Raw genomic sequence first — 230,686 nt, forward strand, 5'->3', positions numbered from 1 at the left:
CCGCCACTAAGATCTTAAAAAGCAAGCTTTTTAAGATCTTCGTTCGACTTGCATGTATTAGGCACGCCGCCAGCGTTCGTCCTGAGCCAGGATCAAACTCTCCATTAAAGAGTTGCAATCTTACGACCACAACCATTTAGAGCGCTTGGCTCATTCTTTGTTACATGTTATATCCGGGTTCCCAAAAGTTTAAAACTTTTGAGCTATTTGTTTGGATTCCTGAATATCTTTCAGGTCTCCTTAAGTTCACTCGTTATTCAGTTTTCAAGGTGCAAATACTATAAATATCTATCATCACTTATATCATCCGTTTCAACGGCGACTTAATTAATATAACATAAAATCTATATAAAATGCAACATCTTTTTTTATGTTATTTCGTAGCGATAAAGATAAATATAACAAACTTCATATAATATATCAACTGGAAATACTTAAATTGTAGAAAAATATCAAAAGCAACTCATCAGATTCGCATTTTTTTCTCTATCATTTTGCTATAATAGTAAAATAAAATACAACATAGATAAAAGGAGAGAGTATACATGACTACAAAATCTCCCATTTTTTTGAAACCTCTATTTAAAGAAAGAATCTGGGGTGGGACTTCATTAAAAAGATTCAACTATGAGTTGAACTCAGATAACGTAGGAGAGTGTTGGGCGATATCCGCACATCCAAATGGGACTAATGAAGTAAAATCTGGTTTATATAAGGGATTGTCCTTGAGCAACCTATGGGATAAACATCAAGAATTATTTGGTTTTTTCCCTTCTGATAAATTCCCATTGTTAACGAAAATTTTAGATGCAAGTCAGGATCTATCTGTTCAAGTACATCCAGATGATCAATATGCCCAGCAAAACGAGAATGGAGAACTAGGGAAAACTGAATGTTGGTATATTATTGATTGTAAAAAAGATGCGGAGATGATTTTAGGACACCATGCAAGTTCTAAAAAACAACTTTTACAGTGGGTGAAACAAGGGTTGTGGTCGGATTTATTGCGAAAAGTAAAAATTAAACCAGGTGACTTTTTTTATGTGCCAAGTGGTACTATCCATGCTTTGTGTGAGGGAACATTAGTATTGGAAACACAGCAAAATTCTGATACAACCTATCGAGTATATGATTATGATAGAATTGATCAGAATGGTCAGGTTCGGGATTTACATTTAGATAAAGCGATCGAAGTAACAACAATACCACATCAAAACGAGTCCATTGATCCAGTGATTTCAAAACAAAAAGATGCAACTATAACGAAATTTGTTGAAGAGAAATACTTTTCGGCATTTAAATGGGAGATCAACGGAGAATCGCAGTTTAATCAGAATAAAAAGTTTCAATTAGTCAGTGTATTAGAAGGTGAAGGAATACTTGAAACACTTGACGGAGAGTTTACCTTTCAAAAAGGGGATCATTTTATATTGCCATACCAAATGAGTGATTTTACGATCCGTGGAAATACAGAAATGATCATATCGTTCCCTTCTTAAAACAGCACCCATCAAATTTCTATTAGAATTTGAATTGATGGGTGTTGTTTTTACTTAGATATTATGCTAACCAAACAAAGTATGCAATGAAAACTATGAACATTAGATACATAATCCAATGTACTTTTCTAGCTTGTCCGTTAAAAATTTTAGTTAAAGGATATAATATAAACCCTAGTGCAATTCCCGTTGCGATACTAAAGGTTAAAGGCATTGTAATTGCAGTTAAAAATGCAGGGACAGCTTCTTCAATTTTGTTCCATTCAATTTTACCTAAACTAGCAGCCATCAATACCCCAACCATAATTAAAGCAGGAGCCGTTACTTCTTGTGTAATAACTGACAGTAATGGGAAAAAGAATAAAGATAAAGCAAACATCCCCGCAGTGACAACGGAAGCAAATCCTGTACGTCCACCTGCTGCAACCCCAGCAGATGATTCTATATAAGACGTTGTTGTAGAAGTACCCATAACTGCACCTGTAATGGTAGCTACAGAATCAGCTGTCAACGCTCTTCCCGCTCTTGGTAATTTTCCGTTTTTCATAAGATTTGCCTGTGTAGCTACTCCAACTAATGTTCCAGCAGTATCAAAGAAATCTACAAATAAAAATGTAAATATAACGATCCACATACTTGCTGAAAACATAACAGACAGATCAAATTCTCCATTAATAAATAATGGATCAAATAAAGCGCCAAATGCAGATGCGTTTGGAGGTGTTGCTACTGGGGAACCTGTTGGAGGCTCGATGATACCGAATATCATACCCGCAATCGTTGTAATGACTATTCCATAAAAAATGGCACCTTTTAACTTGCGTGTCATAAAAATAGCTGTGATTACAATACCGAATATAGCTAATAATGTAGTGTTTGCGGATAAATCACCTAATGTTACAAAAGTGGCTTCATTTGCAACAATAATTCCCGCATTTTTCAATCCTATAAAAGCAATAAATAAACCAATACCCGCTGCTGCTGCATGTTTCAACCCAGAAGGAATCGCATTAATGATCGCTTCCCTCACACCTGTAAGTGCTAATATTAAAAATATAATCCCGGAAACTAAAACACCCAAAAGTGCTTGCTCCCAAGGAATACCCATACCAATAACTACTGAGAAAGTAAAAAATGCATTTAGACCCATACCAGGTGCTAATGCAATTGGATACTTAGCAAAAAGACCCATAACTAGTGTACCTATGATTGCAGCGACTGCTGTAGCCGTAAATACAGCTCCAAAATCCATACCAGCAGCACTTAACATGTCCGGATTCACAAACAAAATATAAGCCATTGCCAAAAATGTAGTGATTCCTGCCACCGTTTCACGTCTGTAATTCGTACCAAATTTACTGAATTCAAAATATTTCGCAAAACCCGTTTCATTGTTCTTCCCCATTTAAATTTGCCTCCATAAAAAAATTTTATTTTAAAACAAAAAAAACCTCTTGGTATGTTCTTCTCTACCAAAGGTTTCAAAAAATGAACGTATCAACAAATTCCAGTACAATTCTTATATGGAATAATAAATTTAGCCTTATCAAAAGATGATTATTCCACCACTTTTAGATGTTTTGTAAATACGCGTTAATTTTTCGAAGTAAGGTCATTTACGGTGACCTTGTAGAGACTCCTGGGCCAATTCCCAAGATTATACGAAATATAAAGACTGAATCTGCCGTTTTAAAATTACATTTCCATTTTATGCCCAACCCCCTGTTTTGTCAACAAAAAATCCGAACATATTTCCCTATAGAGAAATTAATGTTCGGATTTTGATGGTCAATTTAATTTTATAATCCTCAAAAAGGATTTATTTCCGATTATAAATAAAAGAATCTTAATCTATTCCCACTCAATCGTTGCAGGTGGTTTTGAGGTCACGTCAAGTACAATGCGATTCACATGATCCACTTCATTAACAATACGTGTAGAAATTTTTTCTAAAACATCGTAAGGAATACGTGCCCAGTCCGCAGTCATACCATCAATGGAGGTCACAGCTCGAATACCTACCGTATAGGAATAAGTACGTGCATCTCCCATGACTCCAACACTTTTCATGTTAGGAAGTGCAGTAAAGTACTGCCAAATTTCACGATCCAGGCCTGCTTTTTTAATTTCATCACGTAAAATTGCATCTGACTCTCGCACGATAGTTAGCTTGTCCTCTGTAACTTCACCAAGCACTCGAATTGCTAATCCTGGTCCAGGGAAAGGCTGACGCCAAACGATTTCCTGCGGCAAACCGCACTCTTCTCCCACTTTACGCACTTCATCTTTAAACAACGCACTTAGAGGTTCAATTAATTCAAATTTCATATCCTCTGGCAAACCGCCAACATTATGATGAGACTTAATCGTTTGAGCAGTATCTGTACCACTTTCTACGATGTCCGTATATAACGTTCCTTGGGCTAGAAAATCAAAATCTCCAATGTTTTTCGATTCATCATCAAAAACATAAATAAACTCATTTCCGATCAATTTACGTTTCTGTTCAGGGTCTGAAACCCCTTTTAATTTACCTAAGAATCGATCTTGAGCATCAATCTTTACTACGTTCATATCAAATTTCCCGCTAAAGGTTTCCATCACACTTTCGGCCTCACCTTTACGAAGTAATCCATGATCAATAAACATACAAGTCAGCTGATCACCAATTGCTTTATGTATAAGAATAGCAACAACAGAAGAATCCACTCCCCCGCTAAGCGCACATAAAACCTTACGACCGCCTACTTTATTTCGAATATCTTGAATTGTATCTTCAACAAATGATTCCATCGTCCAATCACCTGTACAACCACACACATCAAACAAGAAATTTTTGATCATATCATTCCCATAAATAGAGTGGCGGACTTCAGGATGAAATTGTACTGCAAATACTTTCTTATCCGGATGACTCATGGCTGCAACTGGAGCATGCTCTGTACTAGCATCAACTACGAAACCTGTAGGTGGTTCAATAACCAAATCACTATGGCTCATCCATACTTGCTGATTTTTCTCCAAACCTTTTGTTAAAATACTATGGTCTTCAAAGTCAACCAACGCTTTACCGTACTCTCTACGTTCAGCTCGTTCAACCTTACCTTTTAACTGATGTGATATGAGTTGCATTCCATAACAAATTCCGAAAATCGGAATGTTTATGTCATAGATTGCTTCATCAACTAAGGGAGAATTTTCTTCATATACACTAGACGGACCACCTGAAAATACAATTCCTTTTGGATTAAGCTCTAGAATTTTATCAACAGGTGTATTGTAAGGTAGCAGCTCACTGTATACTCCTAAATCTCTAATTCTTCGGGCAATTAATTGATTATATTGACCCCCAAAATCTAATACTACGATCATCTCATGTGGTTTGCTCATTTTTTCCTCCTAAATTTTGGTTCTATACGTTTATGTACTCAATGAATACACAATAACAACAATTATATGTATCGTCAATGACCCACTGCTTAAGCAGTGGGCTCCCTTAACATATAAAGTTCTGTGATTCTTAGTCGTCAATCATTTATTCACCATTTTGTACCATAGTTCATTTAATTTTTTCTTAGATATCCATTCATTAGGATTTTCACTGTAACGGAGAATCTCATATTTTGAAGCAAATTCATTCAGTGCCATATTCTGTTCTTCTTTTGGGAATTTTAAGGCTGCAACGTACTCTTTAACTGATTGTCCTTGAGAAATTTCACCAAAATAATGAAATAACTTCACCCAATACCGCTCATATCTTTTCACAAGCATATCCTTTTTATTTTCCGAAAAATCAAGCTTTCTTAATTTATACCATAACGCAAGGTCATTTCTCCAATTTAAATAAGTAACCAGTAAAAATCCAACAATTGAAATCAAACCTACAATTCCCCATAACAAAGACTTATTAAATGTTTGATTCGCAAAAGGTTGAGACTCCTTCATCGATTCTTCAATAAAAGATTGATTTAATGCTGTGACCACTTGTTCATCGACATGGCTTGTAAAATCAGGTGTAGGTTCGAATGGAATCCATCCTATCCCTTCAATATAAGCCTCAGCCCATGAATGAGCATCTGAGTTTCGAACAATATATTCTTTTAACCCTCCGTTTAATTGTACATTCGTATTTTGTAATTCTCCAGGGGCAAAACCTTTGACCCACCTTGCAGGAATGCCAATAGAACGAAGCATGACCACCATAGAGGTTGAAAAGTGATCACAATACCCTAGTTTTTGCTCGAATAAAAAATGATCTACAAAATCTTCATTTGCTGCTGGTATGACCGTTTTTTCTAAATTGTATTCATAATTTTCTTTTAAATATTTTTCTATAGCTAAAGTCTTAGTATAAGGGTGTGTTAACTCACTTGTAATTTCCTCACTGAGGTTTTTCACTCGAGGGGGTAATGTCTTAGGAAGCTGCAAATACCTTAGACGTTCCTCATGACTTAGTTGAGTTTGTTCCACTTTTAAGTTAGTATTTTGAATCCTTTGTGATTCATAGTCTGGTAATTCTACTTTCATTTGATAATACAATACTTCATCATTTAAATTCTGAATGTTGTATCTTTGTGTAGAAGGATCAATCATCAATGAGTCTTCAGCATAAAAGGTACCATCACTTGTAACTAAGCCATCAAATTGATGAATAGTTCCACCGCTAAACACAATATTTCCAAGGTTATGATTTTGAATTAATACGTTTTGTTGTATGATTTCTGTTGGTATGCTTGTCTCTACATGAAATCCATCAGCTAGTTGTGGAGCATTTTCAACTTGAAGCCAACCCTTTCCATCGTAAAAACTTTTTGTTTCTCCTCGCCAATATGTTTCTTTCTCTGTTTCACCTACAAAAACGGGATCATGATTTAGTTGAACTTGCCCACCCAAAGTGGAGTCATCCAATCCATAACCACTTAAAAAAGAAAGGTTGAGGTTTTCATTCATAATATTCTCCCCACTTACTTTTGCAGATGAAGCCATCTCTTTTAAATAGTCATGAAAAACAGATAAGTTTAATACTTCAATTTCCTTGGTTTTATCCTTTGATAAAATCATCCCCACAGAAATAATCATACAAATGATGATTACAACAGAAATAGTCCATATCATCATTGAATTTTTATTTTGATGAACGAGTGAGTTTTTTGTATTGTGCTGTTTCATCTTAACATAGTGCAATAACGCCATGGACAAAAGCCCTATCGATAAACTTCGTATAATGGCCATCGAAGTATCCATTCCAAATACAAGCTGTAAAAAGAAAAGATACATAATTGTTATCGTGACAAACCATCCACTGATGAGTTGACGAACCATCAATGATTGAATAATTGAAATAATGATTGACCAACCAAATACAAACATAAAAACCCTATTTTCACTACTCCATAAATGCCATTTCCCATTCCACATGTGACTAACATCGGATGTGATGACTTGAAAGTACTGTACAGAGGCTTGAATATTAAAAATATCATTGGAATAAAAACCATATATAATGAGGAACCAACAGATACATATTTTAAAAAACCAATTGATGACAAAAGGAATATATAAATAATCAATAAGTATAAACAATCCTAAAGTGATGATAAAAGGATATATTCCAAACATATTTTTAAAATTAGATATCGTAAGCAAAGGATGGATCCATTCCCAACACAAAATAAAAAGAAAAACACAGATGATTCCGCTTACAATCCATTCTTTAGGATGGTTTAGAGGTTTCACATTATGCTCCATGTTGCAATCCTCCTTGTTTTATTTTCGAATGGGAATGACGTGAATTGACAGGTTCAATCCGACATCCCATTTCTTCCAGTGATTTTATATATTTCCTTTGCTGAATATTTAATACTGCCGATCCATAGATGAACACTATGTTTATTTTTCTCATCTGTTTACGTAAAAATAAACATGTATTTATTAACTGATCATCTAAATTAGATGTGATGCAAACATTCATTACATCCTTCTGAATGCCCATCATCTGCTGACGCATGGTTTCGTGAAAAGAAATTTTTCCATTAGGAATCACGGTTGCTAGAAACTCATAAGCTTGTTGCATTTTAAATGAAGATGTTAAAGGCTCTTTATATTGTTCAAGGTTATTACTTGTTAAACCTAAACCAATCCTCTGGTTTTTCCCATAACGTAATAAACTTGCTGCAACTTGAACTGCAGTTTCAAAACATGATGAATCTAAATGATCAGCATTTTTATTCGCATCTAAAAAAAGCATCATTTTATAATCATGGGAAAATTCACGTTCTTTTGTTTTTAATTTATTTGATTTTGCAGACATTTTCCAATGAATGCGATTCATTGGGTCACCATAGCTATAATCACGAATCCCACTAAATTGAAGAGATTCATAACTTCTTTGTGAAGATGTCTGATTGCTATCTTCTGATTCACTCTGTACATTTCTCCATTTTACGATAGGAATCGGTTCAGGATATACAATGAATTGCAGCTCTGAATCAATCTTTACTTTTTTACGAATGAAACCAAACAAATCTTTTATTATAATTTGAAGCCCTTTTGACTCATATTTTCCTCTTTGACAATTTACAATAAAATATTCGTATTGCACAGTTGATTGAAGTCGTGGGAAATAAGTTTGTTTATGCCATTCATCCTCTACAACGATCCATACAAATGGAAGCCAGGTTTGAAGCTGGATGTTCATTTTCACCGAAATATTTTCACCTGAGATCCATGTTTCACTTGAGATTGTTCTTTGGGTTTTCATCTTCGGGTTCGCCAATCTCACAATGATTAAATAAAACAGTAATAAACTGAGACTATAACTCACAAACCATGCAGAATACCCGCCCTTAAACCAGCTATAACTAAGTGAACTTGTCCATATTAGTAAAACAAAAATCATCTTCAAATTATTCATTGATTCAACCTTCTAACCTAACGAGACATATTTTAGTGTTGGTATCGGAAGCTCTTCTCTTAATTTCATTAATACTGAAGTAGTATTCACACCTGCCATCTCTATGTTTTGTTTTAACACAACACGATGAGCAAATATAGGTATAATGAGTTCTTTGATATCATCAGGAATGACATAATTCCTACCTCTGATTAAAGCTATCGCTTGAGAAGCTTTCATTAAATCTATCGAGGCACGTGGACTCACTCCTAACAATAGATGAGGATGTTGACGAGTGGCCTCAGATATTTGCACAATATATTCCCTCAACGCACCATCTACGTGAATTGTCCCAGCCTTTTTTTGTAATTCTACTAACTCTTCTTTGAATAACACTGTTTTTAATGTTTCAATTGGATGACCATTTTGTACTCTTTCTAACATACTTACTTCCTGTTCTTTATTGGGATAACCAAGATGAATTTTTATTAAGAACCGATCCATCTGCGCTTCTGGCAAAACGTATGTCCCTTCATATTCAAAAGGATTTTGTGTTGCTAGAATCAAAAATGGGGCTGGTAGTTTATACGTTGTTCCATCTACGGTTAAGCTTTTTTCAGCCATAGCTTCAAGTAAAGCAGATTGTGTTTTTGCAGATGTACGATTAATTTCATCAGCAAGTACAATATTGGCCATTAATGGTCCTGGTCTAAATTCAAAGTCTCTAGTTTTTTGATTGTACATCGAAATGCCCGTAATATCAGTTGGCAATAAATCCGGTGTAAACTGGATGCGATTGAAAGAACAATCAATAGATTTTGCCAATGCTCGTACTAGCATTGTTTTACCTACACCAGGAATATCTTCAATTAAGACATGTCCTTGACTGATAAATGCAATTAATACCTTTTCAATCGAATCTCTCTTCCCTATGATGACTTTCTCTATGTTTTGAATCACTCTTTCTACCATTTCCTGTGGTTGTTCAAATAAAAATGAAGAAGTATCTCTAGTATTCAATGATATAAACCTCCTCTATCACATTTGGTCCTTTTTTTCTATCATTTCCACTTTTTTAGTATTTTATAACGTTAGAAAAAAAGGATAGATAAAACAGAAACATCTGCTTCATCTATCCTTCTCTTTTTACATATACATTTTCAAACTTATAAAGTGTTCCTATTACAATTCCCTTACAACTTCAAGCACCTTCTGAACATGCTCTTTTACTCTTACTTTACGCCACTCTTTTACTAAGACACCATCAGCATTAATTAAAAAAGTAGAACGCTCAACACCCATATATTCTCTGCCGTACATTTTTTTAAGAACCCATACTCCGAACAATTCACAAACCTTTTTTTCCACATCAGCCAACAATAGAAATGGAAGTTCATGTTTTGCAATAAACTTATCATGTGATTTTAGATCGTCTGGACTTATTCCGATCACTTCTGTATTCAGCTTCCCATAATCTCCATGATAGTCTCGGAAATCACAAGATTCAGTCGTGCATCCCGGTGTCATATCCTTTGGATAAAAATAAATAACTATGTTTTTCCCACGAAAATCACTTAATGAAACTTCTTTTCCATTAGATGCTGGTAGTGTGAAATTTGGAACTGCTTGTCCAACAGTTACTTGTGACATTTGCTTTCAATCCCTTCAATAGTACATACATGTAAACCATTGATCATACAAAGAAAATTTGCTTTTCAAAAAGTTCATTTCCAACAAATCCTCTAATCAAGACAATATTGTACATGTTCAACTAGCATTACTTAAAACCTATTATACAGATTATATCCATTAAAATCCAAGAAACTCATTTAACTAACAAACATTGATCAGCCAGTAATGCAGCTTTAAACAGAGAGGTAAAGTCAAAATTACACTAATACTTATTGCCTTATAGGTAATATAACAGTGAAAGATGTCCCTTTCTCAAATTCACTATCTACCTTAATTTGTCCATGATGGATGGAGACAATTTTATGTGCGATTGAAAGACCTAATCCATTCCCACCAAAAGATCTAGTTCTTGCTTTATCCGCTTTATAAAAACGTTCAAAAATATGATGTAAATCTTCTGATTTGATCCCAATCCCCGTGTCTTTAAAAATAACTTTGATGATTGATTCAGTTTTATATATAGATATATATATTTTTTTGTTGTCAGGTGTATATCTAATACTGTTTGTGAGAAGGTTTATCCATACCTGTTCCAACTGAGACTCATCCGCATGGATTGTAACTTTAGGTAAATTCAAATCAATTTTCAACTGTTTTTCTGACCATAGAGGTTCGCTTTTCACTACAACTTTTCTAATTTGTTCATCTAAATTATAAGTTTTAGGGCGAAATGGATGGTTTTCAGAATCTAAAGAAGCGAGTTTTAATAAATCCTCACTCAATTTAGAAAGTCGTTTACTCTCATCCTCAATGATTTGTAAATACTTATGTCGATCCTCTTCTTTAACCAAATTATCCTTTATTGCTTTTGTAAAACCACGAATCGATGTTAAAGGTGATTGAATTTCATGAGATACATTACCTACAAATTCTTGTCTCATTGATTCAAGTTTTTGTAGTTGTTGTGTCATATGATTAAAGCTATCTGTCAAATCACCGATTTCATCTTTCCTTCGATGTTTAATCTGCACATCATAGTTCCCCTTAGCTAATTCCTTTGTTGCTTTTGTTAAACGTCGTATAGGGATAACAAGATAAGTAGCTGAAATGCTAAATAAAATACTACCTATAATTAAGATCGTAAATAAAATAATTTGAAATAAATATTTAATTTGATTCCATTCTGCGGGAAAATCAGGTGAAATAAACAGTGCATACCTTATATTGTCAATTTTAAATGGCATACCAACAATACGTTCTGCTGGATCATCTGACCATGTAACCGTATCTGCACTAAATTTTTCTCCTCTAAGCACCTGTTCAACATCTTCGTTTTTAATGGTATAATTCTCAATATTAGATCCATACGAAATAACCTGATTATGTTCTTGATAGAGATTTATACGATAAGTAAACAAAGTTGAGTTATTAAAAAAGGATTCCATGTCCTCTTCTGGTGTTGATTGATACAACTCCATAAACTCTTCCCCAACCTCAATTAAACGCTGATCTATTTTTTGTTTGAAATCGCTGTAAAAAATAAAATATGCAGCTAATAAACCAATCATCAAACTGACTAATACAGCAGCTATAAAAAGATAGGCATATCTAATATAAATGGATTTTCTCATGATATAACCTCTAAACGGTAACCTAAACCTCTAATAGTAGAGATTTGTATCCTATCGGTTTTTTCTTTAATTCTTTGCCGTAGACGTTTAATGTGTACATCTACAGTTCTGTCATCTCCTTCATAATCCAGACCCCAAATTTTTTCAATCAGTTGATCTCGAGTGAATATTTGGTTAGGAAAATTTGCTAACTGAAACAATACCTCAAATTCCTTCAAGGGCAACGTTAAACTATCTCCATTGATGGACACTTTTTTCGTTTTTGCATCCATTTCTATATCACCAATTTTAATAATTTGTGAGTTCATTACTTTATATCTTCTAAGCAAAGCTTTCACTCGCACAATTAATTCTATAGGATCAAAAGGTTTCACCAAATAATCGTCAGTACCTAACTCGAATCCCTTTACTTTATCTTCCGTAGTACCTTTAGCCGTTACCATTAATACAGGTATTTCGTATAAATCACGAATCTCCTTACATAATTCCCATCCATTTATATGAGGCATCATAATATCAATAATCGCAAGATTAATTTTTTCTTTTTCCAAAATATTCAATGCTTCAATGCCGTCATTGGCTTCAAGTATCATATAGCCTTCATTACTAAGATAAAGTGAAATTAGATGACGAATACTTTCATCATCGTCTGCAACCAAAATTTTAACCATGATTGAATCTCCTTTCACTCTTCAAAATTAACATGTCTATGGATAACTTGTTTTATTTTAACAGTGTTATATGAACTAAATATGAACAACTTATATATTGTTTAAGGATTTCATTATAAATTTTGGATTATACTAATCTTTCAAATATAATTTCATGTTTAGTTGGTTTACCATGAGACTTGAACTAACTTCCACCCTTTTTTTGAATGATCATTTATTATTTCTTGATGTGATGCTTGAGAAAACATTTTATTACTTGTATACGGGCCCCCGAATCTTTCTCTTTCTGATGGTCTTAAGACTTCTACATCTTGATATACTCGTTAGTGCATTGCTCTTATTTGTGACTCTTGTGGGCTTTGCAAGTGGAACAAATAAGAGTGCTTCTCTCCCTCTCTTTCACCTAATCGGTCTTAAGACTTCTGTATCCTCACTGTAATGAACTAGTGAATTACTCTTGTGAGTGACTTTTGCGCTTTGTGCAAGTGGAAGGAATAAGAGTAATCACCTAGTTCATCTGCCCACAACTCAGAAGTCTCTAAGATCCAGCCCCCTTATACCTATTTACACCGATGTTCCAAACCATAAAACCAATACTAAAAAATACGATTCCTACTACTGGTGTTAACAACGCAAAACCTTGGGGAATGTCTTTATCTAAGAAAAAGGATGCTGGATATACACCTACAAATGCAAAAGGCAACAACCAAGTTAACGTAAATTTTATCACCTTATTGTAAATATCAACTGGGTATCTCCCATAGTTTTGTATGTTCCAGATCATAGGTGTGATTCCTGTCGGTGAATCCGAAAAAAACGATAACGACGTAATTAATATGTATACCCCGCCATAAATCAATACTGAACCGATTACCATTAATATAAGCACAAATGGATCATACCAAACAAAAGAAACATCAAGATGAAGCCACGCATACCCCATAATAATGAAACCTGTAAGAGAGCCAAATAAAGAAGCAGGGTCCATGTTTTCTAAAACGAGCTGGACTAAGTTATGAGCTGGTCTCGTTAAAATCCGATCCATCTCTCCTTTTACAATATACCGTTCATTAAAGCCCCATAGGTTTAAAAAACAAGTGAATACGCCATAAGGGATCATAAAATACCCGTATATAAACAGCATTTCATAAATGGACCAACCACCCAAAGAATTTGTATGTAAAAATACCACTAATATAAAAAATAAATTTGTCAGCTGAAATAATAAATCCGTTACTACTTCAATCAAAAAATCAGCTCGATAAGTCATCCGTGTTTTCAAATAGGTTTTAAAATAATCTGTAAAAATTGAGGCATAATACATTTTTCTCAACCTCCCTGCACAACGAGTCGACGTCTTGCCATCTTCCAAATTACATAAATTGGAACACTCAAAAATACAAACCAAAATACTTGAACAATAAATGCATTATAAATCGCATTCCCTACGACTCTGCCCGTAAAAACAGAAGCAGGCAAATAGGTAATGGCTTGAAATGGAAGCCACTCTAAAACCTTCTGGGCCCAACCTGGGAAAAAGGATATCGGGATAATTAATCCAGAAAAAAGATCCACAGCAATTCTTTTAAATCTCATTAAACCTTCATTGTTTTCCACAAAAAATGCAAACATACCTGTTAATAAATTAATCTGTGAGTTAATTAAAAAGCTAAAAAAGATCATTACCATAAAGATCAACCAAACATCAAATTGAGTTGGCAGCTCTATTTGGAATATAAGGGTTACGATAACCATACCCGGAATCGAAAACAACAATAATCGAAATAATCCTTCTCCTAAACCCTGCATCATTTTAAAAATCAAATAAGGATATGGTTTTGTTAATTGGACTGCAACACTTCCATCTTTGATCTCATTCGCAATTTCTCGATCTAAATTATTAAAATAAAATGCTCTTGCCATCCAGGACACTGCAACATATGTTGTCATTTGTAAAACTGTAAATTCACCTAGCGTTTCATTCGTCCCGTAAATGGCTTTCCATAAAAAATAATAAGCACCAATATTAATCGCATAAATGATAATCCCACTGTAATAGTTTACACGGTAAGCTAACATCATTAAAAAACGAATTCGAATCATATCTATGTAAGCACTAAACATTGGAAGCTACCACTTCCTTTGGTTTTTCTGCAGAGCCAGATTTATAAATCTCTCTCACGATTTCGTCTGTATTTGTTTCAAATATTTTAATATCACTAATCTCAGTAAACCCTACGATGCGACTTAACACATCAGATACATTCACTTCTTTTTGCGGAATCCACACTTTTGCCGCCAACTCATTTTCTTTTGACCATTTCACATTTAACCCTTTTGTTAACTCATGTAGATGAGATAGTGGATAACCTTTTTGAAATTGAAAATGAACTTCCTTTCCCTTACCCCATTTATCCTTTAAATTTTGTAGACTTCCGTCATATATAATATGACCTTGATCGAGCATTATCACACGTGAGCATAATGCTTCAATATCCTGTAAATCATGTGTCGTTAATAATATCGTTGTTTCATATTTTTGATTCATATCTTTTAAAAATTTTCTTATTTCTGTTTTCACTACAATGTCTAAACCAATAGTAGGTTCGTCTAAAAATAAAATGGATGGATTATGTAATAAAGAGGCTGCTAATTCACACCTCATACGCTGACCTAAGCTTAATTTTCGAACTGGACGATTTAATATTTCAGATAACTGCAAACGTTCTACAATTTCATCTAAACGAGTTTTAAAGTCATTTTCAGGTACACGATATACTTTTTTCAACAGCTGGAAGGATTCAATCACACCAATATCCCACCATAATTGACTTCTTTGTCCAAATACTACACCAATACCACGAACAAATTTTTCTCTTTCTTTATACGGAATCATACCGTTCACTTCAATTTGTCCAGAACTTGGAACAAGAATACCTGTTAACATTTTTATCGTAGTCGATTTTCCCGCACCATTTTCCCCAATGTATCCACAGATTTCACCTTTTGGAATTTGAAAGCTAATATCGTCTACAGCTGCAACTTGATTGTATTGTCTTTTGAATAAATCTTGGAATGCTCCTTTTAGACCTTCTCTATTTTTTTGTACTTTAAATACTTTTCGAAGTTGATTTACATGAATTGCTGACATAATTACACTCCTATTTCTGGTATTTCTAGTGTACGCCTTGAAATGTTGAGCATTTTCCATCATAATTTTAGATATTACTTATCTTGTCTTCACATCCTAGAACTTCTATATAAAGAGAAAAGATAAATAGGATGTCAATGCTAGATCACTTTATATCATACATGAAGCATTCTAAAAAGAATAGTTCAACACGAAAGGACAAATTTATAAGATGGTTACTAAAAAACCAAAGAAAAAAAGTAAACGACTATTATGGACATCTCTCATTATTTTCATTCCAATTGTAATTTTCCTTACTTATTACATTAGTTCTATTGTTAGTACCGCAAATAATTTTCAAGCAGATGGCGAATCACCATTTGATAAATTCGACGGCGATGCATTTTATGAACCACCTGAATGGGAAGGGAACGAACGAGTAAATATTTTATTATTAGGTGGAGATACTAGAGGCCTTAGTGAAAATGAGGTCCCTCGTTCCGATACGATGATGGTACTTTCTCTTGATCCGGAATCAAAACAAGCATTTTTATTTTCAATTTTACGTGATACATACGTAGATATCCCTGGTCATTGGGGAACTAAAATAAATGCGGCTTTAGTTTTCGGTGGTCCAAATCTAGCGATGGAAACGGTGAGCAATTTTACCGGTTTACCTATTCAATACTATGTTTATGTAGATTTTGAAGGATTTACTGAACTAGTCGATGCGATTGGTGGAGTAGAATTTTATGTTGAAAAAGATATGTACTATACAAGTAGAGCTGATGGACCTGAATTTGACATCAATCTCAAAGAAGGATTACAACAATTAGATGGTAAAAAAGCATTACAATATGTACGTTTTCGTTATGATGCACAAGGAGATTTCTCTCGCACAGAAAGACAAAGAAACTTGTTAAAAGCTGTTGCGGATGAAATGTTAACCTTCACCAATCTGATTAACTTGCCTAAAACATTGGAGGAAGTAGAGCCCTATATTGAAACGAATTTAACTGTCTCTGAAATGGCAAAGTTAGGATCATTAGCCTACAAACATAAAGACAATGGATTTCAAACGGAGCAATTACCTCCTTCAAATAACGTAAGAGATGAGAGAATTGATGGAATATGGTATCTTGTAACGGATGAAACTGAGATGCAACAATATATTCAAGACTTATTTGATCAAGCTGCTTTAGAAGAGGTTCCACAAGAAAATGAAGAAACAAACCTAGAATCAGATGAAACAGGAAGTGAAGGACAATGAACCGAGAACGTTCTGAACAGCATTATAAAGAAGCATTAGAACACATTGTCGGAGGGGTTAACAGCCCCTCCCGTTCTTTTAAAGCTGTCGGTGGCGGTGCTCCCGTATTTATGGAAAAAGCCGAAGGTGCTTATTTCTGGGATGTAGACGGGAATAAATACATAGATTATTTAGCTGCATATGGTCCGATTATTTTAGGACATGCACACCCTAATGTAACAAAAGCTATTACAAAAGCTGCACAAAATGGAACCTTATATGGTGCTCCTACTCAGCTAGAAAACAAATTTTCAAAAATGCTAAAACAAGCGATCCCATCCATGGATAAGGTGCGATTTGTAAATTCAGGCACTGAAGCTGTTATGACAACCATTCGTGTAGCAAGAGCTTTTACAGGCAAGAGAAAAATCATCAAATTTGCTGGCTGTTATCATGGACATTCAGATCTAGTTCTTGTTGCCGCAGGCTCAGGTCCTTCTACACTTGGTATTCCAGATAGTGCAGGAATTACGACAAACATAGCAAGTGAGGTCATTACTGTACCATTTAATGATATTGAAGCATTGAAACAAGCTTTAGATGATTGGGGAGATGATGTTGCTGCGGTAATGATTGAACCCATTGTAGGGAATTTCGGTATGGTTGAACCTGAAGAAGGGTTTTTAGAGCAACTTTGTTTATATACAAGACAAGCTGGTGCACTCGTTATTTACGATGAAGTGATCAGTGCATTCCGTTTTCATTATGGAGCTGCACAAAGCTATAAACTTTTCCCTGACAAAAAAGCAATCGAACCTGACTTAACTGCCCTGGGTAAAATTATTGGGGGTGGATTACCTATTGGTGCTTATGGTGGAAAAAAGGAAATTATGGAGCAGGTTGCACCTTTAGGACCAGCTTATCAAGCAGGAACGATGGCTGGAAACCCAGCTTCCATTTCAGCAGGGATAGCTTGTTTAGAAGTACTTAAGCAACCCGAAACCTATCCACATTTATATGAAATGGCGGATGCATTAACGAATGGAATTCAAGAAGCAGCTGAGCATTACAACATTGAACTGACCATCAATCAAATTGGCGGTGCATTTTCAGTTCATTTTTGCAATCATGAAATAAAAAACTATGAAGACGCTCAAAATACGGATGGTGAATTATTTTCTCAATTTTTCAACTTTATGTTAAATGACGGGATTAATTTAGCTCCATCTAAATATGAAGCTTGGTTCATCACTATAGCCCATACATTAGAAGATATTCATCAAACGATACTTGCCGTACAAAATACCTTTAACAAGATGAAGCGATAAAACATTTTTATGCAGACAATAAATTAAACCTCTCTTTATATTTTCATTTTATAATTATAAAAAACGAATTATTGTAGTAATAGCGCTTATAATAGTTCGTTTTTTAGGTTGGTGTAATTTGAAATAAATACGATATCAGACTCCAATAAACACAAGGGTTCACATTTAATACACACTCTTGACAATAGTATCTATTGTGTCATTTTAAAATTCGTGATATTCTATATAATAATTTTGTATCTCAGATATCGGGTTTGTTTTTAGTGTACCTCAATTCCCATCTATTGCAGACAAACTTACATCATGTCACGATCTTGTGCTGGCGATGTTTGCATCAAAACGTCCTGTTTTGATCATTGATGGATCAGAACGTCCTGTTCTGAAATAACAGCCATATCCTATGGCTCAGCAAATAACTACCATATCCATTTGGGCAGACGAACATCATATCACACCTTATAGGTTTCCAATTAAGAAAACACTTAGATATTCATAATGAGCATTTACTAGATTCACTCTTCATAAAAGCTTCCCCACAATGAATATTTATAATAATATTTGCATTTATAATACCTATTCAGTTCAGTAAAATGTCTGCTTTTCACTCGTTACTAAACCTATACTATATATCATTGTCTTTATTATTTTTAAGGAGGTGAAGGTCAGTTCATTGAACAACTGACCAAACTATGAAAGAACTCATGATGAATGAGAGTAAATTTCAAAACCTATTACAATCAGAGCATGATAGCTGTGGAATCATCTGTATTATTGAAAAGGATGGGAAACCTTCTCGTAATAATATAAAGAAAACAATTGATGCTTTGGTCATGATGGAGCATCGTTCTGGTTTTATAGAAGGAGAAGGGGATGGATGTGGGATTCTCACAGATATTCCAAGAGCACTATGGGGGAAACGATTAACTGACGCTAATTTAAACGGAAAACTAGCTTATGATCATCGTTTTATGATCGCTCATATTTTCCTTCCTAGAAAATTAGATATTTCTGTAGCAGAAATGCAAGCACAGATCCGTGAAATGTTTAAAGCTTCAGAAGTAAATATAGTTTTAGAGCAAGAAAACGAAGTAAACAATGATGTGTTGGGGAAATATGCTCTTAATGATGAACCCACTTTTTGGCAAGTAGCTGGTATTTGTGAAAAGCCAAAAGTCAATATCAACGACCATTTATTTGAACTTCATATTGATATTGAGGATAAGTTTAACGTCCATGTTGCTTCACTAAGCTCAACTACAGCTGCATATAAAGTCATGGGAGCAGCAAGTATCTTACCTAAATATTTCAATGATACACAAGAAGAGTTATTTGCTGCACAAGTTACTATAGGACATAATCGTTATTCTACAAATACATTACCTAACTTTTTCCGGGTTCAGCCTTCAAGCATTTTAGGGCATAATGGTGAAATCAATACAGTCAAAAAGATGAGACATGAAGCAGAGATGGTTAATGTTCCTTTACTTGATGGAGGTAGTGATTCACAGGATATGAATCGTACGATTGAAACTTTCATTCATCGCTTTGGATTAAGCTTGTTTGAAGCCATGGAGCTTGTATTCCCACCGATAATTAATGAAATGAAACAGTTCAGAACAGATCTGCAAGATTTATATGTATACTACCGACAGATGTGGGGTCACTTTGCACAAGGACCAGCTGGTATCGTATCCCGTTATGAAAACGAATGTGTATTCAGCGTTGATGCTTTAGGACTTCGTCCATTATGGATGGTGGAAAGTGAAACTTCTTTATACTTCTCATCAGAACAAGGAATCATTACTGTCGGTGAAATGGTGAATGAACCAAAACCAATTTCACCGGGTGAAAAAGTAGGTGTCAAACTTACAGAAAATGCTCATGTAGAAGTCGTTTCTTATAGCGAAATTCAAAACATTGTATTAGAACGTGCAAAATCACGCGTTGATTTTTCCGGATTAAATAAACACCTTACATTTGCTTCAAGTGATCTAAACATAACATTAAATGAAGATGTAGAAGCTACAGGTAATTTATATAGTGCATTTGGTTGGGATCGCGAAGGTATTCAAATGATTGAATCCATGTCTAAAACAGGTGCTGAGCCAATTCGTTCATTAGGTCATGATGGTCCTTTAGCTGCAATCCACTGGGAAAGACAAAACATTCCTGACTTTATTAAAGAAAGTGTTGCTGTTGTAACGAATCCAGCGATTGATCGTGATCGTGAAACTGAGCATTTTTCTACACGTGTTGTCATTGGACCTCGCCCTTCAATCTACGGTGCTATCGATGCAAAATTACGTATTGAACTACCTTCACCTATCGTATTGGAAGGAACTCTTGGTACAGACAGCTTAAGTCAATTAAATCAATTATCATTAGAACAACTCCTTGGAGAATTCCGTCAACAGGGAGAAAATAATGTAGCAGTTTTATCTCTTACTTATTCTCGTGGTACAAAATTAAAGGATGCTTTAGAAAAATTAGCTGAGGATGCAAAAAATGCGGTTCAAAACGGAGCTTCTCTATTATTATTAGATGATGTTAGAGCACATCAAAATGGTCAATTATGGTTAGATCCTCATTTATCTGTATCTAAAATTGATCTAGCTCTAAAATCTAAAGTATCAGATAAAGGAGAAAATCTTCGTCGTCAAACTAGCATTATTTTACGCTCTGGAGCAGTAAGAAGTTTACATGACATCGCGGTTGCTGTTGGACTCGGTGCTGACCTTATTTCACCTTATATGATTTTTTCTACGGCTGCTGATAAAGAAGATGCTCCGGCTGCAAGAAAAGTGTATCTTGCACTTAAAAAAGGTTTGGAAAAGGTTATTTCTACCATTGGTACTCATGAATTACGTGGATACACACGTTTCTTCTCATCCATTGGTTTACATCCAGAGGTTGCAGAAGTTTTAGATATAGTCAATTACTTAGGAAGTGAAAAGGCTGGAAAAAGTTTTGCTGACCTTGAAAAAGAAGCTGAAGAACGTTATGAGTCTTATCATCAAGAAAAAGCAAAACCAGCGCGTAACTTCCACTTCTTCCAACGTATGTGGAAATCTTTAAACGAAGCTGCTGATGGCTCTGCACCATATGGGGATTATGAAGAAAAACTTCGTGAGCAAGAAAAGAAAAATCCTATATCCATCCGTCACTTAGCTGATTTTGATTATGAAAAAGCAAATGAAACACATAAACCTTTAGATCCGTCAGAAGTGAATATCGGAATCGGAGATCATGATTATCCAATGTTAATCTCCTCCATGTCTTTTGGTTCACAAAATGAAACAGCCTTCCGCGCTTATGCTGAAGCTGGTAACCGCCTAAATATGATTACGATGAACGGAGAAGGCGGAGAAATTAAAGATATGTTAGGTAAATACAAAAAAACACGTGGTGCACAAATTGCATCTGGCCGCTTTGGTGTCAATGTTGAACTTGTGAATGGTGTTGCTGTATTAGAAGTCAAAATTGGTCAGGGTGCGAAACCTGGTGAAGGCGGGCATTTACCAGGGCAAAAGGTAAACGATAAAATTGCAGAAGCACGTAATGCTACATTTGGTTCAGATTTAATTTCACCTTCAAATAATCATGATATTTATTCAATCGAGGATTTAGCGCAAATTATTTCTGAATTAAAAGAAGCTAGTGGACGTAAATGTAAAATCAGCATCAAAGTACCTGTGGTTCCTAACATTGGTACAATCGCAGTAGGGATTGCTAAAGCTGGTGCAAACATTATAACTTTATCTGGTTTTGACGGCGGTACAGGAGCTGCTCGTGTCCATTCCTTGCAAAACGTTGGTTTACCTACGGAAATTGGTACAAAATTAGCTCATAATGCTTTGATTGAAGCAGGACTTCGAGATAAAGTAGAAATATGGTCTGACGGTGGTATGAAATCAGGAGCGGATGTTGTAAAAATGATCATGCTTGGTGCAAATCGTTGTGGATTTGGTAGTATTGCAATGCAATCTATCGGTTGCACAACATGCCGTGGCTGTCATTTAGATACTTGTCATGTTGGAATCTCAACACAAATCGATTCACTTGAAGAAGCTGAAGAAAGAGGATTACGTCGTTTCGTACCTCGTGTGTATGATACAGCGGTAGATTCACTTGTTAGACTTTTCGGTGGTATGGGTGAAGAAATCCGTGACATTGTTGCTAAGCTTGGATATAAAAATGCACAAGATTTAGTTGGACGTTCTGATTTATTAAAACAAATTAATTATGCTGAAAAAATGGATTTATCTGACTTATTACGTCCTGCACCAATCCAATTTGTAGTACCATCAATGGAAGCAAATATTTCTACATCTGATATCATAGGTGTTGCAGCTGGTGCTGAAGGCCAAGAATACTTCCCAGATGCAGTATCCTTTGAAACGACAGTGGAAAAAACATGGTCTGGTGTAGTAGCGGATGCAAGAATTTTGGGAACTCGTTATTCTAGTCATCGCGTTCGAGATCGTTATAACGGAACTTATAATGACTTACCAAAAGTAAAAATAAAAATAACGGACGGTTCTGTACCTGGTATTGGATTAGCAGCCTTTAATGCTAACGGTGTGGATATTACGGTTCAAGGTGGGTCTGAAGATGGTGTTGGTAAAATGTCATATGGTGGAAAAGTAGCGATCTTAAAATCCACAGGTAAACATGGAAAATTCATTAATGGTTCCGTCGGTAAATCATTTTGTTATGGAGCTCAAGGCGGATTGTTCATCGTTCAAGGTGACGCTGACTCTCGTGCTTGTATTCGATTATCTGGGGCAGATGTTATCTTTGGTGGAGAAATTCAACAACCTATTCAAGATGATTTAGGTGCGATATCTATTCGTGCTAATTTAAAAGGTTTTGCTTTTGAATATATGACAAACGGTCGCGCAGTTGTGTTAGGAGATCCTGGAGCTTGGATTTGTGCGGGTATGACTGGCGGTGTAATCTATCAGCGATTAAATCCAGAAATGGGCTTTGATAAAGAAGCAATCCAGCGTCGTATCGCAACTGGAGCCAAAGTATTCATCAATCCACTTACTGATAAAAGCCACAGTGATCTAAATGAACTGTTAAACATTTATCGTGAAGAATTAAATAACTCAGGACAATCAGAAGCTGCTGAAAAAATTAGCGCTTTGTTAGAAAATCTTGATGAGAACTTTGTGATGATTTCATCAGAAAACTTCCAAGAGATTCAAGGCATTGTAACGGAATAAAATCACTAAAGTACGGTTATTGATAAGAGGCGATCCATTTGATCGCCTCTTTGCATATTTTATATAAAGCTAAAATATGCAAATCACCAAGATGACTATTACCATATAGTTAGTTAAACAGTACTTAGTTTTTCAATCGCTTGTTTCTCATTAGTCAAAAAGAATAAATCCTTACCATTGTTACTCTCATTAATAAAATCTTTTAAACTATGACTTGAATACACAGAAAAATCACCCACTATTGCAATTTTCATTCGATAATTAATAAACTTTTGTAATATTTCTCCTGCAAGTTGTGTTCTTAAGTTAAAAAAATTCTCACATAATGCTGATTTATTCAATATTACACGATTACAACCTGTTTCATAGTTTATAGTTGCGATAAAATCCAATGCTGACTGAACATCCGTTATCAATATTTCACTACTATTTACAATGGCAATATCTGCATCTTTCTCTTTTATCGTAGTTATTTGCATAGTTTCCCTCCGACGAAATAATAATCTTTTGTTAGGAATGAAATCATAACTCCTTTGTCATATATACACTATTTGGGTCCTCAGTGTAATCTTCAAACGGCTTGCAATGTTGAAATCCAAAGCTTTCATAAAGCTTCAGAGCGGGACCAAAAGTATCTATTGGACCTGTTTCTAAACTTATTCGTGAATAGCCGCGTCGCTTAGCTTCTTCAATTAAGTATTCAAGAAGTCGTTTAGCAACACCTTTTCTTAAATGTAAGGATGAAGTTCTCATTGATTTTATCTCTACATGTTGTTCACTAAGTTCTTTAAGTGCTCCGCAACCAACTAATTCCTCTTGTTCCCATGCACTCCAGAATGTAATATCTGACTGTTTTAACTCCTCAAGGTTTAGAGCATGATTACTTTCTGGTTGGGAATTTAGTGCCATACTGTGAAGATGTTCCCCTACTAATTCAATCACCTCAGATCTAGTTAAATCATCTATTTTAATATTCAAATAAATCACTCCTTAGTCTATTATAATTATCTATTTCAATTATTTAAAAAGACTTCGCAAGTCGGAATCCAAGGTCGTCTATACCAAACGATGGATGGCTGCGACGACGACACGAAGCCCCACAACCCCTAGCCGGATCGTACCAACCCCCACCCCGAAAAACTCGGTAAGAACCATATACTTTTTCATCATATAAATCCCAACACCACTCCCAAACATTCCCTAACATATCATACAAACCCCATGCATTCGGTTCCTTTCTTCCTACTTCATGGGTTTTACCATCTGAATTTTCATAATACCAGGCAATCTTATCAATCTCTCCGTATCTATATTGAGCAGTTCCTGCTCTACATGCATACTCCCACTCAGCTTCTGTAGGGAGACGGTAGCCATCTGATTCCCAATCACAGATGATAATTCCACCATCATTACTTGTAGAATAACACTCTCTCAATCCAGCTTTCTGAGAAAGTAGATTACAAAAAGAAATTGCATTATTCCACGAAACATTCTCAACAGGTTTTTGATCTCCTTTAAAAGAAATAGGTGATTTTTCAGTAATGGCATAATACAAATCCTTGGTTACAGGATATTTAGCAAGAAGAAAGGAGTTTATTTCGACCTTCCATTTATTTTTTATTCTATCGTCTCTTAATTCTATTTCTCCACCTGGAATTTTTACCATTCCATTAACAATATGGCTAGTAATTTCATTAGACACTCTACCTACCTCCCAATTTACTACTCATATGGTGAGTTAACCAGTGCTCAGTTTTTCAATAGCCTGTTTTGTATTGCAATTTTCATTTGATAATTAATAAACTTTTGTAATATCTCCCCAGCAAGTTTTGTTTTTAAGTTGAAAAATTCCTCACATAGTGCTGATTTATTTAAAATTATGCAATTACAGCCTGCTTCATAGTTTACTGTTGCCATAAAATCCAATGCCGACTGAACATCAGTTATCAGAACATCACTGCTATTTACAATGGCTATTTCTGCATCATTCTCTTTTACTCTAGTAATTTTCATAATCGTCCTCCAAAGAATAAATAATCTATAAAACAATGAAAGCTCCAAAGTTTTTCATATTTAATCCGCGCAAAGTTTCGCAGGCATACAAATAATTATGTGTCTCATCTTTTACTTAAGAAGTATTTACCCTAATCATTTCTACAAACTAAAACTAAATCCTCCTCCACAAAGATAACCTTAATTGAAAAACACCCTTCTTCGAGAAGAGCGCACCAGCTTGCTAAACGTTAACCAGCGATTTTATCATTACTTACCTCATTTCCAATAAACTCATATTTACATATTTGTAATTATTGGGGTTATTTAGGAGGTTTTTAGATTATTTTATCGAATAATAACTTTAGATTAAATAACATTAAGTGAAGAAAGAGGTAAATTAAAAATGAAAAAAATATTGGCTATCATTTTTATTAATTCGATGTCTAATTTTGCTTCAATGGCAAAGAAAAGTGCAAAAATTGGATTATTACTTTTATTAATCACGACTGTTAGTTCTCTACTATTTATTACAGATACTTCAGCTGAAGAATTGACAACTGATGAAAAATTAGAAATATTAACGAAGTTCGCACCTAGAATATGGATGGATGAGAATGAAAGATATTTCCCTTCTTCAGTTGAATGGATGTTTCCATATGTGGAGAGGTATATTCCATCTGGTGAAAATAAATACTGGCTGAAGTCGAAAGAAGCATTATCCAGTCCATCAGACCGGCTTAGTTATTTTAATGGAGATTTAAACTCCGCAAAGATATATTCTTATTGGGTCGATAAAGAGAATGGCGTAACGGATATTACCTATTGGGTTTTCTATCCATACAATAGAGGGAAATCTATTATAGATACAATTTGGGGTAACCATGTTGGTGATTGGGAGCATATTTCTATTAGATTGAATGAGTCATACGAGCCGGAGCAAATTTATCTTCCATCTCATAACTTTGGAGAACTATATTCTTGGAATGAAATTGAGAAGGTTGAGAACACTCACCCTATAGTTTATTCTGCATGGGGTTCACATGGACATTGGAAAGATCCTGGCGTACATACGTATAAGGATTTATGGATTTTAGGGAAATTACAGGACATCACTAGTGCAGGGGTTGCTTGGGACACTTGGAAGAGTGTTGATGCATATGACTATCACCAAAAAGAAGGTTTATCAGGACAAGAATGGCCATTATGGATGAATGATGATTTTACATATACAGTACCAGGTATGGATCCTTCTGATCCAGCAAGTGGGGCTATATATAGATGGGGAAATGAAGCTGATGGTTGTGATTTTGAATTTATAGCTGGAGAGTGTCGTCTAAATAATGGTCCAAGTGGTGTTGTGAATAGGAGTATATTTACTTCACCAGATTTACAATAAAAAGCATGGGAAATCCATTTCCATCAGGATCTGTCGATTGGGAAGGGAGAATTCAAAAGGTAGCTTAGTAAAAGAATTTTAAAGTTAGATTCAGAAGAAGCACACCACTAAGAGGTTGCTTCTTCTTGTTTATTCTATAACTTATGATACAACTCACTAATGGTAATAAATCCATCCAAACAAAGGTACGACACGAAGTTGCCAACTCAGGTCGTAATATTCAAGTTCATGAAGCTGGTTTAGGCCACTTCCATGCATACCATATAATTGCCAATAGTCCGATAATTTGTATCGTTACAAAAAATATATCATCAAGATCTGCTACGCCATTATCTATAATAACCACAATCATTAGTACACTTGCAATGCTGTTTGCCCAGAAATTCACTTTATATTTCAATACTCGTGACAGGAGAACCATAGCAATCGGAATCTCCACCAGTATTCCAAATATCAACAGTAATTCTTCAGTTATTAAAACCCCATCTACAGTTCCTGTCATAATCTCTTCCAGAAATCCAGTTCTAAAGAACCCATGAATATCCCTAAAAATTATATTTAAAAATACAAATATCCATAGTGTTGAAAGCGTAGCTCTCCAATTCAGCTCGATAATCTTATTATCAGCATTCATTTTTCTACTCCTTTCATTATAAATAACTTCGCTTACGCTACGGTTATGATTACTTTCCCTCTTGCGCGCCCAGTTTCAAGATATGTGATAGCTTTGTCAGTCTCACTTAAGGAATAATATCTATCAATGACTGGTACGACTTTCTCTGCTTCAAGTAATTCTTTTAGAAAAAGCAAATCTTCTTTGTTAGTGTGGACAGTTTTCATCATACCTATTTTTTTACTGCCAGTTTTGGAAATCCTTCCTCCTTTCCATGAAATCTCAAATAAACGAGCCATGTTCGTAAATCCAGCTACGGCACAACTTCCTTTTTCTTTCAATGCCCTCTCTAAGTCTGAAACCGAGTGATTTCCCACAGCATCAAAAATTAGATCATATTGCTTACCGTTTCTAGTGAAATCTTCCTTCGTATAATCAATAACATGATCTGCTCCAATTGAGGACACCATATCTAAATTACGCGTGCTGCACACACTGGTAACTTCAGTCCCGATTGCTTTCGCAATCTGTACCGCAAATGTACCCACACCTCCTGATGCACCATTAATCAAAACCTTCTGACCTGATTGAATTTGTCCTTCGTTGCGAAGACCTTGCAAAGCAGTGAGGGCTGCTAATGGGACGGCGGCTGCTGCCTTAAAGGACAGGTTACTAGGTTTCATTGCCAATGCACTTTCAGGAACAGATACATACTCGGCAAAACCGCCCAATCCTGTCTCGAATTTCTCTCCAAATACTTCATCACCAACCTCAAATTGTGTTACATTGCTACCAACTGCTTCAACCCGTCCTGCGATATCCGCTCCAAGTCGTGTATTTTTAGGTTTTAGAAGTCCATTTGCCAAACGAGCTAAGTATGGCTTAGCTCTCATCAAACGCCAATCAAGTGGATTTGCGGAAGATGCAACAACTTTTACCAGCACTTCATTTTCTTTTGGACTGGGTTTTTCGACTTTCTTAAGTTGAAGAACATCTGACGATCCATATTTTGTGAATACAATGGCTTTCATGAGTTTCCTCCTTCATTTATGTCTTTCATTTTTGATTTCATAACTAACATCATAAGGTAGTCTTGAAATTTTTTCCTGATTATTGTAAACTATACAGTGTAGTTTACATTAAGTCAATATTTTTTATACTACACAGTGTAGTTTACTTAAAAATGTAGAAGGTGAGTACTCAGCTATGAATGATGAATTAAAAAAAACAGCAAACATTTCAAAAAAACGTGAAACTATTATGGATGGAGCTATCAAAGCATTTGTGATGGAAGGATACGAAAAGGCATCAATGGATCGAATTGCTTATCATGCAGAAGTTTCAAAACGAACGGTTTATAATCATTTTGCCAATAAGGATGATCTGTTCCAAGCCGTTTTTAAAAGATTACTATCTGAACAGGAGTTATTAAAAAATATCAGTTATGATCCTGATAAAACTATAGAAGAGCAGCTTGCCCTTTTCGCTGATGCAGAAATTTTTCTGATTAATGATCCAAGTCGACTAGCATTATGCAAGGTGCTTACCACTGTATTTATTCAAGACTCCCAGTTGGCTATGGAAACAAAATCTAAGTATGGTCCACCTCATACCAATCTTGTAAACTGGTTAAAATCAGCAGATGAAGATGGACGAATGGAAATCCCCGATCCACACTTGGCTGCTCAGATCTTTCATGCCATGATCGAAGGAGCCCTAACCTGGCCTGCTCTCTTCCAACCATGTCAAACTGAGGAACAGCTTAAACCTTTAAAAGAAAATATGATAGAAACATTTCTGAGCCGATTTGGGAAGAACACTTAAAAGCTCTAATATGTTAAATCCAATGAGAGTCCCATTCCGTTGTATCTCATATACCATTTGGAAAGTTAGAGGGGGGATCTAGGCAACCCCTCTAACTCTATTTAATTTGCCGCAGGAGGTGGTGGCGTTATTGATGTTGAGGTATTAGTAATTTGGTATCTATTGTCATCATTTGACTAGCTATTTAATATTGACTTTTTTCGTGAAACCATAATGTTGCAATCCATTTTTCTCCTTCTTTTACTAGACAACCTTCATGTTTTGAAAACAAATGTCTTTTATTTGAATCTTTTTTACAATTTTCAAAAACTAATAATGTTCCTTCTGATGGAGTCACTTTAATATCAAGATCAGGAAATAAAGTTTCTCCACCTAGACTCACATTATTCAAATAAATTAGCGCAGTAATAATTCGTTGTCCACTTTGTGAAATCGTCGTTCTCCCTAACTGGGTAAAAGTATCAAAGGAATCAAAATGAGCATTAAATTTCCCTCCAACTTTATATCTTACTACTTGTAGCTGTTCAGCATAATTTAATGGATATTTAACAATAGACGCAATACGTTCACATACCTGACGAACAGTTTCATGTGAATCATGTTGAAACCAAGTATGACCTGATTTCCTAACTTCAGATATTTTCGATGCTCCCATAACTTTTGACGGTTCAAGCTGGTTTTTAGCTAGATCAATTAATTCACTACATTCTTTTTGGGTTACAATCTTTTCGTAACTAGCTATAAAAGGATCATCATATAACAAGTTAGATGGTTTTTTCATATATATTTCTCCCCTATTACATATCGATGTGAAATTTTCTAAAACACATTAATATACTATGCTAGTTAAAATAAGTAGGTTCTAGATTAAAAACCCAAATGTGGTTTATCGCAAAAACACAAGAAAGGTTATCACCTAGCTAATGGGAAGATACGCTGTAGGCATTTCATATAGGTGACTTTGACTCCACATTGTGATCGAGAAATTAAGCTTTAGTTCTTCCATATATACATCAGATTGTTATAATTAAATTGATACATGTAATGTTTTATACAATGAATGATTGATGAATTGTGCTAATTTAATAGAATGGACTGACAAAACAATTCATATTAAAGAAAGTTACATATAGGAGAGAAGGTAGACTGAATGATGTCGATTAATGATGAAGCACAAGCTATAAAAAGTCAACCAACTTGGTTACAAAATTACATTGATTCTCCAGAAAAGCAACGACAGTTATATCGACGGACGTTGATTATAGTTGTCATTTCACAAATTTTCGGGGGTGCAGGACTTGCAGCAGGTCTAACGGTAGGAGCACTTCTTGCACAAGACATGTTAGGTACAGATAGTTATGCAGGGGTTCCAGTTGCCTTGTTTACTTTGGGATCTGCTGCGTCTGCATTGCTTGTAGGACGAATTTCCCAGCATTTTGGTCGTCGTTCAGGGCTTGCCACAGGATTCTTAACTGGTGGACTCGGTGCAATAGGAGTGGTCATTGCAGCATTAACTAATAATATAGCACTTCTTTTTGCTTCACTACTAATCTATGGTGCTGGAAATGCTACTAACTTACAAGCACGTTATGCTGGTACAGATCTAGCAAATTCCACACAGCGAGGAACAGCAATCAGTATTGCGATGGTTTCAACCACCTTAGGTGCTGTTGCAGGTCCAAACTTGGTTGATGTAATGGGAGGTTTTGCAATATCAATTGGAGTCCCAGCTCTAGCTGGTCCGTTCATTTTAGCTGCTGCTGCCTTCACCCTTGCCGGTTTGGTACTTCTAGTTTTACTTCGCCCAGACCCTCTCCTAGTTGCCAAAGCAATTGAAGAGTTAAAAACTGATGGGGATCATCATAATGACAAAAAATCTAGTAAACTAGCAATAAATAAGCGAGGAATTGTTATTGGGACTACAATTATGGTCTCAACTCAAATCGTTATGGTATCCATTATGACAATGACACCTGTACATATGGGGGATCATGGGCATGGTTTGAGAGCGGTGGGACTAGTCATTGGCTTCCACATAGGAGCAATGTACCTACCATCGCTAGTGACGGGTATCCTTGTAGATAAGATTGGAAGAACTGCAATGGCCATCGCAGCTGGCGGCATTCTACTTGCTTCTGGTGTTCTGGCTGCAATAGCACCAGTAGATTCCTTGTTGGTACTTATAATTTCACTCGTTTTACTTGGGCTTGGTTGGAATTTTGGATTGATTAGTGGAACAACCATCATCGTTGATGCAACTAATCCATCCAATCGTGCAAAGATACAAGGAACTGTTGATGTATTAATCGCTTTAGCTGGAGCATCAGGTGGTGCTCTATCTGGCATAGTTGTAGCTCATTCCAGTTATGCAGCACTTTCATTTGCCGGAGGCATCTTTTCACTACTGCTTATTCCAGTTGTTATATGGTCCCTTAGTAATCATAATCGCTATTTTCTAAAAAAATGGAGTATTCAAGGAAAGAGTCGATAAATGAAAAAAATAGATTTTAAAATATCATTATTCCTATCATTTATATGTTTTATTACTGGATTTTTTGTTTTGCCTTATCAATTGCATACATTACAACGCACCCTTCCCAATCAATACAATGAGTTTATAGAAACAATTCCTTTACCAATGAATCTTTTAATCGTTGTTATTTCGTTTCAATTGTTCTTCATATCTTTAGTATTATCTTTTATTGGTATTAAATTAGCTCGAAGAACAGGTTTTACTCTAAATATATTAACGTCATTGTTTAATAAGGAAAAAGGGAGTTTGAATAAAAAGGCAGTCTTGTTGTCTGCTATTTTTGGTATATTTATAGCTTTAATTATTTCTGGAGCAGATAGATTCTTTTATCAATATCAAATTCCCTTGATTGGAGAAAACACTCCTGAATTTTCTTTTCTAGGATTATTAGTAGGCGTTTTATATGGAGGAGTTTTTGAAGAAATACTACTAAGATTATTTTTTATGTCTTTATTGGTATGGATTTTCCAGAAGATTTTCAAACGAAATAAAGGTTATTTAAATAATAAGTATTATTGGATTGCAATTGTTATATCGGCTGCCTTGTTTGCTGCTGGTCATTTACCTGCTACTGAAATGTTGTTCGGAGAGTTAACGACAAATTTAATTTTTAGATGTTTTTTACTAAACGGAATTGGTGGGTTGTTATTTGGATATCTTTATTGGAAAAAAGGTTTTGAATATGCTGTTTTAGCACATATGGTTTCTCACATTTCATTGCAATTATTATTTATCCCGCTTTTTTATTAGTATAGTAATTTACAAAAAAAACTATTGGTTTCGAAAATTTCAAAGAAATTATAAGGGGGTTCTTTCCTATGAATGAAAGCCCATTTTAATCTTCTATTAAAGATAAATTACTATTTTGCATCAATAATAAAACTTGTATATGGTTCTTCATCAAATTTCAAACCTCCCGAAAGGAACGCCTACTTAACTAGATGAATTAACTGTTCCCTTTTATTTAAATGATTTTTGATTTTGTCTATGAAGCTACTCTTTTTTTATTTTTAACATAGAATTTGCATTTTCCTGAAATTCATATGGAACTTTAATCTCTTCTACTGTACATGCATTTTCTATAAGATAACTTATTATCTTATCCAAATGCTCATACCGTTTACCTTCCAAATCCACTAAAGGATAAATGCGAATCTCCTTTTTGGTTACTCTCAATAACTCGTTTAACGTTGATATATGAAAATGGTAATCTAGTCTATCAGCATACATAAATAAGAAATGTGCTGAAAGAACAATATCAAATTCTCCATTTTTAAACGGTAGGGTTGGTAAAGTAACAGGAACGTAACGTCCATTCGATTTTCTCATGTCTTTAACGCAATCTTTTAAAGCACTCAAACGATGTTTTTTTAGACCTTCTATATCCTTGAAATAATCCCAAATATAATTTTTTTTGAACATATCCAAATACTCTTCAAACGTTCTCCCAATAAAAACAATTCTTTCTAAATCTAATTTAGTACTCTGCTTAACTCTATTCAACTAACCTCACCTCTTATAAGAACTAACACAATCGTTTATAATACTTTAATTTTATCTATCCTAGAGGAATATCTAGGTATTTTACATATCTGTTTGTTTCTACTTCTTGATATATTCTTATATAATTGACTTCAAATGTAGGGTAAGGACTAGGTTCTTGTCCAATATTTTTAGCCATATCCTTTAATTCTTCACTGGATAGACCCCAAAATGTTTGTCCCAATGTTAAGTGAGGTACATAATCGTCTAATTCCATATATTTTTTTATTAATTCATTTTCGGGAGAAATTTCATTAACGATATTCCGATGTATTTCAACTATTTTATCTGATTTAATACTCAAAAAAAATACGCTTTCACCAAAAAACATTGGTTCTGCTACAGATACTTCAAATAAGGAAAAATCTTTACAAACCCGTTGTAATTTTTCAATCCATCCAATGTCATCAGTCAAACCACCCTGAGCTTTTATCGTAATGTGTGGTTCGACTAAATCAACAAGTAAATTATTTTTCCATTGACTTTGGAAATGAATTATCTTTTCTTAATATTCATCTGGAGGTACGATCCCATTGAACACTCCCACCACTTAACGCTTTACGTTTGAAGTGGGGGATTCCTAAGTACAGAAACCTAATGGTCTCTAATGGATTAGGCTATCCCCGTAGTTCCTACGGTTAAGAGACGAATGGCTTCGTTTCTTAGATTAAGTCCTGCGTTAATATCTCGATCATGATGAGTATGGCAAGATGGACATTCCCATTCTCGCAAATTAAGATTCTTAACGTCTTTGTTTTTGTATCCGCAATTTGAACAAAGTTGGCTTGAAGCGAATGTTTTAGATACAATAATCACATCTTTGCCATACCATTTCGCTTTATATTCAAGCATCGCACGAAACTTTGCCCAAGAGACTTCCGTTATTGCTTTTGCTAGATTTCCGTTTTTGAGCATGTTTTTTACTTGCAAGTCTTCTAACCCGATAATGTCGTGGTTTTTGACAACTTCGGTTGAAATTTTTTGCAAATAATCATTTCTAGCATTTGATATTTTTTCTTGGATACACGCCACTTTCATTCGTTGCTTATTCCAGTTTGAACTGCCTTTTGTACGTTTAGAAAGAATGCGTTGAGCTCTAGCTAACTTTTTTTCTAAGTTTCTAAAGAACTTAGGATTAGTATATGTAGTGCCATCCGAAAGGGTAGCAAACTGTTTTAATCCAACATCAATTCCAATGAATGAACCTGTTTTCTTTAGTGAATGAACTTGAGTTTCTACTAAAAGTGAAACAAAATATTTACCACTCGGATTTCGTCTAATGGTGGCATTGATAATTCTACCGTCTACTTCACGACTTTTAGCGAACTTAACTAGACCGAGTTTAGGGAGTTTGAGTTTGTTATTGATGATGGCAATATTTCCGTTGGTATGCTTCGTGGTATAAGATTGAACTTTATTCTTCTTCGATTTAAACTTAGGAGCATCATTTTGCTTTTTGAAGAAACGCTCAAAAGAATCTGATAGATGACGAAGTGAAGATTGCAAAGCAATGCTGTCCACTTCTTTTAACCACATGAATTCTCTCTTTAGTTTGGGTAATTCAGAGGAGCATGTTCCATACGATAAGCCTTTTCCCGTTTCTTTATATGTATCATTCCACAAACCTAAGAAACGATTAAACACAAAACGACTGCAACCCATCGTTTTATGGATTAGGATTTCTTGTTTCTTTGTAGGATAGATGCGAAATTTATAGGCTTTATTGACTAACATATCCTCACCTCGCTTAGTTTCATTTTACAACAAAGAGGAAGTGATTACAAACGTTTGTTCGAGTATGCAGGTGCATTCATCCCCCACTTAACTTTCACTCGTTTCACATTGTTTCATTTTGAAGTTGGGGGTCTTCTGCTAGGAATAGATAAATACTTTGAATGGCTTCAATTGGGTTAAAATCAATTCTCCCAAAACCTGTTGCTTTTACTTTAACTCCTTTATCCACTAATGATAAAAGGTCATTAAATCCACTTTTCGATAAACCGAGATGATCTATTGAAACAGCCGGAAGCTTCTCAATTATTGTTTTTATCTCTGATAACTGATTTGAATTCATATATAATTCTGTATGCCAATGAGCTAAATCATAAACTCTTCTAGCAAAATAATCTAAACGAGATATGTCTTCTGAACCTCCCCGATTTACATTAAATCGAAGTGCTCTCACTCCGATGTCATTTAGTCGAAGGATTTCATCATCTGTTGTGTCGTAAGGCAACTGGGTAACTCCAACAAATTTTTCCCCAAGAGTTTCTAAAGCATCTATTAAATAGGTTTGATCAAACCCTTGAAAAGAACCTGAAACAATTGCCCCACCTACTACATTTATTCTATCAACATTTTTCAAGTAATCTTCGCAAGAAAAATAATCAGGAATGTAGCCTTGATTTGGGATCAGAGGAGACTTTTTATCAATAATATGTAGATGTGAGAGTCAAAAATTTTCATCAATATATCCTTCCTATGTTATTAATTTCCGTATCTTCAATTTTATCTTCTGCTTCATCGTCAAAACCAAAATATGAATCAAACATCTATCCATACAAAAAAGACAATAGCACAATTTACAACAAACTCATGATACCCGTCCATACAGATTCATCTTCATAATCATATTCTATTCTATCACAGAATATGGAGGTGTTTTTCATGACTGTAAAAAAAAGAAAGAAGTTTAAAGAGAATAAAAATTGTATTTGTGATGCGTTAAAAAATATTGGAGATGTCATTATATTAACTAAAACCGACAATACATTGTTATATGCTTTTGGTGATATTCTCAATTCTTCAAGTGATCCTCTTGAACCATGTTATATAACCGTTTATTTTCGAGTCAAAGAAGTTGATAAATGTAATCAATGCATTACGTTAGAATTACTAAAACCAAATGAAGGACGTACAATTGATCCAGGGGAAAATTGTTGTGTTCCATTAAATCAAATTTGTACTGATAGTAATCTTGAATTTGATATTGATCCTACGAATCTGTTTATAACTGTTGATTGTAATACGATAAGTTCATTTCAAATAATAGACCTATAGGGCATAGTAGGTCTCAAACACTATATAGTGAGAGGGTTATTTTATTTAACGAATCTCATACTTAAATCATTTCTTCAAAATGGCGTTTATTTCTGCAATGGAATAGACGCCTTTTTGACGTAAAACCAGTGATTAAGGGATTTGTAGCGCAGAATATCGATTGGGAGGTAAAATTATAACCAATTCACTTGACTTAGAGTTAACTCTAACCTTTATAATCAAATGGAAAATAAAAAATATAGAAAGGACATGTGGCATAACAAACCGGTAAAAAGACACACTAACACAGTAATTAATAATAGAGCCCGGTAAAGGAAAGGATAAATGAGTGTCAAATCATTCGTTTTATCAAATATAAAAAAATAGAATATTTAAAAAGGAGTTATGATTAATGGATCAATTTTATCAAACAAAAGACAAACATTTGGCTTTAACACAATATTATCGCTGGTATCAGGTGTATGAGGTACCTTTTAATAAAGCTCGTATTAATAATCAATTAGATATTTTAGCAGATGATATCGAAATCACGTCTCAAGCAGGGACTTCTAAAGGGAAAGACAACTTAGAAGAAAGATTGATGATGTATGAAGGATGGCAAAATGCTCATCATGTTGAACATACTGAAGTAAAACGTTTGGATAACAATTGTCTTTCACTTGAAGCGGATATACTTTATCAAAACATACGTCCCGATAAAAGTCGATATAGTTATACAATTCATTATTCCACTATCTTAAAACTTAGAGACAATGATCTTCCTCTGTTCACTAAAGTCAAATTAGAACCTACAGGGACCATTGAGAACCCACAATTTTCATCTGCTTATGCGGAAAATCGGGCAAAATCTTTCATGCATTATTGGTTATATTTAATAGAAACAGCAAGCGTTAATGGGGACAAATTTGATGAACTTTTAGCTGATCAATTCGAATTAGATTTAAGTACTACTTCAAAGATTGTGAATGTTGATCAATTTAAAGAATGGTTAACAACGATTGAAGAACAAGTGAAAGATAGTGCCCATTTTCCAAAAAATTTATCGGTTCGAGAAAATACCGATCAAACCTTACATGTTTCAGTAGATTTTGATTGGGAAGGCACTTCAGTTAATGGCACCCCCATGGTTGCAGAAACGCATCATGAGTGGATACTTGAAAACAACTTAGATGAACGTTTTCCGCGTATAAAGGTCATGAAGGTGATACAGAAAAAACCTTTTCAAACTAAAGAATAAATAGATTGTCCAATATCGATTTTCGTGTCAATTGATATCATGTACCGCAAAAGGTTCGATAAGGACGGGTAGATTGCTCAGGCAGTGTGCAGTAATCAGCCTGTTCGGAGGAGTGCGCGTAGGGACTTGAAAGAACATGAAGAAGCTGCTCCATCACGCTGTAATCCCCTTGTTTCACTGCAGCTTCTAATGCAGCTTCTACTCGGTGGTTGCGAGGGATTATCGCAGGATTGCTGTTCCGCATCAACTGATGCGAGGATGCTTTCACTTCTTGCTGCCTGCTTAGTCTCGCCTGCCACATCTCATACCACTTAGCAAATTCTGAGCTCCTAAAAAGGTCCATATCCTCCAGTGCATCAAATGTTAAGGCTCGGAAGGTATTGGTATAATCGGCACGATACTTTTGCATCATACTGAGGAGATCTTTGACAAAGGATTCATCTTGTATCTCTTCGTTAAATATCCCCAGCTTTGCTCTCATTCCTGTGAGCCAATTATTGTGATACAACTCATTAAAATCTGAAATTGCATCCTGAGCCAGTATGATAGCCTGTTCATGATTGACATGTAGCAGTGGCAAAAGAGTTTCAGCAAATCGCGCAAGATTCCATCCGCCAATATACGGCTGATTGCCGTAGGCATAGCGACCTTGAGAGTCAATGGAACTGAATACTGTTCCCGGGTCATAATAATCCATAAAGGCGCAAGGACCATAATCGATGGTTTCTCCGCAAATGGTCATATTGTCAGTGTTCATTACCCCGTGGATAAAACCAACCAGTTGCCACTTAGCAATCAGCATAGCCTGACGCTTAATCACTTCCTGAAGCAGTGAAAGATATCGACTCTCATCAGTCTCAACGTCTGGAAAATGTCTTTGTAAGGTATAATCAGCAAGGACCCGCAGTTCCTCAGCTGTACCCCATTTTGCAACGTATTGAAAGGTGCCAACGCGCAGATGACTGGCCGCCACACGGGACAGGATTGCACCGTTTAGGTCGGTTTCTCGGATTACTGACTCACCGGTAGTCACCACAGCTAAACTACGGGTGGTAGGAATACCGAGCGCATACATTGCTTCGCTGATGATATATTCGCGCAGCATCGGTCCAAGTGCCGCTCGACCATCGCCCCCACGGGAGTATGGGGTTCTACCTGAACCCTTGAGTTGAATATCAAACCGCTCACCTTGAGGAGTGATCTGCTCTCCAAGCAGCATAGCCCGTCCGTCCCCTAACATGTTAAAATGCCCGAATTGATGCCCCGCGTAAGCTTGAGCCAGAGGCGATGCACCTTCGGGAATCTGGTTGCCAGCAAGCACCGCTATTCCATCTTCACTTTGTAACGACTGAACGTTCAACCCCAGGTCTGTTGCCAACGGGTCATTAAGAATGATCAACTTCGGTGAACGTACAGGATTTGGATTGAGGTTGGAATAAAATAATTTCGGCAGGTGAGCATAACCGTTATCTAAGTTCCATCCTGTTTCTATTCTCTTTGTCATCTTATCTCCTTTTCTTCTCTTGTCTTTTTGTGTATATCCTATCGTTTATTTAAAACAAAAAACTAGAGCCATTCTATGTAATTTTTAGTTATCTACTTTCTGTATCAACAGAAGTCAGCACTATTAGTTTCTACTTGAGGAAAATTATTATCCCCTTTCTCACAATGATCGTGTCCTTAAATATAAATTTCTTCAAGAGTAACTATTCTCGCATTGTCTGTATTAAGTTCAAAAGATCCATTAAAAAATTTCCACATACCACCTTTCTCATCATGTGATACGTGCTGCATACCACTAAAGCATCACTTACTAAATAATCCTGCGCTTTAATTCAATAACAATTATTTCAAACTTCCCTAAATTGTACAAGAAGTTATTCCATTATATAGACCTATACTAAACGAAGCGTTCTTCAAAAACGTGCCAGATTGTGGAAAATCGTTTTTAATAAATGATCCTCTAAGTTTCAAAAGAGAAATTCAATTAAAGTACTCTTTGTTCAATAATTTTTTTTAATTTTTCATTAAAGAAAAAATCCGTTAGCTTTTAAAACTCAAGTGATATCAAAACAAATTTTAGTAAGATTATTTCTTATAATAGAATAATTCGCTTAAGTATTGATATTCTTGTGTCCTTTTGAAAAAATGGAATTATAGGAATGAAAGGCGGATGAATATGTTAAGTCAAAAAAGAATAAGAGATTACGATGTAAAAATAGGCCGTTTAGAAACAGGAAACTTAAACTCAATTACAGATCTAGAAGGAGTCACAGTTGGGCATGTAACTCTTAGCAATAAGGAAATGCAAACAGGTGTCACAGCTATCCTACCTCATCAAGGGAATATATTTAGAGATAAATTAATTGCCTCAAGTCACGTTATTAACGGTTTTGGAAAAACTATGGGCACTATTCAAATTGAGGAATTAGGAACATTAGAAACTCCAATAATATTAACAAATACGTTAAGTATTGGAACGGCAGCCGATGCTTTAATTGAACATATGCTGAATCATAACCCAGAAATTGGACGTACGACAGGATCAGTTAATCCTATTATATGTGAATGCAATGATATGCTGCTAAACGATATTCGAGGTAGATTTATTACGAAAGAGCATATTTTCAAAGCATTATCAAATGCATCATCCGAATTTAAGGAAGGTACAGTTGGAGCAGGTACTGGAATGTTATGTTATTCTTTAAAAGGTGGTATTGGAACTTCCTCTAGATTAATGTCAATGGAACATGGAAATTATACCATGGGAGTTTTGGTGTTATCTAACTTTGGAATTTTGAGTGACTTGAAAATAAATGGTAAAGCTGTTGGTGAAGATTTGAGAGATGTTATCATCAATTCTTACGAGGAAAAGGATAAAGGGTCTATAATAATAATTGTTGGTACTGATCTCCCAGTTACAGAAAGACAGCTAAACCGTATTATCAAACGAGCGGTAACAGGATTATCTCGTACTGGCTCCATTATTACAAATGGAAGTGGTGAAGTGGTAATTGGTTTTTCCACAGCTACAAAGATACCTCATGAAAAAACTTCTAATTGTCATTTAATTCCAATGATCCATGAAGAAGATATGGACCTGACATTTAGAGCTATTGGGGAGGCTACCGAAGAGGCAGTTCTAAATTCTTTAGTAACTGCTACGCATGTTGTTGGAAAAGATGGAAATGAAAGACCTGCTTTTAAAGATTTAATAACAAAATTCAATATTGAAATAACCAAGTAGAGTGTTAAAATTCTGCATCTATTAACTAATACTAATCCCTTTAGCTAAACAAAACATATAATCTTTGCACTGTATATTGTGTCAGAAGAACATTTTTCTGACACTTTTCTTGTTCCGCAATTGTAAAGGATCGATTTTGTACAATCCCTCTTATTAGACAGCTATCTTTTCTCTTTACTTAAAGTGCTCATTATTTCAGCGTAGAGTTCATCGAGAGGTCGAGAGCTGTCAATCTTTATGACAGGACTCTTTGATATTGACATTTGATAGGATTGTTCCGCATATGTACCTGCCTTACCCTTATCTTCTTCTGACCAATATGTTTTACACCATTCTAAAAAGTCATTTGTATACTCACCATTTTCATCTAGCCACATTTGACTAAGGTTTTTTCGTTCGATTTCCCTTTTCCTTAAGCGTTTCATACGGACTTCTTCATCAAGTGAAAGAAAAACTAAAAGGTTACGGTTACAAAAACCTTCAGGAAACCACATAAAAATGGAACCAGATGCTATATAACAATCGTAAGAACTAATATCTTTTTGGTACATTTCGATCCGTTTTTCAATTGGATTATTTTCCGAGAAAGAACTATCTTTCCAAAAATAGTGATCTGTATCAATCCACTTGATATTTTCCTTTTCACTGATGTATTTTGCTAATGTGCTTTTGCCAGTTCCTGAGCCACCAATTATTTGGACTTTCACAAACATTCATTCCCCTCTCATAAATAAGTCAATCACGTTCTTCCACAAAAGGTCCCAAATCATAAAGATAGGCACTTCTCTTAGAGAAAAGCGCCCTTTTCTCTAAGAGTGCTATGAATTCAGTTAAGGTTGTCTCCTAAACACTTCTCCATGCGAATATCAGTCCACATTTTACCTTGCCAATAGGTGAAATCATTAATTTGGCCGATTTCCTTGTAGCCCAGTTTCTGATACAGCTTCTTTGCCTGTTTGTTAAATTCAAATACTCCTAATTCAATACGTTTAAGACCTTCCTTCCTAATTTGATCTTCTAAATATTTTATCGCCACATAACCAATCCCTTTACCACGGCCTTCGGGCTCACCAATCGTAATCCCTACCCAGGCAGTTCCTGGCTCTTTTTTGTACAGATGGCTCGGATCGACCATGTAGTTCATTTCGCCGATTAACTGGTCATCCAGATATATCAGGTAGATATGAACGTGTTTTAACCGTTGAAATAAGGTTTCTATATTAATGATTCTCTGACATTCCAATTCTGACTTGTTTTGGTTAGGGCGAGTCAACGGGATCAAAGTAGGATCGTTTTCCCACCGATTAAACACGTCCACTAGGCTTTTATTAGGTTCAGTTAATTTGATGAAATAAGTATTCACGTAGCGCACCTCTCCAATAATTAAGTAGAAATCTGATTTTCTATTAACATCTTTTAGAACACCTGTCTTACTCCACAATCCTCCCTACTGCTAATACCAAGTATACCAAATCAGACATTCAACTTTCTATTTTTTCCAATCATCCAAATCACTTTCAGCTACAACACCTGGATTAAAAATCCACCTAGAATCCTTATGATGTTGTTGATCTTTATAGTATCAATACATCCTGTGCATATTTCTTTATTACATTTTCCGCCAAAATATCAGCTACTTGAAACACATCTAACATTACTTCATCTCTCCTGTTGTTATCATTTGTATGTATAAATAGCTTTAGGGTTCATGTTGGTTTTGAATAAAGTTTGATCAAAAACCTCACGCAAACCAACATTCTATGGCTAACAAAAAGAATCCATTTTGAAAAAAGATTGATCAAAATGGATTCTAATTTGAGATCGACTATTTAATTTTTATAAAAAAGTTTGATTAATCTATTCAAATCCATAACGAATCAGCATTTCAACCCTTATGGATTATACACATTGTTGTGCGTTCGTTATTCTTATTACCTGAATATTATACAGTTATTACTACATTTCCCTTTTTGTGTCCTTTGTCTACGTATTTATGAGCTTCAACTATCTCTTCTAAGGGATAATTCCTGTCTATGACCGCATTAACATGTCCTGCTTCAATTAACTCGTTTAGTTTAACAAGATAATGAGGGTGTATCTTTAAAAGTCTATCGTCTACTGACACGTATTTCCCATTCTGACTAAGTGCTTTTTTACATTGTATTTTTAGTTTCGAGCTTTTGTTTTTTCCAACAGCATCAAGGATAGAATCATAAAGTTCTAATTGGTTTATAGAATCCTCTTTAGTGTAATCTATCACTTTATCAGCCCCCAGAGATTTTACCAATTCTATATTTGATGAGCTGCATATCGCAGTGACTTCAGCACCAAAGTGTTTTGCGAGTTGTACCGCAGTAGTTCCTATTGCACCTGAAGCTCCATAAATAAGCACTTTTTGTCCACTTTGAATATCCATGTCTTTCATAAAATGCATTGCTAAGGCTCCGCCATAAACTACTGCTGCAGCTTCTTTATGGCTTATATTGTTCGGTTTTATTACCAGCTCCCCTTGGGCAGCTTCTTTTGCGGATACACATTTGTACTCAGCATACGTTCCACGGCTAATACCTGTAAATCCATATACTTGGTCACCTTTTTTATATCCCTTAATATCTTTGCCTACTGATTCAACAACTCCGGAAAATACCAGTCCGATAATAGGATTTCTCGGTTTTGAGAAACCTATAAATAGCCTCATCATTAGTTCCATTATTTGCTTTTTAGGAAAACTAGGATTGCCAGGCATTTTAAAACCCCGGATTACACAATCACTTGCAGTTACTGCTGTTGAGTGTATTTTTATGAGTACTTCATTGTTTTTGGGAATGGGTTTTTCCACTTCGTTAAGTTGAAGGACTTCAGGTGGTCCGTATTTTTGGCATATAATCGCTTTCACAATATCTCCTCCTTAAATTATTCATAAATACAGCAGTTTCATTTAAGACTATAACTATTTTAATCCTATCCTTTATAAACTCATAGACACTTTAGTGTTGTTCTTTAGTGTTGTTTTTTCAATACAAATGCTTAATCAGCGATATACGAACTGGACTGAGCTGAAGGAGATAATGGAAACTTGTTTTTACTCGATTAAATTCCATTTTAAGGGACTTACATTAAGCCCATCTCACGTGCTTTGGCTACAGCCTCAGTGCGCCTTTTAACCTGAAGTTTATCAAATATTCTTCGGTTATGTCCTTTAACAGTGTCTAAGGCAATGAAAAGTCTTTTACAAATATCTTTGTTTGAAAGTCCCTGTCCTATCAGCTGTAAAACCTCTAGCTCACGTTGGCTCAAAGGTTCAAATAGGAGCTGAGAATGAGTCATATTCGTTTGTTCTTCACAATCAAGCTTCTCAAGCTTAAATGCTTTTAGCAAGGGCTCTATATATTCTGGCATAACCCTATTAGCATATGCTTTAATCAATAACCTCTCCATATGCTCCCCTTCATCGAGAAAAGTACGAACAAAGCGACTAGACTTTGCCTCTAATAGACTATCTGTTAGTAATTGTAACGATTTGTCTGTTTCACCATTTATATAAAAAATAACTGTCTTTAAAATCATAACCTTTAACATTTTATCCCTTATTCCATTAAGCTTTACCTCTTGATAGAAAGCGTTTAACTCATTCAGAGCTTTAGCTATGTCTCCTTGAGAAAAATATACTCTTGCCTGACAAAGTGGGAGTTTGTACGTCTCAGCTAATTTTTCTGCAGAAAGAAGTTTCCCCTGATTTATTAGCAAGTGTACCTCTGTCTCGCTGACTTCTGAAATTCGATCTTCTAAGTTATATTGAATAACATACTGTTTTATTTCATTTAAGATCATTGATGCGCCGTCCATATCTCCTTTCGCAAGCAGTGTTTGGACGTAGAGAAGTTTACTTGTAATGATTTGATCAACATTTTCTATTTGCTTCGCTAGTTGTGTACTCTTCTCTATATGTTCGATGGCAGCATCTAAATCGTTCCATTCGTAATAAATACGAGCTAAGCCTGTGTATGCATTATACGAACATGATGATGGTGTATCATCTTTCATTTTTAGAGCTTGCTGGTATGTTTTGAAAGCTTGCTCGAGAAGATTTTCTTTTGCTTGTACGTTCCCTAGACCTATTACAGATAATATCTCAACGATTTTATTCTCAGACGCATTACTTATAGAAATAGCTTCTGTATAAGCTTGTTTCGCTTTTGTAAGATCACCCTGTCGTTCATAGGCTACACCTAACTTACAGGTTGTAGCAGTTCGAACCGCCAAGTTGTTGGGGCTTAACTTCTCAAGTGCAATAAGGGACTCCGAGATAATCAAGTCTACTTTATTTTGCATCGTAGCCAGAAACGCTCGTATGGCAGCAATATGCCCAACAAGGTTCCGAGTTGTCATATTCATCTCAAGTCCTTTCAAGACTCTTTCAGCAGCGAGTAATTTAGGTTCAACCTCGTTAAGCTGACTAGACATCGAGAGTACTGAAGCATACATAACCCATAATGTAGGATTAGCATTCATTGTCTCTGTTGATAATGATTTAAGCCATTTCAATACAGGGACTACTGCTCCACGAAAGTGAAGAGGAATCCCATTCCCCAATAACAAACGTTCAGCTCGTTCTACATCACCAGCTGTAGCAGCATGTTGAAATGCTTCAATCTCAAAGTTGTTTTTTTCATACCATATACTTGCGCTTATATGTAATTGTGCAATATCTACTCTTTTGTTCTCTGCGGAATAATCAAGATCTTGCAACAATTTTTGTTTTAACAATTCTGCAAAAAGATGGTGGTACCGATACCAGCGACGCTCATTATCCAAAGGAATAATAAACAGGTTCGATTTTTCTAGAAACTCAAGGGTTTGCTGCCCTATTAAAGGTGTATCTTGTATAACAGCATCACACAAGGAGCCGCATAAACGATCTAAGATCGATGTTCGCAATAAAAATTCCTGAACATATACTGACTGTTGCTTAAGAACTTCTTCAACTAAGTAGTCCACAATGAAAGAGTGTTTACCTGTAAATGTTTTTATAAAACTTGAGGGGTCACCATGTCCGCACATTGAAATCCCAGCTAGTTGAAGCCCGGTAATCCACCCCTCCGTTTTAGTTACCAAGTCAACGATATCATTATTTGATAGCTTCAAATTCATGACTTGATTAAGGAAACTAGCAGCTTCAGAACTGGTAAAGCGTAAGTCTGAATTCCGAACCTCTGTCAACTGATTCCGCGCACGTAAACGCGCCAAAGGAAACTTAGGGTCCTCACGAGTAGTTATGACCAAATGCATCTGTGGAGGCATATTTTCTAACAGGAATGTTAGAGCATGATTTATAGGTTGAGTATGAATCGTGTGATAGTCGTCAAGTACGAGAATAAAGTGATATGGAATTGAAGTGATTTCATTAAGAAGAGAAGTCAAGATGACTTCCATTTTAGGTGGCTGGGGAGATCCGATTAAACTCAAGAGTTCCTTACCTAAATCTTTCTCAAACGTCTGTAGTGCTGCAATGATATAAGTGAGAAAAGAATTAGGATTATTATCCCCCTCTTCTAACGACAGCCATGCTACAGCACAATTACAGCTCGCAAGCCACTCGCTCACTAACGTCGTTTTCCCAAAACCTGCATGAGCAGATACGAGAGTTAGATGTCGATGCATCCCTTCGTTTAAATGCTGTATTAAACGGTTTCGGACAACTAACTCTCGCCTAGCTTTTGGGATATTAAGTTTGGTAGATAAGATGGTCTTATTCATCACTGTCTCCCTTCTGTTATTACATTTGTTTTATTTTAATTTTAAGGTTTTTAGTTTTATATATATATATTTCCAAGATGTTAAGTATATTGAAGACAAGCTTAGCACATTCCTTCACAATCTCTTCCTAATTTTAACATATATCCTTATCTTCGTTACTCAACGATATGACCCTTAAATGTAAAAGACACTCTTCTTCGAGAAGAGCGCCCGATTGCTTAGTTTCATTTTTCTATAACTCTACTGTACTGCTATTTCTAAAACTAATTATTTAGAAAAGGATGTAACAGCCAATGCTAGTGAGTCACACAGGTATTTATATCTTTGATTGTTTGCTGTTCTTTAAAGACTTGAAATTGTGTAGGATCTGGCATTGTATAAGATCTTATAAAACCAACTACAAACAATCTCTTTCGTTTTGTGGTAATCTAAAATCAAACGTATCAAGTTCTAATTCCTAGTATTGATAAGAGGGTAACTTCCTGAAGGTTTCCATGACAATAGGAAATTTTCTAACTTCTAGACTGTTATCCCATATGTAAACTTCTGGCTGGAATGTACAGGAAATCATCAAAGATGGCGATTTGTTGGAACTTGATGGTTCCTAAACTAGGGTTTTACAGCACAATTGATAAAAACCTAATGAGATTAATTCGGAGGATACGAAAATGAAGAAACTTATGCAGTATGATGAAACACTACTCAAGAATGAAAAACTGTTTAAAGACGAGTTTTTCCAGCGTTTTCAACTTAGACACGCTGATAAACCCATTCAAGTAGATGAGAACCTATCTAAAAACTATTTATTCCCTACCTTTTACGGGGATGTAACGTGTGCCATAGGTATATTTATGTGTGGCTACCAGAATGCAGAGAGACTAATGCCACACCCACGAATGAAACCAGTAAGAATGCCGAAAGGTCGTACGATCGTAGTCTTCTCCTGTTATGAATACAAAAATGTTCTAGGTATACCAGGTTACAACGAAATAGCAATGAGCATTCCCATCTTAGTTGACCCAGGTTTCAACCCTCCCATTCTTCCTATGGTCTCTGAAAAAATGTTTAAAAATTTTGGTTACTATGTATTTTCTATGCCTGTTACATCACTTGAAAATACAATCCGGGGTCATAAGATTTGGGGACTTCCGAAAGTAACTCAAGAAATAGACATCTTTGAGAAAGAAGGAAAATGCATTACCGTGGCAAAAGAGGAAGATGGTCAATCGTACTTTGAACTATCTGTCCCTATGAATGGTAATCCTACTAAATTTGATGTTACTTCTAACTTATATTCACGTTTTAATAATCAGTTTTTGCAAAGTGAGACGAACTTCAAATCTACCTTCAATGTGAATAAGAACATAAAACTACTATTTAATAAAAATGTAAAACCAGATCAAAATTACTTGAAAATCGGAAACACGCCAAGCGGGAAAGTACTAAAGGACCTCGAAATTGAGGAACAACCTTTCCAAACACGTTTTACGAAGGGAATGACGGCAGCCTTTGATTTGCCAAACTCTGATTATAAATCACCTCTCTAAAATATACTCAAAACCTATCTAGCAAAAAACAATCATTTTGTCCAATTTGAAACCGTTCATGCAAAACTTAAACACAATAACTTTGATAAACAAATCAAGGGGGAAAGCGTATGGGAAGTGTGGGGAAAAATTTGGTTATCTTGGGAGCAGGGGCGATCGGTGGAACACTTGGTGCATGGCTTAGTCCTAAATACAAAAATACATATATTCTCGATCGTGGTGAAGTAGCAGAGGGACTAAAGAGTAGGGGAATCATTGCCTATCAACAAGGGGGGAAAGAAAAGGCAGAAACGATACGTGTTCAATCTATTAGTGACTTGTCAGAGTTAGAAAGAGTCGATATTGTGGTCTTAGCTGTGAAAAACTATAGCCTAGATTCAATAGCTCAGGCTATACAGGATAAGTTAGATGAAAATACCATCATTGTTGCTCTCCAAAACGGGGTGGAAAACCAACGGATACTCCCCAAATATTTTAAAAAAATCATCTATGGAGTAGTCAGCTATAATGCTTGGATTGATGAGCCTTGTGTAATAGGATATCAGAAGAAGGGTCCATTCATCCTAGGTACACCAGACAATTCTTTGGAAGCAGAGATGAAATTGGTTTCAGATATATTTAATTTGGGAGTAGAGACGGTCATCACAGATCATCTACAGGATGCAGCTCATTCAAAGATGATTGTCAATCTAACAAATTCCTTCACAACCTTAGTAGGTCATGGTTGTCGAGAAATTAACAATTTTCGTTTATTTAAAAAGATCTTAATCCATTTACTGTATGAAGGTGTGGAAATTATTAAAGCATCAGGGTATAAGGAATGTCGTCTAGGTGGTATGCCTTCTTGGTTAACCATGACTATGGCTGTAAAGCTACCCCATTTTCTTACAGATGGGATCTTTAGAAAGAACCTTTCCAAAATGGTGATGAGCAGTATGGGGCAAGACATTATACAACGCGGGCAAAGTGATTCCGAGTTGGAATCATTAAATGGATATTTTATACACTTAGCAGATATGGCAAATCTTAAATCTCCTTACAATCGAGCAATATACAAGTTATGCCAAGAGGAGTTTAAGAAAACCCCTTTTCAACCACTTGATGTAGAGAAAGTGTGGGAAAAAGTGAAACAGGAAATGAATAAATAAAATTGTATGATGAATACCTTAGGAGACTCAAAGACAGATAGTTGTCAGTGTTGGAATTGGCTGATCATAGAAGTAAAATGAGTCTCCCTTATCGAAAGGCATCCGCTGTAAATTATTAAGTTTTTGTAGAAAAGAAAACAATCCAACTGAAACTTCCAAGATATAATATTCTTTGAATAACTCCCAGATAATTAGGATTTAATCCAAAAGCCGTGGATACAAAAATGACAAAAAGAAAATAGGTAAATGATGCTACACATTGCAATCACCTTACATGTTTACAAAAGGAGTTACCTACATCTCCCTACCTACATCTCCCTAGTCTATTAATACTTTTCTTCTTCTGCAGCTATTGGATTCACCATATCAGAGATAAATTGATATATGTTAGAAGGATTTTCAGCAACTCTATGACATACATATAAAAACCATTCCGTACCATATAACATGTATACTCTTGAGTTATAACCCTCTTCTTTATACTTTTTAATTAGATCTTGCCTAATACCATATAACATCTCTATCTCTACATTCGCTTTTGCAAAATAATCACTACTCTCTTTTATGTCATTTAATAGATCTTCATCATGAGTAGCGATAGATATAGGATGGTTTGCTTCCTCACATATTTGTATAAACTGCAAATATCTATGATTTAATTCTTCTGATCGAGGAATCATAATTTCTGGTAACTCTTTATAGGCTCCTTTCACTAAGCGTATTTTACCAGGATACTGAAGCAGATCTTTTAGATCATCAAAAGATCTTTTTAAATTTACTTGAAGCGTAATGCCTACGTTATCGTATAAAGTGGAGATATTTTTATAAATACTTAGAATTTTATCTGTTTTTGTTGATTCTTCCATGCTGATCATTAAATAACAACCTCGTTGTTTTGCGATTTCCGCTACTTCCTTCAAGTGTTCTATTGCTAGATCTTCATTCACAGCTAAACCTATATGAGATAAATCCAAGGAAATAATAGAATCAATTCCTTCACTACTAATATCCTCAATCAATTGAATCATTTCATTCTTAGCTTTCCAACTTTCCTCCTCAGTAGATGTATTTTCTCCGATATATTCCAATGATACTGGATAACCTTTAGTATTTAATTCTTTAGCCTTCTGTATCCCCTCCTCTCTTGTTTCACCTGTAATAAAACGTTTAGCTGCTTTTTTAAGTATAGAGTATATATCCATTGAATTTTCAACATATTGTTTAACCTGTTCATTCCTTGCAATAGTTTTTAATGCATTAGCAGCAACCAACTCTTCAGTAGATAACATCAAATTACTCCTTTCATTATGAAGTTAATATGATTAACTTTCTCACTTAAAAGTAACATGATAAACTGGTCTTATATAGGACCACTAAATAAAGATTTTTATGGTACCACATGTGCCTATAGACATTCGTATATTTAAATGATACAAAATTGTATAAGTATCTAACCGTACAGTATTTAAGTCAGTAACTTCGTAATCTGCCTTCATTCTGCTTGTGAGGCTGTTTATTTGATATAATAGGGAAAAAACATAGATATGAATGAAACGGTATGTATCCCTCATTTCACTAATATTCTGTATCTAAAGTAATCACTTATTAATGGAGGAGCACCCTATCATGTGGATACCAATAGATCGAACGATAAATAAATCCTTAATTAGACAAGTTTATGAGCAAATTAGAACTCAAATCCTACTAGGTAAATTAATTAGTGGTGAGAGATTACCATCTACAAGAGAACTTTCCTCTAACTTAAATGTGTCAAGAAATGTAGTTTTAGAAGCATATGATCAACTTTATGCGGAAGGTTTTATCGAGTTCAAACAAAGTAGAGGAACTTATGTAGCTGAGGGTACTTACTTAGAACAGGAAACTAAGTATAATTCTTCAATAATTGCTGAAAAAATCGAACCAAGTATGGATGCTTCAGATGAAGATGTCATTGATTTCAGATCTGGTATTCCAGCATTAGATCTATTTCCAAAGAAAAAATGGGGTCAGCTCTCTCGTGAAGTATCCTTGGAAGCACCTGATTCTATTTTTGGTTATGGAAAACCAGAAGGTCTTTCTGAAATAAGAAATGTCTTATGTGAATACTTATTTAAAACAAGAGGAGTACATTGCTCACCTGATCAGGTAGTGATCACAACTGGAGCAACTCAATCCTTCTCTCTGGTCACTCAATTATTACTTTCTCATGGAAGTGATGTTTGTATTGAAGATCCAATTACATATGAACTCCATACTATATTTACAGCAACAGGAGCTAATCTATGCCCTATTCCAGTTGATGAACATGGCATGCAAACGGAGCTAATTCCTACAGATATTAATCCAGGTTTCATCTATGTTACTCCTTCTCATCAATTTCCGCTAGGTGGTATTCTACCTATCCATCGACGTATTCAACTCATTCAATATGCTAGACAGCACAATTGTTTCATTGTAGAGGATGATTATGATAGTGAATATCGATTTGAAGGCTCGCCTATTAGCTCTATTCAAGGACTAGATCCAGAAAGAGTGATATACATCGGAACATTTAGCAAAATACTCTCTCCTGCCCTTAGAATAGGGTATATCATTCTGCCTAACTCACTTGTAGAACGTGGTAAAAATCTAAAGTGGTTAACGGATCTTCACACCCCTACATTAGAACAACTGACAATCGCGCGTTTTATTGATGAAGGATACTTAGAACGCCATATTAGAAAGATGAGAAAAATCTATAAAAAACGCAGGGATTGTTTGAAAGAATGTTTAGTTAAACAATTCGGAAACCAAGTAAATATATTAGGTGATTCTACAGGTTTACACCTCATTGCTGAATTTGAAAACATTTCTTTTACTGAGGAAATAGTTCAGAACATTTTGAAAGAACATCAAGTTAAAATCTATCCTGTTGAGCATCATGCAATCCAAAAAGGAAAACATCTAAATAAGATTATATTAGGTTATGGGAATTTAGAAGAAGAAAAATTAGAAAAGGGAATTAGTAGGTTAAGAGCTGGAGTTAAATAATCATTTCAGAAAGAAACTCCAAAATTACAATTATTAATACTATCCAATGTATCCGTCTAAACCACTTCATTTTTTGTCTCCTAAAGAAAACAAAATAAGAGCTTAATGTGGTAACTGCTGAAATAATATGAGCTAGTATTCTGTTTTTAGAAATCCGATTCATTCCAATTTCTCTCATCATTAGTAACTCCCAACTTACAAAATTCACTTCCCTTACTCATGTTTTAAAATATCAAGAACCCGTTCTGACTATATCAGAAACAGGCTCTTGATATTTTCAATATTGTTGATCGATTAAACCATGATTTTACAAATGTCGTTTGTAAATTCTATAGGATCTCCAATGGATAATCCTTCAATCAATAACGCTTGATTGTACAATAAGTTTGTATATAGATTTAATTTATCTTTATCATTTGTATAAGCTGTTTTTAAGGACTGGAATACTTCATGATTTACGTTGATTTCCAATACTTTCTCTGCTTTTACACCTTGGTTGTCAGGCATCTGTGCTAGTATTTTTTCCATTTCTATGGACAATTCACCTTCTGTAGACAAACATACAGGGTGATTTTTTAGTCTTTTTGAAGCTTTTACGTCTTTTACTTTGTCTGACAACACACTTTTCATAGCTTCAAATAATTCTTTATTGTCGTTTTCCTCTTCATCGGATTTGTTCTCATTATCATCCGACTCTATTCCTAAATCACCGCTTGATACGGATTTGAATTCTTTTTCTTTATAATTCATCAGCATCTTGATTGCAAACTCATCAATATCTTCAGTAAAGTATAAAATCTCGTATCCTTTATCCAACACTAATTCTGTCTGTGGAAGTTTTTCGATTCTATCGATGGACTCTCCAGAAGCGTAGTAGATGTACTTTTGATCTTCAGGCATTCCATCAACGTATTCACTCAAGCTTACTAATTTCTTCTCTTTAGATGAGTAGAACATTAATAAATCCTGTAGCACGTCTTTGTTTGCACCATAATCACTATAAACGCCATGTTTTAATTGTCTGCCAAAAGATTCATAGAACTTTTCGTACTTATCTCTTTCATCCTTTAACAAATTCTGCAATTGACTTTTAATTTTGTTCTTAATGTTTTTTGCAATCAGTTTTAACTGTCGATCATGCTGTAACATTTCTCTTGAAATATTTAGAGAAAGGTCTTCTGAATCTACCATCCCTTTGACAAAACTAAAGTAATCAGGAAGCAAGTCAGCACACTTATCCATAATCAATACACCACTGGAATATAACTCTAGTCCTTTTTCATATTCTTTCGTATAATAATCGAAAGGTGTACTTTCTGGAATAAATAATATGGCTTTATAAACTACAGTTCCATCAGCACTTATATGAATGTGTTTAAGTGGTTTATCATAACCGTAATGCTTTTCAGCATAGAAGTTTTCATAATCTTCTGTTGTAAGTTCGTTTTTATTCTTTCTCCAAATCGGAACCATACTATTTATGGTTTGCTCTTCTACAACCTCTTCAAGTTCGTCCTCGCTGCCTTCTTTAGGTCTTTGCTCTTTCACATCCATTTTAATTGGATATCTAATGAAATCTGAGTATTTTTTAATTACCGCTTTTAATCGATCTTCCTCTAAATACTCATCATACTGATCATCTTCAGTATTTTCTTTTATTTTTAAAACAATTTCTGTACCAATGGTGTCTTTCTCCGTTGTAACGATCGTATATCCATCCGCACCTTTAGATTTCCACTTAAACGCCTCATCATTACCTAAAGCTTTACTGATAACAGTAATTTCATCAGAAACCATAAAAGCGGAGTAGAATCCTACACCAAATTGGCCAATGATATCATGCCCATCTTTTGATTCATTTTCTGATTTAAATGCTAACGAACCACTTTTGGCAATGACTCCAAGATTATTTTCCAATTCTTCTTTTGTCATACCAATCCCTGTATCTGTGATCGTTAATAATCTCTTTTCTTTATCAGTTGTTACTTTAATAAAATAATCTTCTTGATTAAATACTAATTCATCATCAGTTAGTGCTTTGTAGTATATTTTATCCATTGCATCACTTGCATTGGATACAAGCTCTCTTAAAAATATTTCTTTCTGAGTATAAATTGAATTAATCATCATTTCTAGCAGTCTCTTGGATTCTGCTTTAAACTGTCTTTTTGCCATGAATAGTATTACTCCTTTCAAATATAAAACAATACAAATTACTTTTAATTCATAAAAATGTGCAGTATCACCTATTTTTATATAACACATACTAAAAATAGATGTCAATATGTAGGAAGGTATTTTATATGAAAGTGTTGCATGAAAAAAGCCGATTCATTCCTAGAGGCAAGAATCGACTTTAAAGTAATTGATTTTAAGGTAGTAAGATTTTTTGACCAGGTACGATTAGATGAGGATTGTTTCCAATCACATCTTTATTCATTTCGTAGATAGATTCCCATTTGGATCCATCCCCTAAATGAGTAGCAGCAATTTTCCATAAGTTATCACCTGATTGAACAACGTAAGTACCTTCTGTTGTAGATTCCTCTGTTACATCAGTAGTTGTTTCTTCATTATTTTCCTCTGTTCCTTCTTCAGTAGGTGTTTCTTCAGTAACTTCTCCAGTTGTATCTTCTGAAGTTTCACCATTCCCTAAAGCAATTGAAAATTTAGCAAAACCATTTTCCCCAGTTTCAATATACTTGAAGCTTTCATCTTCTACATATTTTTGAGCTTCTGGAGAAGTTTCAAACGTTACATTCACATTGGCATCAATTGGCGCAAATGTCCAGTTCATATCCGCAGATGGGTTAATCTTTTGTTTTTCTAAAATGTAGTTGATAATAATTTGGCGGTTTTCATCTGGAGATTCAATGATTACTTTCTCACCACTAATACCAGGGAAGTTTCCACCACCATTAGCACGATAGTTATTAGTAGCTACAATAAATTTCTGTTCTGCAGAAACAGGTTGACCTTCAAACTGTAAATTCACAATACGACTACTATCTGGATTAACAACATTTCCTTTATAATCATATTTTGCTGGTTTCGTAACATCAACTTCATAAGTCACACCATCAATAACATCAAAGTTGTAAGTAGGGAAAACTGTATTAATTAATGCTTGTTCTTCTTTAACGGATGTATCAATTTGATTAAATTGTCCTGCAGACATTTCCAACCATTGCTTTAAATCATCACCATTAATAAGAACAGCTTGTAATGTATTTGGATATAAATATAAATCGGCAACATTTTTAATTGCAATTTCACCAGTAGGTACATCTGTAAAGTAACTTACTCCTCCACGTCCACCAGCTTTAAATGGTGCGCCAGCGGATACAACTGGAATTCCGTCATATTCTGTACCTTGAATGAATTTTTCTACATACCATTTTTGTGCATTTGTAACAATTTGAATAGATGGATCATCTTGAACTAATGCAAAATAACTATTAATTGGAGCTGTAGTTTCCCCAACAGCACTTCTTACCCATTCAATTGTTGCATCATGGTCTTCTTTTACTGCTTCAACAATTTCAGCGTCTGCATCAACCAAAGATGTTTTTGTATCTTTATCATATATCTTTTGTACAGATGATTGTGATGAATTTACCACCCATTTACCATCTTTCTTTTCTAGTTCAAAATCAATAACGCCTAAGTGATCTCCCCAGAAACCAGGCATCACTGCGGATATACCATTAATGGTTCCAGCTTCTACATCTACTCCCTCAATATCTGCATAAGAAGCACTTGGGAAAACTTGATGAGAATGTCCGAATAAAATCGCATCAATTCCTTCTACTTTACTTAAATCAAATATTGCGTTTTCCTGTAACCCTTCCTTATTTGATACCCCTAAACCTGAATGTGGTATAGTGATGATGATATCCGCACCTTTTTCTTTCATTTCAGGTACAAACTTTTCAGCCGTTTCTACAATATCTTTGGCAATCACTTTGCCTTCTAAATTCTTCTTATCCCAGTTCATGATTTGAGGTGGAGTAAAACCAATCACTCCTACTTTTAAAGTATGAGTTTCTCCGTCTTCATCCACAACTTCACGATCTAAAATTAAGTATGGTGTAAAATAGTTTTCATCATTTGTTGGATCATCATCTTGATCATCAATGTACACGTTTGCATTTACGTATGGGAAATTTGATCCTGCTAAACTTTTTTCAAGGAAATCTAAACCATAATTAAATTCATGATTTCCGATATTTCCAGCATCATAATCTAATAAATTCATTGCTTTATATACTGGATGAGTTTCTCCAACTTCTAACTCATCGATTTTAGCTACATAGTCCCCTAATGGGTTTCCTTGAATAAGATCTCCATTATCAAATAATAAACTGTTTGTTGCTTCTTCTCTTGCTTTTTTAATTAATGAAGCCGTTTTCGCAAGTCCGAAACCATCAACTTCCAAGTCTTTATAGTAATCATAGTTTACTAGGTTTACGTGGATATCCGTAGTCTCCAAAACTCTAAGGTTTACGATATCTTTATTTTCCTCTGCATAAGATACAGTAGGTAGTACGGATGGAATGACTAGACCTAACGCTAATGCCGTATTAAGCACTAGTTTTTTCTTTGACTTTTTCATATTTAAAGATCCGCCTTTCAAAGTAAAAGTATGTATAACAACATAACAATCTTAATATAAATCAAATTAAATGTAAATTACACAATATGACGATATTCGACAAATTAAACCGTGAACAAGATACAAATTTTCTTATTTCTCATATACTCCATAACATAAATGATATGTAGCTTGAACTCCTTGAGCCGTGGCAAAATGCTTTGCATAGTATTTCTCCATATTTAAAATCAATCTGCGATTTATACCTATATCTGCTTGAGAAGAGTCATGTTTATTAGCATTTCCAGCCCCTACTCTTTTAACATGGTGCATGAATTCTCTAACACTTTCGTACTGTTCTGCTATCTTTTCTTCCACTATACAAATTTCATTCATTTGTTGTTTAAATACTTGCCGCCACTCATTCATGCTCATAAATTTCTGACCATGTTGTTGATGTGCCAAATTCAACTGTTTTTCAACCTCGTAAAAAGAAGTATGTAACTCATAAAACGTATCTGGACCAAAAGTAGTAAAAGCAAATACTCCGTTTGTATTTAAACTATTCATGTAAGCTTCAATGGTTTGTTCAGGAGTATTAAACCACTGAAAGGTAGCATTTGAAATAATTAAATCGTAGGTTTGTTCAAAGATATTATCGAAAGCTTCTGATGCTTTCTTCGTTCGGTCACGATTTAGAATACGCTCCGCATCCACTGCAAAGAAATCTATGTTTTTTTGCATCCCTCCAATTTTACGTTTGGTTTGTTGAATCATGGATTCAGACAAATCAAAAACAGTGTATTTTGCATTTGGATAGTGTTCAAGGAGTAGTTTCGTTAAGTTTCCTGTCCCACAGCCAATTTCTAATATTTTTGGGTATGGTTTTGATGTATTGTGCTGTATTAATTGTAGTAGCTTATTAGCCATCACTTTTTGAATTTTTGCATATAAATCATACTCAAACGCATGTCGACTGAAATTTTTGCGAACAAGTTCTTTGTTGATTGTCATGAAAAATAACTCCTTATTCTATGTAAATACGGATATGCAGACACTAAAACTATTTTATCATTTTAAATATTATACTCCCACCTCATTTAAGTAAAGTGGGAGTAATATGAATGTTAAAAAACGGACAAGGAATCTTTAGGTACTGCCGGCACTTGATATATTTTCTGAATGATTTCTTCTAATTGAGGTTCGTCCATATGTATATCATCAATTTCTCCCCAACCTTGAACAATTTGTAATACATCCATCGCTTTCATTTGCTGGCGGTTATATTGGATTGTAATGGTTAAATTTTTTCTTTCAACGATGAAGATCGAAGTATTGTGGTTCTTAGGAATTTGGAGTTCTCCTACAAAAGATATTTTCATGATTGTAGGCAATCCAATCTGGTTTCTCAACTGAGGGATCGTATTGTTATATACGATTTTCCCATCATTAATGACAATCACTTTTTCACATAACTGCTCGATATCATCCATATCATGAGTGGTTAACATTACTGTCTTATTCAATTCTTTGTTCAATGTTTTTAAAAGATCACGAATGTTCCTTTTTGCTACAACGTCCAAACCAATCGTAGGTTCATCAAAAAATAAAATTTCTGGATCATGGAGAAGTGAAGCCGCAATATCTGCTCTCATGCGTTGCCCTAATGAAAGCTTACGCACCGGGGTATGAATAAACTCATGTAACCCCAGCAGTTCAGTTAATTTGGATAATCTTCGCTCCGCTTCTTTTTTATCCACTTTATACATTACAGTTAGAATTTCAAAGGAATCTATGACAGGTAAATCCCACCATAGCTGTGTTCTCTGACCAAATACAACACCTAAATGACGAACGACCTTCCTTCTATCCTGATGTGGATTATATCCCATGATCCGTACATTCCCTTGTGTTGGATGAAGGATACCTGTTAACATTTTAATCGTTGTGGATTTCCCAGCTCCGTTTGGACCAATATAACCTACAAACTCTCCTTCTTTAATTGTAAAACTAATGTCTTTTACAGCTTCTTTCGTAACATACTCTCTTGAAAACAATGTCCGTACTCCTGAAAATCGTCCTTTTTTTACAATTGGAATTTTAAATTGTTTTTGAATATGTTGGACTTCAATCATCTTATCTCCTCCTTTTTAGCTACCCGTACTTTGATATCTAGAAAGCCCTATTTTCCAAAACCGCAAACTAACCCACAAACATATACAAGTGACTAATATTGTAGCTCCTATGATCCAAACACCTAGATCTTGTTTTAAAACATATAAAGCTGGTAAATAGTTAATAAAACCTAGAGGTAACAACGTTAGAAATATGTTTTTTAACCAATTAGGATATAACGATAATGGATACCTTACAGCATTCATAGCAGCATCTTCAGTCACATTTTGCAGCATCTCAATTCTAGTGATCCAAAATCCAAAAGTAGCCGTAACAAGTCCGATGGAAAATAATATTAGTGATCCTGCTACAATAATCAGTATGGTGATTGGAATCACCCACAAATCTACTTGTCCAATACTGAGAAAATGTTGAATACAGATCGTAACAATAAAAATCCCTTGTAAAAACTCTCCCATTAGAATGAAGAAATTTTGTGACATCAAACTAAGGAGTATCGGGATCGGGCGAATGAAAAAGGAATCCAGATCCCCACTCACAAGATATTTTTCTAAATGATGTACGTCTGAAGCAAATGTACGATAAACCGTTTTGGATAATAAAATGATAGAGTATAAATATCCTACTTCGTATAAACTCCACCCTTTAATAGAATCGAACTTCAATAATACAATCGCAATCATCATAAATTCAGACACATTGATGAATGTTGCCATTATAGAAGAAAAGATAAAATTAAATTTGTGTTGTAATCGACTTTTAATACTGGCTCTAATTAATAAAAGGTACATATGCATGCGCTCACCCTCCCTGTAATTCTAATTTTTTTCTCATGATAGAAGTTGCAACGAGACATAAAAGCGTAAAAAAGACACACCACACTACAGAGCCAAGCAGTATTGAGTAACTTTCATAACCTAAATAAATTCTAGTGATATGATATTGAATGTAAGGGTACGGTGAATAAATGCTTAATTGATATAATCCATTCGGCAACCACTCCAAAGGAATAAAAAATCCCGATAATAACATGCTAAAGGCATAGTTAACCCAATACAACCATTTGGATTCAGTTGTCCATAATGAAACAACACCAATTAAGTAGTTGATGCAAATACATATATATCCTGCTAAAATAAGGCCGATTGCTGTCCAGAGATAAGTAGAAAACTGATGAGGAACTTGAAGAGAAAGTAAAAAATAATAAATGAAATAAATCGGGAGAAACTTGTAAATGAATTGATAAATAATCTGCCCCCACTCTTTGCTCATTAAATGATAAAACAAATGAACAGGACGCATAAGGTCCAATGAAATCTGACCTGTACGAACAGATTGCTCCATTCCTAAACTATTTGTAATAAATATCGTTAACCACAAGCATGCTTGATTAAAAGCAATATAAGATACCATCCCCTTTACACCATATTCTCCTAAAGAGTTGCTTTCACCAATGCCAATCCAAATCGATACGTACACAAATCCAAAAATAATACTAGCGACATTATGTACGAGATGCGAGCTCCGATACTGTAAATTTCTCGCATAGTTCTTCTTTGCTAATATAGCAAATAACATGATACACCTCCGTCTTCAAAATGATTATGAACGGAAAATGCGCAGAGAATTATATAATACCAAAAACAACTTTAAGTTGGCAATAGAAAATTAGTTATTTTCACCTTCAAACCATAAATCTCTATAATTTACCCAACCGAGTGCATTTAATGAGACACCTTTCAAATTTGTATGATGTATTACATTTTGTTTACTATGATATAAAAATAAAACGAAATAATTATTAAATTTTCTATCATCTATTAAATGAATTGTATTGGGAATTTATTGTCCTCTTTATAGTTTGGGCCATAATGGCATACTTCATATTATTTATGTCTGCAAACATTTGGAGATTAGGAGTTGGATTGTTTTTATAGGGTTTATTTAGTATTATTGGATCTATATGTAAAAATTAGCGGGATTACAGGATCAATCTTTAAACTTGGCATGCCTTTTACTATATTTGATTGCAGTATGGTAGAATGTGTATCCAAATGGCTTGATAGTGTTAAGGATCGAAGAAAAATAATCCAGAATACCTTCTTCAAATTAACCAATCAAAACATAGAAAAATTCATAACAAAGGGGAATGAGGTATGAAAAAACTACTATTTCTATTAATTTTTCTGGTAATCCTCACAGGTTGTAATCAGTCAGAGGACTCTGTATTTGGGGAAAACTTCTTAGATAATGCGAAGAAGGGAATACTTGATGGTTGTGAAATTCAATTGTCAGAATCTATTACACAGGAAGTAATTATAGACGAGTTAGGAACTCAAGAGGATATATTTTATTGGGAAGGTGGAAAAGGTTTAAAGTATAATAAATGTGTTTATTTCTTCCCTGATGATGGATCAGAGCCTCCTCTCCACATAAGCAGTATTGAATATAACGAAGATCAGTTAAACATAACACTAGATGATGTAATTCGTGAATTTGGAAAACCTAATTATTCAAAAGAAAATGATTCAATCTGGTTAGTAATTTATGAATTTGATTTGTATTCATTAAAATTTGAGTCCATAGTACAAGAGCCAACAACCTATAGAATAAAACTTATGTATAATAAATAAAAATGTTTCAGATTGAATCAATCTCTCATCTAATTTATATTAATCAATTCTGATATAAACTAATCTATTATCTTTCAAATTTGATCATAATGAAATTTCAAAGTTATAATATAATCTATAGAGAGAAAAAACTTTAATTTAAGGAGTGATTGATTGTTATGGACATATCAGAAAATTGGAATGATGTAGATTTTTATTTTAGTAATAAACTTGGTTCGAGTGATCCAATCATGGATTCCATATTGAAAGCAAATACAGAAGCAGACTTACCTGCTATTGATGTCTCTGCAAATCAAGGGAAATTACTTTACCTGCTTGCCAAGCTAAAAGGAGTCAAAAACATATTAGAAATTGGAACCCTTGGTGGTTATAGTAGTGTTTGGCTTGGTCGAGCTTTACCAGAAGATGGGCACCTTACTACACTTGAATTTGATCCTAAACATGCAAAAGTGGCTAGAGAAAACATAAAAAAAGCAGGATTAGAAAATAAGATTGAAGTCATTGTAGGAGCAGCCCTTGATTCATTACAAGTTCTTGAAGAAAAAGCTGTCCCGAAATTTGACTTCATCTTTATTGATGCCGATAAACCTAACAATCCAAACTATGTAAAATGGGCATTAAAGCTGGCTAATCCTGGAGCGGTTATCATAGTGGATAATGTGGTACGTAGTGGAAAAATCATAGATAGTGAGAGTGAAGACTTAGGTGTACAAGGTACTCGTCAATTATTTGATTTACTATCAAAAGAATCTCGTATAGATTCAACAGCTATTCAAACTGTGGGATCAAAAGGGTATGATGGTTTTGTTTTAGGGATTGTAAAAGAATAGGAATTATATTATATTTCAAATATTAATAATGAGTTATATTACAAATAAAATTTTGAGCTTAAGACGATCCCATTTTTGTGTACTGAAAAAAATCTATAAAAGTTTGAGAATAAATTTTCTCAAGCTTTTTTGTTTGTTATTTACCTTCCAGTAACGTTAATGTTTATAATATAGTCAGAGCATATAAGTGAAGATAATCTATTGTACAAAAAATAAAATAGAAGTTATTAAGGATGAACAAAATGAAAATAAACGAAATAGCTAAGAAATTAAATATCTCCACACGAGCAATCCGTTTCTATGAAGAAAAAGGTCTCATCTCACCTGAAAAACAAAGCGAGAATTCGTATCGCATTTTTAATGAAACAGATATCTGGCGGTTACAAACAATTATTTCACTTAGAGAAATTGGAATTCCATTGGAAGAGATAAAAAAAGTGCTATTAAATATCGAACAAGAAGATAAAAAAGAAGTGGAATACTATTTAAATTTACAACGAGCAAGTATGTATTCTCGGTGGGTAGAATTAAAACAACAACTTGATACGATAGAACAAATGATAGATAAATTAAAAGTTAGAGAAACTTTAAATTTAGAAGATATTTTTGAACTTGCTAATGGTTCAAAAAGATTAAATGCAATTCGTAAACAATGGAGCGACCAATGGGGATTTGATAAACTAGCCCCTACTTTTGATCAACAGTTGTTAAATCTATTCCCTGAAATGATACAAATTGAAGATTATAAACTTTCATTAAATGCAGCAGTTGAATGCATCTCACCGAAAAAAGAAGAGATTGGATTAGATATAGGAGTTGGTACAGGTAACTTTGCAAGTAAATTCATCTTAAAAGGTGTTCAAATGAAGGGGATAGATCAGTCCAAGGAAATGTTAAAACAATGTGAAATAAAATATCCTGAAATTGAAACAAAACTCGGAAATTTTCTTGCTATCCCCTTTTCTAATGGTGAATTTAACTTTGTTATATCTAGTTTTACGTACAATCATCTTTTGGATGAACAGAAAGTGTTAGCCTTAGATGAAGTAAACCGTGTATTAAAACCTCAAGGGCGTATATGTATTATAGATTTTATGTATGAAAATAAAGTACCGCCGCGTAAAGATAAACAATATACAGATCGTTCTGAATTAATAAAACAATTAAATCACATGGGATTCATCACCATTTATCAGCAGATTAATGAGTATATTCATCTTGTATATGGGGTGAAAAAGTTATAATTTTATGATAATTCCAGATTGTAAAATCATTATTTAATAAACATTTTATTAATGTTATTTTTAAATATTTAACCACTTTATCAAATCTTTCACCATACTTAGTGTAATGACATGGTTTGTATTTTCATAAATAAATAAATCAACATCCTCTCTTTTTTTAATTTCAGTTAGATATAAATAATAATCTTTCTGCCCATCAATAGATACAGTAGTATCAGAATCTCCATGCATTAGTAATACTGGTGCAGAACAGTTTTCAAACTGTACAGGATCATACCTTTTTAATAGATTATATTCAACTGTAGATAATTCAGGTCGTTCCACTTGTTTTCTAAAAATCTGTTCTGATAAAACAAATGATCCTGAACCATTTATATTAACTAAACCACCTAACGATTGCCTAGTTGCAAAAATACCATTGGCAATAAAACCTCCCATAGAACTGCCGACAAGAATGATTTCGTGTTCAGGGATTCCTATCACTTGAATAAACTTATCCCACTCTTTAATCATTGTAATAATAGTTTTCCAAAAGTAGCTTTGTATTATTTCTTCATCAAAATGATTCTCCAAACAATTCCTTGTATCATGATAAATAATTTCTGGAAAAATTACTTGATAACCCTCATTTGCCAACACTTCTGCAACATCCATATTACTTTCAACCGTAGTTCCCCATCCATGATAGAAAATAATTGTTTTCTTTTTTTTCTTAGAGGAAGGTGATACTTCTATCCTATTGTACTTTAATTCCTTATTTATAATCTTTTTCATTTTGATATCTCTCCAATGAAATTATTCTCTCGGTTCCAATTTCAATTTTATTAAATGTTTACTCCCCCAACTTTCATTTTTACTAATCATTTTATATCCTTTCTATATAATCATTGATATAATGTTTGAATATAAATTAAAAGGAGAAAATAGAATGATTGAAATTGAATTTCTAAATCCGTTTGATCATTAACGCTATTATACCAGAGGTCCTCCATGATTAAAGTGTTACTTCACACCTTAATTTATAGGAGGAATAACAATTGAATAAACAACTAACCATCTTATTGATTGGAAGAATCTTTACTAATTTCGCAGATAGTTTTTATCTGGTTGCCACTGTGTGGTATGTAAAAAGCTTAACAGATTCTACCTTGCTTGTAGGAATAACAAGCGCCATTGGAATTCTACCAGTTACATTGCAATTTTTATATGGACCAATCATTGATAGATTTTCAAAACAAAGAATATTATATTTTTCAGTAATTGGACAAGCTATATTGGTTGGAATGATTTCAATTTTTTATTTTTTTGATGTATTATGGATACCACTGTTGCTCTTCCTCATGTATGTAGCACTTTCCTTTTCTGAGATAACCTATCCTACAGAAAGTGCTTTAATAGAGCGTTTAACTAAACGTGAAAATTTAACGAAAGTAAATTCTATTTTTGCTTTCTCATATCAATCGTTAGATATGATTTGTAATGCTATATCAGGACTCCTAATCACTTTTATTGGACTTGGTTTTATTTATCTTTCCAATAGTATGATGCTTTTTTTAACTGGACTAATATTTCTCTTTTATTTAAAGGTGCCTCGATCAGATAAAGAATCTGAACCTGTATCTAACGGTTTTTTCGAACAGTATAAAATAGATTTCATTGAAGGATATCGGATCGTACGTAAACAAAAAATACTTCTAAATATCCTTTTTGGGATTATTGGCATTAATTTTATGGCTACTATGGGCATTGCCATGTTACCCATTATATCTAACAATGCTGCTGAATATGGGTTTTGGTTAACAGCAATGTCAGTTGGTACTTTAGTTGGAACTACCTTATCTAGCAAGCTTGAAAATCTTCCTTTAAACAGATTAATGCCAACAATCTCTTTATTATCTGGAACTTCATGGATATTTGCCATCATTGTTAATGAACAGTTCCTTATTCCTTATATTTTGTTCGGTTTAGCTTGGACAGGTGTAGGTGTGTTAAGTGTTTTTGTTTATACTCTTATTCAAGTTAACTTACCAAAAGATTACATCGGTTCTGGGTTTGCTTTCTTAACGTCCTTATTAGGATCACTTAGTCCAATTGGATACTTATTAGGAGGGATATTAGGAGAACTAACTTCAGAGTATATTATATTATTGATTGCTGGTACAGGTTATTTACTTTTTACCGTGTACTTCTTATCCAATCCATTGCTTAATAAAATTAATCATGGTCTACTTGTACAACTTGAAAAGTCTCATTCCTGAATGAATAAATCCGTTAGATTAAATTCTAACGGATTTTTGTTTATATAATTAGAATATTTTAGCATATATACAAGTGTCCCTTAACCCATTTCCATCAGCTGATAACCCTTCATTTTTTAGAGTGCCTTCTAATATATATCCTAGTTTCTCTGGGATAGCACGACTCTTTAAATTTCTCGAATCACAGCAAATTTCTATTCTCCTTGCTTTTAACTCTTGGGATGCAAACTCTGTGATTCTTTGCACAGCTTCAGTCATATATCCTTTTCCACTATAACGGGTATCTACCCAATAACCTATTTCAAAGCTTGGTATGGACCAATTTATTCTATGCAATCCTGAGGAGGCAACAAATTGACCAGTTTCTTTTAAAAAGACAAGTAAACGTAAATCCTCTCTTTTTAAAAACTTAATATAGGATTCTCTAATATTTGTTTCTACTTCCTCTAGAGTCTGTTCTTTTTGAGCAAAGGGCATCCAAGGTTTAAGTTCATCAATTGAAGCATTTATTGAATGATAAACTACCCCTCCGTCTCCTGGTTTTGGCATGCGAATGAGTAATCTTTCTGTTGGAAACTCTGTTGGAAAATCGAGTAGTAATGGATTCATTAATTAATCCCTTCTTTCACATCAATAACTAGAATTGTATCTTAGTTTAACAAAAGTTTTTATTGTGTAAAGTAAAAAATAAATCCTTAAAAAATAATTGACTAAATTTAACATAAATGATAGATTTAAGAAAATACAATGATAGAGGTGTGTCTATGAACTTTTCTAAGATGTTTTATTTAAGTTTGATTGTGATTGTTTGTTTTGTAAGCCCTTTCATTTTTTTTGTAAGCCCTTACAATGTGTCTGCACAAGAGAGTCTATCATTATATAACAGTAACTCAAACAATAATTTAAATTTGATGGATCAATTGAGTGATCAAGCGCCAATATCTCAAAACCTACTTGCTGATGACTTCAGTGTTGAACGTGTAAATCATGATCCAATCATATTAGTCCATGGATTAGTAGGTTGGGGGCGTGATGAGTTTTTAGGTTTTAGATATTGGGGTGGCCTTGTTGATATTGAAGAAGATCTGAAAGACTATGGATACGAAACATATACTGCAGCTGTTGGACCGTTTTCTAGTAACTGGGATAGAGCCTGTGAGTTATACGCTCAAATAAAAGGTGGTACTGTTGATTATGGTGAGGCTCATTCAGCCCAGCACGGTCATGAGCAGTACGGAAGAACATTTACAGGTTTTCTACCAGAATGGGGAGAAATCAATCCTGATACAGGCATACAGAACAAAGTCCATTTAGTAGGACATAGTTTAGGTGGACAAACCATCCGTGTTTTAATACAACTTTTAGAAGAAGGTGACATGCAAGAGCGAGAGTTAACCGATCCAGATCAATTATCTCCACTATTTAATAATGGACAAACTTCTTGGATAAATAGCGTATTAACGATCTCTTCCCCTCATGACGGAACAACAACCACAAGATTTATTGATGGATTTTTTCCAATGACAAAAGATTTCATTGCCTTAGCAGCTAGTCTATCAGGAAAAAAAGACAATATTTTTTATGATTTTAAGCTCGATCAATGGGGATTAAAGAGAGCTCCTGGAGAATCTTGGGAAAGTTATGCTGAACGAGTGTACAACAGCTCCATTTGGGATGATACAAAAGATACTGCGGAATGGGATGTTAGTCCAGAGGGTGCAAGTGAATTAAATAGCTGGGTTTTAGCTCAACCTGATACGTATTATTTTTCAGTATCATCTGAGCAGACTTATCCTTCAATTTGGACAGGATACCATAAACCTGAATTATTTATGAATCCAATATTTTATTTAACTGGTGGTTTTCTTGGAAAATATACAGAAAGTGGAGAATTTGATATTGATAGCGACTGGTGGAAGAATGACGGTGTTGTTAATACAAATTCCATGGATGGTCCTACGTTAGATTCCTCAGACGAAATTATAAACTATAATGGGGTACCTGAAAAGGGTAAATGGAATTATTTGGGTGAATTCACTTCAACAGACCATATAGATGTTATTGGAATTGGTTTTTATGAAGTTCGTGATTGGTATCGTTCTATAGCAGACTTACTTGGTTCATTAAAATAGCAATTTAGAAACATTGTTAGATAACATATGTGATAAAAATATAAAATAATTAATATATTTAGTGATAAACGCACAAAAGTACAAAAGGGGAAAATATCCTTTTGTACTTTTGTATTTAACAGCATGATTTTAATTAGATAAATTAGTGTATCAATAGAGTCCTTCCTTTTACAACTTATTGTATAAAAAGGACTGCTTATTTTCTTCCCCAGTAATCATATCCTTGATAATAAATTGGTTGTTTTTTACTTCTTCTTCACCAATAATGATGACATTACGAACTTTTTCCTTATTAGCTTTATCTAAAGCTTTACCTATCTTTTTGTTTCCCACTTCAAACTCCACTCTACTTCCCTGATTTCTTAAACTTGTTGCCACTAATAGTGACTCTTTTTGAGTATTGATCGGTATCACATAATAATCAATTTCTGAACTTTCTTGACGACTTTCTTTTGATAGATTCATCGCAATATATATCGTATCTAACCCAAATGAAATGCCAACCGTGGAAAACTCTTCTTTTGTTCCAATGAACCCACCAATTGCATTGTCGTACCTTCCTCCACTTCCTATACTGGATTTCATTGTTTTATCCGAAAGGAATATTTCATAAATTGTACCTGTGTAAATTTCTAATCCTCTAGCTAAAAAGGGATTAAATGTACAATTGCTTTCTATTTCTAAATATTCCAAGTAGGTTGTTAACTCTTTCAATTCTTCTAATCCTTCTTGAACCTGTTTATTACTTGAATAATTTTCAAAGTATCCAAAGCTTGTATTATTTTCATTTGTTAAAAACTGTGTAACTAAATTTATCGTACTTGCTCGTAAATTCTTTTCCCCTAGCTCTTTAGAAACAGCATCCAAACCAACTTTTTCTAGTTTATCAAGGATTAACACCACTTCATTCAATTGATCTGTAGGTGTTCCAAATACCTCTAACATCCCAGTTAGCAATTTACGATTGTTATATTGAATGGTTACATTTAATCCTAGTTTACTAAATGCATCTAATGCCATAATCATTAATTCTGCTTCTGCAATCTGTGATGAGACACCTACAATGTCTACATCACATTGTGTAAATTCACGAAATCTCCCAGCTTTAATAGGACCATCTCGAAATACTTTACCAATCTCATATCTTTTAAAAGGCATTTTTAGACTTGGATTCATTGCAACAACTTTAGCAAAGGGTATTGTCAGATCATATCGTAATGCTAATTCCCTCTCCCCTCTATCTGATAAAGTATACATTTCTTCTAATATTTCTGCACCTCCTCCATATTTTGAAGCAAGTAACTCTGTATAATTGATAATGGGTGTTTCTATGGGTTTACAACCATACTGAATGAAAACATCTTCTAATGTCCTTTTGATATCTCTTCTAATCACTTCAGCTTCTGGTAAAAAATCTTGTGTTCCTTTAACATTTTGATAATTCATTTTTTTCATTTTGTTATCCTCCAATTTTTTTGATATAAAAAAAACCGCCTTAGATTAAAATTGAATTTTTAATCCATGCGGTTTATTGAGAAATAGCTTTCCTATTTGCGATTATTTAAAAATCGAATAGCAAAGCTAGTTTATATGATGATGTTGTTGTGAAAGTTCCTTAAGCTTTTTATTCAAAAGCATATTACTCACCTCAAATTTCCATCTACTATATCACAACTAAATTTTAGTTTCAATTTATTTTCAACACAAAGCTGGAACCCTGGTGGAGCCGGCACTTACTTTTCTCTGATTTTATTGAAATGTATGATTCGATAAAACATATCTTTTATCGATTGGTAAGGGAGGCCTAGCTCTTAGAGCATCCAACAACAAGAAAAAAGTATAAAAGCCCTACGTGAAGTAGATCCTTCAGTTAGAGCCATGCAAGTGCACAATTTTAACACTAGGTACACACGTCCAGTCAAAACAACATTTCAACTCATACAATATTAAAAACCTATAAAGGACGTGTAAACATGGGTTTCTTTGATGACTCTATCTGTGATTGTTGTGTTTACCCGATGCAATGTGTTTTGGAACAGTTGGTAGGTGAGACTTTATCTTCTTTAGGTACTTTTATCAATATCTTAAGTGACGTTACAATAGATGAGGTTACAGACTTTATAGCATTTACATCAGAAGGAAGGATTCCAATATGTCAAATTACATTTATACGCCTAATACCTACTGAGCAACTTAAATTGAAACCAATTCGTAAAAGTAAAGGAGGGTGTGCTTGTTGCGAAGATCCGACAACTAATTTGTTAAGTAGCTTTAAAGGGAAAGATGTAACAGTTATACCACTTCCACCAGAAGGTTTTATTCTAACTGGAACTGTTTTTGATGTAGGTGAAGGAATTGTAAATTTAAATAATTTGTTCTATATATCCACATGTGCAATAACTAGGGTAGTCCTCAATAAAACACTCCCCCACCAACTACCTAAGCCAGTCTGAGAAACTATATCAACTTATTCTTATCGCTCTTATAAACCGTAACATATAATGAGTAAGTACCAATACAATTGCAGTTCCTGTAGCAAAACTATGTAGATAACCTCACTATTTATGTAGTGTAGTTTTTTAAAAATATGTACTTGCTCTAGGATACCCGTCCAATCAAAGTAGATTCTCTTTATATAGTTTATAATTAGTGTAATGAATTTCGAATATGAGGGTTTTACCTACCACCCTATACCAACTATTGTAATACCTCTAATATACCACTATCTTCCAAGTGAAGATCATAATATTTAAAATTTGAAGGGGTTCCTCTCTTTTCAATCAATATACAGAATTGGAGTTGTATAAATGGAAACATGGAATAGAAAACTAGTAAATACCACACGAGGCGTATTTGAGATTTTTGAAAAAGGGAATGGTGAGCCGCTTTGTATCACCCATTTATACTCAGAATTTAATGAAACAGGTGATTATTTTGCCGATACGTATACAGAAACTAACAGAGTGATTTTGGTCAATTTGAGAGAAGCAGGGGACTCAGAAAAATCTGAACATGCACATGAATTAAGTATGTTAGAGACTGTATTTGACTTAGAGGCTATTAGAAAGTGTTTAAATATAAAGCAATGGGGTTTTGCAGGTCATTCAACAGGAGGAATTCTTGCTTTAGTTTATGGAATTTATTTTTCAAGCAGCCTTAAAAATCTTGTGATCGTTGGTGCAGCAGCAAGAGATTATATGACTTTTTCAAAGAATTGTATTTATCATGCAGAACATCCTTTGTTTCATAAAATGCAGGAACTCATTGAATTATTAAAACAGCCCAATCTCACAGCAGAAGCTAGAAAAAAAATTTCTATAGAAAGAACAAAATTATCTCTAGTTAAACCTGAAAAATATGAAGCATATTTCAATAAAAATATCACTAAAAAAATGTCTGGAGTTCGTATGGACTTTTTTGCGAGAGAAATGCAATTATTGGATGTGACTAAAAAATTAAAACTTATTACCGTTCCAACTTTAATTATGTGTGGGAAATACGATGTACAATGCCCTTTAGAATATTCTATTGAAATGGATCAATTGATATCAGATTCAAAACTCATCATTTTTGAACATAGTAATCACTATCCGTTTCTAGAGGAGAAAGAATTATTTTTAAAGGAAATAAACTTCTATATTTAAGATCAAAATAAGTAACTTAATACAGCCATCGAACTTTAATTCGTTCGATGGCTGTTTCTTTTATTTTAAAGGATAGACAACTTCAATTCCTTCTTCATTTTTCAGGCTCTTATAATACCAATAGTTATGATCGGCACCGTGAATACATAAAATTCTTTTGCCAGCATATTTTTTTGCAGCATTTTTTACTCTTGCAACCATTATATAATGTCTAGCATTCCATCTTATATTTTGAAGCTCTGGGTTAACACCATGTAACCACTCATACAATTTCTCTGTCACTTTATCATATCCAGGGGAATTGAATGGAATATTACCTTTATGTACAGTTTCAAACTGTTTTTCAGTCCATCTATCTAATTCCGCTTCAAGCTGTTCTCTTGTTTCAGGATCAAATTTATCAAAAGGTCCTTCAACAAATACATCTTCTTCAAACCAATTGACTGGAACAAATTGTATCCCTTTTTCTTTACATAACGGAAAAATCAAATTCGGATACTCATCCTGTGTTTCCTTAAGAATACCATGTGGATCACCTTCTTTTAAAAACAATTCCCAGCTAAGTGGATGAACTTCACCACAGATCACATCTGGATTAAACTCTAATATAAGCTCTTTTATTAATGAGAGAGTACCATTATATTTTTCTTGTAATTCTAAACTATGAGTCATACCTAAAATACCTACTACAGTCATGAACGTGATCTCCTTTTACAAAAAAAATTCTATCCCAACAGAGGAAATTCCACTTTCAACCCTTCATCATGAAATGCTTTTAAAAAAATATAACAATGCTCTGCACCAACCGTCACAAGTATTCTCTTTCCTTTATTTTTTTTCACAATCTTATTAATATTATCTATCATTACTTTATTCCTATAATCCCAGATTACCTGTTGAACATCTGGGTTTACTTTTCTTAACCATTCTTGTTTATCTTCTATTAGTCTATTAAGTTGATGAGAATTAAATGGGATAAGGTCAGTTTTTGTCTCTTCAAACATTTTTTCATATTTCTCAGATAAAATAAAGATTAGTTCTCCTTGCTCTTCTTCAGAGTAAGGGGCGAAGTGGTCTAATGTTACATGATCCTCTTCAAAGAAATCGATCGGAAAAAATTTAATATGTGCTTGTTCACATAAAGGGATGATCAATCTTCTATATTCATCTGGTCCAAGATATCCTTTGTATGATTTATCCTTCTTATATTGACTCCAATCCTGCTCTCGAATTTCACCACAAATGATATCAGGTGCAAATTGAAAGATTTTTTCTTCCATTAAACTCAGAGGAAAATTTACTTCTTTTCTAATTTCATCATTATGTAACGTTCCTAATAAACCTATAGTCGCCATCTTTGTTCACCCTACAATACTTTTTTATTTTACTATCATAAAATCTAAATAGGGAACTTACTAAAATATTTTTTTAACCACTTTAATAAATACACTTGTAGATATAACAGAAATTGGAATCAAAAGCAGAATGAGCAGTGGGAGCAACCACGGCGTTGTAGAATTAATAGATACATAATTATCAAAATAGGGTATAAAAGAATTAAGAATCTGTCCTAAAACCTTCCAATAAAAAGCTAAAAAAATAGCAGCAATTATATTAAACAATATAATTCTAACAATCCTTAACACTTTAACATCTCCTTTGAAAAAAACGATAATACAGATTAGTTCCTTAAATTGCGAATTCATCCTCCAAATATCTAATTACATCGTTTATATAAGTATCAAGTGGTAGAGAAGAATCAACCGTAAGAGTTTTTGTGTTAGATGGTTTTGTACTATTCATTAAACAATCCTTAAACCTCTCCTCAGATTGTGTCTGCTGAATTTGACTTCTCATCCTTTTTCTACTTTTTAGTCTATGATTGATTTCATTCATATCCTCTATATAACATTCAACGTATTTATATTTAACATTGTGTTTCTTACTCAGTGCTAGAGCTCTTTCTACCATTTCTGTATAAAAACAAGGACTATCTAGTATTACGCTATGACCTTGGGATAAATGAAAATCAATCAAAGACCAATCAATGTTGTATGATACTTCACCTAGATTCTTTTCATCAATATTTATCTTATTTAAAGACTTCATTAACGCTGACTTTACAATATCGTGGTCAATAATAACTGCACTTGTTTCTTTACCTATTTGTCTTGCAAGAGTTGACTTTCCTGACCCTGGAAAACCTGACATTTGTAAAAAGAACATGTATGAACACCTTCTTCAATACTTAAATTATTGTGACTCTCCACCAAAGTTATTTTTAAAATAAGATATGATGCGATCTTCTGTTTCTTTTTCTAAAGGCAACAATCTACCAAATACTGCTCCATAAACCACTGGGTTCCAATCTACTTCGTATCCTCCAAAAGCAAATTCTTCTTTGCTAGGTAAGTATCCTGTGTAACCGTTTGTATAACCTCCAAAGAAAAATAAATTGTTATTTAACTTTTCACTTATTTTTAACGCTGTTTCTGCAAAAATCTCAGCGGGAAAACCTGAAATAAAAGCTTTACCTATTTGGAAAGTTTGAATCTCCATCGAAAGCAATTGGTAAAATAGATCATTTTTCAGTTCATTTTTTATTTCAGCTAGCCATTTACTAGTATCTACACCCCAATTTTTCATAGCTTCTCTAGCTAAATTTTCAGCCTTTTGATAGCTAGATAGTTTTATCGTTTGAAACGGGAGTTCATTAGATTGAAACCTAATTAATATATCGCTTTCTATTTTTATTTTTGGAATTTTACTTTTCACTTTTTCCACAACAAGGTTTGCAATATAAGACAACTCTTTTGGCTGTCCTCTCCACCGAGGGTTTATATTTCCTGCTGCTCCAATGCTTGTTAATATTGGACAACCCAGAATTTTCTCTAGATGGGTACTTATCCATCCAGGTAGATCACCCGAAATTTGTAGGTTATCTCCCTTTAATACATTTGCGTGAACACCTATTCTCAAGAAGACCCCAAACAAGTTTTTTGAATCTCTATTCACTACTTTTAAGATGGGTACTCTATGATCAACAGGTCCTTTTTCATTATCTCCCATCACTGCATAACCATTCTGATGAATTCTTCTATTTACACCAACCTTGCACTCTATTGTTTCCCAACCTATTTCTGCAGGCTCTAAGTGATGTAAAGCCTCACGAATAGACTTATGTACGCTCGTTTCCACAGATTCACAATAATGATTCACTCTTTTGTCATCACTAATCGTTGTTGGCGCTGAATGGGTATGCGTAAAACACACCATGATTTGAGCAAGGGTGAGTTTCAGTTCATACGCTATTTGTTTACGAATTTTTTTAGTAAAATCAACTGTAAATCCAACATTCTCAATCGTTACGATCACAAGTGTGATATTGTTTTTTTTCATCATCATTGTTCTACAATATAATCTATCTAATATTCCGGTAGAATCACTAGGGCGATGATACCCCATTAAAGGAATATTCCCAACAGGTGAAATATCTACTTTTGAAAAACCTACATAAAGATTATCATTCATTTTTAGTCCCCCTATTATTTTAATACATCATCTTTAGTTTAATAATAAGGGGTAACTACCAGCAGCAATTTCAACATTTTCAATAACCTCACTAGCTATGTATTTTAAGAACAGTAAAACTATTCATGCATTCACTATCCACTCTTCATAATGTTGGACATTAATATCTAACTTTTTACTGCTTAACCATTCAAAGGCTTTCAAAATCAATGGAGATGCATTTTCCACTGAAACCTCTTCTTTTCTTATCCATTGTGCACCAAGTGAATCTTGTCCTTCGAATATAACTGGACTACTAAAAACGTCACTAGTATTTTCAACCTCATAAAAGACAGCGATATGATGGACATGGTTAAATTCTTTCCATTTCCAAGGTAACATAAAGTCACACGTTCCTATATTTTGTTTGATTTCAATAGTAAGTCCAGTTTCCTCTAAAAATTCTCTTTTCATAGCTGATACTAAACTTTCCCCATCTTCTAAACTTCCTCCTGGAAGATCAAAACGATTGATATAAGGTCCAGCATTTTTATTGATAACAAGTAACTTGTCCTCTTTTACACAGATCCCATAGACACCAAAAGCACGATGGAATTTTTTTGTATTCAATCTTTTCATCCCCCAATGACTATAAAGTTTACAAACCACTTGAATTTTCAATTTTGTTCCTCTGGATTATTGAAGCCAAATACTTTTGTAGGAGGAAAGATCTAATTAATTATCTTTCCTCTTTTACCTCAAACCTTTGAATAAGTTCGTATGGTCTAACCTTACATGCTTCATATGGTAAATAATGTGGCTCCATTGCATCAATTACTCTAATTCTAAAATGTTCTCTTGTGATGTATTGTTCTACGTTTTCTTTTGTTATTTTCATCGTTTCATTTTCAGCTATGGTAGGTTTACCTGAGACATACTCTCCTCTAAATACCACACTAAAAATACCATTCGTTATATTTTGATATATCCCTGTAATCCCAAATAAGTTGGCTTTGATTCCTGTTTCTTCTAACACCTCTCTAAGTACTGCTTGATCTAATGTTTCACCTTCTTCAACTTGACCCCCGGGTATTTCCATTGTGTCAGAACGATCCTTATTTCGTACAAGTAACAGATCCCCATTTTCGTTTGTAATATATGCACTAACAGCAACGATCTGCTTTGGAGGTTGATATGAATCTGGGTATGCAGTTGATGTTAAAAAGTCTTGTTTGCTTTCTATGTAAATATCACCTAACTCCTGTCTTCTTTTTCGTGTTTTTTGATGAAGCTCACTATTTCTGATTTTTTCTTCTATACTTTCATAATGCGCCATACTTCTATATTCCCAGATCGCCACAATTTCATCTTCCGTTTCATTCACCCAACGCCCTACTAATTTTGCTCCATGGTTCATTTGGTTAGGGTATAAATAGGTATGGAAAAAATCATTAAATTCCGCTAAAAGTTCAGGTTTAATCTTGTAAGTTTTCCTTCTAAAAATCATATTTATATCCTCTCCTTAAAATTAGCTATTCATATAAAAGAACTTTGTTCAAAATATAATACTTTAATTTAAATCAAGACTGGGAAACAGAAAATTCAATAGTTGAAGCTCCGTTATCCCCTATGAACATTTGACACCCTATAACTCTTTGACCACAGCCATCTCCTTACCAAATCGATCACCTTTGTCAACAAAACCTAAACTGGCATAAAGTTGATGAGCCCCTAAATTTTCTGGATGGTAACCTACAATGATTTTATTTGCATTCGGTAATTTTGATATTTCATCTATCATTAACTTAGTAGCTTTTTTGCCAATTCCTTTTCCTTGAAAGTTCTTATCTACCATAATCCGATATACCCAGTAGCCATCCAGTTCTTCTTTCACCGAATTAAACATAAGGAAACCAACTGTTTTACCTTCCATTTGAATAACGTAAGGTTTTAATGTAGGTTCAAATTTAGATTGAGCTATAGATACGGCATTAGATTCTATAAACTTTGTTTGATCTTCTGAAACTTCTAACGTACAACATTCATACCAATTGTCAGCATTTAATTCTATAATTGTTACTTTTTCGTTATTCATGATTTTCTCCTCGTCGTGGGTGATTCAAAAAGGCTGCGAAATACACCTTTCAATCTAATCAAATTATTAACTAGGATTGGAAAGCCATTATTCCTCTGCAGTGATATTGACTGTTTTGAAACACATATCTAATTTTTAAAATTTGTTTTTATGGACAATTTATCTATTGATATTTTATCACCTTTTATAAAGATAGGATAAATTTTGAATATTTCAACTTTTTTTAATGGGAATATAAATTAAATATATTTATAAATTCTTAAATTAAATAAAACAGCCTTTCCTCGATTGAAAACCGAAAAAAGGCAACAACAACTAATATTATTTTTAATTTCGATTGATTATCTACTTAACTAGTTTAAAATAAAGGTATTTCGTGGTCTTATAACCCACATTTAAACGATTATTTTTTTATAGCGGTATTTGGTGGTCTTATTTTTGTCATTTTCGCCAATTTTGATCTCATTCATAGGATTTCAGCTAATTTAAGACCATAAAATACCGCTATTCAACCCAACACCTTACAAATATACAGTTTAAGACCACTAATTCCCTCTATTTCTGAAACTCAAGAATCATAAAGAGATTTATTCAAAATCATCAAAATATTCTAACCAATCTTCCAAAATCTCTTCTTCTGTTTTATCAAAAAACTGTACAGCAGTTTCATCTTTTTCACTTCCACTGATCGATTGCTCAGGTTCGAAATGACCACCAATATATTCTACATATTCATATACTTCTTCATAACCATATTCCTCAGCTAAATACCAAAATAAAGCTAAAGTAACTCCGTAGTTTTCATCACTTGCTCGTTTAATATCATCGAAAGAATTTAACTGAATATCCTCATCTAGTACTGCTTTATTACTTTTCAATTTTTTGACGTATTTTACAATAGAGCTCTTTGAATCTTTAACTGACATTAAATCTAAATCATTGAATGAATTTGTAGGGTATTTATGATGGAAAAATGCACTGTACTCTGCTCCACCTTCTAGCAACCAGAAACGGTAGTCCTCACCCCAATATTCCTCATAAATTTCCTGCTTATCTTGATCATCCAAGGAAGATTGCTGATCGAAATAATGTACAATTTCATGTGATAATACTGGACGAAAATCAAATGGAAGAGTAGAGCCGTTAATTAAGATTTCCGTATGATATCCCCAAGAGGCTGCTTTACCTTGCGTTTTTTCTGGGAATGGTGTATCAGAATCATCAGTGTAAAAATAAATATCTAGTGAAGATTTTACATTCTCATAGGGTTGAAGATCTTTTATATTTTCAATTGATTTCATCATATCCTCAACTTCAGTATAAGCAAAACCTTTTCCGAACTCTTCTTCATAATCGTCTGTCACATAAATACGTATTGGATTTCCTTTTCCCATATCTAATCGATAGTAATTGAGTCCTGTTATGATTTCATCTGGAGCATATTCACTCACTACATCCTTTTTCCCCATATATATAAAATTCTCATCCGTTTTTTCAGTTGAAAAGTTCATATAATACCGGGAATTTTCTAAAAATATACGAAGTGTATAATCCGTATCAGGTCGTAGATATTCAACAGGAGTAACTGTGGCTTCATCCCCTTTTAAACCAATAGTTACAGGAATAAACATATCTTCACTTTCAATGACAATACCATCAATATCTTCAACTAGAATTTGTTTATTAAATTGAATCGTAAACGTTTTTACAAGAGGAACTTCTTTCATCTCAAGTAATTCTGTCCAATCTTCATATTTTGCATAACTGATAGATTGTGGAACAATACTAGAATAACCCAAAAAAACAATTACAATGAATAAAATTAAAAAATTACGACGTTTTAATACCATTACAGTTTTTCTCCTTATCCTTTTTTTCTATTATTATACCAAAATCTAATAGTGACGTATCCTACTTATGATTTATTGATCAATATCTGGATACATCTAGATTGTCACAAATCTTTCAAATAAAATGAATTGTATAATCCATCATTTATATCGTAATATTAAGATATATCAATATATTAATTTCAATGTGCTTTTAAGGTTATTATAAAGGTAACCTTACTTTCAGTAATTCAAACAATAGAGGAGGAATTCATAATGAGTAAAAAAGTAGTTATCGTAGGTGGTGTAGCAGGTGGTGCTTCAGCAGCGGCAAGACTTAGAAGATTGGATGAAACAGCTGAAATCATTTTATTTGAAAAAGGTGAATTCATTTCGTTTGCAAACTGTGGCTTGCCTTATTTCATAGGTGAAACTATACAAGAACGTTCTAAGTTGTTAGTCACATCTCCTGATATGATGAAAAACAGATTTAATATAGACGTAAGAGTATTTAGTGAAGTCATTCATGTAGATACGGAAAATAAAAAAGTAATAGTAAAAAGTGAACAAACAGGTGAATACGAAGAAATTTTTGATGATCTCATTTTATCTCCAGGTGCCAAACCCATTGTCCCTAGTCTGCCAGGAATTGAAAGTAATAAAATATTTACACTAAGAAATATTCCAGATACCGATCGCATTAAAAATGTTGTGGATCAAAACTATGTACAAAAAGCTATTATTGTCGGCGGAGGTTACATTGGTGTTGAAATGGCCGAAAGTTTAATTCAACGTGGACTTCAAGTCACTTTAATTGAAAGTGCCCCACATATCCTGGCACCTTTTGACTCAGATATGGTAACTCATGCAGAGAAAGAAATGCAAGAGCATGGTATTCAATTCATATTTAATGATCGGATAGAAGCCTTTCTAGATCATAAAGAGGAAATCACAGCCATCATGCAAAGTGGTAAAAAGTTAACCGTTGACATTGTGATCATGGCAATAGGTGTTGTTCCTGACACAGCTTTCTTACAAAATACAGACATCAACCTAGGGGAAAAAGGTCATATTATTGTAAATGATGAAATGCAAACAAACATGAAGGGAGTATATGCTGTTGGTGATGCAGTGGAAGTAAAACATTTTGTTCATCAACAAAAAACGGCAATACCGTTAGCTGGACCTGCAAATAAACAAGGGAGAATTGTTGCCGATCAAATTTGTGGCATTCCTTCCACATATAAAGGCACGCAAGGCACCTCAGTTATTAAGATCTTTAATCTGACCGGAGCAAGCACAGGATTAAACGAACGAAATTTAAATCAGTTAAACATGCCTTACCATGTTGTTCATGTTCACCCATTATCTCATGCGGGTTATTATCCTGGAGCCAAACCTATCTCATTAAAATTAATTTTTCAAGATAATGGTAAAATACTAGGGGCTCAGGCATTTGGTGAAGAAGGAGTCGATAAAAGAATAGATGTATTGGCAACCACCATTCGTCTTGGGGGCACAATTTATGATTTAACGGAGCTTGAATTATGTTATGCCCCTCCATTTTCATCTGCAAAAGATCCTGTAAATATGGCAGGTTATGTTGCTGAAAACATACTTACTAAAAAAAGTGATGTATATGTCATAGATGATCTAATGAATCATTTTGACCCGAACGACATGATACTCATTGATGTAAGAACGGAACAAGAGTTTAAAAAAGGATCCATTGAGGGAGCAATTCACATTCCCGTTGATGAATTACGTGAAAGAAAAAAAGAACTACCATCTAACAAAAAACTCTGGGTATATTGCCAAGTAGGAGTAAGAGGTCATATTGCTTCTAGAATATTAATACAAGAAGGTTTTAAAGTAAAAAATTTAACGGGTGGATACAAATCATATGCAATATCTGAATATCCAGAACGTGAAAATTTGTGAAGGAAGTATTAAATCATGGATGAACAGATGCAGTTATTTCCCATAGAGATAACAAAATGGTAATTTTGCCAATATGGATGTGATTTGATTATGTGCTCTAAATAATTATATAATAATAAACGATGTAGATAAGTTATTTTATTTCGAAAAGAAAGCAGGTAAAATTTATGGAAAACTTCACATTCTATAATCCAACCCAATTAATATTTGGAAAAGGTCAGATGCAACAAATTACAAAGGAAGTTCCTAAATTCGGAAAAAAAGTATTAGTTGTTTATGGTGGAGGAAGCATTAAAAGAAATGGTATTTATGATAAAGTCATTCGTTATTTAAAAGATATAGATGCTGAAATATTTGAGTTGTCTGGAGTTGAACCGAACCCTCGTTTAACTACAGTGCATAAAGGAGTAGATATCTGTAAAAATGAAGGCATCGAGTTTCTACTTGCAGTTGGTGGAGGAAGTGTTATTGACTGTACTAAAGCAATTGCTGCGGGTGCCAAATTAGATGGTGACATTTGGGAAGTGATTACACGTAAAAAAGCTGCTGCAGATGCATTGCCGTTCGGTACTGTCTTAACGCTTGCTGCTACTGGTTCAGAAATGAACGCTGGTTCTGTGATTACAAACTGGGAGACCAATGAAAAATATGGCTGGGGAAGCCCCGCAGTGTTCCCCAAATTCTCTATTCTAGATCCTGAAAATACGTTCTCTGTTCCTCGGGATCAAACGATATATGGTATCGTAGACATGATGACACATGTGCTCGAGCAGTACTTCCATCACACAGAAAACACACCTCTTCAAGATCGGATGTGTGAATCTGTACTGCAAACTGTAATTGAAACTGCACCTCTATTACTAAATGACTTAGAAAACTATGACCATCGTGAAACGATCCTTTACAACGGTACAATCGCTTTGAATGGCATGTTATCCATGGGATATCGTGGAGATTGGGCTACTCACAATATCGAACATGCAGTATCTGCTGTATATGATATTCCACATGCTGGAGGACTAGCTATCTTGTTCCCGAACTGGATGAAACACAATTTAGAAGCCAATGTTGGACGCTTTAAACAATTAGCTACAAGAGTATTTGATGTAGAAACTGAAGGAAAAACAGATAAAGAAGTTGCTCTAGAAGGTATTGAAAAACTAAGTTCTTTCTGGTCTAGCTTAGGTGCTCCTTCTACACTTGCAGATTATGATATTGATGATAAAAACTTAGAAAGTATCGCAGATAAAACATTAGTTTATGGAGAATTTGGAAACTTTAATAAATTAAATAAAGAGGATGTTATGTCTATTTTGAATGCATCATTGTAGAGAGTTGGACCAGATAAACGTTTGACATAAACATCTATGAAAATAAAAGCCTGCAATGTGGGATATCCCTCCATTGCAGGCTTTTTTATGAAATCAAAATCAATTTATGGTGTGCTATTCACCATTGGAATATCCTGTTGGAATTCCCCTGCTTTTTTATACGTAAAACCATATTGTAGATTTTGAATCACTTGTCCATTTGTGACAGTAAACTCGTATCTCGCTGTAGCATCATTGTAAATTAACATTGGATTTTCTTGTGGTCCATCGTTAATCTTATAATGTAAAATGATATACTCGTAAGTTGCATTTTCATCTGGCGTAAACCAAATGATAGCTTCTGTAGTATTTAAATAAGTTACACCATGTTGTGCAGTTGGATCTGTAGGAATTACTGGTGCTGCATCTGTAGTCACTTGTAAACCATTACTTGCTGCAGATTCGTTTCCTGCAGCATCTTTAGCCACCACAGTAAACGTATATGTTGTATTTTCAGTTAATCCTGTTACATTATAAAACGTACCAGCTGTATTTCCTTCAAAAACTCCATCTTTATATACGTCGTAACCGATCACTCCAACATTATCTGTTGCTGCTGTCCATGCTAAGTCAACCGTAGTTTCATCTTTTGCTGTAAAGTTTAAGTTTGTTGGTGCTGTCGGTGCTTCCGTGTCTATTTCTGGTTCTACTGGAGGTTCTGGATCAGTAGTTCCTCCTGATCCTACCTCATATTGAAACCATTCTGAATCTTGGCCAAAGGTGATGAAATAAGTATATTGGAATTCTACAATATCACCTGTATTCAAGCCTTGGATGGTATATTCCCAAACTCCGTTCTGCTCTACACTTCCAACATTTTGTTGTACGCCATTGTTCACCTTATAATGTAAATCTGCAAAAGTAGCTATACCATCTGGAGTGAATTTTAATGTCACACTACTTCCGCTATCTACAATTTCAACTGTAAAATCAGGACCTACAATGACATTACCACCCGATGGAGGTGCTGCATCCGTTGTAACGGATAAAGAATTGCTAGCAACTGAGCTATTTCCGGCTGCATCCTTTGCTATTACTTCAAATGAATAAGTTGTATTTTCTGTTAAACCTGTGACCTGAAAAGCTGTTGTCGTTGTATGAGCTACAAAAACCCCATCCTGGTAAACATCATATCCTACTACTCCTACGTTATCTGTTGCTGCTGTCCATCCTAAATCCACCGTAGTTTCACCTTTTGCTGTAGAGGTTAAGTTTGATGGCGAAGTAGGTGATTCAACATCAACTGGTATTGATCCCGTTGTAACTGTTATTTCATTGCTTGTTACAGACTCATTACCCGCACCATCTTTCGCTGTAACTGTAAAAGTATACATTGTTTCTGGTGTTAATCCTGTGATTTGTGAACTCGTACCCGTTGTTGTAGATATAGAGATCCCGTCCTGATAAACATCATATCCTACTACTCCTACGTTATCTGTTGCTGCTGTCCATCCTAAATCTACAGTCGTACCACTTACATTAACTGCAGTTAAGTTCGATGGTGCTGTTGGAGCTATAGTATCCTCTACAATACCTCCAGGTAGTTGTCCCATAGTATAATTAAAAAATTTAGAAAGTGTAGCTACACCATTTACAATCGTATTATATCTATAAGTCAGATTTGCATTTTCAGGTACATTAATTGTGGTTTCAAAATTGCCTGCTGCATTTTCAACTAAGCTAAAGCCAGCTTCACCTGCACCATTAATTCCTACTAATAAAATGACTTCATCAAACCCTGAGCTTGGTTCAACGATAACGGTTGCTGTTGTTGGCGTTGTTTCAATAATTTCTTGTGTATAACCTGGACCTGGTTCGAAACCAGAACGCACTTGGAAAATTTCACTTCTAGCTGACTCATTGCCATCTGCATCCCGTGCTACTATTTCATATGAATAGAATGTTAATGGTTCTAAACCTGTATCTTCAAAGTTTATTTCTTCTGTTGTGTTCACTTTTATTCCGTCCCGGAATACATCATACTCCACTGTTAAAATATTATCTGTGGATACATTCCAATTTAAATGAATAGATCGATGTGTTTCATCAACACTGAAAATACCTGTTGGTGTATCAGGCGCTTGCGAATCTACAATTGTTGTTGTGACTTGTAGAGGTAAGCTTTCACCTGAAATGGTATCGATATCTTTTGCTTTTACAGTGAAATTATATGTTGTTGTAGGTTCTAAACCTTCAACCTTCACTTTTGTTTCTGTAGATGAAACAGCATAACTTCCATTTACAAAGATATCGTACTCAACCACTCCACGATCATCTGTAGAAGGCTCCCACTCTATTGTCACATAGTTGGATGCCACTCTGTTCACTTGTAACCCTACTGGTATAGAAGGTGGATTTGTATCTGGAATATACACACCTTGATCAGAATTAAAGCTTTTAGGAGCTACAGTAATTTGTTGTCCATCTGAGAAGTTTACAACCTTTGTTTCATTTGTCATATTGTAAACTACATAGGTTTTCTCTCCGATATCATTTTTAAATACCGTATAAAATGGATAATCGGCTTGTACAGTGGCATCCACTGCACCTACATTGTTTAAAGAATGAATCCAGCTATACGTAAAGGCGGCTGAATTCCCTTCCTCTACTCTAAACAAACCGTTTGGTGATGACGCGATAGCATTATTCATGAGTTGAAGCGCCTGAGCTGGATCTGCTAACGCCAAATACATCCATTGTAGGTCATCCCAATAAGCTTCAGCTTCATAAGCATAATCTGGATTACCTGCATCTTCAGCTAGTCCCCATTCTTCAAATAAAGGAAGCTCGGCTTGCAAGCTATTGTAACTTTCTAATACGTAATCTGTATCTTGACCTAAATATAGAGAACCTCCATGGAACGGCAACCATAAAATCGCATGTCTTTGCGCAGGATTTTTCGTCCAGAAAGTTGCATTATCTACTTTACCACCCCAAACAATGGTATGAGCTACCTGCTCCCACTCCTCTGGATAAATGTCTTGATTTAAATCAAAGTAATATTCGTTGGAAGCATCTACTTCAGAAGTATACAAATAAATTCCTAAATCTCTAATTTCTTTGCCTTCTGCTTCTTTTCCAGGTAAAGTGGATAATAATTCTCCCCACAATACTATCCCAGTCCATGCATTAATCGCTTCTGAAACAGACTCTTGGTTATTACCTGCTCCAAACCCTGACTTACCATCTGCCCATGAATGTCCTGCATATGGATCATAGTTTCTTAAAAATGGGAACATTGGATCATCACGATCTGGTGAAGCAATATGACGAATTAGAAGATCAACCATGCCACCATAATCTGCTAAAAACTGTTCATCTGCTCTGGCAATTTCAGCCGCTGCTTTAATAAAATATCCATAATGGAAATGATGATCTGTCATATTCGGAGCACTCCAGAATCCTTCTCTGTACCCAATCATCGCTCCCCAGTTATCATTGTAATAAAAGAATTCCTGGTTATCCTGATCTCCGTTTTCATCAGATGCTGTTAACCAATCTGTAACCATAAACTTCGCTTTTTCTAATGCAATGGAAGCTAAATTTTCAAAATCACTTTTATCAGCCGGATCACTTACTCGATTTGCCAAATCTTCAGCAAGACCAAATAAAGTTGTTAATCTTGCCATTTCCTTCCCTGTAAAATAAGTATCTACATCTCCAGGATTTGAATTAAGATCATTCGGATTAGGGAAATGACGATTAATTTCTTCTTCTAAATAAAATTTTAATTGTGTAATATTCTCTGTACTTAAATCTCCTAAATAAGGAACGTTTGGTAATACACCTGTATACGTATCTTCGATTGTAAAAGAATTACCAATCAACGTTTTTAATTCACCTTGCATTGAATCATACGTATATCCAGTGTAGTTAGCATCCAAACCTCTCCATTGTGTAGCATATAATGCCATTAAGGTTTCAGTAGGTACACCAGCTTCTTTAGGTGAAATTGTAAATTGATATTCTGTAAACACCTTACTATTTACTTCATCAAAGGACCAATTCACTGTTGTATCCGTAACAAATGAATACGCATAAGTTTTTATTTGATTAAAAGCTGTAATAGCTTCATCATCAGTACTCACATCAGGTAATAAAGCCATAGAAAAATAATTTTTCCCTGTAGGTAATTGGTTTACTAACGTTGTAGTACCTAACCCTGACCATGTGGAATCTGTTGGTCCAAATAATGCATAATAACTTCCATTCACTGAAACACCGATCATTGCATCATTTTCGTTTCCTACAAATATCTCAGGTGCTCTATCAAAAGTTAAAGAAGGATTCCCACCTTCATAAATCGCATATACAAAAGGAGAACCATGACCATAACTTATGCTCATTCCTGTTGATCCATTATAGAAATCAGCTGTGACAAACCAGTCACTAAATCCACCAGTTCTTGCTTCTGCAAATCCTCCAACATTTGAATGTCCTAATACTAAATCATTACTAGTATCTTTAGGTAACTCGGCAGTTATAGCTCCTTGCTCTGGATAAATGACAGTGTTTGTTGCGCTAGGTCCAGGTGCACTCACTACTTTAGAATTACCCGGATAATAGATTTGTAAACCCTGTGTTTTAGGATATACCGCTAGTGGATGAGGATACTGGGGTTCGCTAAACGTATCCCAGTTCATATTTGTCCACCAATCACTTGTAGGTGTTGGTTTCCATGTTGGTGCATCAGGTCCCGAAACATTAGATGAAATAAAAGATTGTGGTTCAGGATATGCTAGAGCATTAGGATCAATAATCCATGTAGGTGGTTTATCTGCCTCTGCAGGTAAAATCGTAGTATAACTCCCTGTGCCAACTTGAACCTCTCCGTTAAAAGCATAGGATGCTGAAAATGGTACAACCAAACTTATTATCAATGAAAATGCCAAAATTAATGAAAACGTTTTCTTCATTATCTTTTCTTCCCCCTTAAAAGGCTATGACTAGAATATTTCAAACTAAATCGATTTCATAAAAATATCCATGTTTATTTAAGTACTTGTAAAACTTTTCATCTTTACATTTGCAGATAGTAAAGATTAACTTTACTACCTGCGATGTTCCCTAATTTTAAATGAATCTTTTATTTTTTAAGGCGTACTAGTCATCATTGGAATATCCAATTGGAATTCCCCTACTTTTTTATACGTGAAACCATATTGTAAGCTTTGAATTACTTGCCCATTTGTGACTGTAAATTCGTACCTTGCTGTAGCATCGTTGTATATTAACATTGGATTCTCTTGTGGTCCATTATTTATCTTATAATGTAAAATGATATACTCGTATGTTGCATTTTCATCTGGCGTGAACCAAACGGTAGCTTCAGTATCATTAATATAAGTCACCCCATAAGGAGCGGTTGGATCTGTTGGAATTACTGGTGCTGCATCTGTAGTCACTTGTAAACCATTACTTGTAGCGGATTCGTTTCCTGCTGCATCTTTAGCCACTACTGTAAACGTATAATTTGTATTCTCAATTAACCCTGCTACATTATAAGATGTGTCTACTGTATTGCCCTCAAAAACTCCATCTTTGTAAACGTCGTAACCGATCACTCCAACATTATCTGTTGATGCTGTCCATGTTAAGTCAACTGTAGTTTCACCTTTTGCTGTAAAGTTTAGGTTTGTTGGTGCTGTCGGTGCTTCCGTGTCTACCTCTGGTTCTACTGGAGGTTCTGGATCAGTAGTTCCTCCTGACCCTACCTCATATTGATACCATTGCGAATCTTGACCAAAAGTGATGAAATAAGTGTATTGAAAATCTACAATATCACCAGCATTCAAACCTTGGATGGTATATTCCCAAACTCCATTCTGGTCTACACTACCTACATTTTGTTGTCCGCCATTGTTCACTTTATAATGTACATCTGCAAAAGTTGCTGGGCTATCAGGTATAAATTTTAATGTCACACTACTTCCGATATCTACAATTTCAACTGTAAAATCAGGACCTACAATGACATTACCACCCGATGGAGGGGCTGCATCCGTTGTAACGGATAAAGAGTTGCTAGCTACGGATTCATTTCCTGCCTCATCTTTAGCAAATACTGTAAATGTATAACTTGTATCTTCTATTAAACCAGTTACTTGATAGGCTGTTGTGGTTGTATGAGTTACAAAAACCCCATCTTGATAGACATCATACCCTATCACACCTACGTTATCTGTTGCTGCTGTCCAGGCTAAATCAACTGTACTTTCACTTTTTGCTGTAGAAGTTAAGTTTGACGGTGATGTTGGTGCTTGAGTATCTGGTGTACCAGGACTAGTTACAACACCAGAACCTACTTCATATCTATACCAAGATGTATCCTCAGCTAGTTGATTTTTTAAATACGTATAATAAAACTCTACAACATTACCTTCGGCTAATGTCGATATCGTATATTCCCAAATACCTCCATTGTTAACTGTATTCACATTTTGTTGTATACCACCATCTATTACATATCGTAGGTCTACTAAACTAGTACTTAATGTTGGTGTGAATCTTAATGTCAATTCTGCCCCTTGATCTACAATCTCTACTACAAAATCTTCTTCTGTGATTGCAATAGGTTCATTAACTGGTGCTGCTTCCGTAGTCACAGTTAAACCACTACTTGCTACCGATTCATTTCCTGCTCTATCTTTTGCAACAACCGTAAATGTATAGCTAGTTTCCGCTTCTAAACCTGAAATTGCAAGGTTAGTACTGGTTGTGCTGTTCACAAAGCTTCCGTTTTGATATACATCATACCCTGATACTCCAACATTGTCTGTTGCTGCTGTCCAACTAAGGTCCACTGATGAATCACTTACATTAGATGCAGTTAAATTTGTTGGAGATGTTGGGTTTTCTGTATCAGGTTCTGCTGGCTCTCCACCTCCTGGAGGTGTTCCAGAACAATTCCCTCCTGGACTTACTGCTGTTTCTTGTGCCATCGTATTTGCTGGAACTGTTAATTCAAAGCAATCTGAGAATGTAACTATAGTCTCTGAATCTGATGCATTATAAGCCACGTACGTATTAAGTCCATCTTTGTTAAATACAGAGTAAAGTGGTGTATTTGCTGTAATATCAAAGTTTGGTAATCCATACACGTCTAAAGATCTAATCCATTGGTACGTATGTGCTCTAGATTCACCAAATTCCACACCAACAGCTGGATCAATCTCCGTATCTTCATCCTTCCACAATGTTAAAGCCTCTGCTGGATTACTAAGTGCGTAATAAGAAACTAATATATCCTGCCATGCATCTGTATTATCTATTCCTTCCCATCCGAACTGTTGTTTCTTCTGCAAATAATTCGGGAATTCAGCATACGTATTGTTATAGTTTTGCGCAACATAATTTGGGTCTGTCCCTAAATAAAGTGAAGCTGGTGTAATCGGTAATATTTGAATTCCATGTGCTTCTACCGGATTTTCAGTCCACCATGTCGTATGGTTGTACTTTCCTCCCCATACCATAACAACATCGTCATTAGAAAATTCTGGATCTAAAACATCTCCGTAAATATCAAACCAATAGTTGTTAATCGCTTCTCTCTCCGTTGTAAACATGTATATTCCAGCATCTCTAATTTCGTCATTTCCTGTAGCTTCACCCCATAAAATTAAGGATGCCCAAGCATTCATTGCTTCTGATGAGGATTCATGGTTGTTTCCACCATATCTCCAATCATCTGCATCAATGAAACCCATACCATTTGCCCAAGAATGGCCAGCATATGGATCAAAGTTTCTCAAAAACGGATATTTATTTGAATCACGATCTGTTGTTGCAATATCTCCAATTAATTCATTCACCATTCCGCCCCATTGGTCTTGTTGATCCCATGCATCAACTGCATTCGGCTCTTGAAGAGCAACTTGTGCAGCCGCATAAATCCAATATCCCCAGTGGAAATGATGGTCATTTAGTTCTGTATCTGAAAAATAACTTGCACTATAACCAATTAATGTTTTCCAATGATCATCATAATAGAAATAGTTATCGTCCACAGGTTGTCCTGCTTCGTTATATTTGGTAGGTGTGAACCACCACTCCAGTGTATTTTTCATTGATTGTACGAATTCATCTGTTTTTTCAGCATCATCCAATTGTGCTGTAATCGGAGCAAGATTAGATATTCGTCCAAGGTTTTTACCCATCCAATACGTATCGTATCCACCATTTCCTCCATCCGCACCTGGATTTATAAACGGAGGATTAAGTCCCATACCATAATCAAAATATTGTGTAACATAATCTTCTAATTTAGCAATATCTGCTGGATCTGTTAGTTCAGGCATCCAAGGTAGAACCCCATTAAAGACATACTGTGTACTGAAATTATTTCCAGTAATCGTTTTCATTGTTCCACGAATCGTATCATAAGTAGATAAATAAGATGAGTCAGGAATTAATGAATTGTTTCTCCACTGATGAGGATAAAGTGCTGTAATCGTTTCAGTGTTTGTACCTTCCATTGGTGTTGTAGTAATAATGTAATCTGTAGTTAAAGTACTGCTTGCTTCATCATAATTCCAATCTACTCTAGTATCTGTAACAAAAGCAAAAGCACGGTCTTTATAGAAGTTAAACGTACTCACATCACCATCAGGTAAACCGGCAACAGTAAAGAAGTCCTTACCTTCAGGTAAATCCGCAATGACTTCGCTTCCATTATTCGTCCAAGTTGTACCTACTGGAGCATATAAACCGTAATAATTGGTTTGACCATTATTGTTTACTGAAATTTGAATAGAAGAACTATCTTGATGTAATATCGTTGTAGCTAGATTAAACTTAACCTTTGGTTCTGCCCCGTCAAACGTAAAGTATGCGTAAGGACTACCATGTGCAATCGTTGCTTTCATATTTTTACTTCCATCACTACTTGCCATTAAAATGTCTGCAGACCAATCGTCAAGCTTGTCCGCTTTTGCATCCGCAGGTGAAAATGTAGTGGCTTGTATCTCTAAGTCAATTTGACCTGGACGATGCTCGCGTTCCAACTCATTTTCTCCATCTAATAATGTATTAACGGTTTTAGGTGGATTGCTGATTTCAAAACCAGTTGGTGTAGCTTGAAAAGATAATGGATGTGCATATAAAGCACCTGAATACTGAAACCACAATACAGAGGTTAACCAATCGTTTGTTGGTAAAGGTTTTCCATCAAAATTGCTTGTTGTATAATCTTCCGAAGGTGGTGACTTTCTTGGTCCCAGTACCCAATTATAAAGCTGTGTTCCTTTTTGAACCGTAGAATACCCGCCTGCACCTACAGCAACATCATTTTCAGTAATGTCAGCTGTAGCTAGATTAGCAGGAATTAAAGTAGTTATAAGTAGTGTAAGCGTTGTCATCAGTGACAGAAATTTGATCTTATGCAATAAAAACACTCCTTTTAGTTATATATTTTCAGTTTGTACCAATGATTTGAAACCGATTACAAAATGAAGGAAATTTTAATTGAAATCGATTTCAACATCTACGTACCATAATATTCCTCCTTTCCAATTGTTATCCCATAGTTACTTTGGACTAACATAAGTGTATACTAAAGTCATTCAGTTTGTAAATAGGAAATTTGATAAAACATGTAGAAAATTGTCGATTATTGTCTTATTTTAAAAATTGCTTGATTAAGTAAACAAATTGTTCCTTATCAAATAAAAATGGAATATGTCCCTCTCCTACTATGATTTTCTCACCATTTGTTATACTAGCAGGGGAACTAGGTAATGGGCATACCACATCATTTTCCCCATGAATCCATAGAATAGGAATGGTATTTTCCTCTTCGCAAAATTTGTTCCAATTTGATGTCAGATCAGTTGTCATTAAATAATCCAATCCTGCTTCCAAACCATTCAAATTGAAATCCGTTTCAGCATTTTGAATAAATATTCCTTTCTGTCCTGTGAGATCTGTAGATTGAAATACAAGCTTTTTAAATTGTTTGATCGTCTCTTCTGGTTGAGCTAACAGCTGTGTTTTCATGCGCTGAACAATTCTTTGAGGCCATCCTTCTGAACGGTCCTGACTCACAAATTTTAAAGTTGAGGAAATGATGATAATAGAATCTATGCCAAATTGTTCTCTTTTCTTTTGATCAAATATCGTTTCTAATGCAAGCAAGCCTCCTAATGACCAACCTATTAATGTCCATTCACCTGGAGAAGCCTTCAATTTGTTTTCAATCACTTTATAAAAGTCGTTAATTTCATTACATTCACTAAAATTAACTAAATGATGTTCAAAATCGGGTAAGTTCTCAATCACCTCAGACCAAATTTGCGTGGACATTGCCCAACCATAAATCCACATACATTTTTTTGACATAACATTCTCACTTTCTAAATAAGTTAGACAAATTGTATGACTTGGTTACATTATATTTTGACCTTTAAACATTCACCAATCTCATCTATATGTACTAGTGCCTTTTTCAAATCCTGGTCTTGATGTGAACTCATAATCGTAAAACGAATTCTTGCTGTACCCTCTGGTACCGTCGGCGGTCTTACTGCTACCGCAGCTACTCCTTTTTCTTGTAAAAGAGTACTAAATTCCATCGTTTTTTTGTTATCTCCAACAATAAGTGGAATAATTTGCGATTCACTTTCTCCTGTATTAAAACCTCTGGATTGAAGTTCTTGTTTAAACCAGGCGGATTTTTCTAATAACGATTTCTGTCTCCAATCCTCAGACTGAATACGTGACCAATTTCGCTGAATTGCAGCAATATTGATAGGAGGCAGGGCTGTAGTAAATATAAAACTCCTTGCTTTGTTCAATAAATATTGTATTAGAATGGAGTCCCCCGCAATATATGCCCCGTAACAACCGTATGCTTTACTAAAAGTTCCCATAAGAATATCCACTTCATCTGTTAATCCTAAGTCATGTACTAATCCCTGACCTTTCATTCCATAAATACCACCACTATGCGCTTCATCCACCATAAGCATAGCACCGTATTTATTTTTCAATTTAACTAACTGCTCTATAGGTGCCACACTACCATCCATGCTAAAAATGGAATCCGTGACGATCAGTTTTTTCTGATTAGGATCTGCTTTTTTTAACAGATGTTCTAAATGTTCTACATCTCTATGTTTATAACGTTTATGTTCCGCTCTACTTAATATAATCCCGTCCACAATACTCGCATGATTCAAACGATCACTAAATACAAGATCCTTTCTTCCAGCTATCGTTGATATGGCTCCAACGTTTGCCATATATCCACTACTAAACACTAAACAATCCTCTGTCCCTTTAAAAGAAGCAAACTGCATTTCAAACTCCCTATAAATAGGATCATTGCCAACAATCAGTCTGGATGCTGTTGAACCAAAACGAAGAGAGGAAGAGATTCGCTCTTCTTCCTCTTTTAATCCAGTTAGATTGGTTTTGTTCAACCTTTCACTTAAACCTAAATAGTCGTTTGAAGATAAATTCAACATTTTTTTACCATCTCGTAAGATCCATCCATTTTCCAATATTATTGTTTCATGTAATGATCTGAGTTGGGATTTTTGTTCTAATTGTTTTAATTCTTCTTGCATCCATTTCCATTTTTGATGAGAACTCATTATAAAGCACATTCCTCAATTTCAAATCCAAGATCTTCCACCATTTTGTGATCTGCTGTAGCTTCTTGCCCTTCTGTTGTTAAATAATCCCCTACAAAAATGGAGTTTGCCGCATATAATCCAAGTGCTTGTAATGATTTTAAATTCACTTCACGTCCGCCTGAAACACGAATTTCTTTTGTCGGATTAATGAAACGGAACAATGCTAGTACTTTCAAACATTTTCGCGGATTTAACTCATCCATGTTTTCTAAAGGGGTTCCTTTAATCGCATTTAAAAAGTTTACAGGAATAGAATCTGCATCTAATTCACGTAATGCATAAGCTGTTTCAACGATCTCCTGATTGGATTCTCCCATTCCAACAATACAACCTGAACAAGGAGACATGCCAGATTTTTTCACTTGTTCAACTGTGTCTACACGATCATCATATGTATGTGTTGAGGTAATGTTGGCATAATTGGATTTACTAGTATTTAAGTTGTGATTATAGCGATCTACACCCGCATCTTTTAGACGTGCCGCTTGCTCATCAGATAAGATCCCTAAACAAGCACAAATTTTCATAGGCATGGTATCTTTGATTTCTTTGACAGCATCAATCACTTCATCTAACTCTTTACCTGACGGACCTCTTCCACTAGCTACAATACAATATGTACCTACCTTCATTTCTTGCGCTTTTTTAGCTCCGTCTATTAATGTATCTTTTTCTAACAACGAATATTTTTCAATAGGTGCATCAGAAACAATGGACTGAGAGCAATAACCGCAATCTTCAGGGCATAGGCCACTTTTGGCATTTATAATTAAATTTAACTTTACTTTTTTCCCGTAATAATGTTTTCTGACTTGGAATGCAGCGTTCATAATGGATAATAACTCATCATCATCCGCTTCTAGTACAGATAACCCTTCTTCTAACGTTAATAACTCACCATTAATCGCTTTTTCAGCATATTCATTCCAATTTGGTTTAGTAGTAATCATTTATAATTCCTCCCTTGTAATGAGTGTAAATATTTTTTCAAACGAACAAATTATATGTGACGTTAACTCTCCAAGATACAATTCAAGTTAAAAATTCAAACTAAAATGATTGTACTATATTCAATCGTATTTTAGTAGATGTTGACCTTTTCTCATTCAAAAATAGACCTTAAATCCAAATGTTTATCTATGATTTCAATCCATTTTTTCCTTCTTAATGTCCAATTAATCCTTTGTTCATTTTGATAGTTCATCCACGGTAGTTTACCTAAGACTTCAACTCCTCCAAACTTTTCAATCATAGAGATATTCTCTTCAAGAGAAGGATCAGCTTCATCTTGATAACCATTTAAAATAACTCCCTTGACCTCAAGTCCCATTTTATGAGCATAGGAAATAGATAGACAAGTATGGTTCACTGTACCTAAGCCAGCTCTAGCCACGAGAAGCATTGGAAGTTTTAATTCACTTGCTAAATTAGCTATCGTTTTATCTTGAGTAATGGGAACAATGAGTCCTCCTGCTCCTTCTGTAATGAGAAAATCGCTATGATGCAAGCGGTTACGACCCTCTTCCACCAACTTTAAAAAGTTAATCTTTTTGCCTTCCCTCTCTGCTGCGATCCATGGTGCTAGAGGTTGGGAAAATGTATAGGTTGCGATATCTTCTTCCTTTTGATTCAGTCCACTTCCATGTAATAATCGATAGCTATCTGCTTCTGGGTCACCCATTGCCACTCCTGATTGCACAGGTTTCCATAATTGGACATTTTCAATTTTTCTTTTGTTTTTTATAAAAGCTGCTAGTGCTGCTGCAACTTCCGTTTTTCCCACACCTGTATCCGTTGCCGTAATAAATAAACCCTTACTTTTCATCCTATATACACCTTTTAATTTAATATGTATTAAATTGTTAACCTAGATTTTAAATTTCAAGTTAACAATCAAACTAGATTGATTGTACTATATTCTTTAGAAGTGAACAACCTCTACTTATTGTGATACTAAATACAACCATAATTAACAATATGCTGTAAATGAATATATCATTATTATGTTTTTCACCTTAAAAGAGACAGCTAACACCACTCACAGTGTCAACTGTCTATATACTAAGTTAAATCATCCTTATAGAAAATCAAGGTTACATAGAATTTCTTGTAGATTTATAAGTGCATCATTTTAATGAATATATTCATAAGATGGAGAGTCATATGCTAGATTATCTTTTTCATACGTATACCAGAATTCAATATTTGTTCCCTCACTTAAATTATGAAACTCATACTCCCAGATTCCGCCATTATTGGCTGCTCTTACACTCAAATGATCAGCATGATTTATTTTGTAATGAATATCTACCCAATTCGATGCAGCTGAATTACGTGTAAATTTGAATAATGCTGAAGTAGCACTTGTTTTTACAATTTCAATGGTATAATCGTCCTCAATAATGACATCTTCGCCACCTGGTAGGTTAGTTGTCACGGAATGAATATCACTTGCTGCTGATACGTTGCCTGCTTCATCTTTCGCAACTATAGTAAATGCATAAGTTGTATCTCCTGTTAGTCCTATAACGGTATATGATGTGCCTGCTGAATTATTCTCAAATACTCCGTCTTTGTAAATATCATAACTCACTACCCCTACATTATCTGTAGACGCTGTCCAGATTAAATTTACTGTTGTTTCACCTACTGCTGTTGTACTCACATTTGTTGGAACACTAGGCGGTATTGTATCCGGCTCACCACCATCAGAGCCAAATGAATATTGATACTCAGGTGAATCAGTTGCAAGATTGTCTTCTTCATACGTATACTTGAATCCAATGATTGCACCAGAACTTAAATTGGTAAGCTCATACTCAAAGCTTCCTCCATTGTTGGTTGTTCTTATGCTCAACTGTCCTGCATTATTTATATTATAATGGAAATCTACCCAATTAGATGCCCCTGAAGTACGTGTAAATTTAAATAATGCTGAAGTAGCACTAATCTCAACAATTTCAATGGTATAATTGTCTTCAACAATGACATCTCCAGTTCCAGAATCAGTTGTAGTTACTTGAATTGCATTACTTTCTGTTGATACATTACCAGCTCCATCCTTTGCCACTACGGTAAACGTATACGTTGTATTTTCTGTTAGTCCTGTTACAGAAAGTGAAGTGCCTACTGTACTATTTTCAAATACTCCGTCCTTGTAAACATCATAACCTGTGACTCCCATATTATCTGAAGACGCTGTCCAGGTTAAATTCACCATTGTTCCAGTTACTGCTGTAGTACTCAAATTTGTTGGGGGAGATGGTGCTTCCGTATCTTCTTCAGGACTTTGTCCCATAACATAACTAAAATATTGGGACAACATACCCACACCTGCTGTATCAATCGTATTGTACCTATATGTCAAGGTTCCATTTTCAGGTACATCAATGGTTGTTTGAAAGACACCATCTGCATCTTTAATTAAGTTATATCCAACTTCGATGTTATTTTCTTGAATTAATAAAATCACTTCATCAAGACTTGCATAAGGTTCAACTATAAAAGTTGCTCTAGTTGGTGTGGTTTCAATAATTTTTTGTGTGTATGCTGGACCAGATTCAAAACCAGAACGTAGAGCAGTCTCTTCACTTCTCGCTGATTCATTCCCTTCAGCATCTCGTGCAACAATTTGGTAAGCATAAAATGTTAATGGCTCTAAACCAACGTCTTTAAAATTTGAACCCTCTGTAGTTGCCACTTTTATTCCATCACGATAAACATCATATTCCACGGTTAAGATATTATCCGAGGAATCATTCCAATCTAGATGGATAGATGAATCAGTTTCCTCAATACTTGTTATACCCGTTGGGACAGAAGGTGCTTCCGTATCTATAATCGTTGTCGATACATGTAGAGGAGCACTTTCTCCCGAGATGGTGTCCATATCCCTTGCTTTTACTGTAAAGGTATATGTTGTTGTTGGAGTTAATCCTGTTATTTGTGCTTCTGCTTCCGTTGAAGAGTCCACATAACTGCCGTTTACAAATATATCATATCCAACAACTCCTCGATCATCTGTGGAAGGCTGCCACTCCAATGTCACATAATTTGAAGCTGTTCTTTTTTCACTGAGCCCTACTGGCACAGACGGTGGGCTTGTATCTGGAATGTACACTCCCTGATCAGTATTAAAACTCTTTGGTGCGACAGTGATCTGTTGTCCGTCGGAGAAGTTTACGATTTTAATTTCATTCGTCATATTGTAAACCACATAAGTTTTATCTCCATTATCCGATTTAAATACCGTATAAAATGGATAATCGGCCTGTACGGTTTCATCCACAGAGCCCACATTAACTAAAGAGTGAATCCAACTAAACGTAAAGGCTGCTGAGTTTCCTTCCTCAACTTCAAACAATCCATCTGGTGAACTTGCAATGGCATTATTCATTAATTGCAACGCCTGATCCGGATCTGCTAAAGCTAGATACATCCACTGTAGATCATCCCAATATTGTTCAACATCATAATCATACAATGGGTTTCCAGCTTCCTCAGCCCGACCCCATACTTCAAATAAAGGAAGCTCATCCTGTAAGCTGTTATAATTGTTTAATACATAATCTGTATCATGACCTAAATAAAAGGAACCTCCATGGAACGGCAACCAAAGAATAGCGTGTCTTTGCGCAGGGTTTTTTGTCCAAAAAGTAGCATTATCTACTTTGCCACCCCATACAATCGTAGTTGCCACTTGATCCCATTCCTCTGGATAAATATCTTGATTCAAATCAAAATAATATTCATTGGATGCATCTACTTCAGAAGTGTATAAATAAATACCTAAATCTCTAATTTCTTCACCTTCTGCTTCTCTTCCAGGTAATGTGGATAGTAACTCACCCCACAAAACAACGCCTGTCCACGCATTAATTGCTTCAGAAACAGACTCTTGGTTATTGCCTGAACCGAATGCTGCTTTACCATCTGCCCATGAGTGTCCAGCATACGGATCAAAATTTCTTAAAAACGGGAACATCGGATCATCTCGATCAGGTGAAGCAACATTTCGAATGATTAGGTTCACCATGTCTCCATAATCTTCTAAAAACTGTTCATCTGCTCTAGCAATTTCAGCAGCCGCTTTTATGAAATAACCATAATGAAAATGATGATCTGTAATATGCTGAGCACTCCAGAATCCTTCTCTATATCCAAGCATAGCCCCCCATGTATCGTTATAATAAAAGAACTCTTGATTATCTAGATTTCCATTTTCATCCGATGCCGTTAACCAATCTGTAACCATAAACTTTGCTTTTTCCAGAGCAATTGCTGCTAAATCCTCAAAATCACTTTTATCGGTTGGTTCACTCACTCTACTTGCCAAATCCTCTGCAAGACTAAATAAAGTCGTTAACCTCGTCATCTCTTTCCCTGTAAAATAGGTATTTACAATCCCTGGTATGGATAAAGGATCATCAGGGTTAGGGAAGTGACGATTGATCTCTTCTTCTAAATAGAACTTCAATTGATTCATATTTTCTTCACTTAAATCTCCCAAATAAGGTAAAGATGGTAGTATACCAGTATACCTATCCTCAGTTGTAAATGAGTTGCCAATCAATGTTTTTAATTGACCTTGCATGGAATCATAAGTATAACCTGTAAAACCCGCATCCAATCCTCTCCATTGCGTAGCATACAGTGCCATTAATGTTTCGGTTGGTGCACCTGCTTCTTTTGGAGTGACCGTAAATGAATAGTTTGTATATACTTTACTTTGAACTTCATCATAAGACCAATTCACTGTTGTATCCGTAATAAAAGAATATGCAAAGGATTTCATTTGGTCGAAAGCAGCGATCGCTTCATCTCTTTTTTTCACATCAGGAAGTAATACAAGAGAAAAATAGTTTTTTTCTGCTGGTAAATTATTGACTAACGTTGTTGTACCGATACCTGACCATGTAGAACCTGTTGGACCGAATAATCCATAATAATTTCCATTCGCTATGACTCCGATCATTGCGTCGTTTTCAGAACCAATAAATAATTCTGGAACTGTATGAAAGTCTAGAGAGGGATTGCCGCCTTCATATTCCGCATATACATAGGGTGAACCATGACCATAACTAACACTCATTCCAGTACTACCATTATAGAAATCAGCCGTAACAAACCAATCACTATAACCACCTGTTCTTGCTTCTGGAAAATGATCAACATTTGAATGACCTAACACAAAATCATTACTGGTACCTGTAGGTAGATCCGCCATTACGGTTGATTGCTCTGGATAAATGACTGGATTGATTTCTGTAGGTCCAGGTATACCTACTATTTTTGATCTACCTCCGTAATAAATTTGCAAACCTCCTTCCTTAGGCTTCATCGCTAATGGATGCGGATACTGTGAGTTGCCAAACGTATCCCAGTTCATGTTTGTCCACCAATCACTAGTTGGAGTTGGTTTCCATGATGGAGCATCAGGACCCGTTACATTGGATGAAATATCAGGTTGCGGTTCTGGATATGCTAGTTGATCAGGTTGAAGACCCCACTCCGGTGGTCTATCCTCTTCTAGGGGTAATATGGTTGTATAACTACCAGAACCTACTTGTACCTCCCCATTGAATCCAAATGACATCATAGGAAATATTGAGAAAACTAAACAAATGGATAAAAATAAAAGACCTACTTTTTTCAATTCAAAATCCTCCTTTTCATGTTTTTTATGCATCCAAAACAAATATAAAGTATTCACTTTGATATCACATCTTCATCACCCCTTTCACAAAGATCACAATAAAATCCTTTGATTTCTATATGAATAGTATGTTTTTTCTTAATGACATCGCATACTTTTGACAACTGTTAAGATGAAAACGTTTTCATAAATGAAATTGCGATATTTATCTATGTATAATTTATTATGTTGAAGTCAATAGAATGAATAAAAAACAAATTATATTATAAGACTGGATTGATTATGCGATTAGATGAGATGTATCCAAAATACGGGGAGCAGTTCGAAATAATTCATAGCATAGTATATAAATTATTAAATCTATTCTATCATAGTTTTTTATGGGGGGTGTCTATTATTTTGGGGTGGCCGCTCATAGATATTTTATTTTAGGCAGTTTAGGTATATTCGGGGTTATTTGGATGTAAGAGGGTGGAATAAATTTATGGTCTATCTATTCAGATAGACCATATTAGTTATTGGCGTTTTTCTACTCATTCACTTTTGGATCAAAGGCATCACGCAAGCCATCACCTACAAAGTTAAAACTTAAAACCGTAATTAATATCATTAGCCCTGGGAATGTGGGATACCACCATGCTTTTAACATAATCGTGTAGTTTTGGGCATCTTGCAGCATATTCCCCCAACTTGGGATTGGAGGCTGAATTCCTAAACCTAAATAACTAAGTCCCGCCTCAGCTAATATGAGACCCCCTACTCCTATAGTAGCCGCGACAATAATCGGTCCTATTGCATTTGGTAAAATATGTGAAAAAATAATCGATCCACTTTTTGCTCCAACTGTTTTAGCAGACAACACAAACTCTCTGCTTCTTAATGAAAGAATCTCTCCTCGTACTAACCTAGCCGTTGTCATCCAACTCGTTGTAATAAAAATTAAAATTAACTTATCCACACCTGGTTGAAAGATCGTGACTAACGTTATTAATAAAAAAATAGTTGGGATGGCATAGAGCGTATCAACAAATCTCATTAATATGGAGTCAATCCACCCTCCAAAATAACCAGCAGTAGCCCCTACAACAGTTCCTATCGTTATGGCTCCTGCAATAGATGCAAAACCAACAAATAATGATATCCTTGCCCCGAATAAAATCCTTGTTAATATATCTCTTCCAAACTTATCTGTACCCAATAAATGATCCCCACTTGGAGGCTGCAGCTTATTTACAAGGTTCTGTTCTTCATAAGTATATGGAGTTAACCATGGAGCAAATATAGATGCTAAAATGATCAAACACAATACAATAGCTCCAAAAACTGCAAGTCTATTCTTCAAAAACTTCCGCACGATTATTTTTGACATGGTATCTGGTTTATGTTTAAGATTGGGGTTCATAAGTTGTTGTTTTGTTGTTTCAGGTACTGTATTGATTTGTGACATATACTTTCCCCCCTTTAATATTCAACCCGCGGATCAGTGATTGCATATAATATATCGGCAATGATGTTTCCTAATACAACGAACACTGATGACAATACGGTTAATCCCATAATGACTGGATAGTCCCTGGAAAATGCAGATTCAATAAAAAGTCTTCCAATACCTGGCCATGAAAATACAGTTTCAACGATGACAGATCCACCGATAAATGTCGGTAGCAAAATACCAAAGATTGTTATTATAGGAGTTAATCCATTTCGAAGACCATGTTTGTAAATCACTGTTCGTTCCTTGAAACCTTTTGCCCTCGCTGTTCTCATATAATCTTGTTTCGTTACATCAAGCATACTTGATCGTGTATGACGTGTTAATGTAGCCATATCAGCAGACGCTAACACAAATGCTGGTAATATTAAATGATGAATGCGATCCCACAAATTAAAAGGAGCACCTAGAGTTGATACACCACCGGTAGGAAACCAGCCTAGTTTGACTGAGAAAAACATAATTAACATTAAACCTAACCAAAAGTTTGGAGTTGCTAGTCCCAAAAAAGATATCACTGAAACACTATAATCTGTTTTTGAATAGGGTCTAGTAGCAGAATAAATACCAAAAGGAATAGAAATTAAAAATGCTAAAATCGTAGAAACAAGCATCAACAATAAGGTATTCGGTAGTCTGTTCATGATCAACTCCGTAACTGAGGTACCTTTTTTCAATAATGAGGTTCCAAAATCCCCCTGTAACATGTTACCTACCCATTTAAAATATTGAATATAAAGAGGATCATTTAATCCATATTTTTCCATGAATTTCGCTCTATCGGCAGGGCTTATGTTAGGATCCATCAGTAAGCTTGTAGGATCTCCTGGAGCCATTTGTATAATTGCAAAGGAGATAATCGTTATTCCTAACAACAAGGGAATAGCCATTACAAGTCTACGGATAATATACGTTGTCATCTTGCAACCCCCTTCTTTTTTTACTTCTTTTTAAAATTTCTATAATACTAGGTATTTTATATAAAGCTCTACTTCCAACTAAAAAGAAAAGGGAGGGGATAACCCATCCCTTTTCTACTAAATTATCTATTCTTGTTTTAACCACCATTCATGTGGATGATAAATATCATTCCTTGCGTGGAACGTATAACCTTCTAGATTTTCTGGTATTGCCTGATGTGTATTTGGATAATATAAAAATGTATATGGTTGATCTTCTGCAATAATTTTATAAATATCACCATAAGCTTGTTTATACTCATCTCTATCAATAATTTGTCTTGCTTCCTCTATTAATGTGTCAGCTTCTGGATTAGAATACCATACAAAGTTAAGTCCTTCTTCTCTTTGACTTGAATGGAAAATATCATATTGGTCTGGGAATGTTGATAACGCCCAGCCTAAAACTAATGCATCATAATCCCAATTCGGTGCAGAAATGGCTTCTATATATGCACTCCACTCCATAATATTTGGAGTTACTTCAATGCCAATTTCTTTCAACTGTTGTTGTAAAATAACAACGATATCTTCACGAATTTTATTTCCTTGATTCGTTTTAATTTCAAATGCAAATTTTTTGCCGTCTTTATCTAAAATTCCATCATTATCCGTATCTGCCCATCCAACTTCTTCTAATAATTGCTTGGCTTTGTTTACATCATATTCAAATACTGGAACTTCACTATTATATGCCCAAGAAAGTGGACTTTCTGGAACATTTGCTACCTCACCATCTCCATTCAATACTCCCAAAATAATTCCTTCACGATCAATCGCATGCGTCAGAGCTTGACGAACTTTTTTGTCTTGGAACAGCTCATTTTTTTGGTTATAACCTAAATAGGTATAAGCTAAAGAAAGACCTGATTCAATTTTCACTCCTGCTTCAGTTGCCCATTCTTTAACCGTTGCAATATCACTTCCAGGAACTCCTGGGAAATAATCAACGTCACCTGCTTGTAGCTGAGCAATTAGTGCGTTAGCATCTGGAACAATTTTGTAAATAATCGCATCAAGATAAGGTTTTCCTTGGTAGTAATCGTCGTTACGAACTACTTTTACATATTGACCGTCTTTCCACTCTTCAAATTTAAACGGTCCTGTTCCAATTGGCGTTTTCGTATTAAACTCATTTTCACCTAAATCAGCAATGGGTACATCTTTTAGTATATGTTCAGGTAAAATATCATAACTTAAAGTAGTAGGTAGAAATGTTGCATCCTTTTGTTTTAACCTAAACTCAACGGTATATTCATCAATTTTTGTAATGGTATCTATCATTTCAAAATTAGAAGCACGTTCTCCAACATACTCTTCACTAATAGGGATGCTGTACGTAAATACTAAGTCATCCGCAGTCATTGGTTCTCCATCATGGAAAGTTACATCGTCTCGAAGGATAACCGTATACGTTAAACCGTCCTCCGAGGTTTGAATATCTTTTGCTAAGTCATATTCAACTTCAAAACTTGTATCTGAACTAACAGGTCCTGAAAAAATTAAATCTTCAATATCTGAACTAGCAGTATCTGTTGAATATAGTGGATTAAATAATGTTGGAGCACCTATTGAACCCATAATCAATGTCCCACCATATTGCGGGTCACCACTTGCCTGTTCTTCATTTGTTTGTTCTTCATTAGTCTGTTCTTCATTTGTTTCAGGATCATCCCCAGAAGTTGGTTCATTTGTACTACACGCTGACACAAATACTGAAAAAACTAATGTAAGGCATAATAAAAGCCATGTTACTTTTTTTAATTTCACGATCTAACTCCCCCTTAAATTAATTAAAGATATATGAATAATAAGCTTCATAGACATGACCTTTTTCTTTCTTCCCCCCTTTCTATAAGACTTTTAAAAATAAATATATTTATGAGAGGAGGTTCAAAATCTTCGGGGATAAATTCCATCAATTTTGTCTTCCTCTATAAACACTCACTTATACAAATGGCAAGCAACATAATGTTCTTTTTTCATTTCTTTAAATTGCGGAATGATCTGCTTACATTCCCCCGTTGCCGCCGAGCACCTTGTATGAAATACACACCCACTCGGTGGATTTGCTGGACTTGGCAAATCCCCCTCTAAAACGATACGTTCCCGTTGCACAGCTCCTTTTTTCCGTGGAATTGGTACTGCAGAAAGTAACGCTTGTGTATATGGATGGAGCGGTTCTGTATATAAATCTTGTTTAGGAGCTAATTCCATAAGATTCCCTAAATACATTACGCCAACTCTGTCACTAATATGCCTAACAACACTTAAATCGTGTGAAATAAAAATATAGGTTAATCCAAACTCTTCTTGCAGGTCTTCCATCAAATTAATAATTTGTGCTTGAATAGAAACATCCAAGGCCGAAACTGCTTCGTCGGCGATAATTAACTCTGGATGAAGCGCTAAAGCACGAGCAATACCAATACGTTGCCGTTGTCCCCCAGAAAATTCATGAGGGTATCGATTGATAAAGGAAGCATTTAAACCCACTTTTTCTAAAAGCAAACCAACATGTTCATCGCGTTCTTTGCCACTATACTTTTTATGGACGTTTAAAGGTTCTTTTAAGATTGAACGAAGTGTTTTTCTTGGATTTAACGAAGCAAATGGATCTTGAAATATCATTTGGATATTTTTACGAACACTTTGTCTTAGTTCAGCTTCCCGTAAATGGGAAATATCTTGACCTTTAAAAATGATTTGACCATCGGTAGGTTCATATAACCTAATGATTGTTCGTCCAATTGTAGATTTCCCACATCCAGACTCCCCAACTATACCAATCGTCTCCCCCTTTTTAATAGAAAAACTTATACCATCTACTGCTCTGATATGACCTGATGTTTTTTGTAATATTCCACTTTTAATTGGAAAATGTTTTTTTAGTTTATGTACTTCAAGTATTGTAGTTGTATCATTAATGTTAGTTGATAGTCTTTTTTCTGCTTGTATACTCATTATCTTCCCCCCTCTTTTTCATATAAAAAACAGCGCACAGAGCGAGAGAGTTTTTCTGATAGTGTAGGCATTTCTTGAAAGCAACGATCAAATGCCTTTGGGCACCGAGGAGCAAAGCGGCAACCCTGTGGTAAATTCTCAGGGGGAGGAACATTTCCTTCAATCGATTGTAATCTAGAAACCTCTCCATCGATAGATGGAACGGATTCAATAAGACCTTCTGAATAAGGATGAAGCGGATCTCCAAATAAATCATCTACAGATGCCTCTTCTACAACTTGACCACAATACATCACTACGATTCTATCTGCTATTTCAGATACAACACCTAAATCATGTGTAATCAGTAAAATAGAAGTGCCGAATTTTTTACTTAGCTGTTTCATAATATCTAATATTTGGGCCTGAATAGTAACATCAAGAGCAGTCGTAGGCTCGTCAGCTATTAACAGCTTGGGACTACAACTCATTGCCATTGCAATCATTACTCTTTGTCTCATTCCTCCTGATAGTCTATGAGGATAATCATTAATCATTTCTGCAGCCCGGGAAAAACCAACCATCTCTAACAATTCTATTGCCTTTTGCTTTGCTTTAGATTTTGACATCTTTTGATGATAAATTAATACCTCTATTATTTGTTGACCAATCGTTAAAACGGGATTTAATGATGTCATCGGTTCCTGAAATATCATTGAAATTTCATTTCCACGAATTTTCAACAATTCCTTTTCTGGTAATTCTACTAAATCTGTTCCATTATAAAGTACTTGACCATCAACTATTTCCCCACCTGGACTTGGGACAAGCCTCATAATTGAAAGGGATGTTATACTTTTTCCTGAACCAGATTCACCAACTAACGCAACTGTCTCCCCTTTTTTGATGGTTAGATCAACACCATCCACAGCAGGAATTGTTTGTTTTTTTCTAAAAAAATGTGTTTTTAAATTTTTCACTTCTAATAAGGCTGACATGTTTATCTCACCTTCCCACTATAGAATAAAGTTTATATTTTTATATATTAAGAATATTCAAATAATTAGGACCAAATAAGATATATGTAATTTTGGTTGTACAGTGATTTATAGGGTTTATTAACCATTTTTACCTAAGTAAGCGCTTTAATAATAGGATGGGATTGTTTGTTAAAATTGGGTATTATGATATATATTCTATGTAAGTATTGAAAATCCTTTGATCTTAAAAAAATTATTAGATACATACCACTCTTGTAGAATGGAGAGATATAATGAACATCCCTTATAATATGAATTACACATTCGACGACGATAGTTTACGAGAACATCCTGAAAGTAGAGATGAAATGTTAAAAGGCATTCAATATTTAAAAGATAAACTAACAATTGGAGAGAATATATTAAACCAAGCTAAACTATTAGGAAATATCGGTACTTATTTACGAATTGTTGATCATCTACAAGAGGCCGAACATTATTTAGTTAAAGCAATTAAATGTTATCAACAAGTAAATGACCAACTAGGCCTTTTTGTAAATCAATTAAGGCTCTCACACGTATATCACTGGAATAAAGATTATGAAAAAGCAAACCAAATGTTTAATGAATTAGTAATAATGGTTGAAAATGACACTAAATATATAAACTATAAAGATTTTGTATACCAGCATTATGGGAAATGTTTGTTTGATCAGAGACAACTAGATGAAGCATTAAAATATTTTTTAAAAGCGCTTAGTATTCGAGAGGATAAAAATGATGATTTGTTAATACAATCAACTGAAAAAGCAATTGAAAAATGCAATGAGAAAATGAGGATCAAACGTTGATAATTTCTCACCTTCAATTCAGACTCAGTTTCTCCTTAAAGGTATCATCTAAGATGCCCCACTTCAAATGAATGAAGTGAGGTAATTTGGGCAGTTCATGAATTTTTAATTAAATATTTAAAAGATTCCTCTATATATTCAATATCTGTTGATCCTATAATAGAATCAATGGTGTTTCCTTTTTGACCAATAAAGTGTAGTACAGGAAATCCAAAATCACCATAAATCTTATAATGCTCACCTGTTTTATCAAGAAGAATTGGATACTGAATTTGATGCTCGTCTATATAATTCTTCACATCTAGTATATCATCCTGATAGATTAGATTTATACCATAAACGTTAACTTCGTCTTTATATTTTTCATAAAGTTCTACCATTTTTGGAGCATCTTCATTACAATACGGACACCATGAGGTGAAAAATAATAAAACGGTTGGTTTCTCATTAAAATGAATAGTAAAAGGAGATTCATTTAAATCTAGCAGTTCAATTTGAGGACCATCAACTTGACTATTTATTTCTGTGCTTGTCATTGAATTCGTTATGATATAAGTAAAAACAATAGCAACTAAAAAGGCAATTAGAATTGTAGTAATTTTATATATTTTATTCATCTATAAACTCCTTTATAAATATAAATGCCACTATTTATATTATCGGATTTTATGAAATTGTTTTAAAGGTTTATATTATAAGTGATATATTAATATGAGTAAAATTAAAATTAGGAGGTTCATTCATATGAATGTAAGATTAAATAAATATCGAATAAAAGATGGAAAAACAAAACGAGTAGATGAGTGGATGGAGTTACTAAATCAAAATATGGATAAAGTACTTCTTATTTTAAAAAATGAAAATTTATATATTGAAACTATGTTCCGCGAAAAAAGTGACGAAGGAGAATATCTATATTGGTATGCAGTTCAAGGTAATGGTGAAATAGATATAGAACTTACTGAGGATGAAGTAAGCAAGAAAAATGAAATGATTAAAAAACATATGGAGTTTTGGGAAGAGTGCATTGATCAAGAGCATCAATCAGCATCAATTACTACTGATGTAGTTATGGTTTCAGAGAATATTAGAAAGAGTATGGTTTACACAGGAAACTAGTCTAAAGAATTCATGGGGTGTTCAGGCTATCAATTGGAACCCTGGATTAAATCCACCACTTATAGTCTGGATATTCATCAGAATGAATGTATACGGCTTCTCCTATTCTTGGAGTCGAAATCTTCACTTTTCTCTTTATGGCTTCTTTTGTCACCCTGACAATTGGATCCGTCCATTCATGTAATGATAATGTAAAGGCTGCCCAATGAATCGGAATCAACATTTTCCCATTTACATCTATTTGAGCCTGAACTGTTTCTTCTGGTGTCATGTGAATAGCCGACCATCTCTTATCATATTGTCCACATTCCATCATAGTCAGATCAAATGGTCCATATTTTTTGCCAATTTGAGCAAAATGAGGTCCAAAACCGCTATCTCCACTAAAGAATAAATTTGTTGTTTCTCCACTTATAACCCATGAACACCATAAAGTTTTATTACGATCATTTACACTTCTGCCAGAAAAGTGAATAGATGGTGTACAAGCAAAAGTGAGGTTATCAAATTGTATTTCTTCCCACCAATCCATTTCATGGATTTTTTCTTTAGCTACTCCCCAGTGTACTAAATGACTCCCTACTCCAAGTGGAGCATAGAACATTCCTACCTTATTCTTAAGTTTTCTTATAGATCCATAATCTAAGTGATCATAATGATCATGTGAAAGAAGAATGGCATCAATAAAAGGGAGATTTCGAATTTCTATCGGTATTTTTTCACTGTAACGTTTTCCTGCAAACATAGGGAATGGCGTAGGTGCTTTTCCCAACATTGGATCTAAAAATAATGTCTTCCCTTCAATTTCTATTAAAACAGCAGAATGACCAAACCAAATAACTTTAGCCTTTGAATTGTTAATCAGTTGGTTTGTTTCAATAGGTAAGGAGTTTGCTGGTTTTCTGTTCGGTTTTTTTATTAAATAGTCTTTTATTAAAGAGATGGACTCCTCTACGTTCATTTTCATTGAAGTAGATGTTGGATTTAGAAATTTTTTGTTATTGTAGTTTTTAGATGCAGTATATTTGTTAACTTCTACTCTAGAAGGCTTTCTCCCAAAAGGTGGATAGAATAAGAAAAAGAAGATAACGATCAGTACGGCTAATAAGATGGTTAAATAAAAAGATAACATAATGATTCTCCTTATAGATATCATTGTATTCATAAATGTATACAATTTTAGCAATGATATAAGTGCTTCCACATTTTTATCATCATCTTCTTATTCAAGTATATACTAAAATTGTAAATAAACATAAGCTGAGCTGTGAAAATAAAATAAGACTACCAAAATTTTTGGCAGTCTTATTTAAAATCTATTTTCAATCATGAACAGGAATTCTAAGCTGTAAAATATTTAAATATGTGTGTAGCTACGACCCCACCTAAATAAACTCCTCCAACACCGACTACCCCTGCTAAAACAGGTGGTGCTGGCAGTGGAAGTTTTATCGCTTTAAACACTATTCCAATAATCATACCTGCTAATAAACTTAATATAAGTTCTTTCATTATTGTCACCCTTTTCAAATTAATATGAACTGTTTGAAATTTCCCCTTGTACGATCGCTACCCCAGAGCTTGCTCCAATTCGAGTTGCACCCGCATTAATCATCGCTTCTGCATCTTGTAAACTTCGAACTCCTCCAGAGGCTTTAACCCCTACATCAGGTCCTACTGTTTTTCTCATTAATGAAATATCCTCTACTGTTGCTCCACCTGTTGAAAATCCTGTTGAAGTTTTCACAAAATCTGCACCTGCTTTTACAGAAAGTTGGCAAGCACGTTCTTTTTCTTCATCAGTTAATAAACATGTTTCAATAATAACTTTTGTTAATGCTTTTCCTTTAGCTGCTTCTACTACAGCACGAATGTCTTTTTCTACTAATGAATCGTTTTTATCTTTTAGAGCCCCTATATTAATGACCATATCTACTTCTGTAGCACCATTTTCAATAGCATTTTTTGTTTCAAATGCTTTTGTTTCTGGTGTATTAGCTCCTAATGGAAACCCTATTACTGTACAAATATCAACACCTGTTTCTTTCAGTAATTGACTTGCCGTTTCAACCCAAGTTGGATTAACACAAACGGATGCAAATTGATATTCATTCGCTTCATGACATAACTTTTCTATTTGTGATTTAGTCGTTGTTGGGTGTAAAGCAGTGTGATCAATCATTTTTGCTAATTTTTTATTCATTTTCATGTCCTCTTTTTCTATTATTTTAAAATTTCGTTGTCTTCGAATTGACAACTTCTTTATATATTAAAGTTGGTGCTTCCACTTGTTCATCTACAATGGAATAGGCATCTTGTATTAGGTGAATCACTTCTTCTACATCCTTAGAGTTAGAATGGATGGTCACTAAAGATTCATTGATATCTACATGATCCCCAATTTTTTTCTTTAGCACTAACCCTACTGCTAAGTCAATTGCAGATTCTTTTGTTTTTCTGCCTGCTCCAAGCAACATAGCAGCTATACCGATTTGGTCTGCTGTAATTTTAGAAATATATCCTGCTTTTTTTGCCAGTACTTCTATCGTATATTTTGCTGTAGGCAATTGTGTTGGATCATCAATCACTGAAACATCTCCGCCTTGTGATGACAAAAATGTTTTAAATACTTCCAATGCTTTACCAGATTCCATCACTTCTTCTAACATTTTTCTTGCTTCATTTGTGTCACTTGCCTTTCCAGCCAGTGTTACCATATAACTTCCTAACGTCAGACAAAGTTCATGTAAATCAGCTGGTCCTTTTCCTACTAATGTATCAATGGCTTCCTTCACCTCTAGCGCATTCCCTACTGCAAAACCTAACGGTTGACTCATGTCTGATATAATGGCCATTGTATTTCTTCCAACACCAATACCGATATCTACCATAGCTTCTGCCAAATCTGTAGCATCATCTAACTTTTTCATAAAAGCTCCATCACCTGTTTTAACATCTAAAACAATCGCATCCGCACCAGCGGCAATTTTTTTACTCATAATAGAGCTTGCAATTAAAGGAATGGAGTCAACTGTCGCCGTTACATCACGTAATCCATATAAACTTTTGTCAGCTGGCGTTAAATTTGCACTTTGACCAATGACAGCAATTTTATTTTCATTTACTAGTCTAACAAACTCTTCGTTATTTAATTCAACGTGAAACCCAGGAACGGATTCAAGTTTATCTATCGTACCCCCAGTATGACCTAGGCCACGTCCTGACATCTTTGCAACTGGTACTCCAACCGCAGCAACAAGAGGGGCAAGCACAAGTGTGGTCGTATCCCCCACTCCACCCGTACTGTGTTTGTCCACTTTAATTCCATCTATGTCTGATAAATCAATCACATCGCCTGATTTAACCATGGCATCGGTTAAATATACTCTTTCATTCTTTGTCATACCTTGAAAAAATATCGCCATACTGAATGCTGACATTTGGTATTCAGGAATTTCTTTAGAAGTATAGCCTTCAATAATAAAATTGATTTCTTGTTTACTTAACTCGTGTCCATCCCGTTTCTTTGCAATCAAATCAACCATTCTCATCTCAAAATCCTCCTCATGCTTTTGATAAAAATCTGTTAGTTTAGGGTCCCGCAAAAGTAAAAGATTAATCATCTAAGCTCACTTCACTTTTATGGGTATTTTTAAAATAACATTCCTGCAACAGCAGCACTTAACAAGGATGCAAGCATACCAGCTAATACAGCCTTAAAACCAAGCTTTGCTATATCCCCTCGACGATTTGGAGCCAAACCTCCAAGTCCACCAAGTAAAATACCGATGGAAGAAATATTCGCAAATCCACAAAGCGCAAAACTAATAATCATCGCTGTTTTGGGAGTTAATGTCTCTATTTCAGGTCCAAAGAAAGAATATGCAACAAATTCATTTAAAACTAGCTTTTGTCCAATATATCCACCTGCTTGTACTGCCTCTTCCCACGGAACACCTATTGCAAATGCAATTGGGGAGAATACATATCCTAAAATACCTTCAAGCGTTAAATTCTGAACGTTGAATATCCCTCCTATCCAACCAAGAAAACCATTAAATAGAGCGATTAATGCAATAAATGCTAACAACATCGCACCAATATTCAATGCTAATTGCAGCCCCACACTCGCACCTCTAGCGGCTGCGTCTATTACGTTAGCGGATTCAGTATCTTTACCGACGTCAATATCATCAGACACTTGTGATTTCTCTGTTTCAGGTATCATGATTTTAGCAATAATCAATCCGGCTGGAGCAGCTAAAAAGCTTGCAACTAGTAAATATTCTAATGGTACACCAAGTAATGTATAACCGATTAACACCGATCCTGAGACCGAAGCTAATCCCCCTGTCATAATTGCAAATAACTCTGAACGAGTCATTTTTGCTAAATATGGTTTCACTACAAGCGGTGCTTCTGTCTGCCCAAGAAAGATATTAGCTGCCGCAGATAAAGACTCTGTTTTACTTGTACCTAACAATTTTGCAAGTGCTCCACCGATGAATCTTATAATCACCTGCATAATACCGACATAGTACAAAATAGAAACGATGGCTGAAACAAATATAATGATTGGTAGTACTTGAAACGCAAAAAGGAATCCAATATCCTCTTTCCCAATTAAACCTCCAAAAAGAAATTTAATCCCATCATCCGCAGAACTTATAATTGAATTCACTATATTAGTTAATTTCCCTAAAAACACCTTACCAGGTTCAAACTTCAAAATAATAAAACCTAAAATAATTTGTATTGCTAAACCTCCAAAAACTGTTCTCATGCTAATCGCCTTCCGATTGCTTGAAAATATGAAAGCGATGCCAAAAATAACAGCAATACCGAAAATTCCCCATAAAATATTCATCTACTACACCTCATTTTTCTTAGTCTACACTCTGTCCACAAGTGGAAGTTATGAATATTCAAATCACTTCTACAAACAGAATTATAACAGAATATGAAATTTTGTAAATATATAAATGAACATTTGTAAAAGAATATATTTCCAATCAAATTAAAATGCAAAAATAACCTCACAGCTTTTAAGCTGTAAGGTTGAATTAGAATGAGATATCCCTTTTTTTAATACGCTTTGTTATCAAAATCTTTATTTCTTATCAATTAGGAATTGAGCCGTAAATTGATCTGTTACAAGAACATTTGTAAAACCACCTTTGAGCGCTCCGTAAATCCCTTCCACTTTTTGAGCCCCACCAGCAACTAATATAGAATATTCTTTTTTCTTTAATTCTTCCAACTCAATACCGAGTGTTCTAGCGTTTAATTCTTTGCTGCAGATCTCTCCATCCTTATCAAAAAACTTAGAGCAAATATCCCCTACTGCTTTTGAATATATCATTTCTAAGTCTTCATCTGTGAAGTAACCGAGTTTAAATAACAAAGACTCAGACTTAATCGGTCCAATAGTATATAGTGCTATATTGGATTGTTTTCCTAATTCTAAAATTTTGTTAATATGTCTATCCGCTTCCATTGCTTGTTTTACAACGATATGATCTACAATAGCTGGTAATGGCAAGTGAATAGGAGAAGTTTCAAACGCCTTCCCGAAAAGATATAAAATCTCATTTGCATACGTATTCGTCTCTGAGTGGCTAACACTACCTTTTAATTGGACAACTTTCACATTTTTCAATGCTTCCTGCTTTAGTTCAACGGCTACATGATGCATCGTAGTGCCCCATGTCACACCGATGATGTCATCGTCTTTAACAATTTCATGCAAATAAGATGCTGCTTTTTCACCTAAATAGGTTTTAATTATCCCATCTTCGTATTGAGGAACATGAGTCACAATTGCTTTTTTAAGATTGAACTTTTGTTCAAGTGTTTCGGACAAATTCTCAATATCTTCCGTTGGATCTATAATTTTTATTTCAACAATTCCTTCTTGTTTTGCTTGCTGAAGAAGCCTCGAAACTGTTGGTCTCGAAATTCCTAATTTCTTAGCAATATCGTTTTGGTTATAGTCTAATAAATAATATAATTTGGAGACTTCAATCATTTTTATAAGTTTTTCTTTATCCATTAAATCACCTACTAACAAATTCACTCCTATTTATTTTAACAAAAATTGAAATTAATTTCATTTCATGTTTTTACACTAGTATGAATAAACCCATGGAAACTTAAAGATAATACAACTACCTAGCTTTTTATTATTATGAAACTTTGAGGTAATGTATATGAATATTGCAATTTGGCCGCACGTCATTTCAATGCCAATTTACTTTGGAATTCTAATGTTTATCATCTCTTTTTTTCGAAGACATTACAAACTCTCAGCCTATTTTTGGATTGCTATGTTGTTTACTTTTCCTCTTTGGATGATTGGTGGTGTTGAGGGATGGTTTCGATGGGCTAAAATTTTAAGTGTTCTAGTACCAACGATTATTGTGGGTTTTTCTCGTATCGCTGTTTATGAAGATAAAAAGGGAAAAATATGGAACTTCCTAAAATCAGAACAGTTTCTATGGTTCTTTTACGCTATCTTATTTCTTAATATTTTAGAAGCAACGATAAAAGATGCAACAATGGGAAACAATTTTAATGCTTTAACTGGATTACTTCTCTGTGTCACCATCCCCTTTGCTCCAAAATTTTGGAAAATCACTACATCAAAATATGGGGATTTAATTGCTTATACAACCGCATCTTGGAATTTCCTTTATACCTCATGGAATGCCTGTTTTGTTTATGCAGAAAGCCCTGTCTATTTCGCAAGTTCATTGACCATTTTATTAGCAGCAGAAATATACCCTATTATAAAAAAACGTCCAGAATTATATATCACTGCTCGAGTGTATACATTAGCCGCACACCTAGTTTTAAGAGCTACTTTTGACGTATTCCCTATGACAATGGATGCATCTTCCTGGTTTAATACAGATGTGTTACATACATGGGGGCTAATTAACTTCATTTTAATTGTCCCATATTTATTCTGGCATATGTGGCAACTACACACTGGGAATTCAGAAAAAAGCTTTACTCGAAATAGAGGTATGAAAAATTAACTTTTTTCCATTGTATTACTCATACCTCACATCTATAATTGGAAAATAAGGTAATTGCTCACTCAAGAAATATGCAGCAGAAAGCATAACTATAAAATAAAGTAAAAATAAAATATCAAACCTTGAAAAAGTAATTTTATAATAATATGTACGATTTTTCACTTGTGAAAATCGTTTCGCTTCCATAGCTACCGCTACTCGGTGTGCACGCCGAATGCTTTGAGCTAATAAAGGAATAGCATAGGAGCGAAGCTTTCCATAAATACCTTTAATGCCTCGTTTATGCCGCATACCCCGAACCTTCAGCGCATAACGAATCGTTTGGAACTCCTCGACCATAATGGGAAGCATTCGTAATGCAGCCAAAAAGCTATATGCATATTTAGGGGGAAGCTTAAGTTGCTGCATTAAGGAATAAAACAAATATACGGGACGAGTAGTGAGTGAAAACGCAATGCCAAGTCCTGCGTAAGTTAATGCACGCAGACCAATATGAATCCCTCTATAGAAGCTTTCCTCCGTAACATGAATCAAACCCCATTTAAACCAAGTCGTTTCACCCTTACCAAAAAAAACCATAGAGGTTGCTGACGAAACAAAGATTAAAACTAAGGGGATGGAGATGAGCAGCAATAGTTTGAAAGAATGTCCTGAAAACAATAAATACAATAGTAATGTCAAAATCGTAATATTTACCATTAAGTTGAGATTATGAATAAACAACACATAGATAAATAACGCTATCATCACTATAAATTTAAAACTAGGATTCGTTCTATGCAACCAAGTTTCCTTATAGCTTAGATCAAGCACTTTAAGTCCTCCTACCTACTGTTTAATAGTGGTTGTTGCAAATATTTCTCTCTATACTGTGCAGAAGTGCCGTCAAATTCTAATTTCCCATTTTCTATTAACCATACTCTGTTGGAAAAATATTGAACAACCTCCATACTATGTGTGGCCATAAGTACTATAGTCCCTTGTTTACGCCAATGTTCAATTAATTCCAGAATTGCAAATGTATTTTTAGCATCCTGACCGAAAGTAGGTTCATCCAACAGGATGATTTTCTGCTCCTTAACAATTGCAGCCGCAACGCTAAGCCTGCGTTTTTGACCCATCGAAAGTTGATATGGGTGCTGTTCTGTTTGCCCTAGCAAACGAAACTGCGCTATCAAGCGGTTTACTATTTCCTCAATTTGCTGTTCACCCATCTCATCTATTCTTAAGGAATAAGCAATTTCATCATAAACTGAATTCGTAACAAATTGAAATTCAGGATTCTGAAAAACGAACGTGAGATGATCCGTCAATTTATCGATCTCTACAATCGGTTGCTTTTCGATCATATACTCACCTGTTGTTTTTATTAGCTGCATTAAAGAGTGAAGTAAAGTGCTTTTGCCTGCCCCATTTTTTCCGACAATAGCAATCCATTCTCCAGGAAATAACTGTGCTTGTTCAACATGAAGCTTTATGTCATTTCCGCGAAACCCTTTGAAGTCGGATATAGAAAGCATCCACTCATTTTGATGATATTTATGCTGCAGATCGATATATGATTGCCTTTGCGCTCGATGAACGTAATCTTCCCAAACACCAGGATACCAAATCCCTTGTGCAATTAACTGCTGTTTATGGGCAGATAAAATTTGGTCTTTAGGACCGTCTGCAATAATTTCACCCTGTTCATTAAACAGTATAATCCGTTCTATAAAATCCAGTACATGTTCGATCTTATGCTCAACGATCAAAACAGTTTGATCTTGAGCGACCTCTTTAATCGTTTCCCATACTTGTTCTGTGCCTTCGGGGTCAAGCATAGCTGTAGGTTCATCTAAAAAAAGAACCTCCGGCTGCAATGCCATCACGGATGCAATGGACAACCTTTGTTTCATTCCACCCGATAACGATTGAATCGACGTATGCATATCCTCAATAGCCAGTCCTACCATTTCAACATATTTACGTATTAAGGCAGGCATCTCATGACGTGGAACACGTAGATTCTCCAATACAAAGGCTATTTCCTCATCTACATATGGCATGCAATATTGGGTGTCCGGGTCTTGAAACACATATCCCCAAGAACGTGGAACTGTCACACTCTCTGCTTTCATTGGTGCCTCAATAGAATGAGGAATGAGTCCCGATAATATTTGTAATAAGGTAGATTTCCCGCACCCAGAGGGACCTAATATAAGAACCTTCTCCCCTGCATAAATCAAAGAGGAGACGTCTTTAAACAACAAAGATGAGCTCCCAGTAAATTTTAAGCGCAGCTTTTCCACTCCTGCAACGATCTGTGACAATATAGACACCTCATTCAATATGACTATTTGTTGCATTCAATATCCCATACTTCTATAGACAGATCGGTAAATCAGATCGTATCACGTGACCATCTGACTTACCGATGTTTAATAAGATATACATGGACAAAATTACTTATCCAATGCATCATAATCTTCTTTTGACGCAGGACGAACCAAATTGGTTATACCTGTTCTTTCCAAAGCTTTTACAAGATAATAAGCAAATACACCTGTAATGATAATTCCACTAATCACTCTCAATACAATTTGCAAAGTTAAATTCCAAGCCGTAAGATCAGCAAGATATCCTTTAAAGTAATCGATGATAAAAGATGAAGCTGCTGCTGCGGCACCAGCAATGGACATCACGATCAGACCGCTGCGTTTGTATAATGTTGCCAGCAGTACTAGCTCTACAGCCAAACCTTGAACAAATCCGTAAATCAGTGTATCTACCCCATATTGTGATGCCATTACCATTTCAGCAGTAGCAGCTGCCATTTCGGCAATGATGGCCACACCCGGTTTACGAATAATTAGAAAAGCAACCGTTGCAGCAATATACCACATACCATAAGATAATTGTTCTAAATGTAATCCAGGTAAAGCAAAAAAATCATAAACTGATCCCCATACTCTATAAACAATACCAAATACAACAGCAATGACTATTGTAACTAAAATATCTGTTAACTTTAAACCTTTACTACTCATTCCATTCATCTCCTAGTTATATTATTCTACCCGAATTGTAGTTCGACTATCTAACCTAATTCGTTTTGTTCGATGATAACTGGCCATGTCTCTTTTTGATAAGCCATCTCCCAGAACATCAACTCATATTGACTGCTTAAAATAAAGTGCTCTTTCATTCGTTCTCGATCTGATTCAGTTACTTTTTCAGCGATATTGTCCACTAACTGAATGACCTCTTCAACTAATTCACGGAACCAGTCTCCACCATAGGTTGCAATCCATTCCTGATAAATAGGTTCCTTCGGTGTTGAACCTATGAGCTTTTCGCCAATTTCATAGTACAACCAATAACATGGCAACAAAGCAGCAATCGTGTCTCCGATATGACCAGTATGAGCTGCACGGTACATATGTGATATATATGCATAAGCCGTGGGTGCTGGTTTGAAGTTTTCTTTTTCTTCTTCAGTTATATCTAACTGAACAAAAAACGCTTTATGAAGTGATAACTCTGCTTCATTCGTTCCAATAGCATGGGATGCCATACGACTAACCGTATGTAAATCATCCGCTTGTGAAGCTGCTATGGATTGGACTCTAGCAAAATGACTTAAATAATATGAGTCTTGTAATACATAATAACGAAAACGATCCAGTGATAATGTTCCGTCAGCAATCCCTTTAACAAATGGATGTTTAAAACTCGCCTGCCAAATAGCATCCGCTTCTTTTCTTATCTGCTCAGTAAATTTCATCTCTTTTCCCGCCTTTCTTAAGTACCCCAGTAACAGTAAAGCCTTAAAATATAAAAAAACCACTCTGCTGTAGAGTGGGATTAAGACAAATTTGCACCTAAGATATTGCAATTCATCCATCCACTTCCCTACGCTAGTATTAGCTAGATCAGGTACAAGGGTTAAGGCTAAATGCCCCTCTCAGCAAATATCATTTGCACCCCTAGTGGTTACGGTATTAAATTCAAATACAACATTACTATAGTTTTTTTATTTTAACAAGGAAAAAGATTTCCAACTTATATGAATTATATTCCAACAAATCTGTGGTAAAGTTCACTTATTTGATTTTAAAATTCTAAAATTAATTCACTTTTTACGATATACTCTAGAGTTTTTATAAATGTATGTTTTTGCCTCTATCATTTTTAGCTCTCCTTGTACTAGTTATCGATATTTTCCTTTTTCTATTTTTGAAAAAGAGCTGTCTCAAGTAGAAAATGTCATTTAAAGACATCGTAATTCAATTATCATGAATTTAATTTCCTTTTGCGCGATCAACCTTCTTCTTTATTTCTTCTGTCATAAAATTCTCATAACCCTCAACATCAAGTTTTCTAAATTCTGTCACATATTCATTCCAAACATCTTCAAATTCACTAGGGTTAGAAAGCACAAGCTTAGGGAAATATCTCCTCTGAAGTTCATCCGATCTTGTGCCAAAAATTTGCTCTGGTGAACCTTGTTCCACCTGAACACTCCATGCTGGGAACCAAGGTCTCTCATCTGTGTCTGAGAACAGCTCTGCGAAGGTTCTCACACCATATTGCTTGAGTAAATTTAAATCACCTTCTGTATATCCTAATTGCACGACTTCCGCCTGAGACCCAGGAGCAACCGAATTTCCATCTGATAAAGAAGAACCTGTTCCGTAACGAGGCCAAAAGTATTCAAAATATTTAAGACCAAATGATTCCCTAAATTCTTCTGTTTCTTGATCGATTTGTTCCTTGGTTTTATAAAATCTTCCATTCTCATCGATTTCAAATGTTTCTCCTTCAATACCCCAGTTGGACAAAATTTGATTTTCATCTGTTAAAAAGTTATCGAAATATTGGATGATTTTAGCAGGGCCTTCTGCACTGACAGTAATGGCTATTCCACGATTATCTACGAAACCTGGAGAGTCACCGTATTGGTCTTTAATATCCTCATCAAATACTATAGGCATGGGCATATAAAGGAGATCATCATTACCTGTTTCCTCTAAAAGTTGAAGTGCTGGTCTTACCTGCCAACCATAATCAAAAAATCCTAATATTTTTCCAGATGAAATTTTCGCTAGATACTGATCATAGTTGTCAACGAATGAAGATTTGTCATACAACCCTTTGGCATTCATTTCATTTAATTTTTGAAGCCAACGCTTAGTAGAATCTTCCTTATCTGCGTAAACAGTTGCTTCATAGGTTTCCATGTCAACCATTACCCCACCATCATTTGGGAATCCAGCCAAATGATTCGCCGGGTTTACTAAAACAAAAAACCTCCAGTCATGTGTTAAACTAATAAATCCTGTTAGATCTTCATCTTTATGTATCACTTCATAATCTTCTATTAATTGAAAATACTGATCTAATGTTTTTATTTTGGGATAGCCGAATTCCTTTAGAACACGACGCTGTATCCAGAAAGCACTTTGATCAACATTAGGACTTGGAACACGTTCACCCACTATAGCTTCAAAGGGTAAGAAATAAATATTTCCATCTTCCTGCTTCATTAACTCGTAATAGGATCCATAAACTCTTTGTATGTTCGGTCCATGCTCAGCTATTAAATCATTTAAAGGAATAAAGGCCCCTGCATCTAAAAATTTATCAATGGCACTATCTGGAATCACAACATCAGGAAATTCGTTAGCCGCAATCATTGTACCAACTTTTGTATTGATGTCTCCAACCAAAAATTCCATTTCAAAGTTAACACCAGTTTGATCCTCTAGTATTTTCCCTATCACCGTTTCATTGGTGTTCAAATCTCTAAATCCAGACCCTGCATTAAATAATGTAAAAGTCACATTCTCTTCTGAAGTTTCTTTATCATCTTGATTATTTGATATTGTTTTATTTACTTGCTCATTACTACTACTTTCTGAGCATGCAGCAATGAAAACTATAAACAACATCAGGACCAAAAACAAATAAATCGCTTTCACCTTCATAATACCTAGTCCCCTTTCAATCATAATGTTTACAACTTCATTGTATAACGCTGTTCTGTTAAGTTGTGGAGTACCCATGAAACTTTATACAAAACTTTAAAAAGTATATATAGTAATTCAACAATGTTCATTTAAGGTTTTCATCTCTTTGTCAATGGGCAATCGAATTTGAATTCTTGTTCCTTTTCCTTCTTCGCTAGCAATGACCATCTCAAATTGTTCTTCGTAATATAACTTTAGTCGGTAGATCACGTTCTGAATACCTACCCGATCCCCCATGTCTTTTTTGGAATGCATATATTGATTTAATTGTGAAAGTTTTTCTTTATTCATACCCATCCCATTATCTTGCAAAAGAAACACTAATTCATTCTCTTCAATAGAGATTTTCAAATCAATCCTTCCCCCATGTTTAAGAGGTTCTATTCCATGAATACTAGCATTCTCTATGAACGTTAAATAAGTCATTTTGGGAATCGCACAATCATAAGCCGCATCATCGATTTGAATATGATAGTCTAGTTTTTGTTCGAATCTATATTTCTGTATTTCTAAAAAACAATAAATTAATTCTAGTTCTTGTTTTACTGTCACCTTATCCATTTTCCACACTAACGATGTTCTTAACATCTTGGCCATGTTTTGAATAATATTGGCTGTTTCCTTCTCATCTTTCATCAAACTTCTCATACGAATCGTTTCCAATGCATTAAATAAAAAGTGTGGATTTATTTGACTATGAAGCGCATTCAATTGTGCTTGTCTTTGCTGCAGTTCTAAATTTTTCTTTTGAATGTCAGCTTTATACACATCATCAATTAAACTTTTTATAGTTAATGTCATTCGGTTAAATTGAATTGAGAGTTGACCAATTTCATCACGTGCTTTAATATCAGGAATGATTTCAAAGTTCTGTGTTTTCACTTTATTGATATGTTTTAAAATTAACATGAGTCTAACAGTAATAGATCTAGTAATCCATACAATAACTAACGTTGGTGGAATTATAATTAAACTAGCTAATAAAATAACAAAATTAGAAGATTCTTTCACTTCCTTGAACACTTCTATATCTGGAATCTCTGCAATGACACTCCATTGTCCAAGAAGAGTATCATCTGTAAAATCCTTTTTTATGACGATGGTCCCTTTAGGCAAATTAAATTGATCATATATAATTTCTGTATATTGCCATTCCATATTCGGATGGGTTGTATATTCAACGCTCCTCTTACTCTTTTCTATTAAATACAAATCGCCATCTACATTTAAATTTGAGAAAATTTGCTCAATAGCTTGTGGACGCAAATCAATTTTTAGTACTTTCTCAACATGATTTTGATCCCTATAATAATCCATTCTACGTACAATGCTGAAGATGTCCTTTTCTCCAAAGGATGATTCAGTTCGAATTAGAATAGGGGTAGAATAAGTACTTTTCTTTATTCTTTTATACCACTCTGCTTTCTCCACCTCAGGAGAAATAAATTCCACACCTCCTGAATAAAGCAGTGTTGGATTGTCTACATAAATTGTAATTTCCTTCACTAATGTATTAATTGGAGTGTAACTGCTGTTTAGTACTCTGCGTAAATAGGAATTATACGCTTCAACATATTCCGCTTCATTGTTTATGTAAGAATACGATAAAGTTTTATTGATCCAAAAATCCGTATAAAATAATGAAGATAGCGATATAGCATGTTCTACTTCTATCTGAAATTCACTTTTCATTTGTTCTATGTTTTTATTAATATCTTTCATTCTTAAATCTTCTACATGATTTGTTGTTACAATATAAAAAATGATATTGGTGAGTAAGATAGGGGTAAACACCGATACGAAAAAAATGATTAACATTTTATTTCTTAAACGAATATGATCTAAACCTAGATTCACACTTACGATCCCCTTTTTTTAAAAATAAATCGTTTTTACTTTATTAGATTACTTCGATATTCTGACGGTGTAATATGCTCAATCTTTTCAAACTGGGTAACGAAATAATCAGGATTATTAAAACCTATCTTTTCAGCAATTTCATAGATTCTATGATCGGTTTGACGTAACAATTTCTTTGCTTCTCTAATTCTCAACTCTAATAAATACTCATTAAAATATAAGCCATATGTTTTTTTGAAGAGTTGCCCAAGGTATACTGGATTCATGTAAAATCGTTCTGCAATCTTCTTCAATTTTAGATTCTCATGATAATTCTTCTCTACATATTGTTTAACTTTTTCAATCTCTCCTCTTACGTTCCCTATTCTCAACTGATGAATTACAGCCCTACACTCTATAATAAAATCACTAAATAAACGATGAAGTTCATTTAATGTAAGAGGGTTATCATTCCAACTAATAATAGGTTCAATCGTTTGAGTTTGCTTTACATCTCCACTCATATTATGTATTATTTCTAACAATCCATGAACACACTGCTGTATAGACGCTTTCACCGCTTCCACCGCATAACATTTCATACGAAAATCCTCAAAGATTTGATTTATAATGACTCTGATTTCAGATTCATGTTGCTCTTCAACCTTCATTAATAATGATTGATATAACGGTAGATCTAGCAATGTATACTTTAATGAATGTTTTTGCACATCGTTAAATGTGACGATTTGCGTTTCATCTTTTAAATATTTATATTGCAAAACTTCTTTTGCGCTCTGATAAGATATGGATAATTCGCATAGAAGGTTTGTAGGTTTACCAATGTATATATACACGTTTATATCTTGTTCCTTCATCAAAACTTGTTTCAATTTCACTGCAAATAGATTCACATCACCTTGATAATAACCTAGTTCATTATCGGTAATAATCATACCTAGCTTGCCATGATGTTCGTACAAATAAATGGGATTAGAATGATTTATTGCTCTTGAGGAGGTAACAAAAACTTGAATATTTTCTTTCATCTGCTCAACTTGGGTTGTCACATCATCTTTCCTATGATGGATGTCGTTTACTTCAATGAAGGCATAATAATAAATTGTAGAGGGGTTCATCTGTATTTTGTTAGACCAATGTAATAGTTCATCTTCGGTAAATTCACCTCGAAACAAACCATCCATCATTTGATTATAAAGTAAATGATTATTTTTATTTATATACGTTGTTCTTTGATTGATTTTATCTCCTAGTCGTAATAATGCTCTTGTCATTTCTTCTTGATCAATCGGTTTTAAGATATAATCATGCACGTCATAACGTACTGCTTGTTTGGCATAATCAAAATCATTATACCCACTAATGATGATAAAATTAGTTTCCATTTTCAGTTCCTTTACTTTATGAATCAACTGCAAACCATCTATGACTGGCATTCGAATATCTGTAATTACTAAATCAGGGTTAATTTCTTGAATTAACGAGAGCGCATCCTCACCATCCTCTGCTTCATCAATTACAATATACCCGTTGCTTTCCCAGTCAATTAAATTTCTCAATCCTTTACGAACATACATCTCATCATCTACGATCATTACAGTATACATGAGTGAAGTCCCCTTTCCGAGTGACTTTATCACAATAATGATAGAGTGAAAAACAAGCCTATATCATTAGTGTATTCGTTTCTAGTAGAAAGTAAAGTACACTGAATATTTGTTTTAAGTTATTTAAGTATATTGTTTAATTTTGTAAGTAATTTTATTTAGAAGAATTATCTCTAATCTCTGAATAAAGAACGATTTGGCACTCTCCTACTAAAAAACCTTGAAAGGCACAAGCCAATCAAGGTTTTTGTTATTCTATTAACTTAAAAAGGTTGGTAACTGAATTAACCATTCTTCAATATTATCTGCTTCTTTTTCTATGTTGTTTTCTTCATGAAAATAATAGTAAACTCCTGAGTTGGGGCATTCTTTTAAAGGGAGGCAAAAGTAATCTCCATTCCCTATACTGTAAAAAGGTATTAAATCTTCTTTCCAAAATCCCTCTTTCATTACATAATCATAAGTAAATTCAATAGTGTCATTTCCATTTGTTCTACCACTAGAAACATTTAAGATGTCCCCTGGAAAGACATATTCAGACATTAATTCAATAAAATATTTAAATTTTTTTGGAAATTGACACCCAAACTTTTCCTCTATTTTTACCCAATCACTAGCTGAAGGAGTATCTAAATTTCCTAGTTCTTTATCTAAAATACTATCTAATAAAGTTACAACTTCATCTCTTGTCACTATCTCTTCCTTCTTTTAAATCCCTTCTCCTGGTAGTATGTTTAAAATCTGAGTGATCGTAACGTGCTTAAATGTAATATAGGCTGCTATCGTCTATAATCTATTTTAAAAAACCTTGAAAGACCTAAGCCAGTCAAGGTTTTCTTGAAGAAGTATTTTTCGTCCCTATACTAGGAATAAAGTCCGCCCTGAAACTTCCAGCTTTCCTATACCAACTTTTAAACCAAAGGGATAGATATAACATAAGCGTATTTATTCAGTGATAAGCTACTGCTGGAAGGACTTTCACCTTGTACCTATCTGACTAGGGTCGCTAAATAAAACTTGAAAGGCGCAAACAACCAATAATAGTTATTTTCGCCTTTCACCTCATTTTTCGATTTATAAGTTTATTACTTGTGGGAAACGTTTAGGTCCAGTTATTATAACATTAAATACTTATAAAATATTTGGCATATAAGAACTGAGACTTACCACTTTATTTCTGATTCGTTCACTATTTACAATTAAATCCCCATTTGCGTTAACCTGATTTTTAAGATTCGTTTCAATCGTTTTACAATCAACACTGATTGGAATCTTTTTATTAAAAATAAAGTAAGAGTATAGTAAATCAATAGATTCCTCAAAGTTCTCTTCTATTAAAGATAACACAAGGCTTTCAAATTTAATTGGATTAATTCTACTCTTATTTTTTTCCATCCAATGCATTAGCTGTGTAATAACTAAAATCCTATCATGGGAATCCCTGTAAGTGTTATCTGGTATTCTAAATGACTCTTCACCTAATAATGCTTTCCTAATTTTTCCTTCATCAAACCATTGTTGTATTCTATCATTTTCCAAGATATCACCTATCAAAATTTATTATACTTTTTATTACTCCATTATAAAAATAAGGCTAAAAAACCTATTGAACATAGATAGTGCGAAAATATTATAGAATTAATCATTGAAAAAGAAAATCATTTGAAGCAAAAGCAACGTATATGAATCATTAATTAAATTATGGAGAGAAGATGATTAAGATTTAAGGGAGAGGGCTATATGTATCGCTTTATATCCTTATTTATCATAGTTATATATGTTTTTTAAAGTAAAAAACATGAAAAAAGATATATAACTTATGTTATTTATTAGGTTTATCGGAATAATAACAGCTAACCAGGCATCTTTAAAAGACAACAAGTTTGCATGATTGCCTTTTATATAGTCAACCACCACATTTATTAAATTTATCTCAAAGATAAGAATATAGCATTCTCCATACTAGGATCCTTCTTAAACTCATATGCATAATATTTTTTAGGTACAATTTAAGGTATAAGCGAATCAATACTATACGATATCTTTTTAGGAATATCTACTCTATCAGTTGTAGTGTATGATTCAGTTCCGGTTTTGATACTACCATTATTAGTTACATAAACCTCTGGGCGGAAAAGAAATCGCACAAGAAGCTTGAATATAAATTTTGTGGATTATTTCACGATTTTTTATTTACTAAAGAATATTTAAAATCAAGGTAATTCATGTTTCGTTTTGAAAGTTGTTGTATTGTTGATATTAACACTGATTGTGCCATTAAAATTACATCAATATATTCACTCATATAATGTTCAAACTCTTCTGCGGCATCAAATATATTATACTTACCGGGAAAATTTAGGCTACCATGAATGAATTTTGATCTATAATCGTACATTCTCTTAAATAATTTTTTGTAATCATTCTGAGTTCCAAGGAAGACTTGTGTCTTCTCTATCAATTGTTCTTTGATACCATTATTGCTTGAACAATAAAGTGCTTCTAATCCAATCATTGAATAAAATAAGTCCATTCCTTCATTATTTGATTCATCACTAGAACCAAATAGATAAGAAAGTGCTGTTAACGCTCTTTCAATTGGAGTACCACCAACACCATCAAGAAATCCTTTTTTTTCACCCAACCATTCCCATACAGACCTTATTTCAAGTTCTTCAAGCAGTGGCCATTTAGTTTTTTTTGTAAAATAGTATACTTCCTCTAGTAAACTAATCATCATATTTGTAATTTTATATTTTTCTTTATCTATGAAAGTCAAACCGTAATTCACTTCTATTGACCCTACTTTTGCAATGTTTATACAAATAATAAAATCATACATTCTCTTAATAAAATGATCCACAGTAAGTCCTGTAAAAAGTTCTGAAGATGTGCTCAATTCTTCTTTTCCATCAATTGGAGTATTACTCACCTCAAGGTTAGCTTGAGCTATTATGTAGATATGATTTCTCAGTGTTTTTTTTTCTATTAATTTTATTCGCTCATCTTCATTATCTAGTATTTGAAACTCAACAATAATCTCATGAGATTTTAAAAACTCTGACTGTATTGGAAATACTACAGGTGCACTTACTAATTCATCAACTACCTTTATAGTTCTTTCAAAAGAATCTTTTACATTTTGAAACGGGAGTAAAATAGGAAGTAACACTTCAACTTGATGAATTTTTGTAAGCACAACATGCACCTCCAAAAGTTGTTTCTAAGTACCATCGTCTTATCATATTGTAATGATTTTTCTTTACATTAAATAACATCTTTATCTATTAAATTCCTTTATGTATATAATTTGATCCCAATTATATCAAACTAAGATGTGATTGTCATGAAATATGTCTAAATAAGTTCTTATTCTATATCATCATAAGCATCACCTAATGATGTAAACTATCTTTTAACCAATACCAATACTCCCCTTTATAATCAACAAGTTTCTGCAATAACTCCATAAATGATAAAGCAATAATCTGAGATTCTCCTACAACACCATGTCTATCAAAAAAACTATCGTAGCATTTCCCTAACCGTTCAGATGCTAGGTCTATTGATAAATAATCACTGTCACTATTACCTGTATCCGCAATAATATACCAGTTCGATGAAATATCTTCTTCGCATCTATCACCCACTATTAATGGATTAGCTAAAACAAATTCTTATGGAGATACTATATTAATATGATAGTCAGCGTTCTTAAATAATTCAACCCCTCCACACAACTCAAAAAACTCTGTTATATCATTTGGCAAACTTAATTCTCTTTCAATAAAAAGAAGTCCACTTGGAGGATGTACCACACAAGTACTAAATTTTTAATTTTTTCTAGCAAACCTTTTATATACATTTATACTACTCCCTATAATTATATTGTTTAAAGCTCTATAATAATCTTGTCGTGATGACTTAGGAACATTTGCTGCATCAAACATTCTTTCACTTAATGATCGTATCTCTTGAGGAGTAATATTAATCCAATCAATTCTACCTCCAATCTTTTTACCTATTTATTTCTGTAATTCCATCCACAACCTTTTTTATTATAGAAAAACCTTGAAAGGCATAGCCAATCAAGGTCAAAAATGCATATTTTTATTCTTTATTTAAATAGCTAAGAAACTCTTCGAAATTATTACCACAAACCTGTACTTCTCTTAAATCCATTCCGATGAAAGGAACATTTACAAATGATTTATTTTCACTTCTAATACAATATGCTGTATCCCCACCATCAGATCCAATTATTAATAGACCTGGAGCAAATTCTTCAACCCCATATGCTTCATTAAGTTCTATTATATCTTCTACTTTCCACATTACTAGATAAGATTCACCAATTGAACCCTCTCCACCATTTGAATTTAATAAAAATTCATAATATTCTTGCGGAAACTTAATTCTAAGTTGTTCTTCAACTTTCTTAATATTTATGTCTAATACAGGTTCATTAAGTTCAAGTTGGCTTAATATAGATTTTATTTGCTCATCCATATTTATCTCCCATTACAATTGATTTTAGTTACTTCTTAAGATTACGCATAAGATTATTCCAACAATTGGTATATTGAGCATGCTCTTTTGGTGTCAATGGTATTTTATTCACTTTATTTGTAGGACTTCCACCAAATTTCACTGGATGAATTTCATGAATTTGTTTACCTTTTAGTGATGAATCTGCTCTATTAGCATTATTAGCTGCTTTTCTTGCATCTTGATATTCTTTTCCTTCAAGTAATCTAAATGGTCCCTCAGGCTTTGGTCCATCTTTTGGATTTCCATCCCAATTCGGTACTGAAAATTCCCTTTGCTTTACATTTTTGCTCTTCCTATCAGACGCAAAGTACTGTAAATCTAATTTTACCTATACGAACCACTTTCTACTGTTTCCTTAACAGAAGCCTCAATCTTCTCTGCATAACCCTTGATTAAAGATGAAAGTAACATCCCAAAAAGAGGATGATACTTTGTAAAAAACTATTTGATTGAATTAGTAGTATATGACAATCAGGGTTTTAAACTTCATTTAGCACTATTTAAAAACTTCAAGTATCCGTTATTGAGACGAAAATTCAATCAAGACCAGAATAATTAATCTATGCTAATCAGCCTTTTACCAATTAAATCTTCTGCCGTATATTCACCCGGTTCAAGATTTAAGGTTATTTTTTTCCATGGGATTTTTGTATTCCATAAAAACCACATTTTTAACGAAATATCTTTCATTTCTTTCTTCCTCTTCAACCAATACGTTACTGTTTAATTCTCCTTGTTTTCTTCCAGTAATGATGACTACATTAGTACTTTTTAAGAACATTGACTTTTCAACATTAATTGAAAACATTTATTCACCACCTAAATTAATCTTTAAGCAAATCTCTATATTGTATTAACTGCTGTATTGTTTCACGCGTCTCTTGATTAGGAATACCATATTGTTTTCTATAATTAATCAACTTTTCCTTGGCCTCAATTTCCATTCAACTATATTTGATCCATTTGCTCTATCGGTTCTATATTGTGTAGTGTGAATAAATTCTTCAAATACAGCGGAAGTTGAAGGATTAGGTCTAAATGCTATTGTATTAGAATCTAATGTAGAAGCCTCAACTCCATGATAATTAAGGAGAGGTAGTGCTTCATCTTCTTTTACAATTAGTCCACCTTGCTTTTCAAATGCAGATTTCATCCTATTGAATTTAACAGAATCCATTGGAGTGCCAGAGTTACTATTAATTCTATTAAGATTATTATCCATACCTACATTATTATTCTTAACTTTTTTTGCAATTTCTCCAACTTTGGAAACTTATTTTATCTTTGCAACAGGTACAATATTACCACCTATTAGCGATCCAATCATATTTGATCTTTTATTCCCATCGGCTTCCTTAAAAGTTTGATAAGCCTGTTCACCACTATTGTAAGCAGCTTTACCGGTTTGGATCAGATGTAAGGCAGCATAACCGATATTTTTACCTGTCTCTATAGGATGCGACGCTGCATCCCAAAGTCCTTCAGCGGTAGACCAAATCCCTTCACCTACACCCACAATTGCATTTTCAGCTATTGAAAAGAATCCAACACCATTACTATCTCGACTTAAACCAGACGGATCAATATAACTTATCGGATTTCCATTGACATAAGCATATTTGTTCAGGGAAAAGTTGTTGTTCCATCATTAATTGATTACTGTTGGATTTTCTTGAAACACTAATAGCCACTTCCATATAAAAACTTGCCTACCAATAAGATAAGCAAGTTCATCAGATTTTTATCGTACAACCTGCTTAAAAGCAGGTATCCTATTTCCTATAAGGTTTTTATCTTCAAATGACAGCAAATTTGCTGATTCTGGTACTCTAACTCTTGAAATATGGATACCTTTCAAACAAGAATCACACCATATTTCTAAATACCCTATTCTAGTTTCAGTATCACCAACATATTGAAAATCAACCGTTTCTTTTTGACATTCAGGACACTGGAAATTTGTCCATGTGGAACTTGAAATATCAGCACTCAATTTTAGCCAAGTAGAAAAATCTCCCATAATGCATTAACCCCCATTAATTTGATAATATTTCCACCATAATTCTTCAGAAGCATACGCACCTTTTTCAAAATCTATAAGAGTGTCACTATTAGGTGCTCCAAAAGTTTTAGTTTGGTATATATGAGTTCTTTCATGACCTAGGGTTTTAACCAAGTTTTCAGAGTCAGTAAAAGCATCAGGATATAGTTCTATTACCTTTCCTTTGGGATCAGCCCATCCATATAATCCCTTTCCTACTAATTCAGGATCCCTTACAATCCTTATTTTGATACCGTCCAATCCAACTCCTGCTTTTGAAGCAATCTTATCTACTTCTCTCAATTGCATTGGTATTGATAAATCCTTAAACTGACCTGTATTAGCCTCTCTACGATATAAGGGATTACTTCCCTCCTTAATACTAATAGGTGCTACAGTATTATTTTTAGCTGTTTTTGCAATGCTAGCAACACTGGAAACTTGTTTTATCTTTGCAACAGGTACAATATTACCACCTATTAGCGACCCAATCATATTTGATCTTTTATTCCCATCGGCTTCCTTAAAAGCTTGATAAGCCTGTTCACCACTATTGTAAACAGCTTTACCGGTTTGGATCGGATGTAAGGCAGCATAACCGATATTTTTACCTGTCTCTATAGGATGCGACGCTGCATCCCAAAGTCCTTCAGCGGTAGACCAAATCCCTTCACCTACACCCACAATTGCATTTCCAGCTATTGAAAAGAATCCAACATCATCACTATCTCGACTTAAACCAAACGGATCAATATAACTTATCGGATTTCCATTCACATAAGCGTATATTCAGTGATAAGCTGCTACTAATGCAATCTTGAACAAATTCGGATTATAGTAACGTGACTTAGAAGAATTCATAATCCTTGATTAAAGATGAAAGTACCATCCCAGAAGAGGATGATACTTTTTAAAAAAACTTAAATTGATTTTTGTAGTTGAAAACTCTATATGAAACTTTATTTAGATCTATTTAAAAATTTTTTAACTGTTGCTATCTTTCTCTTCTTTTCTGCTGATATAAAATCACCGATTTATTCTATTCTCACGACACCAGGTCGTAATAATATCGTTTATATCTTTAGACATATGATTACATCTCCTATTGCTACTAACCAACTTTGTAATTGAGATGAAAACCTGCTTTTGAAATCACTTCTGTGACATTATTCAAAAAATCTCGGCAACTCTGTGGTATATTGTTTTTAAAGTGTATCTTAATTTCGAAATCTCTTCCTTTAGCTTGTTCGTATACTGAATACACTTCTCCACTTTCAAGAAAACTTAAATACATATTTAACTTTTCTTGAAGTAAAAGTAGATGCTCTTCCTCATTATTCCAATCAAGACTATCAAAGATCGCAAGGGTAACATATCCTGTTAAATTATCAATTCCAATAGCATCCACTTCTCTTATATTTTGTACTGACATTCGCTTCCCTCCATACTATTGTTTTCGCTTAATTTCTACCTTTGTTGGAGGAATCTGTGTACCTCCAATGTAAGGAGGCTTTCCTTTCCCAACTACAATTCCTCCCGTTTGTCCAATCTCTGGAAAAGCTTTCTTTTGATTTTTTGTTAATGGTGCTGTAGCAGATGCTTTGCACTCTACACATTCTAATTTTCCTGTTTGCTTATTTTTTCCAATCATATCGATTCTAGTTCTTACTCCACTCTGAGTTTTAATAGTAATTTGTGGTTGAATTTCACTATGAGTTTCAAACATTTTATTAAGCTGTTCTTTTTCACATGCCTCACCAGCAGCCTTATTTTTTTGTAGTTGAGTTTTCCCCTTACCTAGTTGAATACCAATATTATCTCCTGCCATAGGATAAGATAGACTAGTAGGAGCCTCATTATGTTTTATAACTTTAGTGCTAGACTCTTTCGTTGCTTTTACACCTGATGCTGCCTTTCCTAGCTTTCCTAACTTTAATACTTTACCTGCTGGAAAGAGACTTGCTCCTGCAATGACCTTTGCAGTGAAAGAAGCATCTGAATCTATTAAGGTTTTAGCATCATCCAATACAAGAAAATCGGCTGTAACTTTCGTAATATTCCAAGCTGTTCCGAAAAATCCAACATCATCACTATCTCGACTTAAACCAAAGGGATCAATATAACTTATCGGGTTCCCATTCACATAAGCATATTTATTCAGGGATAAACTGCTGCTAATGCTGCCTTGAACGACATCCCGATTAATAAATCGTTTGATTTCAGGGTTATAATAACGTGCCCGCATGTAATACAGACCGTTTTCGTCTGTCATCACTCCATATCTTCCATTATACAAGAATGGATGGTTGGTTGTCCCCTCTGAATAAATCAGTTCACCATACGGTGAATATGCATATTGATCAGTTGTATTCCCATCTACATTGGTTAAAGCAACGGTACTCCCTCTACGGTCATAATGATATACACTATAATTTCCACTTACATCTTCTTGTGATACTAGCCCTAATCCATATACATAATACGTTAATGGATTCCCTTCTTCGTCCACTTCCATTAACAATTGACTGTAAACGGCATGAGGATTCACAACTTGATAGACCTTCTCATTCGTTAATGTATGGGTCATTGAAGTCCGAATATCTTCGGCATTATACGTATAGGTGAAATCTCCTGCACGGATCAAACGGTTTTGGGAGTCATATTCCATTTGCTGCATGGTACCTTGTAACGGACCTTGAATCATATTGCCGTCTGCATCGTAGAGTACATTCTCACCCTTATATGTTTCTATTCGATTATCTGACGTGTATGTGATGTTTGTTTCTTCTGTAGATCCATCGGTTATTTCTTGAATCGTTTGGATGTTTCCACCGATATCATATCCATATTGGTAGTTCACACTCGATGGATTGAACGGATTTAAGAAATTGCCTGCTTGGGTTAGTCGGTTTAATTCATCATAAAGATAGTTTTTATCCCCTTCGGTCTTCACATTACTGGATGCATCATACGTAAAGGCTTCTTGATGAATAATGTTTCCATCTTTCGTTTCATCTTTTAACTTGATCAATTGCCCTGCTACATCATACGTTCTCGTTTCCTTTGAACCATCTGGACGAACGGTAGAAATGAGTTTGTTATTTTCATCATAAGTATAACTCGTCACTCTCCCGGCCCAGTCCATCACACTTTTCAAATTCCCAGCTTCATCATACGTATAAGAAACGGTTTTTCCATCAGGATAAATAAGCTGTGATAAATTGCCCACTTCGTCATATCGATATTCGATTTTGTTTCCATTCTCATCGACATACGAGATAATACGATCGAGTGCATCATACGTTCTCGTAATCGTTATCCCCTCTTGATCTGTCACCGAAAGCAGATTGTGATTGTCATCATAAGTTCGACTCACTTCCGATTCCGGTGTGTTCGTTTTGATTAAACGTCCGACTTCATCGTACGCATAAGTGGTCACTTGTTCTCTCGCATTTTTCTTTTCGGTTAATAGATCACGACCATCATATTGATACGTGATCCCACCACCACTGTCGAACGCTCTTTAATTAATCTTCCTGCTGCATCATATTCAAAAGAGGTTTGCACGCCATTCGCATCAGTGAATGCTAGTAATTGACCTTTAGAGTCAAAGGATTGCTAACTTATACCGCCCATAGCGTCTACAACTTGTACCAGTTGACTTACCGCATCATATTGATACGTTTGTACATTTTCTAACGGATCTGTTAGTGTGGTCAACCGTCCGTTTTTGTCATAGGCTTGTGTCGTTGTATTGCCTAGTGCATCCGTTGTTTGAATCGGTTGATAGCCATCGTTATATACAATCGATGTGATCTGATTGTCTTTTGCATCCTTTTGCGAAATCAGGTTACCAACGGCATCATATTGCGTTGTCAATTGCTTCATTATTTGACTACAGAATTTAGATTATGCAGTTAGTATTTTATACCTAAAAATACTAAAATGCGATGGAATGACTTGGTTTTGTCAATTCCATCGCTCTTGTACTGAGTTATGTTGTCAGATACTAAATATTATTACAGTTAGTCTTCAACTTTTCCATATGATATTATATCAAAATCAATTCCAATTCCTAGAGCATTAAGCTTCTCAATGGAACTACTTGACATAGATATGCCTATTTGTCCAAAATCAGTTACAAGATAACAAGTTATACCGACATACTCATATTGGTTTTTTAACAAAACAACATACTCTCTATTCTTATTCAATTCATCTATCAACTCTTCTAATACCTCAGAAATATTATCTAATGTCGAATATTCTTTTTCGAATCTCCAGATATCAAATTTCGCTATTCTTGAACTTGTTATTTTTTGTCCTTTTTTTATAGTTTTTGTAGGTTTGATTCCGATATTAGAACTTACTTTTTTGAAGTCCAGTTCATCTTCTCTTATTGAAAATACAATTCTTCCTATTGATTTCATAACTACCTCTTTTCTACTTCAAGATTTCTTTAAGTTCTTTTGCTAAATCAAGTAGTTCTTGATATGAGAAATTCTGATTAGCTTTCATACCTTCATACGCTTTAATTTCATGAATATAATTACCAAATTCAGTTGTATCTACACCAACTTCTTTAGCAGCATCTCTAACTTGTTTCAAATCTTTCTTGACCATTTTCCAATTTCCGCTGTCAAGAATTCCCCTGTCAAGTTCATCAAATGTTGACGGTATATCATACTCATCTAGTAAATCATATGGGTTAGTTTTACCCGTCCCCTTACCTAGTTGAATATCAATATTATCTCCAGCCATAGGCTGAGGTAGACTAGTAGGAGCCTCAATCTTCTCAGACTTGCCCCAACCAAATAGCTTCTTAACCCCTGTAATGGCTTTATCTCCAGCCCAGATGACACCTTTTGTGGCATACTTTCCTGCATGTTTTGCCCCTGGAATAGGAACTACACTAGTAACTGTACCTACTCCCTCTGCCCATCGATCAGCAGTAGATAATTTTTCTCCAGTTATATAATCATATCCAGATGCAGCTTGCTGAAAACCTTTAGCCGTTCCTATACCAGGGATAAAGTCGGCTCCGAAACTTGTGGCTTTCTTATACCAACTAACATCATCACTATCTCGACTTAAACCAAACGGATCAATATAACTTATCGGATTTCCATTGATAAAATACTTGTTTAATGATACTACTAAAGTTTCCTTGAACGATGTCCTTATTAATAGCAAGTCTTCATTACAAAACAATGGTCAAGCTATTTAGCTTGACCATCAAGTTAGTCTATTAGAACTCGATTCTTATATTTATATTAATCTTTGTGAATTTCAGATAATATTTTTTTGGCAACTTCACGAATTGTATATTCATCATATGATCCACCAATAGAATAACAAGTTTCTAAAACATCATTAGCAAATTTTTCTATTTCATTAGAAAATGCTTCTGGTTTAATTTTTTTCAACTCTTGTCTAACAATTTTTTTTGCTCTATCTATATCCTCTTTGTTTGGCATATACATTACTACCACCTCACTTTTTATCAATTAATGTAAAGTTTGATTTATAAGGGATTGGTAAATTTCTTGGTAATTGCTCAATAGCATCTATACTATCTAATTTTATCTGTTGATTTGTAATTACTTGTGTTGCTCCACCCTGACCATACTCTACAAAATCTTTTGTAATGGGCTCTAAATATGGAGCTTTCCCCCATTTTCCATTAGGGACTCGAATATCCGTTAGTTGTAAGGTATCAAATGTAACTCTAATTGACCCATCATGTGGAATTTGTAATTTCCCAGGATTAGCTGTATCAAATTTATCAAATGAAAAATATGTTCCATGGGAATTTTCCGGTATACTCATTGTTGATTTCATATTATCTAAATAGGGTGCATCCTTTGAAATATACCTGTATCCTGTTGAAGGAATCGCTGTTCCATTTGGTGCTACATAAAAATCTGGTTTTGAAGCTTGTTCTGCAACATTAACAGGATTACTATTATTCTTAACTTTATTTGAAATCTCACCGACTTTAGATGCTTGCCTTATCTTCCCGACAGGAAAAATATTTGCACCTATTGCTGATCCAATCATGTTTGATCTCTCGTTCCCATCAGCTTCCATAAAAGCATAGTAAGCCTGTTCACCACTATGGTAAACAGCTTTACCGGTTTGAATCGGGTGCATCACTGCATACCCAATATTCTTACCTGTTTGTAAAGGATGTGATGCTGCATCCCAAAGACCCTCACCTGTAGCCCAAATCCCTTCACCTACACCCAAAACTGCGTTTCCAGCTATTGAAAGAACTCCTACATCATCACTATCTCGACTTAAACCAAACGGATCGATATAACTTATCGGGTTCCCATTCACATAAGCATATTTATTCAGGGATAAGCTGCTGCTGATACTTCCTTGAACGACGTCCCGATTGATGAATCGTTTGATCTCTGGATTGTAGTATCGTGCGCGCATGTAATACAGACCGTTCTCGTCTGTCATCACTCCATATCTTCCATTATACAGGAATGGATGGTTGGTTGTCCCCTCGTAATAAATCAGTTCACCATACGGTGAATAGGCATATTGATCTGTAAGGTTCCCATCTATATTCGTTAAAGCAACGGTACTTCCTCTGCGGTCATAATGATATACACTATAATTTCCACTTACAACTTCTTGTGCAATCAACCCTAATCCATACACATAATACGTTAACGGATTCCCCTCTTCGTCCACTTCCATTAGCAATTGACTGTAAACGGCATGAGGATTCACAACTTGATAGACTCTCTCATTCGTTGATGTATTGGTGATCGAAGTACGGATATTTTCCGCATTATACGTATACGTGAAATCTCCTGCACCGATCAAACGGTTTTGGGAATCATATTCCATTTGCTGCATAACACCTTGTAATGGACCTTGAATCATATTACCGTCTGCATCATAAAGTACACTTTCACCCTTATAAGTTTCTATTCGATTATCTGACGTATACGTGATGTTCGTTTCTTCTGTAGACAAATCCGTTATTTCTTGAATCGATTGGATGTTTCCACCGAGATCATATCCATATTGATAGTTCAAACTCGATTGATCTAAAGGATTTAGGAAATTATCTGCTTGGGTTAATCGGTTTAATTCATCATAAAGATAGTTTTTATCCCCTTCCGTCTTCACATTGCTTGATGGATCATACGTAAAGCTTTCTTGATGAATAATGTTTCCGTCTTTCGTTTCATCTTTTACCTCGATGAGTTGTCCTGCCACATCATACGTTCTCGTTTCGTTTGATCCATCCGGACGAACGGTAGAAATAAGTTTATTATTTTCATCATAAGTATAACTTGTCACTCTTCCTGCCCAATCCGTCACACTTTTTAAATTCCCAGCTTCGTCATACGTATAAGTAACGGTTTTTCCATCAGGATAAATAAGCTGTGATAAATTGCCCACTTCGTCATAGCGATATTCGATTTTATTTCCATTCTCATCCACATACGAAACAATTCGATTAAGTGTATCATAAGTTCTCGTAATGGTTTTTCCATCTTGATCTGCCACCGTAAGCAGATTGTGATTGTCATCATACGTTCGACTGACTTCGGATTCTGATGTGTTCGTTTTGATTAAACGTCCAATTCCATCGTACGCATAAGTGGTCACTTGTTCTCTCGCATTTTTCTTTTCGGTGATTAAATCACGACCATCATAATGATACGTGATTCCCCCACCACTATCGAATGTTTCTTTAATTAATCTTCCTGCTGCATCATATTCAAAGGAGGTTTGCACCCCATTGGCATCGGTGAATGCTAGTAACTGGCCTTTAGAATCAAAGGATTGCTGACTTATACCGCCCATAGCGTCTACCACTTGTACCAGTTGATTCACGGCATCATATTGATACGTTTGTACATTTTCTAACGGATCAGTCAATGTAGTTAACCGTCCGTTTTTGTCATAGGCTTGTGTCGTTGTATTTCCTAGTGCATCCGTTGTTTGAATCGGTTGATAGCTATCGTTATATACAATCGATGTGATCTGATTGTCTTTTGCATCTTTTTGAGAAATCAAATTACCAACGGCATTATATTGCGTTGTTAACGTATGGCTTAATGGATCGGTGATGCCCGTCTGTCTTCCCATCGCATCATATGTCGTGATCGTGGTGTTTCCTAATGGATCGGTGACATTCGTGAGTCGTCCTTCCTTGTCATAAGCATATTGAGTCAGCTGGCCTAAAGCATCTTCTTCTTGAATCAAGGCATTATTTTTATTGTAAGTATAGGTCGTTACATTCCCAGCCGCATCGGTTTTCGTGATGGTATTGCTGTTTTTGTCATGCGTAAACTGAGTCACTCCATTTAACGCATTCGTTTCACTTAATAGATTGCCTAAGGCATCGAAAGCAAAGGTACTTGTATTTCCTTCTGGATCGGTCGTACTGATTAAACGATCCATGTTGTCATACGTATACGTTTCGCTATTTCCAATCTCATCGATCGTTGAAACCAAGCGATCTAACGCATCATAACTAAAAGTCACGGTATTGCCGAGTGGATCAGTCGTACTTAGGATTCTCCCCTTAGCATCGTACACCTGTTCAATTTCGTTTCCATTGGTATCCGTCGTTTTGGTTAATTGATCCAAGTGATTATACATATACTGCGTAGATTGGTTTTCTGCATCGGTTTCAGATACCAGGTTACCATTTCCATCATACGTATAACGGGTGATATGACCTAAAGCATTGGTTTGGGTTAATACATTCCCCACCCCATCATAGGTAAAGAAAGTTTCCTTACCTAATGCATCTACTTCTTTGGTAATGTTGCCTATAGAATCTACAGTAAATGTACTTGTACCTTCTAGTGCATCGGTGACTTGGATCAGTTGTCCCATCGCATTGTGCGTCATGGACGTGGTATTTCCATTTTTATCTGTTTTAGTACTTAAATAGCCTAGTGTGTCATAAGTGAATGCCTCGCGGTTGCCTTCAGCATCTGTCTCACTGATCAATTGATCAATCGCATTGTATTCTTTGGTTGTGACATGACCCATTGGATCGGTAATTTGAATGACTCTGCCTTTGGCATCATACGTTTGTACCGTTTCTTGACCAAGGGGATCTGTGATTTTCTGCAAACGATCTTCTGCATCATATGCATATAAAATCGTATTTCCTAATCGATCTTCTACTGAAACGAGCTTTCCGTTTGCATTATACGTATAGGTTGTGGTCTCTTCCAAGGCATTGGTTTCACTTAAGAGATTGCCCTGCATATCATAGGCAAATTGAGTGGTGTTGCCTAACTGATCTGTTTGTTGAATAAGATGATCCAACGCATCATATGCATACGTGATGGTTTCTGTATCAGAGAAGCTTTCTTTGGTTAATCTACCAACTTCATCATATTCATATTTCACGATATTCCCGTTTACATCTTGTTTCTCTTGCAGCATGCCATGAATACTCGTAAATAAGGTCTCAGCGCCATTAAAATTCACGTTGCTTTTCACATAACCTAGCTCATCATACGTAAAGGATTGCTGAGATCCTTCTGGATTGGTCACTTGAATTAAACGATTGGACTCATCATACGTAAATTCTGTTTTATGACCAGCAGCATTGATTCTCGTTAATAGATTGTTTCGATCATCATAGGTCATGACGGTCGTATTTTCTGCTGGATCAATGATTTCAATCGTATTACCCATCTCATCGTATTGAAATTGTTTCGTTTGATTTAGCGCATTTGTTTCTTTAATGAGATTTCCTACACCATCATATTCCATCGTCGTGACTTGACCTAGTTCATCTTCGATCCTTACCAATCGGTACTGATAATCATGGATAAGTTTCTTCGTTTGACCATCTCTTTTGGTCACGATGGTAGTTAAATAACCCGGTTCAATCTCTTCGTCATATTGAAAGGTAGTGACTGCATTTCCATCCACACCATCGTCTTGAGTAGTGACACGACCTGACTCATCATACGTATTAACAAAGGTTTGTACACCTTGTTCTGTAGAGGATAACACCTTTCCTAGTTCATCATATGTATATACGATGACTTCTCCTCTAGCATTCGTAATTTGGGTAAGATGGTGATTATCATCATATTGAAGAAGAATCGTTCTCGTTAAGTTATCTGTTACTTTTGTCAGTTGATTCTCTGCATATTCAAATTCAAAAAAGGTACCAGTGTCTTCTTCGATCACTTTGATTAATTGATTTGTACTTTCATCATATTGAAACGTAATGCTTTTCCCATGTCTATTGATCAGTTCTGTTAGTTTTCCAGAAACATCAAATTGATAGATTCGTTGATCTTTTCTTTTTAACGTATAACTCCCGTCTTCATGTTGTGTCAGTTGATCTAATCGAGTAGCTCGGTCAATGGAGTCATAGGTACCATCCGCATTTTTAATAAATCGATTCTGCTGATGATTGGACCAGTGAATCATGACAGAAGATTCTGATTCCTGTTCTAAATAGGCATCGTAATTGTGACTCCAACCGATTCCCGCCGTTCCCTCATTTAATAAGAGAGAATGATAGGCTAGTTTAAATGCCAATCTCTGTGGTCCATTCAACTCCATTATATTACGATTGATGACCATCGCTCCTGAAGAGGTATCTACAGGATCTGCATGGTATGACCTGGTATCTGCAAATGCATAATAATCGATTTTTTCCATTTTTGTAACTGCCTCTGTACCTGAAATGGGGGTTGGTTTGACATCTGTATAGATGAAATCTCCAGCTGCTATATTTATCAGGGCAGAAGTTGCATCAGCTATAGTAGTAATTGCGGTTGTAGAGACTGGCAAAGTGATTGCAACATCTTCAAGATTTGCTCCTTGTGTCCAGCTCGAATTCAAAATCATATCACCTGGTTCGATAAACACCTCGTAAATTCCATCTAAAGGTGTCAAAGGTTCAGTAAATACTTCTACTTCACCCCAAAGAAAAAGGTGATTTCCATCTGTATTTGCATAATATCCAATAGAATCTATCGTAATAGGTTCCGTCAGTGAATGATATTCACCTGAGAACCAGTCTCCTGACAGGACATGTTCCTCATATAACTGAGAATCTAGATTTTTAAAGGATATTTTAGGATTATAACTCCATACTCTACCTACTGGATATTCAAATGCTACAACTTGATAACCATATATCGTAATTGGCTCAATATCCATATACATATACTGTTTATATGATTGAGAATCAGTTAAAGTTGTAACTTTTGTAAGTGGTATAACCCCATCATACATACGTGACATTGTTCTACTTCTACCATCTGCTGTATACGTTCTGATGACTGTATCAGCGTTTAAATAAGCAGAAGGACTGTTCCAGTTACCATAAACTACTTTATCTGTGCTAGCTACATATTGTAAAGTCGTGCCTTCTAACGATATTGCATCGGTTTGAGCGTACTCCGTTAACCAATTCCACAATTCTCTATTCACGGTTATAGACGTATCCGTCGATGTTTCTATCGTTACATCAAACAAATCTTTTCTTTTGTTATACATATCTTGGGCTACTGCTTCCAATACCTCTTCATTTGTAAACTCTAATCCTGATGCTACTGCTAATGTTCCAACGTTCAATAGATCTTTTGTTGATAATGCTTCGAATGAATTTCCATCAGATTTTGGAACTTCTTCTGTTACTGGTACTTCTTCAGTCACTGATGCTTCTTCAATCACTGGTGTTTCTTCGATCGTTGGTGCTTCCTCAGACAGTGCCTCTTGGATCATTAGTACTTCATTTTCAATTGGTAAAAAATCTTCATTAGCATAAATTGGAATGATCGAACTGCTTAAAAATATTAAAATATAAATTACAAGTAAACTGTTGGAAAAAAATTTTTTCACCTAATTCTCCTCTTTTCTCAATTTTAATTCTAGTTGATTTTTGGACGTCAAAACCCTCGACTTACAAACTTGCCGAGGGTTTTAGCTTTTTTATTCTATATACTTAAAATACTATTGGAATATGTTGGGGTTGTCTAGAAGTCATTTAGTACTATTTGTAAACTGGAAAGGACATTTACCTTAGACCATTTGACTCATTTAATATAAATAATTTCCTGTATATGTAAAAATTATTGAATTTATTATAATTTGACCTGTTAGTTATTATAATTTCATTGCATTCAATCTTGATAACCGTTATAATACTACCAAACGGTAGGTTGTTCATAAGGAGTGATCATACTCATGACAAAAAATAAAATATTGCAGAAGTCATTGGAGTTATTTGCAAATAAGGGATATTTTGAAACAAGTATGGAGGATATTGCAAAAGAGGTAGGCATAAAAAAAGCTTCTTTATATTCTCACTTTACAGGAAAGGAGGATATATTCTCAGCCGTATTTAACAATATATTAATAGATTATTCAACATTCATAAATAATTTAACAACCTTTAAAGAAAATGTGAATACAGAAGAAAAATTAAGAATTATTTTTACACGTTATATAAAAAATTGTAGAAATAATGCACAAATGGATTTTTGGGATCGTTACTTTTATTACCCACCCGAATACTTAAAAGATTACATTCATGAAAAAACGGAAGAAACCGCGGGGGATTTCACAAAAAAGGTTGCAAAAATCATTGAAGAAGGAATTAAAAAGGATGAATTCATAGATAAAAAAACATCTGAGGTTGCACTTTCTTATTACTACATGATGATTGGTTTTGCGATGAGCATCAAGTTTTATGATGAAAAAGATATTGAACGTGATCTATCTAGCTGCTTAAACGTATTTTTAGATGGAATCAGAAAATAACCTCAATTCTACGTTTTGGAAGAGATTGAACTAAAACACACCTATTCTATTCTGGAAAAATCAATTACTTTTCAGTGTGCATATCTCCCTCTATAAACTACCGACTGTTAGGTTGTTATCTTGAAGACAAAAGAATACACTCTTAACTAATTTTATTTCATTGGAGGATTTGAAAAATGCAAAAAAAATTTAAAAGAAGTTTGGGGAAATCAGGAATCAATGTGAGCCCATTGGGGCTTGGATGTTGGGCTATAGGCGGACCATTTTCGCTAAATGGAAAACAAGATGGCTGGGGTAACGTAAACGATAGTGTTTCTATACAAGCCATACATGAAGCCTTGGATCAAGGTATCACTTTCTTTGATACTTCTGATGCTTATGGTACAGGGCATAGCGAAATAATTCTTGGCAAAGCACTAAAAAAACATAGAGATCAAGTCGTAATAGCATCTAAATTTGGAAATACCTATAACGAAAACACACGTGAACTTACGGGGCAAAACATATCCCCAGAATATATTCAAAGTGCCTGCAAGTTATCACTAAAACGTCTGCAAACAGATTATATAGACCTGTATCAATTACATGTTTGGGCACTTCCTCAAAATGAAATCGATTCTGTGATTGAGACATTAAACAAACTACAGTCAGACGGTTTAATTAGAGCATATGGTTGGAGTACTGGAGATACGGATTGTGCTCGTTATTTTGCAGAAAATTCGAATGGAGCTTCGCTCTTACATCCAATGAATGTATTTGGATACAACAAAGATGTGATTGAGTTATGTGAAGAACATAATTTAGCCAGCATAAACAGTAATCCGTTAGCAATGGGGATTTTAAGTGGAAAATTTAATTCAGACACGAAACTCTCAACTGAGGATGTAAGAGGCAGCGGTCATGATTGGATTCCATATTTTAAAAACGGGAAACCAGAAAAATCGCTATTAGAAAAACTGGAGTCCATAAGAGAAGTCCTAAAAAGTGATGGTAGGACTTTAGTACAAGGTGCAATAGCATGGTTATGGGCTAAAAGTGAACAAAATATACCCATTCCAGGCTTTAAAACTCCTGAACAAGTGATTGAAAATGCAAATGCCATGTCGTTTGGTCCATTAAATCAACAACATGTCAAAGAAATAGATCATTTATTAGAAGTAGCTCTTAAGTGAAATGAAGATACCCCGCCAACCAATTCTAATGGCCGGTGGGGTATCATTTCATTGTAATTGACAATAATTTAATTTTTCTCACTTGGTTATACAACTGTTATATCTTACTGAGGTAACATCATTTTTTCCCAATCTTTCCATGGGGAATTTCGTTTTGCATCATATCGTTCTTTCATTCCTGTGCCAACGATGTATCGAAGATCAGGTTCATCACTTGTAGCAATTGAGGCAATTGTTTCTGCTACCTCTAATGGATTACCCCAATCCATGCTGTTATATGTTGTGATTCTGTTTTGTTTATACTCTAAATAAGGTGAATCATTCTCCATATCTAGATCACTCATATCATCTACCATACTTGTTTTAAATGGACCAGGTTCAATTATTACAACGTCAACTCCAAATGGTTTTAGCTCAAGTCGTAAGGACTCTGAAAATCCCTCAACTGCATGTTTAGAGGCCGCATAGGCAGAGAGAGAAGGAAATGCCATTAAGCCAGAAAGGCTACTTAAATTAATGATTTTTCCACTTTCTTGTTTTCTCATCAGTGGAATGACTAACTTTGTTACAGCAATTAAACCAAATACATTCGTTTCAAATTGCTTTCGATAATCATCCATTGTAATTTCTTCGGCAAAACCTGCAACTAAATTTCCTGCGTTATTAACAAGAACATCAATACTTTCATACTGATCTAATTTCTCTTTAAATATTTGAATTGATTCCTCATTTGTAACGTCTAACTGTTCTATCTTAACCATATGTTCAATATTTTGACTTTCCAAATCTTTTTGTAATTGATTCTCCTTCTCTAAACTGCGAACAGTTGCAACAACCTGATAACCTTTTTTTACGAGTTCAATAACTGATAAGTAACCAATTCCACCTGATGCTCCAGTTACAATTGCTACTTTATATGACATCTCTTCATCACTCCAATTATTTATTTTATATTATATACTTTTTTTATTTATTTAGTCTATAATGTTTACGGTTATAACTATAACACTTAAACTATTTGGTGTAAACAAAAAATATGATTTTTGTCTAAAGTATCCATAATCATTTAATAACTAGACTCTTTTTCAGAAATATGTCCCCTTTCATAAAAAAAGGCGTGCTCCTCTTATTAGAGAAACGCACCAGATTTTTATATTACAAAATTAAAAATCGTTTATTTACAATTTGATCTTTGTACAATAACAATTATCTTAATAACCATTTTGATCAACAAGCTTATTAACCTTTTAAAATATAAACTACCTCTTGATGAGAATTATTAATACTTTCATCTTTAATAAAATTATTTCTTTTCAATAACTTAATGGATTTTGAATTATTCATATGAGTAAAAGCTACAATCGAATTTAGTTTCATATTTTTAAATCCATATTCAATAACAGCTGTTAATGCTTCTTGCATAATTCCCATTCCTTGATAGTTAGGGAATAACTCAAATCCAATATCTGCTCTAGAAGATTCTTTAGAAATATTCCATAAGCATATCCCACCAACTAATTTGTTATCACCTTTTTGTGTAATTGCCCAAAAAACCCATTCATTGTTGGAAATCCCTTTCTTAATCTTACTAATAAAGTTTAAAGCTTCGTCAATAGATTTTAATTTTTCTCTTTCTTGAAACTCCAAAACCTTTTCATCAGAACGAAGTGCGAAAATTTCATTTTTGTCTCTAATATCAAGTTGTCTAAGTTTCAGACGTTCTGTACTCAAATCTGGAAAAGGAGTGAAATTAATATTTTCCATTGTATACCCCCCAATATTTCTTAATTCGTTTATTGTATATACTTGATTTTGTAATATTCAACAGCGAGTTTCCACCTATAATAATGTGGCGGATTATTTATAACCAAGGCATATGTCCAATCATTTGTGTAATTCTATTCATAGTATATCTTACCAGATAAATAATATAAGAAGGAGTTGATCCTATGGGGTTTTCAGATGAATCCATCTGCGATTGTTGTATCTATCCGATGCAGAGTATGTTAGAACAGGTGGTGGGACAGACAATGAGCATCGTTGCTTTTCCACAATATCTATTTGGAGGTATTACTTTAATTAAAGTCAACAATTTTATTGCTTTTTTTGATGTATCTGGTACTATTGTGGAATTTCCCATTCATAAAATAGTTGCTCTCCAGATTGCAAAACCATTTGATTTCAACTTAAAACCAATTAGAAAGAGTGAGGGAGAATGTTCGTACTCTAAAGAAATAATAAACTCAGCAAAATCTAAGATAGGGGGGGAGACATTTATTATAGCTCTTACTTCATTTATGGGGATAGTTAGAAATGTTGGGGAAGGAATGATTATTCTGTCTGAAGCAGGCGGTCGCACAAATGCTATATCAAGTTGTGGTGTAACCGAGCTCAGTTCTCTGACTGAAACTACTGAATATAAGTTTTTATTAAACGCAATTTCCCGATAATCCAAATCTTTGAGAAAAAAAGAACATTCATCTCTTTAATAAGAAACGAATGTCCTTTTTTGTATCATTTTATTAAATATTTTACTACGCCGTTGCTTTCTGACGTCTAAAGCTTTTTTCAGCTTTACCTGTGTGCAGTTGCCACATATGCCAGAATAAATATGGAACCATTAACACGAAATTAATGATACCCCACATTTTTAATACTTCTGCATTTTGCCAAGAAGACGTATCCATGACTTGCGGGAATACATCAAAACTTGCTCTTAACAATAGGTGTGCAGCTAGTGTATATACTCGAGCAATAATATACAGTTCTGGACGTTTCTTTATGATCGGATAAATTTCTGCTGCAAGCAAGATACATAAAGAAGCACCAAAGTATATCGGACTTTCAGCATAAACAAAACAAGCATTCCATGTTGTATACAGGAAGTTCCAAGGTGCTGTCGTATAAGCAACTAGATCACCATATGATTTGGAAGCAACTATTTTTTTGTTCGTTATTTCCCAAAACTTTGGAGCGAAAGGTATGGTTACACAAAGCAAGAAACCGGTAAGGGAGTTAAAGTAGTTGCCCATGGTTGCATCTTTAATCGTTGCTTCTAAAATATTTAAAAATAGAATTGCGTAGAAAAACCAAAGAAACTCCTTGTGTTTTAAGACGTTCCAAACTTTGCCTTGTTTATCATCATAGACGGCAATGCGGGATAAACAAACGATAATGGTAGGTAAAATTACACTTAAAATTTTCACCCACCTGAACCAGCCCTCAACACCACCCATCATCCAAAGAGGAAAAGTCAATAAAGATGCGGTCCAAAAATAAGCTGAAAACCTATAATACTTTCTAAAAAAAGCAATGATAAATAAAAGGAAAATGAAATAAACGGGCATGGAAATGACATGAGGCCAAACATCGATTTTCATAGTAACTCATCTCCTAGTGTTTAAATTAAGTATAATAAAAGCATATTAAACGTTCCTTATGCTTTTATTATATAAAAGGAGGTATTATAAGTTGTGATATAATTCACATAGTATGTGTTAACAATTTACGATTTAGTGAAATATTTAACTAAATTAAACGACTTCGGCATTATATACCGAAGTCGTTTAATCACTGTTATACACCTTCTATATTTTGAAAAACACGATCAAAGCGCTCTAATGCATCATCAATCACATCATTCGTATCTGCTAAACTAGTATATAATCTACTACCTGCCAATGTAATGATACCTTCGGCTAAATAAGCAGCTCCCATTTCCTCCATCATATGTTTGCGCTTCTTTATCTCTCCTAAAGCACTGATGATATTAATACCTAGTTTTACGAACATCGCTGCTGCAGTTTCAAGATGACAAATCGATCCCTGATTATATGCTACAAAGGGTAGGTTATATTTATCTATGATTTCATTTAGACCTACTGTTAATCGATCCCCCGCTCTACCTGCTACTTCACAAGCGTTTGTTTTTTCAATCTCTTTAATTGTATAATATCCTGCAAGTGCACTTAAAGGATTTGCAGCTAATGTCCCTCCGACATACGCTCTTTTTTTACCGCTTTCAAGACCTGCTGCTAAACGAGACATCAAATCTTTTCTTCCTCCAATTCCTCCCGCTGAAGGATATCCACCTGCAATGACTTTTCCAAAAATCGTTAGATCCGGTTTCACATCAAAATATCCTTGTGCTCCACCTAAACCCATTCTAAATCCAGTTACAACCTCATCAAAAATGAGTAAAGTATCAAATTCATCACACAACTTACGAACTTGCTGGTTATATTCCTTGTAAACGGGTCTAGTTCCACTCTCAGGACCGACAGGTTCAACAATGACACAAGCCGTACCACCTTTAACTTTATTCCACTTAAGCTGTCTTCTTAAAGCTGCTATATCATTTGGTTTTACTTCTTGTGTGTGTCGTGTACTCGTTCTCGGAATCCCATGTGCTTCAAATCTGCGAGTTCCAGGTATTTTCAAACCATATACTACCTGATCACTCCAACCGTGATAAGCGCCACCGATTTTGATTACTTTCTTTTTACCTGTGGCTAACCTAGACATACGAATTGCAGCCATCACAGCTTCCGTTCCACTGCCTAACATACGATACATCTCAATAGAAGGCATATGATGATTGATTAATTTAGCTAGTTTGTATTCATATTCATGAAACAGACCTGTTACTGGTCCACAATCATGGATTAACTCTATAACTTTCTGTCTCACTGGTTCATAATTATTACCTAAAATAATAGGACCACCTGACTGAAGAAAATCTATGTATTGATTGCCATCGATATCCCACATGTAAGCCCCTTCTGCTTTATTAATAACGATAGGAAAAGGATAATTAAAAGCTAAATTATGCTGTACGCCACCAGGAATAAAGTTTTTAGCTTCTGTAACCATCTCTTTTGATTTCACACACTTTGTATCAAAATAATCCATCACCTTCTCCATTGCTTCTCTTTTAACTGGTCTTGTAGGCTGTTTCATCAGGTGATCTAGTCCAGCATATATTTTTTCAGTATTATGCCAGCTTGAGATTGCATACCCCTTTTTCTCCATTAAAAACACACCTCATTCAATCAATTTATTTATACTTTGATCCCTTGAAAAAGCAATTGTAAACCTCTTTCCAATTCAACAACTGAACCTGTACTGTCTCCTTGTTCGAGCCATTTAAACAAAACACCGTAATAACTCCCCATTAGCAAAGTTACAATATCAATATAGGAATAATCTTCCGTTATTTCTCCTTGCTCTTGACCTGCTTGTACTAGATCCTCTAACAACTTTCTTATTTTTGAAAATGGAGATTCTGTTGTCGACTCGTTTATCATCGTCGTAAAAAGAACGCGTCCAGTAAGCTCCAAATATGGAATGGAATCTTCTAAAAGTCGAATCATAATTTGATTTATTTTTCCAAATATATTGGAGGTTTGGAACTTTTCATCCTGTAATAGTTTCAGTACATCCTCTACTTCTTCCTCTGCAATACCAATTAACAAACTCTCTTTGTTAGGGAAATGTTTAAAAAACGTACTCTTAGCAATATCCGTCATTTCAGTGATTTCTTCTATGGATGTGTGTTCGTATCCTTGATCACGGAACAAATGTCGTGCTGATTTAAGAATGTTTGCTGTAGTTTCCATCTTTTTTCTTTCTCTACGTGATAATTCCATATTTTCCCTTTCTTTTCTCAATATCTCATATAGTCAATTTAATAAAAATATACTTGGGCTTCTGAATATCCCTTAGTTTTTATGAAATTGAATCAATTTCATTTTGTGAACAAACTGTGAAAAAATTATGTTAAGAAGGCCATTTTTCTCTATACAAATGAATAGATCGTGTATTATACTGTAAGATATAACCATTATACACCAGTGTTTTTTTATAATCCATCATTATTTTATATTGAAATATAAAAATATACTTTAGTATACTTTTAGTGATTATCAAATTATACAAGTTAAATATCACAGAATACTTTTCATCGTGACACCAAAATATCCACAATAAATTCATCATTGCGCAACCTACTTCATATCTTGGCTTTAACAACATCATCTCATCATAAACTGGAAAACAACTCAAATAATATAAGAAGTAAAATCATTCAGTCCATTAGAAAACTAAGTTCCACATGACAAGAGGAAATACACAAGTATATGCAAAATCAAAAAGTAAAGGGCTCTAAACCAATTTAGTTAACGGAGGTTAAATATGGGGGAATATATCATTTCTCATGATGTAGGTACAAGTTCTAACAAAACCGTTTTAGTAGATACGAGGGGAAACATAGTAGCTACAGCTTCAGCTCCCTATCCTTTACTCACCCCTCATCCAAACTGGGTTGAGCAAAATCCGCAAGATTATTGGAATGCAATTACTAAAACTACAAAAGAGGTTTTAGAAATATCACAAATCTCACCTAAAGACATCCTTGGAATCATCTATACAACGCAAGCAATGGGAATCATCCCCATTGATCATCAAGGGAATGTGTTGCGACCAAATATTTCCTGGGTAGACGGTCGAGCTGAGAAACAAGCTCAGAAAATTATGAGCAAATTTTTGGGGGAGCGAATGTTTAAAAGCATCGTTGGTACTACAATCATGGGGAAAGATGTCATACCTAAACTTCTTTGGATAAAGGAGATCGAGCCTGAAATTTATAACACAACAAAATTTTTCTTAGATGTAAACGGTTACTTAAAGTTTAAGTCCACTGGAATTCCGATTATGGAATGGTCTGGCGCTTCATCTTATGGTTTTAATTTAAAGAAAAAAGATTGGTTAAAAACATTTTTTCAAATTTGTGGGATTGATACTCATAAATTACCTCCACTTGTGCGTTCAATTGATCAAGTAGGTGGATTAACGAAAGAAGCAGCACAAGAAATGAATTTACTTGAAGGCACTCCTGTTTTTGGTGGATGTGATGATGTGCAAAGTGCTGCAGTGGGTGCTGATGCTATAGGAGAAGGTGAGGCTCATATTTATTTAGGGACTTCAGCTTGGGTATGTGTCTCAACAGAAAAAAATTTAAAATTCAAAAATGGTGCAGCTGTGATTCAAAGTGCTGATCCAAACATGAATCAAGTTGTAGGAATTACAGAAGCAGCTGGTTCTTGCATTCAATGGATCGCGGATCAGTTTTATAAACATGAAAAAGCAGATGAAACCATCGATAATGTATATGCATTGATGGATGCACAGGTTAAGGATATTCCTCCTGGATCTGACTATCTCATTTGTACTCCTTGGATGTTAGGAGAACGCTGTCCAGTAAGCACCACCACTACAAGAGCTACTTTATTTAATATCAGTCTTGAACATACGAGGGAGCATATGATGCGTGCGGTTTATGAAGGGGTTTCCTATAACATCAGTTGGATTTTGGAAAATTTTAAAAAGGACTATGGATTTGAAGTTTCTACTCTCAAGTTAATTGGAGGTGGATCATTGGATGATCAATGGATGCAAATTTTGGCAGATGTCACACAAAAACCAGTGAATACCGTTGCTAACCCACAAATGGCTGGAGCGATTGGTGGAGCGATCTGCGCAGCAATTGGCTTAGGGATTTATAAAGATTTTAGCTGTACAAAAGATTTGATTCAAATCGATAAACATATTAAACCTAATTCAAAAAATGCAAAGATCTATAACGAACTGCTCTCATCTTATAAATCAATCTATTATTCTTTAAATAAATCATACGCCCAAATCAATGCATCCCGTTTTTAATATTTAGGAGGAATTATATGAAAAAATCAAATATTTCTGGGTATCGATGGATAGTGCTTCTCTCAATATTACCTATTCTTGCTACAACAAATTTATTTTGGCTAACATTTGCACCTGTTACTGGAATAGCAGAAAAGTTTTATGGTGTTTCAAGTCTTAGTATTGCTTTTCTGTCCATGAGTTTTATGTTGGTATACATTTTGATGGTATTACCAGCATCGTGGTTGATAGATACGTATGGATTTAAAATTGCTGTAGGTTTTGGTGCAATCATTACGGCTGGGTTTGGCTTAATGAGGGGAATTTGGGGGGATCATTTTACAATCGTAGTTATTGCCCAAATGGGTGTAGCCATTGGTCAACCTTTTTTAATGAACTCTATTACGAAAGTCGCTGCTAGATGGTTTCCAGTTAATGAAAGAGCAACGGCTTCAGGCATTGCCATGATGGCAGGATCTGTTGGCATGATACTTGCACTAGTTCTAACCCCTATTTTCGTAGAACAATATGGATTTACAAAAATGTTGAATATTTATGGGATGATATCCCTTATATCTGCTGTTCTATTTCTCATTTTTGCAAAGGAACGCCCGAAATATCCTTTGGTTGGAGCTGAAATTACTGAACAGTCATTCTCATTCAAGGGATTAAAACAAATGATTTCTAGAAAGAATTTCATTTACCTTATGGCCTGTATTTTTATCGTGTTAGGTATCTTTAATGCGATAATGACTTGGATTGAAAGCATCTTAAGCCCTAGAGGCATTACTGCTTCAGAAGCAGGTTTAGTCGGAGGACTTCTCGTTATCTTTGGTTTATTTGGCTCTGTCATTTTACCGTATATTTCAGATCGTATTCATAAAAGAAGACTATTAATCATTATTCCGTTGGCTGCTTCCGTTCCTGGTTTTATCGGCATCACTTTTCTATCTCAATACAGTTTGATTTTAATTTCAGCTGCTTTCATAGGTTTTTTCGTTATGGGTGCAGGACCTATCGCTTTTCAATATGGTGCAGAAATAGCTTCTCCAGTACCTGAAGGAACATCATTTGGAATTCTCATGTTGATGGGTCAAATTTCAGGTGTCATATTCACTTATGTAATGGACTTATTAAAAATGAATGCAACAGGTTCTTTCACTCCATCTTTAATATTACTTATTCTATTCATGTTCATTGCGATATGGTTAGCAACAAAATTAAAAGAATCAACGATGATTCAAAACAATTCAATTCCTAATGCTAATCATACTCTGAATGTTTAACATAGAAAATTAGGATAAAGGGGATATAAAGATGAATATTCAAGAAGCAAAAAGCGTCGTTTGTGATGCAGGTAAAAAATTGTTAGCAATCGGCCTAGTTGAGGGCACTTGGGGAAATATTAGCGTTAAAGTAGATGACAATACGATGGTTATCACTCCAAGTGGTAAAAAATATGAAAACCAAACACCTGATGATATGGTTGTTGTTAATATTCACGATTTAAGTTATGAAGGACCTCTTAAACCTTCATCAGAACGTGGATTACACGCAGAAATTTATAAAGAGAGAAAAAATATCAATGCAGTCGTTCATAACCATTCCACACATGCATGTACTGTCGCCGCTTCTCGCAAAGACATTCCTCCAATAATGGATGATATGGTACAAATTGTAGGTCCAAGTATTCGAGTTGCAGACTATGCCATCTCTGGTACGAAAAAGTTAACTAAAAACGTAGTGAAGGCTTTAAAAGGAAGAAATGGAGCATTACTTGCTAATCATGGGGCAGTATGTATTGGAAGAGATCTCGATGAGGCCTTTGTCACATGTCAGGTACTAGAAAAAGCATGTAAAATTTTTATTGATGTACAGAGTATTGGTGGAGGAGTTCCTATCAATAAAGTTGAAGCTTTAGCGATGCATCAATACTATTTGAAAAAGTATTCTAAACAAGCGATGAAATAATATGTGAGATAAATCTCAATTAAGTAAAAAGAGTACAAATTTGTGAATCCATCCAATTGTACTCTTTTTTATCTCTATCATTCAAATCAATTTAAAGCGTTTAAGATGGTGCTGTAATCCTTCTTCCTGTAATATTTCTTTTTGCTTAGACCCAATCAGATCATAATGAGGATATTCAGATCGATGATGAATATATTTAGGATTTAACCCGTTCTGCTCACACCAATTTGATAAGCGTTCCAAGTCATCACACCCTACTTTTGTAACCGTTTTTATATTAGGAAACCTTGGATCAAACCAATAATGCGTTAAAAAGGCAATTTCTCCTTTAGAAACTTTCTCTTTCCACTCCTTGAGTTCTTTTTTCGTAATTCCAAACGCCACAGTCATTCATCATCCTATCTATAAAAATAGTTTTCATTCATTAAAAACCAGTTGCTTCGGCACTAGCAAGTTCCTTTTGTAATGAATGATGAATAAGTCCATTGGTAGCCAATACATTCCTTACACACAATTGGTATGGATCACCTTTCGTATCCGTTACAGTTCCACCTGATTCTTTAATTAATAGAGCACCAGCTGCGATATCCCATGCATTTAACTCTAATTCCCAAAAGCCACTCATCCTACCTGCTGCTACGTAAGCTAAATGAAGTGCTGCAGAACCCGTTGTTCTGATGTTTCTTACTTTATTTGATAAAGTTTGTATCCCCTTTAAATTTGTAGCTAATGCGTTCTCTTGAACTGGAAACCCTGTACCTAGTAAACTACTAGATAACTCATTTTCTTTGGAAACCTCCATTTTCTGTCCTCTAAGATAAGCACCCTTACCTTTTTCGGCAACAAACATTTCATCATGAACAGGGTCATATACTACACCGAGTATGACTTCCCCTTTATGAGCCAATGCAATGGAAACAGAATAAAATGGAAAACCGTGTACAAAGTTTGTTGTACCATCAATGGGATCTACAATCCATACATATTCGGCTGCCTGTATTGAATCAACCGCTTTTACAGAAGCTTCTGGACCAACCTCTACTCCCTCCTCACCTAAAAATGAATGATCAGGAAAATAGGTCTGAAGAAGATTCCGTATCATCGTTTCGCAACCTCTATCCACTTCAGTAACCAGATCATGAGAGGATAGTTTTGTTTTTATATTTGAGTGCTTACCGCACCTGCTTTTAATCCATTCACCTGCTTTGGAAGCCGTATTAATAGCAACGACTGTATAATTTTTTCGACCAACTGTATACATTAAACACCACTCTTTTCTTGTATTAAAAATAATCAATAGGGTATATGTTATTCAATTCCTTACTTCATTTATATATTACTTGACACAACTTAAATATTACTGAATTTTTTGTAAATATTCTATAAGGAATATGCCTAAATCATACCTTCAATGATTAAACGCAGGGATATTAGAAACAAAATAACCATTAAAATATTCAATAATAATTTACTACTCATTCTTCCTGCAATCCAAGCACCTAACCAACCCCCAAACAAGGCTCCAGGAGCTAGTGCCATCACACTGAACCAATCAATTTCTCCTAAGTAAATATGTGTTGCACTGCCTAAAATAGAGGAAAATAAAATAACAAACATGGATGTTGCAGTGGCTACGTGTGGTGGAAAGGAGAACAATAATACCATCGCGGGTACAAATAAGGACCCCCCACCAATCCCAAATAAACCAGATACTAAACCAACACAAAACCCTACCATTAAAGCAGGTAATATATTATATCCATATGTAAAGCTTTTTCCAGCAGGGTCGATATATGACCTTTGAATTTTCCAACGAAAAGGGAGTGGTTTTAAATATTTTTTTAATATCAATAAAATAGCCATAAAAAAGATGAAAATTCCAAATGCAAGCTGAAAGGAATCCCCTTGAAATGCACTGGTTAATGAAGCCCCTAACATGGCAGCTGGTCCACTCGTTGTAAAAAATAAAATTCCGCTCTTATAATCTACTCTACCTTGTTTTAAAAATGTAAATGTGGAAGAGGCTGCTGTAAAAATCAACACCGTCAAGGAGGTCCCTACGGCTACAGAAGTAGACATCTCATGATCTAATAATAAAGGAGATAAATAGATCAGCGCTGGGACGATGATTACACCTCCACCTAAACCAACCAAACTTCCAAAAACAGCAGATATAATTCCGATACACAGGATAACCAAATAACTTATCAAAAAGCTCACTACCTTTTTTTGCATTCATTATATCGTATATGATCCACATTTTCAGAAATTATCTTTTTCAAAGCGCTTTCATGAACAATTCTAGAAATCAATCCATTATGTAATACTAGCACCGATTACAAAGGATGTTCCTACAGATATTAATAATGAAAGTAACCCAACTGCGCGATTATCCTTTTCAATTTCTTTATCCACGTTAAATTTAGGTGTCATAAATTCAAAAATAAAATAAGCAATTAATAATAATAAGAATCCAAAAGCTCCCCATTGAATGGTCTGCACTAAAGAATCATTATGCTCAATCGAAAACCGAAAAATATTTGCTATACCAAATATTTTACCCCCAGTTGCCATGGCAACGGACAAATTCCCTTTTTGTATTTGTTCCCAGTTTTTGTACCTAGTTACTAATTCAAAAATAAACAAACTAATTAAAATAGATATAATGACCACTGAATAAAATAAAACCGTAGATAAATATTGATGCTCTAAAATAAAATCAAACAACCATACTCACTTCCTGTCTTATGAATAAATAGATCAACCACCGTTATCATTTATTACAAATAACGGTGGTTAAATATGAATATATTAAGCTTTATCTTTATTGGCTAATTGTGCTTTTAATGCTGCTAATTCATCATCTACATCACTACTGTCTAATGCATCAAGCTCATTATCTAATGAACGTGAAGAGTTTTTAAGATCTTCACTTGCTTCTGCTTCTGCTTCCATTTGCAGAACCTTTTCGTTCATACGATCAAAACCTTTAGCACCTGTATCTTTACCAAATCCAGACATGGTCTGATTAATTTTCTTTTGTGCTTTTGCTGATTCCGCTCGAGCTACTAATGTATCCTTACGGTTTTTCATTTTACCAAATTCATCTTTCATATCCTCTAGTTGCTTACGTAAGGAGTCTGCATTTGATTTTGCATTATCATATTGTGTTTTAAAGTCATCCAATTTTTCTTGATGTTCTTTTTTATCCTCTAATGCACGACGAGCTAAATCCTCATTGCCACTTTCCAAAGCCTTCATAGCTTGTTGACTTCGTTTGTCTACCATCTCTTGTGATTCTTCGTATTTATGTTTCATTTTCTTCTCAATGGCAATTTGTTTGGCCACTGCGATTTCAGCTTCCGCGATATCATCTTCCATATCTCTTAAGTATTGATTTAACATTTTCACTGGATCTTCAGCTTTATCGATTAAGTCATTGATTGCTGCTGAGGAAATATCTCTAATTCTTTTGAAAATACTCATTTTATAAAAATCCTCCCTTATTTATCTGTATTACCTTTTTCATTTGATAATATCCTATTATATTGTACCTACTTTATATTACGGTTTTATTAAATGTTGGTTTCAATTATTTTTTGCTAGTTAAATTTTTCATCATTTCTTGAACATCTAGACCAGATACATCTTTGAGCATTTCAGGCGCTGTAGCCATTAGAGAAGTGACATAGTTGCTGACTCTAGCGGCACCTTCTCCATTTCCTGTATCTACTACAGTTAATTTGTCAATGCCTTTTAATGGTTCTGCAACCTTACCTGCTAATTCAGGAAGCATCTTCACAATGATATCAAGCACTGCTGCTTCACCAAACTTTTCAAATGCTTCTGCTAGTTTCTCTTTCGCTTCCGCTTCTGCAAGACCTTGCAAACGAGTAACCTCAGCTGTTGCTGTACCCTTCGCTTTCTCAGCTTCAGCAATCGCGATACCGTCTAAACGTTTATTCTCTGCGTTTGCTTTTGCTTCTGCTTCGATTCGATATTGTAACGCATCCGCTTCTCTTAATCGTTTAGCTTTGTCAGCTTCTGCAGCCTGCTCTACTGCATATCTATCCGCATCCGCTTTCTTCTTCACTTCTGCATCATACTGCTTCTCTCTTCTTAAAATCTCTTTTTCTTCGATATCGATGGCTCTCTCTTTTTTGACAATCTCAACTTGCATTTGTTCTTCAACAACTTGTTGTCTGGAACGTGCTTCTTGAATATTGTAGGACTGATCTGCTTCTGCTTTTGCCATATCTTGATCCTTTTTAAAGGAAGCAACTTTCAACTCTTTTTCTTTCGTAGCTTCTGCAACATTCGTATCTCTAAGTAACTCTGCTTTTTGACCTTCTTCATCTGCTTGTGCTTTTTGAATTCTAGAATCACGAATCGCATCCGCTTCTGCAATTTCTGCATCTCTTTTTACCGCAGCGATTCTTGGTTTACCTAAGGCATCCAAGTATCCATGTTGATCTCTTAAGTCTTTAATCGTAAAGGAAACAATCGAAAGTCCCATTTTTTTCAAATCACGGGCAGCAACTCCCTGCACCTCTTGTGCAAATCGATCACGGTTTTTATATACTTCTTCTACGGTCATTGTACCTAAAATCGCACGTAAATGTCCTTCCAAAACTTCCTGTGCTTCTGATTGTAAATCCTCTTTGGATTTACCCATAAATTGTTCCGCAGCCGTTGCAATATCTTCTACCGAACTTCCTACTTTAATAATCGCCACACCGTCCGCCATAACTGGAACCCCTTGCTCAGTGTACACTTCAGGAGTTGAAATATCTAATTTGTGTGACATTAAGGAAAGGAAATCTGACTTTTGGAAAATAGGGAGAATAAATGCCCCTCCACCACGTACAATTTTAATTTTTCGACCAGACTCATCTGTAATTGTATTTCCGCTTCCTAACATAGAACCTGTCACAACCATCGCTTCGTCCGAGCTCACTGTTTTATACCTTGCCCAAAATGCTAATCCTAATAAAATAATAACACCAATAACAACAACGGGAATTACTAAATATGGTGGTATATCCATTATAAATCCTCCTCTAAGTAAAATAAATTGATTTCTGTGTCTTTTTTCATGAATCAAAATTTGAGACATAAAGGGTGCTGTCCTTCACTTCAATAACAACTATCTTTGTACCTTCTTTGATGACTTCGCCATCATAACTTGCAGCAATTTCATTAATTTGACTTGCACCGATCTTAATTAAAACCTCTCCATATCCATTCTTTGGAATGGTTATTGTTACTTCTCCTATTTTCCCAACATAGTCTTGTATAGAATGGGAAATGGAGTTCTCTGTATTTTTCATAGGTTTAACATAAAGGAAGTAGACCAAAATTGACATCAGTATGGCAGCACATACCGATAATATAATAATAGCTGGCATATGTAGGGACGTATATTGTGTAAGTAAAATCCCCGATCCTCCAAATATCGTTAGCCCTCCAACAAGTGTAACTGGTTCAAGAAAATCTAAACCATCCACAGATAAAAAATCAAATATACCATCCATAAAACTACCAATGATATCTCCAAATACAACGGTCACTAGTGTAAATAAAACTCCAAATATGAAACAGCCCCAGAATATCTCAATCATTTCAATTCACCCCTTTCTAGATTAACAATATGCTATAAAAATCAACTACTAGTAATACGTCACACGTGTCACAAAAGTTTCAAATTATTTCATACTTCTCCATTTTTCTCGGTCAAGCTCCTAAAATCTCTCTTTCATTATACACTCGTTTGTAAAAATATAATTTTAAATACGTTACAAATTTCTTAAAAGTTTCAAAACCATGCTATTATTGCAAAGCACCAAAAAAAACCGTCCATGGCAGGACAGGTTAGATTTGATCCTATCATATTCTTCACTTATGAATTTAACAATATTTTAGTTTACAAATTCAATATCTCTTTAATTTCATCTTCTGATAAACCTGAAAGCATTGTTTCCCCTGGTTGGATGACCTTCTCGATTAGTTCCTTTTTCTTTTGTTGGAGTTCCACAATTTTTTCTTCGATTGTCCCTTGAGTGATCAAACGATTCACTTGAACAACATTTTTCTGACCGATGCGATAAGCACGATCGACGGCCTGTTCATCTACTGCAGGATTCCACCATAAGTCATATAAAATGACAGTGTCAGCACCCGTTAGATTTAACCCTGTTCCCCCTGCTTTTAAAGACACAAGAAAAATTTCTTTTTCTCCTTGGTTGAATCTTTCCGTCATTTTAATTCTTTCCAGCTTATCTGTTTTTCCATCCAAATAAAAATAGTCTGCTTGTTTTTGGTCTAGTTCCTCGCGAATGATTTTTAACATACTCGTAAATTGAGAGAAAATGAGGATTCGATGTCCTCCCTCAATTCCTTCATTCACAATTTCTAATAATTGTTCAAGTTTACCAGATGAACCTTCATAATTATCTATAAATAAACTCGGATGACAGCACAGTTGTCTAAGCCTAGTAATACCAGCTAATATCTTCATTCGGTTTTGCTGTAATTCACCTTTGCGCAAAGCTTCTCTCGTTTCCTGTTGTATTTTATCTAAATAACCGAGATATAATTTTTTCTGTTCTGTTGTTAACTCCGATACCTGCAGTGTTTCGATTTTGTCAGGTAATTCCTTTAATACGTCCTTTTTCATTCGCCTTAAAATAAATGGTTTTACGATTCGAGAAATTTTCTCATGAGACATTTTTGTAAAAGCTTGTTTCCCATGAAATAGACCTGGTAAAATCACTTGAAAGATAGACCACAATTCATCCAGCGAATTTTCAATTGGAGTTCCACTGAGTGCAAATCGTCTTGCCGCTCTTAACTTTCTCACGGCTTGGGAAGTTTGAGTTTGGATGTTTTTAATATTTTGTGCTTCATCCAAAATCAGAATTCTAAAATTTTGCTCTTGATACATTTCAATATCCCTTCTAATCAAAGGGTAAGATGTAACAAGTACATCTATGTTGGATAAATCGTTCATCATATCCAAACGTGTTTGTTTATCTCCAGCCACAACCTCCACATTTATATTTGGAGCAAACCTCTGAAATTCATTTTTCCAGTTATATATTAAAGAAGCAGGTGAAACAATCAGGGTCGGTTCTGTAATCTCTTCGTTGTTTTCCTTGTCAGATAATATATAAGAGATGCTTTGTATCGTTTTTCCTAACCCCATGTCATCAGCCAATATTCCACCAAAATGATAATGTTCTAACATTTTCAGCCATTGAAAACCAAACACTTGATAGTCCCGAAGCGTATCTTTCAAGCTTTCTGGTGGTTCAAACTCTAAGTTGTCAGGGTGTTTGATATGGTCTAAAAGTTGACGGAAATTTCTCCCGATTTTCACTGTAGATTTATTTTGATTGATAATCTCTTCCACTTGTAATCCACGCATCGTATTTGTTTGAATGGTTAACCCGTCAATATCTGATTGTTGTACCTCAAGTTCATCAAAGAGCTGTCTTATCCCTTTAAAATCTTCATGCTCTAAGGAAACAAAACTACCATCCGTTAAACGAACATATTTTTTCTTTTCAACTACCGATTGTAATATCTGATAAACTTCTTCACTATCAATACCGTCCATTTCAAATTTCACTTCAAATAAGTTTGTGGAAGGATTAATATCCATATTTGTTTTAGGCACAAAGTTTTCATCTGGTAACATTTCTTTTGCCGCAGAGGAGATATAGATTTCAGCCATTTTTTCTATTTTAGGTAAATCTTCATATAAAAACTGGAACATGTCATATTCATCTTCAATATACAGTTTCTCTCCGTTCCATTTAAATGGAGTGCTTTCAATAAGAGACATCACTTCATTTTCTTTTTCAACATTTCTCATTAAAATAAGATCCTGCTCTTTATTAGAAATCACCCTTTGCAACGGGTCAATCACAATATCTCCATAATGATATTCTAATGAAGAAGATAACGAATCGTTTTCTTTATCCACCCTCAGCTTCACTTTTAGTGGTGGGTTAATCAGTTGATCTGAAATATGATCTGCTATTTCTACCTTTCCAATTTTATTTAAGTTAGGTACTACATTAGAAATCACACCTTCAATTTGTTCTCTGTTAATTAACAATTGGGATTGTGATCGGAATTCCTTTTTTAAATCCAATAACATTTGAAATTGTGTTTTATTCACCTGATAAAACGTTCCCTCTTGAAAAATATATCCATACGATTCAAGGAAAACAACGGAATCAAAACCTTTTAATTTCAATAAAAAATCAGAGGTGTTAAATTTATCAAGTTGAAAGAAAAATGGAGGTACTTCATTCACAATTTGAATGTGAACATGTTTATCCCATCCACTTTCGACATTTGTGTTTCTGTTTATTAATTTACTTAATAGTTCATCTGAACGATGGGGGGGAATTCTAAGAAATCGATCACGATTGGATGCATTAATCACATAGGAGTAGGGAGATGATTCACCATAAAACACTTCATTCTCCATGATCTCTCCAAGAATTTTGAAAATTTCTAAATCCTCTTGTTCAAGTTGAGATTCGCTTGGATCATATGTAAATTTTTTTGTGAAAATATATGGTTTATTATTAGATAGAGCGGTAAGAAACTCTCTCATATTACGTACGATATACGAGTGGTTGATTCCGACTTTTAATTCCACGGCTAATAGAGATCCAGAATCGATGGAATCCATGATGTTACAAGTATATTCCACCCTCATTAACTCTTTTTCACTCTGGTATTCTTGTTCATTATTGATATGATATTTTTCAAATAATTGAATCATTCGATCCGTTGCAACCTGATCTCTTTTTGGAATAGAAGGGGGACTATAGTTATTGACTCCATTTTGTTTTTGCTCATAATATTTTAATAATTGGCCACTGGTTTCCAATTCATTTATTTTTAATAAGGTAGCAATGATATGTTTGCAATAATTATAATACCCATTGTGAGCTGGGCAATCACACTGAACATGTAAATCTTTAGAATGATCATCCATTTGAACACGTACATCATACTTATGGTTTCCTTCTACAAGAGCCTCACATAAAGTTTCTCTACTTATAAAGTTTAATTTCGTCACATAACCATTTTTCCAATAGGAATAACCACGATTGAAAACGGTCATATCATCAGCTAGATCCTGAATTTCTTCTACTGTTAAACCAAATAAAATCCCATTCATTTAAATATCATCCTATTAAATAATTTTTAGTCATGCAAATTATGTTTCGTTCTTTTTACATCATTCCTATTCTTTCCATTCTAAAGGTACAAAAACCTTCATGCAAGAAAATTTATATATACCCCAAAAAGTGACGTGAAGCTTTGAAAGTTATTATTTTCATTTACATTTAAAAAGGCTCCGTATAGTTGGAGCCTATTTAAACCATTGACATATTCAGGTTACTTGCAAACTTAAAATTTTAAGTATTGTCTTTGAAAAACATTTCATAGGCTAAGTCGGTTTGAATTTTTGCCTCTGGTTCTGTTAACTTACGAACTAAATCCATTTCCACTTTCGTTACTTCTTCACCTTGGAAGGTGATTTCTGCGATAGAAGCAGTAATTTTCACAATCGCTACAGCTTCGTTATTCGGTGTATAAGCTATCGCTTTTTGACCCGTCGGATACACTCGAAAACCTTTTTTAACCATTGCCGTTTTTCCGTATTCTAATAAGTCATGCAGTTCTTGTTCAGATTTAAATTTACACACTGAATTAAATTCTGATTGAAACCCCATATATCCTCACTCCTCTTATACCCACAAAAGTAATGAGATGACTTTGATGTTTATTGGAAAAGCTGCTCCGAATATTATTCCACATCAAATCCATACTGTAGGTTTTGTTTATCATTATATCTAAGAATGGCCAAATCGATCAAACGATCTAATAATTCCTGATATGGAACTCCTGTATGTTTCCATAATAAAGGAAACATGCTAAATGGTGTAAATCCTGGCATCGTGTTAATTTCATTAATGAATACTTTGTTATCTGTTTTATCTATAAAAAAATCTACACGAGACAGACCCGTTCCTTCAATGGACTGAAAAGCTTTAATCGCTAATTTTTGTATAAGTTCTGCAGTATCTGAATCTACTTCTGCTGGAATGGTCATGACAGACTCTCCATCTACGTACTTTGCTTTATAGTCGTAAAAATCATTTGAGGACATGATTTCTCCTAATACAGAAACCTCTGGTTCTTCATTACCGATCACACCTACTTCAATCTCACGAGCTTCTATAAATTCTTCAACAATAACCTTATGATCGTATTTAAAAGCTTCTTGAATCGCTTCAATTAATTGTTCCCGGTCATTTGCTTTGGAAATACCTACACTAGAACCTAAATTAGCTGGTTTTACAAAACAAGGATACCCGATGGCAACCTCTAAATCCATAAGGTAATAGGACTGATCCTTTTTCCATTGATGTTTCGTAAAATAACGATAAATACATTGTGGCAGTCCTTCATGAGCAAAAATCTTTTTCATCACTGTTTTATCCATACCCATTGCTGAGGATAAAACCCCAGCACCTACATATGGAGTATTAGCCATTTCAAACAACCCTTGAATCGTACCATCTTCACCGTTAGTACCGTGTAATAATGGAAAAATAACATCAACTGCATTCGTACTTTTGGAATCCTCATTAGAATGAAATTCAAATATACCATTCAGTTGCTGTGGGGTTGAAAGTGAAGGCATTGATGATATCACTGCTTTATCAGATTGTAGTTCTGCATCCTCTTTGTCAGCTTCTAATAATAATTGCTTTTTACTATCAACAGGAGCATTTAAATAGAGTCCTTTTCTCCAACTTCCCTTTTCTGTGATATATATAGGTAAAACATCATATTTTGAAAAGTCAAATGATTGAAGTACTGCAAATGCCGTTTCTAAGGAAACTGCATGTTCACCAGATTTCCCGCCATATATTAAACCAACTCTTATTTTCTCCCCCATTAAGTCGTCCTCCAAGTAAATAATATTTTCAGAACGAAGACCGATTAAATTCACATCACTTCCATGTGAAAACATCTGCATCAGTTCATTCACGAACTGGCAATTTCTTTGTTTTTAGTTTTAAAGAGTGTCGAAAATATGACAAAAGCTATACTTTGTTTTTTCAGACCACGCATATGAATCTTTATAGTCCCAATATCTATGTTTGCTATTTACGGTTCTTGCATTGACAAGTGGCAGTCCATTATCATCTTTCTCTGTTACTATGGCGCTATGTTGAAATTTTGAATCTCCATCCCAATCATAAAATATTATGTCACCAATCTGTAATTGTTTTGGATCTTCCACTGTTTGAGCTCGAAGTCCGGTCGTATTAGATAATAAATAATTTTTCAAGCATTGAGATACGGTCCAACTAAAACTCCAACCATCTTTTTCTCGATCTGAATTATACCACCATCCTACCGTCCTATTCTTAGTATAATTCATTGAAGCACCACCTGCATAGATACATTGTGAAACAAAATTAGTACAATCATCATTAAACGCACGAAAATCTGGATTGGGATTTTCCCACCATACATCAGCATATTCTTTCACTTTTGATCGTTGGTAACGAAAACTTTTCTTTGAAGATCTATTAAATATTTGTTCATTAAAAAATGGTGCTGAATTGTTATGATATTGAAATGAGCTGACTTGGTTTTTTATATGAGGATTTATTGAAGTTACAGGTGGGTTTTTACAATACTTACGTTCAGGAACAGGAATATCAATTTGCTCAATCAACCACTTTCCTTTTTGTTTCCTAAGGATAATTCGTTGTTGTTCTATCCTTTCCTCTTCAATCCTTTTGTAGTTACCTTCATATGAAAAAAATCGTTTAAGTAGAATGTCCACTTCCGTGTGATCATATCCACTTTGTAATTTGAGGATTTTCATTCTTGTTTCGTTTTTTTGTAAGTTCAATTTTCTATCCTGAATCCTATATAATCTTTTCTGTTGCATATCCTTGTATTGTTCGTCCAATAATAGAGGAAGTAACGGATCAATAGAACATTGACTTTCAAATTGGTTATACATTCTTACATATTCATTTAATGTTGTTTTCCAATGTGAACTCATAAGTGTCCCTCCATCACATTGTTTTATAAAGGTTTTTCAAAAAGTCCCTTTTTAATCACGAAGCAAATCATGTAGGTGAATCGACATCGAATCTTGCACGAAACTTTGAAGTCCGGTGCTCATGTAACATTTTCTACACTCCGCTCCTCCTTCTACAATTTCGTACAACCTTCTCGGTGCTAAAAAATGAACTTTTTGAACACTAACTTAATTCTGGGCATTTTTTGAACTGAAGATCGGTTATAACTTCAGACATCCAGCGCTGTATATACTATATGTTTTTATAGCTTATCACATGAAAAAAATCTTTACGTCTTGCTATTAAAACGCTATACTTAAATTAAAGATATTTTTGAAATTAAGTTTCATTAGATGAAACCAAGAACATTTAAGGAGGAAATTTGATGTCTAACAAAGATCAATTTAACGTTCGCGCACAGCTAACGGTAGGAGATAAGTCATATACTTATTATTCTTTACCTGAGTTAGATAAAGCGAATGTAGGAAATATTGCAACGCTCCCATTTTCCATTAAAGTACTATTAGAAGCAGCGGTCCGTAAGTTTGACGGTCGTGCGATTACAGAAGGGCATGTAAACCAAATTGCTAGCTGGGCTGAAAATAAAGGACAAAACAAACAGGAAATTCCTTTTGTACCTGCAAGAATCGTTCTTCAAGATTTCACTGGTGTACCTGTAGTTGTTGATTTAGCAGCGATGCGTGATACAGTTGCAAAAGCTGGTGGAGATCCAGACAAAATCAACCCACTTGCTCCAGTAGATTTAGTTATCGATCACTCTGTTATGGTCGATGCTTTCGGTTCTGAAAATGCATTAGAGTACAATATGAATGTAGAATTTGAACGTAACGAAGAAAGATACCGTTTCTTACGTTGGGCGCAAACTGCATTTGATAATTTCCGTGCAGTACCACCTGCAACTGGAATTGTTCACCAGGTGAACCTTGAGTACTTAGCATCCGTTGCAGCTACGAAAGAAGTTAATGGGGTAACAGAAGTATTCCCTGACTCCCTAGTAGGTACAGATTCACATACTACGATGATCAACGGTTTAGGTGTTGTTGGTTATGGTGTAGGTGGAATTGAAGCTGAAGCAGGAATGCTTGGACAGCCATTATACTCAGTGACTCCTGATGTAATCGGATTCAAGTTAACTGGAAGTTTAGCAGAAGGCGCTACGGCAACTGACCTTGCTCTTACCATTACAGAAACACTTCGTAAAAAAGGTGTTGTAGGTAAATTCGTTGAGTTTTATGGTTCTGGATTAAGCAACATTAGCTTAGCTGACCGTGCTACAGTAGCAAATATGGCTCCTGAGTATGGTGCAACGGTTGGTTTCTTCCCAGTAGATAATGAAACATTGAACTATCTAAGAGGAACTGGACGTAGCGAAGAGCAAATCGCACTTGTTGAGCAGTATTATAAAGCACAAGGATTATTCCGTACGGATGATACTCCAGATCCTGTATTTACAGATACAATTGAATTAGATATATCTACTGTGGTCCCAAGTCTTTCTGGACCTAAACGTCCACAGGATCGCGTAGAACTAACAGATATGAAACAAAAGTTTAATGAAGTTGTTCGTAAACCGATTGACCAAGGCGGTTTAGGTATTTCTGAAGACAAAATTAAAGATTCTGTAGAAGTAAAACATCCGAATGGAGATACTACTACTTTAACTACTGGTTCTGTTGTTATTGCTGCGATAACAAGCTGTACAAATACTTCTAATCCAAGTGTTATGCTTGGTGCTGGTTTATTAGCTAAAAAAGCAGTTGAAAAAGGTTTAAAAGTACCTGCATATGTAAAAACAAGTTTAGCTCCTGGGTCTCTAGTTGTTACAGAGTATCTTAAAAAAGCAAACTTACTTAACTCTTTAGAGGATCTTGGATTCTACGTAGCAGGATACGGTTGTACTACTTGTATTGGTAACAGTGGTCCACTTCCTGATGAAGTTTCAAAAGCAATCGCTGATAATGACTTAACGGTATGTTCTGTATTAAGTGGGAACCGTAACTTTGAAGGACGTGTTCATGCTCAGGTGAAAGCAAACTATCTTGCATCACCTCCATTGGTTGTTGCGTATGCCCTAGCAGGTACAACTGATATTGACTTAACTACAGAACCAATTGGATATGATGAAAATAACAAAGCAGTATACTTAAAAGACATTTGGCCTTCTAATCAAGAAGTAATGGATACTGTCAATCAGGCAATGAGTCCTGACTTATTCCGTGATAAATATAAAGATGTATTCCGTGCGAACCAACGTTGGAATGATATTCCTGTTCCAGAGGGTAAATTATATGAGTGGGATGAAAAATCTACTTATATTCAAAATCCACCATTCTTTGAAGGTTTAACTCCTGAGGTTGGTGACATCGCAAATATTAATAATGCAAAAACATTAGCACTAATGGCAGATTCAGTTACTACAGACCATATCTCCCCTGCTGGAAATATTGCTGTAGGCAGTCCAGGAGAAAAATATTTAACAGATAACGGTGTAGAACGCAAAGATTTCAACTCTTATGGTTCTAGACGTGGAAATCATGAAGTGATGATGCGTGGTACTTTTGCAAACATTCGTATCCGTAACCAGCTTGCTCCTGGTACAGAGGGTGGAGTAACAACTTACTTGCCAACAAATGAAGTGATGCCAATTTATGATGCAGCCATGAAATATAAAGATACGGGTACCCCACTTGTAGTATTTGCTGGAAAAGAATACGGTACTGGAAGTTCTCGTGACTGGGCTGCAAAAGGTAGTAGCTTGTTAGGCGTTCATGCAGTAGTTGCTGAAAGCTTTGAAAGAATCCATCGCAGTAACTTAGTCGGCATGGGGGTATTACCACTTCAATTTGAAGCAGGTCAAAGCTGGAAGTCCCTTGGAATTACAGGAAAAGAAACGTTCAACTTCGTTGGTTTAAACAATGATGTAAAACCAGGGCAAATCATTAAAGTTGAAGCGACTCGTGAAGATGGTACGAAGTTTGAATTCAACACGATTAGTCGTTTAGACAGTATGGTTGATGTAGATTATTACCGTAACGGTGGAATTCTACAAACTGTACTTCGTCAATTGATGAACTAATATTCAATACCCTTGCAACCATAATTTAAAAGTGCAATTAGTTTAAATAACAAACGTCCTAAGAGATTACATCAATTAGGGCGTTTTTTACTTTATAAACGTAAGGAGAAATGAAAAAATGACCTTCAAAACAACAGATTTATGTGATGAATATGCAAAGGAATTATCAATATGCCAAACTGAATTTCGCTCATTTGGTAAGAAGCAATCTTTTTTTGGCCCGATTGCTACAGTAGAGATACTTGAAGATAATGTATTACTTGAAGAGGCGCTGAACACCATTCCTGAAGGGTCAGTTTTAGTAGTGGATGGTGGTGGATCAAAAAAATGTGCATTAATGGGTGACCGTTTAGGTGAAATTGGTGTATCTAGACGACTTAGCGGTATTATTATTAACGGATGTGTACGTGATTCAGTAGAATTATCTAAGCTAGACTTCGGTATTAGGGCACTTAGCACAAACCCCTTAAAAAGTAAAAAAGAAGGTAAGGGAAAAACCAATGTGGTAGTCAAATTTGGTGAAGTGACTTGGGTACCTGGAGAATACGTTTATGTTGATGAGGATGGCATCGTTGTAGCTCCTAGAGAGCTTTCATAAAGGGCAACTCTTATAATTTAAAAATCCATATTAGTTTACTAAACGCCCTAGTGATATTTACATCAACTAAGGCGTTTTTTATATAAATTGGAAATTATTTATTTTTGACTTTTATTTAAAGCTTGATCTAAATCATGGATTAAATCATCAATAAACTCTGTACCAATAGACAATCGAATCATTCCAGAAGTTACCCCTGCAGATAATAAATCATCACCTGTTAGTTGGGCGTGAGTCGTACTTGCTGGATGAATAATTAAAGATTTACAATCTCCAATATTGGCTAGATGTGAGAAAAGCTCTACAGAATTAATTAATTTTTTCCCTGCTTCAAGCCCGCCTTTCACTTCAAAATTCATCACAGCCCCCTGTCCATCAGGTAAATATTTCTTTACTAGATGATGTGTAGGATGACTTTCCAAACCTACAAAACTAACAGTTTCAACGAATTCGTGATTCTCTAAAAATCTTGCAATCTTCATCGCATTTTCACTATGTCTTTCCATACGTAAATGTAGTGTTTCTAATCCTTGCATAAGTAAGAAGGAATTAAATGGTGAAATTGACGCCCCCATATCTCTCATCAATTGAGCACGTGCTTTAACGATATATGCAATAGAACCTACAGCCTCTGTATATCTAACACCATTGTAACTTGGATCTGGTTCAGTTAATCCTGGGAACTTTCCACTAGCTTTCCAATCAAAGGTACCACCATCAACAATAATCCCACCCATTGAAGTACCATGACCACCAATAAATTTCGTAGCTGAATGTACAACAATGTCTGCACCATGTTCGATCGGACGTAATAAATAAGGGCTAGGGATCGTATTATCAACAATGAAAGGAATGTTATGTTCATGAGCAATTTTTGCAACTGCTTCTATGTCTAATAAATCACCTCTAGGATTTCCTAAAGCTTCTGCATATAAAGCTTTTGTTTTATCCGTAATAGCTCTACGGAAGTTTTCTGGATCATTAGGATCAATTAACTTAACGTCAATACCGAGCCTAGGTAAAGCTGTTGAAAACAAATTATAAGTCCCACCATACAAACTTGAACCAGATACGATTTCATCCCCCGCACCCGCAATATTAAAGATAGAATAAGTGACTGCAGATAAACCAGAAGAAGTTGCTAAAGCTGCTTGACCGCCTTCTAATGCGGCTACTCTTTTCTCAAAAGCATCTGAAGTTGGATTCGTCAATCGAGTGTAAATATTCCCAAATTCCTCTAATGCAAATAGTTTTGCAGCATGTTCCGTATCTTTAAATCCATACGCAGCTGTCTGATAAATTGGAAGAGCAGATGACATTGTTGTTGGATCAATCTCTTGACCTGCATGTACTGATAAAGTTTCTAAACCTAACTTACGTTCCTCAGACATAAATTGTCCCCCCATGATTTCCAAAAATATGTACTCAGCAAATTCAATAAATACATTTATATCCAATAGATATAAAATAATTTATCAACTTATATATTATACTATATGTTACATATATTCAATAGGGAGGAGTAACTGAATATTGAAGCTTTACTCTGCTATGCAACAAAAAAATTTCACAAATTTTACATAAAAATGTAAGCGTTTTTATTGTTAATTTTAATAGATTTAGGAATTAACTGACTAAAAATCTAAAAACCCGTGGAGTGAAAGCGTATATGTTAAAGCTGGGGCTATTAGTATGAAAAGAGAGAATAGGGAAACATCACCGAATCATTTTCCCCATTCGATCTGCAGTTTCGATCATGAGCCCAGCATGCTCTTTCATATTTTCTAATGTTAGACGATTTACTGGACCTGAAACGGATAAAGCAGCTACCAAATGATGCGATCGATTAAAAATCGGGATGGAAACAGCTGCAACACCAGACTCCCTTTCCTCAATACTTGTGGCATATCCAACCTTTCGAATTTCTGCCATTTGATCTTTATAAGCAGAGATGTCTATGAGTTCCGTCCATTCATTAATCATGTTTTCTTGTATGTCCGTGTCAGCAAATGCAATTAATATTTTACTAGATGCACCTACATACAATGGTAATCGAGCACCAATAGGAGCAACTCTTCTAATTGAATGTTTACTTTGCACTGCTTGTATACGAATTCTTTCGTTACCATCACGAATGTACAAACTAATGGTTTCACCTAAAATATCTCTTAATCGCTCCATCTCAGGTAAAAGAATCGTCGCTGGATCATCAGATTGTGATAAGTTTGCAGACAACTCCCATATCCGAAAACCTAGTCTATACTTTTCAGTAACAGAATCACGAATCACAAACCCTTTCACTTCTAAGGAAGCTAATAAACGAAAAACGGTACTTTTATGTAATCCTGTTTTTTCTGCTATTTCCGTCAAACCCAAATCTATTTCATCTGTAAAACATAACAAAATATCTAATGCTCGCTCAACTGCACGAACTGTTCCACTTTTTGTTTGTTCCAAAACCTACACCACCCTTGATATGTGTTTCACACGATGAAACTCTGTTACAATAATTATACCTCATTTAGTTCAAAAATAAAACTTATTTTGGGAAATTCCAGTCAATTTATACCTAATAACAACTGGGTGGTGGAAGTATGAATTTGTTCTTATGTTTGTTTTTTAACCGTAAAATTGTCTTCAAGCAATACCCAATTTTGTGGAAATGGATAACCTAAAACCCAGTAACTAATCCCTTTTAAATCATAATCCTTTACGGTATCGAATTTCGCTTGAGCACTACGGGCATCTTCAAACCATACCTCGTGCATTCTGCCTTGTTCATCTGTGTAACGATAATATGGCGACTGAGTTACAGCATCATATTTAATATCTGCTCCGTACTTTACAGCTCTTAATATAGCTTCCTGGCTACTAAATGTTTCTGCCACTTGTCCTTGTACATGAGGAAGCAACCAATCTCTTGCATAGATTTGAAACCCAAAGAATATTTTTTCTCTAGGTATAACTGTGACTGCGTAATCGAGAACACGTTTAATTTGATTTATTGGTGAGATAGCTTGTGGAGGTCCAAGTCTGTAACCCCATTCATATGTCATTAATATGACATAGTCAGCAATTCTACCATGTGCTTCATAATCATACGCATCATTTCTAGAACTTACTTTTGGGATTAAAGCACTTGAAACAAAATAACCTTCTGGATGTAAGCGATCTACAACAAGTTGAAGAAATTGATTATAAGGCTCGCGGTCTTCTGGGAGGACATTTTCTAAATTTACATTTAAACCTTGATACCCTTTCTCTTTCATAATCGTTAAAATGTTAGATATCAATTCCTCTTGAATTTCTTGATTATTTAAAACATCATGTGCAAGATCTGACCCTGGATCTGTTGCAGTAAAATTCGTAATCGACATCATCGGTATTACATTTTCTTCAAAGCTAGTCTCAATGGCCTGAGAATCCTCAATCTGTTGAAGACTCCCATCTTCTTTCATCGCGTAGGCAGAAGGGGTTAAAGAAGTTAAATATTTTCCAACTTCTTTTACGATTGGGATTGCCTCATCCCCTAGTTTATAAATATATGCATTCACATCAATAACAGGTTTTTCTTTTCGGGGGATGATTAACATCATACCTGGGTATATAAGATATGGAGGTTTCATATCGTTTACACTTATCAATGTTTGTAATGAGATCCCATAATTCTGGGCAATTTTCCACAACGTATCTCCTGGTCTAACATAATATCGTGGTGCTGGAATATACAACCTCCCCCCTGGAAAAATATTTACAGGATCAGTAATTTGATTTGCCTGAACTATCGCTTGAACTGATGTCCCATAATTTTGAGCAATTTTCCATAATGTTTCTCCTGGTTTAACTATGTGAATAAAATCTTCAGTTGGAATCACTATCGATTGACCGATTACTAATTTATTTGGATCTGGTAATTTATTTATTTCTATTATTTTTGACATCGGCACTCGATAAGATTGTGCAACTTGCCAAAGTGTTTCGCCTGGGTTTATCGTATGAATAAGCATAAAGTACCCTCCTTTTTTCTATATAAGTATTCAAAATAACCTTGAGAAATGACGTTAATATATACAGAGTGAGGTGAACCTTATTTTAACAATCCAATATTATTTCATAGTTTCCTATTGTTAAGCATAGTATTTTACATACAACCTTTTCATTAAAAAGGCTGTTCATCGTGATTTAGTGAACAAGCTCTTTTCTATTTTATAGGGGGAAAACTTTATGCTTAAAGTATATGGAAGCTTAATGCCATTACGAATCTTAGAGGAAATTCGTTTTTGGAAAATGCAAGAAAAAGAACATACCGTTGTTATACGTGAACTTGCTCCTGATTTAGAGGAACAGTATGTCAAACTACTTCAAGAATGGGAAATCGTTTTTGCTAAGATGGAAAGTACAGCTCAACAGTGGATTGAATCTATTATTCGATCACAAAATCAAAACCATGAATTAAAACAAATGCAGCAATTTATAGACAGCAGCATTACACAATCACAGCAATTCATTAAACAGTTATATCAAATGATGGAACAAAGTGAAGTGATTAAAAACAATCAAACGCTCAATACGGTCATGTTACACATTATTCGCGAATCTGACTATTTCTTAGGCGTACTTAATGGTTATCTACTAGCTCCAAATGACCCTCAAGAAAATACGAATGAATCAGTTAGAATCTCAACAAACTCTTCAGACGAAGAAGGTGTGATGACAGAAAAGCCAGTTCCTATTGGAAAACATACCCTTCCTCCTCTACCTTATTCTTATGATGCATTAGAACCATATATAGATGAAGATACAATGAAAATCCACCATGATAAACATCATTTAGCTTATGTAAATGGGTTAAACAATGCTGAAATACAATTAGAAAAAGCTAGACAATCAGATGATTTCTCGTTAATTAAACATTGGGAACGAGAATTAGCTTTTAATGGGGCAGGTCATTATCTGCATACAATTTTTTGGAATATCATGTCCCCTGATGGTGGTGGTGATGCTACTGGGGCTATTAGTGGACAAATCACGAAAGATTTTGGCAGCTTTGACGAATTCAAAAAACAATTTACTGCAGCAGCTAATAATGTAGAAGGTGGGGGTTGGGCCATTTTAGTTTGGAGCCCAAGAAGTCATCGATTAGAAATTTTACAAGCAGAAAAACACCAAAATCTATCACAATGGGATGTTATCCCATTGCTTGTATTAGATGTTTGGGAACATGCTTATTACTTGAAATACATGAACAATCGTCCAGATTATGTTGAGGCATGGTGGAATGTAGTGAATTGGGAACATGTGAATGAACGATTTTCTCATGCTAGAAGATTGAAATGGGTGACATACTGAAAATTTATTACTATGACAAAGCCTTACGAACACTTAATATATATTTGGACTGATCCAAGGGGTTAATCCCTCTTCTCTCTCTAGTAGCCAAAACCCCTTCTGGACATTCCTGATAGCCTTGAAAATAGGTTGTGATCGTCCCTTTTCCTTTTGTTAATGAAGCTAGTTCAATGGAATATTCCATCGAAGTAGACAAAGGTATAATTCCTTCCACAATCATTCGATCTTCTTGCTGATTCGGTGAATCAAATGTTGCTCTCATCTGAGACAGATCATGAAGAATCTTTCCACCAAACTGTTCAGGTACAGATATTCTAAAGTTCAACATCGGTTCCAACAACTTCGTACCCGTTTGATCCAATCCATTCATAATTCCCATTGGTGTAGCGACAGCAAAATCCAAAGGGTGTGTATGAACAACATGATGCTCTCCTTCTATTAATGTGATTTTTAAATCTACTACATTCCATCCGTATAACCCTTGTTCCAATGCTTCAGGAATTCTCCGAGCCACCTCATTCTGATAACGTTCTAACAATTCTTCTTTTCGTACAACAGAATGATAAGTCACCCCACTCCCTCTCTCGCCTGGTTCAATTTTAAATCGCAATACTGCCCAACAAGGTTTTGGCATCGTATAACGAATAAGACCTGCCCCTATTTGTTTTGGTGTCTCCTTGTAAATCACAGACGGCTGTCCAAATTTCACATTTAACTGAAACCGGCTTTTCATTAAACTTGTAAGGATCTCAAGCTGTATTTTCCCCATCACTTTAATATGAAGTTCTCTATCCTCTTGATGCCACTGTAAATCTAATAGTGGGTCCTCATCAGACAATTCTTGTAATGCTTTAACAACAGCCGGATATTCCTCTTCTTGTTCCCATTCTACTTTCACTGTTAAGAGTGGTACTGCCATGTGAGGGTGTTCAGGAACAGCTTCAGCGCTACCTAGTATATCTCCAATTTTCACATGACTCATACCACTGAGTACTGCAATATCTCCAGCGTGAAGTTCTCCCAAATCTTCACTTTTATTTCCTTGGATTTTTCGAATCTGGGTTACCTTCTCTTCAACACCTTGGGTAACATTATAAATAGAATCCCGATTTTGAATACTACCTTGATACAACCGGACATAAGCCAGTCTTCCTAACTTTTTGTCTCTATCGATTTTAAATACAATTCCAGATAAAGGAGCATCCTTTAATCCTCCTGGATGAGGAAGATACTCAATCATGGCATCCATAAGCTCCTGAATCCCGATTCCTTTATTTGAAGCACCAAATAATACGGGAAATATTTTCCCATTTTTTGATAATAAAGATAAATTCTCCATAAGCTGTTGGTTTGATATAAGTTTCCCTTCCAAATATTGATTTAAAATCGAATCATCGTGTTCTGAAACGACTTCTACAATTTGATCATATAGAGGTTGTTCATCAAAAGAATGTTCTACACCTTGAGTGTTTTGAATCGGAACAGCAGCTGTAGATAGTTCATGATGAATATTCTCAATCACTCGATCAGGATCAGCCCCTATCCGATCTATTTTGTTTATATAAATCAAAGTTGGAATGTTAAGCTTACGAAGAGCTTGCCAAATGACTTCTGTTTGAGGTTGAACACCTTCAACTGCGGATATGATAAGTATGGCCCCGTCCATGACTCGTAAGCTTCGCTCCACCTCTGACAAAAAATCAACATGACCTGGAGTATCCACAATATTAATAGCCGTATCTCTCCATATTAATTCTGTTGTTGCTGCAAGCACAGAAATACCACGTTCTCGTTCAACATCCAACCAATCCGTCTGTGCTGTCCCTGTATCAACACTTCCAAGGGAGCGAATTTGCCCCCCCTTAAATAACATTTGTTCTGTTGTCGTTGTTTTTCCAGCATCAATATGAGCAAATATACCAATATTTCTTCTATTCAGTAAGTTTAACAAACCTGAATCACCTATTCTATGAGTCTTTACAATGATATTATTAATTCATATTGTATCATACCGCTACCTTATTCACTGTCTCCTGTTTGATACGTATTAATGTAAGTAATCGTATAGTTCTAAAATGACACTATTGGAACATCCATATCCATTTCACTCACGAGCTGATTCACTATGTGTAATAACTTAAAATCATCCCATCTCTTCCCTACACATTGTACTCCTAAGGGCATATTATCTTTATTTAATCCAATAGGCATGGTTACAACTGGATTAGTTAATACATTAAATAAATTTGTATAAGCTCCAGTTGCTTGCCAATAGTTCATGGGTTTACCATCTACATACACAGGGTTTTTATAAATCGGTTGATGTCCTATTAGTTTATCTTTTTTAATATGTGGAAAAGCTGCCGTAACACTGACTGGCAAAATAAACATTTCATATGAATCCATAAACATATCAAATGATGAAATAAGATTCTCCCTCTGTGTTAAAATTTTCATATAATTTTTAAAGGTAAGAGGCATTAATTTACTAGAAGTTGGATATTTCTTTTGAAGGTTTCTTGTAAAGATATGTTCAATTCCCCTTAAAATTGATGGTTTGCCTGAATTCAACTCCGCATCAATCATTTTCCCCCATGTTTCCCAAACTTTGTTTGTACTCTCTGGAAACTGCTCTATTTTTACAGTTTGAATACCGAGCGATTTTAGCTTTTCTACGAATCTATAAATATGATCTTTAACTTCCTTAGCAACAGGAACATCTGAAAGCTGATCCATCCAAGCTATTTTTAAATGATTTAAATTTAACTTATCTGGTTTGTTGTTGTTTAGAGGGGGCACTTTCATATCATTTGGATCTGAACCCGTTATTGTGGAAAAAGCTAAAATTAAATCATCAATAGACCTTGCCAAAGGACCATAACAAGCGAGGTGTCTTGATGAGCGGTATTCTGGAGGTTTTGACTTATAAGGCATTGGAAAATGTCCAAATGCTGGTACTGCGTGTTCTGTTGGCTTCAAACTATATACACCACAATAATGAGCAGGTATTCTTAATGAGCCACCTATATCGCTTCCTATATCTAAGTAACTAAAACAAGAAGCAACTGCTGCCGCTCCACCACCACTACTCCCTCCAGGTGTACGATTCAGATCCCAAGGATTATTTGTTCTTCCATAAATCTCATTATCCGTTTGTAAATCCATCAATAGTGGTGGTACATTTGTTTTACCTACAATGATTGCTCCAGCTTCCTTTAAACGACGTACAATGGTAGCATCAAAATCAGTAGTATACTCTTTGAATGGGGTAAAACCACTTGTTGTTTTCATACCTTTGATTGCATACGATTCTTTGAATGTAATGGGAACACCATGAAGTGGTCCTTGAACTAAACCCTTTTTAAGTTCCTCATCCGCTCTTTTTGCATCCATTAAAACTTGATCTAAATCCTTATTCACAACTGCATTTACTTTTGAATCATGTGTTTGAATCCTTTGGATTAATGCTTTAGTCACCTGCTCTGAAGTCAACTCTCCGTTTCGAATTAATTTCGCAATTTTTGTAGCCGAATAAAACAAAAAATCATCTTGTTTCATGTTCATCTCTCCCTTCATATTTAAGATACAGGGGGAAAGATATAAAAACTTGATGATTAGTGCTAAACTCTCTGAACAGGTATACATATTTGAATCACTGGATCTCTACTATCTCCAAAAGAACGATATCTCTCAAAATCATAAGAACTACTTACAACATACTTTGACTTTGATAACCATACCCCATAGATATATTCATAAGATAAAGGTAAGTCTTTAGTTGATCCTTTATGTGAAAAAACAATGTACTTACTATTAGGCAAACTCACATCCTTTAAATCTTGATCATTTTTGTTATCTAAATAAACGGACTCTACTGCTGCAAGATAGGTGAAGTCGATCTCTATACCAAAAGAATCTGGATATTGTATGACTCCAAAGGCATTAAAATTCCTTTCATCCTTTGTGGTTATGTTCCCGCGTAGTTTTGACCAGCTTGTTAAAATAGCTTCTCTTGAACCATTTGCAGCCTGATAACCTTTAAGTAACAAATTTTCAAATGTTACTTCCTCTATATCTTCTAATAAATTCAAGTTTTTATTTTTAAGATATTGAATATTGATTGGTTTTTTATAAACAAATTCAGTTGTCATTCCACTTTTTCTAAATTGGTATGGACTCATATTAAATCTTCTTTTAAAAGCCCTTGTAAAAACTTCATGAGAGTCGTATACGAATTCAAAAGCAATATCTATTATACTTGTATCATCACTCATTAATTTTTTTGCTGCTTCAGTTAATCGTCGATTCATAATATATTTACCCACAGTTTCCCCAACCACTTGATGAAATAGTCTTTGAAAGTGAAACTTGGAATAACCACTTTGTTTACTAATTTGTTCAATTGTTATTTTATTTGTTAAATTATTTTCAATGAAGTTGATTGTTTTTGAGAGGTTTTCAATATAGTCCACAATTCTACCTCTTTTTCTTCAAAAAATAAATCTATCAATATCCATTTTGGATTCAACCCATTATAAAAATAGTTACTAATTCTAGCAAATAGAAAGTAAAAGATAAATAAATTACCCAATAATATAATTAAATAAATAAATTTATCTAACAAATATTTAAAAATATAAACCAAGCCCTTCAATTTATGTAGTATCTTGTTAAAATTAAAAATAAAAAGTTCAATAATTGAAATGATTGTTTAAAATAACTTTGTTTATATCTTAACAAAAAAACACCAGCTCATGAACTGGTGTTTTAAAATCGTTTATCGCATTTATTAATCTTTTAAAAGAGAGAGACATTCAGCTCTTGATGCTGGGTCTTTTAAAAATGCGCCACGCATAGCAGAGGTGATAGTTTTACTACCATACTTTTTCACACCTCTAGAACACATACATAAATGTTCTCCTTCTACAATAACCATAACCGCTTGAGGGTTTAAAACCTCAACCATAATATCTGCAACTTCTGATGTTATACGTTCTTGTACCTGTAACTTACGTGTAACAGCATCCACTAATCGAGCAAATTTACTAAGTCCAGCAATTTTTCCATTTGGAATGTAACCAATATGGATTTTTCCGAAAAACGGTGCCATATGGTGCTCACATTGACTGTAATACACAATATCTTTAACTATGACTAACTCCTCATGATCTTCATCAAAGGTTACGTCTAAGATTTTCCGGGGATCAACGTTGTAACCTGAGAAAATTTCTTCATACATACGTGTTACGCGAGCAGGAGTATCTAACAATCCTTCTCGTTCTACGTCCTCCCCAATAAGTTTCAAGATTTCTCTGATATGATTTTCTACGACTTCTCTATTATCACTTATTAGGTCATTTTTATATTCTTTAAAACCTGCCATGATAAATTCCTCTTTTCTAAACTCATTACAATTATTTATTTAAATTTTTTATTTTTCATCATTTTTTGCATTTGATTCATTTGTTGGTTATTTACATTATAACCCATTTTCTTTGCCATTTCCTTAAGCATATCTGGGTTGTTTTGCATTTTTTCGAGTTGTTTTCGTAAATAAAATACACCAACAAAAAATCCAATAATAAGACCTACAATAAGGGTCACAATTGGAATGATAACATCTGCCATATATATTCACCTCTGTCAAATTAGTTCAATCAAACTCCAATTAACCATAATCAACTTTACTTGATTCATGTGATTTCGTCAAATCCATTATGACTTCGAATTATTAATACGTTGTTCTGCTTTGGACAGTGATTCCAATACAACTTCGTTCTTTTCTTGAGAAATCCCTTGTTTGATTACTTCAAGCGCTTCATCTGTATTGATTTTACCTAATGACCATGCTGCTGCTTCTCTTATCTCTGGTCTCTGGTCTTTGAAAAGGATCTCCTTTAATATAGGAATTGCACTCTGATCTTTAAAAACACCTAACGCAGTAATTGCGTTTCGTTGAATGGGTTTTTTTCCTCTCCAAGCAGACGCACTAAATCCGTACTTTTCTTTAAACTCACGATTGCTTAATGATAGTAGTGGTTTTAGGAGTGGTTTCACAATCTCTGGATCTGGTTGAAGTTCAGTTTGATGAGTGAAATGTTTCGCTTTATTTTTTGGACATACAATCTGACAAGTATCACAACCATACAAACGATTACCTATCTTCTCCTTTAACTCGTCACTTACAAAACCTTTTGTTTGCGTTACAAATGATATGCAGCGATTAGAATTTAACTGACCTGGACCCACAAGAGCATCTGTAGGACAGGCATCAATACATATCGTGCAATCCCCACACTCCTCTGTTACTTCCTGATCGGGAATAAATGGAATGTTAGTCATCATTTCTCCAAGATAGACCCATGAACCGAACTCTGGTGTAATGACAGCGCAGTTTTTACCTACCCAACCTATACCCGCACGCTCCGCCACTGCTCTATCAACTAAAACCCCTGTATCCACCATACTTTCAAGTCTGACATCAGACACTCTTTCTTTAATAAAATGCTCTAAATTCTTTAACCTTTTTTTTAAAACATGATGGTAATCTTCGCCCCATGCTGATCTGGAGATCATACCTCTGTAAGAACCTGGCTTTGATTTTGGTGGATCTTTCAACTTTGAAGGATAAGCGATGGCAATCGATAAGATAGATTTGGGTTGTTCAAATGTAAGTTTAGGTTCAACTCTTTTATCCAGATCTGGCTCTTCAAAACCAGACTCATATCCTTTTTTACGATGGTTTAATAAAATTTGTTTTAATTCCAAAAAAGGGTCTGCCGAAGCAAACCCTATTTTATCTATTCCAAGTGAGGATGCAGCTTGTTTAATCTCATCCTTTAAATATTCCCAATCATTTCTTGATGATTTTGCAACTGAATAATTCAAAACTTGTCACCTCAAAGCTTGCACTTTTGCAGCTTCCACAGCTAAAAAATCACAACGATTATTCAACTCGTTATCACTATGGCCCTTTACTTTAATATACTCTACATCATGAATTTTCATCAAATCATCTAAAGCCTTCCATAAATCTTGATTTTCAACGGGTTGTTTTTTACTGTTTTTCCAACCGTTTCGTTTCCAATTATGAATCCATCCTTGCCCAAAGCAATTCACGATATACGCAGAATCACTATGTACTTTCACTTTACAAGGGGATTTTAATTGCTTAATAGACTCAATTACTGCAACCATTTCCATACGATTATTCGTTGTATCTGGCTCTCCACCTGAAATCTCTTTACGGTGTTCTCCATATAATAAAATAGCACCCCAACCACCAGGGCCAGGATTGCCAGAACATGCTCCATCTGTATATATTGTAACTTCTTTCATGTTATAACCCTCCGTTTCTAATTGGGTTATCATATAACTAATTCGACCATATCATATATCCCCAAAAATGTGAAGTTAAGTGAATCCTATCACATTATACCTTAAAAAGTAAAATGGTTCATTAACTGATCCTCGTACCTCTTAAGGTATAAAGTGAAAGCCAAATCATAAGCATACTTAATTCATGAACATACTGCGTCAAATTGATGAGATTCCTTATGTTGAATATCATACATCGTGATATTCTTTTCCTTCACTTTTTTTTGTACAAAACGTTCCTTTAATTCAATTACCATTTTCTTTCCAACTTCATTTTCTGTGTAGCTCGGATCTTCCGTTAAAATATACTGACCTTGTTTGTTCTTTATGGATCCTATAATAACTCCAACAACCTCACTATCATCTTCTGCAACAACAACTAGTTCACTGTCATAAGACAGTTGTTTAGAAAAAACCTTAATTGTTTTTTTGTAACATGTATCCGACAATACTTCCTTTAATAAGTTTGTAACCTTCTCACAATCAGATAGTTGAAAAGAACGTAAATTCATATTAAATGACTCCCCTTCATTTTTCATTCATTACATAAAGAATATCATTTATTAATGTGAATCTTATTAACAGTGGTTTAAAGAATATTATTTCGAATAAAACAATCTCTGTATATTTATTATATATAAATTTTCGACAAAATTCGTTAAATTCCTGCAAAATTATTAATATTTTTAAAGTTATCTCTTGTTTTCTCTTGAAAGCGCTTTATTTTAAGCGTTTTCATAATTATGCAGAATAATCTATTTTGTAGGAGTAAATATTAATGCTGAGGTGATGAAATGTATTTTAATGAAAGAAATTTACAACATCTACAAGACGTTCAACTATCTGATTGGAAAATTGATGAGTTAGAGTTGCATCATCAAACAATGTGTGATTTATCCCCTTGGTTAAATGCTGAAGGTGTTTCATATCATCATAAAATTATAGATGAAATCAAAAAAAGAGGAGGAGATACAGGGGACACTAATTTTACTGATTAACGAAACTTCCTACTTTTCATAAATATTGAATATGCTCATTGAGTAAGAAAGACAGACTTTTTAAACATAAATGTTGATTTATTATCAAAAATAGGTGATAATATTGTTTGAATACATATAATGGGAGGTTTTTTAATATGGCACATCAATTACCAGAATTACCATATGCAAATAATGCGCTTGAACCACACATTGACGAGCAAACGATGATGATCCATCATGATCGCCATCACGCAACTTATGTAACAAAACTAAACGATGCAATTGCTGGAAATGCTGAGCTAGAAGGCAAAAGCATTGAAGAACTTATAGCTAACTTAGATCGTGTTCCTGAAAACATCCGCGGGGCTGTTAGAAATAATGGAGGGGGACATGCTAATCATTCATTGTTCTGGCAAGTCATTGCACCAAACGCTGGAGGAGCACCTACAGGCGCTTTAGCTGATGCAATTGAAAGTGAACTTGGTGGTTTGGATAAATTCAAAGAAGCTTTTGCAAATGCAGCTGTAACTCGTTTTGGAAGTGGTTGGGCATGGTTAAGCGTAGATCAAAGTGGAAAGCTTGAAGTAAGCAGTACTCCTAATCAAGACAACCCGATTATGGAAGGTAAAACACCAATTTTAGGATTAGATGTTTGGGAGCATGCGTATTACTTGAAATATCAAAATAAACGCCCTGATTACATCGGTGCATTTTGGAATGTAGTCAACTGGGATGAAGTAGCTAAACGTTACGAAGCTGCTAAATAAATCTGACTTAAGTGAAGTAAGAAATAAATCGTTAATTAACCCGCAGAGCTAAATTATGATATGCTCCCCTTTAGGTAGACAGATTAAATATAAAAATCTGGCTACTTATGGGGGAGCATATCATTAAGCTTTGTGGGTTTTTGCTTGTATTTTTCTAATCGTATAAAAATACTTGTTGGCATCAAAAAGCTCCTCCCACCATCCTGGGAGAAGCTTTCAATAAAAGAAAGGAATGTTTATGACAGTAATCAAAGTACCCTTGTGCAATTATTTCTAATTGCTTAATTTATATTATGTGGTATTTTGCAATTTTGTTCTGGGCTCTAGCGGATTGTTAAATTGAGTATCAAGCCATTTTCACTTTTTTTTCTTCTTTGTTCTCTTTACCCTGGTTCTCAATCTTACCCTCGTCCCCCTTCTCGTTATCATTTGGGGAGGTAAGAATAATTTTGCCATCCTCAAGTTGTAGTTGGACTTTGTTTTTATCTTCTAGTCCTATGGACTTTAAATAAGTATCAGGAATTTGCAATCTACCAGCTTTATCTAGAATTGCGAATTCTTCATGTGTCTCATCTTCTTTTTCAAAGCCAAGTCCTAATTGCTCAAGCTCCTCAACTGATCTTTTTCGAATCATTTCTGAGGAGGTTTTTCCATCTCGAATAGCTACAACACGATTCACCTTTTTAGCTAATAGAGGATCGTGGGTTACGATCACGATCGTCAATCCATACTCTTCATTTAATTTTCTAAACAAGTCCAGGATTTGATCAGACATTTTAGTATCTAGAGACCCTGTAGGTTCATCAGCTAACAACAATTTTGGGCGATTCGCTAACGCAATAGCGATGGCTACACGCTGCTGCTCTCCACCTGAAAGTTGATTTAATGTATTATTCATACGATGTCCTAGTCCAACTGCTTCCAGTAATTCTTTGGCTCGTTCTTTTTTACGACGACCTTTTAAAAGAATGGGCAGCTCTACATTTTCCAAAGCCGTTAAATATGGAATTAAATTTCTTGCGTTATTCTGCCAAACAAATCCTACCGTCTCTCGTTTATATTTAACATAATCTTTCTCTTTAAACTTTAATAAATCCAATCCGTTCACAGAAACAGTTCCTGCAGATGGACGATCTAATCCACCTAACATATTTAATAGAGTAGATTTACCACTACCGCTATTTCCGATGATTGCCATTAGTTCTCCATTTTTCACTTCGAGATCTAATCCCTGTAATGCCACAACCTCAAGATCAGCAATTTTGTAAATCTTCACAAGATTTTCGCACAAAATCATGTCTTAATCCTCCCCTAATTTTAAGGCTTGATGAATTTTGATTCGTGACAGCATATATCCTAAAATCATAATACCAATCAATATAATGAAACTAACAATTATATAAATCTGCCTTTGATCTGAAGGATCAATAACAACTTGGAATGGTGGAACCTGTTCAAGCGGATTAAATGTAATTTGAAATAAGGTTACAAACAATGTACTTGTCACAATTCCTGTAGTTATTCCCATCATCATCGCAGCGCCTGTTGTTAGAGCTTGCTCTAGTATCAACATTTTAACCAACTCGGAAAATCTAAGCCCCATTGCACGCAACATTCCTAGTTGAAGCGTTCTACCCTTCAGCGTTAAAATCCAGTACAATAAAAACCCACATAAGCTAATTAAGATTGAGATAATAAAACCTAAAGTCATCACTCCATTAATCGCTAGCTGGAATGGATCATTTTTAACCTTAATGATCTGATCCTTTGAGTTTGTTAAATCATTTAACCAGATACGGTTTTCTTGAATGGCATCATACAACTGAGCTGTATTTGAAAAATCAGGCTTTAGTTTAGCCCAAAATTCATAAGGTCTAAGTGCCAAGCGAGATTGTATGAAATCTAAATGGCCTACAACCAATTGAGGTGTCAAACTAGGGAATTGAGAAATATGCTTCTCTGCCTCTTCAATGGTAACTCCATATTCCTCAGCTATTTTTGTTATTGATTCTGTATATGATTCTTGATTTGGATTCCAGCTCGGCCAATAATCAATAATGCCGTAAACAATGAATTCAACGTTCTTCGTACCGATCCAACCTATGTTCACAGTATCTCCAACTTTGATATCATGCAATTCTGCAATAGATTTTGAAATCAAAATAGCCTGAGGATTGGTTGCGATTAAATTTAAATAATCATAAAAATGATGATCCATTAAACCTTCTTTAAACCATGCTACACGTCCAAAATCGGCTGTATCAATTCCCATTAATTGTACTTTTGTATTCACTTTACTATTGGCGAAATTCACGTTATCCTCTTTAAATACTCTTGTGATATGTTCAATTCCGGGTAAGTTTTTAAAAACCTCTATGGAAGGTTCAATATAATTTGTATGTGTATTATCCAATGCTTCTCCTGAAGCTCCAGGAAGATATTGATCAGGATTATCGTTTCCAAACTCCACATCCATCACGAGATCTGCTCCGTTTGTATAGGAAATTTTATCGATCATATTACTATTAATCGTTCTAGCTGCACTAGCACTAAACATTCCTGTTGAAAGGGTTAGTATAATAAATACCATCAATAGTTGATATTGTGTAGCAGAACGACCGACCTGCAATAAGGTAGAATAAGAGACTGGACTCCATCTTTTTTTACCTAACCAATATATAAGTTGAATCATCCATGGGTATATTCGGAGAAGAAATAATCCCATCCCTATTATGAATAAATTAGGAATGATAAATAAGAGAGGGTCAATTGAAAATTCATTCGTATATACTCCAGATTTTACAACATCGTTAATTTGATTTTTAAATGTGTACAACCCATACAACCCTACGCAAATAAATACAATGTCAAAATAAAATTGATGTAAAAATGATGTCTTTTTACTTCGAGACATGCTTCTCTTTAAGCTCACAATATTTTGGCGAGTATGGATAAATGCTGGCACTAACATCATTAATATAGTTCCTACAACTGCGAAAGCTGCATAAACATAGGCTTCCCCAGTAATTTCCACCTTTAAAGATGTACGTTGTACAAACTGTAAAAAACCATTAGAAGAACCTAATACCATCGTGAAAAATTTTGCGATATATATACCAGAAAAATAAGCTATGCCTCCTAAAATTAACCCTTCAATTAAATAACCACCTAAAATTTGTAGACGATTTGCACCACGACTCCTCAACACAGAAATTTCCGTTTTCTGCCTTTCAATGATTAAGTTAGAAACTAAAAAGATGTAAAAAGCAATCATAATTAATACAGGAATGTAAAGAAACGAAACCATCGTTTTTAATTTTTGTTGTTTCATATCATAGTTTTCCAGTATGTTTATAATTGGAAAATCAACTTCATTACCTTTAATATTTTTATCATTATTTGTATAAGGAGTTAAGTATCCTTTAAGCCCCGTATAGGCATCAACCAATTTATCAACCGATGTTAGCTGTATACTTTGATAATCAAAAGATACGTTCCAATAACTGTTCCTTACAGGTAATACATTCTGTGATGTAAATTGCTTTTCAAACAAGTTAAAATCTAAATAAAATGTCGTATTTGATAAATTATTATTAAAGTACACATCACTATAGTCCATAGGTTCAAAAACTCCAACAGGGTTCACAGTGATTAGTTTATTACTACCATCTAAAATAACAATTTCTTTATTTAATGTAATGTTTAATGCAGATAAAGAACCTTCAGTAATCAATACTTCGTAAACATCATTTTCTACTTGTTTTGATGGAAATCGCCCATCTACAAGCTGGATATGTTCATTGAATTCTGATGAGCCCACTATGTTAATTTTTTTACTTCGTACTGCACTCGTGTTCTCATTACCATCCTCTGATTCATTTATAAGATTGAATTCTTCTAGTGGAATAAAAGAGTAATTTAACGTTTCTCTTTGTTTGGAGTAACTTATAATTGATAAAGATAATTGCTCAGGAATTTGTTCCTCCATATATTTATCTACCCTTGAAAGATACCTCTCCCGATCCTCAGGTGGCATTGAACTTCTTATAGAAGTTTCTGCATCCAATCGACCAGGATATACACCTTCTTGGTGTTGTAAGTTCTGAAGATCTTTTACTAACATCCGATGCAAAATGGCATTTGTATAGATAGGAATACTACTAGTGAGGGCAACGGAAAGTATTAAACCAAGCAGTAGACTGATTTCAAGCCATTTGTTTTTGATCATTTTTCGAATGATCATTGTAAGAATAGCCACCATACCCCTCCTTAGTTAAGAATCAATTGCTGACCTTCTTCTAAACCACTAATAATTTCAACTTCTGTTTTTGTTTCTATCCCAATCTCAACGTCAACTTCGACTCTACTTTCACCATCTAATACTTTTACAAAATTACGAGCTAAATAGCTATGTAAACTAGCAGATGGAATCACAATCGTATCTTTCTTTTCAACTAAAGTAATTTTCACATCAACATTATCACCAATATCAACCTCTTTAGGAAGTCCCTCATCCGGTTTCACAAATATCGATGTTTTGTTAAGTTCAGTCACTTCTCTATCTGCAGATGCTGGTGCAGTATCAGGTGTCTGTACTACTTTCCCTGTATAGGTTTCACCATTATATTTGATTTCTACGGGTTGATTAATTTCAGCATCTTTTGCTTCTAAAATTTCTTTTGCATTATCCAATGCTGCTAGAATGAATAAATTTTCAGAATTAGAAATGTCAACGATAGGATCGTAAGCAATGACTTCTTCCCCTCTTTTTAAAGTATTAATATAAGTAACGACACCATCAATATTCGCAATCAGTTTCGTATTGCTCAATTGCGCCTGCAGATAGTTATATTCAATCTGGGCTGTTTCTACGTCGATCTCTAATAATCTAATGTATTGTTCATCAACTGGATAAACCTTACTACCTTCAGTACTAATCAGAAGTTTATCGTAAGAAAATTGCAACTGCTCTACTTGTTGTTGTACAGCTTCTAACTCTTGTAGTGAAACAGCCCCTTCTTCATATAAACGCTCTGTTCTTTCTAAGTTGGTTTTCGCATCTTCAATAGATGCTTCTAAATTTTTCAAATCTAATTCGATTTGTGTATCTGGTAAATCCAACTCAATTTCTTGCTGAGCTCTTTGTAATTCAATGGTTGCTCTCTCCAACACAAGCCTTTGCTGTTGAACTCTTTTTGCCAATTCTTCATTTTCTAACTGCGCGATCACATCACCTTTGGACACTATATCTCCTAATCTCACATCAATAGATACAATTCTTCCACCATGTTGTTTAAAATATAGAGATTCAGAGATAGAAGATCTGAAATTCCCTTGTAAATTAAGGTTTTTTACGATGGAACCTTTTTCAACAGTTAAAAGCCTAACTTCTTCTTTTTTAGGTTCTATTAAAGGAGGAGCTAATACATCTTCTTCTGCAGGAATCATTGAACATCCAGCTAGAGCTAGAATCATAAAAGGTATGAAAATAAATTTAATCGATTTCATTTTGATTTGATTGAACAATTTCTCCATCCTCCAATTCATACAGATAATCTACCAACTCCATAACATCTGGATCATGTGTAGTTAATACTATCGTCATACCTGTATCTTCAATACATTTTTTAAATAATTGAATAATTTGAAAACCCATTTTACTATCTAATTCAGCTGTTGGTTCATCTGCCAAAATTAATGCTGGCTGCTGAGCAATACATCTGGCAATTGCAACTCTTTGTTGCTCCCCTCCAGACAACTCATAAGGTCTATGTTTCATTCTTTTTTTCAAACCTACCAAACTTAAAGCTTCTTCTGCTAGTTTCAAACGCTCTTTATTTGGAGTTCCCGCAATTCTTAATGCAAATTCAACATTTTCAAGCGCTGTCATATATGGTGTTAAAGCAAACGATTGAAAGATGAGTCCAATTTCTTTTCTTCGTAAATTCGTCCGGTCTTTATCTGATAAATTCGATATATTATTGCTTTGAAAAAAGACATTGCCTTCCGTAGGTTGATCTAACGTTCCCAATACATTTAAAAGCGTAGTTTTACCAGAACCAGATCTTCCTTTTAAAGCCACTAAACAACCCCTAGGTATGTTTAAGTTCACATTTTTTAAAGCGTGGACAGCACTATGACCTTTGCCAAACGTTCTTTTGACTCCTTTAGCCTCCATGATCGAATCTTGTTTCCTTTTCATATCTCCTTGCTCCTGTGTTGTTAAATATTTTTATTCAAAATTTTACTATCTAGATATGTTCCATATCGAACGTGATCGTTTTTTGCAGAATCGCCTTCAATAAACTTTACTTTCTCGGGTATTTTAACCCATTATACTAGGTACAAAGATGAACACAATGAATTTAGCTCATTATCTAATGAAATAACAAATTATCTTAAGATAACACAAAGGAAAAATACCAGAGGTTTTTTATAAAGGAAATAGCTTGTCCGGATTTAATGAAATCGAATTCAAATTTACTAGTAAATTATTGGATAAATTTAGAGAAAGATCTACTTAATCAAATACGAGAAGAGACTGAGGAGGTTTCATTTGATTTTACTTATTTATGTGAAAATTGTAGTTAAGTTTGATTATGAATAAGGAGGGATATCATAAAAAATACCACCCTATGATTAAATTGGACGGTATTTATACTTATATAAGTATTGAATTATAACAGATTCAGTCTTTATAATGGAGGGCTCCCACGCTTTTTTTTGAATTAAATGAACAGCATAATGGTTTAATCCATATGAAATAAAGGACTTTATTGGTCTTATTCCATGATTATTAATCGATTTTTGAAAATAGAGGGAATTCGAGGTCTTATTACCTAGAAATCGTGCAAAAATTGCACTAAAATGAGGAAAAACACCCAAAATAAGACCACAAATTACCGCTAAAAAAGTCTCAATTGTAATATCTATTGAATAAGACCGCCATTTCCCCTTATTTTCAATATAGCAGCGAAAGATTTGATTACAACTAAACCTGTTTAAAAATTCTCAAAAACACATTCGGAAACACATATTGATCAACCTCTTGTAATGAAATCCATGCATAATGGTATCCACTTTCCCGTTGGATTAAATCTTTTTCTATTAAACTATGATTTTCTTTAAAACGATACACCTTCATATCCCAAAAAATATGGCTGAACACGTGATTGATATCAAACATATAATGACCGTTTCTAAGTTCTATACCCGTTTCTAAAGCATATTGATCAATCACATAATCCTCATTCAATTCATCAGAGCCCATCCAATTTGTAGATTGATTATCAGCTATGTAATGAGGTAACTCCCACATCCCAGCTAATAAACCTTTGTCTGGTCTTTGACGAATCAAAATCTTACCTTTATTGACACCTATTCCTTCAATGAGGGCAACTAATCTTTGTTCTACTTTTGGAGGTTTTGCTTTTTTCTTGATCGGTAATGATTCCTCTATTCCATTTAATCGTGCCTCACAATGTTCCCTTACTGGGCAAGTTAAACACTTTGGTGATTTGGGAGAACACACTAATGCCCCTAACTCCATAAGCCCTTGATTAAAATCACTTGCAGCATCATGTGGAATGATTTCTCTTATGATTTTTTCCATAGAGGTTCTGGTAGAAACTTTTGTAATATCTTCTTGAATCAAAAAGTATCTTGATAATACTCTCATCACATTCCCATCAACCGCTGGTTCTGGTTTATCGTAGGCAATGCTTAATACTGCGCCCGCAGTATAGGGACCCACTCCTTTTAATGAAGAAATATCCTTTGGGCTGTCTGGCACTACTGATCCATAGCTAGCTTTTACTTCTTTCACCGCACTGTGCAGATTTCGAGCTCTAGAATAATAACCTAAACCTTCCCAAGCTTTCAGGACATCATCTTCAGGGGCATCCGCAAGTGTTTCTATTGTTGGAAACTTATCAATAAAATTCTCAAAATACGGGATAACCGTATCCACTCTCGTTTGTTGCAACATAATTTCTGAAATCCAAATATAATATGGGTTTTTGTGTTTTCTCCAAGGCAAATCCCTTTTATTTTCTCTAAACCAATTCAATAATTCCTGTACAAAAACTTGTTTTTGTATCGTCATGTTTGTCATATTTCTCTCCTGATTGAAGTTATATTAAAGTGTATAGTCAACACTTCGTTTCGTTTTTTTATAAAATAATTTACATATAAAAGAATAGGAAAAGCCATTGCATTGATTGCAGCTAAAATTCCAAAAACAATTTCTGACCTAACAAACCCAAAATGTCCTAATAATATTCCACCGATCGCGGGTCCAAGTGCACCTCCTATTACGGATAGGGCCATCGCACCAAAATAAGTCCCTTTTAAGGATGGTTTGGATATTTGATCTACAAATAAATCGGTCATCGTAAACATCATCACTTCACCTATCGTAAAAATGATCATGGAAAAAGCGAGAAATAACAACGACTTGAACAGACCCATCCCAAATAAACCTATGGATATAGCTAGAGTTCCCAACATAATTGAAAACAAAGGTGAAATCCATTTGCCAATCCTAGTGATGGGATATTGAATGATTAAAACCGTAACTGCATTTAGGATAATTAAAAATGAATACACCTTCAATCCATTTGTTATATGAGGTGCATTTTCAAAAAATTGCGGCATGGTTGAACCAAATTGACTAAATCCAATCACACCAAATGTAAAACCTATAATAGAAAATAATAATACCTTATCATTTTTTACTGTTTGCACTGCTTCTTTGAACTGAATACGCTCTTTTGTTTTGACTTCTGTTTCTTGCAGCTTGTACTTGTGAAATACAAAGAGTAAAACAAATCCATATATAATATAAATGCTTGAAGTCATATAAAAGGTAATCGTATTATTGGAGGGACCTAACAACAGAATGATTAATGGACCTAAGGCTGCCCCTACATTTATTGCCGTATATCGCAAATTAAAAACAAATAACTTGTCTTCTTGTTCAGTCAAATCAGACAAAAGAGCTCTGGCGGTAGGTTCAAAAAAGGATTGGCACAAACCATTTAATCCACTTAAACAGAAAAAGAGAATGAGATGATTCGCTAATCCGATCCCTATAAAAACTAAAGACCATAAGAAGATACTAACGATGATAATCTTTTCCCTACCATAACGATCTGATAGACTTCCACCTATTATACCACCAAATATGCTCACCAAAGCACTCATTCCAAGGATAGATCCGATCATTTCTAAACTAATTCCTTTTACTTTAAATAAATAAATCGATAAATAAGGAATTGTCATGAAAATGGCTGTTCTCGTAAAAAATGTACCTATAATAAGTACTTTATTAATTGGATGGATTGAATTTAATCTTGCTAACATACGATGTTTCCTTCTTCCTTCATCTGAAATTCAACCAATACAAAAGATATTGTATCAAATTCCTATTTATATTCCAAAAAAAGGGTAATCAAATAACAATCCAAATGAGGGCGGAAAGTTATTCTTTCCTATATGAAAAAAAACTCGCCGATTGGCGAGTCTTAAATGATAGCAATATTCATGGTTGAACTTGAAGAATCATGTCACTTCATGATTCTTTCTCTCCATCAATATCGTTAAACTAATTAAAGAAACTAATATCGTTGCTCCCATATCTGATAAAACTGCAATCCATAGCGTTAACCATCCTGGAATCGTTAATAACAGTGCAATCAATTTTAACCCTAATGCTAGAGAAATATTTAACCTTATCACATTGTTTACCTTTTTAGAGATCGAAATGGCACTAGGAAGTCTACCTAAATGATCCTGCATTAATACGATATCCGCTGTTTCGATTGCACTATCCGTTCCTTTTCCCATGGCAATACCAAGATCAGCTACTGCAAGTGCAGGTGCATCATTAATTCCGTCACCGATCATTGCTACATTTCCTCGTTCATGCAGTGATTTGATTTTTTCTACTTTCTGTTCAGGAAGCAGGTTCGCATGATATTCTGATACACCTACTTGATTAGCTACTTTCTCTGCAGTCTGTATATGATCACCTGTAAGCATCACTGTATGTTTAATTCCTATTTGATGAAGTTTATCCATGACTTGTTTGCTTTCCTCACGAATCTCATCCGAAATTCCGAAGATTCCTAAAACATATTTTTCGTCTGCAACAATAACCAATGTTAATCCTTGAGCTTTCAAATCATCTATATCCCTTTGCACATTTTCATCGAAATTAAGATGTTCAATACTCTTTTCATTACCGACATAGTACTTAATCCCACCTACTATTGCCTCTACACCACGTCCAGAAAGTGTTTTGATTTCATCCGATTCTGAGAATTCAACTTCAGTTTCTACAACCTTTTTCATAATTGCTTTCGCCAATGGATGTGAAGATTTTTTTTCTACTGCACCAGCAATACTTAATAACCTATTGTCGTACTCCACTATTTTTTCAACGTGTGGTTCACCTTTAGTTAACGTACCTGTTTTATCAAATGCTATCGTATTAATTTTCCCTAATTGTTCTAAAAATACGCCGCCTTTTACCAAGATGCCATTTCTTGCGTTCCGTGTAATCCCCGATACAATCGCAATGGGTGAAGACAAAATTAATGCACAAGGACATCCTACAATTAATACCGCTAAACCTTGATAAAACCACGCTCCCCATGCCCCTCCAAATAATAACGGAGGTACAGTCATAACTAAGAGAGAGATCATCATAATCAAAGGCGTATAATATTTTGCAAATTTATTAATAAACTGTTCTGTTGGTGTTTTAGTTTCCTGTGCTTCTTGAACTAGATGTAGTATCTTTGCTAAGGAAGAATCTTCAAATGCTTTCGTAATTTGAATCTTTAAAACACCTTCATTATTAATACTTCCACCAAAAACCTTAGCGTTCACTTCTTTTTCAACGGGTAATGATTCACCTGTAATGGCAGCCTCATTTACTGAGCTGACTCCATCAACAACAATACCATCAGAAGGAATTTTTTCACCAGATTTCACTAAAACGATATCATCCTGCTGCAAAACATCAATGGGAACAACTCTTTCAACACCATTTGTAATTAAAATGGCTTCCTTAGGCGCTACTTTTAATAGTTTTTCCATTGATTTTCTAGCCTTCTCCATACCTAAACCTTCAAGATACTCATTTAAACCAAATAATATGGCTACGAGCGTTGCCTCTTTCCATTCACCAATAGATATGGCTCCAACCAAAGCAATAGTCATCAATGTATCGATATTAAATTTTAAACGAAATAGATTTTTAAGTCCCTTTATAAAAGTCTGATATCCGCTAATTGTTATAGCAGTTAAATAAAATATAACAGGTAGTATATTTGGTAGAAAAGTTTCAAAAATGATGGTTAGTATAAATAACCCTGTGGAAATCCCCAAAAATAATTTTAATTTATTACTTCGAGCGTGAGCATGACCATGCTCTTGTTCTACATCACTAATTAGAGATGCTCCATCAGTCGCTAATATTTCCTTAACTTTCGCTAAGCTAGCACTTTCATCAATCTTCAGCTTTGAAGAATTATATAAGATAGCAGCTGTATCTCCATTATCCAACTTTTTAATTTTTTCTTCCATATCAGCAGCACAGCTAGCACAGCTTAAACCTTCTATTTTATATTCCTTCATACTTGTCCCCCCTCAGATGTAGGTAATAAGTGATTCTCCTATATTTAAAGATGCTGGGCATGGTTTATTGCTTGTTCTAACAAGTCCACTACATGTTCATCATCATGAGAATAATACATCGTTGTTCCCGCTCTGCGGTATTTTACCAATCGTAAGTTTTTTAAAAAACGTAACTGATGTGAAACAGTCGATTGCAGCAATCCAAGCTTTTCTGAAATCTCATTCACTGAATATTCTTGATTCACTAACAAATGTATAATTCGAATTCTTGTTGGATCGGATAAAGCTTTAAATGTTTGAGATACGATAAATAATGTTTCCTTATCTAGTTCATTATAGTCATTTCCATTTGATTGATGATTGTTTTCCTCCGTCATTTTTTAAACACTCCCATTTACTATATATGCACATATGTTCATATTGACATTAATTCATTTTAATTTATCATAAAACCAGACAATTCGTCAATAAACAAGCCCCTATCCAAGGATAGAGACTTGTTTTCACTTTAGAGAGGTTCACTTAATAGCTTTAACTCGAACTGCACAAATTTTAAACTCTGGCATGCGGCTGATTGGAGCTAATGCATCATTTGTTAATTGATTAATAGCTAATTCTTTCCCCCAGTGAAACGGGACAAAAATCGTTTTAGGATGAATTCCTTCTGTGATTTTAACATGAAAATCAAGTGATCCTCTTCTACTTGTAATATTTATTTTTTGATTCGGAAGCAAACCTATTTTTTTGGCTAACCAAGGATGAATTTCCGCAACAGGTAACGGAGATCTTTTATTCAAATTTTCAGTTCTCCGAGTCTGCGCACCACTAAGATAATGATTCGCTAGACGACCAGTTGTTAAAATATATGGATACTCTTGATCTATTGGCTCTGCAGGTTTCTCCGGTTTGATTGCAAATATTTTTGCTTTTCCATCTTCATGATAAAACCCATCCTTAAACATCATTGGTGTCCCTGGATGATTTGGTTCATGACATGGCCAAAACAAACCTTTTTCCTCTTTCAAACGTTCATAGGTAATCCCACCATAATCTGCTTTCCCACCTGCAGAAGCTCTGGCTAACTCATTAAATACATCTTCGATTGATTGATATTGAAAATACTGTCCACGACCTAATCTTTCTGCAAATTCACAAATAATTTCATAGTCCAATAGATTTTCATTCGGAGTTTCTAAGACTTTGGCTCTATGAAAAACGCGACCTTCCAAATTCGTTAAAGTACCTTCTGCTTCTAAAAATGAAGATCCAGGTATTAACCAATCTGCATATTCTGCTGTTTCCGTTTCAAATAAATCAACTACAACTAATAATTCTAACTTCTTTAATGCTTGCTCAACCACAGCATTATTCGGACTCGATACGATCGGATTGGAGCCCAGTACAATCATCGCTTTGATCTCACCCGCATTCATTTTCTCAAACATTTCAAATGCAGAAACACCATTTCTGGGTAGTTCATCTGGTGAAATCCCCCACACTTTTGCAACATGTTCTCGTGCTGATTTATCCTCTAACATACGGTAACCAGGAAGCTGATCTGCTTTTTGACCATGTTCTCTTCCACCCTGTCCGTTTGCTTGCCCTGTTACTGCACCAAAACCACAACCTGATTTACCAATTTTCCCTGTGGTTAAGCATAAATTAATATAATTTAATGTATTTTCAACACCGTTCACCTGCTGTTCCAACCCACGTGCTGTGAATACAATTCCTGTTTTAGCTTTTGCAAAACCTCGTGCAATCGTTCGAATCTTAGGAGCAAGGATTCCTGTCATTTCCTCTACAACATCAGGAGAAAATGGTTTCACGGTATCTACTAGCTCAGAAAATCCATTTGTTTTATCCTTAATAAATTGCACATCATAAAGCTTTTCATTCACAATCACATGTAATAAAGCATTAACAAACATGGCATCAAAACCAGGTTGTAAACGGACATGTATATCAGATAATTTTGAAGTTTTCGTATTTCTAGGGTCAATGGTAACGATCACTGCCCCTTTTTTCTTTGCTGCCATTAAGTATGGCAGCATCGTCGGTTGGCATTCCGCAATATTTGATCCTGCTAGAATAATGTACTTTGCATTTTCTAATTCAGCTAAAGGGAGTGTTAACCCTCGATCAACACCAAATGCTTTATTTCCTGCTGCTGCAGCAGTAGACATACAATACCTACCGTTATAATCAATATATTTAGATTGCAACGCCACTCGAGTAAACTTGCCTAATAAATAGGAAACTTCATTTGTTAAAGATCCGCCCCCAAAAACGGAAACTGAATCTTTCCCATGTATATTTTGTAACTCTTTCATTTTATTTGAAATCTGATCAAATGCTGTTTCCCAACTCGTAGTGGACCATTTCTTATCACCCTCTTCACCCACTCTAACCAAAGGTTCTCTAATACGGGAGGGGTGTACAACATGATCTAGTGAATTTAACCCTTTTTGACAAAGTCGTCCTGTTGCTACTGGAAAATCTGGGCTAGGTTTAACTACCAGACCTGATTTTTTGTCACTTGGAACTAGCTGCAAGCTACACTGCATACTACAGAAACAGCAGTGAGATTGATTAGATACGGGCTGGTTTTTTTGTGATTTTTTCTTTTTTTTAAACAGCGTTAAAGCCATCAAACTCACCCCCGTAAAATTACTCTTAAAAGTGACTTAACACAATCTAGCAATATCCATTTAAGCAGCCACTTCTAGCTAGCGATTTCGCTTTTTTCTAATAAAGCAATATATACTTTTCCATTTTCAACGTATACATCAAAAGTGGTTACACATCCAGTATCTGGTTTTTGCACTAAACCTGAAGATAAATCAATTTTACGGTCGTGTAAAGGACAGAACACATATTCCCCACTCACTATCCCTTCTGCTAAAACACCATCTTTATGAGGACAGCGATTTTCAATTGCTAAGATTTTACCACTTGTTAAACGAAAAATAGCTAACTCTTTTTCTTTAAAACGAACTGTTTTTCCTGAGTTCACAGGTAAATCATCATAATTAGCTACTTCTACCCATGATTTATCACTTTTTAAGTTGTTCATTCCGTTCATCCTCCTATTTAACTTTGAATGGTTTCATTTATTTAAAGATAATCACTTTGCTTCTATGACTTCGTATAAATCCTTTTGAATTTTTTCACTTTTTACAGCTTCTTTCCAAGGATCTTTTAAAACGGAAAGTGCTGTATCCATTCTTCCACAAAGTTCTTCACGTTTTGCTTCATCTGCCAAAATGTCTTGAATATGTTGAACTCCCAGTCGCTCTACCCATTCCGATGTACGTTCTCCATAAACTCCAGTTTCACGGTAATATTGTAAATAAGCTTCTGTATATTCGATCACTTCTGCTTCTGTTTTCACCGTTGCTACCAAATCACCTTTACGAAGCTTTACACCACCGTTACCACCAGCGTATAATTCCCAGCCTCCGTCGATGGCAACAACACCTAAATCTTTGATTCCTGATTCAGCGCAGTTACGTGGGCATCCGGATACAGCCATTTTCACTTTTGCAGGCGTATTTAAACGTTCAAATCGTTTTTCAATCTGAATCCCCATTCCCATAGAATCGGCAGTTCCAAATCGACAAAACTCTTCTCCAACACATGTTTTTACTGTTCTGACCGCTTTACCATAGGCATATCCTGAAGGCATATCCAACTCTTCCCACATGTTTGTTAAATCTTCTTTTTTAACACCTAACAAATCTATTCTTTGACCCCCAGTGATTTTCACTTTTGGCACATTGTATTTTTCAGCTACAGTTGCGATTTTTTTCAAATCTGCTGGATTTGTAACCCCACCATACATTCGAGGTACTACTGAATACGTACCATCCTTTTGGATATTCGCATGCATTCTTTCATTTACAAAACGTGAAGTTGAGTCATCTTGATACTGTTTTGGATTCACCATGCCTAAGTAATAATTAATAGCAGGTCTACACTTAGAACAGCCCTCTTCGTTTTTCCAATCTAGAACACTCATAACCTCACGCACATGGGAAAGACCTTTTTCCTTAATTTGTACTACGATTTCTTCTTTTTCTAAATCCGTACATTCACACATCGTTTCTTTTTGTGCTGATTTATCAAATTCATCACCTATTGTGTACTCTAATAAATCACTTACTAACGATTTACATCCTCCACAAGAACGTGAGGCTGTTGTACAGTTTTTCACTTCTTCAACCGAAGTTAATCCTTGCTCTTTAATCACTGAACAGATGGTACCTTTACTTACTCCATTACATCCACAAATGATTTCATCATCACTCATATCAGCGACACTAGATCCTTTACCACTATTTTCATCGGGATCTTTTAGAATAGCTGCTTTTTCATATCCAGTAATGTCTGTTTCGTTGCGTATCATTTGCATTAATCTAGTACCATCCGAAGTATCTCCGAATAGTACTGCACCAATAATCTTGTTTTCTCTTACTAAAACCTTTTTATAAATACCTGAAAATTCATCTTCTATTTTGATCGCTTTTGTATTATCTCCATCAATAAATTCTCCACCTGAGAATACATCTACACCAGAAACCTTTAATTTTGTATATACTACAGAACCTTCATAAGGATTTGTATCTACTCCTGCAATTTTCTTTGCTAATACAGCACCTTGTTCAAATAACGGAGCAACTAATCCATATCCAATCCCTCTATGTTCTGCACACTCTCCAACGGAAAATATATCTTTTACACTCGTTTCTAGAAAATCATTTACTACAATGCCTCGTTTAACTTCAATACCTGCATCTACGGCAAGCTGCACATTTGGAGAAATTCCTACTGCCATCACAACTAAATCTGCATCAACTTTGGAACCATCAGAAAATTTTAAACCTTTCACTCTATCTTTACCTAGAATTTTCTCTGTCTGTTTATTCAATAAAAAGTTCATGCCTTGAGACTCTAGTTTTTCTTGAAGCATTTTTGAAGCTGTACGATCCAGTTGTCTTTCCATAATGGAATCACAGATATGCACTACATCCACCTTCATACCAAGGTTTAAAAATCCTCTTGCTGCTTCTAATCCTAATAATCCTCCACCGATAACAACCGCTTTTTTGTAGTTTTTCGCAGCTTCCATCATATACTCACAATCTTGAATAGTACGATAAGCGATAACTCCTTCTTTATCTGCACCTGGTAATGGAAGCATAAACGCATTGGATCCTGTAGAGATAATCAATTTATCATAAGAAATTGTTGTACCTTTATCACTTGTCACTATTTTAGTTTCCGAATTTATCTCAGTGATGGTTTCCCCTGTATATAATGAAATCCCATGTTCCTCATACCATTCATAACTATTAATAACAATATCATCTACTTTGGAATCTCCCGCTAAAACGTAGGATAATAATATACGATTATAGTTTGGATGCGGTTCTGAACCAAAGATTGTAATATCAAACTGATTTGGAGCTAGCTTTAATATATGCTCAACTGTGTTCACACCAGCCATCCCATTCCCTATCACCACTAGTTTTTCTTTTTGACTCATTATACACACGCCCCTTCCTTATAGTTAAAATACGTGTTCAAAAAGTCCAGTTTTTAGCACCGAGAAGATTGTACGAATATGCAAACCGATGTTTTTCGGGGTCCCCGAAAAGTATTCGGAATACACTTCAAAGTAATACTTCACTTTTTGGGGTGTAGCAAGTGTAGTGATTGTTACATGAGTACCGGAATTCAAATGTGAGTGCAGTATTCGATGTCGAATTCACTTCCATGGTCCTCTTCGTGATCCCTACTTAAGATCAGTCACATCCATGTGACTAATGTAGGATCAGCACTTCCTGTGCTGACAAAGTGGGGGACTTTTTGAGCAACCTCTTAAAGGTAAACAAAAAGAGACCTACTGATGTTATAGTTAACCATCAGATAGGCCTCGTTGCCATCTTTCATTTACAGACACGCCATTGTGTCATTCGCTATTGTTAACACAATTATATGCCCTTTGAAGTATCATGTCAAGTTTAATGACATACATTTAACTTAATTAAGTAAATAAATTCATTTCATGTAAATTTTTTTGCTTGTGTGTCATATTCATGTAATATATTATGCAACAACCTTTTCTCCAACCATGTCTTCTTCCACTTCCGCAGCTTGTTGTTCTATCGCTTCAACATCTGGTTCTTTTAAGAAGAAACATGCCGCAAAACAGACTAGAGAGGCGCAACCAATGACTACAAAAAAAGCTTGCGGACTTACAAAAGTAAGTACTGTTAGAAAAGTCGTCGCACCTACATTACCATAGGCTCCAACCATGCCTGCCACTTGACCAGTCAAGCGTTTTTTAACTAAAGGTACCATTGAAAAAACAGAACCTTCACCTGCTTGAACGAAAAACGAACAAGTCATTGTTAAGATAACAGCTGCTATGATTGACCAACTAGCATTAACAAATCCCATGCACAAGTATGTGACAGATAATCCGGCTACAAGAATAGTTAAGGTTTTTTTACGACCAAATTTATCACTTAGCCATCCTCCACTTGGACGAGCCACTAAGTTCATAAATGCATAACTAGAGGCAATCATTCCTGCTTGTGTCACCGAGAGATTAAATGTTGTCAGGAAAAATAATGGCAGCATAGAAACAACCGCTAATTCAGACCCAAACGTACAGAAATATGCTAAGTCTAATATGGCTACCTGTTTGAAAGAATACTTTTCTTTTTCTTGTACGCCTTCTTGAATGTGCTCTTTGTTTACAGACCATATTTTATAACAATTTGAAATAAATAATAATGCTAATAACCCATATATCAAACTAGATATTCCAGAATTAATTAAGCCTAATCCCTGTACCTTCCAAGTAAGAACCCCTAAAATCACATACATCGGCAAAGTCATCGCCATTAAAAAGATCATGTCTCCGTAATTGCTAACTTCCATCGCACCACTTCGCTTAGGACGTTTAAATTGACGACCTTCAGGAGTATCTTTCACAGATTTAAAATAGATAAAAGAATATAGCAAACTTACTAATCCAGTAAATCCAATTGCCCATCTCCAACCATTTTCCAAACCAAAAGAATGTTCCATAATATAAACTGCAATTAATGGAAGTGTAAATGCAGCAGCTGCAGAACCAAAATTACCCCATCCTCCGTATACACCTTCCGCAACACCTAGATGTTTCGCAGGAAACCATTCAGATACCATGCGAATTCCAATAACAAAACCTGCTCCAATCATAGCAAGTAAAGTACGTGCTATGAAAAGCTGAACAAAACTCTCTCCTAGAGCAAACATAAAACAAGGAATACTCATGATCGCCATAAGAGATGAGTAAACTTTACGAGGACCAAACCGATCTACTAACATTCCAATAATTACACGTGCTGGAATTGTTAAAGCAACGTTCATTGTGAGCAGCACTCCAACTTCTTGATCCGTTAAATTCAAAGTTTCTTTAATGGTAGCAACAAAAGGTGCCATATTAAACCAAACAACAAATGTAATGAAAAATGCAAAAGTCGTTAACATTAAAATCTTAATATTCCCTTTGTATGGGTTGCCTGTTTTAGTACTCATCCCAATCACTCCTTCATCATTTTTACTAGACACCCCGTTGTGTCTATATACCTTTTTAAAAAAACAAAACCTACCTACAGAATGAACCTTTGAAAAGGTATCACTCAGTAGGTAGGCACCTTTGCCTGCTAACTAACTCAACACATCTTCGTGTTGAAACGATTTTATTTTAAGGTTATTATATTTAATTTATAAATCCATGTCAACTTAATTTACATATTTTTTTAAAGTTATGAAAGTTATGATATTACAAGCGGGATTCCACTTAAAACAATTGAAAACGCTCTCTTAAAACGTACATTAAAGTATACCTTTATGATTTTGTTCGTTTTTGAAGGGAAATGCGTAGACCTTTTTATATAAGTATGTTATATTTATAACTAATTCATGTTAGTATATATGACATAAAGTTGTCCGTTCATCATTCATTGAATAAAATGTACTATACTTTTTTTAGATAAACTATAAAGAAACTGAAGAATAATCATGTGAGTTAGTAGAAAAAAATAACTTTGATGGGGGTATTTTTATGCTACAGTATTTTCTTCTCATCAACGATTCAAATGTTTTGGAAATGGGAGAGAAAAAAGTAAATTCAACTTCAAATTTCATAGAAACATTAAACACAATAGGTTATCATGTCCAATCCATTACAACAAAAAACAATATTGAAAAGAAAGGATTAAACCCCATTGATGCAGTTATTTTACGAGTTAAAATATCTGATTTGTTTGGGTGGTCACAAAAAATTATTTCTATTAAAGATGTTCCTCTTATTTGGTGGTGTGATACGTATACATCAAATAATAGAGAATACAAACTAGATTTAGGGATCGATGGGATGATCTTTCCTCAAATGGAGCCGTCTGAATTACATTGGAGTTTTCACCTTTGTGCAAATCAACACAAACTTAAAACACAATGGAAAAAAGAACGCCAGCAATTATTGTATAAATTAGAGGAAAGAAAATGGGTCGAACAAGCAAAAGGAATTATTTCTAAGATGAAAAACATCTCTGAAGCAGAAGCCTATGAATTTTTACGCAAACAAGCTATGAACGATAGAAAAAGACTAGCAGATGTAGCGATTTCAATTGTTAAGGTTCATCAACTACTCAATGAATAAATGGATTCGTGCGATAACTAGCCTTTGTTTGACAAAATTATTTCTCGGGAAATATAATTTGACAAATTATTTCACATTTTGTCCTTTGATCTCCTGCCTCTTTTTATTTATGATAAGAGTAAACTAAGGGAATTATTTTTAGAAAAAGGTCTGGGGGTAATTTAATGTCTAATCAAAGGAAACTTGTGTTTATTACTTTTAGCCTCATTCTGATTTTAACAACAGCTTGCAGTGATCAGAATGGTTCTGAGCCGGAGACTCAAATAAATATAGTCGACAAAAAATCAACAGAGTATCAAATTTATCAAAAAAATAAATGCCTTTCATGTCATGGAACGGATTTAGAAGGTCGTATGGGACCATTAACTAACTTACAGCAAATTGGAGCACGTTTAGAAAAAGAAGAAATCAAAAATATACTGCTAAATGGAAAAGAAGGCACGCATATGCCTGCTTATGAAGGTGTATTACCCGAAGAAAACATTAATATTTTATCGGATTGGTTATCTGAAATGAAATAACATATAATTAATTTGAAAAACCATCCGCTGAAACATGGATGGTTTTCCGTGTACCTCTAAAAAGATGAACTATTCTAGACTTCAACTACAGCAAATGCTGCTGCCATCGTAGCACTATGTGTAATACTGATATGTATTTTTGATTCGAAAACACCTAAATCCTCTAGAATTTGACCCGAAATATGACATATTGGTTTCCCTAATTCATTGGGTACGATGTTTATGTCTTGAAAACCAATTTTTTTTCCGATACCACACCCTAAAGCTTTTACAACCGCTTCCTTAGCTGCGAATCTTCCAGCGACAAATTCCACGCTGTTTTTTTCACGTTTCATGTATATGTTTTTTTCCTGTGGAGTTAAAATGCGATCTACAAATTTTTTGCCATGATTTTTATTTACGACATTTTCTACCCTTGATATTTCAATTAGATCATTACCAATACCATATATCATAAACAACCTAAATTCCTGGAATCAGATTTCTTTTATGTTCTGTGTTTTTATACAACTGTTCCAATTTTTCTCTAACTTTAGGATCTACTTCTTTTCCTTCAAGAAAATCACTATTCTGTTCATAAGTAATACCTAACTCAGTTTCATCGGTTTGTCCTGCCCATAAACCCGCAGTAGGTGCTTTTTCAATCACCGTTTTGGGAACACCTAATTTATTTGCTAACATTCTTACTTGCCTTTTAGATAATGTGCTTAACGGAGTAATGTCTACGGCTCCATCCCCATACTTAGTGAAAAATCCCGTTAGTGCCTCAGATGCGTGATCCGTACCGACAACCAATAAATTCCTCTCAAATGCTAATGCATATTGCATCACCATGCGGGTCCTTGCTTTCACATTTCCTTTCCCTTTAATACTTATATGTCTAGAATCCCCTAAATTTTTCAAAGCATATTCTACTTCAATAGCAACTTCGTCAACAGCTTCTTCAATATTTGTTTCTGTCGCAGACTTTAACTGAAAGGCTTTTGCAACTGCATAACTATCTTCTATATCTTCTTGCTCACCATACGGTTGAAAAACACCTAGTGTTTCATATGGTTTTCCTGTTTCTTCAGCTAATTCATCTGTTGCCATTTTACACAAACCTGTGGTAACAGCACTATCCACTCCACCACTAATCGCAATCAATAACCCTGTCGTATTTGACCTTAATATGTAATCTTTTAAAAAGTTTACTCTTTTTCGTATTTCCTGATCGACATCAATCTCAGGTTGGACACCAAGCGAAGCTATGATTTCTCTTTGTAAACTCATTATCCCATCACCTCTAAATAAAATGTTATATCATTATTCTGTATTTATTATAAACTTACTTATACTTATTTTACCACTAAAGAAAACTCGCCGATTGGATAGCCTTTAAGGCGAAGACAGAGGGGAAGTTGCCCTTATACTTTACACATTAATATATTTTTAAACTAATAAAGTAGAACAAACACGATTAAAAGCAAATAAAGTTATAATGATGATCAACCACTTATATAAGAGCAAGCCACTTATTATTAGGTGAAATAGGTAAAGTCACTTGAAAAACAGTTTTATCTGAACGGGATAAATCTATATTGGTTTGATTTATTTGTTTAGTTTAAAAAACATCACTAATAAAATTAGTGATGTTAAAAGTTTATTTTAACTATTTTTAATCACAATATTGATCAAAAGCATCCGTTAAGTTTTTAGCAATCTGCTCAGCAGAATGATCTTCAATTTGATGTCTTTCAATAAAATGAACTAATTCCCCATCCTTCATCAAAGCGATAGAAGGTGAAGACGGTGGGTATGGAGCAAAGTATTCACGTGCTTTTGCCGTAGCTTCTTTATCTTGACCTGCAAAAACAGTAAATAAATTGTTCGGTATTTTCTCGTGGTTTAAAGCAAGCGCAACACCAGGTCTACAAAGTCCAGCCGCACAACCGCAAACTGAATTCACTACTACAAGTGAGGTACCACTTTTATATTCTTCAAAATTCCCCTCAACTTCCTCAGCCGTTCTAAGCTCCTTTACACCTATTTTTGTAAGCTCATCACGCATCGGTTGTATAACATCATTCATATACATATCAAAAGACATAGACATATGCTTTCACTCCTCAAAATATTAATTTCATATAAAACCGCTTATCTTAAGTTTATTATACATGGCTCGAAGGAATGAAAGCAATGTTTGCTATTCGTGTGATAAGTACTATTTTCCGTTCTCATTCGAATCTGATTTATTCCCTTCCTCTTTACTGTGGATAGGAGGTTCAAACGAGACATCTTTATCAGGGTGGGTAAATAAACCCTCTTCTGGTTCGATACCCTTCTCAAAATAATCTTTATTTTGTTCCGTTTGAAAACCAATATCCTTATATGGATGCACCCACTCATCCCCTGCCATAATTTCAGGATCGGTTTCTTCCGTCCACTTAGTTAAAGGGGAATTTGGAGATTCATATTCGTGGTCACCAATGATCACTCCATGTTTATTTACAAAAGTTCCTTTGGGTTCTTTACCTTTTTTAAATTGAGGAAGAAAATTAATTTCATAAGGATCTAGATCAAATTGCTTCTGACTCTGTTGATTTTCTTGACTCAAATTCGTTTGATTTTGACTCTTTTTCTTTTTATTAGCCATCATATCTATCTCCTAATATTATGTTGCAGGTTGGTTTGGACCGTCCAACTTCTTATCTATATTTTTTAAGTCACCAGACTGAGCAGATTCTTTCTGTTGTTGAAGTTGACTTTCTCGTTCGTGCTCCTGCTGTGCTTTTGAATCTTGATTAGGGTTCGTATTCATTTGTTTGTAATCTACTCCTTTCTACTATTATTATGTGTAGGTTTCTAAAAATGATTCAAGAGCTTCATAAGCGATGTCATTCTTAATATTTCAATCACTTGTATTTTTACAGCTTTTTAATTTAGAATGGATGAAACAATACAGTTTTTAAAAAAGGTTTAGGAGGAATCATTCATGACATACATAGCAAGTAATAACAGATATTCCGAAATGAAATACAATTTCTGTGGTCGTTCAGGATTGAAACTACCCGTTATTTCTTTAGGTTTATGGCACAACTTCGGTGGAGTAGACACTTATGAAAATTCGAAATCAATTTTACTTAGTGCATTCGATCTAGGTATTACTCATTTTGATTTAGCAAATAATTACGGTCCTCCTCCGGGATCGGCGGAAGAAACACTGGGTCAAGTCTTAAAATCTGATCTAGCAAATTACCGAGATGAGCTAATCATTTCAACAAAAGCTGGTTACGGAATGTGGGAAGGCCCTTACGGTGAATGGGGTTCTAAAAAATACTTAATCAGCAGCTTAGACCAAAGCTTAAAAAGAATGGGGTTAAACTATGTAGATATTTTCTACAGCCACAGATTTGATCCAGATACACCTTTAGAAGAAACGATGGGAGCTCTTGATCAAGTAGTTAGACAAGGAAAAGCACTCTATGTCGGTATTTCAAATTATGGTGCAGAAGAGACGAAGAAAGCCATTCGTATTCTTAACGAATTAGGAACACCCTTATTAATTCACCAACCAAATTATTCTATGTTTAACCGTTGGATTGAAGACGGACTTCAAGATGTACTTAAAGAAGGTGGAGTTGGTTCCATCGCTTTTGGACCCTTAGCACAAGGTATGCTTACGAATCGTTACCTTGGAGGCATTCCATCTGACTCTAGAGCAGCAAAAGAAGAAAGCATTTTCTTAAATAAAGGAGATGTTACTGAAGAAAAAATTAATAAAGTACAACGATTAAATGAAATGGCTACAAACCGTGGACAAAGCTTAGCACAAATGTCATTAGCTTGGGTACTACGTGGAGGACGTGTTACAACCGCACTTATTGGAGCAAGTAAAGTAAGTCAGATTGAAGAAAACGTAAAAACAATGAATAACCTTGAATTCAGTAGTGAAGAATTAAATAAGATTGAGGATATTTTAAAAGGATAATAATCCTTTCTATAAAAAAGACCACAGATACGATGAATATCTGTGGTCAATGTGCAAATAGATTGCCGAGATTTTATTCAAGATCACCAAAAATCATCAAAAAAATCAGAGCTCCAATTTTTATAAATTTCTTCATCCTCACTTGTATAGCCTTTAAATAAAATCGGTGTATCTATTTTATTTTTTATGGCATAGAACATCCGATTCCCATTATATTCCACATATTTAATATCATCTTTCTTAAAACCATTTACTTGTATCCACTTAATGTTGTCATCAATAATCACACCTGCTAACAACGCGATTGAAAACGAAGGGGCACCAAAAGCAGTCCAAGCCATCTCATCTTCATTATCCTTTAATGAATTTAGACTTATAATTAGATTAGAATCAACAGGTGTTTCATCCTTAAATAAAAACAGCTGTATATTTTCTTTTTCATCCATTATAAAAAATAATTGATAGATCTCATTAACTTCAACGGATTTCATCGTATCCTCTATTAAATAAGAAATATCAGATCTGTTTTGCATCAATTTAAAATAATTGGGTTCTTTGTTTATTTTGTAAATTATAACAGATATAATGAATATAAAAATTATCGTGAGCAAAAATACCTTTTTTTTATTTCCCACCTAAACCACTCTCTTCCTAAAAATATCCCGTGAACACCATTTTAACAAAATCACAGTTATACAACCATTTCTTTCTTCTTTACATTCAATACAGTACAATGATGAGAAATGAATAAGAAAAGTATAGGAGTTAGATATATGTCTTATGATGTTATTGTAATTGGCGGAGGTCCTGCTGGTTTAATGGCTAGTATTTCTGCTAGCGAAAATGGAGCTAAGGTATTACTGGTTGACAAAGGAAATAAGTTAGGCAGAAAGTTAGCCATTTCTGGAGGCGGCAGATGTAACGTCACAAACGCCCATGAAGTTGACGAAATTATAAAAAACATTCCTGGTAACGGACGTTTCTTACATAGTGCGTTTTCAAATTTTAATAATCAAGATATCATACAATTTTTCGAAAAGTTAGGGATTCAGTTAAAAGAAGAAGATCGAGGCAGAATGTTTCCTGTCTCAGATAAAGCAATGACCGTTGTACGTACCTTGATCAATAAAGCAGAAAAACTAGGTGTAAATATAAAAACCAATTCGCCTGTCAAACGAGTCATTTACGCTGATCAGCACACAAAAGGAATTGAATTACAGACAGGTGAAAAAATAAAAAGCAACTCTGTCATCATTGCAGCAGGAGGAAAATCTGTTCCACATACAGGTTCTACTGGGGATGGTTATGTTTGGGCAGAAGATGCAGGCCATACGATTACTGAATTGTATCCTACAGAAGTCCCTATCACATCAAACGAACCCTTTATTCAAAAAAAAGAACTACAAGGGCTATCCTTAAGGAATATTGAGCTCACCGTCTGGAATCCTAAAAACAAAAAGGTAATCACTCATGAAGGGGACATGATTTTCACCCACTTTGGCATTTCTGGACCCGTGGCTTTGCGATGCAGTCAATTTATCATAAAAACAATGAAAAAGTTTAAAATAAATCAAATACAAATGTCTATAGATCTATTCCCTAAGCAATCTGAAGAGCAACTGCTCAAAACGATTAAAAATATTGGGGAAAATGAACCAAAGAAGCAAATCAAAAACTTACTTAAAAAAATATTACCTGAACGTATCATCCCCTTATTGTTAAAAAAAGCAGATATTCAAGATGAGTGCATTTTCAACAATGTGGCTAATTCTAACTGGTTAGAATTCATTTCCACACTAAAGAAGTTTAGCTTTTATGTAAAAGGGACACGTTCAATTGAAGAAGCTTTTGTGACTGGTGGGGGAGTGCATCTAAAAGAGATACATCCAAAAACGATGCAATCAAAATTGATGAACGGATTATTTTTTTGCGGTGAAATATTGGATATCCATGGTTACACTGGAGGGTACAATATTACGGCTGCTTTTGTCACAGGACAAACCGCTGGCAAACATGCAGCAGAAAAAACAATAACTGTATAGTTACATAAACTCATAAAAATGAAAAAAATAGAGCCATACCTTCTAAGATGGCTCTTTTCCTTTACTTATATATGAACATCGTCCGCGGATAAATAATTTGTTTCTTCATATTCATTTGTTTGTTCTTTTAGTTCATTATTTTCATTATCACTTAAATAATCTTCTGGTAAATCTTCAATAACAGTATGTGCAGGTATGGGGATTTGTCCTATTTCAATTCCATAAGCCGCATTAATATAGTTACTTTCATCTGAAGCTTTTTCTACCATTGTTCCCCCATGTGCTTGAATAATTTCCAAAGCAGATGTCAAATCATTTTTTTCAATATGAATGTGCAATGTTGGTTTACTCAAATCACCATGATAAAACACCTCATAACCTAACTCCTCTAACGTATCTAAGGCTAAAAATGCTGATCTTCTATCCTCAAATTCAAAAATAATCGGTTTTTTATCCATTGGCTCATTCCTTTAAGTTTTTTATATAGCTTATCCCCCAAAAATGTGTTCTATACAAATCCGAATAGACGAATGTTGAAATTTTAATACCATACACTTGTGTCCAACCCAATGGATTTTTTAAACATACGATAACTTGAAACCCTATTCTTTTACATGTCATCACTTTCTGAATTCAAACATAAAATAAGTAAGATGAATACACCTTTAAGAGAAAAGGAGGTCGTATTGTGCAGCAATCAAATTTAAAATCAAATGATGTTGAAGATAATAAAATTTGGGCCGTATTAGCCTATTTTTTATTTTTCTTGCCACTACTAACTGCCAAAGATTCAAAATTTGCCATGTATCATGCCAATCAAGGACTCATTTTATTAATTTTTGCTGTTGCAGTTAATGTAATTGGTACTTTTATTCCTATTTTAGGCTGGTTATTGATTATTCCTTTTGGAAATTTAGCCGTCATTATTTATGTGATCATTGGTATTATTAATTCAGCATCCGGAAAAACAAAACCACTCCCTCTGATTGGAAATTTCGATATCATCAAATAACAACTATTAAAAAACAGTGATTTCGTTTTGAATTTACTGTTTTTTAATTTTCAATGAAATCTATTAAATGTTTAAATGTTTCTATTACTTTTTGTTTAAAAATAATAGTTTTGGATAAACTATTTACTACAAAAGAAATAATTTTTAAATTACAAAAAATAAAGGTGATCGTATGTTAACGTTATTAAAGAATAAAATCATATACAGCTTGGTGCTTGTCATCACATTGCTATTTGGTAGTTTATCTTATTACATTTATGCAACTCCTGAAGATGACTTTTCACAATTTGTGTCTCTTTCCGAAAAAATTTTTCCAGAAAATTATACATTTATTTTAAAACACAGTAGTTTTTATAGAAATTACGAACATCAAGAGGATTTTGTACAAATAGGAAATCTACTTATGAATGAACTTCAAATGCCACTAGGTGAAAGTTTAATAGAGTTAAATCACCTTGTATACAAATCTCAGATTGAAATTGAAAATGAAATGAATTTAGATGTAAGATTAACTGGAATGAACAATGACAAATCAACTTATTTAACGATAACCCTAGAAAGTAATCATCAAAGCTTAGATTCTTTATCAATGACAAAAACAAAAATTGAGGCTACATTAGAGAAATTAAATATGAAAGTAAACTGGAATTCGATGATACAAGGGAAATATACAAACGCTAACGAAGTGGATTTCCTAAAATTATGGGAGCAACTAAACAATGCACTTCAACTAAATGAAATTGAAACTTATACAGATAAACGAACAATCAGTAATTCCTATTATTCTCCAAATTTAAATACAAAAATTTTAAGTGGATCTAATCCGATGAATCTTCAAGTAGCACTTCATCAAAATTCATTAAATGACGAATGGCAATTAACAATAGGATCTCCAATCATAACAATGGAATACTAATCCATCCAAAAAAAACGTGAGCAGTTCATACTGTCTCACGTTTCCTATTTTATGAATTAGTTTATTATTTTAAACCAATTGAGGTTTCCGATATTGCTGCCGCCTCTAAAAACTAAATACAAATCATGTGAACCAGAGGTTGCATTAATAGATTCTGTTTCAGAAACCCAGTTTTGCCAACCACCTGTATTCGTGATATTTACGGTTCCAATTAATGGACCCGAAGTACTGTCCAATCTAAATTCAATGCTTCCCCCTGCAGATTCAGTAGCAACTCTTGCTTCTATTCCAGTCGCACCGTTTCCAAAATCAACATTTTCAAAGGTAAGTAAGTCCCCATCATCTGTCCAGCCTACATTTAACCCTCCACCTAAATCCGTAGTTGGTTCCGTTTGAACTCCAATCATGGATGTATAACTTTCCGCTTCAATTTTTTTGAAAGGGTTATCTGTATTCGTAAATTCCAGCCAATTTAAATTCAAAATACCAATTCCAGTACTACCTTTGAAAACTATATATAAGTCGTGTATACCTTCAGCATTAGAGATCGTGGCAGTTTTGGTTATCCAGTTCTGCCATCCACCTGTATTGGTAACATCTACTGTTCCAATTAGAGGTCCAGAAGTACTATCTAATCTAAATTCAATCTCTCCTCCAGCAGTATTACTAGCAACCCTCACATCAACACTACTTGCACCATTTCCAAAATCAACATGATTAAAAGCAAGAAAATCGCCTTCATCCGTCCAGCCTACATTTAACCCTCCACCTGTATCTGTGGTAGTTTCTGTCTGAATTCCACTCATTGATGTATAGTTTTCTGCTTCAATTCGATCAAATGCCTGTATAGGATCACCTGTCGATGGACCAGCTGATTCATAAACTCTTACATAATCCACAAGCATTTCTGCAGGAAAATCACTTGGGAAAGGAACACGACCTCCATCAAAATTCCCTCCAACTGCCAAATTCAATATCATATAAAACTCTTGATCAAAAGGTGCAGGAAAAGGATTATTAGTCGATTGACCTAAACTTCTGCTATACCAAGAGGTTTCCGTATTATATAATTGGCCATCTAAGTACCAACGAATTTCACCAGGTTCCCACTCCACGCTATAATTATGCCAGTCTGCTACGGTGCCATTATTAGGTATTGTAATGGCTCCGCCTGAATAAACATTATTCGGCCAATTTTCTCCATAATGAATTGCCCCACTAATTTCTTGAGGGAGTCTTCCTCTGTTTTCCATGATATCAATTTCACCTGAGGATGCCCATCCACCATAAATGTCATCTTGTGGCATCATCCAGAATGCTGGCCAGAAACCTTGTCCTATCGGTAGCTTGATTCTAGCTTCAAATTTCCCGTATTTCCAACTAGCAAGTCCATCGGTTTTTAACTTCCCTGAAGTATAGTTAAACCCATTAAATTGTTCATTTAAAGCGGTGATCACTAAACTTCCATTCTGAACTCTTACATTTTCTGGTCGACTGGTGTAATATTGCTCCTCATTATTCCCCCAACCTCCTACTCCATTACCAATATCATAAGTCCATTTACTCGTATCAAGTGCATTGCCATTAAATTCGTCGCTCCATACTAAGCTCCAGTCTTCGTGATTGTCAGCGATTCCAATTGTAGGGATCAATAATATTGTAATCATGATTGAAAATAAAACTAAAATTACTTTCTTCATTTGATATTTCCTCCCATAGAATTTTAGAAAGCGCTTTCATAAATTGCTCCTGAGAAATCGATTATGATTATAGTTGGGACTAATTTCGATGTTATCGATTACATTAATACCTCCCTCCTATGGCTAAATATTTAGAAAACGATTTCATGAGTTAATTATATTAAACTATAAACTTAATATCAATAATGCATTGAAATTTGTTTAATAATTATATATGAATGAAGTTAATAAAAAGACATCTCTTGAGAATAAAAAAATTTCATAAGAGATGCCTCTTTTTTAAAACTTACTTTTTCTTAAAAGTAGAATGTAAATTTTAACCTTCAAATGTATTATATGATGCAATTTGAGATACTGGGAATCTTGGTGTTTCATGCGCTGGTTTCGCTTGTTTTCCAACAGTTATCAACATCACTGGAGTATAACGAGCTGGGATATTAAAGGTTTCTGATAATTTTTCACGATCAAACCCACCCATTGGACACGTATCGTATCCTTTTGCTTTTGCAACTAACATTAATTGCATGGCTGCTAAAGAAGGATTTAGTACGGCTTCACTATAAGCAGCTTGTTGATTTTGATAAGCACCATTAATTTGACCCATCAATGTATCTTTTGCTTCCTGTGTCATAAAACCATGTTTCACTGCTTCACCATATACCGCTTCACCATTTTTATTCGCTTCAAGATCACCAAGCACTACAATTGTAGCTGCTGCGTCAACAACTTGCTGCTGATTAAAGGCAATCGGCAATAGAGTTTGCTTTAATTGTTCATCATCAATCACAAGGAACTTCCAATGCTGAAGGTTCCATGAAGATGGTGCTTTCGCTGTTTCTTCAAACATTTCATTCATTTCACTTCTATCAATTTTGACAGATGAATCGTATTCACGCACGGATTTGCGATCGTTAATTATTTCATAAATATCTTGCTTAGTGGACAACATTATAATAACTCCTCCTCAATTACTTACTAATTGTAATTTAAAAACTTACAGTTATCATTATACTCTTTTTTAGTTATAAATCAAACCAGATTACAAAACTTTTTTTCACAGAGTTTCTTTATCCTTTTTCTCACTAAATACTTTCCCCATAAACGATGATTTCAAGTCAAATTCTTGTCCTGTTAACTTTTAGAAATCTAATTTCTGGTATATAACCAACAAGCGATGAAATAATAAATATATACAACTTTTTTTCATATTATCAAGTTTTCTTTAAAACATTGAATTTGGAAAAATTATAAATTTCTAAAACTCTTGCAACTCCATCGTATCTATGTAAAGATCAATATATTACAAGACTACTATGCTCTACTCTATACAGAGCAACAACATATAATTTCTTATATAGATATTTGAGGTGAAAAAATGAATAATAAAGCGGTCATTTTAGGATGCAATTATTATATAGGCTTAAGCACGATACGTTGCTTAGGTGTTCATGGCATACATACAGTTGCAGTTGATTATTCAGAAAAAGGTGCTTATGGCGCTAAATCGAAACATTGCTCAGAAAGGCTTATTGCCCCTCACTATAAAAAAGATACTAAAAAATTCATTCGTTTTTTAATTAATTATGCACGTGAACAAAACACTCAACCCGTTCTTATCCCTTGTCACGATTCCTATGTTGAAATCGTTGATGATCATTTAGAGGAACTTAAAAAGTGTTACCTTATTCCACAAACTGAACCAGGATTATATACAAAGTTGATGAATAAAGAAACACTGCACCAAATTGCACAAGATAAAGGTGTAAACGTTCCTGAGACCGTTAGAGTGAATGATGAAAACTTGATGGAAAAAGTTGAGAATACCATTAAATTTCCTTGTTTAGTGAAACCTGTTGACTCCCCTACTTTTGTAGCCAAGTTTAGAAAAAAGCTATTTAAAGTTCATAATAAAGAAGAGTTAGAAACAGCTCTAGAAAAGTCAAAAAATGCAAACTTAGAAGTCATTGTGCAAAGAATCATCCCTGGTTTTGACGACCACATGTATACGTATGATGCCTATTTAAATCAGGATTCAAAAGTAACTCATTGGTTAACTTGTCAGAAATACCGTCAATATCCAATCAATTTTGGGGCTTCTGTTTACACAGGCCAAAAATATGTGCCAGAGCTTCATGAGATTGGAGCTAAGTTTTTTGAAGAGATCGGATACAAAGGTTTTGCTGAAATTGAATTTAAGAAAGATGCTGAAACTGGACAGTACTATCTAATTGAAATCAACGTTCGAATCACAAATATAAACCAACTATTGTATAAGGTTGGAGTAAATATTCCACATATCACTTATCAAGATCTTACAGGATCACCTGTTGCTCCTAAAGCGATCGAAGAAGATACTGACGTACGATTTTGGTGTGGATATGAGGACATGTATGCTATAAGAGACTATATAAAAACTAGACAACTATCTTTCAAAAGCATATTAAAATCATTGTTGTTTAAACCTAAGGCATATGCCATTTGGGATTGGAAAGATCCTCTACCTGCTTTCTCCAATGCTGGTATGATCACTTCAAAAATATTCAAAAGATTGTTTAGAAAGTAATACCTAATAATAATAAGATATGGAGCTGGTCTTGTGTTATTATCCTCAGCACTTCAAGACCTTAATTTTGTTAAAATTAAGGGAGATACCAATATAGAAATTAACGCTGTCGCATACGACTCTAGAGAAGTGATAGAAAATAGTATATTTGTAGCTATTTCTGGGTTTGCAGTGGACGGGCATACCTTTATTCAAAAAGCAATCGATATGGGAGCAACAGCGATTATTGTTGAAAAAGACCTCAATATTGAAGGTAATATCACTGTATTAAAAGTGAATAATTCTAGAACTGCATTAGCTAGAATATCATCAAACTTTTATCACCGTCCAACTGAAAAACTAAATATAGTAGGGATTACGGGGACGAATGGTAAAACCTCAATCTCCTACTTTTTAAAATCTATATTTGAGCATGCAGAGCGTTCTGTGGGTCTGATTGGCACAATTGGAACAATGATCAACAATAACGTTGAAAAAAATAAAAATACGACGCCAGAATCACTGAATTTACAACAAATTTTCTCTAAAATGACAAAAGTTGAAACGGATCATTGTATTATGGAAGTCTCATCACATGCTTTAAATTTAAATAGAGTGGCTTACAGTCATTTTAATACTGCTATTTTTACAAATTTATCCCCAGATCATCTAGAATTGCATCATGATATGGAAGAATATTTTGAAGCGAAAGCAAAATTATTCGAACTTGCTAAAGATTACAATATCATCAATGTAGATGATGAATACGGTAAAAGATTAATCCAAATAGTACAAAATTATGATGCAAAGTTACTTACCTATGGTATAGAGAATACTGCTGATATTTATGCTTCAGATATTAAATATTCAGCAAATGGTTCAACTTATATGGTTCACACCCCTAAAGGTTGTATAGAAATCAAAGTAAATTTGCCTGGGGTCATTTATGTGTATAATAGTTTAGCTGCTATCGCTTGTGCTTACAGTAATCAAATACCTTTAGAAATCATCAAAGAAGGTATTCATAAACTAGAAGGAATAAAGGGTAGATTTGAAATTGTTTATCAAAAAAATAATTATAAAATTGTGATCGATTTTGCCCATACTGAAGATGCTTTAAAAAATGCATTACTTACGTTAAAACAGCATGCAAAAGGTAGAATCATAGTTGTGTTTGGAGTTTATGCAGATGCCGGTGAATCAGGCACTGACAAAAGAAAAGCAATGGGACAAGTCGCTGCAAAATATGCAGATTTCTCTATTGTGACATCAGACAACCCTAAGGATCAGGACCCTGATTTAATCATTCAAGATATTGTCCAAGCCATCGAAAAAGAGAGCGGATCAGATACTTATGATGCGGTTATTGATCGAAAAGAAGCCATTAAATATGCCATCGATATCAGTGAAAAAGACGATATCATTCTTATCGCTGGAAAAGGACATGAAACTTCTCAGATTATAGGAAAAACAGAAATCCCATTTAATGAATCAGAGATTGTGCTTGATATTTTAAAAAGTAAAAATCAAGTATTAGAGATATAAAGATACCCAAAAAATTGAATATTTACAACGAAAGGTGATTACTCTATGTGTGGTTTTGTTGGTTTTTCAGACACAAATTTATCTATAGATAGAACAAAAACAATCCAAGATATGATGGATACTATCATTCATAGAGGCCCTGACAGTGGTGGGGTCTTTTCTGATGAAAAAGTAACCTTTGGATTCAGACGATTGATGATTATAGATTTGGTGGAAGAAGCAAATCAGCCTATGTACAATGAAGATGAGAGCTGTGTTCTTATCTTTAATGGTGAAATTTACAATTATCAAGAGTTACGTGATGATCTAGTCAAAAAAGGACATCAATTTATTAGTAAAACAGATAGTGAGGTTATTCTTCATGGTTATGAAGAATACGGCGTTGATATATTACAGAAATTAAGAGGCATGTTTGCATTCGCTATTTGGGACTCCAAAAACGAAACAATGTTTCTAGCAAGAGATTTCTTTGGAATTAAACCTTTGTATTATACTCAAAATACGTCGGATCAATCCTTTATATTTGGCTCAGAAATTAAATCCTTTTTGAAACATCCCAGTTTTAAAAAGGAAATGAATAAGGATGCTCTAAAACCTTATCTTACTTTTCAATATTCCGTTATGGATGAAACTTTTTTCAAAGGCGTATATAAACTTAAACCTGGTCATTATATGTTATATAAAAAGGGAAAGCATGAAATCAAGCCGTTTTGGGATGCCCATTTTTCTGAGAAAGAAAATAGCTTGAATTATTACGTTGAGCAAATTAAAAAAACGTTAGAAGAATCTGTTAAATATCATAAAATCAGCGATGTGAAAGTAGGTTCCTTTTTATCAGGTGGGGTCGACTCAAGTTATATTACTTCCCTTTTAAATCCGAATAAAACGTTCTCTGTTGGCTTTCAAGATCATGAAGGAATATTTAATGAAACCAATCTAGCAAAGGATTTATCAGATATTTTACACATAGAAAATCATAAAAAGATTATCAATGCGGACGAATGTTTTAAAATGTTACCAACCATCCAGTATCATATGGATGAACCACAATCCAATCCTTCGTCGGTTCCCTTATACTTTTTAGCTAAGTTAGCAAGCAAACATGTAACCGTAGTGTTATCTGGTGAAGGTGCGGATGAAATCTTTGGTGGATATGCATGGTATCAAGCGACACCTGCTATGAGTAAATATGAAAGATTACCTTTTTCTATTCGACGCCCTATCTCAAAATTAAGTCAAAAGCTTCCTAGAAATAGAATTACTGCTTTCTTAAAAAAAGGGGGGCAAAAAGTAGAGGAAAAATTTATTGGTCAAGCTAAGGTTTTTGAGGAGAAGGATGCCTTAAGAGTTCTAAAAGAGGATTACAAAAACAGCCCTTCTATCCAAAACATTACTAAAGAAACTTATGATAAAGTAAGTGACAAGGATGATCTTACAAAAATGCAATATGTGGATCTGAAGTTATGGCTCCCAGGTGACATATTGTTAAAAGCAGATAAAATGAGTTCAGCCCATTCCATTGAGCTTCGAGTTCCATTTTTAGATAAAATTGTTATGGAGCTAGCTTCGGAGCTTCCTGCAGAACAACGTGTGAATGAATCAAATACAAAACTTGCGCTAAGAACCGCAGCAAAGGAATCACTACCTGATGAATGGGCAAACCGTCCAAAGGTTGGTTTTCCTGTACCCATCCGGTATTGGTTAAGAGAAGAAAAATACTACAATATCGTAAAAGAAATGTTTCAATCAGACATAACAGAAAAATTTTTTAATATAGATGAACTTATGAGATTTCTTGATGACCATTATACAGAGAAACAAAACAATGCAAGATATATTTGGACAGTATACGTGTTTTTAGTATGGTACAAAAAATTCTTCATAGAGTAAACACCCATATAAGTCACGTCGATGATGAAAACCTCTATTGGACTTTTTGTATTCGATGATTAGGATAAATATGATCAGAGCGGGTAATTCTAAATGCACTAGGGGGATTAAAATTTTGATAAAAACAATAAAACAAATTGTAACAATAATTTTTTTCCTTGTTGTTATGCTTACCCTACTGATCATAGCTGAGCTAGTTAGAGATCATTTATTAAATGCCGATAAAAGCACTGTCAAGCAAGGAACTATTACAATAGTAAATATAGATAACAGCACTGAGTTACCCATAAAAAACACAGAATTTATGTTGATTGACAACAAAGGAAATATCGTTAATGTCTTAGTCACAAACGAAATGGGCAGAGCTTCATCTGAATCATTTAAAGTTGGTTCAAGTTTTACCATTAAACAAAGTAAAATCAACACACCTTACAAGCTAAATGAAAGCACACATCATATTAATATAAAAGAAGAAAATCAGGCTATTATTTCTAAAAATATAATGTTTGATTTTGTTAAAAAAACAGAACAAACAGATGAACTTCAATTAAAAATTACCGAACTTTATTTTCCATTAGAGCCAGTTTTACAAAATCCTGAGCTGCCCCAAGGTTGTGAGATTACATCATTAACGTCTGTGCTCCACTTTTTTGGTCAAGATGTGAACAAAATGGAAATGGCAGAGAAATACTTACCGAAAGAGCCTTTAATCAGAAAAAATAACAAACTATATAGTGCAAATCCATATAAAGCATATGCTGGAGATCCTAGAGATCCGAAAGGAGGTCTTTTTTCATACACACCTCCAATCGTCAAAGCAGCCAATCATTATCTTAAAAGTGTTGGTGGAGATTACAGTGTGATAGATCTAACCAATAGTTCAAGAGAAGAAATTATAGAACAACTAAACAATGGAGTTCCTATTATGATATGGGTAACTATTGATTTGAAGAAACCAAAAATGGATTTTTCATGGTATTTCAATGATACTGGAGAATTTTTTTCTGCACCATCCAATCTGCATGTAATGGTACTACACGGCTATGATCAGAACAATGTGCATGTCATGGATCCTCTAAAGGGAGAAATGATTTATGATGCGAATACATTTTTTGAGAGTTACTATGCACTAGGAAATCATGCTATGATGATTACTAGGGTTGAAGCATCATGAAAACTGTAAATAAAAGTAGGTGAATTTATGGAACATAAAATCTTAGGTGTAATCGGTGGCATGGGACCGAAGGCAACATCTGTTTTTTTTGATAAGGTAGTGGAAAAAACAGATGCACATAAAGACCAAGATCATATTGATATGGTCATACTAAATCATGCTTCTATTCCTGATAGGACAGAAGTTATATTAAAGAAAAAAGAAGAAACTTTTTTAAAAGCCATTCATAAAGATATTAAACTGCTTGAATTAGCAGAGGTTGATCATATAGCTATCCCCTGTAATACTTCACACTATTTCTATGAAGATCTTCAAGAAATGACCGATATTGATATTATCCATATGGTTGACGAAACGGTTAAAAAAATATTTGAAACCTATGGAGCAAATAGTAAGGTTGGAATTATGGCCACAAATGGAACCATAAGCAGTGGAATCTATGAAAAAAGTGCGAAAAAATTCAACATAGACTTAAATGTGCCCAATCAAGCCCTTCAAGATCAAATCATGAAGATCATCTATAACGATATAAAAAATGACTTAACAGCGGATACTAATGAGATCGAAGCTATCATCCATGATTTTATTTTTGAACAGGATTGTAGTTGTGTAATCCTTGCTTGTACTGAATTCTCTGTAATTACGTTAAGTGATGAAGTTCAAAATTACTGTGTTGATGCGATGGATGTACTTGTGGAGAGGTCTATAGAGTTATCTGGTAAACAGTTGAAGAGTTTGCAGCAAAACAATTCGAATGCTGCGATTATTTGAACTCGTTTAAGCAAAACTTAAACGAGTTCACTAGATCACGTTAATGAAGAAAAAAGTTGCCCTTCAAACAGGCTACATCCACTTGAAGGGCAACCACAAAAATTTACTTATTGTTTTCTTTGCAGATTATATCAAATCAGACTTTTCAAGGAGCCTCTGAATCATGACGGCAACCTCTGCTCTTGTAATATAAGCAGTTGGTGCTAGTTCAGATTCATTTATACCTGATATGCTATTGATCACTTTCACCGTAAAGGTGTACTCCATTCCACCCTCAAGTCCTGTAATCGTGATCGTGCTCTATGTTCCTGTTTCCTTTACATTTCCCTCTGCATCTATCACCTCATAACCTGTGATTTCACTTCCTCCATTATCAGTCACACTCACTTTTTACTTTCTTTTTTTATTTGAAAATAATCTAATTAGAAATCCATCTTTCAACATTCGTCTGGCCATACAAGTTGTCTCCAACTGCAATGATCACTTCATTCGATTTGAGTCCTACGGTATGGTAATATCCTGCGGAGACTTGCACAACATTTGTCCATTTAGATACATCAATTTGGAAAGAAGCACTTCTACCAACTGTGACCACGGTTCAGTCCGATTTTAAACCTATAGTATGGAAGACCCCTGCAGAAACCTGCAATATATCTGTCCAATCTGCTACATTGGTTTGAGAATAGGTGTTATTTCCTACCGCTACCACCGATCCATCTGCGCGAACGGTTCCATCTGATTTCTACCGTATGTTCTCCCCCTGCTGAAATACGGGCTGGATTAAAATCTGAACTACAAAGTAATCTTTCACTTGGTGATGCTGCTCTTGGTAATAAGTTCACATTCATTTCCTGTTTCACACTTCTCTCTCCTCACATATTTATTTCATTCAAGTCACGTAAGTTTGCAAAAATATACATTTCTTCTCCGCCCATGTAGTGTGAATTTCACTATGTTTTATTTGAAAATAACGGATATATTCCAATTATAAATAAACGGTTCTTCCAAAAAACTCACAAAAGTCTGGTTTGAGAGTTGAAACCCTTGGTATTATCACGAAAATTTTATTAAATGGAATTATTTTGTATACCATGATGGAGTTTTTTTTGATGGTTTCATGGCACAAAAAAAGCAGAGAATGGTTGCTTCATTCCCTGCTTTTTCTAATGGATCAATCAAGGTTTGTAAATTTGAAAAAAGACTTGTTTGGGGAGCAGGGTGTTTTATGTGATAGTGTAAGTGCACTTGATTTTTAACTTATATAATTGTAGACGATACAATACATTATTCAGAAAAACCTACTGGTTTTCATTTATTACCTTATCCTGTTACTAATATTCTATCGTAGGTTGCTTCTTGATATTTTAAAGAGACTTTATATATCGAGATACAGAACAAAGCGTAGTTGGTTTTGGATAAACCAATATGCTTTATATCCCGTGTAATCTCAATGAATTACGAATAAAAAGATGATTTTTTAAATAATACTCTAATATTTGATAAAAATTTGTATTCTACCATTCATAAACCTTGATTTTGAAACTTGTACCATCAAAAATGAAACAAAATTTCATCCATTATATTCCAGAAAGGGAAGCGGGCGTTATGCAGAATACAACGTATTACAATGTGAGATATCCTATCAGTAATAAATCTAAAATCTCTTACTTTATTAAAATAGGTGAAGATCATGAATCCTACTTAGGGGCTGCTTATGAGAATGCGATTCTATTGTGGGGAGATCACCTAGAAGATTATATAGAATTTGAAAAAACTGATGAAGAATCCATGGCAAATTTGATCTTGGATACAGAATATGATGAAGATTATACAAAGAATTGTGTAGGAATAACTTCATTTCTTTTTGATCTCAGTAAAGAAGAAGTAATCCACACTAGTTATTGTAAATTTAATTTGTATTATGAAAATCATTTTAATGATACTCAACTGGATGCAATAGCAATGCATTTAATAGGACATTCACTAAGTTTAGGCTACAGTATTTATAAAAGAGAATCTGTTATGTATCCATACACAAAGGATGAAGAAGGTGAATTTTCACTTGCATATGTTCCTACCCAATTTGATGTTGATTCTTGTATAAAATTATACAGCTCTTTTCCTGGAGATGCCACAGGAGGATATTCTCCTAAATATGAACTACAATTATGGTATATTCAGCCTGAAATCGAATTAAACTTGACTAGAGATAACGCATAGTAAAAATATTAATTTTATATAACCATAAGTGAATTTTCACTTGTGGTTTTTTGTTTGCGAGTCATTCAGCCTAGCTGATGTCTTGAAAGAAACCTATGTTACCTTCCCTTTAACAAATCAATATTGCACAAAAATCGAGTTTAAATATTACACTCAAAATTATTGGAATGATTTCTCTGAATGATTGCTTTTCAATATCTGAAAGAGACTTTATAGATCGAGACGCAAAACAAAGCATAACTGATTTGGGATAGATCAATATGCTGTATATCCCGTTGTGATCTCAATAAAAAACCATATAGGAGTTGTTTTAAATGAAATATAATTTAAACATTGGATTTGATGAGAAAGATTTGGAAAACATTTATAATGCAAACCAAAAGGTGCTATTAATTAAGGAGTCACCCGGTCATGGTCCTGTTGCTTGGGTTACTTTTGATCCGTTTCAAAAAAATCAAGTGAGTTGGATTGAAAGTTATGATGTTTACGCATCGACGCACCAATCTCAAGAAGGAGCTACGATTGATAAAATGTCTGAAAGAGATGCCATTGGTGGTTATGTGTATGATTTTGGTACTGGCATATTCAAACATAATCCAGGTGAAAAAACAAGTAAGGGCTCGTATAAGGTAATGAATACAACAACAGAAAACCTTACGTTTGGTTTAGCACAAAGTGTTAAAGTTAATGGGAACGAATCTTTTGGTGCTCCGATTAACGCTACTACCGTGCTTGCAGGACAAGATGCTACTTTTACACCTCATGAAAAAGTTAAAATTTTTCTACAATCTAACGTAGAAAACGGACAAGTTTTATCTACAGTTTCCAGTAAAATCTACACTGCAGATTTTGGTGGTGTTGGAGATGCTATATCTGTTAAATATGATGGAGTGACAGGACAATTTATAGAAGTTTAAGGAATCTTATCATTTTCAATTAGGATTTTAAGGATTTAATTCTATTAATAATATAAAAGAAGGGGATGTTTTTTATGGGATTTACAGGAGAGCAATTTAAGTGTAGTCAAATTCCTTATGTAATTGCTGATAATAATTCAATTGGATACTGGAGTCGAGCAATTCAATTATGGAATCAAAGTACGAATGTAACATTATATGAATTTGAGGGTGATGATCAAGAACGACCAACAGGATGTCTCATTTTAGGGGCAGCTGACCTCAAAGATGAGCTCGAAGGTGATGTTATTACTTTGTACAATGATGACTTAGAGGATTACGATATTGCTTCATGTATATTAAATACTTGTTATATGAAAATTTATAATGAACAGACAATTATAAATTTAGCTGTGCATTTGCTTGGTTATGTTATGGGATTAGAACCTGAAGATATTGGAGAAGATACAATTATGAGAAAACGTGCTATAAATAGAGCTAGTTTTTTGGGACCTCAAGAGATAGATATAGTCAGCATAAATTATTTATACTCTCAGGTTTAACTGCACCCCCCATTTAAGGGAAATAAGGAGGGATTAAATGAAATATACAAGCTTGAAAATTAACAATGAAGATGATTATAAAGTTGAAATTGAAGAAAACGGGTCCGATGTCACATTAACATTTACTAGATCTGAGCATTCAAGTTATGTAAGTATACATTATTATGTGAATGATGATAAAGAAAACCAACAAAACATTGAATTACAAGGCAACAATGGAACATGGATTCATACCATCAAAGATTTAGAAAAAGATAGTCATCTTTACTATTCATATACGTATAAAAAGCTTGTAGATGTTGGCTATGATACTAAATTCATTAAATATGAAATTGGAGCATCGTAAGTGTGAATGATATCGTAAAGATAACAAAACAATCTCCCTAATCGTATTCGGTCTTGATAATGAGAAGGCATCAGATAATACTTTTCTAATGAGATATCGACTATCTTATATTTAGAATTAGATGCCGCGAGACTCATTATCAAGACGAATACGTTGTTTGTGTATACATACACAAATATTCTGATCTTCCACTAATAACCACAACATTTCCTCTTCATGATGTTTCAATTTTTTTCTTTTGCTCCTTAACCAATCAATGAATAATGATTTATCACTTTTTAATATTTTCTAATTGGGTTGCTTTTCGATATCTGAAAGAGACTTTATAGATCGAGACACAAAACAAAGCATAACTGATTTGGGATAGATCAATATGCTGTATATCCATTGTGATCTCAATAAAAAACCATATAGGAGTTGTATTAAATGAAATATAATTTAAACATTGGGTTTGATGAAAAAGATTTGGAAAACATTTATAATGCAAACCAAAAGGTGCTATTAATTAAGGAGTCACCCGGCCATGGTCCTGTTGCTTGGGTTACTTTTGATCCGTTTCAAAAAAATCAAGTGAATTGGATTGAAAGTTATGATGTTTACGCATCGACGCACCAATCTCAAGAAGGAGCTACGATTGATAAAATGTCTGAAAGAGATGCAGTTGGTGGTTGTGTGTATGATTTTGGAAATGGCATATTCAAACATAATCCAGGCGAAAAAACAAGTAAAGGTTCGTATAAGGTAATGAATACAACAACAGAAAATCTCACGTTTGGTTTGGCACAAAGTGTTAAAGTTAATGGGAACGAATCTTTTGGTGCTCCGATTAACGCTACTACTGTACTTGCTGGACAAGATGCTACTTTTATACCTCATGAAAAAGTTAAAATCTTTCTACAATCTAACGTAGAAAACGGACAAGTTTTATCTACAGTTTCCAGTAAAATTTACACTGCAGATTTTGGTGGTGTTGAAGATGCTATATCTGTTAAATATGATGGAGTGACAGGACAATTTATAGAAGTTTAGTAATTTAATGAGACAAGTTCTTGAAAAATAGGATAATCTATATTTGCTGAATAGGTGGTTTAAGTTCATATTTAAAAAATATGAACTTGACCACCTATTTAAAAGAAACTATAGAGAAGTAAAATAGATAATTTCAACAACAAGGTATATACAATTAAACAATAGTTTACATACATACAATCAATATAAAAAAGGGAGTAATTTCATGCCATTAACAGGTAAAAGGTTTCCAAATAACATAATTCATTACTGTTATAAAGGAGATAGTAAAAAAACTAAAGATTCATTTTTAAGAGCTGCTTCCATTTGGAATGAAACAACGAATGTAGAATTATTTGAGCATGAAAACAGTAGTTTTGTTCTATTTGAAGAAGATTTATCTTCAGATCAAGAAGGAATCTTTATTATTAATAAACAGTGTACTGATAATTTAATATTAGAGGCTCAATTAAAAATTAATAGTAAATATTCGCAACTATATAATGAAGAAGCATCTATAAATTTAGCTTTACATTTGTTTGGTTATGTTATGGGATTACAACAGCTTCATAAACATGGTATTCATGAATCAATTATGATAAGAAATGTTTTTAACAGATTTAAATTCAAAATTCCTCAACGTATTGATACTGAAGAAATAGATCTGTTATATGCAAAATAGATGATTATGAATCAAATTCTATAGAATAGACACTTTGAAAAAAGTGATATGCTCCCCTTTAAGTAGATAGATTAAAAAGTAAAATCTGGCTACCTAAAGGGGAGTGTTTTGTGGCTAAAAGAAGTTTTTCTCACTCTATGGCAAAAGGAAGATCTACAACATGAGAAGAACGAATTGACATTGTTTTGTACTGTCTAACTAACGATAAAGATTAATTGAAAACATCAGAAATTTATGAAGTCTCCTATCAACAAGTTTAGCAATGGACTTAAAAAAGATGACCCCTGTTACAGAGATCATCTTCTTAAGTCAGCATAGTCTTTTTTTAAAAAAAATCTCATTTACAAAAGGTACACTTTAATCATGATATTCCTTTTTTAATAAATCCATAAGTGATTCTCCATCTTCAAAATGTCCTGAAGATATTTTTTTTATTATCGATTCTAC

General features: G+C 34.5%; 195 protein-coding genes, 1 rRNA gene, 2 pseudogenes and 2 riboswitches (1 of these 200 cut by a window edge). Of the genes and pseudogenes, 56 read left to right on the forward strand and 142 right to left on the reverse strand.

The window, feature by feature from the left end:
* Positions 1–108 (reverse strand): 16S ribosomal RNA (locus tag EPK97_RS09435); the annotation flags it as partial.
* 437 nt (positions 109–545) lie between these two features.
* Between EPK97_RS09435 and manA the strand changes: the two genes are divergently transcribed.
* Complete coding sequence (gene manA / locus EPK97_RS09440) at positions 546–1,499, forward strand: mannose-6-phosphate isomerase, class I (RefSeq protein WP_162036390.1); 954 nt, start codon at positions 546–548, stop codon at positions 1,497–1,499.
* A 61-nt stretch (positions 1,500–1,560) separates the two neighbouring features.
* Here the strand turns inward: manA and EPK97_RS09445 are convergent, their stop codons facing one another.
* From EPK97_RS09445 to EPK97_RS09500, 11 genes are all read right to left on the reverse strand, one after another.
* Positions 1,561–2,904: an NCS2 family permease gene (locus tag EPK97_RS09445; RefSeq protein WP_162036391.1), complete on the reverse strand. Its 1,344-nt coding sequence runs from the start codon at positions 2,902–2,904 to the stop codon at positions 1,561–1,563.
* A gap of 179 nt (positions 2,905–3,083) precedes the next feature.
* A riboswitch (purine riboswitch) is annotated at positions 3,084–3,184 on the reverse strand.
* 166 nt (positions 3,185–3,350) lie between these two features.
* Positions 3,351–4,889, reverse strand: a complete 1,539-nt coding sequence (guaA, locus tag EPK97_RS09450) for a glutamine-hydrolyzing GMP synthase (protein ID WP_162036392.1) — start codon at positions 4,887–4,889, stop codon at positions 3,351–3,353.
* A gap of 141 nt (positions 4,890–5,030) precedes the next feature.
* Positions 5,031–7,247 (reverse strand): transglutaminase-like domain-containing protein, encoded by a 2,217-nt coding sequence (locus tag EPK97_RS09455; protein WP_162036393.1) that lies wholly within the window; start codon positions 7,245–7,247, stop codon positions 5,031–5,033.
* Complete coding sequence (locus tag EPK97_RS09460; RefSeq protein WP_162036394.1) at positions 7,237–8,412, reverse strand: DUF58 domain-containing protein; 1,176 nt, start codon at positions 8,410–8,412, stop codon at positions 7,237–7,239. The genes EPK97_RS09455 and EPK97_RS09460 overlap by 11 nt, the downstream gene beginning before the upstream one ends.
* A gap of 12 nt (positions 8,413–8,424) precedes the next feature.
* Positions 8,425–9,363 (reverse strand): AAA family ATPase, encoded by a 939-nt coding sequence (locus tag EPK97_RS09465; protein WP_162036717.1) that lies wholly within the window; start codon positions 9,361–9,363, stop codon positions 8,425–8,427.
* A gap of 210 nt (positions 9,364–9,573) precedes the next feature.
* Positions 9,574–10,041 (reverse strand): thioredoxin-dependent thiol peroxidase, encoded by a 468-nt coding sequence (bcp, locus tag EPK97_RS09470; RefSeq protein WP_162036395.1) that lies wholly within the window; start codon positions 10,039–10,041, stop codon positions 9,574–9,576.
* A gap of 251 nt (positions 10,042–10,292) precedes the next feature.
* A complete protein-coding gene (locus EPK97_RS09475) occupies positions 10,293–11,654 on the reverse strand; it encodes a HAMP domain-containing sensor histidine kinase (protein ID WP_162036396.1) in 1,362 nt (453 codons plus the stop codon).
* The gene (locus tag EPK97_RS09480) at positions 11,651–12,325 is read right to left on the reverse strand and encodes a response regulator transcription factor (RefSeq protein WP_162036397.1); all 675 of its coding nucleotides are present in this window, start codon (positions 12,323–12,325) and stop codon (positions 11,651–11,653) included. The genes EPK97_RS09475 and EPK97_RS09480 overlap by 4 nt, the downstream gene beginning before the upstream one ends.
* A 538-nt stretch (positions 12,326–12,863) precedes the next feature.
* Entirely contained in the window at positions 12,864–13,649 is a 786-nt protein-coding gene (locus EPK97_RS09490) for an ABC transporter permease (protein WP_162036398.1), read from the reverse strand.
* A gap of 5 nt (positions 13,650–13,654) precedes the next feature.
* The gene (locus EPK97_RS09495; protein WP_162036399.1) at positions 13,655–14,449 is read right to left on the reverse strand and encodes an ABC transporter permease; all 795 of its coding nucleotides are present in this window, start codon (positions 14,447–14,449) and stop codon (positions 13,655–13,657) included.
* Positions 14,442–15,476: an ABC transporter ATP-binding protein gene (locus tag EPK97_RS09500; RefSeq protein WP_162036400.1), complete on the reverse strand. Its 1,035-nt coding sequence runs from the start codon at positions 15,474–15,476 to the stop codon at positions 14,442–14,444. The genes EPK97_RS09495 and EPK97_RS09500 overlap by 8 nt, the downstream gene beginning before the upstream one ends.
* Before the next feature lie 211 nt (positions 15,477–15,687).
* On the opposite strand from EPK97_RS09500, the gene EPK97_RS09505 reads away from it, so the two are divergent.
* From EPK97_RS09505 to EPK97_RS09515, 3 genes are all read left to right on the forward strand, one after another.
* Positions 15,688–16,725, forward strand: coding sequence for an LCP family protein (locus EPK97_RS09505; RefSeq protein ID WP_162036401.1), 1,038 nt, complete (start codon positions 15,688–15,690; stop codon positions 16,723–16,725).
* Positions 16,722–18,032 carry a glutamate-1-semialdehyde 2,1-aminomutase gene (locus tag EPK97_RS09510; protein ID WP_162036402.1) on the forward strand — a complete coding sequence of 437 codons (1,311 nt, stop codon included), beginning with the start codon at positions 16,722–16,724 and terminating at the stop codon, positions 18,030–18,032. The genes EPK97_RS09505 and EPK97_RS09510 overlap by 4 nt, the downstream gene beginning before the upstream one ends.
* A 701-nt stretch (positions 18,033–18,733) precedes the next feature.
* Positions 18,734–23,260 (forward strand): glutamate synthase-related protein, encoded by a 4,527-nt coding sequence (locus tag EPK97_RS09515; protein ID WP_162036403.1) that lies wholly within the window; start codon positions 18,734–18,736, stop codon positions 23,258–23,260.
* 113 nt (positions 23,261–23,373) lie between these two features.
* Here EPK97_RS09515 and EPK97_RS09520 read toward each other — a convergent pair whose 3' ends face one another.
* From EPK97_RS09520 to EPK97_RS09535, 4 genes and pseudogenes are all read right to left on the reverse strand, one after another.
* The gene (locus EPK97_RS09520) at positions 23,374–23,739 is read right to left on the reverse strand and encodes a DUF4180 domain-containing protein (protein WP_162036404.1); all 366 of its coding nucleotides are present in this window, start codon (positions 23,737–23,739) and stop codon (positions 23,374–23,376) included.
* A 43-nt stretch (positions 23,740–23,782) separates the two neighbouring features.
* Positions 23,783–24,238: a GNAT family N-acetyltransferase gene (locus EPK97_RS09525; RefSeq protein WP_162036405.1), complete on the reverse strand. Its 456-nt coding sequence runs from the start codon at positions 24,236–24,238 to the stop codon at positions 23,783–23,785.
* A gap of 43 nt (positions 24,239–24,281) precedes the next feature.
* The gene (locus EPK97_RS09530; RefSeq protein WP_170295514.1) at positions 24,282–24,926 is read right to left on the reverse strand and encodes a formylglycine-generating enzyme family protein; all 645 of its coding nucleotides are present in this window, start codon (positions 24,924–24,926) and stop codon (positions 24,282–24,284) included.
* A 107-nt stretch (positions 24,927–25,033) separates the two neighbouring features.
* A pseudogene (locus tag EPK97_RS09535) lies at positions 25,034–25,273 on the reverse strand (DUF4180 domain-containing protein); the annotation flags it as partial.
* 385 nt (positions 25,274–25,658) lie between these two features.
* On the opposite strand from EPK97_RS09535, the gene EPK97_RS09540 reads away from it, so the two are divergent.
* The gene (locus EPK97_RS09540; protein WP_162036408.1) at positions 25,659–26,651 is read left to right on the forward strand and encodes a Vps62-related protein; all 993 of its coding nucleotides are present in this window, start codon (positions 25,659–25,661) and stop codon (positions 26,649–26,651) included.
* Between the two features lie 226 nt (positions 26,652–26,877).
* On the opposite strand, the gene EPK97_RS09545 is transcribed toward EPK97_RS09540, so the two are convergent.
* Positions 26,878–27,285: a DUF6326 family protein gene (locus tag EPK97_RS09545; protein WP_162036409.1), complete on the reverse strand. Its 408-nt coding sequence runs from the start codon at positions 27,283–27,285 to the stop codon at positions 26,878–26,880.
* 32 nt (positions 27,286–27,317) lie between these two features.
* Positions 27,318–28,208 carry an NAD(P)-dependent alcohol dehydrogenase gene (locus tag EPK97_RS09550; RefSeq protein WP_338075684.1) on the reverse strand — a complete coding sequence of 297 codons (891 nt, stop codon included), beginning with the start codon at positions 28,206–28,208 and terminating at the stop codon, positions 27,318–27,320.
* Positions 28,209–28,470: 262 nt separating this feature from the next.
* Here EPK97_RS09550 and EPK97_RS09555 point away from each other — a divergent pair, with 262 nt between their 5' ends.
* Positions 28,471–29,088, forward strand: coding sequence for a TetR/AcrR family transcriptional regulator (locus EPK97_RS09555; protein ID WP_162036411.1), 618 nt, complete (start codon positions 28,471–28,473; stop codon positions 29,086–29,088).
* A gap of 184 nt (positions 29,089–29,272) precedes the next feature.
* Here the strand turns inward: EPK97_RS09555 and EPK97_RS09560 are convergent, their stop codons facing one another.
* The gene (locus EPK97_RS09560) at positions 29,273–29,869 is read right to left on the reverse strand and encodes a prolyl hydroxylase family protein (protein WP_162036412.1); all 597 of its coding nucleotides are present in this window, start codon (positions 29,867–29,869) and stop codon (positions 29,273–29,275) included.
* Between the two features lie 369 nt (positions 29,870–30,238).
* On the opposite strand from EPK97_RS09560, the gene EPK97_RS09565 reads away from it, so the two are divergent.
* Together EPK97_RS09565 and EPK97_RS09570 are read left to right on the forward strand one after the other, a co-directional pair.
* Positions 30,239–31,579 (forward strand): MFS transporter, encoded by a 1,341-nt coding sequence (locus EPK97_RS09565; protein ID WP_420826785.1) that lies wholly within the window; start codon positions 30,239–30,241, stop codon positions 31,577–31,579.
* Positions 31,580–32,371 (forward strand): CPBP family intramembrane glutamic endopeptidase, encoded by a 792-nt coding sequence (locus EPK97_RS09570; RefSeq protein WP_162036413.1) that lies wholly within the window; start codon positions 31,580–31,582, stop codon positions 32,369–32,371.
* A 243-nt stretch (positions 32,372–32,614) separates the two neighbouring features.
* On the opposite strand, the gene EPK97_RS09575 is transcribed toward EPK97_RS09570, so the two are convergent.
* From EPK97_RS09575 to EPK97_RS09590, 4 genes are all read right to left on the reverse strand, one after another.
* Positions 32,615–33,124, reverse strand: coding sequence for a class I SAM-dependent methyltransferase (locus tag EPK97_RS09575; RefSeq protein WP_162036414.1), 510 nt, complete (start codon positions 33,122–33,124; stop codon positions 32,615–32,617).
* A gap of 55 nt (positions 33,125–33,179) precedes the next feature.
* Positions 33,180–33,662: a 2'-5' RNA ligase family protein gene (locus tag EPK97_RS09580; protein ID WP_338075695.1), complete on the reverse strand. Its 483-nt coding sequence runs from the start codon at positions 33,660–33,662 to the stop codon at positions 33,180–33,182.
* Between the two features lie 113 nt (positions 33,663–33,775).
* Positions 33,776–34,897: an IS200/IS605 family element RNA-guided endonuclease TnpB gene (tnpB, locus tag EPK97_RS09585; protein ID WP_162036415.1), complete on the reverse strand. Its 1,122-nt coding sequence runs from the start codon at positions 34,895–34,897 to the stop codon at positions 33,776–33,778.
* Between the two features lie 103 nt (positions 34,898–35,000).
* Positions 35,001–35,600 carry an amidohydrolase family protein gene (locus EPK97_RS09590; RefSeq protein ID WP_338075696.1) on the reverse strand — a complete coding sequence of 200 codons (600 nt, stop codon included), beginning with the start codon at positions 35,598–35,600 and terminating at the stop codon, positions 35,001–35,003.
* 230 nt (positions 35,601–35,830) lie between these two features.
* Here EPK97_RS09590 and EPK97_RS09595 point away from each other — a divergent pair, with 230 nt between their 5' ends.
* Positions 35,831–36,223 carry a CotY/CotZ family spore coat protein gene (locus EPK97_RS09595; RefSeq protein ID WP_162036416.1) on the forward strand — a complete coding sequence of 131 codons (393 nt, stop codon included), beginning with the start codon at positions 35,831–35,833 and terminating at the stop codon, positions 36,221–36,223.
* A gap of 391 nt (positions 36,224–36,614) precedes the next feature.
* Positions 36,615–37,460, forward strand: coding sequence for a hypothetical protein (locus EPK97_RS09600; protein WP_162036417.1), 846 nt, complete (start codon positions 36,615–36,617; stop codon positions 37,458–37,460).
* 37 nt (positions 37,461–37,497) lie between these two features.
* Here the strand turns inward: EPK97_RS09600 and EPK97_RS09605 are convergent, their stop codons facing one another.
* A complete protein-coding gene (locus tag EPK97_RS09605) occupies positions 37,498–38,964 on the reverse strand; it encodes a protein adenylyltransferase SelO (protein WP_162036418.1) in 1,467 nt (488 codons plus the stop codon).
* Positions 38,965–39,639: 675 nt separating this feature from the next.
* Between EPK97_RS09605 and EPK97_RS09610 the strand changes: the two genes are divergently transcribed.
* Positions 39,640–40,707, forward strand: a complete 1,068-nt coding sequence (locus EPK97_RS09610) for a DmpA family aminopeptidase (RefSeq protein ID WP_162036419.1) — start codon at positions 39,640–39,642, stop codon at positions 40,705–40,707.
* 161 nt (positions 40,708–40,868) lie between these two features.
* Here EPK97_RS09610 and EPK97_RS09615 read toward each other — a convergent pair whose 3' ends face one another.
* The 4 genes from EPK97_RS09615 to EPK97_RS09630 all read right to left on the reverse strand — a co-directional run bounded on the left by EPK97_RS09615 (position 40,869) and on the right by EPK97_RS09630 (position 46,464).
* Positions 40,869–41,420 (reverse strand): AAA family ATPase, encoded by a 552-nt coding sequence (locus tag EPK97_RS09615; protein ID WP_170295501.1) that lies wholly within the window; start codon positions 41,418–41,420, stop codon positions 40,869–40,871.
* 113 nt (positions 41,421–41,533) lie between these two features.
* The gene (locus EPK97_RS09620; RefSeq protein ID WP_170295502.1) at positions 41,534–42,148 is read right to left on the reverse strand and encodes a GNAT family N-acetyltransferase; all 615 of its coding nucleotides are present in this window, start codon (positions 42,146–42,148) and stop codon (positions 41,534–41,536) included.
* A gap of 501 nt (positions 42,149–42,649) precedes the next feature.
* Entirely contained in the window at positions 42,650–43,603 is a 954-nt protein-coding gene (locus EPK97_RS09625; protein ID WP_162036420.1) for a zinc-binding dehydrogenase, read from the reverse strand.
* A gap of 215 nt (positions 43,604–43,818) precedes the next feature.
* Complete coding sequence (locus EPK97_RS09630) at positions 43,819–46,464, reverse strand: winged helix-turn-helix domain-containing protein (protein WP_162036421.1); 2,646 nt, start codon at positions 46,462–46,464, stop codon at positions 43,819–43,821.
* A gap of 668 nt (positions 46,465–47,132) precedes the next feature.
* On the opposite strand from EPK97_RS09630, the gene EPK97_RS09635 reads away from it, so the two are divergent.
* Complete coding sequence (locus EPK97_RS09635) at positions 47,133–48,011, forward strand: acetoacetate decarboxylase family protein (RefSeq protein ID WP_162036422.1); 879 nt, start codon at positions 47,133–47,135, stop codon at positions 48,009–48,011.
* Positions 48,012–48,121: 110 nt separating this feature from the next.
* Entirely contained in the window at positions 48,122–49,159 is a 1,038-nt protein-coding gene (locus EPK97_RS09640) for a ketopantoate reductase family protein (protein ID WP_162036423.1), read from the forward strand.
* 326 nt (positions 49,160–49,485) lie between these two features.
* Here the strand turns inward: EPK97_RS09640 and EPK97_RS09645 are convergent, their stop codons facing one another.
* Positions 49,486–50,448 carry a proline dehydrogenase family protein gene (locus tag EPK97_RS09645; RefSeq protein WP_162036424.1) on the reverse strand — a complete coding sequence of 321 codons (963 nt, stop codon included), beginning with the start codon at positions 50,446–50,448 and terminating at the stop codon, positions 49,486–49,488.
* Positions 50,449–50,782: 334 nt separating this feature from the next.
* Here EPK97_RS09645 and pdxR point away from each other — a divergent pair, with 334 nt between their 5' ends.
* Complete coding sequence (gene pdxR, locus EPK97_RS09650) at positions 50,783–52,189, forward strand: MocR-like pyridoxine biosynthesis transcription factor PdxR (RefSeq protein ID WP_162036721.1); 1,407 nt, start codon at positions 50,783–50,785, stop codon at positions 52,187–52,189.
* 294 nt (positions 52,190–52,483) lie between these two features.
* On the opposite strand, the gene htpG is transcribed toward pdxR, so the two are convergent.
* The 6 genes from htpG to EPK97_RS09680 all read right to left on the reverse strand — a co-directional run bounded on the left by htpG (position 52,484) and on the right by EPK97_RS09680 (position 60,497).
* Positions 52,484–54,364, reverse strand: coding sequence for a molecular chaperone HtpG (gene htpG / locus EPK97_RS09655; protein ID WP_162036425.1), 1,881 nt, complete (start codon positions 54,362–54,364; stop codon positions 52,484–52,486).
* A 196-nt stretch (positions 54,365–54,560) separates the two neighbouring features.
* Positions 54,561–56,804 (reverse strand): bifunctional 2',3'-cyclic-nucleotide 2'-phosphodiesterase/3'-nucleotidase, encoded by a 2,244-nt coding sequence (locus tag EPK97_RS09660; protein ID WP_162036426.1) that lies wholly within the window; start codon positions 56,802–56,804, stop codon positions 54,561–54,563.
* Positions 56,805–56,936: 132 nt separating this feature from the next.
* A complete protein-coding gene (gene bioC / locus EPK97_RS09665; RefSeq protein WP_162036427.1) occupies positions 56,937–57,797 on the reverse strand; it encodes a malonyl-ACP O-methyltransferase BioC in 861 nt (286 codons plus the stop codon).
* 113 nt (positions 57,798–57,910) lie between these two features.
* On the reverse strand, positions 57,911–58,918 hold the full coding sequence (locus EPK97_RS09670) for an ABC transporter ATP-binding protein (protein ID WP_162036428.1): 1,008 nt from the start codon (positions 58,916–58,918) through the stop codon (positions 57,911–57,913).
* 15 nt (positions 58,919–58,933) lie between these two features.
* Positions 58,934–59,716, reverse strand: coding sequence for an ABC transporter permease (locus EPK97_RS09675; RefSeq protein WP_162036429.1), 783 nt, complete (start codon positions 59,714–59,716; stop codon positions 58,934–58,936).
* 4 nt (positions 59,717–59,720) lie between these two features.
* A complete protein-coding gene (locus tag EPK97_RS09680) occupies positions 59,721–60,497 on the reverse strand; it encodes an ABC transporter permease (protein ID WP_162036430.1) in 777 nt (258 codons plus the stop codon).
* A 342-nt stretch (positions 60,498–60,839) separates the two neighbouring features.
* Between EPK97_RS09680 and EPK97_RS09685 the strand changes: the two genes are divergently transcribed.
* The 4 genes from EPK97_RS09685 (at position 60,840) to EPK97_RS09700 (ending at position 63,626) form a co-directional block, all read left to right on the forward strand.
* Positions 60,840–61,079 (forward strand): hypothetical protein, encoded by a 240-nt coding sequence (locus EPK97_RS09685; RefSeq protein ID WP_162036431.1) that lies wholly within the window; start codon positions 60,840–60,842, stop codon positions 61,077–61,079.
* Entirely contained in the window at positions 61,076–61,552 is a 477-nt protein-coding gene (locus EPK97_RS09690) for a DUF4309 domain-containing protein (RefSeq protein ID WP_162036722.1), read from the forward strand. The genes EPK97_RS09685 and EPK97_RS09690 overlap by 4 nt, the downstream gene beginning before the upstream one ends.
* A 158-nt stretch (positions 61,553–61,710) precedes the next feature.
* A complete protein-coding gene (locus tag EPK97_RS09695; protein WP_162036432.1) occupies positions 61,711–62,382 on the forward strand; it encodes an O-methyltransferase in 672 nt (223 codons plus the stop codon).
* Positions 62,383–62,624: 242 nt separating this feature from the next.
* Complete coding sequence (locus tag EPK97_RS09700; protein ID WP_162036433.1) at positions 62,625–63,626, forward strand: MerR family transcriptional regulator; 1,002 nt, start codon at positions 62,625–62,627, stop codon at positions 63,624–63,626.
* 60 nt (positions 63,627–63,686) lie between these two features.
* Here the strand turns inward: EPK97_RS09700 and EPK97_RS09705 are convergent, their stop codons facing one another.
* A complete protein-coding gene (locus EPK97_RS09705) occupies positions 63,687–64,400 on the reverse strand; it encodes an alpha/beta hydrolase family protein (protein WP_162036434.1) in 714 nt (237 codons plus the stop codon).
* 263 nt (positions 64,401–64,663) lie between these two features.
* Between EPK97_RS09705 and EPK97_RS09710 the strand changes: the two genes are divergently transcribed.
* Entirely contained in the window at positions 64,664–65,884 is a 1,221-nt protein-coding gene (locus EPK97_RS09710) for an MFS transporter (RefSeq protein ID WP_162036435.1), read from the forward strand.
* A gap of 48 nt (positions 65,885–65,932) precedes the next feature.
* Here EPK97_RS09710 and EPK97_RS09715 read toward each other — a convergent pair whose 3' ends face one another.
* Positions 65,933–66,493 carry a GNAT family N-acetyltransferase gene (locus EPK97_RS09715; RefSeq protein ID WP_162036436.1) on the reverse strand — a complete coding sequence of 187 codons (561 nt, stop codon included), beginning with the start codon at positions 66,491–66,493 and terminating at the stop codon, positions 65,933–65,935.
* Positions 66,494–66,648: 155 nt separating this feature from the next.
* Here EPK97_RS09715 and EPK97_RS09720 point away from each other — a divergent pair, with 155 nt between their 5' ends.
* Positions 66,649–68,016, forward strand: coding sequence for an esterase/lipase family protein (locus EPK97_RS09720; RefSeq protein WP_240903765.1), 1,368 nt, complete (start codon positions 66,649–66,651; stop codon positions 68,014–68,016).
* Between the two features lie 168 nt (positions 68,017–68,184).
* On the opposite strand, the gene EPK97_RS09725 is transcribed toward EPK97_RS09720, so the two are convergent.
* Positions 68,185–69,471: a histidine--tRNA ligase gene (locus EPK97_RS09725; RefSeq protein WP_162036437.1), complete on the reverse strand. Its 1,287-nt coding sequence runs from the start codon at positions 69,469–69,471 to the stop codon at positions 68,185–68,187.
* 518 nt (positions 69,472–69,989) lie between these two features.
* Between EPK97_RS09725 and EPK97_RS09730 the strand changes: the two genes are divergently transcribed.
* Positions 69,990–70,469, forward strand: a complete 480-nt coding sequence (locus EPK97_RS09730; RefSeq protein WP_162036438.1) for a hypothetical protein — start codon at positions 69,990–69,992, stop codon at positions 70,467–70,469.
* Positions 70,470–70,823: 354 nt separating this feature from the next.
* Complete coding sequence (locus EPK97_RS09735; RefSeq protein ID WP_162036439.1) at positions 70,824–71,660, forward strand: alpha/beta fold hydrolase; 837 nt, start codon at positions 70,824–70,826, stop codon at positions 71,658–71,660.
* A gap of 60 nt (positions 71,661–71,720) precedes the next feature.
* On the opposite strand, the gene EPK97_RS09740 is transcribed toward EPK97_RS09735, so the two are convergent.
* The 8 genes from EPK97_RS09740 to EPK97_RS09775 all read right to left on the reverse strand — a co-directional run bounded on the left by EPK97_RS09740 (position 71,721) and on the right by EPK97_RS09775 (position 79,115).
* Positions 71,721–72,356, reverse strand: a complete 636-nt coding sequence (locus EPK97_RS09740) for a hypothetical protein (protein ID WP_162036440.1) — start codon at positions 72,354–72,356, stop codon at positions 71,721–71,723.
* Positions 72,357–72,385: 29 nt separating this feature from the next.
* Positions 72,386–73,015 carry a TraB/GumN family protein gene (locus EPK97_RS09745; protein WP_162036441.1) on the reverse strand — a complete coding sequence of 210 codons (630 nt, stop codon included), beginning with the start codon at positions 73,013–73,015 and terminating at the stop codon, positions 72,386–72,388.
* 334 nt (positions 73,016–73,349) lie between these two features.
* Complete coding sequence (locus EPK97_RS09750) at positions 73,350–73,886, reverse strand: P-loop nucleotide/nucleoside kinase family protein (RefSeq protein WP_162036442.1); 537 nt, start codon at positions 73,884–73,886, stop codon at positions 73,350–73,352.
* Positions 73,887–73,913: 27 nt separating this feature from the next.
* Entirely contained in the window at positions 73,914–75,191 is a 1,278-nt protein-coding gene (locus tag EPK97_RS09755) for a neutral/alkaline non-lysosomal ceramidase N-terminal domain-containing protein (protein WP_162036443.1), read from the reverse strand.
* Between the two features lie 123 nt (positions 75,192–75,314).
* A complete protein-coding gene (locus EPK97_RS09760; protein ID WP_240903766.1) occupies positions 75,315–75,800 on the reverse strand; it encodes an NUDIX hydrolase in 486 nt (161 codons plus the stop codon).
* Positions 75,801–75,909: 109 nt separating this feature from the next.
* Positions 75,910–76,677: an NUDIX domain-containing protein gene (locus EPK97_RS09765; protein ID WP_162036444.1), complete on the reverse strand. Its 768-nt coding sequence runs from the start codon at positions 76,675–76,677 to the stop codon at positions 75,910–75,912.
* A 138-nt stretch (positions 76,678–76,815) separates the two neighbouring features.
* Entirely contained in the window at positions 76,816–77,265 is a 450-nt protein-coding gene (locus tag EPK97_RS09770) for a GNAT family N-acetyltransferase (protein ID WP_162036445.1), read from the reverse strand.
* Between the two features lie 587 nt (positions 77,266–77,852).
* Positions 77,853–79,115, reverse strand: a complete 1,263-nt coding sequence (locus EPK97_RS09775; RefSeq protein ID WP_162036446.1) for an Ig-like domain-containing domain — start codon at positions 79,113–79,115, stop codon at positions 77,853–77,855.
* A 255-nt stretch (positions 79,116–79,370) separates the two neighbouring features.
* Between EPK97_RS09775 and EPK97_RS09780 the strand changes: the two genes are divergently transcribed.
* Positions 79,371–81,035, forward strand: coding sequence for a CoA-disulfide reductase (locus EPK97_RS09780; RefSeq protein ID WP_162036447.1), 1,665 nt, complete (start codon positions 79,371–79,373; stop codon positions 81,033–81,035).
* A 167-nt stretch (positions 81,036–81,202) separates the two neighbouring features.
* Positions 81,203–82,366 carry an iron-containing alcohol dehydrogenase gene (locus EPK97_RS09785; protein WP_162036448.1) on the forward strand — a complete coding sequence of 388 codons (1,164 nt, stop codon included), beginning with the start codon at positions 81,203–81,205 and terminating at the stop codon, positions 82,364–82,366.
* A gap of 104 nt (positions 82,367–82,470) precedes the next feature.
* Here the strand turns inward: EPK97_RS09785 and EPK97_RS09790 are convergent, their stop codons facing one another.
* The 12 genes from EPK97_RS09790 to EPK97_RS09845 all read right to left on the reverse strand — a co-directional run bounded on the left by EPK97_RS09790 (position 82,471) and on the right by EPK97_RS09845 (position 107,085).
* Positions 82,471–87,321 (reverse strand): fibronectin type III domain-containing protein, encoded by a 4,851-nt coding sequence (locus EPK97_RS09790; protein ID WP_162036449.1) that lies wholly within the window; start codon positions 87,319–87,321, stop codon positions 82,471–82,473.
* 177 nt (positions 87,322–87,498) lie between these two features.
* Complete coding sequence (locus EPK97_RS21790) at positions 87,499–91,788, reverse strand: glycosyl hydrolase (protein ID WP_162036450.1); 4,290 nt, start codon at positions 91,786–91,788, stop codon at positions 87,499–87,501.
* A 232-nt stretch (positions 91,789–92,020) separates the two neighbouring features.
* Positions 92,021–92,740, reverse strand: a complete 720-nt coding sequence (locus tag EPK97_RS09800; RefSeq protein WP_162036451.1) for an alpha/beta hydrolase family protein — start codon at positions 92,738–92,740, stop codon at positions 92,021–92,023.
* A gap of 50 nt (positions 92,741–92,790) precedes the next feature.
* A complete protein-coding gene (gene bioF, locus EPK97_RS09805) occupies positions 92,791–93,996 on the reverse strand; it encodes an 8-amino-7-oxononanoate synthase (protein ID WP_240903767.1) in 1,206 nt (401 codons plus the stop codon).
* Entirely contained in the window at positions 93,996–94,988 is a 993-nt protein-coding gene (gene bioB, locus EPK97_RS09810) for a biotin synthase BioB (RefSeq protein ID WP_162036452.1), read from the reverse strand. The genes bioF and bioB overlap by 1 nt, the downstream gene beginning before the upstream one ends.
* Before the next feature lie 152 nt (positions 94,989–95,140).
* Complete coding sequence (gene bioD / locus EPK97_RS09815) at positions 95,141–95,863, reverse strand: dethiobiotin synthase (RefSeq protein WP_162036453.1); 723 nt, start codon at positions 95,861–95,863, stop codon at positions 95,141–95,143.
* Positions 95,864–96,169: 306 nt separating this feature from the next.
* On the reverse strand, positions 96,170–100,693 hold the full coding sequence (locus EPK97_RS09820) for a glycosyl hydrolase (RefSeq protein ID WP_162036454.1): 4,524 nt from the start codon (positions 100,691–100,693) through the stop codon (positions 96,170–96,172).
* 529 nt (positions 100,694–101,222) lie between these two features.
* Complete coding sequence (opp4C, locus tag EPK97_RS09825) at positions 101,223–102,140, reverse strand: oligopeptide ABC transporter permease (RefSeq protein WP_162036455.1); 918 nt, start codon at positions 102,138–102,140, stop codon at positions 101,223–101,225.
* 14 nt (positions 102,141–102,154) lie between these two features.
* Entirely contained in the window at positions 102,155–103,105 is a 951-nt protein-coding gene (locus tag EPK97_RS09830) for an ABC transporter permease (protein WP_162036456.1), read from the reverse strand.
* 126 nt (positions 103,106–103,231) lie between these two features.
* Positions 103,232–104,914 (reverse strand): ABC transporter substrate-binding protein, encoded by a 1,683-nt coding sequence (locus EPK97_RS09835; protein WP_162036457.1) that lies wholly within the window; start codon positions 104,912–104,914, stop codon positions 103,232–103,234.
* A 174-nt stretch (positions 104,915–105,088) separates the two neighbouring features.
* Positions 105,089–106,108, reverse strand: a complete 1,020-nt coding sequence (locus EPK97_RS09840; protein ID WP_162036458.1) for an ABC transporter ATP-binding protein — start codon at positions 106,106–106,108, stop codon at positions 105,089–105,091.
* Positions 106,108–107,085, reverse strand: coding sequence for an ABC transporter ATP-binding protein (locus tag EPK97_RS09845; RefSeq protein WP_162036459.1), 978 nt, complete (start codon positions 107,083–107,085; stop codon positions 106,108–106,110). The genes EPK97_RS09840 and EPK97_RS09845 overlap by 1 nt, the downstream gene beginning before the upstream one ends.
* A 275-nt stretch (positions 107,086–107,360) precedes the next feature.
* Between EPK97_RS09845 and EPK97_RS09850 the strand changes: the two genes are divergently transcribed.
* Entirely contained in the window at positions 107,361–107,918 is a 558-nt protein-coding gene (locus EPK97_RS09850; RefSeq protein WP_162036460.1) for a tetratricopeptide repeat protein, read from the forward strand.
* 95 nt (positions 107,919–108,013) lie between these two features.
* On the opposite strand, the gene EPK97_RS09855 is transcribed toward EPK97_RS09850, so the two are convergent.
* Complete coding sequence (locus EPK97_RS09855; RefSeq protein ID WP_162036461.1) at positions 108,014–108,535, reverse strand: TlpA family protein disulfide reductase; 522 nt, start codon at positions 108,533–108,535, stop codon at positions 108,014–108,016.
* Between the two features lie 127 nt (positions 108,536–108,662).
* Here EPK97_RS09855 and EPK97_RS09860 point away from each other — a divergent pair, with 127 nt between their 5' ends.
* Positions 108,663–109,037, forward strand: coding sequence for a DUF6176 family protein (locus EPK97_RS09860; protein WP_162036462.1), 375 nt, complete (start codon positions 108,663–108,665; stop codon positions 109,035–109,037).
* Positions 109,038–109,083: 46 nt separating this feature from the next.
* On the opposite strand, the gene EPK97_RS09865 is transcribed toward EPK97_RS09860, so the two are convergent.
* From EPK97_RS09865 to EPK97_RS09890, 6 genes are all read right to left on the reverse strand, one after another.
* Entirely contained in the window at positions 109,084–110,004 is a 921-nt protein-coding gene (locus EPK97_RS09865) for an MBL fold metallo-hydrolase (RefSeq protein ID WP_420826789.1), read from the reverse strand.
* Between the two features lie 374 nt (positions 110,005–110,378).
* Complete coding sequence (locus tag EPK97_RS09870) at positions 110,379–110,549, reverse strand: XapX domain-containing protein (protein ID WP_162036464.1); 171 nt, start codon at positions 110,547–110,549, stop codon at positions 110,379–110,381.
* Between the two features lie 19 nt (positions 110,550–110,568).
* Positions 110,569–111,240 (reverse strand): deoxyribose-phosphate aldolase, encoded by a 672-nt coding sequence (gene deoC / locus EPK97_RS09875; RefSeq protein ID WP_162036465.1) that lies wholly within the window; start codon positions 111,238–111,240, stop codon positions 110,569–110,571.
* A 25-nt stretch (positions 111,241–111,265) separates the two neighbouring features.
* Positions 111,266–112,588 (reverse strand): pyrimidine-nucleoside phosphorylase, encoded by a 1,323-nt coding sequence (locus tag EPK97_RS09880; RefSeq protein WP_162036466.1) that lies wholly within the window; start codon positions 112,586–112,588, stop codon positions 111,266–111,268.
* Between the two features lie 101 nt (positions 112,589–112,689).
* Positions 112,690–113,904 carry a NupC/NupG family nucleoside CNT transporter gene (locus EPK97_RS09885; RefSeq protein ID WP_162036467.1) on the reverse strand — a complete coding sequence of 405 codons (1,215 nt, stop codon included), beginning with the start codon at positions 113,902–113,904 and terminating at the stop codon, positions 112,690–112,692.
* Between the two features lie 243 nt (positions 113,905–114,147).
* The gene (locus EPK97_RS09890) at positions 114,148–115,089 is read right to left on the reverse strand and encodes a sugar-binding transcriptional regulator (protein ID WP_162036468.1); all 942 of its coding nucleotides are present in this window, start codon (positions 115,087–115,089) and stop codon (positions 114,148–114,150) included.
* Positions 115,090–115,246: 157 nt separating this feature from the next.
* Between EPK97_RS09890 and EPK97_RS09895 the strand changes: the two genes are divergently transcribed.
* Positions 115,247–116,077 carry a hypothetical protein gene (locus EPK97_RS09895; RefSeq protein ID WP_170295504.1) on the forward strand — a complete coding sequence of 277 codons (831 nt, stop codon included), beginning with the start codon at positions 115,247–115,249 and terminating at the stop codon, positions 116,075–116,077.
* A 15-nt stretch (positions 116,078–116,092) separates the two neighbouring features.
* Here the strand turns inward: EPK97_RS09895 and EPK97_RS09900 are convergent, their stop codons facing one another.
* From EPK97_RS09900 to EPK97_RS10025, 25 genes and pseudogenes are all read right to left on the reverse strand, one after another.
* Entirely contained in the window at positions 116,093–116,890 is a 798-nt protein-coding gene (locus EPK97_RS09900) for an energy-coupling factor transporter transmembrane component T family protein (protein WP_338075686.1), read from the reverse strand.
* An 11-nt stretch (positions 116,891–116,901) separates the two neighbouring features.
* Positions 116,902–118,389: an ABC transporter ATP-binding protein gene (locus EPK97_RS09905; protein ID WP_240903768.1), complete on the reverse strand. Its 1,488-nt coding sequence runs from the start codon at positions 118,387–118,389 to the stop codon at positions 116,902–116,904.
* A 132-nt stretch (positions 118,390–118,521) separates the two neighbouring features.
* Positions 118,522–119,106, reverse strand: coding sequence for an ECF transporter S component (locus EPK97_RS09910; protein ID WP_162036470.1), 585 nt, complete (start codon positions 119,104–119,106; stop codon positions 118,522–118,524).
* Between the two features lie 50 nt (positions 119,107–119,156).
* Positions 119,157–119,843: a thiaminase II gene (gene tenA, locus EPK97_RS09915; protein WP_162036471.1), complete on the reverse strand. Its 687-nt coding sequence runs from the start codon at positions 119,841–119,843 to the stop codon at positions 119,157–119,159.
* A 108-nt stretch (positions 119,844–119,951) separates the two neighbouring features.
* Positions 119,952–120,057, reverse strand: a riboswitch (TPP riboswitch).
* 303 nt (positions 120,058–120,360) lie between these two features.
* On the reverse strand, positions 120,361–122,046 hold the full coding sequence (locus EPK97_RS09920) for an extracellular solute-binding protein (protein WP_205690248.1): 1,686 nt from the start codon (positions 122,044–122,046) through the stop codon (positions 120,361–120,363).
* 117 nt (positions 122,047–122,163) lie between these two features.
* On the reverse strand, positions 122,164–123,945 hold the full coding sequence (locus tag EPK97_RS09925; RefSeq protein WP_338075687.1) for a sensor histidine kinase: 1,782 nt from the start codon (positions 123,943–123,945) through the stop codon (positions 122,164–122,166).
* Between the two features lie 35 nt (positions 123,946–123,980).
* On the reverse strand, positions 123,981–125,555 hold the full coding sequence (locus tag EPK97_RS09930) for a response regulator transcription factor (protein WP_162036472.1): 1,575 nt from the start codon (positions 125,553–125,555) through the stop codon (positions 123,981–123,983).
* Between the two features lie 258 nt (positions 125,556–125,813).
* Positions 125,814–126,248: an SMI1/KNR4 family protein gene (locus tag EPK97_RS09935; RefSeq protein WP_162036473.1), complete on the reverse strand. Its 435-nt coding sequence runs from the start codon at positions 126,246–126,248 to the stop codon at positions 125,814–125,816.
* 438 nt (positions 126,249–126,686) lie between these two features.
* Entirely contained in the window at positions 126,687–127,094 is a 408-nt protein-coding gene (locus EPK97_RS09940) for a hypothetical protein (protein ID WP_162036474.1), read from the reverse strand.
* A gap of 640 nt (positions 127,095–127,734) precedes the next feature.
* The gene (locus tag EPK97_RS22385) at positions 127,735–128,754 is read right to left on the reverse strand and encodes a HEPN domain-containing protein (RefSeq protein WP_162036475.1); all 1,020 of its coding nucleotides are present in this window, start codon (positions 128,752–128,754) and stop codon (positions 127,735–127,737) included.
* 170 nt (positions 128,755–128,924) lie between these two features.
* Positions 128,925–129,420: pseudogene (locus EPK97_RS09950) on the reverse strand (SMI1/KNR4 family protein).
* Entirely contained in the window at positions 129,389–129,580 is a 192-nt protein-coding gene (locus EPK97_RS21800) for a hypothetical protein (protein WP_338075697.1), read from the reverse strand. Before EPK97_RS21800 ends, EPK97_RS09950 begins: the two are co-directional and overlap by 32 nt.
* A gap of 85 nt (positions 129,581–129,665) precedes the next feature.
* Positions 129,666–130,064 (reverse strand): SMI1/KNR4 family protein, encoded by a 399-nt coding sequence (locus EPK97_RS09960; RefSeq protein ID WP_162036476.1) that lies wholly within the window; start codon positions 130,062–130,064, stop codon positions 129,666–129,668.
* A gap of 655 nt (positions 130,065–130,719) precedes the next feature.
* The gene (locus EPK97_RS09965) at positions 130,720–130,914 is read right to left on the reverse strand and encodes a hypothetical protein (protein ID WP_162036477.1); all 195 of its coding nucleotides are present in this window, start codon (positions 130,912–130,914) and stop codon (positions 130,720–130,722) included.
* Between the two features lie 108 nt (positions 130,915–131,022).
* Complete coding sequence (locus EPK97_RS09970; protein ID WP_162036478.1) at positions 131,023–131,328, reverse strand: hypothetical protein; 306 nt, start codon at positions 131,326–131,328, stop codon at positions 131,023–131,025.
* A gap of 51 nt (positions 131,329–131,379) precedes the next feature.
* A complete protein-coding gene (locus EPK97_RS09975) occupies positions 131,380–131,622 on the reverse strand; it encodes a hypothetical protein (RefSeq protein WP_162036479.1) in 243 nt (80 codons plus the stop codon).
* Between the two features lie 225 nt (positions 131,623–131,847).
* Positions 131,848–132,126 (reverse strand): hypothetical protein, encoded by a 279-nt coding sequence (locus EPK97_RS09980; protein ID WP_162036480.1) that lies wholly within the window; start codon positions 132,124–132,126, stop codon positions 131,848–131,850.
* Positions 132,127–132,132: 6 nt separating this feature from the next.
* Positions 132,133–132,924 carry a hypothetical protein gene (locus EPK97_RS21805; RefSeq protein WP_240903769.1) on the reverse strand — a complete coding sequence of 264 codons (792 nt, stop codon included), beginning with the start codon at positions 132,922–132,924 and terminating at the stop codon, positions 132,133–132,135.
* Between the two features lie 334 nt (positions 132,925–133,258).
* On the reverse strand, positions 133,259–133,579 hold the full coding sequence (locus EPK97_RS09990; RefSeq protein WP_240903770.1) for a DUF6572 domain-containing protein: 321 nt from the start codon (positions 133,577–133,579) through the stop codon (positions 133,259–133,261).
* Positions 133,580–133,594: 15 nt separating this feature from the next.
* Positions 133,595–135,646 (reverse strand): RHS repeat-associated core domain-containing protein, encoded by a 2,052-nt coding sequence (locus EPK97_RS22390; protein ID WP_338075698.1) that lies wholly within the window; start codon positions 135,644–135,646, stop codon positions 133,595–133,597.
* Positions 135,647–135,765: 119 nt separating this feature from the next.
* A complete protein-coding gene (locus EPK97_RS10005; protein ID WP_162036482.1) occupies positions 135,766–136,035 on the reverse strand; it encodes an RHS repeat domain-containing protein in 270 nt (89 codons plus the stop codon).
* Between the two features lie 137 nt (positions 136,036–136,172).
* Positions 136,173–136,577: a DUF4279 domain-containing protein gene (locus tag EPK97_RS10010; protein ID WP_162036483.1), complete on the reverse strand. Its 405-nt coding sequence runs from the start codon at positions 136,575–136,577 to the stop codon at positions 136,173–136,175.
* 13 nt (positions 136,578–136,590) lie between these two features.
* Entirely contained in the window at positions 136,591–137,340 is a 750-nt protein-coding gene (locus EPK97_RS10015) for a pre-toxin TG domain-containing protein (RefSeq protein WP_162036484.1), read from the reverse strand.
* A gap of 80 nt (positions 137,341–137,420) precedes the next feature.
* A complete protein-coding gene (locus EPK97_RS10020) occupies positions 137,421–137,624 on the reverse strand; it encodes a hypothetical protein (protein ID WP_162036485.1) in 204 nt (67 codons plus the stop codon).
* 16 nt (positions 137,625–137,640) lie between these two features.
* Entirely contained in the window at positions 137,641–144,012 is a 6,372-nt protein-coding gene (locus EPK97_RS10025) for an RHS repeat-associated core domain-containing protein (RefSeq protein WP_162036486.1), read from the reverse strand.
* Between the two features lie 345 nt (positions 144,013–144,357).
* Here EPK97_RS10025 and EPK97_RS10030 point away from each other — a divergent pair, with 345 nt between their 5' ends.
* Complete coding sequence (locus tag EPK97_RS10030; protein ID WP_162036487.1) at positions 144,358–144,933, forward strand: TetR/AcrR family transcriptional regulator; 576 nt, start codon at positions 144,358–144,360, stop codon at positions 144,931–144,933.
* Positions 144,934–145,109: 176 nt separating this feature from the next.
* Complete coding sequence (locus EPK97_RS10035) at positions 145,110–146,105, forward strand: aldo/keto reductase (protein ID WP_162036488.1); 996 nt, start codon at positions 145,110–145,112, stop codon at positions 146,103–146,105.
* Between the two features lie 104 nt (positions 146,106–146,209).
* On the opposite strand, the gene EPK97_RS10040 is transcribed toward EPK97_RS10035, so the two are convergent.
* Positions 146,210–147,028: an SDR family oxidoreductase gene (locus tag EPK97_RS10040; RefSeq protein ID WP_162036489.1), complete on the reverse strand. Its 819-nt coding sequence runs from the start codon at positions 147,026–147,028 to the stop codon at positions 146,210–146,212.
* A 316-nt stretch (positions 147,029–147,344) separates the two neighbouring features.
* The gene (locus EPK97_RS10045) at positions 147,345–147,869 is read right to left on the reverse strand and encodes a GNAT family N-acetyltransferase (RefSeq protein WP_162036490.1); all 525 of its coding nucleotides are present in this window, start codon (positions 147,867–147,869) and stop codon (positions 147,345–147,347) included.
* A gap of 185 nt (positions 147,870–148,054) precedes the next feature.
* Between EPK97_RS10045 and EPK97_RS10050 the strand changes: the two genes are divergently transcribed.
* Positions 148,055–148,555, forward strand: a complete 501-nt coding sequence (locus EPK97_RS10050) for a hypothetical protein (RefSeq protein WP_162036491.1) — start codon at positions 148,055–148,057, stop codon at positions 148,553–148,555.
* An 84-nt stretch (positions 148,556–148,639) separates the two neighbouring features.
* Here the strand turns inward: EPK97_RS10050 and EPK97_RS10055 are convergent, their stop codons facing one another.
* The 3 genes from EPK97_RS10055 to EPK97_RS10065 all read right to left on the reverse strand — a co-directional run bounded on the left by EPK97_RS10055 (position 148,640) and on the right by EPK97_RS10065 (position 151,753).
* Positions 148,640–149,485, reverse strand: coding sequence for a hypothetical protein (locus EPK97_RS10055; RefSeq protein WP_170295505.1), 846 nt, complete (start codon positions 149,483–149,485; stop codon positions 148,640–148,642).
* Between the two features lie 196 nt (positions 149,486–149,681).
* On the reverse strand, positions 149,682–151,136 hold the full coding sequence (locus tag EPK97_RS10060) for an aspartate aminotransferase family protein (protein ID WP_162036492.1): 1,455 nt from the start codon (positions 151,134–151,136) through the stop codon (positions 149,682–149,684).
* Between the two features lie 29 nt (positions 151,137–151,165).
* Entirely contained in the window at positions 151,166–151,753 is a 588-nt protein-coding gene (locus EPK97_RS10065; RefSeq protein WP_162036493.1) for a TetR/AcrR family transcriptional regulator, read from the reverse strand.
* Positions 151,754–152,297: 544 nt separating this feature from the next.
* Between EPK97_RS10065 and EPK97_RS10070 the strand changes: the two genes are divergently transcribed.
* Genes EPK97_RS10070 through EPK97_RS10080 form a run of 3 tightly spaced genes read left to right on the forward strand, consistent with a single transcriptional unit; the run spans position 152,298 to position 155,774 of the window.
* Positions 152,298–153,824: a xylulokinase gene (locus EPK97_RS10070; protein WP_162036494.1), complete on the forward strand. Its 1,527-nt coding sequence runs from the start codon at positions 152,298–152,300 to the stop codon at positions 153,822–153,824.
* Between the two features lie 17 nt (positions 153,825–153,841).
* Positions 153,842–155,089, forward strand: a complete 1,248-nt coding sequence (locus EPK97_RS10075) for an MFS transporter (protein ID WP_162036495.1) — start codon at positions 153,842–153,844, stop codon at positions 155,087–155,089.
* A 31-nt stretch (positions 155,090–155,120) separates the two neighbouring features.
* Positions 155,121–155,774, forward strand: coding sequence for a class II aldolase/adducin family protein (locus EPK97_RS10080; RefSeq protein ID WP_162036496.1), 654 nt, complete (start codon positions 155,121–155,123; stop codon positions 155,772–155,774).
* 81 nt (positions 155,775–155,855) lie between these two features.
* Here the strand turns inward: EPK97_RS10080 and EPK97_RS10085 are convergent, their stop codons facing one another.
* The 11 genes from EPK97_RS10085 to EPK97_RS10135 form a co-directional block, all read right to left on the reverse strand.
* Positions 155,856–156,158: a hypothetical protein gene (locus EPK97_RS10085; RefSeq protein ID WP_162036732.1), complete on the reverse strand. Its 303-nt coding sequence runs from the start codon at positions 156,156–156,158 to the stop codon at positions 155,856–155,858.
* A 40-nt stretch (positions 156,159–156,198) separates the two neighbouring features.
* The gene (locus EPK97_RS10090; RefSeq protein WP_162036497.1) at positions 156,199–157,035 is read right to left on the reverse strand and encodes an inositol monophosphatase family protein; all 837 of its coding nucleotides are present in this window, start codon (positions 157,033–157,035) and stop codon (positions 156,199–156,201) included.
* Positions 157,036–157,169: 134 nt separating this feature from the next.
* Positions 157,170–157,985, reverse strand: coding sequence for a sulfite exporter TauE/SafE family protein (locus tag EPK97_RS10095; protein WP_240903771.1), 816 nt, complete (start codon positions 157,983–157,985; stop codon positions 157,170–157,172).
* Between the two features lie 105 nt (positions 157,986–158,090).
* Positions 158,091–158,501, reverse strand: a complete 411-nt coding sequence (locus EPK97_RS10100) for a DUF350 domain-containing protein (protein WP_170295507.1) — start codon at positions 158,499–158,501, stop codon at positions 158,091–158,093.
* 84 nt (positions 158,502–158,585) lie between these two features.
* A complete protein-coding gene (locus tag EPK97_RS10105) occupies positions 158,586–159,260 on the reverse strand; it encodes a PspA/IM30 family protein (RefSeq protein ID WP_162036499.1) in 675 nt (224 codons plus the stop codon).
* A 106-nt stretch (positions 159,261–159,366) separates the two neighbouring features.
* Positions 159,367–160,821: a flotillin family protein gene (locus EPK97_RS10110; protein ID WP_162036500.1), complete on the reverse strand. Its 1,455-nt coding sequence runs from the start codon at positions 160,819–160,821 to the stop codon at positions 159,367–159,369.
* Positions 160,822–160,867: 46 nt separating this feature from the next.
* The gene (locus EPK97_RS10115; protein WP_162036501.1) at positions 160,868–161,395 is read right to left on the reverse strand and encodes an NfeD family protein; all 528 of its coding nucleotides are present in this window, start codon (positions 161,393–161,395) and stop codon (positions 160,868–160,870) included.
* Positions 161,396–161,697: 302 nt separating this feature from the next.
* Entirely contained in the window at positions 161,698–164,976 is a 3,279-nt protein-coding gene (locus EPK97_RS10120) for a DEAD/DEAH box helicase (RefSeq protein ID WP_162036502.1), read from the reverse strand.
* Positions 164,977–165,217: 241 nt separating this feature from the next.
* On the reverse strand, positions 165,218–165,535 hold the full coding sequence (locus EPK97_RS10125) for a hypothetical protein (RefSeq protein ID WP_162036503.1): 318 nt from the start codon (positions 165,533–165,535) through the stop codon (positions 165,218–165,220).
* A 74-nt stretch (positions 165,536–165,609) separates the two neighbouring features.
* Entirely contained in the window at positions 165,610–166,767 is a 1,158-nt protein-coding gene (locus EPK97_RS10130; protein WP_162036504.1) for a D-alanine--D-alanine ligase, read from the reverse strand.
* Positions 166,768–166,887: 120 nt separating this feature from the next.
* Positions 166,888–167,892, reverse strand: a complete 1,005-nt coding sequence (locus EPK97_RS10135) for an amidase domain-containing protein (protein WP_162036505.1) — start codon at positions 167,890–167,892, stop codon at positions 166,888–166,890.
* 404 nt (positions 167,893–168,296) lie between these two features.
* On the opposite strand from EPK97_RS10135, the gene acnA reads away from it, so the two are divergent.
* Together acnA and rraA are read left to right on the forward strand one after the other, a co-directional pair.
* The gene (acnA, locus tag EPK97_RS10140; RefSeq protein WP_162036506.1) at positions 168,297–171,008 is read left to right on the forward strand and encodes an aconitate hydratase AcnA; all 2,712 of its coding nucleotides are present in this window, start codon (positions 168,297–168,299) and stop codon (positions 171,006–171,008) included.
* Between the two features lie 118 nt (positions 171,009–171,126).
* The gene (gene rraA / locus EPK97_RS10145; protein ID WP_162036507.1) at positions 171,127–171,606 is read left to right on the forward strand and encodes a ribonuclease E activity regulator RraA; all 480 of its coding nucleotides are present in this window, start codon (positions 171,127–171,129) and stop codon (positions 171,604–171,606) included.
* 98 nt (positions 171,607–171,704) lie between these two features.
* Here the strand turns inward: rraA and EPK97_RS10150 are convergent, their stop codons facing one another.
* From EPK97_RS10150 to EPK97_RS10160, 3 genes are all read right to left on the reverse strand, one after another.
* Positions 171,705–172,997, reverse strand: coding sequence for a homocysteine synthase (locus tag EPK97_RS10150; RefSeq protein WP_162036508.1), 1,293 nt, complete (start codon positions 172,995–172,997; stop codon positions 171,705–171,707).
* A 325-nt stretch (positions 172,998–173,322) separates the two neighbouring features.
* The gene (locus tag EPK97_RS10155) at positions 173,323–174,063 is read right to left on the reverse strand and encodes an IclR family transcriptional regulator (protein WP_162036509.1); all 741 of its coding nucleotides are present in this window, start codon (positions 174,061–174,063) and stop codon (positions 173,323–173,325) included.
* Between the two features lie 149 nt (positions 174,064–174,212).
* Entirely contained in the window at positions 174,213–175,613 is a 1,401-nt protein-coding gene (locus tag EPK97_RS10160; protein ID WP_162036510.1) for a glycoside hydrolase family 18 protein, read from the reverse strand.
* Positions 175,614–175,830: 217 nt separating this feature from the next.
* On the opposite strand from EPK97_RS10160, the gene EPK97_RS10165 reads away from it, so the two are divergent.
* The gene (locus EPK97_RS10165) at positions 175,831–176,955 is read left to right on the forward strand and encodes a Fe-Mn family superoxide dismutase (protein ID WP_162036511.1); all 1,125 of its coding nucleotides are present in this window, start codon (positions 175,831–175,833) and stop codon (positions 176,953–176,955) included.
* Between the two features lie 10 nt (positions 176,956–176,965).
* On the opposite strand, the gene EPK97_RS10170 is transcribed toward EPK97_RS10165, so the two are convergent.
* From EPK97_RS10170 to EPK97_RS10205, 8 genes are all read right to left on the reverse strand, one after another.
* Entirely contained in the window at positions 176,966–178,906 is a 1,941-nt protein-coding gene (locus tag EPK97_RS10170) for a GTP-binding protein (RefSeq protein ID WP_162036512.1), read from the reverse strand.
* 119 nt (positions 178,907–179,025) lie between these two features.
* Positions 179,026–180,513 (reverse strand): amidase, encoded by a 1,488-nt coding sequence (locus EPK97_RS10175; protein WP_162036513.1) that lies wholly within the window; start codon positions 180,511–180,513, stop codon positions 179,026–179,028.
* 62 nt (positions 180,514–180,575) lie between these two features.
* Positions 180,576–181,427, reverse strand: coding sequence for a helix-turn-helix domain-containing protein (locus EPK97_RS22395; protein ID WP_162036514.1), 852 nt, complete (start codon positions 181,425–181,427; stop codon positions 180,576–180,578).
* 317 nt (positions 181,428–181,744) lie between these two features.
* Positions 181,745–182,338, reverse strand: a complete 594-nt coding sequence (gene folE, locus EPK97_RS10185) for a GTP cyclohydrolase I FolE (RefSeq protein ID WP_162036515.1) — start codon at positions 182,336–182,338, stop codon at positions 181,745–181,747.
* A gap of 35 nt (positions 182,339–182,373) precedes the next feature.
* On the reverse strand, positions 182,374–182,583 hold the full coding sequence (locus tag EPK97_RS10190; RefSeq protein ID WP_162036516.1) for a YneF family protein: 210 nt from the start codon (positions 182,581–182,583) through the stop codon (positions 182,374–182,376).
* Between the two features lie 87 nt (positions 182,584–182,670).
* On the reverse strand, positions 182,671–183,843 hold the full coding sequence (gene queG, locus EPK97_RS10195; RefSeq protein ID WP_162036517.1) for a tRNA epoxyqueuosine(34) reductase QueG: 1,173 nt from the start codon (positions 183,841–183,843) through the stop codon (positions 182,671–182,673).
* Between the two features lie 6 nt (positions 183,844–183,849).
* The gene (gene rnhA, locus EPK97_RS10200; protein WP_162036518.1) at positions 183,850–184,293 is read right to left on the reverse strand and encodes a ribonuclease HI; all 444 of its coding nucleotides are present in this window, start codon (positions 184,291–184,293) and stop codon (positions 183,850–183,852) included.
* A gap of 182 nt (positions 184,294–184,475) precedes the next feature.
* Positions 184,476–184,844 (reverse strand): GNAT family N-acetyltransferase, encoded by a 369-nt coding sequence (locus tag EPK97_RS10205; RefSeq protein WP_162036519.1) that lies wholly within the window; start codon positions 184,842–184,844, stop codon positions 184,476–184,478.
* 282 nt (positions 184,845–185,126) lie between these two features.
* Here EPK97_RS10205 and EPK97_RS10210 point away from each other — a divergent pair, with 282 nt between their 5' ends.
* Both EPK97_RS10210 and EPK97_RS10215 read left to right on the forward strand, forming a co-directional pair.
* Positions 185,127–185,330, forward strand: a complete 204-nt coding sequence (locus tag EPK97_RS10210) for a hypothetical protein (protein WP_162036520.1) — start codon at positions 185,127–185,129, stop codon at positions 185,328–185,330.
* Positions 185,331–185,467: 137 nt separating this feature from the next.
* The gene (locus EPK97_RS10215) at positions 185,468–186,079 is read left to right on the forward strand and encodes a superoxide dismutase (RefSeq protein WP_162036521.1); all 612 of its coding nucleotides are present in this window, start codon (positions 185,468–185,470) and stop codon (positions 186,077–186,079) included.
* Positions 186,080–186,425: 346 nt separating this feature from the next.
* On the opposite strand, the gene EPK97_RS10220 is transcribed toward EPK97_RS10215, so the two are convergent.
* The 12 genes from EPK97_RS10220 to EPK97_RS10275 all read right to left on the reverse strand — a co-directional run bounded on the left by EPK97_RS10220 (position 186,426) and on the right by EPK97_RS10275 (position 205,315).
* The gene (locus EPK97_RS10220) at positions 186,426–187,376 is read right to left on the reverse strand and encodes an ABC transporter ATP-binding protein (RefSeq protein ID WP_162036522.1); all 951 of its coding nucleotides are present in this window, start codon (positions 187,374–187,376) and stop codon (positions 186,426–186,428) included.
* A 3-nt stretch (positions 187,377–187,379) separates the two neighbouring features.
* Positions 187,380–190,337 carry an FtsX-like permease family protein gene (locus tag EPK97_RS10225; RefSeq protein WP_162036523.1) on the reverse strand — a complete coding sequence of 986 codons (2,958 nt, stop codon included), beginning with the start codon at positions 190,335–190,337 and terminating at the stop codon, positions 187,380–187,382.
* A gap of 11 nt (positions 190,338–190,348) precedes the next feature.
* Positions 190,349–191,605, reverse strand: a complete 1,257-nt coding sequence (locus EPK97_RS10230) for an efflux RND transporter periplasmic adaptor subunit (RefSeq protein WP_162036524.1) — start codon at positions 191,603–191,605, stop codon at positions 190,349–190,351.
* Entirely contained in the window at positions 191,574–192,281 is a 708-nt protein-coding gene (locus EPK97_RS10235; protein ID WP_162036525.1) for an ABC transporter ATP-binding protein, read from the reverse strand. Before EPK97_RS10235 ends, EPK97_RS10230 begins: the two co-directional genes overlap by 32 nt.
* A gap of 789 nt (positions 192,282–193,070) precedes the next feature.
* The gene (gene mutY / locus EPK97_RS10240; RefSeq protein WP_162036526.1) at positions 193,071–194,192 is read right to left on the reverse strand and encodes an A/G-specific adenine glycosylase; all 1,122 of its coding nucleotides are present in this window, start codon (positions 194,190–194,192) and stop codon (positions 193,071–193,073) included.
* A complete protein-coding gene (locus EPK97_RS10245) occupies positions 194,189–195,442 on the reverse strand; it encodes an MDR family MFS transporter (RefSeq protein ID WP_162036527.1) in 1,254 nt (417 codons plus the stop codon). The genes mutY and EPK97_RS10245 overlap by 4 nt, the downstream gene beginning before the upstream one ends.
* Positions 195,443–195,640: 198 nt before the next feature.
* The gene (locus tag EPK97_RS10250; protein ID WP_162036528.1) at positions 195,641–197,722 is read right to left on the reverse strand and encodes a heavy metal translocating P-type ATPase; all 2,082 of its coding nucleotides are present in this window, start codon (positions 197,720–197,722) and stop codon (positions 195,641–195,643) included.
* Between the two features lie 44 nt (positions 197,723–197,766).
* A complete protein-coding gene (locus tag EPK97_RS10255) occupies positions 197,767–198,099 on the reverse strand; it encodes an ArsR/SmtB family transcription factor (RefSeq protein ID WP_162036529.1) in 333 nt (110 codons plus the stop codon).
* A 141-nt stretch (positions 198,100–198,240) separates the two neighbouring features.
* On the reverse strand, positions 198,241–200,373 hold the full coding sequence (locus tag EPK97_RS10260; protein ID WP_162036530.1) for a molybdopterin oxidoreductase family protein: 2,133 nt from the start codon (positions 200,371–200,373) through the stop codon (positions 198,241–198,243).
* A 74-nt stretch (positions 200,374–200,447) separates the two neighbouring features.
* Positions 200,448–200,798: a nitrite reductase small subunit NirD gene (gene nirD / locus EPK97_RS10265; protein WP_162036531.1), complete on the reverse strand. Its 351-nt coding sequence runs from the start codon at positions 200,796–200,798 to the stop codon at positions 200,448–200,450.
* Between the two features lie 51 nt (positions 200,799–200,849).
* Positions 200,850–203,270 carry a nitrite reductase large subunit NirB gene (gene nirB, locus EPK97_RS10270; protein WP_162036532.1) on the reverse strand — a complete coding sequence of 807 codons (2,421 nt, stop codon included), beginning with the start codon at positions 203,268–203,270 and terminating at the stop codon, positions 200,850–200,852.
* Positions 203,271–203,833: 563 nt separating this feature from the next.
* Complete coding sequence (locus tag EPK97_RS10275) at positions 203,834–205,315, reverse strand: NarK family nitrate/nitrite MFS transporter (protein ID WP_162036533.1); 1,482 nt, start codon at positions 205,313–205,315, stop codon at positions 203,834–203,836.
* Positions 205,316–205,844: 529 nt separating this feature from the next.
* Between EPK97_RS10275 and EPK97_RS10280 the strand changes: the two genes are divergently transcribed.
* Complete coding sequence (locus tag EPK97_RS10280) at positions 205,845–206,441, forward strand: ANTAR domain-containing response regulator (protein ID WP_162036534.1); 597 nt, start codon at positions 205,845–205,847, stop codon at positions 206,439–206,441.
* 164 nt (positions 206,442–206,605) lie between these two features.
* Entirely contained in the window at positions 206,606–206,962 is a 357-nt protein-coding gene (locus tag EPK97_RS10285; protein WP_162036535.1) for a c-type cytochrome, read from the forward strand.
* A gap of 74 nt (positions 206,963–207,036) precedes the next feature.
* On the opposite strand, the gene acpS is transcribed toward EPK97_RS10285, so the two are convergent.
* The 5 genes from acpS to EPK97_RS21390 all read right to left on the reverse strand — a co-directional run bounded on the left by acpS (position 207,037) and on the right by EPK97_RS21390 (position 209,762).
* On the reverse strand, positions 207,037–207,417 hold the full coding sequence (gene acpS / locus EPK97_RS10290) for a holo-ACP synthase (RefSeq protein ID WP_162036734.1): 381 nt from the start codon (positions 207,415–207,417) through the stop codon (positions 207,037–207,039).
* 7 nt (positions 207,418–207,424) lie between these two features.
* On the reverse strand, positions 207,425–208,234 hold the full coding sequence (gene nadE, locus EPK97_RS10295; RefSeq protein WP_162036536.1) for an ammonia-dependent NAD(+) synthetase: 810 nt from the start codon (positions 208,232–208,234) through the stop codon (positions 207,425–207,427).
* Between the two features lie 385 nt (positions 208,235–208,619).
* The gene (locus EPK97_RS10300) at positions 208,620–209,057 is read right to left on the reverse strand and encodes a BrxA/BrxB family bacilliredoxin (protein WP_162036537.1); all 438 of its coding nucleotides are present in this window, start codon (positions 209,055–209,057) and stop codon (positions 208,620–208,622) included.
* A 108-nt stretch (positions 209,058–209,165) separates the two neighbouring features.
* Positions 209,166–209,597, reverse strand: coding sequence for a DUF3905 domain-containing protein (locus EPK97_RS10305; RefSeq protein ID WP_240903772.1), 432 nt, complete (start codon positions 209,595–209,597; stop codon positions 209,166–209,168).
* An 18-nt stretch (positions 209,598–209,615) separates the two neighbouring features.
* The gene (locus EPK97_RS21390) at positions 209,616–209,762 is read right to left on the reverse strand and encodes a hypothetical protein (RefSeq protein WP_170295508.1); all 147 of its coding nucleotides are present in this window, start codon (positions 209,760–209,762) and stop codon (positions 209,616–209,618) included.
* Positions 209,763–209,936: 174 nt separating this feature from the next.
* On the opposite strand from EPK97_RS21390, the gene mgrA reads away from it, so the two are divergent.
* Positions 209,937–210,932 (forward strand): L-glyceraldehyde 3-phosphate reductase, encoded by a 996-nt coding sequence (gene mgrA / locus EPK97_RS10310; RefSeq protein ID WP_162036539.1) that lies wholly within the window; start codon positions 209,937–209,939, stop codon positions 210,930–210,932.
* Between the two features lie 83 nt (positions 210,933–211,015).
* On the opposite strand, the gene EPK97_RS10315 is transcribed toward mgrA, so the two are convergent.
* Complete coding sequence (locus EPK97_RS10315) at positions 211,016–211,423, reverse strand: hypothetical protein (RefSeq protein ID WP_162036540.1); 408 nt, start codon at positions 211,421–211,423, stop codon at positions 211,016–211,018.
* Positions 211,424–211,705: 282 nt separating this feature from the next.
* Between EPK97_RS10315 and EPK97_RS10320 the strand changes: the two genes are divergently transcribed.
* Positions 211,706–212,974: a BaiN/RdsA family NAD(P)/FAD-dependent oxidoreductase gene (locus EPK97_RS10320; RefSeq protein WP_162036541.1), complete on the forward strand. Its 1,269-nt coding sequence runs from the start codon at positions 211,706–211,708 to the stop codon at positions 212,972–212,974.
* A gap of 65 nt (positions 212,975–213,039) precedes the next feature.
* On the opposite strand, the gene EPK97_RS10325 is transcribed toward EPK97_RS10320, so the two are convergent.
* A complete protein-coding gene (locus EPK97_RS10325; RefSeq protein ID WP_162036542.1) occupies positions 213,040–213,432 on the reverse strand; it encodes a hypothetical protein in 393 nt (130 codons plus the stop codon).
* Positions 213,433–213,662: 230 nt separating this feature from the next.
* Here EPK97_RS10325 and EPK97_RS10330 point away from each other — a divergent pair, with 230 nt between their 5' ends.
* Positions 213,663–213,986, forward strand: coding sequence for a magnetosome magnetite crystal formation protein family (locus EPK97_RS10330; protein WP_338075688.1), 324 nt, complete (start codon positions 213,663–213,665; stop codon positions 213,984–213,986).
* Positions 213,987–214,158: 172 nt separating this feature from the next.
* On the forward strand, positions 214,159–214,902 hold the full coding sequence (locus tag EPK97_RS10335; RefSeq protein WP_162036543.1) for a YwmB family TATA-box binding protein: 744 nt from the start codon (positions 214,159–214,161) through the stop codon (positions 214,900–214,902).
* Between the two features lie 56 nt (positions 214,903–214,958).
* Here the strand turns inward: EPK97_RS10335 and EPK97_RS10340 are convergent, their stop codons facing one another.
* Positions 214,959–216,602: a carbohydrate-binding protein gene (locus tag EPK97_RS10340; RefSeq protein ID WP_162036544.1), complete on the reverse strand. Its 1,644-nt coding sequence runs from the start codon at positions 216,600–216,602 to the stop codon at positions 214,959–214,961.
* A 316-nt stretch (positions 216,603–216,918) separates the two neighbouring features.
* Positions 216,919–217,551, reverse strand: a complete 633-nt coding sequence (locus EPK97_RS10345; protein ID WP_162036545.1) for a nitroreductase family protein — start codon at positions 217,549–217,551, stop codon at positions 216,919–216,921.
* Between the two features lie 426 nt (positions 217,552–217,977).
* Between EPK97_RS10345 and EPK97_RS10350 the strand changes: the two genes are divergently transcribed.
* From EPK97_RS10350 to cuyB, 5 genes are all read left to right on the forward strand, one after another.
* Positions 217,978–219,165, forward strand: coding sequence for a carboxylate--amine ligase (locus EPK97_RS10350; RefSeq protein ID WP_162036546.1), 1,188 nt, complete (start codon positions 217,978–217,980; stop codon positions 219,163–219,165).
* A gap of 33 nt (positions 219,166–219,198) precedes the next feature.
* A complete protein-coding gene (locus EPK97_RS10355; RefSeq protein ID WP_162036547.1) occupies positions 219,199–220,689 on the forward strand; it encodes a UDP-N-acetylmuramoyl-L-alanyl-D-glutamate--2,6-diaminopimelate ligase in 1,491 nt (496 codons plus the stop codon).
* Positions 220,690–220,734: 45 nt separating this feature from the next.
* Positions 220,735–222,579 (forward strand): asparagine synthase (glutamine-hydrolyzing), encoded by a 1,845-nt coding sequence (gene asnB / locus EPK97_RS10360; RefSeq protein WP_162036548.1) that lies wholly within the window; start codon positions 220,735–220,737, stop codon positions 222,577–222,579.
* Positions 222,580–222,694: 115 nt separating this feature from the next.
* A complete protein-coding gene (locus EPK97_RS10365) occupies positions 222,695–223,753 on the forward strand; it encodes a C39 family peptidase (RefSeq protein WP_162036549.1) in 1,059 nt (352 codons plus the stop codon).
* A 27-nt stretch (positions 223,754–223,780) separates the two neighbouring features.
* Positions 223,781–224,524: a cysteate racemase gene (gene cuyB / locus EPK97_RS10370; RefSeq protein WP_162036550.1), complete on the forward strand. Its 744-nt coding sequence runs from the start codon at positions 223,781–223,783 to the stop codon at positions 224,522–224,524.
* Positions 224,525–224,650: 126 nt separating this feature from the next.
* Here cuyB and EPK97_RS22210 read toward each other — a convergent pair whose 3' ends face one another.
* The 3 genes from EPK97_RS22210 to EPK97_RS21835 form a co-directional block, all read right to left on the reverse strand.
* Positions 224,651–224,773, reverse strand: coding sequence for a hypothetical protein (locus EPK97_RS22210; protein ID WP_276609491.1), 123 nt, complete (start codon positions 224,771–224,773; stop codon positions 224,651–224,653).
* A gap of 169 nt (positions 224,774–224,942) precedes the next feature.
* Positions 224,943–225,119 (reverse strand): RCC1 domain-containing protein, encoded by a 177-nt coding sequence (locus tag EPK97_RS22400; RefSeq protein WP_338075689.1) that lies wholly within the window; start codon positions 225,117–225,119, stop codon positions 224,943–224,945.
* Positions 225,120–225,213: 94 nt separating this feature from the next.
* Entirely contained in the window at positions 225,214–225,384 is a 171-nt protein-coding gene (locus EPK97_RS21835; protein ID WP_240903773.1) for a hypothetical protein, read from the reverse strand.
* A 249-nt stretch (positions 225,385–225,633) separates the two neighbouring features.
* On the opposite strand from EPK97_RS21835, the gene EPK97_RS10380 reads away from it, so the two are divergent.
* From EPK97_RS10380 to EPK97_RS10410, 7 genes are all read left to right on the forward strand, one after another.
* Complete coding sequence (locus EPK97_RS10380) at positions 225,634–225,780, forward strand: hypothetical protein (protein WP_162036551.1); 147 nt, start codon at positions 225,634–225,636, stop codon at positions 225,778–225,780.
* Between the two features lie 349 nt (positions 225,781–226,129).
* Positions 226,130–226,744, forward strand: coding sequence for a matrixin family metalloprotease (locus EPK97_RS10385; RefSeq protein ID WP_162036552.1), 615 nt, complete (start codon positions 226,130–226,132; stop codon positions 226,742–226,744).
* A gap of 314 nt (positions 226,745–227,058) precedes the next feature.
* On the forward strand, positions 227,059–227,661 hold the full coding sequence (locus EPK97_RS10390; protein ID WP_162036553.1) for a hypothetical protein: 603 nt from the start codon (positions 227,059–227,061) through the stop codon (positions 227,659–227,661).
* A 74-nt stretch (positions 227,662–227,735) separates the two neighbouring features.
* A complete protein-coding gene (locus EPK97_RS10395) occupies positions 227,736–228,203 on the forward strand; it encodes a hypothetical protein (RefSeq protein ID WP_162036554.1) in 468 nt (155 codons plus the stop codon).
* Positions 228,204–228,240: 37 nt separating this feature from the next.
* The gene (locus tag EPK97_RS10400; protein WP_162036555.1) at positions 228,241–228,549 is read left to right on the forward strand and encodes a hypothetical protein; all 309 of its coding nucleotides are present in this window, start codon (positions 228,241–228,243) and stop codon (positions 228,547–228,549) included.
* Between the two features lie 426 nt (positions 228,550–228,975).
* The gene (locus EPK97_RS10405) at positions 228,976–229,578 is read left to right on the forward strand and encodes a hypothetical protein (RefSeq protein WP_162036556.1); all 603 of its coding nucleotides are present in this window, start codon (positions 228,976–228,978) and stop codon (positions 229,576–229,578) included.
* Between the two features lie 205 nt (positions 229,579–229,783).
* A complete protein-coding gene (locus EPK97_RS10410; protein ID WP_162036557.1) occupies positions 229,784–230,239 on the forward strand; it encodes a protein kinase family protein in 456 nt (151 codons plus the stop codon).
* A gap of 357 nt (positions 230,240–230,596) precedes the next feature.
* Here the strand turns inward: EPK97_RS10410 and EPK97_RS10415 are convergent, their stop codons facing one another.
* Positions 230,597–230,686: the 3' end of a hypothetical protein gene (locus EPK97_RS10415; RefSeq protein WP_162036558.1), read on the reverse strand. Its footprint extends 117 nt past the window's final position; only the last 90 of its 207 coding nucleotides appear in the window; its start codon lies off the right edge, out of view — the gene reads right to left on this strand; it ends in the stop codon at positions 230,597–230,599.

The sequence above is a fragment of the Chengkuizengella sediminis genome (assembly GCF_010078385.1).
In the GTDB taxonomy this organism is placed as follows: Bacteria; Bacillota; Bacilli; order Paenibacillales; family KCTC-33759; genus Chengkuizengella; species Chengkuizengella sediminis.

Excerpts from the sequence above, each read along its gene's own strand:
- htpG (WP_162036425.1), bottom strand. The coding sequence starts at position 54,364 with ATGGCAAAAAGACAGTTTAAAGCAGAATCCAAGAGACTGCTAGAAATG.
- manA (WP_162036390.1), top strand. The coding sequence starts at position 546 with ATGACTACAAAATCTCCCATTTTTTTGAAACCTCTATTTAAAGAAAGA.
- EPK97_RS09730 (WP_162036438.1), top strand. The coding sequence starts at position 69,990 with ATGGGTTTCTTTGATGACTCTATCTGTGATTGTTGTGTTTACCCGATG.
- rnhA (WP_162036518.1), bottom strand. The coding sequence starts at position 184,293 with ATGAAAGAAGTTACAATATATACAGATGGAGCATGTTCTGGCAATCCT.
- acnA (WP_162036506.1), top strand. The coding sequence starts at position 168,297 with ATGTCTAACAAAGATCAATTTAACGTTCGCGCACAGCTAACGGTAGGA.
- EPK97_RS09570 (WP_162036413.1), top strand. The coding sequence starts at position 31,580 with ATGAAAAAAATAGATTTTAAAATATCATTATTCCTATCATTTATATGT.
- EPK97_RS10040 (WP_162036489.1), bottom strand. The coding sequence starts at position 147,028 with ATGTCATATAAAGTAGCAATTGTAACTGGAGCATCAGGTGGAATTGGT.
- EPK97_RS09490 (WP_162036398.1), bottom strand. The coding sequence starts at position 13,649 with ATGTATTATGCCTCAATTTTTACAGATTATTTTAAAACCTATTTGAAA.
- deoC (WP_162036465.1), bottom strand. The coding sequence starts at position 111,240 with ATGAATAAAAAATTAGCAAAAATGATTGATCACACTGCTTTACACCCA.
- EPK97_RS09520 (WP_162036404.1), bottom strand. The coding sequence starts at position 23,739 with ATGCAAATAACTACGATAAAAGAGAAAGATGCAGATATTGCCATTGTA.
- EPK97_RS09615 (WP_170295501.1), bottom strand. The coding sequence starts at position 41,420 with ATGTTTGTGAAAGTCCAAATAATTGGTGGCTCAGGAACTGGCAAAAGC.
- EPK97_RS10235 (WP_162036525.1), bottom strand. The coding sequence starts at position 192,281 with ATGAAAAGGAAACAAGATTCGATCATGGAGGCTAAAGGAGTCAAAAGA.
- EPK97_RS10260 (WP_162036530.1), bottom strand. The coding sequence starts at position 200,373 with ATGGCTTTAACGCTGTTTAAAAAAAAGAAAAAATCACAAAAAAACCAG.
- EPK97_RS10045 (WP_162036490.1), bottom strand. The coding sequence starts at position 147,869 with ATGGAAAATATTAATTTCACTCCTTTTCCAGATTTGAGTACAGAACGT.
- EPK97_RS09495 (WP_162036399.1), bottom strand. The coding sequence starts at position 14,449 with ATGTTTAGTGCTTACATAGATATGATTCGAATTCGTTTTTTAATGATG.
- EPK97_RS10080 (WP_162036496.1), top strand. The coding sequence starts at position 155,121 with ATGAATATTCAAGAAGCAAAAAGCGTCGTTTGTGATGCAGGTAAAAAA.
- EPK97_RS10345 (WP_162036545.1), bottom strand. The coding sequence starts at position 217,551 with ATGTTGTCCACTAAGCAAGATATTTATGAAATAATTAACGATCGCAAA.
- EPK97_RS09690 (WP_162036722.1), top strand. The coding sequence starts at position 61,076 with ATGAAAAAACTACTATTTCTATTAATTTTTCTGGTAATCCTCACAGGT.
- EPK97_RS09600 (WP_162036417.1), top strand. The coding sequence starts at position 36,615 with ATGGATCAATTTTATCAAACAAAAGACAAACATTTGGCTTTAACACAA.
- nadE (WP_162036536.1), bottom strand. The coding sequence starts at position 208,234 with ATGAGTTTACAAAGAGAAATCATAGCTTCGCTTGGTGTCCAACCTGAG.
- EPK97_RS09720 (WP_240903765.1), top strand. The coding sequence starts at position 66,649 with ATGAACTTTTCTAAGATGTTTTATTTAAGTTTGATTGTGATTGTTTGT.
- EPK97_RS10410 (WP_162036557.1), top strand. The coding sequence starts at position 229,784 with ATGCCATTAACAGGTAAAAGGTTTCCAAATAACATAATTCATTACTGT.
- EPK97_RS10280 (WP_162036534.1), top strand. The coding sequence starts at position 205,845 with ATGCTACAGTATTTTCTTCTCATCAACGATTCAAATGTTTTGGAAATG.
- EPK97_RS10030 (WP_162036487.1), top strand. The coding sequence starts at position 144,358 with ATGACAAAAAATAAAATATTGCAGAAGTCATTGGAGTTATTTGCAAAT.
- EPK97_RS10305 (WP_240903772.1), bottom strand. The coding sequence starts at position 209,597 with ATGGCTAATAAAAAGAAAAAGAGTCAAAATCAAACGAATTTGAGTCAA.
- EPK97_RS09715 (WP_162036436.1), bottom strand. The coding sequence starts at position 66,493 with ATGAATCCATTACTACTCGATTTTCCAACAGAGTTTCCAACAGAAAGA.
- EPK97_RS09840 (WP_162036458.1), bottom strand. The coding sequence starts at position 106,108 with ATGAGTATACAAGCAGAAAAAAGACTATCAACTAACATTAATGATACA.
- EPK97_RS09630 (WP_162036421.1), bottom strand. The coding sequence starts at position 46,464 with ATGAATAAGACCATCTTATCTACCAAACTTAATATCCCAAAAGCTAGG.
- EPK97_RS10335 (WP_162036543.1), top strand. The coding sequence starts at position 214,159 with ATGTTAACGTTATTAAAGAATAAAATCATATACAGCTTGGTGCTTGTC.
- tnpB (WP_162036415.1), bottom strand. The coding sequence starts at position 34,897 with ATGTTAGTCAATAAAGCCTATAAATTTCGCATCTATCCTACAAAGAAA.
- EPK97_RS09725 (WP_162036437.1), bottom strand. The coding sequence starts at position 69,471 with ATGAAAAAAATGAATTATCAAAATGTTAAAGGAACACAAGATTTTTTA.
- EPK97_RS10065 (WP_162036493.1), bottom strand. The coding sequence starts at position 151,753 with ATGGAATTATCACGTAGAGAAAGAAAAAAGATGGAAACTACAGCAAAC.
- EPK97_RS09515 (WP_162036403.1), top strand. The coding sequence starts at position 18,734 with ATGATGAATGAGAGTAAATTTCAAAACCTATTACAATCAGAGCATGAT.
- EPK97_RS09775 (WP_162036446.1), bottom strand. The coding sequence starts at position 79,115 with ATGGTATTAAAACGTCGTAATTTTTTAATTTTATTCATTGTAATTGTT.
- nirB (WP_162036532.1), bottom strand. The coding sequence starts at position 203,270 with ATGAGTCAAAAAGAAAAACTAGTGGTGATAGGGAATGGGATGGCTGGT.
- tenA (WP_162036471.1), bottom strand. The coding sequence starts at position 119,843 with ATGAAATTTACTGAGCAGATAAGAAAAGAAGCGGATGCTATTTGGCAG.
- EPK97_RS10105 (WP_162036499.1), bottom strand. The coding sequence starts at position 159,260 with ATGAGTATTTTCAAAAGAATTAGAGATATTTCCTCAGCAGCAATCAAT.
- EPK97_RS09660 (WP_162036426.1), bottom strand. The coding sequence starts at position 56,804 with ATGAAAAAGTCAAAGAAAAAACTAGTGCTTAATACGGCATTAGCGTTA.
- EPK97_RS09800 (WP_162036451.1), bottom strand. The coding sequence starts at position 92,740 with ATGTCAAAAAAATGTATGTGGATTTATGGTTGGGCAATGTCCACGCAA.
- EPK97_RS09635 (WP_162036422.1), top strand. The coding sequence starts at position 47,133 with ATGAAGAAACTTATGCAGTATGATGAAACACTACTCAAGAATGAAAAA.
- EPK97_RS09455 (WP_162036393.1), bottom strand. The coding sequence starts at position 7,247 with ATGGAGCATAATGTGAAACCTCTAAACCATCCTAAAGAATGGATTGTA.
- EPK97_RS09860 (WP_162036462.1), top strand. The coding sequence starts at position 108,663 with ATGAATGTAAGATTAAATAAATATCGAATAAAAGATGGAAAAACAAAA.
- EPK97_RS09705 (WP_162036434.1), bottom strand. The coding sequence starts at position 64,400 with ATGAAAAAGATTATAAATAAGGAATTAAAGTACAATAGGATAGAAGTA.
- EPK97_RS09530 (WP_170295514.1), bottom strand. The coding sequence starts at position 24,926 with ATGGTAAAAATTCCAGGTGGAGAAATAGAATTAAGAGACGATAGAATA.
- EPK97_RS09885 (WP_162036467.1), bottom strand. The coding sequence starts at position 113,904 with ATGAATATTTTATGGGGAATTTTCGGTATTGCTGTTATTTTTGGCATC.
- EPK97_RS10115 (WP_162036501.1), bottom strand. The coding sequence starts at position 161,395 with ATGATTGAGATATTCTGGGGCTGTTTCATATTTGGAGTTTTATTTACA.
- EPK97_RS09785 (WP_162036448.1), top strand. The coding sequence starts at position 81,203 with ATGGAAAACTTCACATTCTATAATCCAACCCAATTAATATTTGGAAAA.
- EPK97_RS10315 (WP_162036540.1), bottom strand. The coding sequence starts at position 211,423 with ATGAAATCCGTTGAAGTTAATGAGATCTATCAATTATTTTTTATAATG.
- EPK97_RS10395 (WP_162036554.1), top strand. The coding sequence starts at position 227,736 with ATGGGATTTACAGGAGAGCAATTTAAGTGTAGTCAAATTCCTTATGTA.
- EPK97_RS09560 (WP_162036412.1), bottom strand. The coding sequence starts at position 29,869 with ATGAAAAAACCATCTAACTTGTTATATGATGATCCTTTTATAGCTAGT.
- EPK97_RS09845 (WP_162036459.1), bottom strand. The coding sequence starts at position 107,085 with ATGTCAGCCTTATTAGAAGTGAAAAATTTAAAAACACATTTTTTTAGA.
- EPK97_RS09780 (WP_162036447.1), top strand. The coding sequence starts at position 79,371 with ATGAGTAAAAAAGTAGTTATCGTAGGTGGTGTAGCAGGTGGTGCTTCA.
- EPK97_RS10340 (WP_162036544.1), bottom strand. The coding sequence starts at position 216,602 with ATGAAGAAAGTAATTTTAGTTTTATTTTCAATCATGATTACAATATTA.
- EPK97_RS10110 (WP_162036500.1), bottom strand. The coding sequence starts at position 160,821 with ATGGATATACCACCATATTTAGTAATTCCCGTTGTTGTTATTGGTGTT.
- EPK97_RS09595 (WP_162036416.1), top strand. The coding sequence starts at position 35,831 with ATGACTGTAAAAAAAAGAAAGAAGTTTAAAGAGAATAAAAATTGTATT.
- EPK97_RS09555 (WP_162036411.1), top strand. The coding sequence starts at position 28,471 with ATGAATGATGAATTAAAAAAAACAGCAAACATTTCAAAAAAACGTGAA.
- EPK97_RS09680 (WP_162036430.1), bottom strand. The coding sequence starts at position 60,497 with ATGTTATTTGCTATATTAGCAAAGAAGAACTATGCGAGAAATTTACAG.
- EPK97_RS10075 (WP_162036495.1), top strand. The coding sequence starts at position 153,842 with ATGAAAAAATCAAATATTTCTGGGTATCGATGGATAGTGCTTCTCTCA.
- EPK97_RS09880 (WP_162036466.1), bottom strand. The coding sequence starts at position 112,588 with ATGAGAATGGTTGATTTGATTGCAAAGAAACGGGATGGACACGAGTTA.
- EPK97_RS10245 (WP_162036527.1), bottom strand. The coding sequence starts at position 195,442 with ATGTTAGCAAGATTAAATTCAATCCATCCAATTAATAAAGTACTTATT.
- EPK97_RS09980 (WP_162036480.1), bottom strand. The coding sequence starts at position 132,126 with ATGGGAGATTTTTCTACTTGGCTAAAATTGAGTGCTGATATTTCAAGT.
- EPK97_RS10090 (WP_162036497.1), bottom strand. The coding sequence starts at position 157,035 with ATGTATACAGTTGGTCGAAAAAATTATACAGTCGTTGCTATTAATACG.
- EPK97_RS09865 (WP_420826789.1), bottom strand. The coding sequence starts at position 110,004 with ATGAAAATGAACGTAGAGGAGTCCATCTCTTTAATAAAAGACTATTTA.
- EPK97_RS09870 (WP_162036464.1), bottom strand. The coding sequence starts at position 110,549 with ATGAAAGAACTTATATTAAGTTTATTAGCAGGTATGATTATTGGAATA.
- rraA (WP_162036507.1), top strand. The coding sequence starts at position 171,127 with ATGACCTTCAAAACAACAGATTTATGTGATGAATATGCAAAGGAATTA.
- EPK97_RS09750 (WP_162036442.1), bottom strand. The coding sequence starts at position 73,886 with ATGTTCTTTTTACAAATGTCAGGTTTTCCAGGGTCAGGAAAGTCAACT.
- EPK97_RS10300 (WP_162036537.1), bottom strand. The coding sequence starts at position 209,057 with ATGTCTATGTCTTTTGATATGTATATGAATGATGTTATACAACCGATG.
- mutY (WP_162036526.1), bottom strand. The coding sequence starts at position 194,192 with ATGACAAACATGACGATACAAAAACAAGTTTTTGTACAGGAATTATTG.
- EPK97_RS09670 (WP_162036428.1), bottom strand. The coding sequence starts at position 58,918 with ATGATTGAAGTCCAACATATTCAAAAACAATTTAAAATTCCAATTGTA.
- EPK97_RS10350 (WP_162036546.1), top strand. The coding sequence starts at position 217,978 with ATGAATAATAAAGCGGTCATTTTAGGATGCAATTATTATATAGGCTTA.
- EPK97_RS10405 (WP_162036556.1), top strand. The coding sequence starts at position 228,976 with ATGAAATATAATTTAAACATTGGGTTTGATGAAAAAGATTTGGAAAAC.
- EPK97_RS10400 (WP_162036555.1), top strand. The coding sequence starts at position 228,241 with ATGAAATATACAAGCTTGAAAATTAACAATGAAGATGATTATAAAGTT.
- guaA (WP_162036392.1), bottom strand. The coding sequence starts at position 4,889 with ATGAGCAAACCACATGAGATGATCGTAGTATTAGATTTTGGGGGTCAA.
- EPK97_RS10215 (WP_162036521.1), top strand. The coding sequence starts at position 185,468 with ATGGCACATCAATTACCAGAATTACCATATGCAAATAATGCGCTTGAA.
- EPK97_RS09695 (WP_162036432.1), top strand. The coding sequence starts at position 61,711 with ATGGACATATCAGAAAATTGGAATGATGTAGATTTTTATTTTAGTAAT.
- EPK97_RS09700 (WP_162036433.1), top strand. The coding sequence starts at position 62,625 with ATGAAAATAAACGAAATAGCTAAGAAATTAAATATCTCCACACGAGCA.
- bioC (WP_162036427.1), bottom strand. The coding sequence starts at position 57,797 with ATGACAATCAACAAAGAACTTGTTCGCAAAAATTTCAGTCGACATGCG.
- acpS (WP_162036734.1), bottom strand. The coding sequence starts at position 207,417 with ATGATATATGGTATTGGTAATGATCTAATTGAAATATCAAGGGTAGAA.
- EPK97_RS09645 (WP_162036424.1), bottom strand. The coding sequence starts at position 50,448 with ATGTTATCTACTGAAGAGTTGGTTGCTGCTAATGCATTAAAAACTATT.
- EPK97_RS09855 (WP_162036461.1), bottom strand. The coding sequence starts at position 108,535 with ATGAATAAAATATATAAAATTACTACAATTCTAATTGCCTTTTTAGTT.
- bcp (WP_162036395.1), bottom strand. The coding sequence starts at position 10,041 with ATGTCACAAGTAACTGTTGGACAAGCAGTTCCAAATTTCACACTACCA.
- EPK97_RS10050 (WP_162036491.1), top strand. The coding sequence starts at position 148,055 with ATGGGGTTTTCAGATGAATCCATCTGCGATTGTTGTATCTATCCGATG.
- EPK97_RS10165 (WP_162036511.1), top strand. The coding sequence starts at position 175,831 with ATGCTTAAAGTATATGGAAGCTTAATGCCATTACGAATCTTAGAGGAA.
- EPK97_RS10255 (WP_162036529.1), bottom strand. The coding sequence starts at position 198,099 with ATGACGGAGGAAAACAATCATCAATCAAATGGAAATGACTATAATGAA.
- EPK97_RS09890 (WP_162036468.1), bottom strand. The coding sequence starts at position 115,089 with ATGGATAAAGAAAAACTTATAAAAATGATTGAAGTCTCCAAATTATAT.
- EPK97_RS10010 (WP_162036483.1), bottom strand. The coding sequence starts at position 136,577 with ATGAAATCAATAGGAAGAATTGTATTTTCAATAAGAGAAGATGAACTG.
- EPK97_RS21390 (WP_170295508.1), bottom strand. The coding sequence starts at position 209,762 with ATGAATACGAACCCTAATCAAGATTCAAAAGCACAGCAGGAGCACGAA.
- EPK97_RS10035 (WP_162036488.1), top strand. The coding sequence starts at position 145,110 with ATGCAAAAAAAATTTAAAAGAAGTTTGGGGAAATCAGGAATCAATGTG.
- EPK97_RS09675 (WP_162036429.1), bottom strand. The coding sequence starts at position 59,716 with ATGCATATGTACCTTTTATTAATTAGAGCCAGTATTAAAAGTCGATTA.
- EPK97_RS09610 (WP_162036419.1), top strand. The coding sequence starts at position 39,640 with ATGTTAAGTCAAAAAAGAATAAGAGATTACGATGTAAAAATAGGCCGT.
- EPK97_RS09850 (WP_162036460.1), top strand. The coding sequence starts at position 107,361 with ATGAACATCCCTTATAATATGAATTACACATTCGACGACGATAGTTTA.
- cuyB (WP_162036550.1), top strand. The coding sequence starts at position 223,781 with ATGGAACATAAAATCTTAGGTGTAATCGGTGGCATGGGACCGAAGGCA.
- EPK97_RS09500 (WP_162036400.1), bottom strand. The coding sequence starts at position 15,476 with ATGTCAGCAATTCATGTAAATCAACTTCGAAAAGTATTTAAAGTACAA.
- EPK97_RS10385 (WP_162036552.1), top strand. The coding sequence starts at position 226,130 with ATGCAGAATACAACGTATTACAATGTGAGATATCCTATCAGTAATAAA.
- EPK97_RS09790 (WP_162036449.1), bottom strand. The coding sequence starts at position 87,321 with ATGAAGAAAACGTTTTCATTAATTTTGGCATTTTCATTGATAATAAGT.
- EPK97_RS10325 (WP_162036542.1), bottom strand. The coding sequence starts at position 213,432 with ATGGATAAAAAACCGATTATTTTTGAATTTGAGGATAGAAGATCAGCA.
- EPK97_RS09605 (WP_162036418.1), bottom strand. The coding sequence starts at position 38,964 with ATGACAAAGAGAATAGAAACAGGATGGAACTTAGATAACGGTTATGCT.
- bioD (WP_162036453.1), bottom strand. The coding sequence starts at position 95,863 with ATGAAAAGTAAGGGTTTATTTATTACGGCAACGGATACAGGTGTGGGA.
- EPK97_RS10160 (WP_162036510.1), bottom strand. The coding sequence starts at position 175,613 with ATGCTTATTCATACGATAAACCCAGGCGAAACACTTTGGCAAGTTGCA.
- EPK97_RS10135 (WP_162036505.1), bottom strand. The coding sequence starts at position 167,892 with ATGAGTTCACATTGGAAAACAACATTAAATGAATATGTAAGAATGTAT.
- EPK97_RS09735 (WP_162036439.1), top strand. The coding sequence starts at position 70,824 with ATGGAAACATGGAATAGAAAACTAGTAAATACCACACGAGGCGTATTT.
- EPK97_RS09545 (WP_162036409.1), bottom strand. The coding sequence starts at position 27,285 with ATGAATGCTGATAATAAGATTATCGAGCTGAATTGGAGAGCTACGCTT.
- EPK97_RS09460 (WP_162036394.1), bottom strand. The coding sequence starts at position 8,412 with ATGAATAATTTGAAGATGATTTTTGTTTTACTAATATGGACAAGTTCA.
- nirD (WP_162036531.1), bottom strand. The coding sequence starts at position 200,798 with ATGAACAACTTAAAAAGTGATAAATCATGGGTAGAAGTAGCTAATTAT.
- EPK97_RS09770 (WP_162036445.1), bottom strand. The coding sequence starts at position 77,265 with ATGAATAACGAAAAAGTAACAATTATAGAATTAAATGCTGACAATTGG.
- mgrA (WP_162036539.1), top strand. The coding sequence starts at position 209,937 with ATGACATACATAGCAAGTAATAACAGATATTCCGAAATGAAATACAAT.
- EPK97_RS10120 (WP_162036502.1), bottom strand. The coding sequence starts at position 164,976 with ATGAATGGGATTTTATTTGGTTTAACAGTAGAAGAAATTCAGGATCTA.
- EPK97_RS09930 (WP_162036472.1), bottom strand. The coding sequence starts at position 125,555 with ATGTATACTGTAATGATCGTAGATGATGAGATGTATGTTCGTAAAGGA.
- EPK97_RS10150 (WP_162036508.1), bottom strand. The coding sequence starts at position 172,997 with ATGTCTGAGGAACGTAAGTTAGGTTTAGAAACTTTATCAGTACATGCA.
- EPK97_RS10390 (WP_162036553.1), top strand. The coding sequence starts at position 227,059 with ATGAAATATAATTTAAACATTGGATTTGATGAGAAAGATTTGGAAAAC.
- EPK97_RS09740 (WP_162036440.1), bottom strand. The coding sequence starts at position 72,356 with ATGACTGTAGTAGGTATTTTAGGTATGACTCATAGTTTAGAATTACAA.
- EPK97_RS09565 (WP_420826785.1), top strand. The coding sequence starts at position 30,239 with ATGATGTCGATTAATGATGAAGCACAAGCTATAAAAAGTCAACCAACT.
- EPK97_RS10380 (WP_162036551.1), top strand. The coding sequence starts at position 225,634 with ATGGTTTCATGGCACAAAAAAAGCAGAGAATGGTTGCTTCATTCCCTG.
- EPK97_RS10285 (WP_162036535.1), top strand. The coding sequence starts at position 206,606 with ATGTCTAATCAAAGGAAACTTGTGTTTATTACTTTTAGCCTCATTCTG.
- EPK97_RS09960 (WP_162036476.1), bottom strand. The coding sequence starts at position 130,064 with ATGGATGAGCAAATAAAATCTATATTAAGCCAACTTGAACTTAATGAA.
- bioB (WP_162036452.1), bottom strand. The coding sequence starts at position 94,988 with ATGATTACTACTAAACCAAATTGGAATGAATATGCTGAAAAAGCGATT.
- EPK97_RS09895 (WP_170295504.1), top strand. The coding sequence starts at position 115,247 with ATGAATATTGCAATTTGGCCGCACGTCATTTCAATGCCAATTTACTTT.
- EPK97_RS09640 (WP_162036423.1), top strand. The coding sequence starts at position 48,122 with ATGGGAAGTGTGGGGAAAAATTTGGTTATCTTGGGAGCAGGGGCGATC.
- EPK97_RS09990 (WP_240903770.1), bottom strand. The coding sequence starts at position 133,579 with ATGTCAGTACAAAATATAAGAGAAGTGGATGCTATTGGAATTGATAAT.
- asnB (WP_162036548.1), top strand. The coding sequence starts at position 220,735 with ATGTGTGGTTTTGTTGGTTTTTCAGACACAAATTTATCTATAGATAGA.
- EPK97_RS10250 (WP_162036528.1), bottom strand. The coding sequence starts at position 197,722 with ATGAAGGAATATAAAATAGAAGGTTTAAGCTGTGCTAGCTGTGCTGCT.
- EPK97_RS09505 (WP_162036401.1), top strand. The coding sequence starts at position 15,688 with ATGGTTACTAAAAAACCAAAGAAAAAAAGTAAACGACTATTATGGACA.
- EPK97_RS10175 (WP_162036513.1), bottom strand. The coding sequence starts at position 180,513 with ATGAAACAAGATGATTTTTTGTTTTATTCGGCTACAAAAATTGCGAAA.
- EPK97_RS09910 (WP_162036470.1), bottom strand. The coding sequence starts at position 119,106 with ATGAGTAGTAAAGGTTTAAAGTTAACAGATATTTTAGTTACAATAGTC.
- EPK97_RS09465 (WP_162036717.1), bottom strand. The coding sequence starts at position 9,363 with ATGGTAGAAAGAGTGATTCAAAACATAGAGAAAGTCATCATAGGGAAG.
- EPK97_RS10220 (WP_162036522.1), bottom strand. The coding sequence starts at position 187,376 with ATGATTTTGTGCGAAAATCTTGTGAAGATTTACAAAATTGCTGATCTT.
- EPK97_RS09965 (WP_162036477.1), bottom strand. The coding sequence starts at position 130,914 with ATGTTTTCAATTAATGTTGAAAAGTCAATGTTCTTAAAAAGTACTAAT.
- EPK97_RS10070 (WP_162036494.1), top strand. The coding sequence starts at position 152,298 with ATGGGGGAATATATCATTTCTCATGATGTAGGTACAAGTTCTAACAAA.
- EPK97_RS09920 (WP_205690248.1), bottom strand. The coding sequence starts at position 122,046 with ATGAAGGTGAAAGCGATTTATTTGTTTTTGGTCCTGATGTTGTTTATA.
- EPK97_RS10060 (WP_162036492.1), bottom strand. The coding sequence starts at position 151,136 with ATGGAGAAAAAGGGGTATGCAATCTCAAGCTGGCATAATACTGAAAAA.
- EPK97_RS09480 (WP_162036397.1), bottom strand. The coding sequence starts at position 12,325 with ATGGTTAAAATTTTGGTTGCAGACGATGATGAAAGTATTCGTCATCTA.
- EPK97_RS09755 (WP_162036443.1), bottom strand. The coding sequence starts at position 75,191 with ATGAATGATAATCTTTATGTAGGTTTTTCAAAAGTAGATATTTCACCT.
- EPK97_RS09830 (WP_162036456.1), bottom strand. The coding sequence starts at position 103,105 with ATGACAACGTATATTATCCGTAGACTTGTAATGGCTATTCCCTTGTTG.
- EPK97_RS10210 (WP_162036520.1), top strand. The coding sequence starts at position 185,127 with ATGTATTTTAATGAAAGAAATTTACAACATCTACAAGACGTTCAACTA.
- EPK97_RS10190 (WP_162036516.1), bottom strand. The coding sequence starts at position 182,583 with ATGGCAGATGTTATCATTCCAATTGTGACCCTTATTGTAGGTCTTATT.
- EPK97_RS09475 (WP_162036396.1), bottom strand. The coding sequence starts at position 11,654 with ATGAGAAAATCCATTTATATTAGATATGCCTATCTTTTTATAGCTGCT.
- bioF (WP_240903767.1), bottom strand. The coding sequence starts at position 93,996 with ATGAGTTCTCATCAAAAATGGAAATGGATGCAAGAAGAATTAAAACAA.
- EPK97_RS10020 (WP_162036485.1), bottom strand. The coding sequence starts at position 137,624 with ATGCCAAACAAAGAGGATATAGATAGAGCAAAAAAAATTGTTAGACAA.
- EPK97_RS10130 (WP_162036504.1), bottom strand. The coding sequence starts at position 166,767 with ATGGGGGAGAAAATAAGAGTTGGTTTAATATATGGCGGGAAATCTGGT.
- EPK97_RS10055 (WP_170295505.1), bottom strand. The coding sequence starts at position 149,485 with ATGAAAATCGATGTTTGGCCTCATGTCATTTCCATGCCCGTTTATTTC.
- EPK97_RS10205 (WP_162036519.1), bottom strand. The coding sequence starts at position 184,844 with ATGAATTTACGTTCTTTTCAACTATCTGATTGTGAGAAGGTTACAAAC.
- EPK97_RS09745 (WP_162036441.1), bottom strand. The coding sequence starts at position 73,015 with ATGGCGACTATAGGTTTATTAGGAACGTTACATAATGATGAAATTAGA.
- EPK97_RS09970 (WP_162036478.1), bottom strand. The coding sequence starts at position 131,328 with ATGGATAATAATCTTAATAGAATTAATAGTAACTCTGGCACTCCAATG.
- EPK97_RS09445 (WP_162036391.1), bottom strand. The coding sequence starts at position 2,904 with ATGGGGAAGAACAATGAAACGGGTTTTGCGAAATATTTTGAATTCAGT.
- EPK97_RS10005 (WP_162036482.1), bottom strand. The coding sequence starts at position 136,035 with ATGAAGCAATTGACAACGCAATATGATGCCGTTGGTAACCTGATTTCG.
- EPK97_RS09510 (WP_162036402.1), top strand. The coding sequence starts at position 16,722 with ATGAACCGAGAACGTTCTGAACAGCATTATAAAGAAGCATTAGAACAC.
- opp4C (WP_162036455.1), bottom strand. The coding sequence starts at position 102,140 with ATGTCACAAATCAATACAGTACCTGAAACAACAAAACAACAACTTATG.
- EPK97_RS10275 (WP_162036533.1), bottom strand. The coding sequence starts at position 205,315 with ATGAGTACTAAAACAGGCAACCCATACAAAGGGAATATTAAGATTTTA.
- EPK97_RS09540 (WP_162036408.1), top strand. The coding sequence starts at position 25,659 with ATGAAAAAAATATTGGCTATCATTTTTATTAATTCGATGTCTAATTTT.
- folE (WP_162036515.1), bottom strand. The coding sequence starts at position 182,338 with ATGGCAGGTTTTAAAGAATATAAAAATGACCTAATAAGTGATAATAGA.
- EPK97_RS10320 (WP_162036541.1), top strand. The coding sequence starts at position 211,706 with ATGTCTTATGATGTTATTGTAATTGGCGGAGGTCCTGCTGGTTTAATG.
- EPK97_RS10125 (WP_162036503.1), bottom strand. The coding sequence starts at position 165,535 with ATGGGGTTTCAATCAGAATTTAATTCAGTGTGTAAATTTAAATCTGAA.
- EPK97_RS09765 (WP_162036444.1), bottom strand. The coding sequence starts at position 76,677 with ATGATTTTTAGAAGGAAAACTTACAAGATTAAACCTGAACTTTTAGCG.